The sequence below is a fragment of the Actinopolymorpha cephalotaxi genome (assembly GCF_013408535.1).
GTDB classification, from domain to species: Bacteria; Actinomycetota; Actinomycetes; order Propionibacteriales; family Actinopolymorphaceae; genus Actinopolymorpha; species Actinopolymorpha cephalotaxi.
In genome coordinates this window covers 3,096,650-3,327,335 of the sequence record NZ_JACBZA010000001.1, presented here as the reverse complement: position 1 = coordinate 3,327,335, position 230,686 = coordinate 3,096,650, and the positions used below count along the sequence as shown (strand labels likewise).

The 230,686-nt window shown below is 68.8% G+C and carries 170 protein-coding genes, 1 tRNA gene and 6 pseudogenes (2 of these 177 cut by a window edge); 103 read left to right on the top strand and 74 right to left on the bottom strand.

The features are described from left to right. The 4 genes in view from FHR37_RS14595 to FHR37_RS14580 are tightly spaced (each overlapping or abutting the next) and all read left to right on the top strand, a layout consistent with a single transcriptional unit that may run on beyond the window. On the top strand, window positions 1-116 hold the 3' end of the coding sequence (locus FHR37_RS14595) for a hypothetical protein (protein ID WP_092890443.1). 382 nt of this gene lie to the left of the window's left edge; 116 of the gene's 498 nt are visible here — the last part of the coding sequence; the start codon falls outside the window, past its left edge; the stop codon is at window positions 114-116. Next, entirely contained in the window at window positions 52-855 is an 804-nt protein-coding gene (locus FHR37_RS14590; protein WP_237769136.1) for a DsbA family protein, read from the top strand. The genes FHR37_RS14595 and FHR37_RS14590 overlap by 65 nt, the downstream gene beginning before the upstream one ends. Next, window positions 852-1,793: a cytochrome c biogenesis CcdA family protein gene (locus FHR37_RS14585; RefSeq protein ID WP_092890437.1), complete on the top strand. Its 942-nt coding sequence runs from the start codon at window positions 852-854 to the stop codon at window positions 1,791-1,793. The genes FHR37_RS14590 and FHR37_RS14585 overlap by 4 nt, the downstream gene beginning before the upstream one ends. Then, a complete protein-coding gene (locus FHR37_RS14580) occupies window positions 1,790-2,173 on the top strand; it encodes a DsrE family protein (protein WP_092890434.1) in 384 nt (127 codons plus the stop codon). Before FHR37_RS14585 ends, FHR37_RS14580 begins: the two co-directional genes overlap by 4 nt. A gap of 265 nt (window positions 2,174-2,438) precedes the next feature. On the opposite strand, the gene FHR37_RS14575 is transcribed toward FHR37_RS14580, so the two are convergent. Next, a complete protein-coding gene (locus FHR37_RS14575; protein ID WP_092890431.1) occupies window positions 2,439-3,476 on the bottom strand; it encodes an NAD-dependent epimerase/dehydratase family protein in 1,038 nt (345 codons plus the stop codon). 541 nt (window positions 3,477-4,017) lie between these two features. Here FHR37_RS14575 and FHR37_RS14570 point away from each other — a divergent pair. The 8 genes from FHR37_RS14570 (at window position 4,018) to FHR37_RS30905 (ending at window position 16,826) form a co-directional block, all read left to right on the top strand. Beyond that, window positions 4,018-5,178 carry a glycosyltransferase family protein gene (locus FHR37_RS14570; protein WP_175542848.1) on the top strand — a complete coding sequence of 387 codons (1,161 nt, stop codon included), beginning with the start codon at window positions 4,018-4,020 and terminating at the stop codon, window positions 5,176-5,178. A 2-nt stretch (window positions 5,179-5,180) separates the two neighbouring features. Continuing rightward, window positions 5,181-6,638: an aminoglycoside phosphotransferase family protein gene (locus tag FHR37_RS14565; protein ID WP_092890425.1), complete on the top strand. Its 1,458-nt coding sequence runs from the start codon at window positions 5,181-5,183 to the stop codon at window positions 6,636-6,638. Beyond that, complete coding sequence (locus FHR37_RS14560; RefSeq protein ID WP_139239260.1) at window positions 6,635-8,836, top strand: phosphotransferase family protein; 2,202 nt, start codon at window positions 6,635-6,637, stop codon at window positions 8,834-8,836. Before FHR37_RS14565 ends, FHR37_RS14560 begins: the two co-directional genes overlap by 4 nt. Beyond that, complete coding sequence (locus FHR37_RS14555) at window positions 8,821-10,092, top strand: glycosyltransferase (RefSeq protein WP_092890419.1); 1,272 nt, start codon at window positions 8,821-8,823, stop codon at window positions 10,090-10,092. The genes FHR37_RS14560 and FHR37_RS14555 overlap by 16 nt, the downstream gene beginning before the upstream one ends. Further along, on the top strand, window positions 10,089-11,459 hold the full coding sequence (locus FHR37_RS33130) for a phosphotransferase family protein (protein ID WP_092890416.1): 1,371 nt from the start codon (window positions 10,089-10,091) through the stop codon (window positions 11,457-11,459). The genes FHR37_RS14555 and FHR37_RS33130 overlap by 4 nt, the downstream gene beginning before the upstream one ends. Beyond that, window positions 11,456-14,773 (top strand): ABC transporter transmembrane domain-containing protein, encoded by a 3,318-nt coding sequence (locus tag FHR37_RS14545; protein ID WP_092890412.1) that lies wholly within the window; start codon window positions 11,456-11,458, stop codon window positions 14,771-14,773. Before FHR37_RS33130 ends, FHR37_RS14545 begins: the two co-directional genes overlap by 4 nt. Then, window positions 14,770-16,248, top strand: coding sequence for a phosphotransferase (locus FHR37_RS14540; RefSeq protein WP_092890409.1), 1,479 nt, complete (start codon window positions 14,770-14,772; stop codon window positions 16,246-16,248). Before FHR37_RS14545 ends, FHR37_RS14540 begins: the two co-directional genes overlap by 4 nt. A gap of 254 nt (window positions 16,249-16,502) precedes the next feature. Next, window positions 16,503-16,826, top strand: a complete 324-nt coding sequence (locus tag FHR37_RS30905) for a hypothetical protein (RefSeq protein ID WP_202818415.1) — start codon at window positions 16,503-16,505, stop codon at window positions 16,824-16,826. 146 nt (window positions 16,827-16,972) lie between these two features. Here FHR37_RS30905 and FHR37_RS14530 read toward each other — a convergent pair whose 3' ends face one another. The 4 genes from FHR37_RS14530 to FHR37_RS14515 form a co-directional block, all read right to left on the bottom strand. After that, on the bottom strand, window positions 16,973-17,560 hold the full coding sequence (locus FHR37_RS14530; protein WP_139239259.1) for a hypothetical protein: 588 nt from the start codon (window positions 17,558-17,560) through the stop codon (window positions 16,973-16,975). Window positions 17,561-17,960: 400 nt separating this feature from the next. Continuing rightward, window positions 17,961-18,896, bottom strand: coding sequence for a ribose-phosphate diphosphokinase (locus FHR37_RS14525; protein WP_092890403.1), 936 nt, complete (start codon window positions 18,894-18,896; stop codon window positions 17,961-17,963). Next, window positions 18,893-19,858, bottom strand: coding sequence for a universal stress protein (locus tag FHR37_RS14520; RefSeq protein ID WP_175542847.1), 966 nt, complete (start codon window positions 19,856-19,858; stop codon window positions 18,893-18,895). Before FHR37_RS14520 ends, FHR37_RS14525 begins: the two co-directional genes overlap by 4 nt. 175 nt (window positions 19,859-20,033) lie before the next feature. Then, entirely contained in the window at window positions 20,034-20,405 is a 372-nt protein-coding gene (locus FHR37_RS14515) for a CBS domain-containing protein (RefSeq protein WP_092890397.1), read from the bottom strand. A 208-nt stretch (window positions 20,406-20,613) separates the two neighbouring features. Here FHR37_RS14515 and FHR37_RS14510 point away from each other — a divergent pair, with 208 nt between their 5' ends. Further along, on the top strand, window positions 20,614-21,948 hold the full coding sequence (locus tag FHR37_RS14510; protein WP_092890394.1) for a nicotinate phosphoribosyltransferase: 1,335 nt from the start codon (window positions 20,614-20,616) through the stop codon (window positions 21,946-21,948). A gap of 39 nt (window positions 21,949-21,987) precedes the next feature. On the opposite strand, the gene FHR37_RS31610 is transcribed toward FHR37_RS14510, so the two are convergent. Beyond that, window positions 21,988-22,368 carry an Hsp20/alpha crystallin family protein gene (locus FHR37_RS31610; protein WP_275936404.1) on the bottom strand — a complete coding sequence of 127 codons (381 nt, stop codon included), beginning with the start codon at window positions 22,366-22,368 and terminating at the stop codon, window positions 21,988-21,990. 265 nt (window positions 22,369-22,633) lie between these two features. Between FHR37_RS31610 and FHR37_RS14500 the strand changes: the two genes are divergently transcribed. The 3 genes from FHR37_RS14500 (at window position 22,634) to FHR37_RS14490 (ending at window position 26,240) form a co-directional block, all read left to right on the top strand. Continuing rightward, window positions 22,634-23,812, top strand: a complete 1,179-nt coding sequence (locus tag FHR37_RS14500; RefSeq protein ID WP_092890388.1) for a CapA family protein — start codon at window positions 22,634-22,636, stop codon at window positions 23,810-23,812. A gap of 990 nt (window positions 23,813-24,802) precedes the next feature. After that, complete coding sequence (locus tag FHR37_RS14495; RefSeq protein WP_202818414.1) at window positions 24,803-25,195, top strand: BlaI/MecI/CopY family transcriptional regulator; 393 nt, start codon at window positions 24,803-24,805, stop codon at window positions 25,193-25,195. A 103-nt stretch (window positions 25,196-25,298) separates the two neighbouring features. Next, window positions 25,299-26,240, top strand: coding sequence for a M56 family metallopeptidase (locus FHR37_RS14490; protein ID WP_202818413.1), 942 nt, complete (start codon window positions 25,299-25,301; stop codon window positions 26,238-26,240). 551 nt (window positions 26,241-26,791) lie between these two features. On the opposite strand, the gene FHR37_RS14485 is transcribed toward FHR37_RS14490, so the two are convergent. Then, entirely contained in the window at window positions 26,792-27,439 is a 648-nt protein-coding gene (locus FHR37_RS14485; protein WP_092890379.1) for a DedA family protein, read from the bottom strand. A 115-nt stretch (window positions 27,440-27,554) separates the two neighbouring features. Then, on the bottom strand, window positions 27,555-29,159 hold the full coding sequence (locus FHR37_RS14480) for a glycosyltransferase family 2 protein (protein ID WP_237769135.1): 1,605 nt from the start codon (window positions 29,157-29,159) through the stop codon (window positions 27,555-27,557). 320 nt (window positions 29,160-29,479) lie between these two features. Between FHR37_RS14480 and FHR37_RS32485 the strand changes: the two genes are divergently transcribed. The 6 genes from FHR37_RS32485 to FHR37_RS32480 all read left to right on the top strand — a co-directional run bounded on the left by FHR37_RS32485 (window position 29,480) and on the right by FHR37_RS32480 (window position 33,173). Next, complete coding sequence (locus FHR37_RS32485; protein WP_269086113.1) at window positions 29,480-29,608, top strand: hypothetical protein; 129 nt, start codon at window positions 29,480-29,482, stop codon at window positions 29,606-29,608. Window positions 29,609-29,792: 184 nt separating this feature from the next. Beyond that, window positions 29,793-30,449: a phosphatase PAP2 family protein gene (locus FHR37_RS14475; protein WP_092890373.1), complete on the top strand. Its 657-nt coding sequence runs from the start codon at window positions 29,793-29,795 to the stop codon at window positions 30,447-30,449. Then, window positions 30,446-31,834, top strand: a complete 1,389-nt coding sequence (locus FHR37_RS14470; protein WP_092890370.1) for a bifunctional DedA family/phosphatase PAP2 family protein — start codon at window positions 30,446-30,448, stop codon at window positions 31,832-31,834. The genes FHR37_RS14475 and FHR37_RS14470 overlap by 4 nt, the downstream gene beginning before the upstream one ends. A gap of 183 nt (window positions 31,835-32,017) precedes the next feature. Next, window positions 32,018-32,725 carry a hypothetical protein gene (locus FHR37_RS14465; RefSeq protein ID WP_139239258.1) on the top strand — a complete coding sequence of 236 codons (708 nt, stop codon included), beginning with the start codon at window positions 32,018-32,020 and terminating at the stop codon, window positions 32,723-32,725. Window positions 32,726-32,832: 107 nt separating this feature from the next. After that, entirely contained in the window at window positions 32,833-33,054 is a 222-nt protein-coding gene (locus tag FHR37_RS14460; protein ID WP_139239257.1) for a hypothetical protein, read from the top strand. Further along, window positions 33,051-33,173: a hypothetical protein gene (locus FHR37_RS32480; protein WP_269086112.1), complete on the top strand. Its 123-nt coding sequence runs from the start codon at window positions 33,051-33,053 to the stop codon at window positions 33,171-33,173. The genes FHR37_RS14460 and FHR37_RS32480 overlap by 4 nt, the downstream gene beginning before the upstream one ends. Before the next feature lie 107 nt (window positions 33,174-33,280). Here the strand turns inward: FHR37_RS32480 and FHR37_RS14455 are convergent, their stop codons facing one another. Next, entirely contained in the window at window positions 33,281-35,134 is a 1,854-nt protein-coding gene (locus FHR37_RS14455) for an ABC transporter substrate-binding protein (protein ID WP_092890364.1), read from the bottom strand. A 337-nt stretch (window positions 35,135-35,471) separates the two neighbouring features. On the opposite strand from FHR37_RS14455, the pseudogene FHR37_RS31605 reads away from it, so the two are divergent. From FHR37_RS31605 to FHR37_RS14440, 3 genes and pseudogenes are all read left to right on the top strand, one after another. Further along, a pseudogene (locus tag FHR37_RS31605) lies at window positions 35,472-35,616 on the top strand (IS3-like element ISMysp3 family transposase); the annotation flags it as partial. 491 nt (window positions 35,617-36,107) lie between these two features. Then, on the top strand, window positions 36,108-36,413 hold the full coding sequence (locus FHR37_RS14445; protein ID WP_092882501.1) for a transposase: 306 nt from the start codon (window positions 36,108-36,110) through the stop codon (window positions 36,411-36,413). Beyond that, a complete protein-coding gene (locus tag FHR37_RS14440) occupies window positions 36,413-37,264 on the top strand; it encodes an IS3 family transposase (protein WP_139238868.1) in 852 nt (283 codons plus the stop codon). Before FHR37_RS14445 ends, FHR37_RS14440 begins: the two co-directional genes overlap by 1 nt. Before the next feature lie 425 nt (window positions 37,265-37,689). Here the strand turns inward: FHR37_RS14440 and FHR37_RS14435 are convergent, their stop codons facing one another. The 3 genes from FHR37_RS14435 to FHR37_RS14425 all read right to left on the bottom strand — a co-directional run bounded on the left by FHR37_RS14435 (window position 37,690) and on the right by FHR37_RS14425 (window position 44,682). Further along, window positions 37,690-39,267 (bottom strand): phospholipase C, encoded by a 1,578-nt coding sequence (locus FHR37_RS14435; protein WP_202818086.1) that lies wholly within the window; start codon window positions 39,265-39,267, stop codon window positions 37,690-37,692. A gap of 206 nt (window positions 39,268-39,473) precedes the next feature. After that, entirely contained in the window at window positions 39,474-41,645 is a 2,172-nt protein-coding gene (locus tag FHR37_RS14430) for a phosphocholine-specific phospholipase C (RefSeq protein ID WP_092883500.1), read from the bottom strand. Window positions 41,646-41,904: 259 nt separating this feature from the next. Further along, on the bottom strand, window positions 41,905-44,682 hold the full coding sequence (locus FHR37_RS14425; protein ID WP_092883499.1) for a bifunctional YncE family protein/alkaline phosphatase family protein: 2,778 nt from the start codon (window positions 44,680-44,682) through the stop codon (window positions 41,905-41,907). Between the two features lie 474 nt (window positions 44,683-45,156). On the opposite strand from FHR37_RS14425, the gene FHR37_RS14420 reads away from it, so the two are divergent. From FHR37_RS14420 to FHR37_RS14410, 3 genes are all read left to right on the top strand, one after another. Next, window positions 45,157-46,944: a CehA/McbA family metallohydrolase domain-containing protein gene (locus tag FHR37_RS14420; protein WP_092883498.1), complete on the top strand. Its 1,788-nt coding sequence runs from the start codon at window positions 45,157-45,159 to the stop codon at window positions 46,942-46,944. A 73-nt stretch (window positions 46,945-47,017) separates the two neighbouring features. Then, window positions 47,018-47,917 carry an endonuclease/exonuclease/phosphatase family protein gene (locus tag FHR37_RS14415; RefSeq protein WP_175542514.1) on the top strand — a complete coding sequence of 300 codons (900 nt, stop codon included), beginning with the start codon at window positions 47,018-47,020 and terminating at the stop codon, window positions 47,915-47,917. Window positions 47,918-47,978: 61 nt separating this feature from the next. Continuing rightward, window positions 47,979-49,010: an alkaline phosphatase family protein gene (locus FHR37_RS14410; RefSeq protein WP_092883496.1), complete on the top strand. Its 1,032-nt coding sequence runs from the start codon at window positions 47,979-47,981 to the stop codon at window positions 49,008-49,010. Between the two features lie 320 nt (window positions 49,011-49,330). On the opposite strand, the gene FHR37_RS14405 is transcribed toward FHR37_RS14410, so the two are convergent. Beyond that, window positions 49,331-50,617 carry an alkaline phosphatase family protein gene (locus FHR37_RS14405; protein WP_092883495.1) on the bottom strand — a complete coding sequence of 429 codons (1,287 nt, stop codon included), beginning with the start codon at window positions 50,615-50,617 and terminating at the stop codon, window positions 49,331-49,333. Beyond that, a complete protein-coding gene (locus FHR37_RS14400; RefSeq protein ID WP_092883532.1) occupies window positions 50,614-51,708 on the bottom strand; it encodes an alkaline phosphatase family protein in 1,095 nt (364 codons plus the stop codon). Before FHR37_RS14400 ends, FHR37_RS14405 begins: the two co-directional genes overlap by 4 nt. 679 nt (window positions 51,709-52,387) lie before the next feature. Between FHR37_RS14400 and FHR37_RS14395 the strand changes: the two are divergent. Then, window positions 52,388-52,663: pseudogene (locus FHR37_RS14395) on the top strand (transposase); the annotation flags it as partial. Between the two features lie 146 nt (window positions 52,664-52,809). On the opposite strand, the gene FHR37_RS14390 reads toward FHR37_RS14395, so the two are convergent. Next, window positions 52,810-55,560: a bifunctional YncE family protein/alkaline phosphatase family protein gene (locus tag FHR37_RS14390; protein WP_092883494.1), complete on the bottom strand. Its 2,751-nt coding sequence runs from the start codon at window positions 55,558-55,560 to the stop codon at window positions 52,810-52,812. Between the two features lie 626 nt (window positions 55,561-56,186). Between FHR37_RS14390 and FHR37_RS14385 the strand changes: the two genes are divergently transcribed. The 5 genes and pseudogenes from FHR37_RS14385 (at window position 56,187) to FHR37_RS14365 (ending at window position 65,294) form a co-directional block, all read left to right on the top strand. Then, window positions 56,187-57,224 carry a metallophosphoesterase gene (locus FHR37_RS14385; RefSeq protein WP_237768780.1) on the top strand — a complete coding sequence of 346 codons (1,038 nt, stop codon included), beginning with the start codon at window positions 56,187-56,189 and terminating at the stop codon, window positions 57,222-57,224. Between the two features lie 29 nt (window positions 57,225-57,253). Then, the gene (locus tag FHR37_RS14380) at window positions 57,254-60,280 is read left to right on the top strand and encodes a glucosidase family protein (RefSeq protein ID WP_179771005.1); all 3,027 of its coding nucleotides are present in this window, start codon (window positions 57,254-57,256) and stop codon (window positions 60,278-60,280) included. A 588-nt stretch (window positions 60,281-60,868) separates the two neighbouring features. Then, window positions 60,869-62,093 (top strand): annotated as a pseudogene (gene istA / locus FHR37_RS14375) (IS21 family transposase). Next, entirely contained in the window at window positions 62,090-62,902 is an 813-nt protein-coding gene (gene istB, locus FHR37_RS14370; protein WP_202818085.1) for an IS21-like element helper ATPase IstB, read from the top strand. Before istA ends, istB begins: the two are co-directional and overlap by 4 nt. A gap of 955 nt (window positions 62,903-63,857) precedes the next feature. Next, window positions 63,858-65,294 (top strand): glycosyltransferase family 39 protein, encoded by a 1,437-nt coding sequence (locus tag FHR37_RS14365; protein WP_175542513.1) that lies wholly within the window; start codon window positions 63,858-63,860, stop codon window positions 65,292-65,294. A gap of 392 nt (window positions 65,295-65,686) precedes the next feature. On the opposite strand, the gene FHR37_RS14360 is transcribed toward FHR37_RS14365, so the two are convergent. The 3 genes and pseudogenes from FHR37_RS14360 to FHR37_RS31600 form a co-directional block, all read right to left on the bottom strand. Then, complete coding sequence (locus tag FHR37_RS14360) at window positions 65,687-66,403, bottom strand: YoaK family protein (protein ID WP_175542512.1); 717 nt, start codon at window positions 66,401-66,403, stop codon at window positions 65,687-65,689. Window positions 66,404-68,302: 1,899 nt separating this feature from the next. Beyond that, a complete protein-coding gene (locus tag FHR37_RS14355; RefSeq protein ID WP_269086082.1) occupies window positions 68,303-68,668 on the bottom strand; it encodes an IS110 family transposase in 366 nt (121 codons plus the stop codon). 437 nt (window positions 68,669-69,105) lie between these two features. Continuing rightward, a pseudogene (locus tag FHR37_RS31600) lies at window positions 69,106-69,469 on the bottom strand (IS110 family transposase); the annotation flags it as partial. Window positions 69,470-70,038: 569 nt separating this feature from the next. Between FHR37_RS31600 and FHR37_RS14345 the strand changes: the two are divergent. Further along, window positions 70,039-70,743 carry a hypothetical protein gene (locus FHR37_RS14345; RefSeq protein ID WP_139238952.1) on the top strand — a complete coding sequence of 235 codons (705 nt, stop codon included), beginning with the start codon at window positions 70,039-70,041 and terminating at the stop codon, window positions 70,741-70,743. Between the two features lie 685 nt (window positions 70,744-71,428). Here the strand turns inward: FHR37_RS14345 and FHR37_RS14340 are convergent. Continuing rightward, on the bottom strand, window positions 71,429-73,312 hold the full coding sequence (locus tag FHR37_RS14340) for a thiol-activated cytolysin family protein (RefSeq protein ID WP_175542511.1): 1,884 nt from the start codon (window positions 73,310-73,312) through the stop codon (window positions 71,429-71,431). A 507-nt stretch (window positions 73,313-73,819) separates the two neighbouring features. Here FHR37_RS14340 and FHR37_RS14335 point away from each other — a divergent pair. The 4 genes from FHR37_RS14335 (at window position 73,820) to FHR37_RS14320 (ending at window position 81,667) form a co-directional block, all read left to right on the top strand. After that, entirely contained in the window at window positions 73,820-76,390 is a 2,571-nt protein-coding gene (locus tag FHR37_RS14335; protein ID WP_092883487.1) for a CHAT domain-containing protein, read from the top strand. A gap of 39 nt (window positions 76,391-76,429) precedes the next feature. Then, on the top strand, window positions 76,430-77,833 hold the full coding sequence (locus tag FHR37_RS14330; RefSeq protein ID WP_139238951.1) for an esterase/lipase family protein: 1,404 nt from the start codon (window positions 76,430-76,432) through the stop codon (window positions 77,831-77,833). Window positions 77,834-78,360: 527 nt separating this feature from the next. Next, window positions 78,361-79,383: an NAD-dependent epimerase/dehydratase family protein gene (locus FHR37_RS14325; protein ID WP_092883484.1), complete on the top strand. Its 1,023-nt coding sequence runs from the start codon at window positions 78,361-78,363 to the stop codon at window positions 79,381-79,383. Between the two features lie 1,237 nt (window positions 79,384-80,620). After that, window positions 80,621-81,667 carry a hypothetical protein gene (locus FHR37_RS14320; protein WP_139238950.1) on the top strand — a complete coding sequence of 349 codons (1,047 nt, stop codon included), beginning with the start codon at window positions 80,621-80,623 and terminating at the stop codon, window positions 81,665-81,667. An 862-nt stretch (window positions 81,668-82,529) separates the two neighbouring features. Here FHR37_RS14320 and FHR37_RS14315 read toward each other — a convergent pair. Both FHR37_RS14315 and FHR37_RS14310 read right to left on the bottom strand, forming a co-directional pair. After that, complete coding sequence (locus FHR37_RS14315) at window positions 82,530-83,894, bottom strand: helix-turn-helix domain-containing protein (RefSeq protein WP_092883483.1); 1,365 nt, start codon at window positions 83,892-83,894, stop codon at window positions 82,530-82,532. 261 nt (window positions 83,895-84,155) lie between these two features. Beyond that, window positions 84,156-84,545 (bottom strand): GntR family transcriptional regulator, encoded by a 390-nt coding sequence (locus tag FHR37_RS14310; protein ID WP_092883482.1) that lies wholly within the window; start codon window positions 84,543-84,545, stop codon window positions 84,156-84,158. Between the two features lie 154 nt (window positions 84,546-84,699). On the opposite strand from FHR37_RS14310, the gene FHR37_RS14305 reads away from it, so the two are divergent. The 21 genes from FHR37_RS14305 to FHR37_RS14205 all read left to right on the top strand — a co-directional run bounded on the left by FHR37_RS14305 (window position 84,700) and on the right by FHR37_RS14205 (window position 114,764). Further along, window positions 84,700-84,936: a helix-turn-helix domain-containing protein gene (locus tag FHR37_RS14305; RefSeq protein WP_202818083.1), complete on the top strand. Its 237-nt coding sequence runs from the start codon at window positions 84,700-84,702 to the stop codon at window positions 84,934-84,936. After that, window positions 84,936-85,205, top strand: a complete 270-nt coding sequence (locus FHR37_RS14300) for a hypothetical protein (protein ID WP_092883480.1) — start codon at window positions 84,936-84,938, stop codon at window positions 85,203-85,205. Before FHR37_RS14305 ends, FHR37_RS14300 begins: the two co-directional genes overlap by 1 nt. Beyond that, entirely contained in the window at window positions 85,205-85,651 is a 447-nt protein-coding gene (locus tag FHR37_RS14295; RefSeq protein ID WP_139238949.1) for a hypothetical protein, read from the top strand. The genes FHR37_RS14300 and FHR37_RS14295 overlap by 1 nt, the downstream gene beginning before the upstream one ends. Window positions 85,652-85,655: 4 nt before the next feature. Next, window positions 85,656-85,916, top strand: a complete 261-nt coding sequence (locus FHR37_RS14290) for a hypothetical protein (RefSeq protein WP_092883478.1) — start codon at window positions 85,656-85,658, stop codon at window positions 85,914-85,916. After that, window positions 85,913-86,359, top strand: a complete 447-nt coding sequence (locus FHR37_RS14285) for a WhiB family transcriptional regulator (protein WP_139238948.1) — start codon at window positions 85,913-85,915, stop codon at window positions 86,357-86,359. Before FHR37_RS14290 ends, FHR37_RS14285 begins: the two co-directional genes overlap by 4 nt. Beyond that, entirely contained in the window at window positions 86,356-87,405 is a 1,050-nt protein-coding gene (locus tag FHR37_RS14280) for a hypothetical protein (protein WP_092883477.1), read from the top strand. Before FHR37_RS14285 ends, FHR37_RS14280 begins: the two co-directional genes overlap by 4 nt. A gap of 101 nt (window positions 87,406-87,506) precedes the next feature. Next, window positions 87,507-87,767: a hypothetical protein gene (locus FHR37_RS14275; protein ID WP_092883476.1), complete on the top strand. Its 261-nt coding sequence runs from the start codon at window positions 87,507-87,509 to the stop codon at window positions 87,765-87,767. 212 nt (window positions 87,768-87,979) lie between these two features. Continuing rightward, window positions 87,980-88,306 carry a hypothetical protein gene (locus tag FHR37_RS14270; RefSeq protein ID WP_139238947.1) on the top strand — a complete coding sequence of 109 codons (327 nt, stop codon included), beginning with the start codon at window positions 87,980-87,982 and terminating at the stop codon, window positions 88,304-88,306. A gap of 55 nt (window positions 88,307-88,361) precedes the next feature. Next, window positions 88,362-88,805, top strand: a complete 444-nt coding sequence (locus FHR37_RS14265) for a hypothetical protein (protein ID WP_092883474.1) — start codon at window positions 88,362-88,364, stop codon at window positions 88,803-88,805. A 13-nt stretch (window positions 88,806-88,818) separates the two neighbouring features. Next, window positions 88,819-90,075, top strand: a complete 1,257-nt coding sequence (locus FHR37_RS14260) for a hypothetical protein (protein WP_092883473.1) — start codon at window positions 88,819-88,821, stop codon at window positions 90,073-90,075. A gap of 208 nt (window positions 90,076-90,283) precedes the next feature. Next, window positions 90,284-92,416 (top strand): hypothetical protein, encoded by a 2,133-nt coding sequence (locus tag FHR37_RS14255; protein WP_139238946.1) that lies wholly within the window; start codon window positions 90,284-90,286, stop codon window positions 92,414-92,416. Between the two features lie 103 nt (window positions 92,417-92,519). Beyond that, complete coding sequence (locus FHR37_RS14250) at window positions 92,520-92,804, top strand: hypothetical protein (protein ID WP_092883471.1); 285 nt, start codon at window positions 92,520-92,522, stop codon at window positions 92,802-92,804. Beyond that, window positions 92,804-93,193, top strand: a complete 390-nt coding sequence (locus tag FHR37_RS14245) for a hypothetical protein (RefSeq protein ID WP_092883470.1) — start codon at window positions 92,804-92,806, stop codon at window positions 93,191-93,193. The genes FHR37_RS14250 and FHR37_RS14245 overlap by 1 nt, the downstream gene beginning before the upstream one ends. A gap of 62 nt (window positions 93,194-93,255) precedes the next feature. Then, window positions 93,256-94,305: a hypothetical protein gene (locus tag FHR37_RS14240; protein WP_139238945.1), complete on the top strand. Its 1,050-nt coding sequence runs from the start codon at window positions 93,256-93,258 to the stop codon at window positions 94,303-94,305. 2,020 nt (window positions 94,306-96,325) lie between these two features. Continuing rightward, window positions 96,326-101,551, top strand: a complete 5,226-nt coding sequence (locus FHR37_RS14235) for a DEAD/DEAH box helicase (RefSeq protein ID WP_092883467.1) — start codon at window positions 96,326-96,328, stop codon at window positions 101,549-101,551. Then, window positions 101,548-104,424 (top strand): helicase-related protein, encoded by a 2,877-nt coding sequence (locus FHR37_RS14230; protein WP_092883529.1) that lies wholly within the window; start codon window positions 101,548-101,550, stop codon window positions 104,422-104,424. The genes FHR37_RS14235 and FHR37_RS14230 overlap by 4 nt, the downstream gene beginning before the upstream one ends. Continuing rightward, the gene (locus tag FHR37_RS14225; RefSeq protein WP_237768777.1) at window positions 104,421-108,437 is read left to right on the top strand and encodes an Eco57I restriction-modification methylase domain-containing protein; all 4,017 of its coding nucleotides are present in this window, start codon (window positions 104,421-104,423) and stop codon (window positions 108,435-108,437) included. Before FHR37_RS14230 ends, FHR37_RS14225 begins: the two co-directional genes overlap by 4 nt. After that, on the top strand, window positions 108,434-111,166 hold the full coding sequence (locus FHR37_RS14220; RefSeq protein WP_092883466.1) for an AAA family ATPase: 2,733 nt from the start codon (window positions 108,434-108,436) through the stop codon (window positions 111,164-111,166). Before FHR37_RS14225 ends, FHR37_RS14220 begins: the two co-directional genes overlap by 4 nt. An 82-nt stretch (window positions 111,167-111,248) precedes the next feature. After that, complete coding sequence (locus tag FHR37_RS14215) at window positions 111,249-112,352, top strand: McrC family protein (protein ID WP_237768776.1); 1,104 nt, start codon at window positions 111,249-111,251, stop codon at window positions 112,350-112,352. Window positions 112,353-112,362: 10 nt separating this feature from the next. After that, entirely contained in the window at window positions 112,363-113,610 is a 1,248-nt protein-coding gene (locus FHR37_RS14210; RefSeq protein ID WP_092883464.1) for a hypothetical protein, read from the top strand. A gap of 746 nt (window positions 113,611-114,356) precedes the next feature. Continuing rightward, on the top strand, window positions 114,357-114,764 hold the full coding sequence (locus tag FHR37_RS14205; RefSeq protein WP_139238944.1) for a hypothetical protein: 408 nt from the start codon (window positions 114,357-114,359) through the stop codon (window positions 114,762-114,764). Window positions 114,765-114,820: 56 nt separating this feature from the next. On the opposite strand, the gene FHR37_RS14200 is transcribed toward FHR37_RS14205, so the two are convergent. From FHR37_RS14200 to FHR37_RS14160, 9 genes are all read right to left on the bottom strand, one after another. Further along, entirely contained in the window at window positions 114,821-115,663 is an 843-nt protein-coding gene (locus FHR37_RS14200; protein WP_092883461.1) for an amidohydrolase family protein, read from the bottom strand. After that, window positions 115,660-116,850 carry a mandelate racemase/muconate lactonizing enzyme family protein gene (locus FHR37_RS14195; protein ID WP_237768775.1) on the bottom strand — a complete coding sequence of 397 codons (1,191 nt, stop codon included), beginning with the start codon at window positions 116,848-116,850 and terminating at the stop codon, window positions 115,660-115,662. Before FHR37_RS14195 ends, FHR37_RS14200 begins: the two co-directional genes overlap by 4 nt. Next, a complete protein-coding gene (locus FHR37_RS14190) occupies window positions 116,847-118,190 on the bottom strand; it encodes an aspartate aminotransferase family protein (RefSeq protein WP_237768774.1) in 1,344 nt (447 codons plus the stop codon). Before FHR37_RS14190 ends, FHR37_RS14195 begins: the two co-directional genes overlap by 4 nt. 77 nt (window positions 118,191-118,267) lie before the next feature. Continuing rightward, a complete protein-coding gene (locus FHR37_RS14185) occupies window positions 118,268-118,489 on the bottom strand; it encodes an ABC transporter permease family protein (protein ID WP_092883458.1) in 222 nt (73 codons plus the stop codon). Between the two features lie 38 nt (window positions 118,490-118,527). Next, window positions 118,528-119,769 carry a Gfo/Idh/MocA family protein gene (locus FHR37_RS14180; RefSeq protein ID WP_179771004.1) on the bottom strand — a complete coding sequence of 414 codons (1,242 nt, stop codon included), beginning with the start codon at window positions 119,767-119,769 and terminating at the stop codon, window positions 118,528-118,530. Window positions 119,770-120,068: 299 nt separating this feature from the next. Then, the gene (locus FHR37_RS14175; protein WP_139238943.1) at window positions 120,069-120,704 is read right to left on the bottom strand and encodes a GNAT family N-acetyltransferase; all 636 of its coding nucleotides are present in this window, start codon (window positions 120,702-120,704) and stop codon (window positions 120,069-120,071) included. A 3-nt stretch (window positions 120,705-120,707) separates the two neighbouring features. Then, complete coding sequence (locus FHR37_RS33125; protein WP_092883455.1) at window positions 120,708-121,505, bottom strand: IclR family transcriptional regulator; 798 nt, start codon at window positions 121,503-121,505, stop codon at window positions 120,708-120,710. A gap of 92 nt (window positions 121,506-121,597) precedes the next feature. Then, entirely contained in the window at window positions 121,598-122,326 is a 729-nt protein-coding gene (locus tag FHR37_RS14165) for a phytanoyl-CoA dioxygenase family protein (protein ID WP_092883454.1), read from the bottom strand. A gap of 1 nt (window position 122,327) precedes the next feature. After that, window positions 122,328-123,602 (bottom strand): NAD(P)/FAD-dependent oxidoreductase, encoded by a 1,275-nt coding sequence (locus FHR37_RS14160; RefSeq protein WP_092883453.1) that lies wholly within the window; start codon window positions 123,600-123,602, stop codon window positions 122,328-122,330. Between the two features lie 351 nt (window positions 123,603-123,953). Here FHR37_RS14160 and FHR37_RS14155 point away from each other — a divergent pair, with 351 nt between their 5' ends. From FHR37_RS14155 to FHR37_RS14145, 3 genes are all read left to right on the top strand, one after another. Then, window positions 123,954-124,928 carry a carbohydrate ABC transporter permease gene (locus tag FHR37_RS14155; protein ID WP_175542509.1) on the top strand — a complete coding sequence of 325 codons (975 nt, stop codon included), beginning with the start codon at window positions 123,954-123,956 and terminating at the stop codon, window positions 124,926-124,928. Between the two features lie 106 nt (window positions 124,929-125,034). Continuing rightward, window positions 125,035-125,826: a carbohydrate ABC transporter permease gene (locus FHR37_RS14150; RefSeq protein ID WP_175542508.1), complete on the top strand. Its 792-nt coding sequence runs from the start codon at window positions 125,035-125,037 to the stop codon at window positions 125,824-125,826. A 20-nt stretch (window positions 125,827-125,846) separates the two neighbouring features. Continuing rightward, window positions 125,847-127,241, top strand: coding sequence for an extracellular solute-binding protein (locus FHR37_RS14145; RefSeq protein ID WP_092883450.1), 1,395 nt, complete (start codon window positions 125,847-125,849; stop codon window positions 127,239-127,241). Window positions 127,242-127,324: 83 nt separating this feature from the next. Here the strand turns inward: FHR37_RS14145 and FHR37_RS14140 are convergent. Beyond that, a pseudogene (locus FHR37_RS14140) lies at window positions 127,325-127,804 on the bottom strand (tyrosine-type recombinase/integrase); the annotation flags it as partial. Between the two features lie 21 nt (window positions 127,805-127,825). Next, window positions 127,826-128,683, bottom strand: a pseudogene (locus tag FHR37_RS32470) (IS5 family transposase). A gap of 693 nt (window positions 128,684-129,376) precedes the next feature. Here FHR37_RS32470 and FHR37_RS14130 point away from each other — a divergent pair. After that, a complete protein-coding gene (locus FHR37_RS14130) occupies window positions 129,377-130,417 on the top strand; it encodes a hypothetical protein (protein WP_139239277.1) in 1,041 nt (346 codons plus the stop codon). A 468-nt stretch (window positions 130,418-130,885) separates the two neighbouring features. On the opposite strand, the gene FHR37_RS14125 is transcribed toward FHR37_RS14130, so the two are convergent. From FHR37_RS14125 to FHR37_RS14110, 4 genes are all read right to left on the bottom strand, one after another. Next, complete coding sequence (locus FHR37_RS14125; protein WP_139239276.1) at window positions 130,886-132,118, bottom strand: hypothetical protein; 1,233 nt, start codon at window positions 132,116-132,118, stop codon at window positions 130,886-130,888. Between the two features lie 91 nt (window positions 132,119-132,209). Next, window positions 132,210-133,730 (bottom strand): pentapeptide repeat-containing protein, encoded by a 1,521-nt coding sequence (locus tag FHR37_RS14120; RefSeq protein WP_092890804.1) that lies wholly within the window; start codon window positions 133,728-133,730, stop codon window positions 132,210-132,212. Between the two features lie 359 nt (window positions 133,731-134,089). Then, complete coding sequence (locus tag FHR37_RS14115) at window positions 134,090-135,403, bottom strand: tyrosine-type recombinase/integrase (RefSeq protein WP_179771003.1); 1,314 nt, start codon at window positions 135,401-135,403, stop codon at window positions 134,090-134,092. A gap of 92 nt (window positions 135,404-135,495) precedes the next feature. After that, window positions 135,496-135,568 (bottom strand) — tRNA-Arg (locus FHR37_RS14110). Between the two features lie 216 nt (window positions 135,569-135,784). Between FHR37_RS14110 and ssb the strand changes: the two genes are divergently transcribed. Next, complete coding sequence (ssb, locus tag FHR37_RS14105) at window positions 135,785-136,420, top strand: single-stranded DNA-binding protein (protein WP_092883448.1); 636 nt, start codon at window positions 135,785-135,787, stop codon at window positions 136,418-136,420. A 192-nt stretch (window positions 136,421-136,612) separates the two neighbouring features. Then, window positions 136,613-138,295, top strand: a complete 1,683-nt coding sequence (gene ettA, locus FHR37_RS14100; protein WP_092883447.1) for an energy-dependent translational throttle protein EttA — start codon at window positions 136,613-136,615, stop codon at window positions 138,293-138,295. Window positions 138,296-138,384: 89 nt separating this feature from the next. Here ettA and FHR37_RS14095 read toward each other — a convergent pair whose 3' ends face one another. Next, a complete protein-coding gene (locus tag FHR37_RS14095; RefSeq protein WP_092883446.1) occupies window positions 138,385-138,960 on the bottom strand; it encodes a MarR family winged helix-turn-helix transcriptional regulator in 576 nt (191 codons plus the stop codon). Between the two features lie 101 nt (window positions 138,961-139,061). Between FHR37_RS14095 and FHR37_RS14090 the strand changes: the two genes are divergently transcribed. Both FHR37_RS14090 and FHR37_RS14085 read left to right on the top strand, forming a co-directional pair. Then, a complete protein-coding gene (locus tag FHR37_RS14090) occupies window positions 139,062-139,613 on the top strand; it encodes a YceI family protein (RefSeq protein WP_092883445.1) in 552 nt (183 codons plus the stop codon). Between the two features lie 175 nt (window positions 139,614-139,788). After that, on the top strand, window positions 139,789-140,211 hold the full coding sequence (locus tag FHR37_RS14085) for an acyl-CoA thioesterase (RefSeq protein WP_092883527.1): 423 nt from the start codon (window positions 139,789-139,791) through the stop codon (window positions 140,209-140,211). Between the two features lie 160 nt (window positions 140,212-140,371). On the opposite strand, the gene FHR37_RS14080 is transcribed toward FHR37_RS14085, so the two are convergent. Then, window positions 140,372-141,031 carry a DUF1707 SHOCT-like domain-containing protein gene (locus FHR37_RS14080; protein ID WP_092883444.1) on the bottom strand — a complete coding sequence of 220 codons (660 nt, stop codon included), beginning with the start codon at window positions 141,029-141,031 and terminating at the stop codon, window positions 140,372-140,374. 421 nt (window positions 141,032-141,452) lie between these two features. On the opposite strand from FHR37_RS14080, the gene FHR37_RS14075 reads away from it, so the two are divergent. Beyond that, window positions 141,453-142,916 carry a Gfo/Idh/MocA family oxidoreductase gene (locus FHR37_RS14075; RefSeq protein WP_092883443.1) on the top strand — a complete coding sequence of 488 codons (1,464 nt, stop codon included), beginning with the start codon at window positions 141,453-141,455 and terminating at the stop codon, window positions 142,914-142,916. 37 nt (window positions 142,917-142,953) lie between these two features. Here FHR37_RS14075 and FHR37_RS14070 read toward each other — a convergent pair whose 3' ends face one another. The 8 genes from FHR37_RS14070 to FHR37_RS14035 form a co-directional block, all read right to left on the bottom strand. Further along, window positions 142,954-145,227 (bottom strand): glycosyl hydrolase family 95 catalytic domain-containing protein, encoded by a 2,274-nt coding sequence (locus tag FHR37_RS14070; protein ID WP_237768787.1) that lies wholly within the window; start codon window positions 145,225-145,227, stop codon window positions 142,954-142,956. A gap of 348 nt (window positions 145,228-145,575) precedes the next feature. Then, complete coding sequence (locus tag FHR37_RS14065; protein WP_092883441.1) at window positions 145,576-147,264, bottom strand: glycoside hydrolase family 13 protein; 1,689 nt, start codon at window positions 147,262-147,264, stop codon at window positions 145,576-145,578. A gap of 78 nt (window positions 147,265-147,342) precedes the next feature. Continuing rightward, complete coding sequence (locus FHR37_RS14060) at window positions 147,343-147,744, bottom strand: globin (RefSeq protein ID WP_092883440.1); 402 nt, start codon at window positions 147,742-147,744, stop codon at window positions 147,343-147,345. Continuing rightward, window positions 147,737-148,792, bottom strand: a complete 1,056-nt coding sequence (locus tag FHR37_RS14055; protein WP_092883439.1) for an ABC transporter ATP-binding protein — start codon at window positions 148,790-148,792, stop codon at window positions 147,737-147,739. The genes FHR37_RS14060 and FHR37_RS14055 overlap by 8 nt, the downstream gene beginning before the upstream one ends. Continuing rightward, window positions 148,789-149,817, bottom strand: a complete 1,029-nt coding sequence (locus tag FHR37_RS14050) for an ABC transporter ATP-binding protein (RefSeq protein WP_092883438.1) — start codon at window positions 149,815-149,817, stop codon at window positions 148,789-148,791. Before FHR37_RS14050 ends, FHR37_RS14055 begins: the two co-directional genes overlap by 4 nt. Beyond that, window positions 149,818-150,759, bottom strand: a complete 942-nt coding sequence (locus FHR37_RS14045) for an ABC transporter permease (RefSeq protein WP_092883437.1) — start codon at window positions 150,757-150,759, stop codon at window positions 149,818-149,820. Beyond that, window positions 150,756-151,850 carry an ABC transporter permease gene (locus FHR37_RS14040; RefSeq protein ID WP_175542507.1) on the bottom strand — a complete coding sequence of 365 codons (1,095 nt, stop codon included), beginning with the start codon at window positions 151,848-151,850 and terminating at the stop codon, window positions 150,756-150,758. The genes FHR37_RS14045 and FHR37_RS14040 overlap by 4 nt, the downstream gene beginning before the upstream one ends. Window positions 151,851-151,859: 9 nt before the next feature. Further along, a complete protein-coding gene (locus FHR37_RS14035) occupies window positions 151,860-153,686 on the bottom strand; it encodes an ABC transporter substrate-binding protein (protein ID WP_092883436.1) in 1,827 nt (608 codons plus the stop codon). A gap of 386 nt (window positions 153,687-154,072) precedes the next feature. Here FHR37_RS14035 and FHR37_RS14030 point away from each other — a divergent pair, with 386 nt between their 5' ends. Continuing rightward, a complete protein-coding gene (locus FHR37_RS14030) occupies window positions 154,073-154,501 on the top strand; it encodes an OsmC family protein (RefSeq protein ID WP_092883435.1) in 429 nt (142 codons plus the stop codon). 115 nt (window positions 154,502-154,616) lie between these two features. Here FHR37_RS14030 and FHR37_RS14025 read toward each other — a convergent pair whose 3' ends face one another. After that, window positions 154,617-155,528 carry a mechanosensitive ion channel family protein gene (locus FHR37_RS14025; RefSeq protein ID WP_092883434.1) on the bottom strand — a complete coding sequence of 304 codons (912 nt, stop codon included), beginning with the start codon at window positions 155,526-155,528 and terminating at the stop codon, window positions 154,617-154,619. Window positions 155,529-155,804: 276 nt separating this feature from the next. On the opposite strand from FHR37_RS14025, the gene FHR37_RS14020 reads away from it, so the two are divergent. Genes FHR37_RS14020 through FHR37_RS14010 form a run of 3 tightly spaced genes read left to right on the top strand, consistent with a single transcriptional unit; the run spans window position 155,805 to window position 157,493 of the window. After that, window positions 155,805-156,185, top strand: coding sequence for a hypothetical protein (locus tag FHR37_RS14020; RefSeq protein ID WP_092883433.1), 381 nt, complete (start codon window positions 155,805-155,807; stop codon window positions 156,183-156,185). Further along, a complete protein-coding gene (locus FHR37_RS14015) occupies window positions 156,172-156,561 on the top strand; it encodes a DUF5130 family protein (RefSeq protein WP_092883432.1) in 390 nt (129 codons plus the stop codon). Before FHR37_RS14020 ends, FHR37_RS14015 begins: the two co-directional genes overlap by 14 nt. Before the next feature lie 59 nt (window positions 156,562-156,620). Further along, window positions 156,621-157,493 (top strand): aminoglycoside 6-adenylyltransferase, encoded by an 873-nt coding sequence (locus FHR37_RS14010; RefSeq protein WP_139238941.1) that lies wholly within the window; start codon window positions 156,621-156,623, stop codon window positions 157,491-157,493. Between the two features lie 429 nt (window positions 157,494-157,922). Here FHR37_RS14010 and pepN read toward each other — a convergent pair whose 3' ends face one another. Next, entirely contained in the window at window positions 157,923-160,478 is a 2,556-nt protein-coding gene (gene pepN / locus FHR37_RS14005) for an aminopeptidase N (protein WP_092883430.1), read from the bottom strand. A 224-nt stretch (window positions 160,479-160,702) separates the two neighbouring features. Between pepN and FHR37_RS14000 the strand changes: the two genes are divergently transcribed. Next, a complete protein-coding gene (locus FHR37_RS14000; RefSeq protein ID WP_092883429.1) occupies window positions 160,703-161,332 on the top strand; it encodes a mycothiol-dependent nitroreductase Rv2466c family protein in 630 nt (209 codons plus the stop codon). Between the two features lie 210 nt (window positions 161,333-161,542). Here FHR37_RS14000 and FHR37_RS13995 read toward each other — a convergent pair whose 3' ends face one another. The 4 genes from FHR37_RS13995 to FHR37_RS13980 form a co-directional block, all read right to left on the bottom strand. Continuing rightward, window positions 161,543-164,626 (bottom strand): M36 family metallopeptidase, encoded by a 3,084-nt coding sequence (locus FHR37_RS13995; RefSeq protein WP_092883428.1) that lies wholly within the window; start codon window positions 164,624-164,626, stop codon window positions 161,543-161,545. Between the two features lie 175 nt (window positions 164,627-164,801). Then, window positions 164,802-166,082, bottom strand: a complete 1,281-nt coding sequence (locus tag FHR37_RS13990) for an MFS transporter (RefSeq protein ID WP_092883427.1) — start codon at window positions 166,080-166,082, stop codon at window positions 164,802-164,804. A gap of 34 nt (window positions 166,083-166,116) precedes the next feature. Continuing rightward, window positions 166,117-167,820, bottom strand: coding sequence for a beta-N-acetylhexosaminidase (locus FHR37_RS13985; RefSeq protein WP_175542506.1), 1,704 nt, complete (start codon window positions 167,818-167,820; stop codon window positions 166,117-166,119). After that, window positions 167,817-169,193, bottom strand: coding sequence for an MFS transporter (locus FHR37_RS13980; protein ID WP_092883426.1), 1,377 nt, complete (start codon window positions 169,191-169,193; stop codon window positions 167,817-167,819). Before FHR37_RS13980 ends, FHR37_RS13985 begins: the two co-directional genes overlap by 4 nt. 189 nt (window positions 169,194-169,382) lie before the next feature. On the opposite strand from FHR37_RS13980, the gene FHR37_RS13975 reads away from it, so the two are divergent. Further along, entirely contained in the window at window positions 169,383-170,558 is a 1,176-nt protein-coding gene (locus tag FHR37_RS13975; RefSeq protein ID WP_092883425.1) for an ROK family transcriptional regulator, read from the top strand. A gap of 79 nt (window positions 170,559-170,637) precedes the next feature. Then, on the top strand, window positions 170,638-171,102 hold the full coding sequence (locus FHR37_RS13970; RefSeq protein WP_092883424.1) for a ribose-5-phosphate isomerase: 465 nt from the start codon (window positions 170,638-170,640) through the stop codon (window positions 171,100-171,102). Window positions 171,103-171,212: 110 nt separating this feature from the next. Here FHR37_RS13970 and FHR37_RS13965 read toward each other — a convergent pair whose 3' ends face one another. Beyond that, complete coding sequence (locus FHR37_RS13965; protein ID WP_092883423.1) at window positions 171,213-172,442, bottom strand: GNAT family N-acetyltransferase; 1,230 nt, start codon at window positions 172,440-172,442, stop codon at window positions 171,213-171,215. Between the two features lie 87 nt (window positions 172,443-172,529). On the opposite strand from FHR37_RS13965, the gene FHR37_RS13960 reads away from it, so the two are divergent. The 8 genes from FHR37_RS13960 to FHR37_RS13925 all read left to right on the top strand — a co-directional run bounded on the left by FHR37_RS13960 (window position 172,530) and on the right by FHR37_RS13925 (window position 183,690). Further along, complete coding sequence (locus tag FHR37_RS13960) at window positions 172,530-173,378, top strand: DMT family transporter (RefSeq protein WP_092883422.1); 849 nt, start codon at window positions 172,530-172,532, stop codon at window positions 173,376-173,378. Between the two features lie 380 nt (window positions 173,379-173,758). After that, a complete protein-coding gene (locus FHR37_RS13955) occupies window positions 173,759-176,161 on the top strand; it encodes a HelD family protein (protein WP_202818081.1) in 2,403 nt (800 codons plus the stop codon). A 60-nt stretch (window positions 176,162-176,221) separates the two neighbouring features. Continuing rightward, window positions 176,222-177,130: a Gfo/Idh/MocA family protein gene (locus FHR37_RS13950; protein WP_092883421.1), complete on the top strand. Its 909-nt coding sequence runs from the start codon at window positions 176,222-176,224 to the stop codon at window positions 177,128-177,130. Between the two features lie 111 nt (window positions 177,131-177,241). Next, a complete protein-coding gene (locus FHR37_RS13945; RefSeq protein WP_092883420.1) occupies window positions 177,242-178,315 on the top strand; it encodes a Gfo/Idh/MocA family protein in 1,074 nt (357 codons plus the stop codon). After that, window positions 178,312-179,331, top strand: a complete 1,020-nt coding sequence (locus FHR37_RS13940; protein ID WP_092883419.1) for a Gfo/Idh/MocA family protein — start codon at window positions 178,312-178,314, stop codon at window positions 179,329-179,331. The genes FHR37_RS13945 and FHR37_RS13940 overlap by 4 nt, the downstream gene beginning before the upstream one ends. A 127-nt stretch (window positions 179,332-179,458) precedes the next feature. Beyond that, window positions 179,459-180,265, top strand: coding sequence for a TrmH family RNA methyltransferase (locus FHR37_RS13935; protein WP_202818080.1), 807 nt, complete (start codon window positions 179,459-179,461; stop codon window positions 180,263-180,265). Then, window positions 180,265-181,131 (top strand): class I SAM-dependent methyltransferase, encoded by an 867-nt coding sequence (locus FHR37_RS13930; RefSeq protein ID WP_092883417.1) that lies wholly within the window; start codon window positions 180,265-180,267, stop codon window positions 181,129-181,131. The genes FHR37_RS13935 and FHR37_RS13930 overlap by 1 nt, the downstream gene beginning before the upstream one ends. Window positions 181,132-181,182: 51 nt before the next feature. Beyond that, window positions 181,183-183,690 carry a polysaccharide lyase 8 family protein gene (locus FHR37_RS13925; RefSeq protein WP_092883416.1) on the top strand — a complete coding sequence of 836 codons (2,508 nt, stop codon included), beginning with the start codon at window positions 181,183-181,185 and terminating at the stop codon, window positions 183,688-183,690. A gap of 17 nt (window positions 183,691-183,707) precedes the next feature. Here FHR37_RS13925 and FHR37_RS13920 read toward each other — a convergent pair whose 3' ends face one another. Continuing rightward, complete coding sequence (locus FHR37_RS13920) at window positions 183,708-185,609, bottom strand: ABC transporter ATP-binding protein (protein WP_330831738.1); 1,902 nt, start codon at window positions 185,607-185,609, stop codon at window positions 183,708-183,710. 221 nt (window positions 185,610-185,830) lie between these two features. Here FHR37_RS13920 and FHR37_RS30900 point away from each other — a divergent pair, with 221 nt between their 5' ends. Then, entirely contained in the window at window positions 185,831-186,436 is a 606-nt protein-coding gene (locus FHR37_RS30900; protein WP_092883414.1) for a MarR family winged helix-turn-helix transcriptional regulator, read from the top strand. On the opposite strand, the gene FHR37_RS31585 is transcribed toward FHR37_RS30900, so the two are convergent. The 4 genes from FHR37_RS31585 to FHR37_RS13895 form a co-directional block, all read right to left on the bottom strand. Then, window positions 186,433-187,431, bottom strand: coding sequence for an SWIM zinc finger family protein (locus FHR37_RS31585; RefSeq protein ID WP_092883413.1), 999 nt, complete (start codon window positions 187,429-187,431; stop codon window positions 186,433-186,435). The two genes, FHR37_RS30900 and FHR37_RS31585, sit on opposite strands and share 4 nt — an antisense overlap. Continuing rightward, complete coding sequence (locus tag FHR37_RS13905; protein ID WP_179771002.1) at window positions 187,428-190,436, bottom strand: DEAD/DEAH box helicase; 3,009 nt, start codon at window positions 190,434-190,436, stop codon at window positions 187,428-187,430. Before FHR37_RS13905 ends, FHR37_RS31585 begins: the two co-directional genes overlap by 4 nt. Window positions 190,437-190,512: 76 nt before the next feature. Continuing rightward, window positions 190,513-191,064 (bottom strand): Uma2 family endonuclease, encoded by a 552-nt coding sequence (locus FHR37_RS13900; protein ID WP_092883412.1) that lies wholly within the window; start codon window positions 191,062-191,064, stop codon window positions 190,513-190,515. An 83-nt stretch (window positions 191,065-191,147) separates the two neighbouring features. Continuing rightward, window positions 191,148-192,926: a hypothetical protein gene (locus FHR37_RS13895; protein WP_092883411.1), complete on the bottom strand. Its 1,779-nt coding sequence runs from the start codon at window positions 192,924-192,926 to the stop codon at window positions 191,148-191,150. A 249-nt stretch (window positions 192,927-193,175) separates the two neighbouring features. Between FHR37_RS13895 and leuS the strand changes: the two genes are divergently transcribed. Continuing rightward, window positions 193,176-195,689, top strand: a complete 2,514-nt coding sequence (gene leuS, locus FHR37_RS13890; protein ID WP_092883410.1) for a leucine--tRNA ligase — start codon at window positions 193,176-193,178, stop codon at window positions 195,687-195,689. Between the two features lie 159 nt (window positions 195,690-195,848). Here the strand turns inward: leuS and FHR37_RS30895 are convergent, their stop codons facing one another. Further along, window positions 195,849-196,493 carry a tetratricopeptide repeat protein gene (locus FHR37_RS30895; protein WP_269086081.1) on the bottom strand — a complete coding sequence of 215 codons (645 nt, stop codon included), beginning with the start codon at window positions 196,491-196,493 and terminating at the stop codon, window positions 195,849-195,851. Between the two features lie 20 nt (window positions 196,494-196,513). Between FHR37_RS30895 and FHR37_RS13880 the strand changes: the two genes are divergently transcribed. Together FHR37_RS13880 and FHR37_RS33120 are read left to right on the top strand one after the other, a co-directional pair. After that, on the top strand, window positions 196,514-196,699 hold the full coding sequence (locus FHR37_RS13880) for a hypothetical protein (RefSeq protein WP_092883408.1): 186 nt from the start codon (window positions 196,514-196,516) through the stop codon (window positions 196,697-196,699). A 336-nt stretch (window positions 196,700-197,035) separates the two neighbouring features. Further along, complete coding sequence (locus FHR37_RS33120; protein ID WP_092883407.1) at window positions 197,036-199,351, top strand: class I tRNA ligase family protein; 2,316 nt, start codon at window positions 197,036-197,038, stop codon at window positions 199,349-199,351. A 28-nt stretch (window positions 199,352-199,379) separates the two neighbouring features. Here the strand turns inward: FHR37_RS33120 and FHR37_RS13870 are convergent, their stop codons facing one another. Further along, window positions 199,380-199,904 (bottom strand): pyridoxamine 5'-phosphate oxidase family protein, encoded by a 525-nt coding sequence (locus tag FHR37_RS13870; protein ID WP_092883406.1) that lies wholly within the window; start codon window positions 199,902-199,904, stop codon window positions 199,380-199,382. A gap of 220 nt (window positions 199,905-200,124) precedes the next feature. On the opposite strand from FHR37_RS13870, the gene FHR37_RS13865 reads away from it, so the two are divergent. The 5 genes from FHR37_RS13865 (at window position 200,125) to holA (ending at window position 206,766) form a co-directional block, all read left to right on the top strand. After that, the gene (locus FHR37_RS13865; RefSeq protein ID WP_092883405.1) at window positions 200,125-200,979 is read left to right on the top strand and encodes a DegV family protein; all 855 of its coding nucleotides are present in this window, start codon (window positions 200,125-200,127) and stop codon (window positions 200,977-200,979) included. A 73-nt stretch (window positions 200,980-201,052) separates the two neighbouring features. Then, the gene (locus tag FHR37_RS13860; protein WP_139238937.1) at window positions 201,053-201,994 is read left to right on the top strand and encodes a phosphotransferase family protein; all 942 of its coding nucleotides are present in this window, start codon (window positions 201,053-201,055) and stop codon (window positions 201,992-201,994) included. A 166-nt stretch (window positions 201,995-202,160) separates the two neighbouring features. Beyond that, a complete protein-coding gene (locus FHR37_RS13855; protein ID WP_237768773.1) occupies window positions 202,161-203,222 on the top strand; it encodes a ComEA family DNA-binding protein in 1,062 nt (353 codons plus the stop codon). Further along, a complete protein-coding gene (locus FHR37_RS13850) occupies window positions 203,219-205,714 on the top strand; it encodes a ComEC/Rec2 family competence protein (RefSeq protein WP_237768772.1) in 2,496 nt (831 codons plus the stop codon). Before FHR37_RS13855 ends, FHR37_RS13850 begins: the two co-directional genes overlap by 4 nt. Before the next feature lie 50 nt (window positions 205,715-205,764). Then, window positions 205,765-206,766, top strand: coding sequence for a DNA polymerase III subunit delta (holA, locus tag FHR37_RS13845; protein WP_237768771.1), 1,002 nt, complete (start codon window positions 205,765-205,767; stop codon window positions 206,764-206,766). 134 nt (window positions 206,767-206,900) lie between these two features. Here holA and rpsT read toward each other — a convergent pair whose 3' ends face one another. The 7 genes from rpsT to FHR37_RS13810 form a co-directional block, all read right to left on the bottom strand. After that, window positions 206,901-207,161 carry a 30S ribosomal protein S20 gene (rpsT, locus tag FHR37_RS13840; protein ID WP_092883402.1) on the bottom strand — a complete coding sequence of 87 codons (261 nt, stop codon included), beginning with the start codon at window positions 207,159-207,161 and terminating at the stop codon, window positions 206,901-206,903. Window positions 207,162-207,355: 194 nt separating this feature from the next. Next, on the bottom strand, window positions 207,356-208,072 hold the full coding sequence (locus tag FHR37_RS13835; protein ID WP_092883401.1) for an ABC transporter permease: 717 nt from the start codon (window positions 208,070-208,072) through the stop codon (window positions 207,356-207,358). A 94-nt stretch (window positions 208,073-208,166) separates the two neighbouring features. Beyond that, complete coding sequence (locus tag FHR37_RS13830) at window positions 208,167-209,084, bottom strand: ABC transporter ATP-binding protein (RefSeq protein WP_092883400.1); 918 nt, start codon at window positions 209,082-209,084, stop codon at window positions 208,167-208,169. Beyond that, window positions 209,081-210,028, bottom strand: a complete 948-nt coding sequence (locus FHR37_RS13825) for an ABC transporter permease (RefSeq protein WP_237768770.1) — start codon at window positions 210,026-210,028, stop codon at window positions 209,081-209,083. The genes FHR37_RS13830 and FHR37_RS13825 overlap by 4 nt, the downstream gene beginning before the upstream one ends. Beyond that, window positions 210,012-211,037 carry an ABC transporter ATP-binding protein gene (locus FHR37_RS13820; protein ID WP_092883398.1) on the bottom strand — a complete coding sequence of 342 codons (1,026 nt, stop codon included), beginning with the start codon at window positions 211,035-211,037 and terminating at the stop codon, window positions 210,012-210,014. The genes FHR37_RS13825 and FHR37_RS13820 overlap by 17 nt, the downstream gene beginning before the upstream one ends. Window positions 211,038-211,172: 135 nt before the next feature. After that, window positions 211,173-212,177 (bottom strand): phosphotransferase, encoded by a 1,005-nt coding sequence (locus FHR37_RS13815; RefSeq protein WP_175542504.1) that lies wholly within the window; start codon window positions 212,175-212,177, stop codon window positions 211,173-211,175. 56 nt (window positions 212,178-212,233) lie between these two features. Then, on the bottom strand, window positions 212,234-213,295 hold the full coding sequence (locus FHR37_RS13810; RefSeq protein ID WP_092883396.1) for a hypothetical protein: 1,062 nt from the start codon (window positions 213,293-213,295) through the stop codon (window positions 212,234-212,236). 262 nt (window positions 213,296-213,557) lie between these two features. On the opposite strand from FHR37_RS13810, the gene lepA reads away from it, so the two are divergent. From lepA to hemW, 3 genes are all read left to right on the top strand, one after another. After that, window positions 213,558-215,390, top strand: coding sequence for a translation elongation factor 4 (lepA, locus tag FHR37_RS13805; protein ID WP_092883395.1), 1,833 nt, complete (start codon window positions 213,558-213,560; stop codon window positions 215,388-215,390). Between the two features lie 202 nt (window positions 215,391-215,592). Next, window positions 215,593-217,470 (top strand): AMP-dependent synthetase/ligase, encoded by a 1,878-nt coding sequence (locus FHR37_RS13800; protein ID WP_092883394.1) that lies wholly within the window; start codon window positions 215,593-215,595, stop codon window positions 217,468-217,470. Window positions 217,471-217,544: 74 nt separating this feature from the next. Next, entirely contained in the window at window positions 217,545-218,831 is a 1,287-nt protein-coding gene (hemW, locus tag FHR37_RS13795; protein ID WP_092883393.1) for a radical SAM family heme chaperone HemW, read from the top strand. 57 nt (window positions 218,832-218,888) lie between these two features. Here hemW and FHR37_RS13790 read toward each other — a convergent pair whose 3' ends face one another. The 3 genes from FHR37_RS13790 to FHR37_RS13780 all read right to left on the bottom strand — a co-directional run bounded on the left by FHR37_RS13790 (window position 218,889) and on the right by FHR37_RS13780 (window position 221,547). Continuing rightward, window positions 218,889-219,401, bottom strand: coding sequence for a DUF4870 domain-containing protein (locus tag FHR37_RS13790; protein ID WP_237768769.1), 513 nt, complete (start codon window positions 219,399-219,401; stop codon window positions 218,889-218,891). Window positions 219,402-219,625: 224 nt separating this feature from the next. Next, window positions 219,626-220,477, bottom strand: a complete 852-nt coding sequence (locus FHR37_RS13785) for a DUF3097 domain-containing protein (RefSeq protein ID WP_092883391.1) — start codon at window positions 220,475-220,477, stop codon at window positions 219,626-219,628. Window positions 220,478-220,635: 158 nt separating this feature from the next. After that, window positions 220,636-221,547, bottom strand: coding sequence for an MBL fold metallo-hydrolase (locus tag FHR37_RS13780; protein WP_175542503.1), 912 nt, complete (start codon window positions 221,545-221,547; stop codon window positions 220,636-220,638). A gap of 246 nt (window positions 221,548-221,793) precedes the next feature. On the opposite strand from FHR37_RS13780, the gene hrcA reads away from it, so the two are divergent. From hrcA to FHR37_RS13750, 6 genes are all read left to right on the top strand, one after another. Continuing rightward, window positions 221,794-222,813 carry a heat-inducible transcriptional repressor HrcA gene (hrcA, locus tag FHR37_RS13775; protein ID WP_092883389.1) on the top strand — a complete coding sequence of 340 codons (1,020 nt, stop codon included), beginning with the start codon at window positions 221,794-221,796 and terminating at the stop codon, window positions 222,811-222,813. Between the two features lie 38 nt (window positions 222,814-222,851). Further along, window positions 222,852-223,985: a molecular chaperone DnaJ gene (gene dnaJ / locus FHR37_RS13770; RefSeq protein ID WP_092883388.1), complete on the top strand. Its 1,134-nt coding sequence runs from the start codon at window positions 222,852-222,854 to the stop codon at window positions 223,983-223,985. 62 nt (window positions 223,986-224,047) lie between these two features. Further along, the gene (locus FHR37_RS13765) at window positions 224,048-224,401 is read left to right on the top strand and encodes a histidine triad nucleotide-binding protein (protein ID WP_092883387.1); all 354 of its coding nucleotides are present in this window, start codon (window positions 224,048-224,050) and stop codon (window positions 224,399-224,401) included. 197 nt (window positions 224,402-224,598) lie between these two features. Continuing rightward, the gene (locus FHR37_RS13760; protein WP_092883386.1) at window positions 224,599-225,630 is read left to right on the top strand and encodes a PhoH family protein; all 1,032 of its coding nucleotides are present in this window, start codon (window positions 224,599-224,601) and stop codon (window positions 225,628-225,630) included. An 87-nt stretch (window positions 225,631-225,717) separates the two neighbouring features. Next, window positions 225,718-226,188: an rRNA maturation RNase YbeY gene (ybeY, locus tag FHR37_RS13755; RefSeq protein WP_092883385.1), complete on the top strand. Its 471-nt coding sequence runs from the start codon at window positions 225,718-225,720 to the stop codon at window positions 226,186-226,188. Next, window positions 226,185-227,498, top strand: a complete 1,314-nt coding sequence (locus FHR37_RS13750) for a hemolysin family protein (RefSeq protein WP_092883384.1) — start codon at window positions 226,185-226,187, stop codon at window positions 227,496-227,498. The genes ybeY and FHR37_RS13750 overlap by 4 nt, the downstream gene beginning before the upstream one ends. Window positions 227,499-227,554: 56 nt before the next feature. On the opposite strand, the gene FHR37_RS13745 is transcribed toward FHR37_RS13750, so the two are convergent. Beyond that, complete coding sequence (locus tag FHR37_RS13745) at window positions 227,555-227,938, bottom strand: VOC family protein (RefSeq protein WP_092883383.1); 384 nt, start codon at window positions 227,936-227,938, stop codon at window positions 227,555-227,557. 37 nt (window positions 227,939-227,975) lie between these two features. Between FHR37_RS13745 and FHR37_RS13740 the strand changes: the two genes are divergently transcribed. Then, entirely contained in the window at window positions 227,976-228,485 is a 510-nt protein-coding gene (locus FHR37_RS13740; RefSeq protein WP_175542502.1) for a MarR family winged helix-turn-helix transcriptional regulator, read from the top strand. Window positions 228,486-228,612: 127 nt separating this feature from the next. Here the strand turns inward: FHR37_RS13740 and FHR37_RS13735 are convergent, their stop codons facing one another. The 3 genes from FHR37_RS13735 to FHR37_RS13725 form a co-directional block, all read right to left on the bottom strand. Further along, the gene (locus tag FHR37_RS13735; RefSeq protein WP_092883520.1) at window positions 228,613-229,395 is read right to left on the bottom strand and encodes an SDR family NAD(P)-dependent oxidoreductase; all 783 of its coding nucleotides are present in this window, start codon (window positions 229,393-229,395) and stop codon (window positions 228,613-228,615) included. A 510-nt stretch (window positions 229,396-229,905) separates the two neighbouring features. Further along, a complete protein-coding gene (locus tag FHR37_RS31560) occupies window positions 229,906-230,106 on the bottom strand; it encodes a DUF397 domain-containing protein (protein ID WP_092883381.1) in 201 nt (66 codons plus the stop codon). Next, window positions 230,103-230,686: the 3' portion of a helix-turn-helix domain-containing protein gene (locus FHR37_RS13725; protein ID WP_139238936.1), read on the bottom strand. It continues 292 nt past the right edge of the window; 584 of the gene's 876 nt are visible here — the last part of the coding sequence; its start codon lies off the right edge, out of view; it ends in the stop codon at window positions 230,103-230,105. Before FHR37_RS13725 ends, FHR37_RS31560 begins: the two co-directional genes overlap by 4 nt.

Sequence of the window (230,686 nt, the reverse complement as noted above, 5' to 3'; positions counted from 1 at the left end):
AGATCGCCGCGGTCGGCCTGCTGATCTGGGCGCTGCGCCAACGCGTTCGAGGTGAACGCCAATGCCGCATCGCCCAACCCGAACGGACGCCCCCGGAAAGGACGCCCAGTGTCTGAACCCACCCCCGGCAGCCGCGGTCGCATGCTTCTGCCGATCGCCATCGCCGCGGTCGCCGCCATGTTCACCGCAGTCATGCTGCTCCCCGCACTGACCGGGGACTCCGGCGACGGGGGCAGCGCCGCAGCCACGCACGACCCCACGCCGAAGGCCTCACCGAGCGCCTCCCCGACGGCGCCGAGTCCCACTACCGGAGATCCGCTCGGCAATGCCGGCGCGCCAATCGCGCTCGGCAGGGAGAACGCGCCGGTGGTGATGTTCGCCTACTCCGACTTCCAGTGCCCCTTCTGCGGCAAGTTCGCCCGGGACACCGAACCCGAACTGATCAGAAAGTACGTCGACAACGGCACGCTCCGCATCGAGTGGCGGGACTTCCCCTACCTCGGCCCGGAGTCCCTCACGGCCGCCAAAGCGGCGCGCGCCGCGGCGATGCAGGGCAAGTTCTGGCCCTTCCACAACGCGCTGTACGCCGACCAACCGCCCCCGAACAGCGGCAAGCTGACCGAGGACCACCTTGCCGGCATCGCGAAACGACTGAAGCTCGACATGCCGCAGTTTCGTCGCGACCTGAAGTCGCAGCAGGTGGCCGACGCCGTGGCACGCGACTTCTCCGACGGCCAGGCGCACGGAATCAGCGGCACCCCCGCATTCGTGATCAACGGCCGGTTCGTCATCGGCGCGCAGCCTCTCGAAACCTTCACGAAGGTCATCGACGAGGCCGCCAAGAACCCCGGATGAGCGAGGTCAGCCTGCCCGCCGCGTTCGCGGTCGGCGTGCTGGCGCTGCTGTCGCCGTGCAGCGCGCTGCTCCTGCCCTCGTTCTTCGCGTACGCCTTCGCCACCCGGACCGCGCAACTCCTGCGCACGCTGGCCTTCTACGCCGGACTACTGGCGACGCTGGTACCGCTCGGGGCAGGCGTGAGCGCGGTGTCATCGATCTTCTACGGCCATCGGTCACTGCTGATCTCGATTGCCGGCTGGGCCATCATCGCCCTCGGGCTGGTGCAGGTGTTCGGCCGTAGCTTCGCGATGCCGTTCGCCGGCAGGCTGCAGGGCCTTGCCCACCGGCCCTCGGCGGGTGACCGGCGGAGCTGGTTGTCCATCGCCGTCCTCGGCGCCGTGTACGGGCTCGCCGGCTTCTGCTCCGGACCGGCTCTCGGCGCCATCCTCACCATGGCCGCCACGCAGGGTTCCCCGGTCGGTGGCAGCATCCTGCTGGCCGTCTACGCGCTGGGCATGGCTACGCCGCTGTTCGTCCTGGCGGCACTGTGGGATCGTTTCCACCTGGCGCGCCGTCGCTGGCTGCGCGGCACCATGCTCGGTGTGGGGCCGCTACAGGTGCACACCACCTCCCTGGTGTCGGGCGTTCTGTTCATCGCAATCGGCGTGCTCTTCCTCCGCTTCGACGGCACCGCCGGCATCACGGGCGTACTCGGCGTCGGCGACACCACCGACCTCGAGGCCGGTGCGCAGGAACGAATCGTCTCCCTGCTGAGTGGAGTGCCGGCGTGGGCGGTCCCAGCGTGCGTCACCGTGGCTGCAGCGCTGTGGACGTACCGACGCGCTCGAACATCTCAGTCTCGGGCCGAGCAGCCATCTGCCGAGCCCTCCGAATCCCGCGACCGCGACCGCCACCCCGACGGCCCCGGTCCGCAGGCATCATCTGACCGTTCGTGACACTCGCAGAAGGCAGCCCAGTGAGAGAACAGACCGCAACCGCCCCGGCCAGCGTCGTCGTCCACCTCGACGAAGGGGATCCCGACAAGCACGCATCGGTACTTCGTAACCTGCGGAACCTCCATGCCGAGCTCACCGACAGCACGATCGAACTCGTCGTCCATGGCCCCGGCATCGGGGCAGTACTGCAGAACTCGCCCCACGCCGCCGAGCTTCGTGCCGCCATCACCGCCGGGACGACCGTCGTCGCGTGCCGGAACACGATGCGGGCCCTCGACATCGCGCCGGGCCAACTGATCCCCGGCGTCCACACGGTCAACTCAGGCGTCGCCGAACTGGTCCAGCGCCAAACGCAAGGATGGGTTTACATCCGCCCATAACCTGAAGACCGCAACCGGCGAGCATGCATCACTCCATCGGCCAGGTCCACGGTCACCAGGTGGTCGCCTATGCCGACGACCAACCGGTGTCGCTCTCTCGGGCAGGGATGGTTCGGCGCCGCAGCCAGCGCAGGTGCTCGGTGTCGCCGAGCAACTCCAGGCGACGCCACAGCCCCATCCGACGTCTGCCTGCCGACTGCGGACCTTGGCGGCGGGTGTTCCGTACCGGAGGTCACAGGGGGCTGGGTGTATTTCCTTGTGGTGTTCAGCTACCCGCCTTTGCGGGCTTGCGTACTGCGGGAGCCGGAACGACGCTCAAATCCGGATCCAGATCGCTGTTCGTGGTCGCCGCCAGAACCGGTTCGAGCCGGGCTCGATACCAGTCGACCTGGCTGGCCAGTCCGTCCAGAAGTTCGACCTTGGGTGTCCAGCCGAGGAGCCGGCGAGCCTCGTCGCAGCTCGCCCAGGTCTCCTCGACATCGCCCGCCTGGTGATCGGTCCTCGTTACCCGCAGGGGCGTCGGCACAAGTCCGGCCAACAGCGTAAGGACGGTGTTGACGTCCGCCCGGCTTCCGCCGGCGATGTTGAGCACCTTCCCGGGCGGCAGATCAGCCTCGGTCGCGAGGACATTGGCGCGTACGACGTCGTCCACGTGGGTGAAGTCGCGTATCTGTTCGCCGTTGCCGTACACGTTGATCTCCGCACCCCGGCACCCGGCCGCAACGAACCGATGGAACGCCATGTCGGGGCGTTGGCGCGGCCCGTACACGGTGAAGTACCGAAGGGCGACCGTGGAGAGGCCGTAGTTGGCGGCGTAAGTGTTACAGAGATGCTCGCCAGCGAGCTTCGTCACACCATACGGACTGAACGGCCGCGGCAGCGTCTCCTCGGAGGTGGGGTAGGTCGCGGCATTGCCGTAGACGGACGAGCTCGACGCGTAGACGAATCTACGGACACCCGCGTTCCGGGCGGCCTCGAGCAGGCGCTGGGTTGCCACTACATTGTGGGCGACATACTCGGAGAACTCCCGCCCCCAGGAAGGCCGCACACCGGGAAGGCCGGCCTGGTGGACTACGACGTCGACGCCGGAAAGAAGCTCAGGCAGATCTGCAGCACCGAGATCGGCCTCCAGCAGGGAAAAATTGGGTTTCGATCGAAGTATCTGGAGGTTCTCCTCCTTCATCGAGCGCGGATAATTTGCGGTGAAACAGTCGACGCCGATCAGCTCCGTCGCGCGTGGCAACAGGCGTTCGGCCACCTGACTTCCGATGAACCCGGCGACCCCTGTCACGAGATATCGCATCTTCACTCCAGCTTTACTGCACTGCTGGTGCCCGAATTTGATACAGCATTCATGCAGCTTGCGGCATGGCTCGAACGCCTGTTGTGTGATCCAGAATGTGGTGCTGGTGAGTCGTTCAGTCGACGCTAACCGACCCGGCGGAACATCAGGTGGTGAATGCAAAGGCTTGGAAAAGGGTGCGACCCAGATGCGGGGTCGAAGTGCAGCGCAGTACGTTCAATTGGTCGACCACATCGATTAGTGAGCGACCAGCCGACCTTCTCGTCAGGCTCTCGCCAAAAGCCCACCAGGTGAACTGGAGGTAAAGAGAGGACAAGCAACAGGCCTCCACGATATGACTGTTCCTTGACGCTGCGAAGGTGGCGTCCGACCGATTTATGTGTGGCGGCCTCGTCGCGTGACCGCACATACGAGGCGGGGAGCCGAAGCCATGGCGGAAAGCGCGGACGAGGCCAGATTGCTCATCTACTCTCAAGATGGCCTTGGGTTGGGTCACATGCGGCGTACGACGCTGCTCGCAACCGAATTCCTCCGCGCTCGCATGCCCGCAAGCACCCTGACCATTTCCGACTCGCCGTTGGGCCAGTTCTTCACGCCCTCCGGTGGCCATGACTACCTGAAGCTTCCGTGCATCCGGAAAACCGGCCCCGGCCTTTGGCAACCGGTCGCCCTGGCGTCGCCGTTCGACGACGTACTCGCCCTGCGACGTGAGCTGATCCGCAGCGCGGTCCAGAAGTTCCGGCCGGACGTCCTGCTGGTCGACCACATGCCGACCGGCGCGATGGGCGAGCTGGTGCCCGCCCTGGAAGCCGCCCGGGCGAGACCGGTGCGGGTAGTGCTTGGCCTTCGCGACATCCTCGACGCCCCTGAGACCGTACAGCGGAGGTGGCGGCTCGAGGGCGCCTTCGAGACGATCGAACGCCACTACGACGACGTGCTCGTCTACGGGTCGCGCGAGGTGTACGACGTGGCCGCGGAGTACGACTGGCCGGCGGCCCCGGCCCAGCGCGTGCGCTACTGCGGATACGTGTGCGCGACGCAGTCGAGCCGGTATTCCGCGGAGGTGCGCGGGCGCTACCTCGACCGGGCGCCTGCCGACTCGGCCCTCGTCGTTGCGATGGCCGGTGGTGGTGCGGACGCCTACCCGTTGTTCGACGCCCTGCTGCGGTCGCTTCCGAACTTGCTCACCGACAGACCGTGCGTCGTCGTCCTGGTCACCGGGCCCTTCCTCCCGGAAGAGGAGCGGTGCCGGCTTGTGGATCGTGCCCGTGGTCTGCCGGTCCACATCCTCACCTCGGTCCCCGATTCGCTCAGCTATATCGGCGCGGCCGATCTGGTCATCGCGATGGCCGGCTACAACACGACTGTCGAGATCCTCAGCCAGAACAAGCCCGCACTGTTGGTGCCGCGCAGCGGTCCGAGCGCGGAGCAGCAGCTGCGGGCGCGGTTGTTCGCCGAGCGAGGTTGGGTGCACTGGCTGCCGCCGGACCAGCTCGCGGGGGACGCGTTCGGGGACGCCGCCGCGAAGCTCCTGACCGGAGCAGCCCGTACGCCGGACTATCCACCGGACCTGCGTGGCCGCGAGGTGGCGGCCCAGCGGCTGCTGGCGGGCCTGGACCAGGTGAGGCCGAAATCCGAAGCGCAGGTGCTTGCGCCCGCCCCGGCTTCGGTCGGGGACCCACAACTGCTGGTCGAGGGCTGACCGTGGTCAGCATCTCCTCGCACGCGTCCGGGCAGATCATGCGCCTCGTCGCCGGCCACCTCGGGCTGGAAGGCGTCCGCCGGGCCGTCAGCGACCCGTTCGCCTACGGCCTCGGGCCGTTGCTGGACCAGTGCCTGCCGGGTCGGTCGAGACTGGTTGTCCCGCACCTGCTGCGGTCGAAGTACAAACCAGGCCACAAGCTCTCCGCGTACTACACCCTCGATGCGGGAAGGGACCGCCGCACTTCCCGCCATCTCGCCGTCACGTGGTCGATGGTTCCGGCCGACCTCGGCGGGACTTCGCCACTGGAACGCGAGGCGAAGGCCAGCGGTCTGGTGGAGCCCTTCACGCGGCTGGTGGCAGCCTCGCCGGACGGGTGCCTCACGCTCGTGATCGCCCCGATCGATCCTGCCTTCCCGCGGCTCGTCCGCCTCTACGAGCCCGGCTACGTGACCTCGACGGCCGCGAGCCTCGCCGGTCGGCTCGCGACGGGTGGGCGTGAGGTTCACCCGGAGGTACACACGGAGGTTCACACCATCCGCTACCGCCCCGGTCAGCGGCACGTCCTCCGCGTCGTGACGGCCGAAAGCGCCGGAGGGGCGGGGGAGTGCTCGCCGGCCTCGAGCGAGACCTTCCTCAAGGCGTATCGCGACGGGACCGGCGCGCGCGCGATCGCGGTCGCGGCGGCGCTGGACACCCTACTGACGGCGTCGGTGCCGGGAGTCCGGCCCGCGCGGCCGATCGGGTACGTCGAGGCCGACCAGGCAGCGTGGTGGGCGGCGGAGGACGGCGAGCCGCTCTGGCGGCGGTTGACCGACCCGCGGGCGCCCGGCCTCCTCCGCCGGATCGGCCAGGCGCTGCGGGTGGTGCACGACGCGGGGCATGTTCCTGCCGATGCCGCGCGGTCGCGAACGGTGCCTGCGTACCCGCCGATCCCGACGTTGCCGATATTGCCGCGGTACGACGCGTCTGCGGAGCTGGCTGCCGTCGTCCGCGCCGCCGAACACATCCAGGGCCTGCTCCCACAGGTCGGCACCCGGATCCGGGACGTCATCAGCCGCCTCGGTGACCGTCTGGCCGCCCGCCCGGCCGAACCCGCGACCCTGACCCACGGCGACCTGAAGTGCGACAACATCCTTGCCACCCATGGCGAGCTCCGACTGCTCGACCTGGACCGCGCGGCGATCGCGGAACCCGCGCTCGACCTGGGGAAATTCGTCGCTGACCTGTCGTGGTGGCATGCCTCGCTCGATGTGGACGCGCGGCCGGCGATCTCGGCGTTCCTCGACGGGTACGGTCCCTGCGACCGCGTCCGGCTGGCCCGGGCGCACGACCTCGCCGTGCTCTTCCAGCTCAAGCTCGGCGCCCGGCGGATCCCGGTGCACCACCCCGAGTGGGCGGACCACGTCGACGGCGCCGTCCGGCTGGCCGAGAACGCCGTGGCCGGAGGTGCACAGTGAGCGTGGAGGCCTTCACGACGACCGGTGCTCTGCTCGCCGGGCTGGATCCAGCCCTGCCGCACCTGGGCGAGGTGATGGCGGAAGCCTCCCGTACGCCGGGATTCACCCCACACGACGCACGCTGGACGCCGGGCGAACGCTGCGTCCTCGCCTACCGGGTGACCTCTCCCGCGGGGACCGACACGTTCGCGGCCTGGGAGGTGACACCGGACGGGTCGACGCGGCACGACTACCGGGCCGACCCCGCCCTGCCGGGCCTGGCCAGAGCCGCCGACGAGGCGGCGGTGGGCGACCTGCTCGCGGCGCGGCTGGACGCCGGAGCGGCCCACGGCTGCGTCATTGAACCGGTGCGTTACCGCCCCGGGTCCCGCTGCGTCCTGCGGTACCGGCTCCGGACCGACACCGGTGTGCACGTGATGTACGCCAAGGTGTTCCGGTCGACCGCGGAGACAGCCGCGGAGACAACGGCAGAGACAGCCGCACCCGGCGTGCCGGCCGTACTCACGGAGTTGGCGACGGCGGCCCCGCGCTGGCTGCTGGCTCGACTGGTTGTCACCTGGCCGGATCACGCCGTCCTCGTACACGAAGGGGTCGAGGGGCACCGCCTGTCCGACCTGCTCCGCGATCCGACTGTGCCGACGCGCGTGCGGGTGCGGCTGGCATACCGGCTCGGGACTCTGCTGGCCCGCCTCCACGGCCAGCAGGTCGCGGCGCCCCACCGGACCGGAGCGGACGTACTCCGGGTCGTCTCCGAATCGCTGTCGGCCGCGCGGCAGGCCGATCCGTACGTCGGCCGGCGGCTCACGGCGTCGCTCGATCGGCTCTCGTCGTGGCAGCCCACGGGCGGGGAACAGGTCCTCGGACACGGGGGGTTCCGGCTCGGTCAGGTCGTCGCCGCCGGGAACCGGTTGACGCTCCTGGACCTGGACGGTGTCTGCCGATGCGACGCCGAGCGCGACCTCGGCGCCGCGCTCGCCCACCTGCTGTGGCAGGGAGTTCGACACGCGGGCGAACGCTCCACCGTCGAGGCGGCAGGGCGCGCGTTCGTCGCCGGTTACGAGCGGCGGGCCGGACGGGTCGATCCCGACGCGTTGGCGTGGTGGCGGAGTCTCGCGCTGGTTTCGCTCGCGGCTCGGCGCTACCGCCGCCTCGAGGTGTCCGGTTGGCGCCGCGTTCCTGCCCTGCTCGACGGTCTCGAACGCCTGGTCGCCGCCATCCCGACACGTACGTCTGCGCCGCTGGCCGGGCACCTCCTGGACCGGCACGCGATGACAAGGGCGCTGCGGCCCGAACTCGTCCCGGTCGCCGCCGAGCCCGCCAGGCTGGACGTCACGGCCGCGCGGCTGATCAAGCACGCCCCCGGCCGGCGCACCGTCCTCCGATACGCCGTCCGCGGCCTGCGGCCCGGCGTTCCCACCCAGCTCGTCGGCAAGCTGTTCGTTCATCCGCACCGCGCCGCGCTCGCCGACGCCAACCTGCGCGCGCTCGCCGACGGACCCTTCAAGGGCCAGGGCGCCCTGCGCGTACCCGAGCCGCTGCCCTCGCCACTGGAACGTGGGCTGATGCTCTATCGGCACTGTGCCGGCATCCACCTCGACCGGCTGGACGGCATGGCGGCGATCGCGGGCGTACGGGCCGCGGCGCGCTGGCTGGCTCGGCTGCACGGCTGCGACGTCATCCTGCCCCGGCGCCTCGACCTGAGCGCGGAGTGCGCCAGCGGCCGGGGGTGGGCGAGCCTCGTCGCGGACCGGGAACCGGACCTGCTCGGCCTGGCCTGGCGGCTGGCCGACGGCTGGGCGCGGGCCGCGCAGCTGACTCCCCTCGGTGCCGACGTACCGATCCACAAGGACTTCCACGCGGGCCACGTCCTCGTCGACGTCGCCGTGACCGTCATCGACCTGGACGAGGTGCGGATGGGCGACCCCGCGCTGGACGTGGCGCATTTCTGCGCCTACCTCGACCTGCGGGCCGACCCGGCACACGCGGGCGCGTTGCGGCGGGCATTCCTCGAGGAGTACGCCGCGGCGGTGGGCCGGCCGGACCTCGGGCGCACCGCGCTGTTCGGCGCGTACACCTGGCTCAAGATCGCGAAACAACTCGTCCTGGGCACCGGGCCACACCGGTGCGCAGACGGACCGGCGCGCACCCGTGAGGTGGCCCGCGCACTCCAGAGGGGGCTGGGATGCCTGGACACGTGATCCTGATCGTGCGCAGCTGGCCGCGCCTGTCCCAGACGTTCATTCTCGACGAGGTGCTGGCGATGGAACGGCGCGGACGTGAGCTCACCATCGTCAGCCTCGCCCACTCCGGCGAACAGCGCCGCCAACCCCAGGTTGACAAGGTGCGGGCGCCGGTACGTTTCCTCGACGTCGGTGGGTTCTGGGCACGCTGGTCGCGGACCGCCGACCATGCGCTCGTCCTCACCGCTGACCCGATGCGTTACGTCGCGACGCTGTTCCACGTCCTGGCCAACCCGGGACTGAGCCGGGGGTACGCCACCTGCTCGGCGATCCGTTGCTTCGACCACGCCGTCGTGGTGGCGGCGTTGGCGTACCGGCTGCGGCGTTCGGGTGCGCGGACGCCGCACGTCCACGCCCACTTCGCCCACGACCCCGCCCTGGTCGGGATGCTCACCCGCCGACTCACCGGACTGCCGTTCAGCTTCACCGCCCACGCACGGGACCTGTACCAGATACCGACGGCCGGCCTGGTCGCGCGGGCGGCCGCGGCCGACGCCGTGGTGACCTGCTGTCAGGTCAACGCCGACTACATCGCGAAGACCGTCCCGGCCGCGGTTCGGCCGCCGGTGAAGGTCATCCACCACGGCGTCGAACTCGACCGCTTCACTCCCACCCTCCGGGCCCCCGGCCCGGGCATGCTGCTCGTCTCGGTCGGCCGGCTGGTGGAGAAGAAGGGCTATGCCGACCTGCTCCGCGCCTGCACCGCCCTGGCCGAGGCCGGATACCGCTTCCGCTGCGAGATCTACGGCGACGGCCCGCTGCGCCGCCAACTGACCGAGCTCAGCACCGAGCTCGGGCTGGGCGACCTGGTCTCGTTCCGCGGCGAGCGGGACCGGGACGAGATCGCCCACGCCCTCGCCCGGACCGACGTGTTCGTGCTCACTCCGTGCGTCACCGACGACGGCGACCGCGACGGAATCCCGAACGTCCTCGTGGAGGCGATGGCCTGCGCGGTCCCCGTCGTCACCACCGCTACCGGCGGGGTACCCGAGCTGGTCCGGTCCGGCGAGAACGGCCTGGTCGCCCCGCCCGGTGACGTGGACGCGATCGCCGCGCACCTCGGCGCACTGGTTGCCGACCCGGAGTTGCGGCGCCGGCTGGGGGAGAGCGGCCGGAGAACGGTCGAGTCGGAGTACGACGTCGAGGCCGCGGCGCTCGCGCTGGAGGCGGTCTTCGACCCGCGGACCCCGCTCGCGACGGAGGTGGTCCCGTGACGCAGATTCCGGACCGTACCAGGGTCCGCCCGATCCAGCCCGGCTCCGGACCGCCCGGCCGGCTCGTCAGTGAGTCGGGCCGGTTCGCCGAGGCGTTGCGGCCTCGCGTGATGGGCCCACGGCTGGCTGCCGCGCTGGGCGGTGCCGGCGGCCGGTCCGCGCGGGCGTGCCACGTGCTGGACGCGAAGTACGAGCCCGGCCATCGGGCGCTGGTGCTCTACCAGTACGGCGAACACCTCGTCCGCGGTGACCTGCTCGGCGAGGACGTGCTCGGCGGTGACGGGGCCGTCCACGAAGGCGGGCCGGTCGTCGCTCCCGGCGTACGACTGTCGGTCTTTCCCCACGACCCGGACCTGCCCTGGCTGCGGCACGTACTGGACCCGGCGGTCCTCGCCCACCGCATGCGAGACGCGCTCGGCAGCCAGGCCGGCACACGGGATTCTCGTTGCAGGGTTCGGCTTCTGCGCTACCGGCCCGGCAAGCGGGCGACGCTGTGGATGGAGTTCGCTCCCGGTGACACGTCGTACGTCGTGAAGGTCTACCACGACGCCGGCAAGGCGTCGGCGGTAGCGCGCGAGAGCCGCGCCCTGGAGGCGGCTCCGTCCCCGAAGGGGGTACTCGAGCTGGCGCCGGTCGTCGCCCACCTCCCCGACCTGTCGACGGTCGTGCAGGCGGCGGTGCCCGGTGTGCCGCTCGAGCGGCAGTGGGCCGGGCGGAGGGTGCGGTCGGCGGCGAGTGCGGTCGCCGGGGTACGCCAGGCAGCGCAGGCAGTCGCCGAACTCCACGCGTACCCGGTGGTCAGCACGCGGGAGCGGCCGGTCGAACGCGAGGTCCGTCGCTTCGGGCTCCGCGCGGGCCGGATCGCCTCCGTCGACGAGTCGCTGGGTGCGACGCTGGCGGGCCTGGCCGAGCGACTCGCCCGGACGCGGGCCGCCGTTTCCCGTACGGACGCGGACGACAACGGCCTCGTGCACGGCGACTGCAAGCCGAGCCAGTTCCTGCTCGACGGTCACCGGGTGGCCATGCTCGACCTCGACCACTGCGGCGTCGCGCACCCCGCCGGCGACCTTGGCACCTTCCTCGCATCCCTCACCCAGCAGGCGGTTCGGTGCGGACTGGTCGGCGGCGGACCGGCGGACGCCGACCTTCTCGCGGTACTTGGCGAGGAGTTCCTCACGGCGTACTTCCGCGCACGCGGTGGCGGGGACGATCCGGTGGCGCGCCTGCAAGCCCGTTGGTACGAGGCGGTCGCACTCGAACGGAAGGCCCTCCGCGCCTTCGCCCGGGCACCGCGCTCGCCGCTGTCCGGTGCACTCGCCACGGAGGCACATCGGTGTCTCGACAAGCTGGAAAGAACACTGCCGTGACTTCCACGATGACGCGGGGCACGCACACCCCGCCAAGTGAACGCAAGGTCAGCGATCTGCGCCGCAGCGTGCGGATCGTCCGGCGGTTCAAGGGCGGCAGACGTGCCTACGTGGGCGCCCTTGCCCTGTTGGCATTCGAGGCGCTGACCGCGATCGCCGAGCCGTACCCGATCGCCTATCTTGTCGACTTCCTGCAGTCCGGACGACCGACGCCGCGCGAGTGGGGGATCCCGGCGTTCGTCCCGTCCGTGCGGATCGAGACGATTGCCGTGCTCACGCTGGCGATCGTGCTCATCGCGGCGATCAACAGCGCGGCCGACTCACTCGCCGAGGTCTGCATGGCGCGAGCCGGCCGGGTGCTCGGCTACAACCTGCGGGTCGCGATGTACTCGCACCTGCAACGGTTGTCGCTGGCCTACCACGACAAGAAGCGCACCGGTGACGTGCTGACCCGGGTCACCGGCGATGTTCTCGTACTGGAGGAGTTCGTCGTCGCGTCGATCAGCAACATCGTCGGCAGCTCGATGGTTCTGGTCGGCACGTTCGCCGTCCTGCTGTGGCAGTCGTGGAACGTAGCCCTGGTGGCGCTCTGCGTCGTACCGCTGCTGGCCGGCATCTCGCAGTACTTCTCCAGGCGGATCAAGGCCGCATCGAAGACGCAACGCACCCGGGAGGGTGAGCTGGCCTCGACCGCGCAGGAGATGCTCACCTCAATCCGCCTCGTGCAGAGCTACGGGCGTGGCACCATCGACCTCCAGCGCTTTTCCGGCCAGACCGAACAGAGCATGCGCGCGTCGTTGCGGACCGCGAACGTGCAGGCGCAGTTCAGTTTCGTCATCGCCCTCGCCGAGGCGCTGGCCATCTCCGCCGTCGTCTGGATCGGCATCTTCCTGCTGGATCGGCGGGCGATCACCGTCGGCACGTTGGTGCTGTTCATCCTGCTGCTGCGGAACATGTTCAAGCCTGCCCGCAAGATCGTCAGCGAATGGTACAAGGTCGGCAAGGTCTTCGCGAGTGTGGAGCGCATCGACGACCTGCTCGACCGCAGCGTCGACGTTCGCGACGAGCCGGACGCGGTGGCAGCCCCACGGCTCATGGGGCGCGTGACCTTCCGGCACGTGGGTTTCCACTACCCGGCCGAGCACGCGGACGGGTCACGAGCTGCCGGCAGGCCGACGGTCCTGCACGACGTGGACTTCGAGGTTTCGCCCGGGGAGGTCGTCGCCCTCGTCGGGCACAGCGGCGCGGGCAAGAGCACGATCGCGCAGCTGGTGCCCCGGCTGTACGACGCGACCAGCGGCGCGGTGCTTCTCGACGGGCACGACCTACGCGGCCTCACGCTCGCGTCCGTCCGCGCCCAGGTGAGCCTCGTCCTCCAGGACACGGTGCTGCTGAGCGGCACCGTCGCGGAGAACATCGGCTACGGCATCGAGAACGCCACCATCGAACGCATCCAGGCGGCAGCCCGTGCGGCCAACGCACACGGGTTCATCGAGGAACTGCCGGACGGGTACGACACCCAGCTGGCCGAACGGGCCACGACGCTGTCGGGCGGACAGCGCCAGCGACTCTCGATCGCCCGGGCGTTCATCCGGGAGAGCCCGATCCTCATCCTCGACGAGCCCACGACCGGCCTCGACCGGGAGTCGACCCGCCTGGTGGTCGATGCGCTGCGCACCCTGATGCGGGGGCGGACGACCATCATCATCTCCCACGACCCGGACCTGATCCGGTTCGCCGACCGGGTTCTGGAGGTCGTCGACGGCGTGATCGTCGAGGGGCCCAGGCCGTCGTACACCACGCCGCCGGAAGGGTCCGGAGGCGACCCGGAAGGGTCCGGAAGCGACCCGGCCGGGAACGGCTTCGAGCCCACCCGCCGCGTTCACCGGCCGTCGATGCTCGCGGAGCCGTTGCACACCCGACTGCCAGACCTCCGGCAGGCGACGGATCCGACTTTCGCCGTACAGGCAGTCGAGCAGACACTTCTGGCGTCCGGGGCGGCGCACCCGGTGCTCGACGCGCGAGTGGAGAAGCTGTGGTACCTCCCTGACGGAAGCTGCGCTCTGCGGTACGTCGTGCGGATCGCGGAGAACCTGCTCGGCGGGACGGCGGACTGGACGCCCGAACGCACTGTGGTCGCCCGCGTCCATCCGGACCGCCAGGCGGCAACGGCGTACGTCGAGCAGCGCCTGGAGCCACTGGTCGAGCGCGTCGAGAACACCGTTGCGGCCGGACCGTGGCGACGGTGGGCGGGCGTGGTCGGGGGGACCGGGATCGCCCTCCACCCGTTCCCCCTGGACCCCGCTTTGCCAAGCCTGGCTCGTGCCGTCGACTCGGGCGCACTGGCCGAGCTCGCCGGTGCCGGCCCCGCCGGCTGGTCGAGCCACGTCGTGCACTACCCGCGCGAGGGTGCCTGCGTCCTGCGCTACGAGCGGCCACCGGGCGACGGCGCCGGCCCGACTTCCCTGTACGGCAAGGTGTATGACGACGGCGGTCGCGGCGTGGCGATCGCCGCGACCCTGGACGCGCTCAGCCCGGGCGGACCGTTCGCCGCCGCGGCAGACGGCCTCCGGTTGCCCCGCCCGTTCGGCTACCTGCCCAAGCTACGTCTGCTCCTCACCGAGGCCGTGCCGGGCGAGCCGCTGATGCGCGCCGGTTCGTGGGCCTGGTCCGCTGCCGGCTCCGCGCCGACCTCGCGGGCCGCACTCGAGTCGATGGCGTCCGCCGGCCGGGTGCTTGCCGCCCTGCACCGGCGCGAGATCCTCGACGCCCAGGCGTACTCCCGGGCCGAGGAGCTGACCGCGGTCGGGCGTGACCTCGACACCGTACGGCAGGTGTGGCCGGAGGTCGCGGACCACGTGCACCAGCACCTTGCCGGTCTCCTCGACGGGACGGCCGAGGTACCCGACTCCGAGCAGGTCCTGTGCCACGGCGACTTCACCCCGGCACAGCTTCTGGTCGGGTCGGGCGACATGGCACTGGTCGACCTTGACACGGTTCACCGTGGTGAGCGCGCCGCCGACCTCGGGCGGTTCCTGGCCCACCTGCATCTCGCGGGCACCAAGGCGGCCGGCGCCGCCGCCTGGCCCCTGCTGGACGAGCTGGGCCGGGTGTTTCTGCGGGCCTACGCCGAGGACTGCCTGCCGGGGGCGGCGCTTGATCCGGACCTGCTCGCCCGGGTCGTCGTGCACCGCGACGCGAGCCTCGCCCGAACGGCCCTGCGGGCCTGCCGGCAGCTCAAGGACGACCGGCTGAGAACCGCGCTCGAACTGCTCGACGACAACGACGACTGGACACGGAGGATTACCCGATGATGCCGCTGAACGACGAAATGGTGGTCGACTCCCTGACGGCGTTCGCGTCGTTGCCGGAGTGGCTCGCCGCCTGCATGATGCCCGACCGCGTGGAGGCAGCCCTGCGGCGCCACGTACCCGAGATCGCCGACGGGCGGGTCCGCCTGCTGTCCTGCACGCCGCAACGGTTGCGGGCAAAGGGCGCGCAGTGGCTGGCGCGCTACCGACTCCGGGTCGACCCCGGCCCGGAGGGTGGCGAAGCCGACGTCATCCTCGTCGGCAATCTCTGGCCCCCGTCCGCCGATCTGCCGGACGCGGGCGGGATGACTGACCAGCCCGTCGCGGCCGACGCGCCGTTCGGTGCGGCGGGCTGGAGCTGTCGGCTTCCCGAGCTCCGGCTCGCACTCCACGTCGAGTTGGCCGACGAGGCGCTCCCTGCAGTGCCGTCCCTCGTCCAGCCGGACCCCGCCGGCCGGCTGATCGAGAGCGTCCTACGAGACGCCGGCTACGGCGAGGTGAAGGTCGGGAGCTGCGCGCCGGACGTCGTTCGCTACAAGCCGGGAAGTCGGTGCACAGTGGTCGTCCGGATGGGGTACGCCGACCAGCACGCGGACCGCGCGCTGCCCGACCCCGTGGTGCTGAAGACCCACCAAGGCGACAAGGGAGCCACCGCGTGGGAGGCGATGCGGTCCCTGTGGAACACCGAGCTGAGCGGCAGCAAGGCGGTGACGCTGGCCGAACCGCTGGCTTACCTGCCGGAGGAACGGATCCTCGTGCAGGGGCCCGTACCGGGCGAGCAGACACTGAAGGAACTCGCCCGGATGGCCATCACCGACGGTGGTGACCGGGCGCTCGGGCGGCTGCGGGACGAACTCGACCGGACGGCGGTGGCGCTCGCGGCGCTCCACGGGTGCGGGGCGCAGTACGGTCGGGTGGCGACATTCGACGAGGAGGTCGACGAGGTCGACGAGGTGATCACGAGGCTGGCTCAGTCGGTGCCGGCGCTGCGCCCCGCAGCGCGGCCGCTGATCGCCCGGATGCGGCAGCACGCCGGCGCCCTGCCCGAGGATCCGGCGGTCTGCGTCCACCACGACTTTCGCCCGGCGCAAGTCCTGCTTGACGACGGTTCCATCGGATTCATCGACTTCGACGGATCCTGCATGGCGGAGCCCGCACTGGACCTCGGCAGGTTCCGGGCGAAGCTGCGTGACATCGGGATCAGCGTCCTCGCGGCGCGTGGTCAGCCGATGGGAGACGCGCAGCTTGCTGACAACCTGGGGTTGCTCGACGACCTGTGCGAGGGATTCCTCGCCGCCTACCAGAGACAGTCGCCGGTCTCCCGTGACCGGGTGCTGCTGTGGGAGACGTGCGACCTGCTCACCGCGATGCTGCACGCGTGGACCAAGGTACGGCTCGCCCGGGTTGGTCCGCGGCTGATCGTCCTCATCCACCAACTGCGGTCGGTGCGGTTCGACGACCGGGGGAGCACCGGGTAGCCGGAAGCAGACGGCACACCACCTCACACCGGTGGTGCTCTCACAGCCTGGGCGGTTACGGTTTACCCGTACGGCCGCGCTGTTGGTGCCGTCGCCGGTGACGAAGATATGTGCTTGGGACTGAGGTCCCCATGGCACAGCACTAACGCTCGCAGGGAAGTCGCGGGCGTATCCGTGCAGCAGGTCGAGCATCCGGTCGAACTGGGCAGGTGAGAACCCGCCGGCGGGGATCTTATCCCGGTTCGCTCAACGGCATGGTCTTCACCACCCGCCTGTCCGGCGGGAAGGGCCGCAACGGGCTGGAAACCGAGCTACGCAAGCTGGGCGTGGCCCAGAAGAACTCCCGCCCCAACCACCCCACTACCTGCGGCAAGGTCGAACGGTTCCAGCAGACGACGAAGAAGTGGCTACGCGCCCAACCCGCCCAGCCGGCCACCATCACCGAAACCCACCGGCCGGCCACCAGGCCCCAAACCAAAACGGCCCCGAACCCAATGAGGGTTCGAGGCCATTCCGATCTCTTGAGAGATCACACGGGTGCGCCCGGGAGGATTCGAACCTCCGACAACCCGGATTAGAAGAATCACATGCAGCGTCTACAACGCCCTCACCTGCAGCTATGCCACCAAGATCACCCTCACCAGCCCCTTGGAGAGCACTGGCAGACGGCATTTCGCACCCAGTCCCGCACCCCGCGAGCGCGGGGTGGCGACTCGCTTGGCGTTCACTCAGCGGACTGCTGGGGGTTAGGGCATGGCATGACGCGTTCGGCCTTGTGTTGGCATCGGAGGACGCGCAACGCGGCGGTCTCTGCGGCCTTCGCCGCATCCTCGGCGGCGGCCAGTTCGTCCAGAACAAAGTCGGCAGGTCGTCGGATCACGGTACCCCCGAGACGGGCCATTTCAGCGTTGATGACCGTGTCGTCGTATTCGGTGACATCAGCCACCACGAGTGCGTTCCCGAAGCGAACGGACACGCGGAAGTCGGTCGACTGGCCGGCCTTCTCCGCCGCCCGCACATCGGCCGCGGCAGCTATGACGGCGATGCCTCGCCACCCCAGCAGCATGCCCAGGGGACCGCCGAAGATGTCCATGATCATGCCGATGAGGCTGCCCCGGCCGGTATGGACCCCGGTGACCATGTCGGGTTCGTCCGGCATCCGGATACCACCGTCCGGCCGACGTTCGAACACGATCGCACCTCTCAGGTCGAGGCGGCCCGCCTCAGCGCACCGCTTCAGCGCGATCAGCGCCTGCGCGGCGCTTTCACGGGTATCGCACCGTACGCTGACCACCACGTCCCTGCTGACCATCTCGCCCTCCGCCCGCCGGTGCTCGTCGATGACAACGCTAGGCACGAGAGCCTGTCCAACCCGGTGCTGGACTACCCCCGTGAAGTGGTGCGAGAAGCCCCCGGACAACAGGCCATGGGCTCAACAACAGGGCCGCCGTTCACGCTAGTCCGCGCGTCGGCTTAGGGGGATCTGGCCGGAATATCCAGCTAGGCCCGCAACCGCACAGGGGACAGGCTTGCTCGGATAGGCGGCGTGCACCCTCCCGCGAAGATCACGGGCCCTGAGTAATGGCCGGGTGCGAATTGGGTTTTCAGAGCGAGTTGGCACGCAGGTGTCGAAGCGAGCGGTCCGGGCCACCGGCCCGGTCGGCCACGAGGTCTGCGGTGAAGACATGCGCCAACAGCGCTGGGTGGCATGGTCACGTGTGGACGAGCAACTCGTCGAGCGGTTCCCCACGGTGCAGCCGCCCAATGGCGTCGGCGAGCAGCGGCGCGATGGAGTGCACCTCAAAGATGGGCATCGTGTTCTGTTGCTGGCCAGTGCTGTTTGTGACGACGACACGCTGTATCGGAAGTGCGCTGAGTCGGTCTGTTGCGGGTCCGATCAACAGGCCGTGGGTGGCGGCGACCGCCACATCTGGTGCCGAGCCGTGGTCCAGCAGAATCTCTACCGCCGCGCTGACGGTTCCTCCTGTGCTGATCATGTCGTCGACCACGACGGCCGGAGCGCCGACGACCGCGCCGACCAACTCCTCGGCACGCACGCGTGATCCGCTTTCTCTGCTCTTGCGTACAAGTGCCACTCGGGTATGGAGCAGCGAGGCGTAGTGTTCGGCGAGTTTCGCCGCGCCGAGGTCGGGTGCGACGATGATGGCGTCGCTTGTCACAGACGTCGCGAGTGCCTGTGCCAGGAGCGGTACGGCGGTCAGCATTTCCACCGGCATGGGGCACATCGCTTCCAGCGCCGGGGTGTGTGGATCGACAACGATCAGTCGATGGACCTGGGTCGACGCGATCGCGCCTGCAAGGACGCGCGCGCCGACCGGCTGACCGGCTCGGCTCCTGCGGTCCTGCCGGGCGTAGCCGAAGTACGGCACAACCGCTGTCACCCGGGCGGCGCCGGCTCGGCGGCACGCGTCAAGGAGGAGAAGTAGTTCGACCACATGCTCGGCGACCGGCGGGCCGGTGGGCTGGACCACATAGACGTCAGCGCCGGCTATGCCAGCCACCGCGGGTCGTAACTCTCCATCGGGAAACCGGTCCACGACGCATGCACCCGCCTCGATTCCCAACGCAGTCGTGATGTCGCCCGCGAGCCGCTGACCAACTGTGCCCGCCACTATTTGCAGTGTCATCGCGTCCTGCTCAAGTCGTCGCGCTGCTGTACGCGCTGGCGGGTCGCCGGCGGGACTGTCATGAGTGGACAGTGCGCGTGGTGTAGCAGCGCCTGACTGACCGATCCAATAAGCATGCCGGTGAAACCGCCGAGGCCTCGGGCGCCGACCACTATGAGGCCTGCCCGGTTGGAGAGGCGGACAAGGACCCCGGCCGGGTGTCCAGCCATGACCTGGTCCTCGATCTGGAGTTCGGGAAACTTGTGGCGCCAGCCGCGCAGAGCATCGGTGAGCAGTGCGGTTCCGTCCGAGGTGTCACTCGTCGCCGGCTGCGTGCCCCGGCCCCGGTAATGGTGGACGACATGCACAGCAAGCAGCCGCCCGTGTCGAAGCATGGCCTCTTGGATGCCGACCTGTATGGCTGCGTCTGCCAGTGGCGAGCCGTCGACTCCGACGATGACGAGACGGTCGTCGCGTTCTGGATCATCGATGCTGCGCACAACGGCGACTGGCGCGTGTGCTCGGGCGACGAGCGAGACCGCGGTGGAGCCGGCCACCATGTCGGCAACGGCGTTACGGTCGGCGGCGGCGACGACGACGTACAACGCATCGTGGCTTTCACCGACCAGTAGCGGTAGCGGGAGGTCGCGTTCCACAGCGGTACTGACGTCGACACCAGGCGCGGCTGCGTGGGCGGTCGCCGCCGCCTCGCGGACAAGCAGGTCCGCGTGTATGCGCAACCCGTCTTCGGTCCCCGTCCCCCACAGCCCGGTCGGCACTCGCAGGACAGACTCGGCGACCCCGTGGACGATCCGCAGCGGTACGTCGTGCAGGGCGGCTTCGCTGGCCGCCCATGCCGCGGCATCAAGTGCGCTCTCAGACCCGTCGACGCCCACGACGATCGGCCGAGCGTCACGTGTCGCCATCCGATCGCTGCCTTTCGCCAGATGCTCACCATGGGACGCGAACAGGGTGTCCCTCAAGGCCCAGTTCTTACGATCCCGCAAGCTGGCGGGAGGACCGACTGGCAACGGTCCTTCGCCAGTCCCAGCGAAGGTCCCAGCCTCGGGGCGAGGCCGACATTCGTCGCATCTGGCCAGAATGCCGAGCATCCCGACGCCCGGGCGGTCTCGACAGCGGGCCATTCATCACGCAGGTTCACAACCACGCCTCGACGGCGAGGGCGTCGCGCATGGAGATCATGCCGACAACGGTGTGGTCCCGCACGACGGGTAGGTGGCGGATGCCGGCGTCGAGCATCCTCCGGGCGATGTCGGTGGTGTCCTCGGCGAGCTTGGCGGTCTCGACATCGAGGGTCGCGTGCGACCCGGCGCCGGCGCGGAGAAGATCGACACCTTCGGCGACCGCACGCACGACATCGCGTTCGGACAGGATGCCGACGAGCCTGTTACCGTCGACCACAGCAAGCGCACCGACGTGCCGGCTGGTCATCTTGCTCGCGGCCTCCGACAGCGAGTCGGTTGCCTCACAGGCGAACGCTTCGGGCCGATAGACCTCTTCGACACGCATCAGCGGATCCCTTCCACATAGAGCAATTGCTCTTTCTGTCTAGCTCCGGTTGACGCTGTTCCAGCAGGGCCGAACGTCATCAGGGCGCACCGACGGATCGGTCCGCTGGACCACCATCGAAGGGACCGTAGAAGGAGATCCGGCGCGGGGACGCACCAAACGCACGCCGGCGGGAACGTGAAGCGCTGAGGGGCGGAGGGAGCGAACCATGGGGGCGGGGCTCGTAACGGATCTCTACGAGCTGAACATGGCCGCGAGCTACCTTCGGCGTGGCATGTCCGGACCGGCCACCTTCAGCCTCTTCGTCCGTGCCCTGCCACCCGACCGCGGCTTCCTCGTCGCCGCCGGTCTGGAGGACTGCCTGACCACTCTGGAATCCTTCGCTTTCGAGGCGGAGGACCTCGGCTGGCTGCGCGACGCCGGCTTCGACGACGCGACCGTTCGGGCGTTCGCCGGGCTGCGCTTCACCGGGGACGTCCGCGCTGTCCCCGAGGGCCGCGTGGTTCTCGCCGACGAACCCCTTCTGGAGGTCACTGCGCCGGCGGCGGAGGCGCAACTCGTCGAGACCGTGCTGCTCAACCACATCACCTACCAGACAGCGATCGCCACCAAGGCGGCCAGATGTCGTCTTGCGGCGGGCGGCATGGAGCTTGTCGACTTCGCGTTCCGGCGTACTCATGGGATCGAGGCCGGCATGGTTGTCGCCCGCCTGTCGTCGATCGCGGGTTTCGCCGCCACCAGCAACGTCGAGGCGGCGCGGCGCTACGGGCTGCCGGCGGCCGGCACGATGGCGCACTCCTACGTCGAGGCGTTCCCACGTGAAGCCGACGCGTTCCGGGCGTTCGCCGAGGACCTGCCCGGGCCGGTCACGTTCCTGGTCGACACGTACGACACGCTCGCCGGGGTGCGCACCGCGGTGCGGGTGGTCAAGGACATGACGCTCGACAGGCCGCTTGCCGTACGGCTGGACAGCGGCGACCTCGTGGCGCTCGCCCGCGAGGCACGGCAGATCCTCGACGAGGCGGGTCTGCGCAAGGTCCGCATCTTCGTCAGCGGAGGGCTGGACGAGTACGACCTGGAACGGTTCGTCCTGGAACGAGCACCGATAGACGCCGCCGGTGTCGGCACCCGCATGGGCGTGTCCGCCGACGCGCCCTCTCTGGACAGCGCGTACAAGCTGGTCGCGTTCGGCGGCCGCCCCGTCTGCAAGCTCTCGCCCGGCAAGGCCACCCTCCCGGGCGCGAAGCAGGTGTGGCGGCACCTCCCGATCGAGCAGGATGTCCTGGCTCTTCGCGAGGAGGCAGGACCCGACGGCTTCGAACCTGTGCTCGTCGAGGTCATGCGGAACGGTCGACGTCTCGGGGGCGGGGACACCATCGCCGCTGCGCGTGAACGTTGTGCGCGAGACGTTGCCGCCCTGCCGCCCGACGCCCGCCGCATCCGTGGTCCGTCGTCGCCGCGGATGCGCGTCTCCGAAGGGCTCGCCGCGTTGACGACACAAACCGCGAGGTCCGCCGCCGGGACGCAGGACCGCACACGCTGAGCGTGGCGATCTGCGGGCCCGGCGGACCGACCTGTCAGGTCACTCGGCCGGGCCTCGGCTCACCGGTATGTGCTTGGGCTCGGGTCGCGCGGCCTTCCTCACGCCGACACGCACCTCGAGGATGCCGTTGGAGTACGAGGCCCGCACGTCGCTCTCGTCCGCGCCGGTGGGCAGTGGGACTGTCCTGGCGAAGCTGCCGTAGTGGAACTCCGACCGTCCCTCCTCCCGTCGCTCGGCTTTCACGGTGAGCATCCCCTCGTCGACCGTGATTTCGACATCCTTGTCCGGGTCCACTCCGGGCAGTTCGGCCCGCAGGACATATGTGCCCTCCTCCAGGTAGTCCTCCACCCGCACGGGGTGGCGGCCGGTGAGCGGCCGAAGGAAGGGCGCCGGGAGGAGGTCTCCCTCAAGCCAGTCCAACAGATCCCCGAACCGCGATTGCTCCCGCCTGGCTGGTGTCGTCACAGCAAACCCCCTCAAGGTTCCGGCGTCGCCGGTAGTCCCCAGTCGACCTGGTCCGGGTCGGTACCAGACAGGGGAGGACGGTGGCGGTCCGCGGGGACCTTCGCCTACCGAGCGTCGACGCCGACCGCCGCCCACCTCGCCTGGCATGCCCGGGCCACTCGGGTCGACTGGATGAGTGCTGTGTCGGATCCGGTCGAACGGGCGTGGCTAGCGTGGTGACATGCGTGCACCGACGGCGCGATTGTCACTGTGCGGTGATGTGATGCTCGGTCGTGGCGTTGATCAAATCCTTCCGCACCCCGGTGACGCGACGCTGCGGGAGTCCTTCGTGCGGGATGCCCTGACATACGTTGGATTGGCAGAAGCAGCGAACGGTCCGATCGCTCGCCCGGTCGATTTCTTCTGGCCGTGGGGAGATGCGCTGCGTCTGCTCGACGGGTTCGATCCGGGCGTGCGCGTGGTAAACGTAGAGACGAGCATCACGAAAAGCGACTCTTTCGCTCCGCGCAAGGCGGTGCATTATCGGATCAACCCGGCGAACGTTCCTTGCTTGAGCGCTGCCAGACCCGACGCTTGCGTTTTAGCGAACAATCACGTGCTGGACTTCGGATACCCAGGGCTTGAGGAAACCCTTCGGACGCTGGCCGGCGCGGGGCTACAGGCGGTGGGGGCGGGCAGGAATGCGCATGAGGCCCGCCAGCCCGCGATCGTTCCGCTCAGTGGCGGGGGGCGAACCGTGGTCTTCTCGGTTGGTATGGCGTCCAGTGGCATTCCGGAGACTTGGGCTGCATCTGAAGGGCAGCCCGGCATCGATTTTCTGGCCGAGCCGTCGCAGACGGCCGCAGCCGACGTTACCGATCGGGTTGGTGTGGTGAAGCGCCCTGGCGACGTCGCGGTCGTCTCGATCCACTGGGGATCCAATTGGGGCTACGACATATCTGACGATCAGGTCAGCTTCGCGCATGCGCTGATCGACGGCGGTGTCGACGTTGTGCACGGGCATTCCTCGCACAATCCCCGTCCCATCGAAGTGTATGAGGGCAAGCTGATCCTCTACGGTTGCGGAGACTTCATCGACGACTACGAAGGCATAACCGGTTACGAGGAGTTCCGCGATGACCTGCGGCTGATGTTCCTCGTTTCCTTGGACCCAAGGACCGGGGAGTTGGCCGACATGAGGATGGCGCCGCTGCAGGCCCGGCAGATGCGCCTCCGGCGCGCGTCGGGGGAAGATTCCCGGTGGTTACGGTCCATGCTGGAACGGGTCAGTCGCTGCTTCGGTTCACGAATCGACCTCGCGCCGGATGGGATGCTCGTTCTACGGCGAACGAGACCCCCGATAAGCAGTTGTCGCACCGCACCTGTCGCCACGACGATCCCAACCCAGCGGTCGTGTTAGCCGTTATATGTAGGCGCTACTCGGGCTCGTTACAGAGGCCTATGCCCTGTTGATGCTCCGATCGGCTGGCTGCCGGACCGCACCATGACCTCTTCGTCGAATTGCCCGGATGGCACCTTCGCCGTCGTTCACGACGTTGACGCACTCGCCGTGTCCCGGGCAGTCGGCGACACGCCTCCGGTCGGCCTGTACCCGGGCACGACACGCACGCAAGTCCTACGTCGCCGCTCGGCCGTCTGGTGGAGGTGGGAGATGACGTTTGCGCAGGCCAGGGTGGGTGCGCCCGCGAGGATTCGAACCTCCGACCATCGGACTAGAAGAATCACACGCAGCGTCTACAACGCCCTCACCAGCAGCTTTGCCACCAAGATCACCCCCATCGGCCCCGTGGCGAGCACCTGTCGACGGCTTTTCGCACCCCGTCCCGCACCCCGAGGGTCCTTCAGGGCCATCTGTCCCACCGTCGGGGCGGCTCGGCCAAGTCAAGGGAACCGGTGCCGCGAGGGAGCGTCTGGTCCGAAGGTTGAAGGTCTAGAGAAGCGAGGACGTGAGGGTGACTACCACCCAAGCCCCTCTTCTCAGATCTGGATCCACGCCTACGACGAAATGACCATGCAAGGCGAGGCCACCAGTTCCCCCGCTGCCTTGTGGCCGAAATCGGGCTCGCCGGTTTCCGCGGCGCAGGAGACGGTGATCAGACGAGCCTCCGCCGGCCCGACGGGGGGCGGGCCGGCGGAGGGACCAGGGTTGCGCCGCCTCGGTACTCGACGTTCAAGACGTCATGATCGTCATGGGTTCGCGGGGCGGGCCGCAAGGTCTTAGGCGCAAGCGACGATTACTTTCGTTTGCATCAAGCGGGCCAATCCCTTACCCGGGCTTCCTGGTGGGGGAGGAAGCTCGGGCACCATGGATCTTCGACCCTTGAGGATAGTACTACCAGGTTAGTAGTACATTCTGGGTGGGTAGTTCGGCGGACGACTGGAGGCGTGAGTGGCGGGATCGCAGATGCGTCCCCGCGGGGGACTGGAGCGCGAGGTGCTTGCGTGTTTGGCGGCGGCCGACAGGGCGTTGTCCGCTAACGAGGTGCTTACCGATCTCGGCGGCGGTCTGGCGTACACGACGGTCATGACCACGCTGGGAAGGCTGCACGCCAAGGGTCTACTCTCGCGGCAACTGGACGGTCGTGCCTACGTCTATACGCTCGTCTCCGACCCCGGGAAGGTCGACGAGGCGATGGCAGCGCACCGGATGCGTCGTGTCCTCGACAGTGAGGGCAACCATGCTGGCGTGCTGGCGCGGTTCGTCGAAGACCTCTCACCCGAGGACGCCCAGGTGCTCGCCTCCCTGTTGACCCCCACGTCGCGAGACGAACCCAAGGGCTGACGTGGACTACGCCGCCTACCTCCCGCTGATCGTCAGCGTCCTGCTCTGGCTCACCGGCGCCCGGCTCGGCCGGTGGTTGCCGCCGCCTACGGCGGTTCGGCTGTTGACCGCGGCCGCGTTGGTGACGGCGCTGTCGACGGGCTTCGTCCTGGCTGTCGTGGCGTTCTTCGTGCTGGCCCGAATTCCGTTCGTGGCCGCGTTGGGGCACTGGTCGGTCGCGAAGCTTGGGATAGGCGATCGGATACCGGCGGCGATTGGTGTTGCGGCGGGGGTCGTCGTGGTGGCGTTGCTCGCTGCCGCGATCCGGCGCTTCGTCCTCGCCGGGCGTGACCTGGCCGTCGCCGCCGTCACGTGCCGGCAGCTTGGGCCCGCGGCGGACGGACTCGTGGTCGTCCAGGACGAACGTCCCGACGCCTACACTCTGCCCTCCGGCCTCAGCGGCCGGGTCGTGGTCTCCACGGCCATGCTGCGTGCACTGCCCGCGGGTGAGCGCCGGGTTCTCCTTGCACACGAGGCGTCCCATCTGCGCCACCGGCATCACCTCTACGTCCAGATTGTGGAACTGGCAGCTGCAGCCAACCCGCTGCTACGTCCGGTGGCCGCCGCTGTCCGTGCCGCGATCGAGCGGTGGGCAGACGAGGACGCCGCCGAAGAAGTGTGCGACCGCCGGCTGGCGGCCCGGGCATTGGCCCGTGCCGGACTTGCGCGCTCCGGCTCGCTGCCGGGCGTTGCGTTAGCCGCTGCCGCGTCAGCAGTCTCCGACCGTGCCCGCGCGCTGCTGGGTGAGCCGCCCAGGCGTCGCCGGGGCCTGGCACTGGCGGTCACGGCCATCACTGTCGTCGCCCTCGCCGCCTCCGCGGAGACCGCCAAGGACACCGACCACCAGTTCGAGATCGCCAAGGCCGCATACATCCGAACACAAGCAGGGATCAGACCCGTAGCGTGCACGGTGGCTGCACTGCGCGTTGCCGGTGCGGAGGACGTCCCGCGCTGGACGACATCCATAAGGCGCTCATGCGACAGCCGGTGGCCACTCATAGCTTGATTCCGGTGATCCATGTGCGCGGACTGAGATGTGATGCGATCGTGTCGGTCACTTGACCTGGTCCTCGACGCGATCAGAGCGCGTCGAATGGTCGATCAGGACGAGGACGCGGCGACAGGGTCAGGCGGGCGTTGTGCTTCCCCGCGGCATGGTAGCCGGGTTGTACGGGAGTCAGCGCCAGGGTTCGGTCCGCGTAGGAAGAGTGACACGCGAAGTGGCGATCCCGGCGACGGCCAGGCTGGCGACGCCGCCGACTGCCCAGAGGCTGGCGGTCGAAGGCCCGGCCGCAATGGGGTAGAGAGTTGACCAGAGGGCACCGAGAGCGAGCAGCGACCAGGCCGTGGCGTGAAGCTTTGCGAGCACGGTGCGTGTGGCCGGGAGACTGGGGCGGCGTACGCGTCCGGCGAACTTCCCCGGCGGCCGCTCACCGGTCATGAATGTCTTGTACGTCTCGATGGTGGCCACCGCTAACCCGCTCGACGCCAGCCCCAGCGTCACCGGTCCCGAGATTCTCCATCAGGCTGCGTCTCGTCGACGGCGCCAGGATCTGTTCACGTCCGGGTGCCGTCGGTGGAACGCGAACGTGCGGCCGAGGGTCGGCGCGCTCGGCGGATCTCGAGCAGTACCGGCACCAGGGAGAGGACCACGATGCCCGCGACGATCGGGAGCAGGTAGTGGTCGATGTTCGGGACCGAGGAGCCAAGCAGATAACCCGCCACGGTGACGCCGACCGTCCAGACAGTGCCTCCCAGCACCTGCCAGACGGTGAAGGTGCGGGTGGGGACACCGACGGTGCCCGCGAGCGGGTTCATCACGGTGCGCACCAAGGGGATGAACCGTGCCAGCACCAGTGCCCTACCCGTCCCGTACCGGTCCAGGGCGTGGCGCGCTCGTTCGATCGTCTGCCCCAACTTTGGGCGGTCAGGTCGATCCAGCAGCCTGGGGCCGACCGTGCCACCGATCCAGAACCCGGTCTGGGCTCCCATCAGGGCTCCAGCAACCGCGGCGGGGAGCACCGTGGTCAGTGAGAGATGCACTGCGGAAGTCGAAGCCGTGGCGCACAGCAGACCGGCGGTGAACAACAGGGAGTCGCCGGGCAGGAAGAATCCGACCAGCAGCCCGGTTTCGGCGAACAGAACCAGGAAGACACCCAGCGCGCCCAGGCTGGCCAGCAGGCTGTGCGGATCCAGAAGGTTCATCCAGCTCCCTCTCTCGGCTCACCGGCCCTGAAGCAGGCTCGGCGAAGTCTCCTCGGCGCTGTCGCCGCGCAGCACGGCACACAAGGGTCACGGTCCTACTTACGGTGAGGTGCCTCTACTGCTTGGCGCTGTTCCTGGCCCAGCGACGGAGGCTGCCCGCGAGTCGACGTCCGGTGTGAGCCGGCCGGCGGTTGGTGTGTTTCCCGACGTCGAGGCTGAGGTTGCCCTTGTCGGTCCAGTAGGGCGTCACCATCATGTCCCGTTGGCTGTCTACGGAGGGGACGCAGTGGTCGGTGGCCGCGTCGGAGCGGTCCGCTCCCAACCGGGTTTCCTTCGTCCAGCCACAACTGGTGATGCGAACGAAGAGGTCCCAGGTTCCCGTCGGGAGCGGCCGTCCGCTCGCGGCAGTGGCGATGTCGACGGTGGCCCTCGCCTGGAACACCTGCCCGAAGACCGCACCCTGCTCGGCGACTGGGTAGCGGGTGCGGCTGAAGGTGGTGGGCAGCAGGTATTCGGCCCTGGTGTCGCGGTTCCTGGCGAGTACGTCGACCTTGCTCTTCTGTAGCCGGGACGTGCAGTCCGGGTCTGCTTCGGTGAGCGCTGCCTGTCCGGCAGGCGACAGCGTGCAGTGGACGTCGAGAGTGTCGCGGCCGTTGCGGTGGGCGAACGTGAGCAGCTTGTCGCCGTTGCGTAGCTCCGCGGTAAGTGTCAGCTGGAGGGTGCCGTCCTGCCAGCCGAGGTCGTCGAGCCGGACCGTGGCGGCGATGTTGTTCTCCCAGTCGGCGAAGCCGAGCAGGTCGTCCAGGAGGCCCGCCTGTGCGAGGCTGCCGATGATGCGGTGGGTGGGGGGAAGCGGTGCCGCGACGCCGGGCCCGAACCGTTCGGCGACCACCGTCCGGATCTCGTGGAGGAGTGGGCCGCACTGGTCGGCGGGAGTGTCGAGCAGGCGTTTGCCCCGCAGGCGTTCCAGCATCTCCACCCGATACCAGCGGCGATAGAGGCGGTCGCGTAGCGGTCCGGGTTCGGTGTTGGCCTCGACGATGTCCAGGGCTTCGCGCAGAAAACAGAAATAGCTCTTGGGATCGAGGCGCTCGAACCCGGCGTTGGAGTCGTCATCACGGCGGACGTGGTAGTAGCAGACGTAGTCGCTGAGTACGGAGATGGTGTCGGCGGCGAAGTAGGCGGCGATCACGAAGACGTGGTCTTCGAGTCGGCGACGGCCTTCGGGAAAGCGGAGTCCGTGCTTGTCGAGAAACGACCTGCGGAAGAGCTTGTGTGGAGTGAGGCTGTCGATGAGCGGCGAGTCGGCCAGGGTCGCGGCCGGGTAGGTCTTGCGGAACAGCTCGCGAGGGACGCCACGGCCCTTGCCGACCATCTTGCCGACAACGATGTCGGAGTCGTTGGCCTTGGCAAACGCGTACATGCGGCGCAGCGCCTGCCGGCCGAGTCGGTCGTCGTTGTCGAGGAAGAAGACGTACTCGCCGTGGGCCGCCTCGATGCCAACGTTGCGTGGCTTACCAGACCAGCCGGAGTTCGCCTGGTGGATCACCCGGATGAGGGGGTGTGTCGCTGCGAGGTCGTCCAGGCGGCGTGGACTGTGGTCGGTGCTGCCGTCGTCGACGAAGATCGCCTCGAACTCCCCGGCCGGCATGTCCTGGTCCAGCAGCGAAGCGATGCAGTCCTCCAGATAGCGCCCCGGGTTGTACACCGGGACGATCACACTCACCTTCACGGCAGGCTCGCGCGCGGGAGCGGCCTCGGGCGTGGACGGGCCCACAGCAGGCGATGCCTGGGATGTCATATCGGGCCCTCACTCATCTGCCCGGACTTGTACTACTACGGTCGTGGTAGTTTCTAGAGACTACTACAGACTTTGTAGTTGAGAAGCTGAAGTGTTCGACGGCGGGACGGCCGGATGGCGACCGATGGCCCGATGGCTTCACTACGGGGGCGGGAGGCCCGACATGTCACCAATCGAGCCAGGCCTGATCAAGGTGGTTGCCGACCAACGGGGATCAGGGCAGCGGAACTGTCGCTGACATGTGGAGCGATTTCGACAACATCCTCGAACTGGTCGTCGGCTTCACCGGTGGAGTCGCGGCCTTGTTGATCCTGCTCGGCTGGATCGAAGATCGCCTCGAAGGTGATCCGGATCAGCGCCGACGCTAACGCGGGACTCCCGCATATGGGGCGGCGGCGAAGGCGCGGTTCGCGCCGCTCCCGAGCGGGGGCGCGTTCGCGGAGCCCCGACACCTACAAAATTTGTAGTATCCATCTTCGAGTGCATAGCCTGTCGGTCACGCGGGGTGATCACGGGCTGCGGCCGGGGCTACCGATAGGAGAACGCCGTCGTATGGGCACAGTGCTGCTCGCCTCCACAACTGGTCAGTTACCCGACGATCCGTCGTGGTTCCGGGCGGTCAACGCCTTCGCTCGGTCAACGGGCTGGCTGCACGCGCCGGTCACTGCGTACGCGAAGTACGGCGTGGTGTTGTTCGCGCTGCTGCTGCTGTGGGGCTGGTGGGCCGCACGCGGTGCCGGGGACCTGGAGATGATGGCCGAAGCGTTGTGGGCGCCGGTGGGGACGCTGGTGGCCGTCGCTGTGAACCAGCCGATCGTGAACGCCATGCACGAGGCGCGCCCGTACACGGCCTTGCCGCACGTGCTGGTCCTGGTTTCCCGCAGCGGTGACTACTCGTTCCCGAGCGACCACGCCGTGATGGCGGGAGCGGTGACCGCGGGGCTGTTCCTGGTGAGCTTCCGAATCGGGCTCGTGAGCCTGGTCGCAGCGCTGGCGATGGCGTCCGCTCGCGTCTACGTCGGAGCCCACTTCCCCGGCGACGTCATCACCGGGCTGGCGGTCGGAGCGGCCGTGGCCCTGGCCGGGTTCGTCCTCTGCCGGCGGCTGCTGGTGTGGAGCGTTGAGTCGCTGGCCCGTACGCCGTTGCGTCCGCTGCTGACCACCGCACCGGAGGCGGTCGGAGCTCCCAGCGCCAAGGTCACCTCGTGATCGACACGATCGCCTCGTACATCCTGGGGTTGCCGGCGTGGGTGGCGCTGGTTGTGGTGTTCGCGCTTCCCGCGCTGGAGTCGTCGGCGTTCGTGGGGTTCGTCTTTCCCGGCGAGATCGCGCTGATCCTGGGTGGTGTGCTGGCCTACGAGGGACGGGTGAGCCTGGTCGCGGTCCTGGCTGCAGGCATCGGTGGCGCGGTGATCGGTGACTCGGTGGGCTACCTGGTCGGGCGCCGGTACGGCCGCCGTTTGCTCGAGGGCACGTTGGGCCGGCTTATCAACCACAAGCACTTCGACCGCGCGGAGCACTATCTCGCCGAGCGCGGCGGTAAGGCTGTGTTCCTCGGGCGTTTCACCGCCGCGTTGAGGGTTATGATCCCAGGTCTCGCGGGAATGTCGCGGATGCACTATCCGAAGTTCGCCGCCTTCAACGTCGCCGGAGGGCTCGCCTGGGGCGGCATGTGTGTGCTGCTCGGCTACCTCGGAGGAAGCAGCTGGCGGCACGTGGAACACCTGGCCTCCCGTATCGGGCTGGGCGTCCTGGCCGTCGTCGTCCTCCTGGCGTTGGGTGGCTACCTGCTCCGCCGGACACGTGGTGACTGGTGGCTGCGGCAGGTCGAGCGCGTACGAGAGAGCCGGATCGCGACCCGGTTGACGCACCGCTTCCCGAGGCAGACGGCCTGGATCGGCGACCGGTTCGCCCCGAGTTCGCCGACGGGCCTGACGATGACCGTCGCCGTGGCGGTGGCCGTCGGGTCGATGTGGGCGTTCCTCGGCGTGAGCCAGGACGTCCTCGCCCACGAGGAATTCGCCACCATCGATCCCACCGTTCACGCCTGGGTTCTCCACCACCGCACGGCGTGGCTGAACGACGTACTGCGAATCGTGACGTGGCTGGGCTCGAACACGGTCCTGCTGCCGGGACTGCTCGTCGCGGCGATCGTGTTGGTCCGCGTGCGGCACTCCTGGCGTCCCGCCGTCACCATCGTCGTGGTCTACGGAGCCGCGCTCCTGGTCCACGCCGTCGTCCAGGACTGGGTACACCGCGCCCGCCCTCCGGCCGCTGACTGGCTGTCCGGTGCCGGCGGCTGGTCCTATCCGTCCGGCCACACCATCCAGGCGACCGTGGCGTGGGGCATCGTCGCCATCCTGGCCATGCGGAACGCGTCGGTGCGAGTACGCACGCTCCTGGCGGGCACCGCCGCGGTGGTGGCGCTGCTGGTGTCCGTCAGCCGGATCTACCTCGGCGTGCACTGGCCCACCGACGTACTCGCCTCACTCGCCCTCGGACTCGGCATTCTCAGCCTGTACGGCATCACCCGCCTGGCGATGCTCGCCCGCGGCGAGGTCGAGCGACCAGCCGAGCAACTCGAGCCCGCCTGAACCCGGCTCCGGCGAGCCCGAGCCGAGCAGCGGAAGGGTGAAGAGGTGGCATCGGCGACGAGAGCCGAGGCCGACCTACTCGTGGCAAGCATGGGCGTTGGACTCTGGACAGCAAGCGCCTGAAGGCGTGTCCTTCTGCCCATAAGGAGCCTGAGCAGCCCCGCTTCGCGGAGGGAGACGGTCATGAATGAGCGTTCGTGGGAGCGGCTTGGCGCGATGAGTGGGCTGGTCTCTGCGGTCCTGCTGGCAGCCGGGATTGTGGTTGTGCCGCCGATGGTCGGGCTGGGTGCCACGTCCACGACGATCAGTCAGTACCTTGCGAACAACGCGATGCGGGTCCGGATCTCGGCGCTGCTCGTGACGTTGTCCGTGCTTGCGTTCCTGTGGTTCGTCGGGCATGTGCGGCATGTCCTGCAGCGTGCCGAGGGTGGTGTCGAGGCGTTCTCTCCGGTGGTGTTCGGTGCGGGAGTGGCGTTGTCGGCGGTGGCGATGGTGGCCATGGTTCCGGCCGCTGCTCTTGCTTTCCTGGCGCCGAGTCCGGGCGGTGTCGGAGCTGGCGCGGCGATTCGTGTGCTGTACGGGGTGCATGTGGTGGCTGGTGCCGCGGTGGAGTTGCTGGTCGCGCTGTTCACCGGAACGGCGGGTGCGGCGATGGTGCGCCGGGAGCTTGCGGGACCGTGGCTGGGCGGGTTTGGGCTGCTTGTCGCGCTGATCGGACTGGTCGCCGGAATCACGACCTACCTGGGTATCGGGGGAGGGGCCTTCATGCTGGTGATGGGCTACCTGGCCTTTGCCGCCTTCCTCGTCTGGGTAGCGGTCGCATCCGCGGTGATGCTCTACCGGCCGGAGGTCGAACGCGCCCCAGGTGCCCGCGAGGTCTTCGCCCACTGACATTGCTGAACTGACGCCGGGTTTTGTGAGGCCGGCGTGACTTCCGCATCGCCTTCGTGGGGCGCCTTCCTCTTGGCGACGTGGCTGGGGAGCGAGAGGTTGCTGGCGTGGCAGCTGAGTCACCTACGGGCCAGGTGCGACGCGTCGGGTTGGCGCTGTGCATGTGCCTTGCTGCCTTCGTCGCCGTGGTCGTCGGCCTGGTCTGGCCGATCGCGGGTGCTCGGGGTCTGCTGGTCGCGGCGGGGGTTCTCGGTGTGGTGTTCGTCGCCAGTTGGCTGCTCGCCCGGTGCATCGTGAACTGCGATCTCAGGCCGGCGCGCTGGTCGTGACGAGTGCCCGGATCTATGAGGGCGCGATCCTGCGGATGGGCGCCAAGATCTCCCTGCTGGACGCCTCGCGTGGTGCACGGCGCGGCGCCTCTCCGGCTGCGGTGGAGGCCGGCGCGTAGCGCCGACCCACCCCTGCTGTCCGCAGAAGAAGTAGGGGCCCCGCGACTGTGGCGGGGCCCCCATTCACGTACTGTCCGGCTCTTCGGGCCGGGCAACTCGGCCCTCATCAGTTCTTCGGGCGGATCTTCCCCTGGAACATCAGCATGATCACGAAGTTGTCCGCGTACGGCGAGTTCTTGAGGATCGGGTCGTCGTCGGCCGGGAAGCCTTCGATGTGGTCCTCGAGCGCCGCGTTGTTGCCGTAGCGCTCGTACAAAGGCACGATCGGCAACAGCTCGTTGAACGCCACGGCGGCAGTCGCCACGTTCTTTTTCTGAGCTTCCTGGTCGAGACCTGCACCGGCGTTCGTGACGGCCTTCTCCAGGTCGACCTTCCCGAGCGTGTCGGTGTCCTGCTTGAGCGGGAAGTCCATCCCCTTGCCGCCCTGGTTCGCCGCGACCGGGATGTTGTGGGTGAACAGGTCCGCGACGAAGGCGAAGTGGGGGTGCGGACTGCTCGAGGATCCCCAGCCCTGGATCGCCAGCTGGAAGTTCCCCTTGTCGACGTCGATCGGCTGCTGGGTGAATGTCACCCCTCTGCCGGTGACGCCGAGCCCGAAGTCCGACAACTGCTGGGCCACGTTGGCGCCTGTGGCGGACCAGTCGGCGTACTCCGAGGGGAAGCTGAGTTCGTACTTGGCCGGAGTCCCGTCGGGCTTCATCCACGACTTGCCCTGCTTCTTCCAGCCGGCCTGGGTGAGCAGGTCGGTGGCCTTCTTCTCGTCGTATTCGTAGTGGTTGAGCTTGCCCTGGTCCTCCGAGCTCAGCCAGTCCGGTACCTGGATGTCGGAGAAGCCCGCCATGAACTTCACCGCGACGCCGGAGTCGGAGAGGGAAACCTTGCCCACCTCGTCCCGCTTGATCGCGTGGGCGAACGCCCGGCGGACCCGGACGTCCTTGAACTCAGGCTGCTTGCCCATGTTGAAGAAGATCGCCGGACCGGAATAGACCGGGGGCCGCAGGATCCGGATGCCCTTCGCGATGAACTGCTTCTCGGTGGCGACCGGGAATCCGTGCGTGGCGTACTCGACCTTCTTGGCCAGGACCAGGGGTGTGATGGTCGGAGTCTCGCCGTTGTAGAGGGTGATCTTGTCGAACTTGACCTTGTCCGCCGCCCAGCCCTTCTTGTTCTTGACCAGGGTGAGCTGCGCGTTGGTGATGCTGTTGTAGTCGTAGGTGAACGGACCATTGGTGACGATCTCCTTCTGCGGGTTCTTGGGCCGCCAGGCCTGGAGGTCCTCGTTGAGCTTCTTGCCTTCGGGGCTGTCCAGGTCCTTGTCGGACGAGAACAACTGCTCGGCCCGCTTGCCGAAGTCGCCGTAGGTCGCGGCGCTCAGGATGTTCGCGCGGACGATGTAACGCTCGACTACGCTCGAGGGATTGTTCATCGTGAAGACGACCGTCTGGTCGTCCTTCGCCTCCACCTTGGAGAGGAACTGCCACTCGGTCTGGCGCATCACCCGCCGGCACAAGAACGTACTGATCACGTCCTGGCTGGTGACATCCTTGCCGTCGCTCCACTTGACGCCCTTGCGCAGGGTGTAGGTGAAGGTCTTGGCCACCTCATCGAAGCCCCACTTCTCGGCGAGCATCGGCTCCCACTTCTTCGCATCCCAGTAGTACATGCCACCGGGCAGGAAGATGAGGTCGAAGTAGGCGCCGGGGTTGATCGCGTCCGTGACGCCCGCCATCAGGTTGAAGTGGCCCTTCGGCGGCACCTGGTAGGGCCAGGCGCCGTTGAAGACGGCCTCTCCGCCGCCACCGCCTCCTCCGCCGCCACCGCCTCCTCCGCCGCCACCGCCGTTGCCGCTGTGCTCGCCACAGGCTGCCAGCACGGCTGCCCCCGCGGCGCCGAGGCCGAAGATCTCGAGCACCCGTCGCCGGGAGAGCTCGGGGCCGAACGGGCCTGGTGTTGCGTTCATCAGTTCCTCCCATCAATCAAGGGATCAATGCCGCGCTAGGAGGTTCTGCCTAGCGATTCTTCAGACGTACTAGAACGAGGACCCGACGACACACGCGCAAACTGCGCAGCAGAGCCTTCACTTATCCGTACAGAGATGCGGGTTCGCCGAAGTGCTCCCCGTACGGATTCGCACCGGGAACGTTTGATGACCGGGAACGTATACCTTCACCGGGGCCGAGCGGAACCGTATGGCCACAACTTGTAACCCGATTTGTTGCGGAAATCTGCGCAGTCCCGGCCATGTCCACCCGGTTTCGCGCAGCGGCTCGCGGCTTATGTGGCCGCCCCAGGCACCGGACCTGGTCAACAGGCAGTTCGGCGCCCAGGCTCCGAACACGTTGTTCGTGGCGGATTTCACCTACGTCCCCCTGATCAGCGGCTTCGTCTACACGGCCTTCGTCGTCGACGCGTTCGCCGGGGTGATCGGCGGTTGGAAATCTCAACGTCCAAGCGGTCCGCGGTCATCGAACGGTCCATCGCCGCGGCCCGCGCGCCGCGGCGAATGGCAGGGTAATCCCTCGGAAAATAAGGCGATTCACCACTCGGACGCCGGACGCCGGACGCCGGACGCCGGACGCCGGACGCCGGACTTCCGTGGCTGAGTCGGCGGCGGTGTCCTTCGGATTCGGCGAACGCTTTGGTGGTCGGGAGGGTCATCGCCGGATGGGCAGGCACGGGTGCGGGCCATGCGGCGGTAGGAGACTGCCGGGAGCCGGCGCTGGTCCGTCAGCTCTGGGATGAGGACGGCGAGGACGGGGCCGGTCCACAACCAGATCGGGGACGTGGCAACCCCGTGACCCGACCGAAGGCGCGGCCTTGCGCGAACACTGGGCATCAATGTGAATCGCCCTGGGTCGCTTGGAGGCTGGTGTGTCCCGGGTTCTGTTGAGTCGAAATTGCTGGATTCTGGTGCCCGACACCAGGAGGCCAGAGTGGGAAGACGGGGCTACCCGCCGCAGTTTCGTCGTAAGGTCCTCGACCTGCTCGAGGAAGGTCGTAGCGTCGCCCAGGTCGCGCACGACCTCGACATCAGCGACCAGTCGATCTACGCCTGGCGACACCAGGATCGCATCGACAAGGGCCTCGTCGCTGGCCTGACGAGCAAGGAGAAGGCAGAACTGGCCTCGGCGAAGAAACGGATCGCCGACCTGGAGACCGAGCTGGCCGTCGCGCGCCGGGCCGTGGAACTGCTGCGGGAGGAAGCGACCCCAAAAGGAGGTTCGCGGCGGTCGAGGTGATGGCTGCCGAGAAGCTCCCTGTCCAGGTCGCCTGCCGGGTCCTGGCCGTGTCGGAGTCCGGATACTACGCACGACTGAGCCGCGCCCCGTCCGAGCGTGCCGTGCGGCACGCGTGGCTGACCGATCTGATCAGGCAGGTCCACACCGATTCCCGCGGCATCTACGGCGGCCGGAGGGTCCACGCCGAACTCACCCTCGGCCACGGTGTCGCGGTCGGCCACTGCCAGGTCGAGTTGTTGATGCAGCGTGCCGGCCTGCACGGGGTGACAGGACGCCCGAAGTGGAAGCGCATCAAGCCCGACAACATCTCCACCGACAGCGTCAACCGCGACTTCGCCCGGGCCCTGCCGAACCAGCTATGGGTCACCGACATCACCGAACACCCCACCCGGGAGGGCAAGGTCTACTGCTGCGTCGTCTTGGACACCTACTCCAGGCGAGTCGTGGGCTGGGCCATCGACGCATCCCCCAACGCCGCACTGGTCACCAACGCCCTCGGGATGGCGATCGACACCCGACACGGGAACACCAGGGCCGCTGGGACCGTGATCCACTCCGACCAGGGCACCCAGTTCGGGTCGTGGGCCTTCACCGACCGCGCCAAGAACTCCGGCCTGGTGCCCTCGATGGGCAGCGTCGGCGACTGTTACGACAATGCGATGATCGAGTCGTTCTGGTCACGCGTGCAGGTCGAACTACTGGACCGCAAGAAGTGGAAGACCCGGATCGAGCTCGCCAACGCGATGTTCGACTACCTCGAGATCTGGCACAACCGCCAACGCCGGCACAGCGCCCTCGGCATGCTCACACCGATAGAGTTCGAACGCACACACATCATCACCGTCGCATGAGAGTCCAGATTCTCGACTCCATCGAACCCAGGGCAGGTCACTTGACTCCATCGAACCCAGGGCAGGGCAGAGCCTCCAAGCGACCCAGGGCGATTCAAGGATCACCCTCACCTGCCCCTTGGCGAGCACCGGCAGACGGCATTTCGCACCCCGTCCCGCACCCCGCGCTTCGGAGGATTGACTCAGTCGGGTCAGAGGAGCGCCGCCACGCCGACTCAGACCGCCTGACCGCCGTGCGGGGGCTACGCCGAGAGTTCCGGCTGATAGGGCTATCGCACTGCGCCGTTGGGTCCCAGACGAATGTCCGGGACTGCGACACCTCGGCGAGGCGAAGGCCGGCGGGGTCGCAGGTGACGTGGCCGCCACCTCTCGCAAGGGAGAGGCGGCGGCCACAGGTGGGGTCGAGGGGCACCTCGTGACTGTCCTCAACCTCCGTGGGGAGCGCCGGTTGCCGGGTCGAGGTAGAGCGGCTTGGTCCTTCCGCGGTGGGACGCGAAGTCGAACAGCCCGTCGAGACTGCCCGCCTTCTCGTCGAAGGAGTGGTCGCCGATCCGGCCGAGGTTCCAGTTGTCCTCGATGAAGGCGAGGATCGATGTCTGGTCGGTCGTGGTGTGGTCGACGTAGTTGGACCTGGCGTAGGGCGAGATCACCAGCAGCGGGAGGCGCGGACCGTAGCCGCAGCGGTCCTGGTAGCCGCCGGACACGTTGCGCGCGTCGCTGCCGCACAGGTTGTCCTTGGTGATTCCGTCGTGGGCTGGGTCGAGGGACTGGTTGACGATCGGACCCATCTGGTGGTCGTACCATCCGTCGGAGTCGTCGTAGGCGATGACGACTGCGGTGTTGGCCCAGTCCTTGGAGCGCTGCAGGCGGTTGATCGTGTTGACGAGGAAGGTCTGCTCGTCCAACGGAGTGGAGTAGCCGGCGTGGCCGTCCTGGTAGGCGGCGGCCTTGAGGAAGCTGACCCCCGGCATGCTCCCGGCGTCGACGGACTTCCAGAAGTCGGCCAGGTCGTACTGGTGGTTGGCCTCGTCCTTCTTGCCGATCATCGCCACGCTGCTCGGCGGCAGGTGCTGCGGGTTCGCCGTTGACGGGTAGTACTGGAACGGCTCGTGGTGCGGGATGTAGTCCTTGGAGGCTGCGCCGCCGACGTCGGTGTGTGAGGCGTTGCAGTCGGCGAATCCACCCTGGAACCAGCCCCAGGTGACGTTGTGGGCGTTCAGCAGGTCACCGACGTTGCCCTTGTTCTCCGGCGTCGCGACGGAGGTGTCTCGGTTCGAGCACTTGTCAAGGCCAGGTTGCGGGTCGCCGATCATGGTGTGGTTCTCGGTGACGGCCGTGGACTTGTCGTTGGTGAACCAGTGCGTCTGGCCGGACACGAGGTTGATCGCACCGGGCGAGGACGGGCCGTACGTCGTATTGAAGGAGTTGTCGCTCATCGCGAAGTGCTGGGCGTAGTTCCACATCGCGGTGACGGTGTTGCCGTCGTAGTAGCCCATGGTCAGGCCCTTGCCGTGCCCGTAGTCGGCACATGAGGCGCTGCCCCGGCCGATGGTCTCGACGAACTTGTCCATCAGCCCCGAGTCGGTGGCCTTCTGCTCGTCGGTGTAGCTGTGGTCCTGATCGCAGGTCTGCGCCTGGGTTCGGTCCAGCCGGAACGGCTGCGCCGAGTTGGGATTGTTGGGCGCGAGCAGAGAGGCGTTCAGGCCGTTCACCGCAGGGGTGCCCGGTGCCGCACGGAAGGCGGGCTGACCCGCCGGGTTGGCCGCACGGGGGTACGTCGCGAAATAGTGATCGAAGGAGACGTTCTCCTGGAAGATCACTACCAGGTGCTCGATCGGTGTCTTGGTCGCCGCGGTCTGTGCCGCGACCGGCTCGAGGTCTGACCCACTGCGTGGTGGCAGCCCCGTCCCGACACCGGTTCCGAGCGCTGAGACCGCCGCTACCAGTGCCGCGCCTGCTGCCGCGGTCGCGACCGTGCGGATGCTTCGTCCCGCTGATGACACGGTTCCTCCTCGCCAGGATGCTGACGCCGGTCAATCGCGTGACCGGCGGCGGCAATGTTGCGCCGGGCGGAAGCCGTGCAGCCGACCGGCCGATGGACGAACGATGAACGCTTGCGGATCAGATAGTGATCTTGCCCTGCCCGATTCCCCAGGCGGTAAGCCGGTGGCAGGGGACCGCCTGGTGGCGGGTCCCCCGGCCGCTGGATTCACCCGGTGATGCTGGGTGTTCCCTGTTCCAGATGGCCGACCAGCCGTTGCGCCCACTGGTCGTCGCTGTCGGCTGTGACGGTCACGTCGTACCAGCCGTCGCTGACCTGTGTCGGGTTCACTGCCCAGGCTTCCCTGCTGTGCGGGGAGACCTCCACCGTTCGCGGCCCGCCGGTCAGGTAGTGGTTGGGCGTGATCGTGAAGGTCACCGGTGAACCGGTGTTGTTGGTCAGCCACAGCTTCAACTTCGGAGTTGCGGTGGCCGTGCCGTCGTAGTAGGTGGTCTCCACGAGGAGGTTCTTGCCGGCTGTTGCGACATCACCGATGAACCTGCGCAGGAATCGGTTGGCGCCGGTCACGGTGATGTCGTACTTGGTGTCGCCGGCGGAGCTGCCCACGGCGCCGGTCCCGGAGACCGTCGCGTGCGCCGCGACGGTGTACTGGTGGGGAAAGGCGGCCGGGTACTGGCTGAGGGACGGGGCGCCGGTGCGGTTGTTGTAGACCGCGAAGTGACTCGCCTTTGTCACGAACGGAGCTGTGTTGCTGAACTCCAGCTTGGCCGCAGTGCCGGACGGTCCGCTGGTGAAGCCGACGAGGTTGACGTTCGGCTGGTAGGGCAGCGGGCGAGCTCGCTTCGTGCCTGTCTCCTGGGCCGGCATGGTGTTGTCGCCCGGCAGCGGGGTGTACTGCACCTCCGGGACCAGTGGTCCCGTGTGCGGCAGGTCCGGCAGGCCGTAGACGGGAGCTTTGAAGTCGAAGGCCGAGGTCAGGTCGCCGCAGACCTTGCGCCGCCATTGGCTGATGTTCGGGGAGATGGCCGGCTTGCCGATCGCGGTGGTCCACTTCTCGAGGAACTGGATGACCGAGGTGTGGTCGGACACTTCCGAGGTGACCCAGCCACCGCGGGTCCAGGGCGAGACGAGGACCAACGGAACGCGGAAACCGAGCCCGACCGGAACGGGTGCGGTGACACCGTACGACCCGAGCGTTCCGGTGACGAACTCGTCCTCCTCGCCCGGGGCCGGCACCGGCGGCGGGACATGGTCGAACTGGCCGTCGTTCTCGTCGTAGTTGAGGATCACTAGTGTCGAGTTGAACACGTCCGGGTCGGCGTTGAGCGCTTCGAGGACTCCGCGGAGGAAGTACGCCCCGTTGCTGGGGGCGGTGACCGGGTGCTCGGAGAAGAACTGGTTGTTCACGACCCAACTGACCTGTGGCAGTGTGCCGCGCTGTACGTCGGAGCGGATCGCTGCGATCAGGTTGTTGGCGTTGCCGGACAGTCCGGTGGCCGGTTCGGGGACGTTCTTGACACCGTTGTCGTAGTAGACGTTGCCGGGTTCGGCCTTGCCGCCCTGGGTGGGGTCCAGCTTGGCGAAGGTGTCGAAGTATTCCAGGCCGTTGTCGCCGTAGTCGTCGGCGCACTGGTAGACCCGCCAGTTGACCCCGGCCGCCTGCAACGTCTCGGCGTAGGACTGCCAGGGCAGGAACCTTCCGCGCTCGTCCCCTCCGGAGTAGGCGACGAAGCTGCCGTGTTCCCGGTTGGCGTTGATCGTTCCGCTCCACAGGTAGGTGCGGTTGGGACCGGTCGCGCTGATCACGGAGCAGTGGTACGCGTCGCCGACGGTGTAGGCGTCGGCCAGCGCGTAGTGGAAGGGCAGGTCATGCCGGTCCAGATAGCCGAGCGTGGTTGGTCCGCCCTTGGCGGAGTACCAGCCGTTCATCTGCCCGCCGTACCACGCGGCGTGCTGGTCGTCCCAGCCGTGGCTGGTGCCGCCGTAGTTGGCCGCGCCGATCTCGGGGCTCGGTGGCGTGGATCCGCTCCAGGTCTTGGCGCCGCTCAGCCGCCACGGGAACTGCGTGGCGGCACCAGCAGTGGGCGTCTGCGGCTGCTCCCAGACCGACTTGCCACCAGGAAGGACGATGGTCGAACGGTCGCCGAAGCCGCGCACGCCTTTCAGACAGCCGAAGTAGTGGTCGAAGCTGCGGTTCTCCTGCATGACGACCACGACGTGCTTGACGTCTCGGATATCGCCGCGAACCCCGGGAGGGGGCTTGGCCGCCGACGCCGGAGCCGCGGCCGCTGCGCCGGCAGGCAGGGCGGCGTTCACAGCGGCCCCTCCGGTCACCGCAGCGGCGGCGCCGAGCAGATGTCTGCGTGAGAGTTCGGGCATGGGACAGACCTCCGAGAGCGGGATGGATGCTCCGAAAGGCTCTGACCTCGGCGCGGCTCACAGCCGACGGGCTGCCGACACGTCGGTGAACTTCCGCGTAAAGATCATCTGGCTCGACCCACGGCGTTGGCCGGCGGGTCAGTTCGCCGCCACCCGCGACGAAGTGACCCGCCGGCCAAGCCCAGCTAACAATTGCGTCAACGCCGCGATCGGCCCGCCGGACAACGTCGGCGGGCCGGTCGCGCGGAGCGTGTCGAACTCAGCCGTCGGAGTCCGGGGACGGGAGGTAGCGGCCGGGGAGCTCGGCCGGGCTGAGGATCTTGTGCTCGCCCGGGTAGGGGGTCCTCCACCCGTGTGCTTCGTACCAGGTGAAGTGGTCCATCTGCTCGGGGTTGGCGTAGTCCGGCGCCGCCTTCGGGCCGGTCAGGTGCTGCTGCTTCTTCCAGGCTCGCCAGAGGTCGGCGACGTGCTGCTTGTCCGCGGGCACCGCTACCGGCGCCTGCGCTGGTGCGAGCGGGGCGTACTTGGGAGCCACTTCGTCACTGCCGCAGTTGGGCTGGGTCGACAGTCCATAGGTGAGCGGGATGCGGTTGGGTACGGCCTTGAAGGGGGTGTAGTCGGCCGCCTGGGTGAACGCCCTGTGCATGGGAGTGGCGGCGCTGTCCTTCTGGTTCATCGGCGTGATCCCGAGGATCTGCTCGATTGTGCGGATCACGGTGATCTGCGTGTAGTAGTGGCTGTCAATGACGCCGTGCCGTGCCCACGGGCTGATGATCTGTACCGGGCCGCGGGCGCCGTCGATGTGGTCGACGCCGTTCTGGGTGTCGTCCTCGATCACGAAGATCGCGGAGTCCTTCCAGTACTTGCTGTGGGAGATGTGATCCACGACCTTGCCGACCGCGAGGTCGTTGTCGGCGACCTGGGCGATCGGGTTGGGCGGGCCGCCAGTGTGGTCGCTGGACAGCCACATCATGTTGAGGTGGGCCGGTCCGTTGGCGTCGAAGTCGCGCTTCCAGATTTCGTAGCGGTATTGGTCAGGGATGCCGGTGTCGAAGTGCGGGTACTTGTGGACCGTGATGTCGTTCAGTGACGGGATCGGTGAGGACGTGGAGGTCGAGATGGCGGTGTCCGCACCGGTCTCGGCCATGTTTTTGTAGTCGCAGTAGTAGTCCTGCCAGGTCGTTCCGGCCGGGTCGGTCATGGTCGGGTTGTACTCGCCGAAGACCCGCGCGCTCTTGCCGGCCGCTTTGGCGCCGGTCCAGATGAAGCCGGAGCGCTGGTGGCCGAGGGCGTCGTTGTTGGAGCCGTAGCTGCGCTCGTACTCGCCTGCCTGGGATTCGGTGTACTCGGGGTTGTCGGCCTGCATGAGCCAGTTGTGGCCCTCGGCGGAGTTGGTGCCGACGTCGTAGGTGTTGTCGTACAACCCGAACTGCTGCGCAAGGGCGTGCTGGTTCGGCGTCACGTTCGCCCCGAACTGCGCCAGCGACGGGTCGCCGTTGCCGCGCGGGTCGTCGCCGAACACCTGGTCGTAGGAGCGGTTTTCCTTGACGAGCAGGAAAACGTGCTTGATGGTCGACGGATCTCCGAGCCGCTGCGGGACCGCGACCGGAGGTACGTTCCCACCATCGCGTTTCTCGACGGAGGTGTCGTCCCAGCCGTTCTGGTGAACGACGGTGTCCGTGCCGTCTGCGATCACCGAGTCGTCCGGGAGCGCGAACCGCTGCAGGGTGCCGGTCGAGGCGTGGGTGTTGTGGCCGGTGGCGGGTTCGGTGCCGGGCCCCTTGGCGATGGTGCGTTCGGGTCCGCGCGCGCCGATTCCACGCAGGTTCGTGACAAGCACCTTGTCGCCCACGGTGGTCACGTTCTCCGGGTAGTAGTCGGTCGGCAGAAGACCGACGTAGCTGACCGGCTCCTGGGGGCTGGTGTAGCGGTAGACCGCGAGCGCATTCGCTCGGCCGAGGGTCACCAGAAGGTGACCGTCCTTGGTGAGGGTCACGCCGTTGGGGTGGTAGCCGACCTCGGCCTTCGGCCAGGGCTGGGTGGTGATCGTCTGGACCACCTTCTCGGTGGAGGTGTCGATCACCGACACATGGTCGCTGCCGGTGTCGGTGACGAAGAGCGCCCCGTTGGCGGCGTGCAACGCGGTCGGGTGCAGGCCGACGTCGATACTGTCGATGTCGGCGGATGGGTCGGCCACGTCGATGACGCTGACCGTGCCGGTGGTCGTGGCCCCGGTGTCGGGGTCGGCGGGCACCTGCGTGCCGTAGGAGTCGAGGGTGCTGTCGCCTGCCTTCGCCGGGCGGCCACCTTCGTTGCTGACGTAGAGTTTGCCGCCGACCAGCACGAGGTCGCGTGGGGCTCTGCCCACGGCCCAGCTGTGCTGGATCACACCGGTGGTGGGGTTCATGGCCACGACGCGGTTCTGGCCATTGACGGCGGCGTACAGGGTGGATCCGTCAGGCGAGTACACCGCCTGCGCGGGTGTCGCGTGCTTGGCTCCGTCGGCCGGGATGGCGATGAACGTCGGTGCGCCGACGGTGCCGTCGGCGTTGACGGGGAAGCGGTCGTAGCCGTTGATCTGCGGCATCCACAGCGTCTTGCCGTCGGGGGAGTACGTCGGTCCCTCCTGGCCCACGTTGTTGTTGCTGATGCGCAGGTCGGCGGTCGGCGACGTGCCGGCCTGCTGAATCACCTTGTAGGTCTGCAGGTCGACGATGGTCAGTGCGATCGCCGCGTCGGTCGTCAGTGCGGCGAGGTGGCGGCCGTCAGGGCTGATCGTGGAGGCGAGCAGCTTTCCATTGTCGACGAGCAGCCGGTCGCCTATCGGCTTGACGTTCTGGTCGCTGGGCAGGACGGTGCCCTGGCCGGTGGTCTGCCCGACCTGGCTGGTGCCGAACGCCTCGGTGGAGGCGTACGCCATCCCACCGCCTGCGAGGGCGAGGGTGGCGGCGCCGGCCGCGATGACGCGGATCCGGCTGCCGGCGGAGCGAGTGAAACGATCTGCTTTGTCGCGTCGGCGCTTGCGCCTGACGTGCATGGATCATCCCTTCGAAGGGTGGACGGCACCTGCTCCTGAGACTCGGTGCGTCCGGGTGGTCGCTAGCAGGATCGGCACCGAGCGGCAGCCGCAAGGTAATGGGCAACAGTGGCGTCGGCAGGAACGAGAGGCGAAGTCTGAATGTCCACACTGGTTGGGGAAACAGTTACCCAGACGCTGACCTCGGACTATCTGTGTCCGGGTCCGGTCGCGCCTCAATGCGCCGCAGTGACAGCCGCGAGCTGAGTCGGACAGCAAAGGCGGCGCTGAGCTCGGTGGCCAGATGACGGCCGTCGGTTTGCCGGGTGAACGTTGCCCCGCCGGTCGGGTAATTCATGTGCTGGTGTGTTCCCCTCCCCGGCATCCGGTCCCTACCGTTTCCGCGAATGCGCGATCAATCCGGTTCGCGCGGACGGTGAAGAGGGGGACCCGCTCATGGCCGCAATGGACGTCTCGCGTCGAGGATTGCTGGGGATGGGGCTCGGACTGGGCGTCACTGCGGCCGTGGGCTCCGCGACAACCCCGGCGGCGTTCGCCGACGATGCGGCGACAGGCGCAGTGAGCGGCCGTCCGGTGAGCATGGTGCTGCACACGCACTCGTGTTTCAGTGAGGGGGGCAGCTGGGCGGCCGGTGGTGGTGGCGCGAGCATGATGGCCCAGCTCGAACAGGCCGTACGCAACGACATCGATGTGGTCTGGTGGACCGACCACGACTGGCGGATGGAGGCGTACGGCTATTACGACGGGATCGCGTTCGACGGCACCGACGAGGACGGCGGCCTGCAGTGGTTCGTGCAGAACGACGGCGCCGTCGCCGATGCTCAGCACGCCTTCGTCGCGGATCCGCACAGCCCGAACGAGCCCGGCAAGGCGTTGCGCGTCACCGCTTCTGGTCCGGAAGCCGGGTGGGGCGAGTCCCTCCTCTGGGCGAAGGCGGGCAACAGCTTCTACTCGACCAACGTGTCCGACACCACCTTGACGGTCGACGTGCTGGGCGAGCGGATCGGGCCGGACGCCGAACTCGTCGTTCAGCTGGAGACGTCCTACCGTCCCGCGATGGCCGGCCGGCCCGCGGGGGTCTATGTGCTGGAGTATCGGCTCGCGGCCATGGCCGGCCGCCGCCTGGCCGACCCGTTGACCGGTGTCGTGGCGGTGGCGTCCGACGGCGGCTGGCAGCGGCTGACCATGCGACCGGTCGACGACATCAGGGCGTTCTGGCCCGACCTGGTGGCCGAGGACTCCGGGCTCGCCAGGCTGCGGTTCGGCGTGCGGGCCCGGAATGGCGCGACCGCCACCGGCGTGTTCGACCACCTGCGCATCGACCGGACCCGCGACCCGCTCCGCTGGCACGTGCGCACCCAGCGCGACCTGATGCGGCAACTGCGCAGCAGGTATCCGGGCGTGACTCAGCTTCTGTCCGCGGAGGTGTCGATGGTGCGTCACATGAACGTGTTCATGGAGGACTTCGAGCTCTACCCGTACCCGCCGAGGGGCAAGGCGCCCGTCCTCGACAACTCGGTCGAGGCGGCCGAGGCGATGGTGCGCTGGTACCACGAGCGTGGAGCCCTCGTGCAGTACAACCATCCGCCCATCAACCCCGGCGAGCTCGTCGCGAGCCGCGCCCTGGGAGCCGACCTGATCGAGATCGCCAACGCGGACGGCGATTTCACGCTGATCCACGACCGGATCGACCAGTACGACGTCGCAGCCCGGAATGCGATCTTCCTGACCGCGACCAGCCAGGTCGACGACCACGCCGGCCGGAACTGGCAGGGGAAGTCCCACCTCTACACCACAGCTGTATGGGCGGAGTCGCGTGACGCCCGGGACCTCATCGCCGCGCTGGCCGCCGGGCAGGCGTGGTGGTACCACCAGCGACTGTGGCCGACCGGGCGACTCGACCTGACCGTCAGCGGCCGGCGAGCGATGGGCCGGGTGGTACGCACCACGGCGTCCAGCGTCCCGGTCGACGTCAGGGCAGAGAACCTGCCGCAAGATGGCACGGTTCAGGTTGTGGTCGGTGAGTGCGACCGCTCCGGACAGACGATCCCATCGGTCACCAGACACGCGTACCCGGCGTCGGCATTCGCATCCGGGCCGGTGACCTTCCGTCTGGGACGGAACAACGGTCGCTACCTGCGCGTCGAGGTCCGCGACGCCGCAGGCATCCTGCTGGGCTTCGGTAATCCGGTCTGGCTGCTCTCACCACGCGACGACGTGGAGGTGCCGCGCGCCCGGCGACTCTCCTACGCGGGCCGCTGACCCTGAGGCTGACCCACACCGGCGGCGTCTGATCGCCGGGCACCACGCCCATGACCAGAACTGTGGAGCCGACATGAACAATCCCCTCGTATCCCGACGCAGCGTCCTCGTCGGCGCCGGACTGGCTGCCGTGGCAGGAATCGGTGTCGCACCGGACGCCATGGCGGCGACGTTCACGACCCCGGCGGACCCGAACGTCGCCTCGGCCGCAAGCACCGTCCGTCTGCGTGCGGCGACGTACAACATTCATGCCGGGCTCGGCCAGGACAACGTGTTCGACCTCGACCTCGACCGCACCGCCGCCGCGATCCGGGCGCTCGACGCCGACCTGATCGGCCTGCAGGAGGTCGACGTCCACTGGGGCACCCGCAGCGGCTTCGTCGACGAGGCGCACGCTCTGGCCGAACGGCTGGACATGCACGTGTTCTTCGCACCGATCTACGACCTCGACCCGGCAACCCCTGGCGCGGAGCGCCGGCAGTACGGGGTGGCCGTGCTCAGTCGCTATCCGATCCTGGCCGCGGAGAACCACGACCTCACCCGGTTGTCGACCCAGGACCCCAACCCGGTGCCGGCACCCGCACCGGGCTTCCCGGAGGTCACCGTCAACGTTCGGGGAGTACGTGTGCACTTCTACACGACACACCTGGACTACCGCTCCGATCCTTCCGTCCGGGCTGCCCAGGTCAAGGACATGCTGGCCATCCTGGCGGCGGACAGTGGCCCGAAGATCCTGGTCGGCGACTTCAACGCAGAGCCCGGTGCGGTCGAGCTCGCACCGCTGTGGGATCACCTCACCGACGCGGCGCCGGGCGGTGACGACACCTATCCGGCTGACGTACCGGACAAGCGAATCGACCTGATCACCGTTTCGCCCGAGGTGGCCGTACGTCGGGTGCGGACGGTAGCGACACTCGCATCCGACCACCGTCCGGTGGTCGCCGACCTCGCCATCCTCCGACCCACCCGCTGACGCGGCCGAAACCTGTCGACCCGCGAGCGTACGAATCCTCCTCGCCCAAAGGACTCTTGTGATGATCTCCAGAAAGCTGGCCGCTGGCCTGTTCACCGGACTCGCCGGCGTACTCACCATGACGTTCGGCAACGGCCAACTACCGCTCGCCGGCACAGCTAACAGCTCGGACGACCCGCACCACATGGACCACGTGTTCGTGATCATGATGGAGAACCACGGCCGCGAACAGATCCTCGACCCGAACAACGCGGGCACGCCGCATCTGCGCGCGCTGGCGAAGGAGTACGGCACGGCAATGAACTACTACGGCGTGACCCAGCCGAGCCAGCCGAACTACATCGCCGTCACGTCCGGATCGACCTGGGGCAGCGCAGCGAACAACAACGACCAGCGGGTCGCGCTGGACCACACGAACATCGTGGACCAGTTCGAGGAGCACAACGTCTCCTGGAAGGCCTACATGGAGTCGGCGCCCTACCCCGGCTACATGGGCGGACGCTACATGGACCCCAACGGCTCCGGCGCCTACGCGCCCGGCCACAACCCGTTCGTCCTCTACCCGAGCATCATCGACAACCCTGAGCGGCTGAACAAGGTCGTCCCGCTGACCCAGCTGTCGACCGACATCGCCGACCACAAGGTTCCGGAGTTCGTCTGGATCACCCCGAACCTGTGCCACGACATGCACATGGGACCCGGGTGCGACACCCTCGACGAGACCCAGCTCGAGCGCCTCGGCGACAACTTCGTCGACGAGTGGGTCAAGAAAATCATGAACAGCAACGCCTGGACCGGCAATTCGACCATCTTCATCACCTACGACGAGGGACCCGGTGGGGAGTACTGCTGTGACTCGCTGCCGGTGACCGCCGGCGACCTCAGCAAGTCTCCGGAGGTGCACGGCGGCGGCAACGTGCCGATGATCGTGATCTCCCGGCACGGCTCTCGCGGCTACACCAACAACGAGAAGTACAACCACTATTCGCTGCTGCGGACCATCGAGGAGAACTGGGACCTCGGCTACCTGGGCTTCGCGAGTGATTCCCGCCAGGTCCACTCCCTCACACCGTTCCTGCGCGCTGGCAGCTAATCCGAACCCGTCACGGCCACATCACCAACCCGCCGGCCTCCGCCGCACTGTCCACGTAAGTCAGTCGTGGACGTGCGGAGGGGGCTTCGCGGCGTCCTGTGCCGTCCTTGCGTCAGGCGTCGTCAGGTCTGGCAGTACTGGGGCAGGAGCCGGGTACGTGGCCTCGACAGACGTACCGAACTACGTCTTCGAAGGAGGGCTCACGGCGGGGATGCTCGTGCCGTACAGCCGGAACCCATGTCCGGGCGAAGACGAGTACCAAGCTGACGACCTCATGAGCGCGGGCGAGCAGCTCGTGACCACGGTGCCCGTTCCTACGGTCAACCTCCGGTGCGCCAGCCCAGTGTGCGAGCGAGGCCGGCGAGGCGCTTCCAGTCCTCGTAGTCGGCGTACGGTCCAGGCGTGCAGGCCATCCCGGTGATGGTGGGCACCTTCCATCGGGGTGCGGTGAGGTCCGGCGGCCGGGTGAAGTCGAGAGCTTCGGCCAGGTTGTTGGCCGCGGCGTCGCGCTCGGTCAGCGGGGGGAGGCTCCAACGCCACTCGATCATCTTTAAGACCGACGTGTGGTCGTAGTCGGCGTGGACCACGTGGCTTCGGGGTGAGCGCGGTGAGACGAGCAGGCAGGGCGTACGGAAGCCCCGCAGGCCCGTGCCCAGGTCGGGGCGGGCGTCCGGCACCACCCCGGGGGGGACGTGGTCGAAGAATCCGCCCCACTCGTCGTAGTTGATGACCAGTGCGGTACGCGACCAGGCCGGGCCGCCGGTGACCGCCTCGTAGACCTGGTTGAGGAAGGACTGCCCGGCGCGGATATCCGCGTGCGGGTGGTCGTCCGCAGAGGTGCCGGTACCTTCGTCCAGGAACTTCGGGTCGAGGAAGGACACGGCTGGGAGGTCGCCGGTTGCCGCGTCGGCCAGGAACCGCGGCCACGGGCGGGCGATCGGAAGGTACTTGCTGCCGTACAGCGCCAGGAACGGCACGTCGACGTAGTAGTACGCCCGCGGCACGCCGGCGTCGGCGAGCCGGTCCCAGATCGTGGGCATGGTTGCGAGGTCGGTGGAGTTGTGGATGCGGTCGGTCTGCGCGCTGTGCTGGTAGAAGCGGTTCGGGTACGTCTCGGCCATGGTGGCCGAGAAGTACCGGTCGAAGGTCGTCCAGTACCTCGCGGCGCTGCCGTAGAAGCTCAGGTCGTCCTGTGTGTAGTAGCCGATCGCAAACTCGTCGTTGTCGCCAGAGCGGAGCCAGCCGTCGCAGCGTCCACCGTTGAGCTGCACCCGGCCACCCTCGTAGGAGTGGTCCGGGTCGGGGTGCGTGCAGCCCTGGTAGTCGCCCAGGTGGTGGGTCCGGTGCCTGGTCCCCTGCCGGTCCAGGTAGGTGAGCCCGGCCTGTTTCCCGTCCGCCCCCGGAAGCCAGCCAAGATAGTGGTCGAAGGACCGGTTCTCCATCATCAACACGACGATGTGGTCGATGCCCGACGTCGACGGATCGGGCAGGCTCGTCGCAGCGGCGGCGGTGTGAGCCCTCGACGCACCCAGCGCCCCGGCCCCGGCAACAACAGCCGTGGCTCCGGCCAGCACGTCCCTGCGGCTCACGCCGCGCCCGGGCGTCATCGGGCCGCCCCGAACACGTCGAGGCCGAAGCCGCGGGCCTGCTGCGCGTACCCCAGCGGTGACAGCCCGAACGTATCCTCCACGGTCCGCAGCAGGGAGTAGTGGTTGTACGCAGTGTTGTTCCACGAGCCGGGCGTCACGAACGGCGACAGGACAAGCGCGCCGGTCCGGCCACCGCCCATGCCGTAGATGCCGGGTAGCGGTGTGTTCGGTCCGGGCCCTTCACCACAGCACGCGGCCGCGCCGTTTGGGGAGCCGGTGTCGGCTTCGTCGAATGTCACAACCAGCATCCCGTCCTGGGAGTACGCGGGCGAGGCCAAGATCCTCGGTACCCACACCTTCAACCACTCGTCAGCGGCCGCCAGGCCGCCGGGACGTCCGTCGGCACAGGGACTGTCGTGAGCGTCGTTGCAAAGGTTGGGAGTGATGTACGAAAGGTTTGGCGTGGTCGCGACCGACCGCAGGTCAGTTGTCAGCTCTTTCAGGTCCACGTCGTTCTTCGCGCAGGACGGCGAATCGATGACCGAGTGAAAGTACACGAAGGGGTTGTGTCGGGCGGCGTACTGGTCGCCGGGGCGGGCCTTCTGCGTGTCGTCCGGTTCGTTCGGCTGCGGATGGCGGCAGGGCGTACTCATGTCCTCCATGTAGCCACGCCAAGTTAGCCGCTTCGCCTCGAGTTGGTCGGCCACCGTCCTTACCGACCGCGGATACACGCAGCCATCACCCACGGCCTGCTGCGGTTCGGCCGTCCCGGCGGCGGCGAAGCCGGAGTAGATCTGGCAGTCGCCCTGTGTCTGCTTGCTCGGGCCCTGGCCGCTGATCTGTGCGACGTAGTTCGGCAGGCTGTTGTGCGCCGTGCCGTAGTACTGCGACAGGAGTTGCCCCTTCGCGCGGAGGTCACCGCTCAGGTACGGCGCCGGCGACGACGGCCCGAACGTCTCCTCGTAGCCCTTGTTCTCCAGGTTGATGACGAACACGTGGCGCACGGCCGGGCGCGGCGCGCTCTCGGCGTCGTCGGCGGGAAGAGCGAGCACACCACCGAGCGCGACGGCCACCAAGGCGAGACAGCGGAGCAGAGTACTTCGGGACACGAGTCCGATCACCTCCTGGCTGGGCAACGCTGTCGACGCTGTCGGCTTGACGTGAACGTGAGGTGGCCGTCGGCTGCAGACCAGGCGAACTCGGTTGACTTAGCAGATGGCGCGGCTCCGCGTCCTCCCCGACGCCGGCCAGGATGTCGGTTGTCCGCTCCGGGCCAACCACGAACCGTAACCTCCGCCATCTTCCGGCGTTCTATCCGACAGTGTCGGGCACGCCGCGTCTCCCACCGGCCTCCCATGCCGCCGGGCATAGCCGGCGGGCTCGGCACATCCACGACGGGACCAGCCGAAGCGGTACGGTGCCGAGGAGACCGGTACCTGTGGCCGCCGAGACGAGTGATCGCGAAGATCGTCTGAGCGGTACCTGCTCGAGGCTGGTCGTTGTCGGCGTACCCCGTGCTGGCGATTCTCGGGGCGGGTGTGCTCACCGCGTCGAGGCTTCCGATGATCCGCCGGAGGGAGTAGGCCGCGGACATGTCGCGGCCGAGGAGGTCCAACCGCCCTTGCCCAGCGTTGTTCTCGCAGGATGCGCTGCCAGCCACCTCGGCGTACCCACCGTCGTTGCACTCGCTGCCGGCCCCGAACCGTTGCCCACATGGGGACTGTGGATCTAACGGTGTTTCCGGCTCCGACACGCTGAGCCGTGGGGCTTGGCGGGGAAGGCGCCGTGATGACGGTGACACTGCAGGGCGTGACTGCGAAGAAGAAGCCGGAGGAGACCGCTGAGGCGGAGGCCGCGAGGGAGTTGGTGCGTCGGGCTCGGGAACAGGGCCTGTCGTTGACCGGGCCGGACGGGCTGTTGAAGCAGCTGACCAAGACGGTCCTGGAGACAGCCCTGAACGAGGAGATGACCGAGCATCTGGGTCATGAAAAGCACGGGCAGCCCACCGGCGAGTCGGGCAACATCCGTAACGGGACCCGCTCCAAGACGGTGTTGACCGAGTCCAGCTGACCGGTTCCCGGCCGCCGAGACCTACTAACCAACAACGCCGGAAACACCGTTAGCGAGATAGACCCCCGATCGGTGGATTCGGGCTTAGGTAGACGGCCCGCCGGGATTCCCGGCGGGCCGTCGTGTGGGTTGAGTGGGGATTAGTTGTCGGTGTCCGTCGGGGGGATGTAGGCGCCCGGCACCTGGTCCGGTGCGTAGATCTTTGTCTCACCGGGGTAGGGCTTGATCCACCCGTGCGTCTGGTACCACGTGAAGTGGTTCATCTGCTCGGGGTTGGCGGAGTCGGCCTTGGCGAGGGTTCCGGTGAAGTGCTGTTTGGCCTTCCAGGTCGCCCACTTGGACGCGACGTCCTTCTTGCCTGCCGGAACCGTGGTGGACGGTTGGGACTTGGCGTACTGCGACGCGACGACGTCCTCACCGCAGGATGGCGGGGTTTTCAGGCCCAGGGTCAGCGAGGTGTGGTTGGGCACGGTGTTGAACGGCGTGTTGTCGGGCTTGTCGTTGAACGCCGACGCCATCGGTGTGGCCGCGCTGTCCTTCTGGTTCATCGGGTGGATCCCGAGGATCTGCTCGATCGTGCGGATCATCGTGATCTGGGTGTAGTAGTGGTTGTCAACGGTGCCGTGCTGGGCCCAAGGGCTGATGACCTGGACCGGGGCGCGGTGGCCGTCGATGTGGTCGAGGCCGTCCTGGGTGTCGTCCTCGACGACGAAGATCGCCGTGTCCTTCCAGTACTTGCTGTGCGAGATGGTGTCGACGATCCGCCCGAGCGCGAGGTCGTTGTCGGCGACTTGAGCGGCGGGGTTGAGGGGACCGCCGGTGTGGTCGTTGATGAGCGCCATGATGTTGAGCTCGGCAGGCCCGTTCTTCTGGAAGTCCTTCTTCCACATCTCGTACCGGTAGATGTCCGGGATGGAAAGGTCCCATCCTGGGAAGTCGTGGGCTGTGACGTCGTTGAGCGACGGGATCGCCGCGGAAGAGTAGGTGGGAAGGGTGGTGTCCTGCCCGGTCTTCTCCATGTTCCTCGCGTCGCAGTAAAAGTCCTGCCACGTCGAGCCGGCCGGCTTGGTCAGGTACTGCTGGAACTCGTTGAAGTCTCGCACGGTCTTGCCTGCCGCCTGTGCAGCGGTCCAGAGGAAGCCGGTCCGCTGGTGGCCGAGCGCGTCGTCGGAGGTGGTGTAGCTGCGCTGGTACTCACCGGCCGAGGATTCGCTGTACTCCGGGTTGTCGGCCTGCATGATCCAGTTGTGGCCCTCGGCGGAGTTGGTGGCGACGTCGTAGGCGTTGTCGTACAGCCCGAACTGCTTGGCGAGGGCGTGCTGGTTCGGCGTCACGTTCTCGCCGTACTGGGTCAGCGACGAGTCGCCGTTGCCCTGTGAGATGTCGCCGAAGAACTGGTCGTAGGAGTGGTTCTCCTTGACGATCAGGAAGACGTGCTTGATGGTCGACGGGTCGCCCAGGCGTACCGGAACCGGCACCGGTGCGACGCCGCCCTTGCCGGCGCTCAGCGCGAGCGAGTTGGCGATCCAGCCGTTCTGCTTGAAGACCTTGGCCGTGTAGCCGTGAATCGCGTTGTCGTTCGGCAGGGTGAACCGCTGCAGGCTGGACGTCGTGTCGTGGGTGGCATGCCCGGCGGGGTTGTTGGGGCGGCGGGCGTCGATCCCGCGGGTATTGGAGACCAGTACGTCGTCGCCGGCGGTGGTGATCTCCGACGGGAAGTAGTCGGTCGGGAGCAGACCGACGTAGCTGACCGGCTCCAGTGGCTTGGTGTAGCGGTAGACCGCGACCGCGTTGGCGCGACCCAGGGTCACCAGCAGGTGGCCGTCGTCGGTGAGGGTCACGGCGTCCGGCTCGTAACCCACCTTGGCCTCGGGCCAGGGCTGGGTCGCGATCGTCTGAACGACCTTGCCGCTGGAGGTGTCGATGACCGAGACGGTGTCGCTGTTGGTGTTCGTGACGAACAACGCACCGTTCTTGGCGTACAGGGCGGTGGGGTGCAGACCGACGTCGATGCTCGTGGCGTCGGCGGCCGGGTTCGCCAGGTCGATGACGCTGACCGTCCCGGTCGTGGTCGCAGCGGTCTTCGGGTCGGTCGGCACCTGGGTGTTGTAGGAGTTGAGCGTGGTCTCGCCGGCCTCGGCCGGCCGGCCGCCCTCGTTGCTGACGTAGAGCTTGTTCCCGACCATGGCGAGGTCGCGCGGGGCGATGCCCACCGCCCAGCTGTGCTGGATGGTGCCGGAGGCGGCGTCGATGGCCACAACTCGGTTCTGGCCGTTGACGGCGGAGTAGACGGTCTTGCCGTCGGCGGAGAAGGCCGCCTCGCCCACCAGCGCGCGCTTGGGCCCGTCCGCCGGGATCGAGACGAACGTCGGGTCAGCGAGCGAGCCGTCGGCGTTCACGGTGAACCTGCGGTAACCGTTGATCTGGCCCAGCCACAGCTGCTTGCCGTCGGGGGAGTACGTCGGGCCCTCCTGGCCCACGTCGTTTCCGCTGATGCGCAGGTCTGCCTTCGCGTTGTTGCCGACGAGCTGCTGAACCTTGTAGTCCTTCAGGTCCACGATGGCCAGGGCCATCCCGCCGTCGGTGACCGAAGCCGCGAGGTGGGTACCGTCCGGGCTGACCGAAGACGACATGATCTTGCCGTTGTTGATGACGAGCCGGCTGCCGATCGGGTTGAGGTACTGGTCGCTGGAGACCACCAGGCCCTTGTCGGTGGTCTGACCTACCTGATCGGTTCCAAAGAAGTCGGTCGATGCTTGGGCGATGCCTCCGCCGGCGATCGCGAGGGTGGCGGCGCCGGCCGCGATGATGCGGGTCCGGCGGCTGGCTCGTACACCGAGAAGCCCTGAAGGACCTCCGGTCACGCGCCGGCGCTGGCGCCTGACGTGCATGAATCATCCCTTCGGAATGGAGAGCAGATCGGCGGGGAGATGTCGGGGGCCCGCAACCTGGCAGAGTCATTGACTGAAAACTTCGCGAGCAGGCGTGGCTAGGCCCCGCAGATGTCCATCCATGCCGGTCCCCTTTGCCGGCCATGAGGTTGGCAGCAGCAGAGGAATCTAGAGATCTTGGATTGCCGTGGTGGGGCCGGCAATGGAACGTTTAGAGAACGCTCTCGGCCATGGTCCGCAGTGCGACCTGCCACTCCACGTCACGGTCGGCACGACCTTGACCCCTCTGTGCAGGAGAGCACACCGGCTACATCTGGCCGACCACGCCACCGATGCCGCAGGGTCAACCAGGAGCCAGGCCGAACCGCAGCGTTCCAGACCGCAGTCACTTACAAGGGCGGTACCGGGGGTGGTGACCCGGGCGAACGAGCAGTCGGCGTCAGGCGCTAAATCTTCTGGACCAGCATGCCGGTTTCGGCCCGCCTATTTGGCCGGCTGTCCACGACGGCGCCTCCGCCGAGTTCGGCACTCTGCGGACGGCACCCCGTGGACGCGCGCCGTTCCGGTTCACCAGCTTCGGGGACCAGGGGACCCCCACGTTGGGGAAGCTGTCCGGAAGTACGTATGTGAACGACAATCTCGGTTCGCCGTTCGGTGGTGACGTCACGACGGCTGTGGAGCGCGCCGCACCTTTGTTCAACCTGGTCAATGGTGACCTGTGTTACGCGAACCTGGCCACCGACCGGATCCGTACCTGGTCGGACTGGTTCAACAACAACACCCGGTCGGCCCGTTACCGGCCGTGGATGCCGGCGGCCGGGAACCACGAGAACGAGTTGGGCAACGGCCCGGTTGGGTACGGCGCCTACCAGACGTACTTCAGCGTTCCCGAGTCTGGCGCGGATCCGGAGCTGCGTGGCCTGTGGTACGCCTTCACTGCCGGGTCGGTGCGGGTGATCAGTCTGAACAACGACGACGTGGCCTACCAGGACGGCGGTAACTCCTACATCCGCGGCTATTCCGGTGGCGCGCAGGAACGATGGCTGGAGCGTGAGCTCGCCCGGTCTCGTGCCAACCCGGACATCGACTGGATCGTGGTCTGCATGCACCAGGTTGTGGTGTCCACCGTCGACAAGTTCAACGGGGCGGATCTGGGGATCAGGGAGCGCTGGGTGCCGCTGTTCGACCGGTACGGCGTCGACCTGGTGGTGTGTGGGCACGAACACCACTACGAGCGGTCGCACCCGGTCCGCGGCCAGCAGCCCAATGACACCCGCACACCGGTTCCGGTCGACACCCGTACCGACGTGGTCGACGCCGGCGCGGGCACTGTGCACATGGTGATCGGCGGCGGTGGTACGTCCGTACCGTCCAACCGGCTGTTCTTCTCACCGGCCAGGTGCCGGGTGATCACCGGGGTCGGTCCGGCGGACTCGAGCACGGGGAAGAAGCCCCCGATCTACGTCGTGGAGGACGCGCCGTGGTCCGCCGTACGCGACCCTGACCACGCGTACGGGTTCGCCGCGTTCGACGTGGACCCCGGCCGTCCCGGCGGTCACACCACCATCAAGGTCACCTACAACGCGGTGACCGGGCCCTACGGGACCACCACGCCGGTCGACAGCTTCACCCTTACCCGTCCTCGGAAGGATCGTCGGCCGTGACAGGAAGTGCATCACAGGGGAGAGCCAACGTGAACGGACAACCGTTGCGTCAGGGCGGTATGAGTCGCCGAGGGGTCCTCGGCTTGGCCGGAGGGTCGATCGCCGCGACGGCGCTGATGGCCCTGGGCTGGGATGCCGCGCCTGCGAATGCGGCGACGTCGGCAGGCGACGGAGTGTCGGAGTCGGGCCAGCCGGTTCGCGCGGGGGCGCTGGCCGACGCCGGCCCGAGTCAGCCGAGGTGGATCAGTCGGTCGCAGAGCCGGATCGTCGTCAACCCGTACGACGTGCTGTCCTCTGCGTCACCGGTGGAACAGAGCAACCGTCAGGACGTGCCGTTGAACGCGGCGTACTACGCGCACGACACGGCGACGCGCCTGGACGACCTGCTGATGCTCAACGTGCGGCCGGGCGGTGCTGCGCCGGAGTACTCCGAAGCAGAGGTTGGGTTCGTCGACGGATGTGAGACGACGGGGGAGTGGTCGGGCACTGGCGTGACGCTGTCCAGCTCACGTGGACAACTTGCGATCACCGCGACGGAGGCGGATGCTTACGCGAGCCGGCTGGTGTCGGTCGACCTCGACACGTACCCGCTGTTACGCATCAGCGTGCCGAAGCTCGTCGGGCAGTGGGCACTGCGGGCCACCGACGCGTCCGGAACAGTCGTGGTGCTGCGTCCGGCCGGATCGGATCCAGGAGTGCACTTCTACGACGTGCCGAAGCTGACCGGCTGGTCGGGCAAGGTCAGCTTGCGGATCGACATCCTGCTCACCGGGTCGGACGCTTCGATGTCGGTGGACGAGCTACGCATCCAGTCGCGGTCGACGGTTCTGAGTGCGTTCGAGGACGACTTCAGCGCGGGGCTCGACCCGGGATGGGCGCCAAGCTCAGCCGTGCGAGCCGCTGTCGAAGACGGAAGCCTGAACCTGACCGTCCCGAACACGACCGGTACCTGGTACGGATTCGTGAACCGCACGTTCGCCGTCGACCTCGACCGGTTCCCGATCCTCAAGGTCAAGGTCGACAGCGTCGGGAAGTACTGGGCGATCAAAGTCAACAACGGCGGCACCGACATCATCGTTCAGAACAACACCACGCAGTTGGGGGTCTTCACCTTCGACCTGCCGAAGATTACCGGACTGAGGGGCGTGCAGTCGCTGTCGATCCGGCTGTTCGTCAACGGCTACCAGACCACGGCGAGCTTCGACTCGGTGATACTGCAGGAACGCACCGTGCCATGGCTGCTGGGAGCGGCACAGCTCGACACCACGTGGTACCCACACCAGTTGCCGTTCAAAGCCGGCTATCCGGGCGGCGGTCAGGTCGTCGGCACTGACACCTTCTCAGGCGTGGACGGGTTGTCGCGCAGCTTCGTGGTCTCGGGGCTGCCTGCGTCCGAGACACTTCAGATCTCGGGCCAGTACTTCGGCACGCCGTCGTACGACACCAGGTCGCGCACACTGACCTTCACACAGCCCGACTTCAGCTACACGGTGGCGCTGCCGGCCCAGACTTCGACGCCGGTGTTCTACGCGGACCGTGACACCTGGTCGTGCGGCGGGCCCACCCTGACTGGGAAGCCGTCAACGGTGAACGGCTACTGGTCCGTAGGACTTACGTCGCGGAGCGGTCCCTCGCAGAACGTCCGGATCGGGTGCGGTTTCGCGGTGAGCGCAGAAGCAGCAGGTACCAGCCGAGCGCGGGCAACCACCGCTCGAGCGGCGGATCCCACCGAACTCGTCGCATCGAACGAGCGGGCGTTCGACCGCCTGCTCGCCGCAGCACCGCGGCCGGTCGACTTCACGATCCGGTCTGTCGATGCGGACGGTGTTGGCGCGGCGCAGGTGCGTGCGATGTACTACCGAGCGTGGGCCTTCCTGGCCAGCTCGGTGCTTCCACCACAGCCCGAGATCACCCAGCCACATCCGATCCTGGCCACGGGGAAAGCGGCGCTGTACCTGCATGGCGCACCCGGTGCCCGGGCGGCTGCTTCGTGGGACTCCAACATCGGGACGCAGTTCCTCGCCTACGTCGATCCGGACGCGGCCTGGGGTTCGCTGGAAGGAATCCTCAGCCTCGTCGAAGCTGACGGTTTGCTGCCTGGTGAGTTCCTACCGGCCCGCGAGGCGCAGACGGCATGGGTGCTCTCCTGCCTGACCGGTGACGACCAGCGGCTCCGTGCGATCTACCCGGCCCTGAAGCGGCTGCTGGTCTACAAGCAGGACCACCCGAAGTACAGCGGCAACAAGAACCCGAACGACAAGGACCTCCCGTTCGTGGCCCACGCATTGATCGACACCGACTTCGCGGTCGAGATCGCCACACGGCTGGGGCTCGACGACGACGTCTCCTTCTGGAAGACCCGCTACGACGCCCTGAACGCGAAGATGATGTCGTGGTTCTGGTCTTCGCCGACCGCACAGCCACCCCAGGTCGTCGACCCGGTCGCGGGCACCAGCTATCCCGGGAACGTCATGTCCGTTACGGACGCCCTGCACGTCCGTACGGTCGACGACACCCACGCGAGTGGCCTGGTCGCGGAGTTCGAAGGCCTCTATGACCGGGCAAAGCCGCTTGCCGGCTTCGGGCTGGGCACCAACGACGTTCGATACGGGATCACCAGTCACACGATCTACGGACTGCTCGACCACCATGAGCCGGAACGGGCGACGGTCCTGTCGAACGCGATCTTACGCGACGCGACGCGTACCGACATGTTCGCCGAGCGCTACCAGTGGGAGGACAGCGGCGTCTTCCCGGCCGGTCAGCGACCGAGCCTGTTCGGCGTGGCCGACGTCATCGACGCCGTCTGGATGAACAACGGCTACCGGATGGACGCCGGACGACCCGGATTCGTGATGCTTCCACAGAGCAATGGGGGCGTGGACAACCTGCGTTTCCAGGGCCGACGACTGGACGTCCGAGTCAGCAGCGACACCGGCGAGGTGCGCCTGGACGGATCGCTGGTCAGGGACGACATGCGTTGCCGTACGTTCCATCTTTCGGTCGGCCAGACCGTGCTGCTACCCGACTCTTGCCTGACCTTGCCGCCCGACTGAAGGTTCTCGAGTTAAGGCCCCTTGCCGGGGCGCTGCCCCGGCAAGGGGGGACCTTTCGCCCAGCTCGCCTGCGCGCTGGCGCGTTGGTCCTACACACGGGCAGGTCAGAGCGGGTGCGCCCGGGAGGACTCGAACCCTCCGACAACCCGGACTAGAAGAATCACACGCAGCGTCTAGGACGCCCTCACCAGCAGCTTTACCACCAAGATCACCCTCAGGAGCCTCTCGGCGAGCATTGGCAGATGGCCTTTCGCGCCCGATCCCGCACCCCGAGCCTGTCGCCGGAAGGTGGAGTCAACAGAGGTCCCGGTCGTCGTCCAGGCGCTTGGTCCGCAGTGGCGGATCGGGCCACAGGCCGTAGAGCGACTCACGCCGGCGATCCGCGAGGAACCTGCGCCCGAGCCATTCACACCGCTCACTCGTGAGACGCGACCCTCCCAGGCCGGCCTTGGATACGGTCGCGGCGATGATTGCTGCTGTCCGCACTGGCAAGCGCGAGTACGAGGTGTTCGAGACCGCTGTCGCCGACTTCTGAAGACTGACCCCGTGGGGTTCTCCGAAAGTTGACCCCCTCCTGAGTCTTGGAGGGTGTTGAACGTGGAGGACTGGGCGGAGATTCGCCGGTTGCATCGGGGCGAGGGTGTGCCGATCAAGGAGATCGCTCGGCGGTTGGGGGTGGCTCGGAACACGGTGCGGTCGGCGTTGGCTTCGGACCGGCCGCCGAAGTATGAGCGGGCCCCGCGGGGGTCGGTGGCTGATGCGTACGAGCCGCAGATCCGGGCTTTGTTGGCGGAGTGGCCGCGGATGCCGGCGCCGGTGGTCGCGTCCCGGATCGGGTGGCCGTATTCGTTGTCGCCGTTGAAGAAGCGGCTGGCGGTGATCCGGCCGGAGTATGTGGGGATCGACCCGGTGGAGCGGGTCACCTACGAGCCGGGGCAGCTGACCCAGTGCGATCTGTGGTTTCCCGAGCCGAGGATCCCGGTCGCGGCCGGGCAGGAGCGGGTGTTGCCGGTGCTGGTGATGACGTTGGCGTTCTCCCGGTTCCTGACCGCGACGATGATCCCGTCCCGTCAGGCCGGGGACATTCTGGCCGGGATGTGGGCGCTGATCGCCGGGCTCGGCCGGGTGACCCGGGCGTTGTTGTGGGATCGGGAGTCCGCGATCGGCGGGACCGGGCGGGTCACCGTGCCGGCGGCGGCGTTCGCGGGCACGTTGGCCACCCAGATCAGGCTGGCCCCGCCGCGGGACCCGGAGTTCAAGGGGATGGTCGAGCGGAACAACCAGTATCTGGAGACCTCGTTCCTGCCCGGGCGCAGGTTCACCTCACCGGCCGACTTCAACACCCAGCTGGGCGAGTGGTTGGTCCAGGCCAACGCCCGCACGGTCCGCTCGATCGCCGGCCGCCCGGTCGACCTACTCGAAACCGACTACCGGTCGATGCTGGCGTTACCGCCTCTCGACCCGCCGACCGGGCTGAACCTGCGGGTGCGGCTGGGCCGGGACTACTACGTGCGCGTGGACACCTGCGACTACTCCGTCGACCCCCGCGTGATCGGCAGGTTCGTCGACGTCACCGCGTCCCCGCAGCAGGTGACGGTGGCCTGTGAGGGGCAGGTGGTGGCATGCCACACCCGGTCGTGGGCCAAGCAGGCTGTGGTCACCGATCCCGCCCACGCCGCGACCGCAGCGCAGATGCGCGGCGACCCGCCACCACACCGACGGTCACACCGTCATGCTGCGGGGGCTGCCGGACTACGACGCCCTGTTCGGCGTCGATTTCACCAACCCAGCAACGAAAGTGAGCACCACGTGACCACCACTGCGACTCTGCGCCTGTCTGCCGCACCGGCGGACGGGTTGCCGTCGATGATCGCCTACCTGACCCGGGTCCTGAAGACCCCGACGATCGGCGCGTTCTGGGAAGAACTCGCCGACCAGGCCCGCGACGAGAACTGGTCACACGAGGAGTACCTGGCCGCCCTACTGCAGCGTCAGGTCGCCGACCGGGAGTCCAAGGGCTCCATCATGCGGATCCGCACCGCCCACTTCCCGGCCGTGAAGACCCTGGAGGACTTCAACCTCGACCACCTGCCCTCGCTGCGCAGGGACCTGCTCGCCCACCTGGCCACCGGCACCTTCGTCGCCAAGGCCGAGAACGTGATCCTGCTCGGGCCACCCGGACTCGGCAAGACCCACCTGGCGATCGGGCTCGGTGTCAAGGCCGCCCATGCCGGCTACTCCGTCTTGTTCGACACCGCCAGCAACTGGATCACCCGGCTCGCCGCTGCCCACCACGCCGGGCGGCTCGAGGCCGAGCTGAAGAAGATCCGCCGCTACAAGCTGATCATCATCGACGAAGTTGGCTACATCCCCTTCGACCAGGACGCGGCGAACCTGTTCTTCCAGCTCATCGCCTCACGCTACGAACAAGGCTCGGTCCTGGTCACCTCGAACCTGCCGTTCGGACGGTGGGGTGAGACGTTCTCCGACGACGTAGTGGCCGCAGCCATGATCGACCGGCTCGTCCACCACGCCGAAGTCCTCACCCTCACCGGCGACTCCTACCGCACCCGCCAACGCCGCGATCTCCTCGCCAAAGAGAACCGCACCAACCGCCGCTGAACCAACCACCAGGGGGTCAACTTTCCCGAACCCACACGGGGTCAGACTTCGCGAAGCGTTGACAGCTGGTTACAGCGGCTGGCGTGAACTCAGAGGATCGATCGGCCTGGAGCGACGTGCCATTGGCGCCTAATCCGGAGCCTCCTTCGCACGTCTCTTCGGCCCCGGAGATAGCGTTTCCGCAGGTCAGATGGTGCGCCCGGGAATTCGAACCTCCGACAACCCGGATTAGAAGAATCACACGCAGCGTCTACAGCGCTCTCACCTGCAGCTTTGCCACCACGATCACCCTCAGGAGCATCCTGGCGAGCACGGGTGTACGTCGTTTCGCACCCCGTGCCGCACCCCGGCGACGTTGCGAACCCGGGCGAGCCCCTCTGCGATGCAGGTCGTTCCGTTGAAGAGAACGCCTCCCGCCTCGAGCGGCGTCGTCGACGCTTCAGCCGGTCCCGCCGGCCGGGAACCGAGACCGACTCCTTGTGATTCGTCCCGGCGCCGTTTCTTGGCCATTCAAGCGGATCGTTCTGGATTGTCGTAGGTCGGCCGCGGGGGGCTGTCGATGCCAGCCACGAGGCGCGCAACGTGCACTTGTTCGATGATTCGCGTGCTGGCGGTGCGGGTATCGGCGGAGGCAGCAATCGTCTCCAGACGTTCTCGCCGAGTTAGAGGCCGTTCTTCTTGCCCCTAAGGGAGTTTGGGGTTTTGACCGTTTCTTAGGTTTGGTGATATGACGTCTCCTGCGCCCAAGTCTGTCCCTCACTCCGTTCCGACTCCAACGAGTACGACAGGCGCTGGGCGGGCAGAACAGAGCGACGTCGGGCGGGTGGGCGGGCGATTCAGCGCCGTCCGGCCGGGGACACTCACGGTCGTCGTCGGGCTGCTGCTGGCGGTGGGCGTCGGCATAGCGGAGGTGTTGTACCGGCTACCTGTGGTGCGGTACGACCAGGTCAACTACATGAACGCCGCCAGGGCTTTCCCGGACCAGGCTCGGTACGCGCCAATGCACCAGCTCCTGCGTTACGGTCTGATCGTTCCTATGCGGATGGCGCAGGAGCTCTTCGGCTACTCCGAGGCCGCGTACCTGGCTGTGCCTATGGTGGCCGGCATCGGGCTGGCTGTTGGTGTGTACGGGCTCAGTGTGCTGCTCTTCAACCGCTGGGTAGGTCTTGCAGCGGGAGCCCTCACGGTAGGCAACTCGCTTGTGTTTCAGGACCTGACGACACCACTGCCCGACCTGCTGGCAACAGCAATCCTGTGCTGGGCGCTGGTCATCGTCGTGGCCGTGCGGCAGCGTCGGCGGCTGGTCACGTGCTCGCCGACCCGGGAGACTGGGGCACTGCTGGGGATCGGACTGCTGCTCGGCTGGAGCTACCTCACCAGGGAGTTCATTGTCCCGACCTTTGGGCTGGTGCCGCTGGTGCTCCTCGGGCGGGTGCCGGTGCGTCGGATGCTGTGGATCGCGCTCCCGCTCGCGGGCGTCGCCATCGGCGAGGCGGTTTTCAACTTCGCACACGTGGGTGACCCGCTCGCCCGGCTGCATGCGTCGGAGGTGCACGGCCACGCCGGGCCGAAAGCCACCGCCGCCTGGCAGCTTGCCAACCTCGGGCACCCGCCCTTGTGGTATCTCGGACGTCTGCCGGTGGCCCTCGCTTCCACCCCCGAGGGCTTGGCCCTCATCCTGTGCGTCGTCGGAACACTGCTCGGCGCGCTGTACTCCCGGAAGATCGCGTTCTTGCTCGCCTGGACGCTACTGTTCTACGTCCCGCTGGTCCTGCTTGGCGGCATTCTGGACCCGTGGCACCCGAAACTGCGGATCAACGTGGGGAGATACTGGACCGCCATCATCCCCGCGCTCGTTCTCGGTGGCGTGGCCTGCGCCTGGCTACTCATCCACAACCGCGCCAAGGTCGCCCCCTACCTGCGCCACCGCACCCGGCTGGCCGGCATTGTGGCGGGCCTGGCCCTCCTCGCGGTCGTCGCCGTCCCCGTCGGCATCGCCCAGAACGCCCGGGCCACCGGCGAGACCGACCCGTTCGGCAGGTACGCCGCCAACGGAGCCACCGAACTCGAGCAGTTCCGAACCTGGCTGACCCGCAAGTCCTCCACCGTGCGGGTGCTCCGAGCCGACCCGAGCACGATCCGCGTCCTCAACGTCTACCTCAATCCATTGTTCGGCCGGCCGTCATGGAACGGCCGAATTGCCGTCATGCACAAGATCGCCGACGCCAGGCGCGGTCAGTACGTCGTGATCTACAGCGCGAGGAGCGAAACCTGCCAAAGCTGCATGAACGACGCCCAACACATCTACGGCAAGCCGGTCAAAATACCGTCCACGTGGCGGCAGGTGGTCGCCATCCACGACCGCCGCATCGAGGTTTACCAGGTCGGCTGAATCCGTGTCGTCGACAGCACAGCCGCGTCGACCCAACGGCCCTACTGATGTCGTCGACGTAGCAGAGCTGGGGTGCGCGGCCGGTGAGTTGTTGCTGGGCGACCGGGGTCCTGCAGGGCGGCGTTCGGGCCGCCGACGAGGGAGCCGGTCGGCGGCGGGTGCAGGTTGGGGTCGAGTTGGTGCGCGAAGATGCGGGAGCCTGCAGGACGCCTGTGGAACATTGAGAACAACACGACGAGCTGGCACACCGAACCGGACAAGGCGGTCACGCGTGCACTCGACCGGAGCTCGGTGATGGCGGGACTGCTCGTGCAGCAGTCCCTTTGTCGGTTCAGGGGTCGGTGCCAGGGTTCGGTCGGGCGGTGGCAGCAGTTCCCTCATTCCCTCGTGCCCTATGGGGGCTCGGCGACCGCGGGCGGCCGTAGCCGAGGGGTGCGGGCGTAGATGGCCGTCACGGCGGCTTCGATTCCGGCGACGACGAGTAACGTGGGCCCAGGGCCCAGTCGGAGAAGTAACGTGCCGGCCGCTGCGCCGGTGAACATGCCGAGGATAGTTGCGGCCCGGCGCGCTCGAGTCAATGCAGATGCGCGAGCTGTCCCCGAGTGGAATGGCAGAAGATCCGAGATCGTCTTGACCAGAGTCGTCTGCGCGACGGTGGTAGGCATTTCGGGGATGTCTACGTCGACCATGGCGCGGTTTCGCCATCCCATGGCGCACGCAAGCAGCACGATGACGACGGGCTTGGCATGTGCCGGGAGGCCCTGAGAGCCGCTGACGGCGGCGGCGTAGATTCCGGCACTGCAGATCACGGCGGTCTCGGCCGCCAGTGCGGCGATGAACCATCGTCGCCCGCGAGTGCTCACTCTGACGATGACAGCGTGGGCTGCGGCTACCCCAACCACGAAGGCGGTCACGGCAAGGGCAGGGCCGAGGACCGGCCCGCCCCGTACGACGGCGAAACCAAGCAGCAGTACGTTCCCGGTGACCAGAGTGGCAAACGCGTGCCCGAGCGCAAGAAAGGTGACCGCGTCAACGGCGGCGGACGTTACTGTCAACGCTAAGAGCACGATACTGATGCGCATCTGGCTCTGTGTCGAGTCGTCGGGCACGTTGCGAGTCTGCCGGGCCATCATCGGATGCGTTCCTGGTACGAGTCACAGCGCGCCTGTATGGGTAGATCCTCACCCTTCGTCGGCTGCGGGTTCGGCGACGTTGTGGGGTCCGCATTCGCTACGTGCTTCAGAACTCGGCGACGGAACAGAATCGCGATCTTCTCTCCTGACCAGGTACGGTGCCGACGGAGCCGAGTCCCGCTACCAGTTGGTGAAGGACAACACGGTCACCATTTTCCAGGAGCAGGCGTCGACTCAGGCGGCCAGAGGTGCGGCTGACCCGGTGCGCGCCCGACCCAATGGGTGCCGTCGACGGCGGTGACGTCGGGGTGCGTGGGCGGCGCGGTGGGATTGGCGTTCAGGATGATCACGGTCCTGCCCGGGTCGCCGGGAGCGCGGAGAGCGGAGAGCGTAGAGGTCGTACAGATCGAGGCCTGTCGCCGAGCGGTGGGCACAGGCTCATCCCGTGAAATGGTTGGACATGGCGGGGCGCTTATCCGTTACGAGTTCGGTAAAACTCCTTCAACGATGGACCCCGTCCACTGAGAACGGATCACCGAGCGACGATGGCAGGCGCCGGGGCATCGGCTGCGGCAACCGCAAGCGCCTCCGCACCGCCGGCAGCAAGACGGTTGTTGGGAGCGGTGCCCCCCGTGTGTCAACGCTTCGCGAAACTGACCCCGTGCGGGTTGGCGGGTTCTAGAACCTCAGGGGGTCAGTGTTCAGGAGGCGTCGACACCCGTGTATCGCCCGAGCATCGACAACGATGCTGTCTGACCGACGTGGCGTTCAGTTGAGTGTTCGGGACGCCGGCGGACGGTGCGCAGTCCTACAGCGTGTACGCGGCAAGCGTGCGGAAGCCGCAGGCCCGAGGCGGTTCGAACCAAGATCGTCTCGGATGCTGATGTCTGGTAAGGGTGATCGCGGACAGTGGTCACCAGGCGATGGGACGCCCGCTCCGTGCCCGTCGACGGGTGACCGCCGTATCGATGGCAACGCTGTGATCGCCACCGGCGTGATCTCGGCTGCCTGCGACGCGGGGGCCCCGGACAACCTGTCCATCATGGCAATCCACGACATTGGTTTGCCGCACGGCTCACCCCGCCGCCGACGGTCGTCCGGCTGCCGCTGGAGCAGATGGGGGAGCGCGCCGCGCACGACAGTGAGCGATCGTCGTGTGAGCCTGCCGTCAGCGTGGCTGGCTACCTGCACCGACCTAGAGTCGACCGCTCTGCGAGCACCGATCTAGGTATTCGACCGGGCCGGTGTCGTGACGCGAAGTCATCCTCGGCGGCGCGGGAAGCGGGCATTTCGCACCCCGTGGTCCACGCAAGGACCACCGACTGTTGCATATTCGCAGGTCAGAGCGGGTGCGCCCGGGAGGATTCGAACCTCCGACCATCGGATTAGAAGAATCACCCGCAGCGTTTACAACGCCCTCACCAGCAGCTTTACCACCAAGCTCACCCTCACGAGCACCAGAAGGCGCACTGGTGTACGCCTTTTCGCACCCCGTCCCGCACCTCGCCACCCTCCGGCGATGTAACCACGGGGCTCGGAGACAGTCCGGGACCTAGACGTTCGTCGCTCGCCACCACCAGCTGATCGGCGGCCCGCGGGTTTGCAGATCGGCACTCGTGATCATCTGGCGTCTCTTGGCGGGGCTGTCTGGCCAGATCGCGGCCAGCGTCATCACCGCAAGGTTGGGGTCGTGTCGGTGCGGCTGCGTCGAACGGGTGCCTCATGGGTCGCCGTACATCGACGGGAAGACCGCGAACATCACGATGAAGGCGAGCACGGGAGCGCAGACGCAGATCACGAGCAGGACCCGGGCCTGGAGGGCTATAGGGTCATGACGTGCCCGGACCGAATTCGGGACTGTCTCTAGCTCCTCTGTCAAGCAGCGGCTTGGGTAGTGCTGGTCTGTTCGTCTGCTTGTAGCGCTCCGTAGACGACGTCGGAGAGGCGGCGTTTGAGGATCCGCATGGCTTCCCGGCCACTGTCGCCGGAGGCGACTCGTCTGGCGATCATGGCTTTCGCTTCGGGATGCCAGCGTGCTTGGGTGAGGGCGATGCGGTGGAGTGCCGCGTTGAGTTGGCGGTTGCCGGTGCGCGAGAGCCGGTGCCGGGCCCGGTTGGAGGACCAGACCGGTAGCGGCGCGGTGCCGTTGTGGCGGGCGTAGGCGTCTTTGGACCGGAAGCGCCTGACACCGGCGGTCTCGCCCACGATCTTGGCCGCGGTCAGTGCCCCGCAGCCGGGAATGGCCAGCAGAGACGGCGCGATCGCCTCGACCCTGGTGGTGATCTGGGCGGTGAGTTCGTCGATCTCGGCGGTGAGGCGCGGGCGTGGTCGACCAGGCGCTGGGCAAGGTCGGCCACCAGGTCGTCGGAGTGACGTAGCCGGTCCTCGATGGCGTCGTAGGCGCTGGTCCGGTCAAGGGAACGTGCTCGCGGGTCCCAGCCGGGTCGAGCTCGTGCAGGTGCCAGCGCAGCCGGTTCACGATCCTTGTGCGTTCACCGACAAGCGTTTCTCGATGGTCGGAGAGAAGCCGCACTCGACTGCCCGAGCTCCGTCGCGGGCACCTGCCCCAGTCGCGGCGGAGAGTTGCTGGACCAGCCCACCCGCCGCGGTGTCGAGGAAGCGCAGCAACTCGACCGGGAAGGGCAGGACGATGGTCGAGTTACGTCTCGATCGGGACCGTCAAGACGTGCCGTGGGCAGGTCTGGTTCACGCAACACCGCTCGAGCGACGGCGAGTGCGTCTATTGGGTCGGACTTGCCGTAGGTGGGGGCAGAGTCTCGGACATGAGCCATCAGCTTCGCCGGCACTCGGGTGATGGTTTCGCCCGCGGCGAGCAGGTCCCGCTCCAGGCGCCGGGACAGGTGGCGGCAGTCTTCGACCGCCCATCGCCGGTCTGGGCCGAACTGGTCAACCCAGTGCAGCATCCGAAGGTGGTCTGCGGTGGTGGTGCCGATGGTTCTGGAGGCCAGGTGGCGGCCGTGTTCGTCGATCGCGACGACGGGTGTGGCTGCGCTTGTGCGCGTCGATACCAAGAATCACCATGGGTGCCGTGTTCTCCTTCAGCTGAACGGGAGCATGGACCGGTCGGTGGGCACATCCCAGTCGGGGAGCAGCTGCTGCGTACCAGCGAGCTTCTAGGTCAACGACGCACCAAGCCTCGTACGACAACTTCGACCGGATCGCTCGCACGCTTCTCGCGTCCGGCAAACGTTCGTACTAGTGAGCGTTGGTGTCTACGCGTCGTCGCAGCCAGTCTCGGGACGCGACGGAACCTCCTTGAGGAATTTCCTATGACTGTGACGTACAGCTGCCTCACACTAAGCACATGATGCGGATCCGCCTGTTCAGCCCCTCCAACCCCGCGGCCTTGCAATCGGACGCTGAGACACCACCAATGTCACTGCACCTAGCCGAACAACGAGTGCCAAAGGTAGGTCGTGAATGACTGCATCTCATCTGCGGCCGAGGTCTCGGTGTCGACGGGCGATTACCTGCGTCCAGGTGTTGGCGATGATTCCTTCATTCCTTCCCGTCGGACACCGTCATATGACCGTAAACACAAACACCCTTTCGAGCCAACAAGAAATGCCGCCGTCCCAAGGAGATGGACTATGAGTGCATTAGACGGCCTGCTCATACTCGGTGCACTGTGCATCGTCGCTGCCCTTGCTGGTTCCGTCAGCGGCTTCGGAGTCAGGATTCCTGCACTCACCTCGCCGCCTTTGCGCGTGGCCTTGGGTATCACTGGCGCGGCGCTCATGTTCGTGCCTCTTGCGGTGATGTTTTCTAGCCACTCAGAGAAGAGAGAAGTTTTCGGTCCGGAGCCGACACACACCGATACGCCGACGCCTCCACCACCTGAGCCGGCGCCGCCGACACCTCCGTCACGGGACCCGGCGCCGCCGACATCCCCCAAGCGGGAGTCTGGCTCATCGCGGTCGAGCTTCACCCAAGCCGTCAACACAGAATGCTCGAAGTCGGCTAAGAAGCTCGACTCGATGCCAAATCCGGCCAGCAACGACGAGCATATCCAATCCAGTTTCGATACTTCAGACGAACTCAAGAGACTTTGGAAATCTTTGAACGAGATCCGTCCCCCGTCCGGAGCCGATTCGATTTACATCTCGATGCTCAACCAGCTAGGGGAGATGGCATCCGCTACCGAAAAGGCTGGTTCCGCACTGGAAGCTGGTGACCCGTGGGGCTACAGCCAGGAATGGGATAGATACGGCATAGTCGCGCGCAACTTCGCGCGCTTCGCAAGGGAGTTGAACCTTGATGCTTGCATCGCAGTTTCCGGGGAGACCCAAAGCTAAGCCAGCTCAAGCCCACATCAGGTCTATCGAACGGGTAGCGCCACACAAGTAGGTTCCTTGGATGTCTGTGACGTGGTGACTTGTACCGCTACGGAAGGCGGTCGTGTTGGGTGGCGAGCGCCACGATCTGTCTGTCGCGCACCAGCGCATGCCGCGGCAGAAGTCTGCGCGCAACGGGTGATGCTTGGCTCGAGTTTGTGCAACCTTGCGTGTGCGATGGGCGTCATCTGCCGGTAGGTCTCCGCCTCGGGGCCGCGGGCCAGGACCATGGGGTGGCCGGGTACGGCCAGCACCGTCATCAGCAGGTCGCCGCGGTGGTAACCGGGTGCCCCGCGCGGGATACACCCCGGCCGCACCGTCGATCAAGCCTCCGCGGGCGGTACGCCGTCGGGCGCGCCGCCGCCGGCCGCCACATCAGGCGCGCGATGCATCCCGTATAACCGCGTGCTCAGCGTCGCCGCCACCTGCGACATCCCGCCAGCGCCTCCGCCCAAGCGAGATCGCGTGCGCGAACGAACTCGTCGCCCGGCCGGGAGTCACTTACCACAGTTACTAGCTTATCCGCCGAGGCTGGTAATCGCTGCCGAGCTCGATAACCTTCTCCACGCCGTCGACCGAGCGGGGAAGGGTGCGCGGGGGGGTGGGCTCGGCATTGAGTGTGGTCCGAGCCCACTACGCCCTTCCGCTAGATGAAGACTCCTGCTGCAGCTGCGTTAGCTCGCCGCACGCTTACGGTGGAGGTCCATCTCTTGTTGCGGTCGCCGTTGTAGGGGTTGTTGTCGTTGATGTTGAGCTGGAGTCGGCCGCGTTGCGCGGCGGGCACCTCTGCCTCCCAGAAGGGGCCGGCGGGGATCCATTGTCCATTGCCGAAGCGGATGATGAACATGTACGCGGTTTCCCTCGGAGCCGGTGCGGCCGGATCGGCTTTGTGCCCTGGCCATCCTTCGGGGCCGTGGGGTTGGGAGAAGATGACGCCGGACCAGATCAGGCCGGTGGTGCGGACGGTGACGACGTCCTTGGGGTTGACAGTGATCCCGGTGTCTACCAGTCCACCGCCGGGGCCGTCGAAGACGGGGAACTGTCGGTTTGAGATGTCGCCGCCGACGGCGCTCAAGGGCTGGAGGTACTCGGCGGCGAGGGCGACTCGCGCGATGGTGTTGTCGGCGATGTGTCTGCAGGTGAACGAGATCGGAGCTCCCAGGTTACTGGCGTTGAACACCAGTCCGCTGCGGTAGACAGTCTGCAGCTCGTTGATCGGATCGGCGAGGGTCTGGAAGTTCGCTCGTCCTGGGACGCCGATGGTGTACACCTTCACCTGTGAGCTCTCCAGTACTTCCTTCGTCCGCACGTCGAGAGAACCCGACCCGCTGATGCCAGCGTTGTAATGGGCCCTGAGTGCGGCGGTCATCTCCGTACTGGAGAAGCTTCCCTGTGCAGTGACACATATCAATCGTCCGTACTGAACGCTGTCGATATAGACCGGTGGATTGCCCGGACCTGCGAACGGCGCGACCTGGTCCCACGAAACGCTTGAAGGCCAGAAGCCGTTAGCGCCAGCACCTCCCGGGGTGAAGGTCACCGAGTAGAAGACCTGGCGAATAACGGCGACAGCGGTGCTCTGACGATAGGTGGAGTTGAGCGACGCGTTGGCGTCGACGCCGAAGGCGGAGCCCTTGACCGTCACCCCGAGCTTTACGCCGACCTCACGAAGGGTCGACGCCTTATCGACGCCCGCCTTGAGTAGTCCAGGTGAGTCGACAGGGTTGAGGTCGACGAGGATCTTCCGCCGTGCCTCGTTGACGGTGGCCGACGACGGCGCGGCAACCTGTGCGCTCTGGCCGTGCGACGTGTTGGTAATCAGATCGGTCACCACGTCGAGCGTGCCGGCGACCCGCTGTAGCGGCCCGATCGGTGCGACATCGCCATTGAGTAGTGACCGGCCCTGGATCACCTGACCCGGCCACACGCCCATAGCCGCGATGTCCTGCAGGAATGCCTGCTCCACCAGTTCGCTGGTCAGCCGCCGCCGTTGCTCGGTGATGGTGTAGGCAACACCGCTGACATCGACGGTGGTGCTGGACGGCGGAGCCAGATCAGCGGAGCCTGCTACTACCGCCGGGAGCCGTCCACATTGGTCGACCGCACCATTGAGTCCGCCGGGCTCGGTGACGTACCCACGGGGTGGGATACTCCCGACCCCACCTGGCCCGCCCGATGCCCATACAGGCTCGGTCCCGTTGGCGTAGATGACGAGGTTGCCGTCGTCGCCGAGAACGATGTACGGAGAGTGGAAGGCTGGTCCCCAGGTTCCGGATGCCCAGCGGGCACGATTGCCGGCGTCGTAGCAGACGAAGTGCCCATCGGTCTGGATGACCGCCCGGGTGGGCTTCTGGTCTGCTGGAAGCCACCAGGTGTTTGTGGACCAGTACGCGCGGCGCGTGGAAGCGACGGGGTCCTGGTAGAGGACGAGGTTTCCGTCGGTCTGGAACTGGAGAGCGAATTGGCCATTCGGCGAGATAAGTTGTTCGCCCCAGCCCAGACCCTTGTCAGTAGATAGACGATCAGTCAACCCAGACACCCCCTTACATAGAAGTGATGTGCTGGCCCCGCCCGATGGGTCTCCGCCCCGCGCAGACCCATCGGCCGCATGGTCACACAACATGGCCACCTATTGCCGTCCGGCGACGAACCGATACCTCCGTGACTCAGCCCGATCCACCGCGAGAAGGTGGTACTGCAATGATCACCAACCGATGCCGCCCTGTCTGCCGAATCGGAAAGGTCATTAGCCCACTCTCTTGGCTCCCTTGGCGGGGTACCCGCGATGCTTCGGGCAGCGCGAGCATCGGTGGTGCTCGGTACTCGACGCAACCAAGCAGCGTTGTACGCGCGGCCCCACCTCTTTCTCAGGTGCCAGAAGGGTTGAGGAACGCCACCGAGTTCGTACGGTCCGCCAAGCGTGACGGGGGATCCCACCGGCGTTGTGCCCGGCTGGACGTTACGAAAGGGCAGTGGCGGGCCCGTAGGATGTGGAGCAAGATGAATGAGAGGACGCGGTCCGATCGGGGGTCCATAGATGCCGCACACATCTCGACCGGCGCCGAATCTGGCCGACCTCGCGATCCTCCAAGAGCGCGCCGGCGCGGCGCTTCTCGCGCTAGCTAACGGTGGCTCACGCCCTTCGGACGCTCTCTACGAGCGGTATCTGGGACTGGCGCGCATGCTCGTGGAGCAGGCAACGTGCTTCGAAGAGGAGTCGTCAGGCTTCTTTGATCTCCAGACACTCGCCCTGCCCTTGGTGCAGCAGTTGTCGGTCTACGCCGACCACAAGAAGGCAGCGGGAGACCGAGTGGCCGCCCGGCAACTGAGCCAGGAGGTCGACCAGATCGTCGCCAGTTACCTCGACCAGAAAGTGAGCGCTGCGGTCCGACGTGACCGCGCGATGAACGCAGCAGGCGAAGGGCGCTTCCATGATGCCCTGGTCGGACTGCAGGACTCCGCCGAGGTGTTCGCCGAGAGGGGAGACGTTCTCGAGACAGTCAGGACGGAACTCCAACTGGCGAATGTGTATGAGTGGCTCGGTGACCACGACCGGGCGCTGCAAACGCTGGACAATGCGCACCAACGGGTGGTGCCGATGTTGCCGCAAGGCCCGCCGTCCGCTGCTGAGGTGGAGTCCGCGCTCCGCCGGCAGGTGTCAGAGATCCTAACGCATGGCACGAACACCCGCGAGGGTGAGCAACTCCTTGCGCTTCGCCATTTCGCTTACGAAGTAGTCCAGGCCAAGGGGCGTAATTACCGGGCTGTCGAAGATTACGACAGCGCGGAGAAGCTGTTCCGTGAAGCCCGGCCGTTCTTCATCCAGATGGGCCTGGCGGTTGGAGTTGACTACCACCTGGCGAGCATCGCCTGTGCCCGGCGGGATTATGCAGACGCCCACCGTCTGCTACGTCAGATCGCGCCTGCGTTCGAGGACCCGCAGGTCCGGCCACGCTTGGGTGCCTTGCGCATGCTCCAGTCTGATGTTTTCCTCCTCGGCGGAAGCCCGGACAAGGCACTGGCCGCAGCGGAGTCGGGTTTTGCGGACCAGGGCACGTACCCCGACCTTGACCTCGGGTGGAAACTGCAGTGGCGCCGCGCCCGCGCTCTGGCGGCGTTGAACCGGCCGGTGGACGCTCTCGCGGCGTATGGGGTGGCCATGACCACGGCCGACCGGCTCAGGAGGGCGCCCTTGGGTTACCGCTTGGACACCACATTCCTGCGGGACAAGCTCCCCATGGCACAGGAGGCCATCGACCTGGCGTGCGAGCAGAAGAAGGCGGACGACGTCGCCTGGTTCGTCGAACTGGTAAAGTCGCGCGCCCTGTCTGCGGCGATCAGCATTCCGCGCACTCCTCTCGCCCGGCGGAGTACGGCCGAGATGCGCTTCGACGAGATCTCACGTCAGGTCGACGCCATCGCCTTCGCCAGATACGCCGGGTCGGCTCCCGCGGGCGCCATCCATGAGCGTATAAGGCTGCTCGGCGAACGCGACATCCTGCTCGAAGCCATCCGCATCCGAGAGCCGCGCTGGCGCACACTGTCCGAACCCGCCGAGGTCGACATTGGCGGCGTGCGCGCCCTACTGGGCGACCGCACCGTGCTGGTTCTCTTCCACCGCGGGTCACAGGTCATCGCTGTCGCCATCGACGCGCATGGATCGACGGCAGGAGTGAAGCAGCTTTCGTCCGCCACCACTGAAGCCATATCTCGATTCGCGGACAATCTGCGTAGGCGTGTGCCGGTCGAGGGTCTCTTCGACCTCACGGGCGAGTGCGGAGTCGGCTTGGAGGATGTCCTCCCGTCGGAGGTCATAACACGAATGATCGGGACCAAGATGCTAATCGTCGTTCCACACGGCGTGCTGCACCTAATCCCGTGGGCTTGCCTGGGAATCGGTCCGCGCCGGCTCTTCGAGCTCGCCGCCGTTGGCATCCTTCCCAACTTGGCCTGCCTCCCGTTGCTGGATGCTGGCGCTGACTCGGATCCCGCCGTTGCGTTAATTGGAGCCGCGGACTACAGCGGACTGACTCTTTACAAGCCGCTTACCGATTCGGCGCTGGAGTTGGCTGAAGTCGCCGCTGCTCACCCGGGGCGAGTCGTGAGCCCAACCCCAACTGGCCCGGAGGCGACGGAGGAGGCGTTCTGGCAGCTCGCGGCCTCCTGCGAGGACAGCTACGCGCTTCTCCACTTCAGTGGTCACGGGTCGCTCGAGGCAACGGAACCTCTTGCGTCGGGCCTCGTCCTCACCGACTCGACGGTCGATGCGGCGGAGCTGCTTTCACATCCGCTTCCATTTCGGGAGGTTGTGCTCAGCGCCTGCAGCACTGCCTGGCGGCCGCAGGCGACGCGTGGCATAGAGCTGGTCGGTGACGATGCTCTTGGTATCCCTGCTTCCTTCCTGGAGGCCGGGGCTAGGTTCGTTCTGGCCAACGTCCCGCCGGTACGCGAGTCGGTCTCACGGCAGTTCACAGTCGCCTGGCACCGTCACCGCCGCTCAGGCCTTACCCCGCTGCAGGCGTATCGGGCCGTTCAGCTGGACGCCTATGCGGCGGACCGGACAAGTGTCACCTACTGGGCCGGCACTACCGCTTACGGCAGTCGGTAGCCAGCCGTGCGCGGTGGCAGCCGACAGAGAGGAGTCACCGTGGAACATGACGTATTTGTGCTCATACCGGGGATTCTCGGGAGCGTCCTGCAGAAGGATGGCAAGGATGTGTTCGGACTTACGGCCGGAGCCGGTTTCCGCGCCCTGTTCTCCGGAGGTCACAGCTTGCAGTCGATGCTGCTCACTGAGGATCCATGGCCGGAGAAGGAGCCCGGTGACGAGGAGCCGAAATCGCCTCCAGAATTGGGCGACGGTGTTACAGCCGGCCGGGTCGCCTCAGACGCGCACCTCGTGCCCGGTCTGTGGAAAGTAGACGGATACACGAAAATTGGAGATTTCCTCCGCAGGCGGTTCGACCTTGCGGATGGTGAAAACTATTTCGAGCTGCCCTACGACTGGCGCCGGGACAACCGGGCCGCAGCGCATCAGCTCGCCCTGAGTTCGAGGATCTGGCTGGCTAAAAGACGCGAACAGTATCCGGATGCCAAGCTGGTACTCGTCGGCCACTCTATGGGCGGACTAGTCTCTCGCTACTTCCTCGAGGTCTTGGGGGGATGGCGTGACACCCGCCGCCTAATCACGTTCGGCACGCCGTACCGCGGCTCGCTCAATGCCGTCGAGTTCGTCGCTCATGGATTCAAGAAGTTCTTCGGCCTCGTGGACCTAACCGAGCTGATGTGTTCTTTCACCTCGGTACACCAACTACTGCCAATCTACCGGTGCGTCGAGGTAGGCAAGGACAAGATGGCTAGGCTCACCGAGGTCCCCGAGGTATTGCCTCGACTGACGCCTCAACAGATCGCATCGGCGCGGGCCTTCCATAGCGAAATCGAGGATGCTGTGGCCCGTCATCTCCAGGACGATGAGTACCGGGAACGGGGGTACCAAGTCCGGCCGGTGGTGGGCATAGAGCAACCGACGAACCAGTCGGCCGTCTGGGCTCGTGGCCGCCTCGAGATCCTCCGCACCTACGGTGACAAGGACCTCGGTGGTGACGGGACGGTGCCAAGGGTGTCCGCCTCGCCCCAGGAGGCCAACAGCGACGCGACAGCCATGTTTTCCAGCGACAAGCATGCCAGTCTCCAGAACGCTGATGGAGTCCATACGCAGCTGCGAGGCTGGATGCAAAACATCAACCTCGGCGACTTCAAATTCATCGCTCCAGTCACGGTTAAGGTCGATATTGCTGAAGTACACCGACAGGGTGAGCCAGCACCACTCCTGTTGTCTCCAACGTGGGCAACCCTTGCGGTGCGGGCATCGCTGACCTACGTGGGTGGTCCTGGCGCCGAGGCCGAACCTCAGAGCGCAGTCGAGATCCCTGTGCTGGACGGTGTGCAGGAAGTGGCGCTGCCCACCGGCGCTCCCGGTGTCTACCGCCTGCGGGTGGAGGGAGACGAAATCGAGCCCGTCACTGACCTCTTGGTTGTGGCCCCTGCCTGACCTGCGAGGTTTCCGCATCGCTTGTGATGCTTCAAGACGCGCCAGGGGTTCGGCCAGAACCGGGCCACGGCGGGCCATGAACGCCTCGACGGTGCAGAAGAATCTGGGCGAGGTCCGCTACTGGGTCGAGGTTGAATGGCGCGTTCGGAAAGGTGACAGGTGGAAATCGTAGGGAGTCAGTCGATGTGTTCAGAGAACCTCGAGGTCAGGCTGCGATGGCGGGAGACGGGACAGCGGGACCAGCCGGTTCGTATCCATGCTGATCCTAACGACCTGCCCCAGCTCATGCGCCATCTTGAGACGCTCGCCCGAGCATGGGGTAACCATGACGCGAGCACGCGCTGGCTGGGGGAGTACGAGATGGAGGTTCGTTCGCTTGACCGCCCTTGGGTCGACGCGTTCACCCTCTCCGGCATCTCCGAGGACTCATAGAGGGACACTGCCGGTCGTCGCGCCGGTACCTGCGCCCGTTCCCCTCGAAGGCCGCTCCGTAGGTAGCTGGAGGGCAGTACGGCATCATCGGGGACATGAGGTTGCTGGTGCTGGGTGGGACGAAGTTCGTAGGCCGCGAGGTCGTCTACCAGGCGTTGAGCTGCGGTTGGGCCGTAACGACGTTCAACCGCGGACGCTCCGGTGAGGACCCCGTCGGCGTCCAAGCGATCCGAGGAGATCGATCCGTCGAGGCTGACGTTTCACGTCTCGCGGAGTGCGGGCCCTGGGACGCCGTGGTGGACACCTCTGCCTATGTTCCTCGCAACATGCTCGCCGTCGCCCGGCGCCTGGAACCGGTGGCTTCGCGGTACGTGCTGATCTCGACGGTGAGCGTCTACGCTGGCTGGCCTGTGGAGCCCCTGTCCGAGGACTCGCCACTGCTTGTAGCGCCACCCGACGCCGGGCCAGACTTCGGGGAGGACACCGAGGACGGGCCCACACAGTATGGCTATCAGAAGGCGGGCACCGAGGCCGCCGTCAAAGACGTGTTCGGCTCCGAGCGGACGACCGTGCTGCGCCCGGGGGTCGTGCTCGGACCTGGTGAGTACGTCGGTCGTCTTCCGTGGTGGTTGCGGCGGGCTGCAGCGGGCGGACGGGTTGTAGCGCCTGCACCTCCGCAGCGGTCGATTCAGCCCGTCGACGTCCGCGACCTCGCGGCGTTCGCGCTCAGGTGTGTCGAGCACGGCACCGCCGGGGCATTCAATGTCACGGCACCGATAGGTCGGGAGACGTTCGGCGGGTTGCTTACGGCGTGTGCGCAGGCGACTGGTGGGGATCCGGAGTACGTGTGGATCCCGGACGAGGCGCTGCTCGAAGCGGGCGTACGCCAGTGGTCCGAGCTCCCGCTGTGGCGGACGTTCGAGGGCGTGTGGAGAGTCGACTCGACCCCTGCACTACGTGCAGGTCTTGACTGTCGCCCCCTGGCTGAAACGGTACGAGACACGTGGCAGTGGTTGGTCGAGACCGGGGCCGAGCAGATGCACGAGCGGGCTGTCGAACTCGGACTCAGCCCGGAGCGTGAGCGCGAGTTGCTCGCCATGGTCGGCGGATCTAACTAGCTGCCTGTGCTGGTCGTTGAATACGCCGCCCGCAGTGTCCAGTGCCCGCACGGGGAAGCTGTTGCCGGGGGCCAACGGAGGGTCTCGGGTGATCCAATCCCTGACCGGAACGCGCCCTGGCCCGAGACCATCTCGCTACGGGTCGGTTACAAGTGGCGTACCGGAAAGTTCCTGGACGACGCGGGTTTCGCCGCCATCGAGTTCGACAATCAAAGTGGACTCGGACACGGCGATCGTGACCGCTTGGTGCTTGTCGCATCCTGTCGAGGGCAAACTTAAGGCCGCGGACCAGAACCATTGCAGCTGTCGCAGACGCGTGTATAGCCGGATCGGTTCGGTCGTTGAGCATGGCGGTGGCGCGACCAACCCGCTGCTCCACGAAGGAAGCGGCCCCGGTCGAACGGCGTCGGGTTGGGCCGACCCACGGCGCAACCGGTGGTTGGCCCAAATCCGCTACGAGGTCCCAGCAAGAGTGTGCCCAAGCACGTATGTGAATTAGCGGGTCGTAGCCCCAAAGGTATGAAATTTCAGGCTATGCTAGGAAGAAGAGGGTAAATCCGCGTCGGGAGGTTCCCCAACAACTCCAACCGGATCCGCTTCGGCGCACCAACACGGTCGCATACGCCGCATGCCCGCAATCAAACGGCCCTTCGCCGCGTAAGCAAGCTTCGGACACTCGGGCTGAGTGGGCGGGTTGTGTACGTCATACTCCGGACAGCACAAGTCTGGACATGTACCCTTCGAAGTGATGATCGTCAGAGGTCCATTGTGGACTGCTGGTGGGGGGATGGGGCCCGATGTCTAGACGGTGTTCGAATGCAGTAATTTCGTCGCGCTTCTCGATACCTCGTCCCGCTTGCTCTGGCACACGCCCTCGAGCCTGAAGTGCCGATCTGACGCTAGGGGAGGTTTGGCCACCACCCCGTGACCGGTCAGTTCGAAATACCCGTTCCGAGTAGTCGAAGCCGCCACCGGCAATTCGGTGATTCGTCCCCGAGTGCGACGAACGCTAGGTGAGTAGCGCAGTTTCGTCAACGGTTGGGGCAGTCGAACAGGAGCCGGCCTTCTCGACCGGCCGCGTGTGCAGCAGAATTTCGGCCCATTCTATCGACGCAACTAGCAGTAGTTAGGGCATGCAGGCTTTCAAGGCTGCCCTATACGGGAGTAATACCCGTGAACCTATTTTGGGGGAGACATGGCCCATCGCCGCTCGAAGTCGTCAAGGCGCCTCGCGTGCGTGGCCCTCGTGGCCACATTTTTCACCGGGATCACACCGCTAATTGCGGCCGCAGCTGGTGGTTCGACGCCAGATGCTATCTATAGCCCGCCCAGCATAGGCACTCCGTGGGGGCCTGTGAAATTAAGCCTGATCGTCGGGGCATTTGGTGTGGTGTGTATCTTCCTGGCCATCCTAGGTGGTGGCATCAAGTGGAAGCACGGAGGAATCGAGAGGATTGGCAGCCTACGTCGCCAAATAGTTCTCGGTCTTTTCGGCATCGTATTGGTTGTCCTTAGTCTTCTGATGAACCGGTGGTACATGTTCCATGTTGTGGAGGTGGAGGCTCAGTGGGATAGCCCCGAAGGGTACGCCTGTGCAGGTCCGCTGAATTATACGATCAATCTCACTACTAATGGCCCAGGCCAAGTTAAATATCGGATCACACTCAACAACCGCGAACATGTGACCCTCACAAAGCGAGTCACACACGCGGGGACAACCTCATTCGACGATGACCACTTCTCCGAACAGTTCCTGAAGGGTATCCGTGAGTACGATCCTTCATACCCAACTGTCGGGCTGAATATGGGTGTCTCGACGCTCGATCCGAACGAGGTAGTTTCGCCTGTAGTCAATTTGCCGCCCGGGTGCGATCCCAAACATCAGATTGAAGTATTTTTTTCCGATTTGTCGGAAACGGTCAAAGAATATGGTAGAACATCGTCGGCAGTGACGCATGATTTCTACGATTACCCACTGGATTACTACGGTCACCAGCCGCCTTTTGAGACTGAAGACGACTTTGTTTGTTACATCAAACGTTGCGGCCGGCCTCCGCTGAAGACCAATCCGACCAGGAGTAACTGTCATTATCAACCTGCCAAAGTCCGGTCAATCACTTCCATCAATAATAAGGTTGTTACGCTAGAGGCGGGCGTGGACTGGGCTGCAGGAAAAAAGGCGGGCGTAACTATCGTGGACTACGTACTCGAACGTGCGCAAAGCGGCCAGCCATTCAGAATAATCTCGGTTCGGCAGCCTCGGAAGAGCGAAAAGTGCCAGTAGTCCAACGTGGCGCGCAGTGTGTATCGACGAAGCCGACGTACGAGTAGACACGCTCACACTAAGCGTGGCCGGCTCGCGTCAGCATCGGCCGACTGGCGGGGTTGGCCATCCTCACGATGGTTGGGCATGTATCTAGCTGAGGATTGGTAGTGGTGGAGGGTTGTTCGCGAAAAGCGATGCACCAACTGCCAGGACACGCCGCCCAACTGTAGATACTTGCGCCGCATCCGAAGTCGCAGCTTCTTTTGTCAGCGGCGCCCGGATAATGCCTCCGAAACAGTCCGACCGACCACGACCAGTGTCAAGATCAACTGGAACACCACCGTCGAGCATCAGGCACAGGACGCTTTTGGCATGGGTCCTCGAGGACCACTGCTGTCGACTGGAACGCCCGCCGGGTCCTGGCGACGCTGTCGCCGAGATCACTCGGCTCAACGCTGAGGATGGCGGCTCCATGGACGTGGCGGCAGTGGGCCGTGCTGATCTACGATTACCCGATCGTCATCCACTCGGTCCCGGTGGGCGGCGGCACGCCGTTCTTCGCTGCTCTGGACAACTGAGTGAACCTGAACCTGCTGGAGACCCAGATCTTCCCGGACGGCGTGCTCCTGACGAGGTGCAAAACCACACGCTGGGTATCCGACCTCGGATCGGGGCGGTCTCGGGTAACCAAGGATTTCGTGGCGCTGTGTTCCGAGGCGATCGTGAGAGTCCCCGCCGGATCCTGTTCTTAATCACAATCGGTCCGTCCGGGTAGGGATCTCCTTACGGCAGCACGAGACGCCCGCGCTGCGTGGTACGTCGTTCTCATGGGTACCGGGTGATCGTCATTTGGGGAATTATCTGATCGTCGACAGCGGATCTAGCTTAGTTCTGCATCTCCAGCGGACAGCCAGTCGGAGACTGTGCTGCTTAGTTCGCCGGCGTGCGAGTTGCGCTGCCATTGTGGCCGTGCGAGGAGGCGCCGTACTGTGCCCATTCGGCCGGACAGCGACATCCGGGTTGATGGTGGCGCGGACAGTACCGGCGTCAGATGGGCTTCGGCGCCCGCTAGGTCGCCCATCAGTAGGCGACCTGCAGCGAGGTCAATGCGTGTCCCGAAGACTGGAGAAGCCGTCGACCGGTCGGGTGCGTCACGCGCGTACAGCCTCAATGCCTGTTCCGCGGCCCGCTCAACTCGCTCGCCGTCGTTGACTGCCAGCCAGACGGAGGTGGCGCATGCGGCAGCACGGCCGTCGTCGAACGCGAACTCGCCGCCGATACCGTCGTGAAGGGGATCGGCGGAGCGTTCGGCGTCTTCGCGGTCGCGTTGCGCCGCTTGGAGCATCTGGGCTGCGCCTTGTGGGTTGCCGGCGACGGCGTGGGCGCGTGCGGCGATGTAGCGGAGCCGGAATCGCGAGGCACCGGATGGTGCTCGTGTGAGCCCGAGTTCGATGTGGTCCAGGGCGGCTTCTGGCTTTCCGGCCCAGAATGCGAGCGTGCCCTGGAGCCCGAGCGTCCAGGCCTCCAGTGACGCGTGGCCTGCGTTCTCCGCGTACATGGTCGCCGCCCGGGCCAGCATCGCTGCGTCGTCCCAGCGGCCGAGGTCGAACCCGATGGACGCCATCAGCGCGGTTGACTCGCCGATGACCACATTGAGATCGGCGAGCTCGGACGGTCGGCGGGTCCTCTCCAGGAGGCCGACGGCCTGGTCGCGGATCAACTGGAAGTCCGCGAACTCCTCGATGAGTGGCCGTTCGGTGTAGTCGCGCGAAAGCGAGTGGACGTACTCGAAGAGATAGGCGATTACATCGTCACCGACCCTCGAGCCGATCCGGCCAGCGTCCAGCATGGTCGACCGGGTAGCGGTCGCGAACAGCGAATCCGTTGTGCCGCTCGGCCCTGGGTGAACGGTGCGGGGTGCCTCCGGCGACGTGTCGCCTTCGGCCGCCAGGAACAGGCCGAAGCGGACTTGTTCGTAGGTAGTCGCATGCTCGAGAGTGGTGTCCAGGGCCCGCTGAATCTCGATCCGAGGGACGACATCGGGCTGGCTCTCCCACTTGGACACGGTGCGCGCCCCGACGCCGAGCTTAAGAGCGAAGGCTTCGGTCGAGAACCTGCGCGCGAGGCGCAGGAGCTTGGCTCGCCGACCATCCCACGTGCCTACGACGCCGACGGCAGTTCCGTTACCCGAGACGGCCACGGTGCTCCCCTCCGGAGGCGTGTGGGTAACAACGGTAGCGGTCATGGATAGCCCATCCTCTCGATGACGAGGTTCCTCCATCCTCGTCATCGGGAGCGGGCAGTAGAAGAACCACGTCAGGCAGGTGCAGGCTAGGTGCAGTCTGCGTTCGTGGTCTGCGGGTTCATGGCGGCGTCGACTGGGTCTCTATGGACAGAGGCCCTGGAAATCGGCCGAAGGACAGTAGGACGCATGACCCGGCCGTGGCGGCAGTGCAGGCACGCCTGGAAGTGGTAGCCGCTCGGCTTGAGCGGCTGGAGAGACGTCTCAGCGCCGTGGCGGGCGAGGCTTCTTCTTCAGGTCGTCCTCGACGGCGGCCACCTGGTCCTCGAGGTGTTCGATCCGGTCGAGGATCTCGTCAAGGCGGCGCATGATCGTGGGGACATCCGCGTCGGTACCGCCGGCCTTGTCGTTGCCGCGGCGGCGGACGAAGGTGCCGCGGCCTTGCCAGGTGACGATGAGGCCTTCTTCACGGAGTACGCGCAGGGCTTGCTGGATGGTGCCGCCTGAGACGCCGTACTCCTTGGCGAGTTCGCGTACGGACAGAAGTTGGTCCCCGACGGCGATGTCGCCGGAGGTGATGGCGGCGCGCAGGCTCGCAGCGACCTGCTGGTAGGGCTGCTGCGGGTCGGAGTAGTCGAGGGGTCTGCCGCTCACGCGGCAAGGCTAAGCAGGCGGGTTCTGTACTGGGAGACTCGCCTCTGCTCAGAGTATCGACACAGCTAATACAGCTGTTACAGTGACTCGGGATGAGAGTTCCGGCCCATGTGAGGGGAGAGGTGCTGTGAGGTCAGTGCTGCGGAGCAGGAGTGTGGCGGCGGCTGCGGAGCCGCGCCGGTTCTACAGCGTCGCCGAGGTGGCGCGGATCCTGGGCACGTCGGAGATGACGTTGTACCGCGCGATCCACGCGGGGGAGTTCCCGGCGGTGCGGATCCGGGGCCGGCTGATCGTGCCGGCGAAGGCGCTGGATGACATGGTCGAGGCCGCACTGAGTACGCAGGCGGTGGTGGATGCCGGGGACTGGGTGCCGGCCGGCGGTGTGGCCTGATGACCGCTGAACGGGAACCCGCGACGGTGGGCGATCAGTTCGCCGCGTTGGTGGCCGAGGTGTTGCGCCGGTTGTCTGATCAGCACGCGGCGCTTGCGGCGGACCTGGCCGCGCGGGCCGGCTACTGGCGTACCGACCCGGACGCGGCTGACCATCATGCGGCCGCTCGGGTGCTGGCCGCTGACGCTGAGGCGCTGGAGCAGTCGCTTCGCCCCGGCGCTGCCGCTGCCCGCCCTACCGCGGTCAGCCGCACGGAGGTGTGGGGCTGATGGGGACTGTCTATGCCGGCGCGTACGCGGAACTGATCGGCGCCGACCACGAGGGCTACGCCGCCCGCCGACTCCCGGACGGGTCCCTGACGAGCACCTGGACGGCGCAGGCGGCGGACTTCACCGGTTACGTCGCGGCGTGCAGCTGCGGCTGGCACGGCAGCGTCGACCACCCGCCCACAGACGACGGCGAGATCGCCGCCGCGGGGGAGTGGCACCAAACACACCTGCAGGAGCTGATCGCCAAGGCCGAAGCGGGCTGGCCTTCCTGGGCCGAATGCGTAGCTGTGCGGGCGCGCGTGGTGGCCGGGCACGTCGCGTCCGGACGACCGGACATGGCGGCCGAGATCGCGGCACGTCTAGAGGGCGAGGTCGCCACCTGGCGGCGCACCGCCCAAGAACTCGCCCAGGAAGCGGCGCAGTCCCTGACGCGGGGAGGGGTCTGACGCGATGGGTGTCGTGGTGGGCCTGCACACCGAGGTGGTGCTGGACGAGCACGCGGTCGCGGCTGAACGTCGGGCGCTGGTCGCCGAGCTGGCTGCGGAGCGGTTCGGCGCGATCCATCTGCACCGCGACGGCCGGCCCGATCCGAAGGAAGTCGAGGCTGCCGAGGCGCTGGAACGCGCCGCGCAGCTGGCCCGCGAGGTCGCTGAGTCCGAACGCCGCCGGTGCGCTCGCCGCGCCGTACCCGCCCAGGAGGCCACCCGATGACCACCACTGACATGGTGACCGCGCTGGACACGCCGGTGGAGTGGTTGCCGCTGCGCGTGCTGGAGGAACACACCGCGACGGACGGGCTGTGTCGCCAGCCGGAGGCGAACCCGGACGCCTGGTACCCCGAACGCCAGGCTCCGGACTTCCTGGCCGCCGAGGCCGACCGGCTGTGCGGGCCGTGCCCGGTCCGGGCGGCATGCCTGGAACTCGCCGTACGCCATGAGGCCCGCGGCCTGGACGCCTGGGGCATCTGGGGCGGCACCACCCCCGACCAGCGCCGACCACTCGTACAGACCAGGCTGCGCGCCGACGCACCGCACGCCGGAGCGTCGACTCCCGAGTCGTCCCGGGCTGGTGAGGTTCCCCCCACCTCCCAGCCCGGGACCCACCACCGCCGTCGCCCCGGTGGTGGCCGCCGCCGGGCGGGTGAGGCTGCATGAACACGCCCCAGCAGACCTCCACCCGCCCGGCGCCGCGGAACAACCCTGCGGCCCGTGAGTCTGGGCAGGCATCGCCGGTCGAACAGCTCGCCGTCGAAGCGGAGGAGGCCACCCGACTGCGGCGACTCCAGGTCCATCCGGACGTGGTGGCACTGCGAGTGGAGCGGGTTCGCCGGCGCGTCGACCGGTGCATGTGGGCCGGGATCCTGCTCGGCCTGGGATTCACGGCCGCGAACGTGCAGGCATTCGCCGCAGGCGACTCCCCGGCCGGGTCACTGCCGTGGGCGGTGGCGTGGCTGCTGGACCCGATGGTGTCGGTCGTCCTCCTCGGCGTGCTGTGGGCCGAGCAGGAAACCGGCCGCTACCGGATCGCCTCCGGCCGCACCGTGCGGGCGGTGAAGTGGTTCACTTTCGGCGCCACCTACGTCATGAACACCTGGCAGTCCTGGGGCGCCGCGTCCCCGTCGGGGATCGTGCTGCACTCGGTGCCGCCACTGCTGGTGCTGGCGGCCGCCGAGGTCGGCCCCGAACTCCGCCACCGGCTCACCGCCGCCGTCGACCGCTCCTACCGCCACACCGCCACAGCTGCCGCTAGCGCCAGAGCGGAAGTGACGGGCAGCGCCGGCACGTCGACCACCTCGGGTGACGCCGCCAGTAGCGCTGCCTTCGGCAGTGTCGGTGGCGTCACCCCGGTCGGTTTGGTGGCACTGCCGGGCGGGCGTCACGTCGTCTCTGCCACCCCGAATGTGGCTCCAACCCGGGCCACGAGTGGCGTACGCAAGACCGACACGCCAGAGCGGCCCGGTGGCGCCAAGCAGGCGATGCGTCGCCACTGGGACGCCGAGGTCGCCGCAGGCCGGATGCCAAGTGGCGCCGACCTGAACCGCGCCGCCGGCAAGGACGCCGGCGCCTCACTCGGCCGGAAGTACGCCGGTGAGTGGCGCTCCGAACTCGACGCCACAACCGCCAACCAGCCGAGCGCCACCGAGAGCACCGACGAGCGGGCCGACACCCACTCGTCGACTGCCGGAGAGGCGGCGTCATGACCGGTCGCCACCGCTACCTGCTCAGGACGCCAACCGCGCATCAGCGACCGGCGTCACCGCCACCGCGATTCACGACCGCCGCACGTCAGAGGGGAGACGACATGGCCGGGCATCGCCGCAGCCGGAACACCGGCAGGCCGCTGCAGCGCCGCACCCGCTGCGTGAACCGTCGCCGGCGCCTGGACGAGCGGATGGCGGCCGCGCACACCCCGGCCGAGCGGTTCGCCGCGGCCGCGGAGTACCTGCGGTCCGCACTGGCGATGGTGCCGCACGACTTGGCGCAGGCGGCGGCCGAGCAGGCCGCGAACAACCTGATCGAGCGGGCCGAGGCCCTGCACAGCGCGAACCTGAGGAGGTTGTGATGAGCGCACCCCTACCCGACGAAACCACTGGCGGTCCGGCTCGGCGATCAACGTCGACGAGCACGCCCGCGCCTGGGGGGCCCGTGGGTGGTTCCACCGGTGGTTCCATCGCCACGTCGCCTCCGCCGTCGGCCCCTCAGCGGGAGCCGCGCGCGAGCGCGCGCGAGGAGAACCCGCCCGGTTCCGTTCCGATGTGGCAGCGGTGCCGCGCGATGGCCGGCCGGTTGGCGCCGGTGGTGCGGGGGATGCGGCCGCCTGAGGTGTGGGAGACCGGGCGGCCGAGCCTTCGGCAGGTGTGGCACTACGCCGCCTACGGCCAATGGACCGGGCAAGGCACGGTGGGCCGGATCCTCGGCATCACCTACGCCGTGCTGGTCACGCTGCCCGCGCTGACGGCCGGCTACTACCTGCTGTGGGTGCTGGAACGGCCCGCCCGGCTGGCCGCAGCCCTCGTCCTCGCGGTGCTGTGCGTTCTCACCCCGCCTGGCGCGTTCGCCGCGCACCTGGCCATGGACGCCGCCCGAGCCCTGCTCACCTGACACCCGCCCGCCACTACACCGGCCGAACCCGAGACACACCTAGGAGGAGCCCGTGATGTTCGCATGGTCCGCGGCCGCGGTGGGCGCGTTCTTGTTCACCGCCGGCGTCATCTCGATCCGCAAGAACAAGCTGCCCCGAGCCCGGAACTGGCTGATGCTGCTCGCCGGCACCGGCATGTCCGGGATCCTCGGCGCGGTCATCGGCTGGCTGACCGGCACGCTCGGCAAGGTCGGCGGCACCGCCACCCAGATCGTGTTCGGCGTCGGTGTACCCGCCGTGATCGGGTTCGCGGTCGCGTGGATCCTCGCGATCGACCTGCACCCGAAGAAGGGCAAGCCGTCCCGGGTCACGCCGTGGCTGGCGCTGCTGGCGTTCCCACTGCTGGTGGTCACGTTCGGCGGGGTGATGGGCAGCCTGCCCGATCGGGTCAACGAAGCCGTCGCCTCGGCCGGATCGGCACTGTCGCAGGCCATCGGCGACCTGATCAACAACCTGTGAGAAGGAGGCCGGGATGGAAGCGCTCATCTTCGCGCTGGTGATCGCGGGGCTGATCCAGCGGGTCGCAGCCGACTGGTGGGCCGGCGTGACCGGACGGCAGTTCCCCTCCCACACCTACCGGGCCCGGCGGATGGAGCTACGCGCCGCACGCCACGCGGCTGCGGGCACGACCCCGCCTGCCCGGAACCCGGCACGGCAGTACGCCGCCGACATGTGGGCCTACACCTGGGACGGCCTCGCGCAGCGCCAGCAGGTCCGTCACACCGAACGGCTCGACGCCTGGCGGCGCAAGCGGCAGGAGCCGTCCGGCCCGCAGCCGATGCGGGACCACCTGCGCATGCGCTGGCACACCGGGCCCGTCACCTGGTGGGCCAACGCCTGGCAGACCCGCACAGACAAGCGAAACCGCAAACTCGCCGACTCTGGAGAACCCGCCGACCGCCAGTCGGCCGAGCCGAGTCTCGACCAGCGGCCGCAGGGTGATCCGCAGGGAAGTGGCGAGCGCCGCTCCGACAAGAACGGCGAGCGACCTCCGGCCCCGGACCCCAACCGCAAGCAGGCACCACGTCCGCCTGCCCCCTCGCCAGACGCGGAAAGAACGCCAGGGCCAGTTGGGGCTCAGGTCATCCCGTTCCCCACCGCACCGCGCTCTGACCGAGCTGGTGGGTGGGAGCACGAGCACGCAGATCTGTGGAAGGAGGCCTACGACTACGCCCGCAATGCCGGTGCGGGGGACCGGGCGCTGTTCTACGCCGACTGGTACGCCCTCGGCCACCTCAACGACGAGCCGGCCGCCCGCCCAGACCACCAGACCGCTTACGCCCGTTACCGCGCCACCCGTGAACCCGACGGGGCGTCGAGCCCCGGCGCCCCAGCGCCGGAAGGCCACAGCGCCGGCGAGCCAGGCGCCACCAGCGACAAGCCCAGCCCAAACAGCAGGGACACCAACGAGAGCGAGAGGAACGACACCGTGGACACCACCGTGAACGCCGAAGTCACCGGACTCCAGTCCGCCCGCCAGTACGTCGCGTCGATGGCGGCTGCCACCCGGCAGGGATCGAACTCGATCGAGTCCGCGATGAGCGGACTGCTGGCCGGCGACGTCACCGGACCCGCCCTGCAGCACCTGACCGCCGCACAGGAATCCCTCGCCGCGGCGGCCGGCGCGTTCGAGCAGGCATCCAGCGTGCTGGACCGCCACCAGGGTGTGGCCGAGGCCTACGCCGCCAACCCTGACGCCGGAACCCGCGAGTTCGTCAAGAGCGAGTAGTCCGTCTCCACCACCACAAGGCTGCCTGGCCCGGGACCCGGCCCCGGGCCAGGCACCCCAACCCAGACCCAGCGACCAACAGACACGCGACCAGAGGTCGCGACCGGAGGCAGGAGGACACCCGGTGCCTTTCCTGACGCGCCAAACTGACAGCCATCCCAGGCCGCGGACATCGCGGCGTGGCGCCGCATCAGTGCCGGAGCGGCTGGTGCTCGTCGACGAGGGTGAGTGGTGGGACGGCCCGAACCGCGGCGGCCGCGACAAGCGCGCTACGCCGAAGACCGCGGGCCGCAGGTCGGGCAACGGTTCACCGACAACCGTGCTGCAGCGGGGCCGCAGTGCGGAGGAACTGCAGGCCGAGACGCAGCGCCACCGGCGAGGTCGTACCGTCTACCGGCTGCGCTGGCACCTGCTTCCACACTGCGTCGCAGCTGTCCTACTAGGCCTCGCCGGGCTCGGCTGGTTGGTCGACTTCTCCACCCACCACGTCTTCACCGAACCGCTGGCCCTGGTGCCGGCCGGACTACTTCTCGCCGGACTGGCCACGGTATGGGTCGTACGCGGCGGGAAGCTGCGCCGGTGGCGTTGGCACCGACGCGTCAGCCTGGCCGCCGTGTTCGCCGCCTGCTGGTTGGCCGCCGCGATCTGGGCCGGCCCGTCCTGGGACGCGACCACGGCCATCGCTGCGGCCGATCTCGTGTTCGGCGCAGGGTATTGGCGCACGATCCGCATCTACGGGCCCGCGCACAAGCCGCTCCCGGACGCGGGGGAGGAGCAGGTACCTGAGACGCCGATCTACCGGCGGTGGGCCGACAACATCGCCACCGACGGTGGAGTCGCGCCGAAGTCGCGGCTGACCGGCCGGGAGGTCGACGACATCACCGAGAAGTACACCGTGGAGTTGGTGCGCGGGAAGCAGTCGATCAAGACGATCGAAGCGAACCTGGACAAGGTCTACTCCGGCCTCGGCCACGGTGCGGAAGAGGTCATCGTCGAACCCCACCCCTCCCGCGACCCTGCCCGGCTGGCGTTGACAATCGTGCACACCTCCCCGGTCAAGGAGACCGTGGCGTTCACCGGGCCGCAGTACTACCGCGACGGTGACCACTCCTGGATCGAGATCGGCCCCTACGCCGACGGCGCCGCACGAGTCCGCGTACCCGTCTACGCGCCGAACTCGATCCGCAACCTCACCATCATCGGCGGCCAGGGCTCGGGAAAGTCCGCGATGCTCAACGCCGCCGCCGTCTCGCTCCGCGCGTCCGGGCACACGGTCGTGTTCTACCTGGACGGCCAGGACGGGGTCTCGTCGCCGCAGTTGCTGCGGTACGCAACCTGGGCGCCAACCGGTGAGGACCGCGAGCTCGTCGTCCTCGAGGCACTCGAACGGATCTACGCGGTGCGCGGGAAGCTGATGAAGAAGTTCGGCGTCCCCGGCCTCAACCCCACCCCGGAGCTGCCCGGGATCGTGGTGATCGTCGACGAGTTCCACGTGTTCTGGCGCCCCTCCAGCAAGCACCTGGAACGGTGGGAACGCCTCATCCGCACCGGCCGCAAGGTCGGCGTCGGGTTCTGGGCCGCCACCCAGCACCCGTCGGTGGAGTCATTCGGCAACGACAAGATCCGCTCACTGCTGCAGCAGTACACCACCCTCGTCCTGCGCACCGCCGGCGCTGTTGCACAGAACATCCTGCGGATCAAGGTCAACCCCGGCGACCTCCCCACCCAGCCCGGCTACGGCTACGTCATCGGCGGCACCGAATCCGTACGCACCGCACCGTTCCGCGCGGACTTCCTCGACGACAAGAACGGCGACGCCGACACCATGTTCGAGACCTACCGCGGCTGCGACCTGGACAAGTGGTCCACCAAGGCCGCCGGACACGCCTTTATCCACCGCGCAGAGATCGCCGCCCAACAGCGCCAGGACCTCGACGACGAACTCGCCGCCTGGGAAACCGGCGGCGACGCCGAGCACGACCTCCTCGCCACGCTTGCCACCGAGTTGGACGAACTCGACGGCCTGGCCGCTGTCACGGCGATCGGCCTCGTACCCAACTTCCCGCCGGCACCGCCGCTCCGCGTCATCGACGGCGGTCACGTCGACGATCGGACAGACGGGCTGGCGGGGGAGTCGTCCATGCCCAGCGCGGGTGGTGGGGGAGCGCGGGAAGCCGTACTTGCCGCCGTCGTCGCCGGCGCAACCACACCAACCGAGGCGATGGACGCCACCGGCTACGGCAAGACCCAGGTCTGGCGTGCCCTCCGCGCCCTCGAGAACGATGGCGCCGTCGTCAAGGAAGCCCGCGGCACCTACCGACCCGGGCAGGAGGCTCAGTAACCCCAGACAACATCCGCCCATCTGAAGCGCCTGGGGGCGTGGCACCTACCGCCAAGCAGAACCGCGCCCCCAGGCACAACCCCCAGCAAGGGAGGCACACCAAGTGAACCCCAACTCGTTCCGGATCCGCGACTCCAGGTACGTCCGCGCCGCCGAAACTATCGATGCCGGCATGCCCGGCACCCCGGCCGGGAGGGCTGTCCTGGCTGTGACGGCCGCAGGTATCGGATTCGTCCTCAGCATCCTGGTCCCGCAGCTACTCGGCGGCGTTCTACTCGCCCTGATCGCACTCGACATGCGCCGGCACGTGGACCGCTGGTCGCTTGAGTACGAGTGCTCCCGCCGCGAGGACAGACTCCGCGCTGGCCGCGGGACGGAGGCGTTCTGATGGCCTCCGAACCGCTGACACCCGAGGACCTGTTCGGCTCGCCTACCAGCGACCACCCGGCGTACGAGAACGTCGTCGAGGACGTCTACGGCGACGGCACCGAGATGCTCCTCGGTCACCTCGACACCCACGAGATCGACCGGCGGATCCGGAAGCAGCCATGGTGGCGCCCCACCCTTGGCCTCACCGCGCCGCCAGAACACGCCTGGGTCACCTTCGACGTCCACGCACCCGGCTGCCACGCACCCGACCCCGCCGTGCCCGGCATCGACTGTCAGTGCTCCTGGCAGCCCTGGATCGTCTACCACTGGCGCGACGCCACACCCGATACACCAGGGGCCGTCCCGGTCACGTTCGTACAGCTCGAGCGCCAGGCGGTCGCCGCGTGACGCCGCACCAGCTGGCTCAAGCGCATCGCCGTGCCCGGACTCGGAACGAGAGGAGGCGCTGAATGCCCTGGTTCAGGGTCTGCGACACCTTCGCCTTCAACGACAAGACCGTCGCCGCCGGCAACGCCGCCATCGGCCTATGGGTACGAGCGGGCTCCTGGAGCGCCCAGAACCTCACCGACGGCCTGGTCCCCAAACACATGGTCACCGCCCTCGGCGGCACCACTGCACAAGCGCGCAAGCTCGTCGACGTCGGACTCTGGGAGACGACAGACGACGGTTACCGGTTCATCGACTGGGACGACGCCCAGCCCACACGCCAGGAGGTCCAGCAAGACCGTGCAGCCGCCCGCGACCGCATGCGCCGAACCCGCAGCGCGAGCCGACGTTCACCGCGCACCCGACCCGACCACCGGGAAGAAGTTCGCCCGAACAACACCGAACCGAACGATCGAGCCAAGCCTTCTCACGACACGAACTCGAATCAAGAAGCCGCCGGTACAGCCGACGAGACCACGATGCCGCCGTCCGAGCCTGCATCACCGCGGGTCAGAGCCTTGTGTGCGGTAGATGTTCGGCCGAACAGCAGCAGAACTTCGCAGCCAGTTCGGTCAACCCTTACCAGACCTAGTCCTACCTCCTCCCCTTCCCCTCCTCCAGCCGCACCGACCGACAAACATCATGGAGGAGGAGGGCCGACAAGAGTCGACGAACTCATGGGAATCGCCGACTCCATCGGCAAGCGTGCCGGCGTCGAAGTCGCGGCTGTCATCGAAGCGCTCGGCCCGCATTGGCGGATCGGACAACGGGCGGTCGAGCGACTCACACCGGGGATCCACTCCGCTCTCGACGCTGGCTGGACCAAGGACGACCTCGCCAACCACCTCCGAGCTAGTCCCGAAGGTGTCCGCAGCCCGTTCGCCGTCCTTTCCGCCCGGTTGGCCGACCTTCCGAGGCCGCCGGCTGTCCATAGCGGGCTATCACTTTGGTGCGGACAATGCGACGAAGCAACACGCATGCGTGAGACAGAAGACCACCGGCCCTACCGCTGTCCGGCATGCCATCCCGCTCGACTGGGCAACGACGCCCGCCGGCGCACCGGTGCGGCCTGACTCGACCGGGGCTACGGACGAGTCATGCGTCGCATCACCGGGCGTGCCACCCGCTGTGCGTCCTGTCTGGCCATCATCCTTCGATGCTTCAATAATGGCCTTGTGGAGAACAAAGTTGGGCTAAAGGCGGCGGTGAGGAAGGCGCTCGGTATGAGCGCACCGAAGAGCTTTCAAGACTCTCAACTCGGGTCGCGGAGCTTCAGGCATCCACGGTCGACGCAGACACGACCGACGTCCTGCTTATTCCTCTCAAGGGCCAGGCGCTCCGATCGTGGAGAGATCAAGCTCGCTGGAGCGGCGAAAACTGGGTCTACGTAGCATCGTCAGATGGCACACGGGTGATGGCTGTTGACGAGCCGTCGGAGGCGGGGATGGCGGATCAAGCCGCCGCCGTCATCTATCCGGAACTACACACGCGAATGGTCAGCTGGTGGCTTTGCCATGCATGGCGGGGCCTCGATCTGCTCGAGGACACAATCGAAAACCTGTGGCGATGGCGGATCGCGTCGGGAGCGGTGACTGGGCGAGCGCTGATAGAGGAAGCGGCATCTCTAAATGATGAAGCTCGAAAGCTCGGAGAAGCTTGGAAGACAGGGAAGATAACGCCCGCCGGTGAGCTATCACGACCGCAGGCCGTTCGGGATACACTCGCACCAATTCTTTTACACGCCAGTTTTGGGTCACGCACCAAGGAAAGCCTGGCAACGTTGCAGGCGACGAACGTTCTCACCCTAGTGAAGAAGCTGGGTAAGCAGACTGCGGGCGGTGAGAATGTCCTGCACTGGTATGACTGGCTTTCAGATGCCGCTCACCCCGCCTTTGGCTCTCGGATTGCATACTCGTCGCCGCCGATCGGCCATCAGTCTCGTGCTGTGATGATGCGGGTCTACGCGAGATCGCCCCTATCTCTAGTGGGCAAAGGAAGTACTCAAGACCTAGAGCCGACTATCGCACTTGCGGTTGCTGACTCCTTGATTTTATCAGGCAAGGTGATCACTGGCCTGCTTGAACAATCCCTGGCTCTCGTTGACGACTTCGGGCTAACCACGTCGGCTGCCACCCTGACCCGCCGGTCATATTGGCGCAACTTCGTTCCTACTAGGGGTGGCCGCCAGTGCCCATGTGGCCGTGGCCGGTGGAGCGATTGCCGGCACCGATGGGGCGGGCTGGCTCCGGTAGTCGCCACGCCTAACTGAGAGGGCCTACGGCCCGAGTGTCGGCTGGGCCGTCATCCTCGGTCGTCTTGTAGCCTGACTCCTTCAGGAAACGCCTCGTCTCCTCCATGAGTGCGGCTTCGGAGTATGGGCCGACTTTCGCTTCCATCATTCGCGCGTGAGCGCCAATGACCGCCAGTATTTTCTCCGCTTGGCGGCCGAGTAAGAATTGAGTCAAGAATCCACCGACGGCCAGCGCGAGGAATCCTGCGGATACCGCTCCGTCTTGACGAAAAAACGCGATTAGTGTCGCACCGAGCCCGCCGATAGCTAACCCGGCTCCGATCATTCCTATAAAGCTAAGTACTTCAAGGCTGCCACGGATGGCTCCTCGGTTGGCAGCCAAGCCAGTAATCCATTTTATGACAGCCGCGATCGCGACGAGCGCTACGCCGACGCTGAGGAGGCTCGCTCCGTTGAACCCCATGTACTCTGGCCGCCACGGCAGGTCAAGTGGCCAAGCGGTCCAAATAGGTCCGGCTATGGCGCCGAGGAAAAGGAATTGCCTCATGTATTTGTTGCCTTTGATTTCGTTTGAAGCTAGCTAGGTTCCGCAACCCGGTCAGGGCGCTAGCCCGAAGCGGCCAAGGCAGCATGACACCGCCTGCGCCCACTCGGGCGGGTTTGAACGAGGTGGCCGAAAGTGGCCATGGAGCGTCTCCCCACCTTCCGATCCCGCAATCGGATCCTGACCCGGACTGCCCACGGAGTTGGACCAGGTCCGGCCACGCGGTATCCGATGTCTCGTGCTTCTTGATCATGGTCGGTCTTGCCTCTAAGGTGGCCACTTCGACACTGGGGGTGGCGTGGACGTCTTCGAGGTCCATGAGCGGATGATCTCGGACTATCGGGACTTCACATCTGGCTTTGTAGAAGTGCGCGACGAACGGATCAAGGCGTTTGTCGATCAGCAGTTCGAAGACGGCGTGCAGTGGCCGGACCCATGGGTCGGGCTTAACCCCTCGTTCGCCACCGGCGGGGCGGTGCCGGACCTGGTCGCGGAAGGGTTGCTCCACCCCGAGGCGGCCCGCATCTTCCGCCGCAAGGAACACGCAGAGGACGCCGGCCGGGACCCAATCGTGCTTCATCGGCACCAGCGTGAGGCGGTCGAGATCGCCCGGACCGGCGCGAGCTACGTGCTCACCACCGGGACCGGATCAGGCAAGTCTCTCTCGTACATCGTGCCTATCGTCGATTCAGTCTTGCGGGAGCGCGCCAACGGCGACCGTCACCCCGGGGTCAAGGCGATCGTGGTCTACCCGATGAATGCGCTTGCCAACTCCCAGGTCGAAGAGCTCAGCAAGTTCCTGCGGTACGGCTACCCCGACGGCCAGGAACCGGTCACCTTCGCCCGGTACACAGGCCAGGAGGCGCAGGATGAACGTCGACGCATCCTCGCCGACCCGCCCGACATCCTGCTGACAAACTACGTGATGCTCGAGCTGGTGCTTACCCGGCCAGACGAACGTAACCAGCTGGTCCGCGCCGCCCAAGGCCTGCGGTTCCTCGCGCTCGACGAGCTGCACACCTACCGCGGCCGTCAAGGGGCGGACGTCGCCATGCTCATCCGTCGGCTGCGCGACGAGTGCGCAGCCGACGATCTGCAGGTGATCGGGACCAGCGCAACGATGTCCAGCGGCGGCACGGTCGAGGACCGAAGTCGCGTGGTCGCCGGAGTTGCCACCCGCCTCTTCGGTACCGAGGTCCGTCCCGAGCACGTGGTTGGCGAGACGCTCGTGCGAGCCACGCCAGAGGGCGCGGACGACGGGCAGCTGCTGGGCGCATCGGTAGTGCAGAACCAGGTCCAGCAGGCACGCGACTTCGCGACCTTCACCTCCGACCCGCTGGCGAGTTGGATCGAGACCACCTTCGGGCTAACCGTTGAGGAAGGCACCGAGCGGCTCGTCCGACGAGCGCCCGTCACGATTCCGATGGCCGCGGCCATGCTGGCCAACCTCACCGGTCGCGAGGAGCAGTCCTGCCAGCAGGCACTGCAGAACGTGCTGCGTGAAGGATCGGGCGTCAGACACCCCGACTCCGGCCGCCCCGTCTTCGCGTTTCGCCTGCACCAGTTCCTCTCCAAGGGCGACACGGTGTACGTCTCCCTTGAGCCGGAGGCGAGCCGCCACATCACTGGCACGTACCAGGTGCGTGTGCCCGGAGCACCCGAGAAGGCCCTACTGCCGCTCGGGTTCTGCCGCGAGTGCGGGCAGGAGTACCTCGTCGTAGCCCGCACGACTGCGGATGCCCACGACACCTTCGTCTCCCGCCGAGATGCCGACGCCAGCGGCGGCGACAGCGTTACCGGATACCTCTACATCAGCAGCGATCTCCCGTGGCCCGAGGACCCGCTCTCCTCCGGACGCCTGCCCGAGCCATGGCTCGCCACCGATCCAGCTACGGACCGGGTCGAGATCATTGACAGCAAGCGCAAGTACCTGCCCACCAAGGTCTACCTGCGGCCCGACGGAACCGTCGACAACACGCGCACCGGGCTGGTCGCATGGTTCGTCTCCACCCCGTTCGCGTTCTGCATGCGCTGCGGCGTCGCCTACGAACAAGTGCGGGGAAACGACTTCGGCAAGCTCGCGACCCTCGATGCAGAGGGACGCTCCAGTGCGGTGTCTCTGCTCAGCGCGTCTATCGTCACCGCCCTGAAGAGTCTCCCCGAGTCGCAGTTGCCGACCCGCGCCCGCAAGCTACTTACCTTCGTCGACAACCGCCAGGACGCGAGCCTCCAGGCCGGACACCTCAACGACTTCGTCCAGGTATCGCAGCTCCGGGCTGCACTTCACGCAGCTCTCCTCGCAGCCGGCACCGAAGGCCTGACCCACGAGGCCCTCGGTGACACGGTCACCCGGACCCTCAATCTGAGCACCCACGACTTCGCACAGGCACCAGAAGCCAAGTTCGGTGCGAAGAAGGACGCCGAACGGGCCCTGAGGGCAATGGTCGAGTACCAGCTCTACGTCGACCTCCAGCGCGGCTGGCGAGTCACGATGCCCAACCTCGAACAGACGGGGCTCCTGCGCATCGCCTACCGGGACCTGCCCGAGCTTGCCGCGGACGAGGAGTCCTGGCAGGGCACCTATCTGCTCGACAAGATCAGTCCTGCCCAGCGCCAAGAGCTTTGCCAGATCCTCCTCGACGAGCTGCGCCGGGTCCGTGCCATCGACGTCGACTGCCTCACTGACGAGGGCTTCGACCGGCTCAAGCGCCTCACCCGCGCGCACCTGATCGAGCCCTGGAGCGTGGGGGAGGACGACCGCGTGGTGGAGGCGGGCGTCGCGATTCCCCGACCCGCGCGTGCGGGAGGACGCAGAGGCGTCCTGGCCGTCTCCGGACGGGGTGCCTTCGGCAAGTACCTGCGACGCGACGCAGCCGGACTACCCAACTCCGCCGGGCTGACGTCGGAGGACTCCTCACGAGTCATCCTCGACCTGTTTTGCGTCCTCAAGCAGGCAGGCATACTCACCCGTTACGACGCGGCCGACGGCGCCGAGTACCGCATCAACGCAGGCACCCTGCGCTGGCTCCCCGGCGATGGCCGCAACGGCGCTATCGACCCGTTGCGGAAGTCCTTCAGTGGCGAGGAGACGGCCCGGGTCAACCCGTTCTTCCGTGACCTGTACCGCGACCTTGCACGCAGGTACGCCGGGCTCGTGGCCCGCGAGCACACCGCACAGGTCCCGCAGCCCAAGCGTCTAGAACGCGAGCAGCAGTTCCGCGCTGGCGATCTGCCGTTGCTCTACTGCTCTCCCACGATGGAACTCGGCGTCGACATCTCCGACCTCAATGCCGTCGCGCTGCGGAACGTACCGCCCACCCCGGCCAACTATGCCCAGCGGTCGGGCCGCGCTGGACGCAGCGGCCAGCAGGCGCTCGTGCTCACTTACTGCTCCACGGGCAATGCTCACGACAGCTACTGGTTCCGACGCTCGCGCGAGATGGTGGCAGGTTCCGTGATCGCCCCGCGCCTGGACCTCACCAACCAGGACCTGATCCGCTCCCACGTGCACGCCATCTGGCTCGCGGAGACCAACGAGTCCATGAAGTCGTCGATCACCGACCTCGTCGAGGCCGACGGAGACGCACCGACGTTGCACCTGCTGCCCAACCTCTGGAGCGCGGTCAACGACCCTGGCGTCGCCCGCCGGTCCCAGGCTCGGGCAGAGAGAGTGCTTGAGGGCCTGCGCGCCACCTGGGCCCTGGACTCCGGCGACCCGGGGTGGTGGACCAACACCTGGGTGCACGATCAGGTAAAGCACGCGGCCAGGGCGTTCGACGACGCGTTCGACCGGTGGCGCAGCCTGTATCGCACCGCCCTGCAAGAGGTGAACGAGCAGCACCGGCTTGCGATCAGTACTACCGCCACCCGCCTGGCCCGCCGGCAGGCCGAGCGCCGCCGCGCCGACGCACGCAACCAACTGACGCTCCTGCGCAACGACGATCAGGAAGCCGGCGCCACCGACTTCTACAGCTACCGTTACCTGGCCAGCGAAGGCTTCCTGCCTGGCTACTCCTTCCCGCGGCTACCGCTCGCTGCATATATCCCAGCCAGGCGCGGCGGGAAGGTCGACGGCGACTACCTGCAACGCCCCCGGTTCGTCGCCATCAGCGAGTTCGGCCCCAACAGCCTGATCTACCACGAGGGGGCCCGCTACGAGGTCACCCGGGTCCAGCTGCCCCGCGACCCCGGAGACACCTCCGGCGGCGGTGCGGTCACCGAGGCCGCCAAACGCTGCGAAGGGTGTGGCTACCACCATCCGGTGCGCGTCGGACTGGACGTCTGCGAGAACTGTGGCGACAGGATCGGGACAACCCAGCACGGTCTGCTCCGCCTGCAGACCGTCTTCACACGCCGCCGCGAACGGATCAGCAGCGACGAGGAAGAACGCCGCAAGTCCGGTTACGAGCTGGAGGTGTCGTACCGGTTCCCGGACCGCGGCCACTCCGGCGACTGCCTCCGGGCCGAGGCCGTCACCGACACCGGGGTTGCGCTCGAGCTGACCCAGGCCGAGGCGGCGGAGATCCGCATTGCCAACGTCGGCCGCCGACGCCGCAAGAACCCCGACGAACGCGGCTTCTGGCTCGACCTGCGTGAGGGCAACTGGCTGTCGGACAAGCAGGCCGCCGACACCACCGTCGACGCTGAGGCCCTCCCCGACGCCGAAGATATCCGCGAGCGGGAGAAGGTGGTGCCCTACGTGCAGGATCGCCGCAACCTGCTCGTCGTCCGCGCGGCCCACCGCCTGCCCGACGAGCAGGCGGTCACGTTACGGGTCGCCCTCGAGCGTGCGGTCGAGGCCGAGTTCCAGCTGGAGGACTCCGAGATCGACAGCCGCGAGCTGCCCGATCAGGACGAGCGCGGACGCTTCCTCCTCACGGAGGCAGCCGAAGGCGGGGCCGGGGTGCTCGCCCGCATCATCGAGGACCCGGGCGCTCTTGCAAGGGTGGCCCGACGTGCCCTGGAGATCATCCACTACGAGCCCGGCACCGGCCGCGACCTGCACATGCCGCCAGGCGGAACCGTGCGCTGCGAACGCGGCTGCTACGACTGCCTGCTCTCCTACGGCAACCAGTACGAGCACACGCGCATCAACCGGCACGCCATCGTCGATCTGCTCACTCTGCTGACCACAGCCAGGGTCGAGATCGGCGCAGGCGGGCGGCCGCGCGAGGAGCAGGCTGAGTGGCTCGCGCGCCTGGGCGACTCCTCGCTAGAGGCCAAGTTCATCGCCTGGCTCACCGACACCGGGCGCCGCCTGCCCGACGATGCTCAACGCACCCTCGATGAACTCCGGGTCCGCCCCGACTTCATCTACGACCTGCCCGGGAACCCCGTTGCCCTCTTCATCGACGGCCCGCACCACGACACCGCCACACAACAGCAGCGCGACGACGGTGCCGTGCAACGACTGACGGACGCCAGTTGGTTCGTGGTGCGCTTCCGGCACGATGACGACTGGTCGGCCGTCGCCGACCGCTACGAATGGCTGTTCGGCCCTGGAAGGAGCGCCACCCCGCGATGACTGCGACCACGCCCCGACCGCTCGATGCCGCCGTGGGCAGTCTGGTCCGCGCCCGCGGCCGCGAGTGGGTGGTTCTCCCCGGGACAACACCAGACTTCCTGCTCCTCCAGCCCCTCGGCGGAGGCACTGCCGATGTCGTCGGAGTCTTCCCTGACGAGGACGGCGTGGAACCGGCGACGTTCCCACCACCATGCGCCGACGACCTGGGCGACAGCTCCGCCGCTGCCCTGCTGCGCACAGCGCTGCGAGTGGGCTTCTCGGCCAGTGCCGGCCCCTTCCGCTCGCTGGCCGGGACCGCGGTCAGCCCACGCAGCTATCAGTACGTCCCGCTCCTGCTGGCGCTACGCCAGGACGTCGTCCGGTTGCTCATCGCCGACGACGTCGGCATCGGGAAGACCGTCGAGGCGGGTCTGATCGCCGCCGAACTGCTCGCGCAGGGCACCGTGCAGCGCCTGGCCGTCCTCTGCTCGCCCGCTCTGGCCGAGCAGTGGCAGCGTGAGCTGGCGACCAAGTTCGGCATCGACGCCGTGCTCGTGCTGACCAGCACGGTCAAGAGCCTCGAGCGGGACCTGATGATGAACGAATCGATCTTCGACCGGCATCCCCACGTCATCGTCTCCACCGACTTCATCAAGTCCGACCGCAGACGGCACGACTTCCTGCAACGTTGCCCCGAACTGGTGATCGTCGACGAGGCCCACAACTGCGTAGGGGGCTCGGGACAAGGCCAGCGCTCACGCCACCAACGCTTCGAGCTGCTGCGGGGCTTGGCCGACGATCCCACCCGCCACCTGGTGCTGACCACCGCTACACCGCACTCCGGGGACGACGAGGCGTTCGCGAATCTGATCGGCTTGTGCCATCTCGACCTGGCGACCGCGGACCTCGGCACCGAGCGCGGCCGGCGACTGCTGGCCCGCCACTTCGTGCAGCGCCGCCGCGGCGACATCCGCAGCTACCTCGACGAGGACACCCCGTTCCCGCGCGACCGCCTGACCCTCGACGTCCCCTACACGCTCGCGCCCGAGTACCGCTCCCTGTTCGATGACGTGCTTGCCTACGCTCGCGAACAGGTACGCCAAGACCGCGGTGACGCGAAAGGTCGCGTGCGGTGGTGGTCGGTGCTCGCCCTGCTGCGTGCTCTCGCCTCCAGCCCGCGCGCCGCCGAGGCCACGCTGCGCACCCGCGCCGCCAACATCGACGCCGACACTGTGCAGGAGGCCGATGCCGTCGGCCGTGCCGCGGTGCTGGACGCCGACGACGAGGCTCTCGAAGGCATCGACACGACCCCGGGCGCCATCACCGAGGACGCCACCGACACTGCGAGCGGCAGGGACCGGCGACGTCTGCTGGGATTCGCCCGCCGCGCAGCCACTCTCAGAGGCCCGGCGCAGGATCGCAAGCTGGCCGCACTCACCGACCAGGTGAGATTGCTGCTCGCCGGCGGAGACCAACCCATCGTCTTCTGCCGTTTCATCGACACCGCTCACTACGTCGCGGAACACCTCACCACAGCGCTGGGCACCAAGAGGGCGCCGGTGAGCGTCATCAGCGTCACCGGAGAGCTGCCCCCGGCCGAGCGCGAGAGGCGGGTCGCTGAGCTGACCGCCACCGACGGCACCCACGTCCTGGTCGCCACCGACTGCCTGTCGGAGGGGGTCAACCTCCAGGAAGGCTTCTCCGCGGTCGTGCACTACGACCTGTGCTGGAACCCGACTCGCCACGAGCAGCGCGAGGGCCGTGTCGACCGCTTCCTGCAGCGCAAGGACATCGTGCGGGCGATCACGCTGTACGGCGAGGACAACGGAATCGACGGCATCGTGCTCGACGTCCTGATCCGGCGGCATCGCGCCATCGCCAAGGCCACCGGCGTAGCGGTGCCGGTACCCGGCGAAGGCCAGGGCCTCATCGACGCGCTCGCCGAGGGTCTGCTGCTGCGCGGAGAGGACTCCCGCGACCAGTTGATGCTCGACCTCGAACTCGCTGAGCGTTCACGCGAACTCGAGCAGGCCTGGACCTCCGCCGCTGAGAAGGAGAAGGCCTCTCGCGCCCGCTACGCGCAGAACACCATCCGGCCTGAAGAGGTCGCCGTCGAGGTGGAGGAGGTCCGCGCGGCCCTCGGGTCCCACGGTGCCCTGCGGGAGTTCCTCGATTCGACTTTCGCCGCACTCGGGTCCACCGTCTCTACGACGGACGACGGGTTCACGGCGGTGACCGCGACGCTCCCATTGGGTGCTCGCACCGGCCTTCCTACTGGACTGCGAGAGCCGCTGCCGTTCCACACCGAGCCGCCGGCCGAACGCGGTCACGCCGTCGTCGCCCGCACTGACCCCGCGGTGAAGGCGATCGCCCGCTACGTCCTCGAGAGCGCCCTCGACCCGACAGTCCCTGCCGCCGAACGTCCGGCTCGCCGCGCAGGCGTCATGCGCACCACCGCAGTCACCACCAGAACCACCGTGCTTCTGCTGCGTCTCCGCTTCCACCTCGGTTTACCGACACCGACCGGAACGCGGCAACAGGTCGCCGAGGACGCATGCGTGGTCGCCTTCGAGGGACCTCCGAGCCAAGCAGTGTGGTTGCCCGACGACCGCGCCGAGGCGCTCCTAGTCGCGGCGCCTGCCGGCAACGTCATCGAGGGAATGGCCCGAGGCTGGATGCAAGACCTTCTCAACGAGCTCGACGAGCTCACTCCAGCGCTGAACACGGTCGCCGACCAGCGGGCCGATCGACTCCTCTCGGCGCATCTGCGTGCGCGGGCCGGCGCCAGCCGCGAGGCGCAGGCATCACGCCGAGGCCTCAGGGTCCAGGCTCAGCACCCTGTCGACGTCCTGTCGGTGCAGCTGCTGATGCCGGTGGCGGGAGGTCTCCGGTGACGCGCACTTCGACAAGCTCTGCCACCTCCCGCCTGACCACGGTCCGCGTCGCCGGTGGCCTGCTACCCGGTGACGTCCTCGACGCCGTGACGGGCGGCACCCTCGACGGGCTCGCCGGCGCCGACTACCGCCTCGGTTCGGAGAACCCACGCGAGGCGGCAGCCCGCGTCTGGTCCTACCTGCACGGTGCCTACCGGCGCTTCCACGACGACCTTGCCCGGCTCCCCGCGGGCGACCCTGCGATCGGGCTCACCCGCGAGCGCTGGCTCGGCCTGCTTCTGGACCAGCTCGGCTACGGCCGCGTGCCCACCACCCCGGCCGGTGGCCTCGTAGCGGGGGAGAAGCAATACCCCGTCAGCCACCTCTCGGGCCGGACACCAGTGCACCTGCTCGGCTGGGGAGTACCGCTGGATGCACGCTCACCTGGTGTCGCAGGGGCGTCCCGCGCACCCCACGCGATGGTTCAGGAGCTACTCAACCGCACCGACGCCTACCTGTGGGGCATCGTCAGCAACGGCCGGGTCTTGCGGCTGCTGCGCGACTCCACCACCCTCAGTGGCGTCGCCTACGTCGAGTTCGATCTGGAGGGGATGTTCGACGGCGACCTGTACGCCGAGTTCCTCCTCCTGTTCCTGCTGTGCCACCAGTCCCGGGTGGAGGTGGCCAACGATCAGCTGCCCAGCAGCTGTTGGCTGGAGACCTGGCGCACCACCGCCGTGACCCAGGGTGTCCGCGCCCTGGCCCTGCTCCGCGATGGCGTCGAGACCGCTTTGACGACCCTCGGCACCGGCTTCCTCCAGCACCCTGCCAACCACGATCTCCGGGACCGGATCGCACGACGGGAGGTCCGGCCGGCTGACGTCCACGCGGCAGTGCTCCGCACGGTCTACCGGCTACTGTTCTGGGCTGTCGCGGAGGACCGCGGAGCGCTGCTGGCCCCGGGAACCGGGACTGAGGCGAGAGATCGCTACGACACGTACTTCTCCTCTCGTCGACTGCGAGAGCTCGCTCTCGAGCGGCACGGCAGCAACCACGACGACCTGTGGCAAGGCGTCGAGCTTGTCCTGAACGCGCTCGGTAAACGGGATGGCGAGCCTCGGCTCGGTCTCCCCGCACTCGGCGGCCTGTTCACGGTCACCGAGGCCGACGTGCTGGCCGGCAGCCGGTTGCCTAACTCCGCCCTGCTGGCGGCCGTGCGGTCCCTCTCGGTCGTCCAGCCCCCGGGGCAGCCACGCCGCCGCGTGGACTTCGCGCAGCTCGGCGCCGAGGAGCTCGGATCTGTATACGAGTCACTCCTCGAGCTCGTACCCCGCTACGACCCCATCAGCCACGAGTTCGGCCTGGAGGTGCTCGCCGGCAACGAGCGCAAGACCTCCGGCAGTTACTACACCCCTACCGAGCTTGTGGAGCTCGTCCTCGACACGGCCCTCGACCCCGTGCTCGACGGCGTTGAGAAGCACGCCGGCACGCCGGAAGCGCGCGCAGCAGCCCTGCTCGACCTGAAGGTTTGTGACCCGTCCGTTGGGTCGGCACACTTCCTGGTTGCCGCGGCCCGGCGCATCGCGTTGCGGCTGGCGACCGCGCGCACCGGCGAGGTGGACCCGACCCCCAGCGACTACAGTGACGCGCTGCACGACGTGGTTGCCCGCTGCCTCTACGGGGTAGATGTCAACCCGATGGCTGCTGACCTGGCGAAGGTCAGCCTCTGGCTGACCGCGATGACCCCCGGCAAGCCGCTGTCCTTCCTCGACCACCACATCAAGGTCGGCAACGCCCTGCTCGGCACCACCCCCGCGCTGTTGCGCGACGGCGTCCCCAATACCGCCTTCACCGCTCTCACTGGCGACGACAAGGCCACCGTGTCGACCTGGAAGAAGGCCAACACCGAGGACCGCAAGCACCGGGGGCAGGATGCCCTGTTCGACGATTCCGGACTTGTGCTCGACCTCACGGCCAGCCGCCGGGTCGTCAACGAGGTCACCGACCGCCTCACCGCCCACGAGACTGTTGACGCGATCGCTTGGGCGGCCCAGCGGTACGCAGATCTTGACCAGGAGCCGGCGACGGTGCGCAACCGGCTTGCCGCCGACGCCTGGTGCGCCGCCTTCCTTAGTCCCAAAGGCGCCGACGCCGTGCCGATCACTGACCGTGTAGTCCAGCGGGTCGCTGACGGCACCGCTCCCGAAACTGTCCTAGCCGCCGTCCGCACGGTCGCGAAGCGACACCGGCTCTTCCACTGGCACCTGGAGTTTCCCGAGGTATTCCGCACCCCCGATGACGGTCCCACCGACGGCGCCTACGGCTGGGTTGGCGGCTTCGACGCGGTACTGGGTAATCCACCCTGGGAAGCCTTGCAGTTCAGCGAGAAGGAGTTCTTCGCAACGCGGGACGACCGGATCGCGAACGCGCCCAATGCCGCCAAGCGCAAGCAGTTGATCAGTGCCCTGCGCCAGTCGAACTCAGAACTCTTCCAGGAGTACCTGACGGAAGCGCGGCGTGGTCAGGCCGAGGCTGCACTCATTAGGGGCAGCGGCCGGTTCCCGCTCACGGCCACGGGGAAGATCAACACCTACAGCGTCTTCGCCGAGCATCTCCGCGCCATCACCGCGAGCTCTGGGCGTTGCGGGATCATCACGCCCACGGGGCTAGCTACGGACGCCACTACGGCGGCGTTCTTCGCAGATACCTTGGGCTCGGCCCGGCTCGCGGCCTTCTACGACTTCGAGAACGAGGGCAAGATCTTCGTAGGGGTTCATCACGCCTTCCGCTTCGCAGTCTCAGTGATGACCGGCGGCGAGCCGGTCAAGGACGTGCGTCTCGCATTCTTGGTTCGTCATGTCCTGGATGTGCCGGCCCGCCGTTTCGAGCTGTTGGCCGACGAGGTGCTGCTGCTCAACCCCAACACCGGGACTCTGCCTGTCTTTCGGTCGCGCCGCGACGCTGACATCACGTTGGCCTGCTACCGCCGTCACCCCCTCCTCATCCGCGACGGCGGCGCCAACCCGTGGGGCCTCAGTTTCAAACAGGGCCTCTTCAACATGGCGAGCGACAGTGGCCTGTTCCGTACCTTCGACGACCTCGCTGACGAAGACGTGCGCTACGACGGCTGGGCGTGGTCGAACGACATGGAGTCCTGGCTACCGCTTTACGAAGCCAAAATGCTGAGTCACTGGAACAGCCGGCTAGCGACCTACGCTGGGGCCACCCAGGCGCAGTTGAACCTCGGCTCGTTGCCTCGTCTCACCGAGCAGCAACTCGACGACCCCGACCATGATGTGCTGACTCGCTATTGGATCGCGAGAGACACGGTGCTCGACGCTCTCCCGGCCTGGTGGGACCGAGACTGGCTGATGGGTTGGCGCGACATCACCAATGCCGGCAACGAACGGACATTCGTACCGAGCGCTTTGCCACTTGCTGGAACGGGCGACCCGTTCCTGCTCGCCTTCCCAACGAATCCGAGATTTGCGCCCCTGCTCCAGACCATCTGGTCCTCGCTCATCTTCGACTACATCGCACGCCAGAAACTCAGCGGGACTCACATGAAGTACTTCACCACTAAGCAGTTGGCGGCCCCTGCGCCTTCCGCTTTCGCGGAGGTCCCAGCGTGGACAGACTTGACCGTCGAGGATTTCGTGCGGCCGCGAGTCCTCGAACTCACCTACACCAACCATCGGATGGCGGGTTATGCGACGGACACGTTGTCCAGAGATAGCACACCCGGGCCGCCGTTTCGGTGGCTGCCAGCGCGCCGGGCACAGCTAGCCGCCGAGTTGGACGGTGCGATGTTGCACCTCTACGGACTTGACCGCGCTGACGCGGAGCATGTACTCGACTCATTCCCGGTCCTCCACAAGAAGGAGGAGCGCGACCATGGCGAGTTCCGCACCAAGCGGCTGGTGCTCACCGCCTACGACGCCATGTCCAACGCAGCCGAGACCGGTGTGCCGTTCACCAGCCCGCTCGACCCGCCGCCCGGCCAGGGCCCACGCCACCCGGAGACGACCCGATGACTGCCGACTCCATGCTCAGCCCGCAGCCGGAGCAGGACCCCGACTGGACCGCCCGCTACCGCCGACGCCTCCGTGCGGCGATGGAGGAGCTCGGCAAGCAGGCGGATCCAATCACGTTGACGGAGCTGCAGGATCTCGCCGCCGCCCGGGAGCCGCTGACGCCGTACGACGCCAGTCTCACCAACAGCGGAGCGGTCCGGGCTTTGAACAACCTGGCCTGGAACCTCACCACCATCTGCGAACACGCGGGTTGGCTGCACGCGACCAGCGAGGGCGGGTTCCGGCTCGCCGCCGACGGCCGGGCTGCCCTCGCGAGCTACCCCGACCCACAGGACCTCTACGACGCGGCGGTCGTCGCCTACCGAGAGTGGGACGAGTCCCGCAAGGCCACCCTCCCGGACCCGGAGGCCGATCCGTCGACCCAGGTTCTCCACGCCGGCAGCGGGACGGTCCATGCGCTCCGCGCGGCCGCTCCCTTGCTCGACGCCTGGCGAGCGGGTGCCTCGGCATTCACCGAAGACATGGAGGTCTGGACCGCGGGCAACGCCCGTGCACTGCGGGACTACCTGGACCGGACGTCGACCCCGCACGCGACGTTGCCAGGGCTGGAACCCGACGAGGCGAGGATTCTGGCGGCGGAGGCCCTGGCACTGCTGACTGCCCCTTTCAGCGACATGGTGGGGAGCACCAAACGCAGTCGGGTACGCAATCCACTCGTCCCCATGGTGGACCCGCCCGGACTGCCGTTGCTGATGTCCGCGGATCTCGAGCAGGGCTTCGTGCACGGCGGCCCGGCGCTGATCGCCACCCCACTGATGATGCTGGCGTCGGTCGCCCGGATCCTCGTCCACTGGTTCGCGCAGCCAGAGCCGGCTCGCGCGGCGGCGTGGAACGATCCGTGGGCGTTTCGCGACCTGGTCCTCGCCGCCCCCGATGCCGACCCGCGCATCGTGTCCCTCGTCTGCTTGGTAGCGCATCCGACTGCCTTTACCTCCGTGCTCGCCCCGGCCGAGAGGGCACGCATCGTCGCCACGCTCGCAACCGGGTCCGACGCCCTCACTGACGACGTCGAGCGGGACCTCAGGACCATCACCCTCCGGCTCCAGCAGGAGACCGGAGGTCAGCCGGTTCGGTACGACGTCGCACCCCTGCTCCAGCAGTGGAGGGAGACGCCCGACGGCGGCTCCCGCGCGTGGCTCGTGCGTGGCGAGGTCGACCAGCAGAATCGAGTCCCGGCCTGGATTCGGCAAGGCTACGTCAGCATCACTGTCGGCCAGCTCACCCAGCTCCCCGCCCAGGTCGACCAGGGAGCGTTGAGCTCCCTCGTCGACCAGCATTATGGGCACCTTCCGGTCGTCAAGCGGGAAACCAAGAAGCGCGACGTCCTTTCCTTCGTGCTCGGCATGCAGCCTGGCGATCTCGTCACCACTGTCGACGGTGGCGTGCTCCGGCTCGGTCGGGTCGAGGACAGCCCTGCCGAACTGCAGTCAATCGGCGGGCTGTCACTGCTCACAAGACGCGTCGCGTGGTACCCGGACGCCACACCCGAGGTGAAGCAACTACCGGGCACCATCAGGACCCGCGTGCGATTCAAGGGCGAGGACGTCCTCGACCTGACCGACATCGCCACACCGCTCACCGAGCTCACAGACGTCAACGACGACCTCGCCGGGTTCGTCGATACCGACAAGGTCGACGAACCCGACGCGCAGCCCGAGGACCGCACGAACGTCGACGGCTCGGACACTGCCGCGCTTCCCGGAGCGGCCGTGTTGGCGTGCGACGTCGACGCCCTCGCCCACCAGCTCCACCACGCAGACAGCAGCTGGCTCGAGGAGCTACTGGTCAGCCTCAACGAGCGCAAGCAGGTCGTGCTCGAGGGCCCGCCCGGCACCGGCAAGACGTTCCTGGTCAAGCGGCTTCTGGAAGCCTGCGACATCACCGAGGCGCAGTGGGCGCTGGTGCAGTTCCACCCGACGTACTCCTACGAGGACTTCGTCGAAGGGTTCCGGCCCGTGCAGACCCCCGACAGCGGGGGAGCGGCACTAACCGTGCGACCCGGCCCGCTCAAGCGGATTGCTGAGGAGGCCGCCAAGGCTCCCGGCAAGCCGTTCGTCCTGGTGATCGACGAGATCAACCGCGCCAACATCGCCAAGGTCTTCGGTGAGCTGTACTACCTGCTCGAGTACCGCGAGTCCGAGATCGAGCTGCTGTACAGCGACGGCGAGCGTTTCCAGATGCCTGAGAACCTCTTCATCATCGGCACGATGAACACCGCGGACCGGTCCATCGCGCTGCTCGACGCCGCGATGCGCCGCCGGTTCGTCTTTCTGTCCATGGACTCGGAAGAACCCGCCTTGGCAGGAATGCTCCGCAGGTGGTGCGGGAGCAACAGCATGCCGGCGGCGCTCGCAGATCTGCGCGACCGGCTCAACGCCACCATGCTCCGGCGGGGCCTTGACCCTTCCCTCGCCTTCGGGCCCTCGTACTTCATGCGCTCCGGCCTGGACTCTCCGGTCGCCCTCGACCGGCTGTGGCGTCGCGAGCTGCGCCCGATGCTCATCGAGCACCACTACGGGAAGCACACTCAGGTCGACGAGTGGTACCCGTTCTCTCGCTGGCTGCACGGACTGGGCCTTTCCGCCGCACCGCCGGAGTCGCCAGACGAGCAGTCCGAAGCCCCGGGCCACGAATCACCGAGTACCACCGCAGATGGCGACCAGAGCTGACCTGGCGCGGCTACGCGAGGGTCAAGTCCTGTCGGGGGTGGCGCTTACAACAGGGGATGCGGCGGCCCTCAACGCGTCCGGAATGGTCACGGCCACACCAGAGGCGGCCGGCTGGCGGGTAACCGCGCAGCATGTGGTTGGTGTGATGCGCCGTGGCGACCTGGTGGTCCGGGTGGCCCCCAAGGTCGGCGCCGTGCAGGTTTTGACGCTGCTTGCCAGGGCCGAGGCGGCGGCGAACCTGACAATCGACCCCGAGCAAGTGCACGTCGTCGACGACGCCGACCTCAGTGTCGTCCTTGCCCGACTGTTCACCGCCGAGGCGGCGCACGCCATGGCAGCGGGTCCCTTGCGTGGCTACCGCACCGAGGACCAGACCCTGCCGGTTCTGCGCGGGCGTGTGCGCCTCCGTGAGCAGCACCTGCGACGGTTCGGGCAAGTCAGTCCGCTGGAAGTGACCGTGGACGAGTGGACGGTGGACACCGCCGAGAACCGACTGATCCGTTCAGCAGCCCTGGCACTGCTGCAGCTGCCTGGCCTCGGCGACGAGGCCGAGACCGACCTGCGCCGGCTCGACCGAATGCTCGTCGACGCGCAGCCCCTCGTGCCTGGCGAGGTCCCGCCGGCCTGGACCGCGACCCGGCTCAACGCCCGCCTGCACTCGCTACTTGCTCTGAGCGAGATCGTGCTGCGCTTCGCCGGCGTCGAGGACAGACTTGGTGAGACTCCGATCTACGGCTTCCGCCTCAACATGGCCACCCTCTTCGAGCGCCTTGTGGCGCGCCTGTTCGAGGAGACGGACCCGGCCTGGAGCGCGCAGGAGACCATGCCCCTCGACGAGGGCGGAACCCTGGCGATCCGCCCGGACCTGCTGCGCCAGGGAGCAGGCGGCGCCTGTGCCGTGGCAGACACCAAGTACAAGCTGCTCGACGACGCCGGCAAGGTCTCGAACCCCGACGTCTACCAGCTGGTCACGTACTGCGCCCGCCTCGGCCTCAGCACGGGCCACCTGATCTACGCGGATGGCGGTGACGAGCCCGTGCCGTACGAGATCTTGGGTACTGGAGTCACTGTCGCTGTACACCGCCTTGACCTGACCCAACCGTTGCCGCGCCTGGAGGCACAGGTGCGCACGCTGGCGTCCGTCCTCACCGGTGAGGGGCGGAAGGTTCGTATCGCACGCCAATGAAAGGAAGACAGTGGCCTGGTTCGCGGGGGTCCCGTTGCAGCTCGACATCGTCGGCACACGGTTCTGGATGGCCTCAGAGGCACTGGATGCTCAGGAGGATCGACGCTCTTCGGATCCTTCACTGCACGACCAGCGAGGAGAGCGCCCGGGCCGTGACTGGGCTGCAGTCGGCCTGTTCCTATTAGCACGTGTGCAACTGGACCAGCTCGTCGAGATCCTTGACCGCGAGTTCGGCATACAGGCAGGTGCCTTTTCGGGTGCTGAAGTGGCTCGCCGATTGGGCACGTGCTTCGATGAGGCAGACGACCTGTCCGCAGGGGACGACCTGTCGTACGAGATCGACACCGTCGGCGAGGCTGTCGACCTGTGGCGCGCACTGCGGGCCGCAGAGGGCAGGATGATGGTGAGGCACGGGTTCGCTCCTGACGGAAGTATCACCATCACCACGGGCCCTGACCTCCCAGAGCTGGAGGCGCTTGGTCTGCGTGGCAGCGAGTCCGGTGAACTTGAGGCGACGCCGACAGAAGTGCTCGATCGGGCCAGCTCGTGCACCCTGGCGGCTGCTCGTCTCGCCGTGATGCGCCGGCATCGGGAACGTCAGCAAGCAGGGGTCAAGGAGGAAGGCGCCGGAAGCGAGCGCACGACGCCGGAAGTGGAGCATGAGGATGGGCCGAAGCGGTTGCGCGCTCTCGAGCAGGCGGCCAAGAGCCACTTCTCCGTCTGGTGGATCGGTTCCGAAGACGCCTTCGTCGAGTGGGCGGTCGGCACTCTACAGGCAGCGGGGCTGGTCGCCGCGAGCGACGACGTCTCGGAGGCGCGCGCAGCAGCATGTCTGATGAGCCTGTGGGCCCTGCACTGCGAGTTCAACGCGTATGGCGACGGACACTCGGCGGGCGACTGGCGCCACGACGTGGGCACCTGGGTGGATGACGGGATCACAACCGAGCACCTGCGCACGTTGAACTCGGTCGACCAGCTGGGCTGGGAGCTTGACGATCCCGACTTCGAAGCGCCTTTCGTAGACGTGTGCGCGAACGTGGTCAAGCGCTACTCCCGCGATGTCGCGGGCGCCCTGCTGAACGAGCTAGGTGACTCCCTGACTTTCGCCTACTTCTGGGCCACGCGGTCGGAAGATGTGGACTACCCGTTGTCACCGGAACTCGTCCACGAGATCGTCAACGACGAGTCAGTCCTGTTCGATGACCCGCACAGCAAGCTGCCGGCGTTCGACTGGGTTCAGTCGGGCATGCACCTGTGAAGCCGGCAGCGGGCGCAACATCGAAAGCGGGGACCTGAGCCAGCACTACACTACGGACTGTTTCCGTTTCGGCTTACGCAATGCCTTCGGACCGTCCGCCCGCCTCGTTGAGTCAGCCCGCGGACGAGCGGTCGATGCAGTCGGCGGGTATCGCTGCCGTCGGAGTCTCGTCGTCAACGAAAGCGTTGCAGTAGGCGCACTCGGCGCCACCGGCGACGGCAGACCACACGTGCGGGTCTGTCGCTGACGGCTGGCAGGGGATGAGCTCTGCCAGGTCGTCTGTCGCCTGCTCGAACGTCTGGCCACAGACCATGCATTCGTCGAACTCGTCCCGATGGATGAGCCGGTGTGCCGCCACAGCTCTACTCCGATACTGGCGATCCGTGAGGTCGCTGCGACGTACAACTCGGTACGAGATTGCTTCCCAGCGTGATCGGAGACTTACCCGGTCGCTCGCGGCATCACACCACTCACCGAGCCTCCGCCGTCTGCCCGGTCAGAGTGGACAATCCCGTCACGTCGGCTGCGGCAAGGGAGGAGGATTGGACCTCCTGCAACTGATGTCGATGGGGGAGCTCGTGGCGCACCAGGTTTGCCCACTACACGCCGGCGAGTCAGTAGCGGGCGTCAGGCTCGCAGACGGCTCGGTGTCGTATACGTGCCAGCTGACGAGGGGGCATCCGAACAACATGCAATGGTCCTGGCTGTCAGTGTCGCCCCCTCCGGATCTTCCCGGGGTGGTTGGGATGGCCCAGGAACTCGGCCTTGACGTCGAACTGCCGGCCGCACTGGCGGCCTTGGGCGAGGGTTGGTTCGAGTACGGGCTGGTTGAGCGATCATATGCCGTGCGGCAACCAGAGGCCTTCGCGCGGATGGTCGAGCGCTGGGGGCACAACGCTCTCAAGAGGAAGCAGTACACCGCCTCGGCCTACATCGCTAGCGTCCTGGCGCTGCTCGCAAAATCTGGAGCAGTCGTCTACCGCCCAGCACCGGGCACGGGTCGGTGGTCCTACAACAACCCGATTTCGTGGTGGTCGCTACCGCCGGGCGCCGCCTGGGATCAGCGGACCTCATGGGTCGACGTCATCGGCGACCACGACCAGGCGTCTCAGGCCGCCGACGAGGCCTGCCGCTCTTACGTACCCAATGCCTGAGGAACGCGGTCGACTCACGACATGATCCGGCCCCGAGTGTCGATTGGTCAGCCGAGTCACTCCAGCCTGAGGAGTTCTAGAGCGGGCTGGGCGATGATCCGCTCAATCTTGTCCGGGTCGAGCGGAGGGAGGCCGGGAATGCCAGGGACCCTGGCGACTGCGCGGAGGCCGTCGATTGACTCGTTCACGGTGGTGAAGGGGTAGTCGCTTCCGAAGAGGAGCTTGTGGGTGACGCCGTAATCTTGGGCGAGCTGGAGGCTGTGCCACAGCTGGAACGGTCTGTAGTGCAGGGCGGACACGTCGGCGTAGACGTTCTGATGCTTGCGGATCACGGCGAGGCACTCGCCCTCGTATGGGTGACCCATATGCGCGAGCACCATGGGTAGCTCGGGGTGCCGGATTGCGACTTCGTCGAGGTGAACGGGCCGGGCCCAGCGGAGGACCGCGGTCGAGACGAAGGTTGTTCCGGTGTGGACGAGCAGGGGCAGTCCGTGTTCCTCGGCGTAGGCGAAGAGCGGATCGTACGCCGGGTCGGCAGGGTCGAAGCCGGCATACATTGGCATCAGTTTGATGCCTCGGAGGCCGAGTTCCTGGTGGCCGTAGCGCATCTCGTCCTGCCAGCCGGGCTGGGTCGGGTCGACCGAGAGATAGCCGATGAGGCGGTCCGGTTCCCGCGCGACGAAGTCGCGGATTGAGGTGTCGTCGACCCAGAGCCCACTGCGCCGTGCCTTGCCGCCGATGACGATCGTGCGAGTGTCGGCCGGGCTGGTGTTGCGGTAGTGCTCACGGTGTGTCGTAAGGTCCACTTCGCCGCCGTGGGCGCGGGCAGACTCGGAGCGGAAGGGTTCGCCGATGTGCTCGGCACACTGGAAGGCGTGGCAGTGCACGTCGATGATCATGAGCGATCTCGCTTCTCCCAGCCTGGGGCGAACATGTTCCAGAAGCCGGACCGTGGCGGGTGTTCTGCGAACACGCTGTCGTCGAGCTCGATACCGATGCCAGGCTTCGTGGGCAGCTGGATGCGACCGCTGCTGATCGGCAGGGCGCCCCGCAGAGCGTCGGCGACGTAGTCCTCCAGCAGACTGTCGAAGGTCTCCAGTACGAGAAGTTGTGGCATTCCGAGGGCAGCGTGAACGGTCGCCGTCGTACAGAACGGGGAGTTCGAGTTGTGCGGTGCGACCAACATGCCGTGCATCTCCGCAAGAGCCGCGATCTTGCGGATCTCCGTATAGCCGCCTGCCATGCACAGGTCAGGCTGAATGATGTCGACGGCGGAGCTTGCGAACAGGTGTCGGTACTCGTAGCGGTTGTGGAAGTGTTCGCCGCCGGCGATCGGCATGGTCGCGCGCTGGCGGAGTTCTGCGTACCGCTCGATGTGGGTCCACGGCAGAGGCTCCTCGAACCAGCCGATGTCGTACGGCTCGAGGTCGCGCACGAGGCGCGAGGCGGTTGGCATGGCAAACCGGGCATGGCCCTCGACGAACAGGTCGACATCCGGGCCCACCGCTTCGCGCACCGCGGCCACGATGTCGAGGGAGAGGGTCCGCTCTTCGCGAGACAGTGCTCCAAGTCCGGTGCCGAAGGGATCAAACTTCAGGGCCGAGAAGCCCCGCCCGACGGTCTCCCGAGAGCGCTTTGCGAACGACTCGGGTGAGCGTTCACCGGTGTACCAGCCGTTGGCATAGACGGGAACGCTGTCACGACACGCTCCGCCGGTGAGGCGGTATACGGGAACCCCCAGAGCCTTCCCCATGATGTCGTGGACGGCCTGGTCGACCCCGCTGAGCACGATCCCGCCGATGTCGCCACCCCGGAGGAAGTCACCCTGATACATACGCAGCCAGATCTCTTCGACGTCGAAGGGATCAGCTCCAAGAAGGTGTCGTTCACCCATCGCAACAACCAGGTCGCACGCCTGCTTGCCGCGGTAAGGATGGGTGATCTCACCGACGCCGGTGAGCCCCTCGTCGGTGTGCAGGCGTACGAAGGAGAAGTCCCGCCACGCCGTGCCGAGCGTCAGGGTCTCGACCCGGCTGATTCGTCCCGCGTGAGTGGTCGGCCGGCTCCTGTCGACTGTCAGCATCATCGGGTCACCCCACCCATGGTCCTCGCGACGCCGGCCTCCTCGACCCCGTCGAACTGCAGCGTCTCAAGCACAGCTTCGCGGGTTGCCTCGAGGAGCCGATCGACGTCGTGGTCGGTATGGGCGTACGACACATGGCTGCGCTTGAGTTCGAGAGGGAGTTCGAAGACGCCGCGCTTCACCAGTCGACGGCGGTACCCGACGAACAGGTCCCCGCGGTTTGCTAGTAAGTCTTCGTAGCTTCGCGGCACTCCGCCGGACATGAAGTACGTCACGAAGATGGAGCCGTACCCAGTGACAACGGCTGGTACCCCGATCTCGGCGTACAGGTCGCGCAGTCCAGTCCGGATGCGCTCACCAAGCCCGAAGATGTGCTCGTGAACCGGCTCGTTGCGCAGCTTCGTCAGCGTGGCAACAGCCGCCGCGACCACCACTGGTGCACCGTTGTAGGTACCCGCGAAGAACGCCGATCCGCCTGGTCGCGAGCTGAACAGGTCCATGAGGTCCGCTCGCCCGCCGATGGCGCCAATCGGATAGCCGTTCGCGATCGCTTTGCCCAGGGTCGTGAGGTCAGGAGTGACACCTGAGATCCGCTGCCAGCCTCCCAGGTCATGGCGGAACCCCGTGATCACTTCGTCGAAGACCAACACGCTGCCGTGCTTGTGGGTCGCCTCGCGGAGGGTCTGCAGGAAGGAAGGTGTAGGCAGCAGGCATCCCACGTTGTGCGGAACGGGTTCGACGATGACAGCCGCTATGTCACTCCCGTGCTCCTCGAACGTCCTACGCACCGCTTCCTCGTCGTTGAACGGCAGCACCAGCGTGGCTTCGAGTACCTCGGGGAGAATCCCGGCAGAGATCGGGTCGTGGCGACCCACACGCCCGGGAGCGGAGATGACGTTCAGACTCACCGAGTCGTGCCATCCGTGGTAGCAGCCTTGGAACTTCACCACCAGACGGCGCCCGGTCGCGGCCCGTGCCACCCGAACGGCGTGGAACGTCGCCTCGCTTCCGGTACTCGTCAGGAGGACCTTTTCGACGCTCGGCACCAGGTCGACGAGGACTTCCGCCAGTTGCACCTCTGCGTCGGTTACGCCTACTCCGCACAGGTCGACAGTCCGGGCGGCGTGAGCGACCGCGGCCGCCACGTCGGGGTCGTTGTGCCCGAGGATCGGAGGCCCGAACGCAGCGTGGAAGTCGATGTACTCCTTCCCGGTATCGTCCTGGAACCGGGAACCCTTGGCACGGGTGATCACGAGGTCTTCGAGGCCCGGGATGGAGCGCTGCCCGCTGTTCACACCGCCTGGCATGACAGAACGTGCCCGTGCAGCGGTGGTCTCAGACACCCCGCGAGCCGAATAGGAGCTTGCCATCCTGGATCCCTTCTCTTCTTTGACCCGGTTCCATGCCTGGACTCGGTGCCTCAGCTCTTCAAGCCACCGACGACGACTCCCCTCAGCAGGTGGCGTTGGAACGTGAGGAAGACGATGAGGCCCGGGACGCTCGCGAGTAACGCTCCAGCGATCACCGTCTCGTAACTGGCCACTCCGAGCGTTTGGGACGCCTGCGCGAGCTCGAGCGGCAAGGTGAACTTGTCGGGGCCGCATGCCCCGACGGCGGTCGCGGCGAGCGATCCTGCCGCCAAAGATAGGAACCTACGTCTGGAGGGGCCGGCTCTGCCGCTCATGCCAGCGGTCTTTCTCGGCCGGGTTCGGTGCCGATGCCATCGGTGAACTTGGTCGGGTCGGGTACGGCGATCCAGGCGCCGCCCTGATGGATGGAAGTCTCCGACACGATGCCGGGCAGGGTCATGTTAAGGGCGGCGTATACGTCGACGGGTATGGAGTCCTTCGGTGGTTGGCCCTCGCGTACGGTTTCGATGAAGTCGAGGATCGGCCAGGCGTCAGAACCCCAGTGCCCCGCGCTGGTTGGTGGTTGCGCGTAGCGGGCGGGTAGGAAGTCGGTGGTGTAGGAGTCCAGCGGTTCCCAGGTGCCCTCGGCGCTACGGCCGCGCACGTACGCTCTGGGTTCCTGGCCATTCGCCCGAGGGGCCTCGTAGGCGCCGTTGGTTCCCTGCAATGAGTAGTAGTCCATCAGATGCGGCCGGTTGGACAGCATGTCGAGGCGAGCCCGCAGCAGGGCGCCACGGCGGGTGCGGGCGAGCAGGAGCACGGTGTCGTCAATCTCGTGCTCGGGCGCGGTGCGGTTTCCGGTGCCGACGCAGCTGACGGAGACGATCCGGTCGTCGAACCACTGCACGAGCGGGCCGAGACTGTGGGTGGGATAGGTGAAGCCGTTGCGACCAGCCTGCCAGTACGACCGCCAGCTGCGCTGTCCGGTTGCGGTGTGCTGCAGATCGCGGACGTCGTGGAGGTACTCGCCCTCGCCGTAGTAGAGCTCACCGAACACCCCGGCCCTGGCCATTGACCGGACGATAAGGTTCGCGCGGATATAGCAATAGTTCTCGGCCATCGCATAGGTGGCGGTGCTTGCGCGTACGGCACCGACGAGCGCCTCGCTCTGCGGAAGGCTCACTGCCGCGGGTACCTCGGAGAGAACATGCACGCCGGCGCCGAGCGCGGCGATAGCCTGGGGCGCGTGGTGGTGTTGCGGCGAGGAGAGCACGACCACGTCGACGCGTTCGAGTAGTTCCTCGAAACTCGCGCAGCCGACCGGTACCTCGTGCTCGCGGGAGAAGCGTTCTACCGCGGAGGGGTCCGGGTCGTAGACGGCTTCCAGACGTGCCTTACCGGCCGACTCCGCCACCCGGACTCCGGCGACGAAGCCTGCGCCCCGTGCGGCTCCGGCAATGCCAATCCGAAGTGACTCTCCGCTCATCGTCCACTTCCTTCGCGGGCCGGGGTCCGAAGTAGGAGAACGTCTCAAGTGCCAGCCGGGAGGACGCACGAGGTCCTGCTCAGCCAATACGTCCCAGCAGCGACGGGAGGTGTCGATCCGTCGCCTACGAGGGCTCCTTCGCCACGCCAGAGACCTTCGCTGAGTGGAGAGGAGCTTCATTCACTGACTGCGCCCATTCATGCATGGTCGAGCGTGGGCGTCAAGGAGATCGTGAGCCCGTTCCGGAGACGGTCAGTTAGATCCATCATCTATCTCCACAACGTGGCCCTGTTGGCCAAGAAGACGTGTAGGTCGGTCCCGGCCCGACTGCTGGGATGGCTATCAGCCTGTAGTGATGCACCTTGGAAGGTGAGGCGGCCGAGAGATCAGTGGCCGACGCTTTGATAGCCGGGCCACTCCTTCGGTGTGAACGGGACCTGGAGTTGGGTGCAGATGGTCCGCCAACGCTCCTGCATTCCTTCCGCCCAAAGGTGCGGAACGAAGCCAACATCGAGATAGGACTTCAGTGCAGGGAGTCGGAAGTCGTCGGTCTGGAGGTAGATGCACCTTGCGCCGGCGTCCAGGAGTCGAGCTGTCGCGACCGCGGTGATGATCCGGCCAAGACCATGCCCGGCGTGGTCAGGACTTGCAGCGATCCAGCCCACTTCGTAGCCCTCGGGATACAGGTCTTCGATCGGCCGATGGTGCCCCATGCAAGTGGCCACGAGTTGATCGCTCGCCTCGTGGACGACCACGGTCCATCCGCCTAGAACCACTGTCGTGGTCCAGTGCAGGACCTTCTCGTCGTCCCACGTGCCGAGGTCGACCCGCGCCATCAGCTGCAGGAAAGCCTCGGCGTCGTCATCGGCGCCACCTCGCAGTTGGTACCCGCGAGGCGCGTGCATCAGTGCGCTGGCAGGTCGGATGCCGGCCGGCCAGAGCATACGCAGCTGGCGGTAGGGAGGTTCGTCTGCGGACGCGACGGATCCGGGCTCAGCAGCGTCGAAGTCTTGAGATGTCAAGGCTCACCTCGTCTCGTGTTGAGCTGGCTGGTAGTCGAGAAGGGCTTCCAGGAGCTGAGCCTGAGCTTGGAGGGCCAGGCCGGTCTCATGAACCCGGTGGTGGGGGAGGCGGTAGCTGGGGGCACTGACGCTTATCGCGTAGCGCGCAGTTCCGCTCGCATCACGGATGGGTACGGCAACGCAACGAAGTCCTTCGACCGATTCCTCGTCATCGACCGCATAGCCGCGTTCGCGGATCCTGGCGAGTTCCCGGCGGAGGTCGTCGACCGCGGTCAGAGTGCGATGGGTGAGCTCTACCAGCTCGCGTTCGGCCAGGATCTTCTCGGCGTCGGTCCCTGCCAGGGTACTGAGAATAGCCTTACCGAGTCCCGAAGCATGCCAGTTGTCCGTGTCTCCGATACTGGCGCCCTTCCGGATTTGCTGTGAGCTCTCAAGGGCGTGGACGATGACAAGGTCGTCGCCAGCGCGCGCGCCGAGATTCACCGTCTCGTCCAAATCCTGGACCAGCCGGGCCATGACTGCTGTAGCGGCTCCCATGAAGTCCCGCGTCCCGATCGCGGCGCGCCCGAGCATGAACATCCGAAGCCCGATGCGGTACTGACGGCTCACCGGGTCACGCTCGAGGAGCCCGTGAGAAACGAGGCTCCCGAGATAGCGGAAGGTGGTCGCATCACTCAGACCCGCCTCCGACGCGACCCGGGACAGCGGCGCCGGCCCAGCAGCCAGGACCTCGATCAGTCGGACCACCCGGTCGACACCCTGAAGCCCGCGATCTTCGCGAGAGTCCGCAACTTTTGCCACTAATGTCTCCTCTGCTTCTACTCAGCGAAAGGAATTTCGGGCCCAGGCTACGGATGAGCACCGAACACCAGCGGCGGTGGGTGCCTTCGGAGCTAGGTGGTCTGCCGGTCGGTGACCTTCGCGTCACCCCGGACGTACGTCAGTGCGAGGCCTCGCCGACGATGCGGGGTGGTGTTGGGCGCGCTGCCGTGGACGGTGCAGCTGTGGTGGAAGCTCACACCTCCAGGGGGCAGGATGACTGGAACGGCAGATGTGAGGTCGACGCCCTGTACGTGCAGCAGGTGGTCACCTCCAGGCTCGTGGGGTAGGACGCCACCCTTGTGGGATCCAGGCACCATCCGCACGCAGCCGTTGTCCTCTGTGACGTTGTCTATCGCGACCCAGCAGGTGACAATCGCGGGCGGGTCGATCCATGGTTCGACGTTGGTCCAGTAGCCACTGTCCTGGTGCCACGAGACGTGCGACCCGTGGAAGGCAGGCTTCATCAGCACTTGGTCCTGTAGGTAGCGAACGTCCTCGGTCTGCATCAGTTGCCGTATGACATCCAGGATCTGCGGGTGCTGCGCGATCGACGCGATGAGCTCGTCGGCCTGCGCCGCCATCATCAACTGCCAGACCTTGTCGCGACGGGAAACACCCTCCAGGGTCGCCGCCGCCGTTTCCATCCGGACGGCGACCTTGGCCGCATCGCCTTCGGCCGACGCCAAGGCGTCGACCCGATCGCCCAGCGCCGCGACCTCCTCCGAGGAAAGAAGAGGCCCGTAGACGAGGAAGCCATCCTCGCGGAATCGTTCGCACTGCTCTGGTCTCAGCGTTGGCATCTCAGTCCTCCGGTGATGCTGCGGGAACTGCCCGTTCAAGGTCCGGGGCTACGGGTCTGTCATTGAACGCGATGAGCTCTCCACGCTCGAACCGGCCGGCGTCGAGTGGAGTGATGTCGATTCGTTCGGGGCGTCCGAGTACATCTGAGAGGTCGATGTCGCCTCGCCCCTCGACCATGAGTGCACGGATGGTCCGGGCCACACCCGCGTGGCAGGTGATGCCGTGGCCGTTCATGCCCACGGCGTGCAAAAGGTTCCTGACCTCTCCGTCGCGGGAGACGATCGGGAAGCCGTCCTCTGTCGTCCCGTACACACAGCTCCAGCCGTTCAGGAACTCGCTCTTCGGCAGATGCCAGTAGCGGCGGTAGACGTCGGCGACATCCATGGGATAGTCGTCGTCGTTCACCCGGTTGGCGCTGTCAGGGTCGACGGTGAAGCCGGGCTTGGTCATGTGGTGGTGCTGGCCGAACAGGAACGTTCCACCCTCCTCTCCGCGGCACCAGACTCCTTCACCCCTGACCTGCTCGGGTACCCCGGTGAGCGGTCCGCTCTCGATGCCGTCATCGAAGGCGGTCGCAACGCAGACCTGGATACGTTGGGGGGTCAACGCGAGCTTCCGCCCAGCCAGAGCCGCCACCTTCGCGCCCCAAGGTCCGCCGGCGTTGAGAACTTCTCCCACGTTCCATGCGCCGCGGCGGGTCACAACCGTGGCTATCCGGTCTCCGTCCGTTCGCAACTGGAGTACCGGTGTGCCATGTAGGACCTCGACCTGTCCTGTGTCGACGGCGAGTCGCTCGTAGAGGTCGACGAGGCGGTAGGGATTGACAAAGCCGTGATTCGGATAGACCGCACCGCCGAGCACCCGGTCCGGTTTGATCCAAGGGAAGCGGCGAAGCAACTCGTCACCGTCGAGGACCTCGCGGTGGTACAGGCTGTCCGGCCTGTCTGGGCCGAATCTGGTCGCGAAGGGATCCTGCGGAGGAGGAAAGGTGTTGCCCTCGTAGTAGACCGCCAAGGACCCCCAGGGATGGAAGCCGATGTCGTAGCTACGTCTGAGCTCCCGCACCCGTGCGTCACCCAGGAGTGTGTAGGCCGCGTAGATGTCGTGGAAGTCGCACAGGCACAGGACACCCGCAGACCCTCCCGTGGTGCCGGACGCGGGTGTCGACTTGTCGAAGACGACGATCCGCGCCGAGGTCGCCTTTGCGAGCTCGTAGGCAGCGGAAAGCCCGATGATGCCGCCTCCGACGACCGCGATGTCCGTGCTGGCAGGCATCGCCGTCCTCCTTCCACTCAGTGGAGAGGCGTCTTACTGAGTGGTTGTATCAAACTCCCGGCTTCGGGGGTCGTCAAGATCGTGCGGCTGGTTTCAGCGAAGGGGCGGTGAGGACTGCCCCGCGTCGCGGTGACGGCGGGCCTCGCCTGCTGCTGCATAGCTGGCACAGGTGCTGGTTGTGCTGTGCACAGGCCTCGCTGGGGCCCTGGCGCGAGGCGAGCGGGGCCACGCAAAAGTGGTCACCCGGGCTCTTGCCAGCGCCCCGTGCCCGGACTACGTTGAGGCCCAACTTTCACCCGTTAAAAGTCACCTCCACCAATCAAGAGTTTGGCAATGCGCCAAGGAGTGGCCATGGGAACTGACGACCGAACCAGCCGCCGTCTCGGTCAACGCCCACGACGCCATGCCACAGCCCGACGGAACCTGCGGAACGGGTTGCTCTTCATCTCTCCGTGGCTGGTCGGCCTGGTCGTGCTGCAGGCATATCCGTTCTTCATGACCGCGTACTACGCGTTCACTGACTTCGATGGACTGAACTTTCCGCCACACTGGATTGGTATACAGAACTTCAGCACCCTCTTTACGGCCGACCCACAGTTCTGGCCGTCGGTGACGAACACCCTCTGGTGGGTCGTCACCAGTGTGCCGACGTCAATCGTGGTTGGCGTACTTCTGGCGCTTCTGCTGAACCGCCGAGTCCGTGGACTCGGAATCTTCCGGACAGTCTTTTACCTTCCGGCGATGGTTCCGTTCGTCGGGGGGTCAGTTCTGTTCCTCTGGCTGTTCAACCCAGCCGGTGGTGCCATCAACAGCATCCTGGGTGGACTTGGCTTGGGGAGCCCAGGCTGGTTCTCGGATCCGAGCTGGGCCAAACCGACACTTCTCCTCCTGCAACTCTGGCAGGTAGGACCCTCGATGATCATCTTTCTGGCTGGTCTTCAGGACATTCCAGCCGAGCTCTACGAGGCTGCATCGATCGACGGCGCCAGCGCCTTCCGGAAGTTCTGTTACATCACCCTTCCCCTACTGACGCCCGCGATCTTCTTCAATCTCGTGCTTGGCACCATCTGGGCCTTCAGCTACTTCACTCAGGCCCTCGTAGTCTCGGCCGCACCCTCCAGCCTCGGCGGCTCCCACGCCCCAGGTGGGCCGGCAGATTCCACCCTCTTCTACTCGCTGTACCTCTACACCCAGATCTTCCAGAACTTCCGCCTCGGCTACGGGGCGGCTATGAGCCTGCTTCTCACCCTGGTCGTGATCATCCTCGCGGCGGTTCTCTTCCGAACCGGAAGGCGGTGGGTCTTCTACTATGATCACCAGGCCTGATGACGCGAGCACTCTGGCGGCTGTTCCTCAGCAACCACTCCCGCCGGCGCCCGCCCCAGGGAGACGGCCTGGAGCGCTCATGCGGGCCGGAATGTATGCACTTCTGGTGGCCGCCGCCGTGCCGTTCCTGTTCCCTGTCTACTGGCTCGCTACCGGCATCTTCAAGCCAAGCAGCACTCTCCTGCAGACACCCCCTGTATGGTGGCCGACCGCCTGGACGCTGGCCAACTTCCGGTCCCTCGCCGGCTACACCGATGTCAACCTGGGCGATTACACGCTCAACACCCTCTATATCAGTGGCTTCAGCGTCGTAGCCACCCTGGTTTCTTCGTCGCTGGTCGCGTACGGGTTCTCCCGCATCAGGTTCACCGGAAGGAATGTGCTCTTCGGCATCCTCATCGCGACGATGATCCTGCCAACGTGGGCCACATTGATTCCGCAGTACGTACTGTTCAAGTGGCTCGGATGGCTCGGAACTTTCAGACCCTTGACCTGGCCATACCTGTTCGGCGACCCGTTCACCATCTTCCTCTTCCGTCAGTTCATGCTAGGAATTCCGTCGGAGCTGACGGAGGCGGCAAAGATCGACGGTGCCAACGAGTTCACGATCTACTGGCGCATCATGCTTCCGCTGCTGAAGCCGGCGCTTACCGTGGGCGCGATCTTCGTCTTCATAAACACATACAACGACTTCTTCGGGCCGCTGATCTACCTTACCGATTCGGGAAGGTACACACTGTCACTGGCGGTCTTCCAGTTCGTTCAACTGAGGGGAGCGCCGGACATCGGTGCGATTGTCGCCTTCACCGCACTGGTAACGACTCCCTTGGTGGTCCTGTTCTTCTTTGCACAGCGCATGCTCCTCGCCGGAATCAAGTTGTCCGGCCTCAGGGGTTAAGCAGAAAGAAGGTCCGTCCCATGCGCCGGTTGCACCTCCTTCTCCTGGCCGGGCTCCTCGCCCTGCTCTCGTTGCTTGCCAATTGTGCTCCGTCGCAGCAGGCAAAGAGTGAGAGCAACGACCTGACAGCGATGACCAACGCGGGCATCTTCGCCGGGCTCACACCGGCCTCCCTCAAGGAGAAGAGCACTATCTCCTCGTGGTATCGCATTTACCACCCTCTCTGGCAGAAGAAGTTCCCGAAGCTGAAGATAAAGGAAGTCAAGGTCGCCGACGACAATGCTGAGGTTACCAAGACTCTGCTCGCGGTAAATGCGGGCAACCCGCCCGACCTGATCGGCGTCCATGGGCAACTTCCGCAACTCGTCAAGCGCGGTGCGGTCGAAAACCTCGACAAGTACTACGAAGCTGCAGGTATCAAGCCCGACTATTTCCTCAAGCCCCTCGCGGACTACGTGCGCTATGACGGACACTGGTATGGTCTGCCGGGCGCGAGCAACCCTACGACCGGGACGATTCTTTACGTTCCGAAGCTCGTGCAGGCGGCGGGTGTAGATCCGAACCGCATGCCCAAGACCTGGGACGAGCTGTGGACAGCAACGAAGAAGGTAACGAAGTTCGACGCGAAGGGGAACGTCCAACGCATCGGCCTTCCGGTGGATACCGGCCTGACCTGGGTCAATCTGTACTGCGGCCGACAGGTTGCGTATGACCAGGCGACGAACAAGTTCCACGCTGACGACCCTTGCGTGAAGGACTACTTCCGTTTCAACAAGCGCCTGGCCGACTTCTACGGCGGAATCCAGAAGTACACGAAGTTCATCAGTGGCGACCAGACGGTATGGAACTGCTCGCCGAAGGCCTACATCCTCACCGGGAAGGTTCTGTTCAGCCTCGACGCCTACTGGTCGGGTGCGCAGATGGACACCTGCTACGACGTCGTGTGGAAGCTGGCGGCGCCACCAACCCCGCACGGAAAGACCAGCGAGTGGGCCGCTCTGGCACCGGTGGCATGGGTGCTCGCGATCCCTCGTGGAGCTGACAACCCGCAGCTTGCCTTCGACTTCGTGAAGTACACGGTCTGGGAGCACGGCGACTTGCTCGGTCCGACGACGAACGGGTACGTCCGGCCGGAGCAGGCACAAGCCTGGGGCGACAAGCTCATCGAGACACAGGCGCAGATCCGCAACAAGAACGGCTACGAGGGCAACCCGATGGCAGACGCGATGAAGCTCGTGACCAAGGGCGCCGAGCTCGGCCGTGCGATCTACCCCAAGGACGCAGCAGCACCCTACTTCTCAGAGCAGATGGCTCGAGCTTGGGAGCAGGTGGCATACAACAGGTCTACGGTCGATGATGCTCTGGAGCGGGCGCAGAAGCTGATCGAGGCTAACCAGAAGCAGAATGGGTCCTGACCCTGCGGTCACCGCTTCGGTGGATGTCATCAGCGTTCGGAAGTACTAAGCCGCGCATCGGGCCATCCGGTCCGGTGCGCGGCTTACGCTGACGGCGGTATGGGCGCAGGTGCGTCGAGGTCCATAGCGCTTCGTCGTCGGGGCCGCGGGGGCATCCTTCCGGCCAGCGACTTGGCAGCCCGTTGGTCGGCTTCGGAGACCCATGCGGCGTAGACGCGCAGAGTGGTGGCTCCTCCGCCGCCGTGGCCGAGTCGGCCGGCGATGGTCCTGACGTCGACGCCGGCGGCGATCAGCTCGGTCGCGGAGTAGTGGCGGAGCTTGTGCAGCGTCGTGCGGATGCGGAGGCTGGCGGCCATGCGTTCGTACCGCTGGCTTATGGAGGCCGGCGCCGGCGGCGTACATCCGCCTGGCTCGGGGGAGAAGACATAGCCGTCACCGGCTAGCGGTTCGCCGACCAGTTGTGCGTGCGCCTGGCACCTGGTGCGGTGTTCGGCCAGCACTTCGACCGTTTCGGGGTCGAGCACCACGCGCCGATGTTGATGCGTCTTGGTCGACTTCTCGACTAGGGCGTGTCCTGCGGATCTTCATCGGAGGAGGAGGATGAGGCAGGCGATGAGGACTTCGGAGCGGTAGTAGGCGGCTCTTTTGGCGTAGCGGGTGGCCAGGCCGCGGAACCGCTTGAGGCGGTTGAAGCAGCGTTCGACCACGTTGCGGTTCTGGTAGATCTCGGCGTCGAACGCTGGTGGGCGCCCGCCGGCTCGGCCGCGTTGTTTGCGGCGTTGGATCTGGTCGGCCCGCTCGGGGATGGTGACCTTGATTCGCCTGCGCCGTAAGGCTTGTAGAGGGATGGGAGTAGGCCTTGTCGGCCAGCACTCGCCCGACCTGCACCCGCACCCCGTCAGTCCGCAGGTCCGCGATCTCATCCAGCAGCGGCAGCAGTTGAGGGTTGTCACCCGCCGGACCCGGGGTGAGGATCACGCTGACCGGCAGCCCGGCTGCGTCGACGGCCAGGTGCAGCTTGCTGGTCAGCCCGCCCCTGGACCTGCCCAGGGCCTCTCCGGGCACGGCGAGGTCTTCGATCCAGTCCGCGCAGCCCCCTTTTTCCGGGCCCCAGCGGCATGCTGGTGTGCCCGGATGTAGGTGGAGTCCACACTGATCACCTACTCGACCTCACCGATCGAGTCGTCTTTGGTGACGACCTCGCTCATCAGCGTGTCCCAGGTGCCGTCCGCGGTCCATTTCCTTAACCGCTCATGGGCTGTCTTCCATGACCCGTAGCGTTCTGGCAGGTCACGCCACGGCGCCCCGGTACGCAGCTTCCACAAGATGGCGTTGACCACCTGCCGATGGTCACGCCACCTGCCACCAGGCGTTCCAGCGTCCGGCAGCAACGGCTCAGTACGCGCCCACGCCCGGTCAGTAACCTCACCCCGTCCAACCATCCACACATCGTGACCGAACGATCACCCAAGATCCGCAGGACACGCCCTAGAGACGGCCTCTTCCTCGTGCAGCGCGGGGCTCGTCGACTTCACGACAGCGCGCGTATCCACCATCATTTGAGCATGCCTCGAAGGTCACGCTCTCCAAGCTCGCGAGACCAGGTCTACGAATCCCTGAGAGTGTCCCTGCGTGACTCCGGTGTAGGACGCGGCCCCTGGGACGGTCCAGCCACCAACGGGATCATCGCCGGTATAGCGGACGCCGTAGAACTGGACATACGGCGCCGCCTAGCGGAACTGAACCCTCCTGAAATCATCCATTGGGCAGCAGGGGCGATGGCACGCTGCATCGATCTGCGGTTCGACGCGCTCGCCGCCACCAATAGATCGGTAAGAGCGGCCCGGGAAGCGCAGCGGTACACGGACAGCGAAGCCGTGTACAGCCTGCTCCTAGAGCTGGCTGCTCGGCAGCCGGTTCACGGCGGTCGACAGGATCCGAGCTCGCGAGACCGCGAGGCACTCGCGATCTTGGCGCACGAGCTAGTGCGGTTGCGGCCAGTGGCCGACCGAGTCGCAGCCCAACTCGTGACTGTAGGGCGAGCGCGACTGACCAAGCGAGGCACCTTCGACATCCAAGTCCGAGACCGGCTCCCTTTTCGGGCGTCCCAGTTTGACAACGCCTACGTCAGGCGGATGGCCGACTGGGATCTCAGCAGAGGAGCTACCGACTACGCCGTTGCTCAAGCTCTGGTTCGATCGCTCAAGAGCGGAACGGGGCTTCCTGACGAATTGGGTGATATCGATGCAGCGCTAAAAGCGGACCGCGAGTATGGATTCATCGATCTCATCGCAGCGCAGGAGTTCCTCAGCCAGGTCAGCGGCGCAGACGATGATAGCGTGCACGGGTGCAGGTTCTCCTGTCGCGAGGACCTAGATTCCAGCGTTAGGGCCAACGTTGAGAAGTTCGTGCCAGACGCTTCCCCCCACGGAGCGGCCGAGGCATGCAAGCACATGATTTGGACCCAAGATCTCCTTCAAAGGTCGCCACTCCAGGTGTTCGAGTATCGGGAATCGTTTGGTCGGCTATACAGCCGACCCATTCTCGAACTCTCTGACCGGTCACTTATGGTCCCTCGGAACGCACCTAGGCTCGCGCGCGTAGTGCTGCTGGCACGTGTTCTTGAAGGCACCTGGCCTGAACGGTTGTCATGGCAGGACACAGAGCTACGGAGAGCGCTCGACCAGCGCAGACAGCGCGTGCGCCCTGTTGCTGGGTTCGAGGCTGATCTGGCAAGGACCCTCGCCGCAACGGGGTTCGCCTACGTGACGGCTGTTAAGCAAAGCCAACGTGGTCAGCCCTCTGGAGTGCTTGGTGTGCCTGTGCGCACAGAGATCGATGCTGTGGTGGTCACGCCACAGACGATGACCATTTGGGTTCTGGAAGCAAAGGACCTAGCGATCCCATTCGCGCCGCGCCGCATCCGCAGTGAGCTCGACAAGTACCTCCGTCCTAGGGGGCACTTGGCGAAGCTGATGGACAAGGTTGAGGATATCGCCGCAAATCCCGCAACAGTCGCAACTCAACTCGGTGTGCCGGAGGCGTGGCCATTCGTGGTACGGGGATTGTTCGTGACTCGCGAGTTGGGCCCCGCAGCTTACATCGACGACCGCGTTCACGACTTCGTCACGATCGACCAACTGCCGAGCTTCCTGTCGGCCCATCGTATCCGGTGAGGTGAGAAGTTGAGTCAAACCTATGGTCCTCCAGAATCTGGGGCTTAACCCGTGACTGACAAGGGCCGCAATCGGGGCCGTGGGAAGTCTCAGGACACGGGGCCTGGGAGCAAGTGGCGGGACTCAAGGTGGGTGTCTGTGGAAGGTTTTAAGGACGAACCCACGGGTCATAGCGGGAGGTTGCAATATGTTCGCTGACCTGGGAGGCAAGCTCAACCCGCAGCGGACCGAGGCCATCGATTGAGGCGAGGACCTACTAACCTCTGCGGTTCGGTGCGGTCAGGGAGCTTGCCGTGGGCTACAAGTTGAGCTGTTGGATCCTCGGTTCGTTGTCCTACGTGGACGAGAAGTTGCGGGAGGCTCAGATCAGCCCGTGGCCATAGGTGCCGATGTCGCGGTGGCCGTGACGGTCGTCGAGCCAGGTGTCATCATCGCCGAACGGCGTAAGTAGCGATTTCACCTTGCCGATCACTGGCCGTCGTTCTCCCTCGAATAGAAGGTTTCTAGTTGCGGGAACCCGCGCTCGGCGAGATCTCGGCGGAGCCAATCAGGCTCCGCCGAGTACGCCGCGGCCCACCAATCTCGTTCGGAGATCGCGTCGTCGTGGAGCGCGAGAATGATCGTCTCGCGCACCGTGTGCGCGTTGACAAGGCGCCTGATCCCGTAGCCGTCCGGCGTGAGCGCGGTACGGTTCTCGGCTGTGTGGTCTGTCGAACCCAGGGCCACTGCCAACCCGGATGAGACAACGATTCCCGCTAGATGCCGGATGTCGCCCAGGTTGTCGCGGACTCCGGCCGCGAGTTCGCCCACTCGCTCAGCATGTTCCAGCTTGGCCCAATCAGTGAACTGGAAGAGCCCATCTAATGCGTCGATGCGCAGCCAGACCGGCGCAGGACCTGCGCTCTGGCGCACCTTTGCCTGTAAGACACGCCCGAAGCGGTGCCAACCGTTCCGGGCTATTCGGGCGCCAGTGAAGGTCCGCTGAGGGCTTGGATATCCGGGCGGCAGAACTTGTGCCGTCCCTACCGAGGACTGAACGATGCGAGCATCGGTAGCGTTGCCGGAACGGGCCGAAAGGGCAATTGCTTCCAGCCACTCCGCCGTTTCTACTTGGTTGGCGTGCGTGACTAGCTCTAGTGTTATTTGCACGTTACAGCGGATTTCGAGCGCGGTGACGACCTCTCGGATCCGGTGTTCGTAAGCTTCCCACTCTAGGTCCGTGTCGCCGCGGCCTAGGGTTGTAGTCTCAACCATGAACTGTCGCCTACCAGGGTGCGTGATTATCAGGTCTGACCGGTTTGCACTTCCGGTAATTTTAGGTTCGTACTGGATAACGGTCTCGGGCTCCCGAAGTGCACGACCAACTTCGAGTTGCAGTAGCGTGTGGCGCCACCCGTCGCTCGTCACGCCTCGCTTCAGTCCCTGCAGGACGGTCTTGAAGGTCGGCTCCTCTGCTGCAGCCTCCAACTGCATTACCAGTGCAAGAAACCTGGGCAGCACTAGAGAGTTGCAGCCAAGCAGATTGAACTCGGCCGGCCACCATCCTTTGGCCTCGTACTGGCGGCGCGGCCATGTCGGACCTAGGAGTCGCTCGGCCTGACTGATCGCGTGTTCAAGAGCGGCTGCGCCTGATGGACTGATGGAAATGCCAGCGAGTCGACTGCTGAGTACATCCCAGCTGGGTGCATCGTATTTTCGCACCTTAACCAGATCCCTATTCCAGTTCGATTACTTTAGTGTCACCGTGCCCCGACGTGGGACTCGCTAACTATGACGAATGGTGGGCGAAGGCCTACTCTTGCTCGACTGGCTTCGATGCTTCGTGTGTGATCTGGAACGCGTCACGAGCCGTCTCATCGAATGTGGCGCCCTTCCAGCTGTCGTTGTCGACCAGCAGAGCTGCGCCCTTCTGGAAAATGCACCGCTTGAACGCGGTCGCGGTCAGGTCAGCCCCTCTGAAATCGACCTTGCCGACGAAGGTGCAGGCATCAAAGGTGGTGTGCGCCAGGTGGGCACTGGAAAGGTCCGTTGAGGCGAGTCTGCAGTTTGCGATTGTTGCACCCTCGAGGTTGATCTGCCGCATCACGGCCCCGCCGATCAGGCAGTCCCGCAGCTCGCTTTCAGGTAGGTGCGACTGAGTTAGATCGGCTCCATTCAGGTCGGTGTTGGTGAGTTTCGCCCCGGAGGCGTCGATGTAGTGCGCGGTGATTCTCACCAGCGCTGATCCGTCGAACGTGCTGTGAGGAATGCGTGCACCCGAAAGGTTGGCATAGCTGAGATTGGCGCTTGTCGCGGTGAGGTGACTGGTCGCGGACACGTGCTGAAGGTTCGCTCGGATGAGCTGAGTATTTTCCAGGGTCACTCCACTGAGCCGTGCACCCGCCAGGGACGCACCGCTCAGCACAGCGCGCTTGAACGACGCGCCTTGGAGGCGGGCACCGTCCAGATGGGACTGTGCGAGCTGGGCATGGTCGAAGCAGGCGTTGGCGCAGTCCGCGCCGATGGCATGGATCGCGCCACGTGCTCCGGTCAGGTCGGCGGAGGTCAGCGTGGCCTTCGTGAAGACCGTGCCTTCCAGGCTCGCACCTCGCAGGTTGGCGTGCCCCAGTGCGGCCCTTGAGAAGATCGCCCTGTCCAGTACGGCCTTGCGGAACCTAGTCCTCGTGAGCCGAGCGTGAGCGAGGTTGACGCTCGTCAGGTCAGCTTCGACAAGGTCGGCGTTCGCGCGTTGATCCTCATCGATCTGCAGCAACAGGTGCAGCAGGATCTCCCTGGTGCGGTCGCGCATCCGCGATGCCGCTGCGACGTCGGCGCGTCGGGCGTCTGCCGTCGAGTTGGCTGATCCCGCCGGCTCGTCACCGATGGCACAGATCTGGGCGGCTACCCGGTTGTAGTGGACGGTCTTGTCGAGAGCGGTGCGGCCCAGCGTGATCACTGACAGCTTGATCGCCGAGGCCTCCTGCGACGACGCTTCGCCGAGGGCGGTGAGCAGCAGGTCGAGCGCCTCTTCGGGGTACAACGAGAGCGCGCTCATTACCCATCGACGGGCGGTCGGGTCCGTCGTCTCGCCTACGGCCTTGATGAGCTCGGCGGCACGCTGTTGACGTGCGTGCAACGCCTCGTTCCTGCGTTGCTCCAACTCGCGCTCCGCCAACTCCAGTTCCTGCCGTCGGCTGTCGTTGCGGGCGTCGGCGTATTTCTTGATTCCCCAAAGACCGGTTGAGGCGGCGGTCCCAATCGCGACGTACGCGGTGACCAGGTCTGCGTTCGCGAAGAATCCTGACGAGGCGAGTGCAGTAACCAGAGCCATCATCGCTGTCCTCCTTGCGCGTCACTGCACTAAAGGTTTGGGCGACCTACTGATGGATTCTATGCGTCAGCGGCTTCGATCCATGCAGGGATTGAAACCCATCCGCCCCCGCCCGCAGTCATGGGTGCCGCCGCGATGGCGGGCTGCAGGAGCGACCGTAGGATGTCAGCAAGCGGTCGCATAGGTAGCGCCGAGGACATACCCGATGCGCATTAGGTGGTTGTACGCGAACCACTGATGTGTGAAGGCCTGGCCGGAGGAAGCGTCGAGCGCGATGAAAGTGCTCTCAGTACGCACCAAAGCTGTCAATGGCCTTCGGAAGTACGGAAGGCCCACCCCGTGTGCCCTGCGCTCGTCCGGGCTCATGCCGATGGCGGTGCCGGAAGATTCACGCCGAGGTCTGTATTGGCTCGACGCCGCGGACGTGGGGGCATCCTTCCGGCCAGCGACTTGGCAGCCCGTTGGTCGGCTTCGGAGACCCATGCGGCGTAGACGCGCAGAGTGGTGGCTCCTCCGCCGCCGTGGCCGAGTCGGCCGGCGATGGTCCTGACGTCGACGCCGGCGGCGATCAGCTCGGTCGCGGAGTAGTGGCGGAGCTTGTGCAGCGTCGTGCGGATGCGGAGGCTGGCGGCCATGCGTTCGTACCGCTGGCTTATGGAGGCCGGCGCCGGCGGCGTACATCCGCCTGGCTCGGGGGAGAAGACATAGCCGTCACCGGCTAGCGGTTCGCCGACCAGTTGTGCGTGCGCCTGGCACCTGGTGCGGTGTTCGGCCAGCACTTCGACCGTTTCGGGGTCGAGCACCACGCGCCGATGTTGATGCGTCTTGGTCGACTTCTCGACCAGTTCGCCGGCCAGGTCCCGGGTCAGCGCGCGCTGGAGGAACACCAGACCGTTGGTGAGGTCGATGTCGGACCAGCGCAGAGCGCACAGCTCCCCGCGACGGGCGCCGAGTGCCATGGCGAGCCAGACGAAGGTGCCCCAGTCTGGATCCCGGTTCCATGCTTCCTCTACGAGGCGAGCGGCTTCCTCGGTCGAGGGAGGTGTGGGGTTGGGCGCCGGCTGGGCGGGCGCTTCGGTCTGGTCGATGGGGTTCACGGCGATCCAACGCCAGCGCATCGCTGCGGTGAACATGCCGCTGAGGATCCAGTGGATCTGCCGCCTGCTCGACGGCGCCAGGCCCCGGCACTTGTGCTTTCCGCAGCGGGCGTCGCACTCGTGGGGTCGGTCTGTGCGGTGCTCGGTGCGTCGCCGCCCGTTGCAGTGGTCTCTGCAGCGCCGCAGCTCTGCGTAGAAGGAGTCGATGACCTCGGCGTTGACGCGACCGACCTGTAGAGGACCAAGGATCGGGCGGATGTGCTTGCGGATGTTGCCCTCGTACGTCGTCCTGGTGCTCGTGGCCACGTCGACTACGTCGGTGAGCCACTTGTCGATGAGCTGGTTGACCGTCGCCGACGTCCGCGGGTGGCGCTGCTCGTCCACCTGGTTCTGCAAGCGTGTGAGCGCCTTCTCGGCTTGCTCGTACGCACGCGGCCCGGCCGGAATCGATTCAGTGAGGTAGCGGCGGCGTTTCGTCAGGGGATCGGTGCCGACGTAGACCTTGACCCTGAGATTGCCCGACGGGCGCTCCTCGATCTCGCCCCGGTGGCGTTGGCGACGCCTCCCGCTTCTGGCCATTCCCGCAGTCTAAGGCACTTTCGCACCCCGTTCCGCACCCAGCGCTCGGTGTCGAGAGGTCTTGAAGCTGCGTATTCGCAGGTCAGAGCGGGTGCGCCCGGGAGGATTCGAACCTCCGACCATCGGATTAGAAGTCCGGTGCTCTATCCGCTGAGCTACGGGCGCTGGTCCACGTCTGGAATGACCGCGTTCTGCTTCGTCGCGACAAGAGCGTAGTGGCCATGCCGGACGCGGACAGACTAGTACCCGCCTCCGGCGTGCCAGGTTTCTGTCCACAGGTGGCGGTTCGGCGGCTTTGTCCACAGGCGAGATTCGGGCAGGCCGACCCGCTGGCGATCCGGGCCAAAGTGGTGACCACGGATCACGAAGAAGGGTCGCCACATGAACGAGACGATGATCACCATCGCCGGCAACGTCGCCACCGAGCTGCGCTTCGTCCGCTCAGATCGCGGCACGTCGCTCGTGTCCTTCCGGCTCGCATCGACCCCGCGGCGCTACGACCGCAACCAGGGCGGCTGGGTCGATGGCCATACGACGTACGTCACGGTCGTCTGCTGGCGCACCCTTGCCGAGAACGTCGCCGGCAGTCTCCACAAGGGCGACCCCGTGGTTGTCTTCGGCCGGCTCCGAGTGGAGAACTGGGAGCGTGACGGGAAGGCGGGTACGACCGTCGAGGTCGAGGCCCAGGCGCTCGGTCACGATCTGTCACGGGGAACGTCGGCCTTCCGGCGCACCCGTCGTGAGCAGCGTGAGGTCACCTCCGACACCTCGCTGGCCGAGGAACTGGCCAGGAGCTGGGACACCGGCGAAGCCGCCGACGGCTCCGACGGCTCCGACGGCTCCGACCTGGCCGGCGAGGAAGCGACACCAGGCGACACCGACAGCCCGGACGGGCACACAGATGTCGGCGTCGATCATCCCGAGGACGGCGCGATGCCCACGCGCCGGCGCGGCAGCGGCCGAAGCCCCCTGGCCGATGCCGCCACCTCGGACGACGCCGATCGGCGGGCTGCCTGACAAGCCCGCCAGGAGAGTGCGCGGGCTTCCCTGAGCGCCCGCCTCTCCAGCTGCCGGGCGGCGGCCTCGGCCGCGGTGTAACCCACCCCCACCGCGGACGTGCCCCCGGACGCCGCCCGGCAGCACCCCCACGGCGCCCGTGTTGCAGGATGGTAGTTGTCTCGTTTGCCCCCGACCCCGAGGTGGAATCGCGTGCCGGAGTACATCTACACGATGCGGGGCGTCCGCAAGTCGCTCGGCGACAAGGTCGTCCTCAACGACGTGACGCTTTCCTTCCTGCCCGGCGTGAAGATCGGTGTGGTTGGTCCCAACGGCACGGGTAAGTCCACTCTGCTCAAGATCATGGCGGGGATGGAGCAGGTCTCCAACGGTGACGTGCTGCTCGCGCCCGGTTCGTCCGTGGGCATCCTGCTTCAGGAGCCGCCCCTGACCGAGGACAAGACCGTCCTGGAGAACGTCCAGGAGGGGGTAGCCGAGACCAAGCAGGCGCTCGATCGCTTCAACGAGATCTCCGCCGAGCTCGCCGATCCCGACGCCGACTACGACACGCTCCTCGCGGAGATGGGGGAGCTGCAGACCCAGCTCGACCACCGCGACGCCTGGGACCTCGACTCCCGGCTGGACATGGCGATGGACGCACTGCGCTGTCCGCCCGGTGAATCCGAGGTCACCCGCCTGTCCGGTGGGGAGCGGCGCCGGGTCGCGCTCTGCAAGCTGCTGCTGTCCCAGCCCGACCTGCTGCTGCTCGACGAGCCCACCAACCACCTCGACGCCGAGAGCGTCCAGTGGCTGGAGCAGCACCTGGCCGCCTACCCCGGCACCGTGCTGGCCGTCACGCACGACCGGTACTTCCTCGACAACGTCGCGGGCTGGATCCTTGAGCTCGACCGGGGCAAGGCGCACCCGTACGAAGGCAACTACACGACCTACCTTGAGACCAAGCAGCAGCGGCTGGGCGTGGAAGGCCGCAAGGACGCCAAGCGCAAGCGGATCCTCGAGCAGGAACTGGAGTGGGTACGCGCCAACCCCAGGGCCCGGCAGGCGAAGAACCGCGCTCGTCTGCAGCGGTACGAGGAGCTGGCGGCGGAAGCCGAGCGCGTGAAGAAGATCGACTTCGAGGAAATCCAGATCCCGGCGGGCCCACGCCTCGGCAATGTCGTCCTCGACGCGCACGGACTCAAGAAGGGGTTCGGCGACCGCGTACTCATCGACGACCTGTCGTTCTCGCTTCCCAGGGCCGGCATCGTCGGTGTGATCGGCCCCAACGGTGTCGGCAAGACGACCCTCTTCCGCATGATCGTGGGGGAGGAGAAGGCCGACGCCGGCGAACTGCGGGTGGGGGAGACGGTCAGCATCTCCTACGTCGACCAGACCCGGGGCAAGCTTCCGGCAGAGAAGAACGTGTGGGAGACCGTCTCGGACGGCCTGGACTGGATTCGGGTGGCCAGCTTCGAGATGCCGAGCCGCGCCTACGTCGCGTCCTTCGGCTTCAAGGGCCCGGACCAGCAGAAGCGGGCCGGGATCCTCTCCGGCGGAGAGCGCAACCGGCTCAACCTCGCGCTGACGCTCAAGCAGGGCGGCAACATGCTCCTGCTCGACGAGCCCACCAACGACCTGGACGTCGAAACGCTCCAGTCGCTGGAGAACGCGCTGCTGGAGTTCCCCGGCTGTGCGGTCGTGACGTCCCACGACCGGTGGTTCCTCGACCGGGTGGCGACGCACATCCTCGCCTGGGAGGGTACGGACGAGAACCCCGGGAAGTGGTTCTGGTTCGAAGGAAACTTCGCCGACTACGAGGCGAACAAGGTCGAGCGGCTCGGCCCCGAGGCGGCTCGTCCGCACCGGGTCACCTACCGCCGGCTCACCCGCGACTGAGCGGACAGGCGGCCGGAAGTCACTGACCGGTGACGACCGGCCGCGACCCTGACGTCATCGCAGGCGCGCCGACCGAAGGTAGGTCGGGCTCAGCCGGTAGTCGACGTCTCCGGGGTGGCAGATGCATTGGCATCTGCCACCCCGTTGTCGTCTTCCTCGCCCGGGCATACCGTCACGACCTCACCCACGCGGTCGACCTGCCTACCCGCCAACGCAGCCGTGTTGCGGGCGCTCACCGCGGCGAACACCCGGCCGAGCGCGGCCAGGTCCTCTTCGCTCACCAGGTCGATGAGCCCGTCGCGCACACCCGCCACATGGGAAGGGGCCGTCTCCACCAGCTGGGCGTACCCCTTGTCCGTGAGCCTGGCCAGGACACCTCGCCGGTCCGACGGGCAGGCCTCCCGCTCGACCATGCCGGCCGCCTCCATCCGGGCGACGGTGTGGGTGAGCCGGCTTCGGGAGTGATGCACCGACTGGGCGAGTTCGGCCATCCGAAGAGTGCGGCCAGGTGACTCCGACAGCCGAACCAAGATCTCGTACTCCGGCATCGACAGCCCCAAGGCCCGAAGATCACGGTCGATGCGCTCCATCAACTGCGCGCTTCCGAGGAGGTAGGCGCGCCAGGCTCGCTGCTGCTCAGCGCTGAGCCACTTCGTTGATCCCATGCGCTCAGCATACTGGGTGGTTGACAGTTCAACCAAAGACCTGGCACCATGGCGGTCGTAGGAAGGTTGAATCTTCAACATACTGCTGTGGAGGGCTATCTATGAGCACCCTGACGACCCCGACCGAGTTGACCACGGGAACCTGGACGATCGACCCGGTTCACTCCGAGGTCGGCTTCACTGTCCGTCACCTCATGACCAAGGTGCGTGGTTCGTTCCGCGACTTCGAGGGGACCCTCGAGGTCGCCGGCGACGCGGCCGCGTCCAAGGTCAACGTGCAGGTCCAGCTGGCCTCGATCGACACCGGAAACCAGCAGCGCGATGACCACGTCCGCTCCGGTGACTTCTTCGACATCGAGAAGTTCCCGGCGATGACCTTCGTGTCCACCGGCGTACGGCCGCACGCGGACGGGTTCGTCCTGGTCGGCGACCTCACCGTCAAGGACGTCACCAAGCAGGTCGAGTTGGTCGGCGAGTTCCTGGGGGTCGAGGACGACGCCTACGGCAACACCCGCGCGGGATTCGACGCCACCACGACCATCAACCGCAAGGACTTCGGCGTCGACGCCAACGTCCCGCTCGGTGGCGAGAAGTTCCTGATCGGCAACGAGATCGCCGTCCAGCTCTCGGTGCAGGCGGTCCTGCAGAAGTAAGTACGGCCCGTACGACCCACGGCAGCAGCGGGGTGGCTCGAGCGTCGCTCGAGCCACCCGTTGCGCGTCTTCGGCACAGCGGTCCGGCTTCGACGCCCCGATGACGGGCGCGGGGCAGACACCCGGCGCGGACCAGGGCGACCCGGGCCGCGGGCGGCCTGAGAGGATCGCCACCGTGAGTCGTTTCGTCTTCCGCTGCCCGATGCGCTGGTCCGACATGGACGCGTACGGACATGTGAACAACGTGGTCTACCTCCGCTACCTGGAGGAGGCGCGGGTCGCGATGTTCTTCGAGGGCGCGCGGACCGCCGGGGTGAGCACGTTCGAGGGGGAGTTGGTCGTCGTCCGGCACGAGATCGACTACCGGCGCCCGCTGGTGTTCGGGCCCGAGCCGATCGTGGTGGAGACCTGGGTGACCGACATCCGGAACTCGTCCTGCTCGCTGCGCTACGAGGTCCGGACCAACGATCTGGTCCACGCCGAGGCGCGCAGTGTGCTCGCCGCCTACGACGCGAAGGCCGGCCACGCCCGCCGGCTGGCCGATCCCGAGCGGGCCTGGCTGGACAAGTTCCGCGACGACGCGGCATCCACGGCCTGACGCAGTACGCGCGGGCGGGACACCCGCACTGAACGCCGAACATGCGAGTCAGGAACACCACACTGGCGCAGCCCCCCCCGCACTGACGCTGAACGCGCAGGTCGGGACACCCGCATCGACGCAGTACGGGCGGGGTTGGGCGTCCGCTGCGGAACGCGACCTAGGCCGACTCGACCTCGGCGCGCTGCGTGCCGCCATCCTCGCGGGGCTTCTGCTTCACGTCGATCCCGCCCCAGAACGCGAACCCGGTGACACGGACGATCGGCCTGCCGTCCTGCGGGTCGGAGTGCTGGGAGGTGCCGTCGAAGCCGCCCATGATCCCCACGCCGTCGATGGTCACGGAGACGTCGTCGGGGACCACGATCTCGATGCCGCCCATCACCGCGAAGGCGCGGATCGTCGTCTCCTGCTGGGTGAAGCGCGCCTCGCGCAGGTCGAGCTGGACGCCACCCATCATCGCGAACGCGGTGTAGGCGGGCGGCACCAGCCAGGCGCCGCGGCGGGTGGCCCCCGACAGCACCGCGATCGAGAACGACTGGCCGGCCGCCCCACCGGTGATCCGCGAGTCCGGCCCAGCGGGGGCGGTGGCCGCCCGTGGCGGGTGCTCGACCGTCGACCCCACGCCGGGCAGGTCGCTGGTGAAGCGTTCGAGCTCGGCGTAGGTCTTGGCCGCGTAGACGCCCTCAAGTCGCTCGTCGAGTTCTTCCAGGGTGAGGCGGCCCTCCCCGGCGGCGTCGCGGAGCACTTCGGCGACACGCTGCCGGTCGGAGTCCGAAGCCCGCAGGTGGCTCGGGCCGGTGGGTTCGGGAAGCTGGCTCACGGCGCAAGTTTAGGGTCTGCGCCGCCGATCATGCGCTATTGGCGAGCGGGCGGCAGAGTCCGGACTCCGCATGTCCGGCGGCCGACCTTGCCTTGCCACCCTCGGTTACGGTGGTCTACGTTCCGAGCAAGCGCTTACCCGCCTGCCCGGACGCTCCAGCCACGGAGGACGTGCCCGGGTTGGAGGGAGCGCCGTTCGGCTGGTGTGGATCGCCGGCAGTTCGCAGGGCAGGTCGGAGGACGGTTCGCAGGACAGATTGCCCAGCGGTTCGCAGGGCAGTTTTGCAACTGTTCGCCGGCACTTCGCACAACAGATCGCAGAGCAGAAGGCACTGTAGGTCGCCGAACAGAGCGGTTCGGCGCGCAGGTGCAGGTGCAGTTGCAGTGCAGGTGCAGGTGCAGACCGCCGAGAGGGAGTCTCGATGACCACGGAGCAGCCGTCCACCCAGGAGAGCGCCGTCGCCGCCGGAACCGCCGCCGTGGCCGGGTCCGGTGGAGCGCGGACCAGATATGCCGTGGTCGGGCTCGGGTCGCGCTCGCGGATGTTCACCACGGCACTGCTCACCGAGTACCGGGACCGGGGCGAACTGGTCGCCTTGTGTGACCCGAACGAGACGCGGATGAGCTACCACAACAAGTCGTTCGCCGATGCCCACGGCACCCAGCCGATCCCGACGTACCGTCCGGACGAGTTCGTCTCGATGCTCGCCGAGCAACGCGTGGACGTGGTGATCGTGACGTCGATGGACCGTACGCACGACCACTACATCGTCACCGCCATGGAGAACGGCTGCGACGTCATCAGCGAGAAGCCGTTGACCACCGACGCCGACAAGTGTCAACGCATCCTTGACACCCAGGCGCGCACCGGCCGGAAGCTGACCGTCTCGTTCAACTACCGCTACGCGCCGCGCAACTCCGCGGTCAAGGAGATCATCCAGTCCGGCGCGATCGGCGACGTCCTGTCCGTCCACTTCGAGTGGGTGCTGGACACCAGGCACGGGGCGGACTACTTCCGCCGCTGGCACCGCGACAAGCGCAACTCCGGCGGGCTGATGATCCACAAGGCCAGCCACCACTTCGACCTGGTCAACTGGTGGCTGGGCGAGACACCGCGGACCGTCTTCGGCTTCGGCGACCTGCGGTTCTACGGCCGCGACAACGCCGAGCAGCGCGGCGAGGCGCCCCGCCCCTACCGCAGCCACGGCAGCCCCGGCCTGGAGTCGGACCCCTGGGCGATCGACCTCGCCGGCGAACCGACGCTGCGCGCGCTCTACCTCGACGCCGAGCACGAGGACGGCTACATCCGCGACCGCAGCGTCTTCACCGACGGCATCAGCATCGAGGACGACATGGCGGTGCTGGTGAAGTACCGCTCCGGCGCGACCCTCACCTACCACCTCACGGCGTACTCGCCGTGGGAGGGCTACCGCGTCATGTTCAACGGCACCAAGGGCCGGCTCGAGCTCGACGTGGAGGAGCGCTCCTACGTCAGCGGCGCCGCGCAGGATCCGAACAAGCCGGGTGCCGGCAGCGCGGACGACACCGACCCCACGAACCCCGAGCAGAACGCGGACAGGCCGCCGGCCACACCGATCGACGCGGCCCGGCTGACGCTGCGCCCGCTGTGGGACGTGCCCCGCCGGGTCGAGGTCGAGGAGGGCAGCGGCGGCCACGGGGGTGGCGACCGGCGGCTGCTGAACGACCTGCTCGGTGACGCCGAGGCCGACCCGCTGGGCCGCGCCGCGACGCATGTCGACGGGGCGTACGCGATGCTCGTCGGCGCGGCCGCCAACCGTTCGTTCGCGACCGGAGCCCCGGTCGAGATCGCCGACCTGGTGGCGTTCCCCGGCGGCGGAGCCGAGAAGCGACAGGGGCCGAGGTAACGCCGCGACGCCCGTCCGGATGCTGGGGGGGGCCGGCTCAGCCGGCCCGCAGCCGGTAACGGTGGCCGGCGTGTGCGGTGAAGCCGATCACGTGGTCGACGTCGTCGCGGCTGTGCGACACGGGCTCGCCGGTGGTGCGGTCGGTGAGCGAGTACGCCGATCCCACGAGGTTCGTGCACAGGCGCAGGTCACGGGTCTGGCCGGGTAGCAGGTCGATCCGGTCCGCCCGGCAGTCCACCCAGGTGGCGTCCACGGTGATGTCGCCTCGGGCCCGCAGCCCGCACACCCGGCCCCGGGACCACGCCGCGGGCAGGGCCGGCAGCACGTGCACGAACGCCGTCCGGCCCTCCAGCCTGCTCTGTAGCAACATCTCGGCCACACCGGCCGTGGCGCCGAGGTTGCCGTCGATCTGGAACGGCGGGTGGGTGTCCCACAGGTTGGGCAAGGTGGAGTTGCGCAGGAGCTCGCCCAGCATCAGGTGGGCGTGGTCACCGTCGAGCAGCCGCGCCCAGAAGTTGATTTTCCAGGCCTTGCTCCAGCCGGTGCCGCCGTCGCCGCGGGCGCGCAGGGACACCTGTGCCGCCTTGGCGAGTTCGGGCGTGACGAGCGGGGTGACCTGGCTTCCCGGGTGCAGCGCGTAGAGGTGTGAGACGTGCCGATGGTCGTCGGTGGCGACGTCGAGGTCGCCCTTCCACTCCTGCAGCTGTCCCCAGGAACCGATCCGCAGCCCGGGGTCGAGACGGGCCAGGGTGTCAACCAAACGTTGACGGAGCTCGTGGTCGGTGTCCAGCACCTGTGCGGCGGCGAGCGTGTTGGACAGCAGGTCCCACACGATCTGCTGCGACATCGACGCGCCGGCGGTCACCGGCCCGTGCTCGGGTGAGTAGCTCGGGGACACCACCAGCGTCCCGTCGGCGTCCTGGACGAGGAACCCGAGCCAGAACCGCGCCGTCTCGGCCATGACGGGGTAGGCGCGTTCGCGCAGGAAATCCACGTCGCCGCCGAACTCGTAGTGCTCCCACAGATGGCGGCACAGCCACGCGCCGGCCTCGGGAAACCAGAACGCCGTCGGCCAGTCGTGCACCCCGTTGAAACCCCAGACATTCGTCTGGTTCTGGACAACCCAGCCACCAGCGCCGCAGATCTGACGAGCCGCCTCCCGGCCGGGTGGACGCAGGCCGTCGATGTAGTCGATCAGCGGCCCGACGGTCTCGGCGAGGTTGGTGACGTGGGCCGGCCAGTAGTTCATCTGCAGGTTGATGTTGACGTGGTAGTCGCTGTTCCACGGCGGCGTGGTGGAGGTGTTCCAGCCGCCCTGCAGGTTGGCCGGCAGCGACCCCGGCCGGGACGAGGCGATCAGCAGATATCTGCCGTACTGGAAGAACAACGTCTCCAGCGCGCGGGCGTCCGGACCCCGCAGACCGTGCGTGCCGCCGTAGCGGGTGAGGAGTTCGTCGGTGGGCATCGGCGAACGTGCGGGCTGGCCGAGGTCGAGGTGTACGCGGCCGAAGAGGTTCGCGTGGTCGGCGACGTGTGCGGCACGCAGACTCGCGTACGGCTGCGCGGCGGCGGCGTTGACCCGGCGGGTGAGCCGGCGGTGCGGGTCACGGCCGCGATAGTCGGGGAAGGTGGGGGAGTACGACGTGCCCACGCCGAGGATGACAGTGACCGCGTGCGCCTCCCGGACGAGCACGGAATCCTCGCAGTCGAAGAGCATTCCGTCCTCGGCGACGACCAGCACCTGCGCCTCGTAGCCGAGATTGTTGTCCGGAAGCGAACCTCGGACGGTGATCCGGCCGTTGTGCACATGGACGCGTGCGTCCGGATGCGGCATCTCCAGGCACACTGTCAACGACAGGTTGCGCGGCTCACTCGCCCGCAGCCGGGTGACCAGCACGTCGGCGGGATAGCTGGCGAAGTGCTCGCGGGTGAAGCGCACCCCGTCCAGGTGGTAGTCGACCCAGGCGACTCCCTCGGACAGGCTGAGACCTCGCCGGTAGTCGAGGGCGGCGACGCCGGGATCGTGCAGTTCGAGAACGAGATCGCCGAACGGCTGGAACGCGCCGAACGCCGTGGCGTGCTGGCCGAGAGCGGCCGCCAGCCGGGTGGGCTCGACCGCGCCCGCGGCAGCGATCTCGCGGCGTACCTCGTCCAGCGCGCCGGGACGTGGCTGCTCCCACAGGCCGTGGCGGTAGGACCGGCCGTTCTCGACCGCACCCGGTCCGCCGGTCCACAACGACTTCTCGTTCAGGGAAAGGCGTTCGGTGGCTATTCCGCCGAACACCGACGCGGCAAGGCCGCCGTTGCCGATCGGCAGCGACTCGCGCTCCCAGTCGTCGGCCGGCGCTTCGTACCACAGCGTCGACGCGTCGACGGCATCGGGAATCGAGGAGTGGGCAGCCGATCGTGAGGACGTGATGGCGAGCCTCCTGACGAGTGAGGTCGGGAACGGGCTCGAGCTAGTCCTTGATCGTACCTCCGTGATTTCGGCCGTGTCAGGAAGAAAACTTCATCGAGATGAGCGAAGTAGGACACGCGAAACGCATCCGCGAAGCGAGGAAGAGCAGCAGCAGAACGCGAACTGCCGGGTGGAGAGTCCCGTTGGGGGGACCCGCCACCCGGCAGGTGTCACGGTTCGACTCGGGAGGTGTGGCGGCGCTCAGGAGGACAGGCGCAGCCAGACCGAGGTGTCGGCGGGCAGCTTGCCGTCCGGCAGCGGCGCGCTGGCAAGCAGGACCTCGGCGTCCGCGGGCAGCTCCACCTGATCCCGACCGAGGTTGACCACGCACCGGAACGAGGAGCCGCGGTCGAACGCCAGCACGTCGGCGGCGCTGTCGCGCCACACCAGGCCGGCCTCGTCGGACCCTGACGACCCGGCTCCCTCGGGCAGGCCCGACAGCTCGGCGAGCGAACGCCGCATGGACAGCGCCTCGCGGTAGAGCGACAGCACGGAGTCCGGGTCGCCGCTCTGCGCCTGCACGCTGAGCTGCTTCCACTCGGCCGGCTGCGGCAGCCACGGCCGCGCGTCGCCGAAGCCGAGCGCGGGTCCCTCACCGCTCCAGGGCAGCGGCACCCGGCAGCCGTCCCGGCCGCGGTGCTTGTGCCCGGACCGCTCCCAGATCGGGTCCTGCAGCGACTCGACCGGGAGGTCCTCCACCTCGGCCAGGCCGAGTTCCTCACCCTGGTAGACGTACGCGCCGCCGGGCAGGCTCAGCATCAGCAGCGTGGCGGCCCGGGCCCGCGCACGCCCCACCTCCAGGTCGACCGGAACGGTGCCGGCCGACTTGGCGATGTCGTCGGCGTCCCGGCCGTAGCGGGTGACGTGCCGGATGACGTCGTGGTTGGACAGCACCCAGGTGGGCGGCGCGCCGACCTCGCTGAGCGAGCTCAGGGTGTGGTCGATGGAGGCGCGCATCTGGGCGGCGTCCCAGCCCCGCTTGAGGAAGTCGAAGTTGAACGCGGTGTGCAGCTCGTCCGGACGCAGGTAGCGCGCCAGCCGGTTGGCGCGCGTACCCACCCAGGCCTCGGCGACGAACACCCGCGCGCCTTCCGGGGTGCCGGCATAGGACTCGGCCACGGACCGCCAGGCGCGGTAGATGTCGTGTACGCCGTCGCGGTCCCAGTGAGGGTGGTCGTCGTGCTCGGGCTCGGCGAGGAGCTCCTCCTCGTCCCAGCCGATGTCGGGCAGCGCCGGGTGCTTGTCCATCCCGTGGGCGACGTCGATCCGGAAGCCGTCCACGCCGCGGTCGAACCAGAACCGCAGGATGTCCTCGAACTCCCGGCGGACCTCCGGGTTGGACCAGTTCAGGTCGGGCTGCTCGGGCGCGAAGAGGTGGAGGTACCAGTCCTCGGGCACGCCCTCCTCGTCCAACAGGCGGTTCCATGCCGGACCGCCGAAGACCGAACGCCAGTCGTTGGGCGGGAACGCGCCGTCGGGCCCGTGCCCGGGCCGGAACCAGTACCGCGCCCGCTCGGGCGAGTCCGGGTCGGCGGCCAGCGCCTCCTTGAACCACGCGTGCTGGTCGGAGGTGTGGTTGGGGACGATGTCCAGGATCACCCGCAGGCCCAGCTCGTGCGCCTCGGCGATCATCGCCTCGCCCTCGGCGAGGGTGCCGAACTCCGGCGCGATCGCGCGGAAGTCGGCCACGTCGTACCCGCCGTCGGCCATCGGCGAGACGTACCACGGGGTGATCCAGATCGCGTCCACCCCCAGCTCGGCGAGGTAGGGCAGCCGGGAGCGGATACCGGCGATGTCGCCGATGCCGTCACCGTTGCCGTCGGCGAAGCTGCGGATGTAGATCTGGTAGATGACGGCGGTACGCCACCAGTTAGGCGAGGAGTTGCTCATGGAGGGAGAGCTTCCCTGCCGAGGCGGGCTTTCGGCAAGTCCGGAGGTGAGCGGGCCGCGGGGCCAGCGGGAGCGACCTCAGCCGAGGAGGTTGGGCCGCTGCCCTCCGACGGTGTTGACCATCGAGTTGGCCGCCATCACGAGGTACGTCCACAGCTGGTGCTCGTGCTCGGGGTCCAGGCCCAGCTCGTCCAGGGCCGTCCGCATGTGCCGCAGCCAGCGGTCGCGGGCGTCCTCGGTCACCGCGAACGGTACGTGCCGCATCCGCAGCCGTGGGTGACCGCGCTGCTCGGAGTAGGTGCGGGGGCCGCCCCAGTACTGCTCGAGGAACATCCGCAGCCGCACCTCGGCGGCGGCGAGATCCTCTTCGGGGTAGAGCGCCCGCAGCTCCGGGTCGCCCGCCACCCCGGCGTAGAACCGGGCCACCAGCCGCTCGAAGGTGGCGTGGCCGCCGACGGCGTCATAGAAGGTCTCACTCATCGTGGTCCATTGTGACAACCGGCGGCGGCGTGGCGGCCGCCAGGTGGCAGGCGACGTGATGCCGGTCCGGCTCGGCGCCGAGCACCGGCAGGGGAGTACGCAGGCACGACGGCGCCACCCCGGCCGCCTCGGACGCGCCGGAGGCGAGCGCGGGGCACCGCGGGTGGAACCGGCACCCCTCGGGGATCGACGTGGCGTCCGGCGGCTCGCCGGCCAGCACGATCGGTCCCGGCACCGGTGAGTCGGGCAGCACCGACACCAGCGCCCGGGTGTAGGGGTGGCGCGGGGCGGCCAGGACCTCCTCGGTGGGCCCGGACTCCACGATCCGGCCGAGGTACATCACCGCCAGCCGGTCGGCGATGCTCCACGCGAGGCCCAGGTCGTGGGTGACCACCAGCGCCGCCAGCCCGAACTCGTCCCGCAGCCGCAGCAGCAGCGCCAGGATCTCCCCGCGTACGGAGGCGTCCAGGGAGGCCACCGGCTCGTCGGCGATGATCACCTTGGGTTCGAGGACGAGCGCGCCGGCGATCACCACCCGCTGCCGCTGCCCGCCGGACAGCTCGTGCGGGTAGGCGAGGAAGAAGCGCTCGGCCGGCCGCAGCCCGCACCGGGACAACGCCTGCGCCACCCGGTCGCGCTCGTTGTCGGTGATCCCGTGGATGCGCAGGCCCTCCGCGACCGCCTCGTAGACGGTGTGCCGGGGGTTGAGCGCGCCGGTCGGGTCCTGCAGGACGAGCTGGACGGCGCGGCGGTACGCCTTGAGGCCGGCGCCGGAGGTCGCCATCGGCGCACCGGCGTAGCTGAGGGTCCCGGCGCTGGGCTTCACCAGGCCGAGCATGGCCCGCGCCAACGTCGTCTTGCCGCAGCCGGACTCACCGGCCAGGGCGAGGATCTCCCCGGGCGCGAGGTCGAGGTCGACGCCGTCCACGGCCCGGGCCCGGCGGCCGCCGCGTACGCCGAAGTCGACGCACAGGCCGCGGGCGGACAGGACCGGCCCGGCCAGGTGCGCTGCCTGGGCCGCCCCCGTCGCGGTCGGCTGGTCGGTCATCGCGTACTCCTCGAACGGTCGTCCGCCTCGTCGGTCCCGGCCGTCCCGTCGGCAGCGGACCCCGGATACCCCTCGACGCGTACGCAGGCCGCCGCCCGCTCCGGCCCGGCCGGCCACAGTTCCACCGGCGTCGACGAGCACTGGGGGAGTACGACCGGACAGCGCGGATGGAACGGGCAGCCGCCGGGGATGTCGGTCGGGTCCGGCGGGTCGCCGCCGAGGCCGCGTGGCCGCCCGCGGGAGGCGGGGTCGCCGACGGTGGGGAACGCCGAGGACAACGCCCCGGCGTACGGGTGCCGCGGGTCGGTGAAGACGCTGCCGGCCGGGCCGAGCTCGACCACCTTCCCGGCGTACATCACCGCGAGCCGGCGGCAGTGCGCCGACAGCACCGACAGGTCGTGGCTGATCATCAGCAGCGCGATGTCGCGTTCGGCGACCAGCCGGCCGAGCAGGTCCAGCACCTGCGCCTGGATCATCACGTCCAGCGCCGTGGTCGCCTCGTCGGCGATCACCAGCCGGGGCGAGCAGGCCAGCGCCATCGCGATCATCACCCGCTGCCGCTGCCCGCCGGACAGCTCGTGCGGATAGCTGCGGGCCCGCCACGCCGGCAGGCCGACCTGGGTGAGCAGGTCCTCCGCCCGCCGCAGCGCGGCCGCCTCGCCGACGTTCTCGTGCACCAGGATGGGTTCGGCGACCTGCCGGCCGATCCGGTGGACGGGGTTCAGCGCGTGCATGGCGCCCTGGAACACGATGGACGCCCCGGCCCAGCGGACCGCGCGCAGCTTCCCCCACGACATGCCGAGCACGTCATCGCCGTCGACCAGGATCTGCCCGTCGGCGGTCGCGCCGGCCGGCAGCAACCGCAGCATGGCCAGGGCCAGGGTGGACTTGCCACACCCGGACTCGCCGGCGATTCCCAGCGTCTCGCCCGCTGCCAAGTCGAGGTTGACACCGCGGACGGCGGGGATGTCGCCGCGCGAGCCGTGGTAGGTGACCGCCAGGTCGCGGATCTCCAGCAGCGACATCTACCGCCCCCGCAGTCTCGGGTTGAACACCGCTTCCAGCGCGCGCCCGCACAACGTGAAGCACAGGACGACGACCAGGATCGCCAGGCCCGGGGTGAGGAGGTACCACCAGGCGCCGAACGTGATCGCGCCGGAGGAGTTCGCCCGGCTCAGCATGCTGCCCCACGACACCCGGGCGGGGTCGCCGAGCCCGAGGAAGGACAGCGTGGCCTCGGCCAGCACCGCGCTGGCGACCTCCAGGGTGGTGCTGGCCAGTACCAGCGGCATGACGTTCGGGAGGACGTGCCGGGTCATCTGGTGCCAGTGGCCGGCGCCGAGCGCGCGGGCGCGTTCGAGGTACGGACGGGCTTCCACCGCGAGGGTCTGCGCCCGGATCAGCCGCGCGGTGCCCGGCCAGGACGTCACCCCGATCGCGACCACGATGGTGGTCAGGCTCGGGCCGAGCACCGCGGCCAGCGCGATCGCCAGCACCAGCCGGGGCAGCACGATGAACCAGTCCGTCACCCGCATCAGCAGGCCGGTGAACCAGCCGCCGAAGTGCCCGGCGGCGATGCCGACCAGGGTGCCGATCCCCATCGCCAGCAGGGTGGCGGTCACGCCGACCAGCAGCGAGATCCGCGCTCCCCACAGGGTGAGCAGCAATACCGAGCGGCCGGTCTCGTCGGTGCCCAGCGGGAACGCCGCGCTCGGTGGTTGCAGCCGGTCGCCGGTGGCCTGGGTGACGTCCAGCCCGGCGCTGTTCGTGATCACCGGCGCGGCCAGGGCGAGCGCGACGATGACCGCCATCCCGATCAGGCCGGCCACGCCCGCGGGCTGGCGGCGGTAGCCGGCCCAGAACCGCAGCAGGGCGGCCTTGCGGCGCTGGCGTACGACCGAACGCACCGAGCGCAGCGCCTCGGCGCCGGCCGGCGTGGGTGTCCCCGTGTCGGGAGGTGTGGTCATGAGTGGCGCACCCTCGGGTCGAGGAACCGGTACACGACGTCGGCCGCGGTGTTGGCCAGGATCACCGCCGTGGAGAAGAACAGGAACGTCCCCTGCAGCAGCGGCAGGTCGGGGATGCGCAGCGCCTGGTAGGCGAGCAGTCCGAGTCCGGGCCAGCTGAACACCGTCTCGGTGAGGATCGCGCCGCCCACCACACCGCCGAGCTGGAGGAAGACGAGGGTGACCGTGGGCAGCAGCGCGTTGGGTACGGCATGCCGGCGGCGTACGTCGTCGTCCCGCAGTCCCTTGGCGCGAGCGGTGACGAGATAGTCGGCGTCCTTCTCGTCCAGGATCGACGACCGCATCACCAGGACGTACTGCGCGTAGATCACCGCGGTCATGGTGAGCGCCGGCAACACCAGGTGGTGCAGCGTGTCCAGCGCCTGCGGCCAGAAGGCGTCCGGGGTGTACGGGGAGACCATGCCGTTGATGGGGAACAGCCCGAGATACCGGGCGAACACCATGATGACGATCATCCCGAACCAGAACGTCGGCGCCGACCACAGCGTGAGCGACACCCCGACCTGCACCTTGTCGAACGTGCTGCCCTGGCGCCAGCCGGCCCGGGTGCCGATCCACAGCCCGAGCGACACGGCCAGCACCAGCGCGGTGCCGGTGAGCAGCACCGTGGCGCCGAGCCGAGCGCCGATCAGCGAGGTGACGGGCTGTTGGTACTGGTAGGACTGGCCGAGGTCCCCGGTGAGCACGCCCTGCAGGTAGTGAACGAACTGCAGTGACAGCGGCTGGTCCAGGCCGAGGCGTTCCCGCAGCGCGGCGCGTTCGGCGGGCGTGGTCGGCACGTCCCGGGTCAGTGCGTCGACGGGATCGCCGCCCAGGACGCGGAACAGGAAGAACGCCGAGAACACCACCATCAGCAGCGACACCGCGGCGCCGCCCAGCTTGGCCAGGACGTACTTCGCGAAGCCGCGGCCGGCGGCCGAGCGGCTGCCACCGGCGCCGCCGGTGCTGCCACGGCCCGGTCCGGCCGTACGTCCCGAACCGCCCGGCACGGCTCCCGGCGACTCCGCCACCAGCGAGGGATCCATGCTCATCCGCGCCGGCTACTCTCGCTCGTCGGCGGTCCGGCGGCGGCGCACCACGACCAGCGCGGCGGCCGCGGCGACCACGACGACGACCGCACCGCCACCGAGGTAGAGGCCGGTACGCGACTCCTTCTCCTGCGCCTTCACCACCGGCCTGGCCGAGACGTAGGCCCAGTTGCCCTGCTGCCCGGAGATCATGCCGCGCTCGGCGGGCTGCTTGACGAAGCCGGTCCAGCGGTCGCTGCGGTAGGCCTCCAGCGTGTCGGCGTACCGCAGAACGACGACCGGCGCCTGGGTGTAGAGGATCTGCTGCATCTGCTTGACCAGCTGCGCCCGCTTGGCGAGGTCGCTCTCCTGCTTCTGCTGGGCGTGCAGCCGGTCGTAGGCGGGGTTGCAGTAGAAGGTCTCGGTGTCGCGCTGGGTGCCGGAGCCGTCGTCGGGAAGCACGCCGCACGTGTGCAGGCTGAGGATCGACGTCGGGTCGGGTCCCACGCCCCAGCCGGAGAAGATGATGTCGTACTTCCCGAGGTAGAGCAGGTCGTTGAGCTTGGTGAAGTCCGCACTCTCGATCTTGGTGTCGACGCCGATCTGCTTCCACCAGCCCTTGAGGTACTCCGAGTCGGTGGCCTCCGACGGGGTGTCGGAGTGGTTGAGCAGCCGGAACCGCAGCGGCCGGCCGTCGCCGGGCATCCGCCGGATGCCGTCGGGCCCGCGCTTGTAGCCCGCCTGGTCGAGGATCCGGTTGGCCTCGGCGACGTCGAACGTCACCTTCTCCGATCCGCTCGGCTGCCAGAAGTACGTACCGAAGATCGGCGGGATGTAGCTCACGCCGGGCTGGGCGAGGCCGTCGTTGACCTTCTTGATCAACTCGTCCTTGTCGATGGCGTGGTGGATCGCCTGCCGCACCCTCGCGTCCTTCAGCGCCGGGTGCCCGTCGCCCAGCGGCTTGCCGTCCTTGGTGCGCGCGCCGACGTTGAACGTGATCGCGCTGAACCGGCGGTTCTGTGCCTGGTTGAGGGTGATCCCGGGCTTGTTCCGCAACGCCTTGTACTGCGCGGGGGTGAGGCCGCTGACCAGGTCGACCTCACCGGCGAGCAGCGCCTGCACGCTCGCGTCCGGCGTCTTGTAGTAGCGGAAGACGAGTTCGTCGTAGGGCGGAGCGCCGTCCCAGTAGTCCTTGTTCGCCTTGAGCCGGATGTACTGGTCGGTCTTGAACTCCACCACCTGGAACGGCCCGGAGCCGACCAGCGGGAAGTCGAAGTTCTTGAAGTCGCCGATGTTCTTCACCTTCGACCAGATGTGCTCGGGCACGATCGCGTTGTCGAGGGCGAGCATCTGGTTGGTCGGCCGCTTGAGCTTGATGACCAGCGTGGTGTCGTTCGGCGCGTCCACGCTCGCGAAGTTCTCCACCAGGTCCGAGGAGGACGCCCGGGCCGCCTTGTCGGTCATCATCAGGCGGTACGTGAACTCCGCGTCGTGCGCGGTCAGCGGCTTGCCGTCGGAGAACTTCACGCCCTTGCGGATCGTGTACGTCCAGGTCAGGTGGTCCGCCGACTCCTGCCACTTCGTGGCCAGGCCGGGGATCGGCTTGAAGTCCTTCGCACTCCAGTCGATGAGGGAGTCGTAGGTCAGCCCGGCGACGGTGTAGCCGATCGCGAAGAACGACATGAACGGGTTGAACGTGTCCACCGACTGCGACGCGGCCACGACCAGCTGCTTCGGCTCCTTGGGCGCCGGCGCCTCCTCGGCGTGCCCGACGCCGGCGGGAAGTACGAGCGCGACCACGGCGAACAGCGCCGCCAGGACGGCGAGGGCTCTCGTCCGCGATCGGGTGACTGTCCGCATGGGGCTCCTCCTGAGGCGACCACGAGGATCCCCTGCGTACGGCCGGCGCACGGGATCCACGAAGTGGGCTGTCACGAACGCGATCCCACAAGAAAGTTGCTGCCGAGCTTCGCACCAGGCAGAAATCTGACGGAGATCGTCACGAATGCTGACGGCCGGTGGCACGCGGGGTCAAGGGCCGGACCGGATCGGACGCCGACTGACATCGAGACGTAACGCGAGCGACCCGGCGGGCCGACCCGGCGAGCCGACCCTGCGGGCCGACCCGGTGAGCCGACCCGATGAGTTGACCGGGCCGGGCCGCTGCGCGCGATCGTGCCGGTCGCAGGGCAGGATGGCGGGGTAGGACGAAACACCCCAACGACCACCGAACGACCGGAGGATCCATGGCCACCACGCGTACGGCGAACGCCCACTGGGAGGGCTCCCTGATGGAGGGCGCCGGCCGAGTCTCGCTGGACTCGTCGGGCATCGGCACCTACGACGTCACCTGGGCGTCGCGGGCTGAGAACGCCGCCAGCGGCCGGACCAGCCCCGAGGAGCTCATCGCCGCCGCGCACTCGACGTGCTACTCGATGGCGCTCTCGCACGGGCTCGCCGGGGCGGGCACGCCGCCCGAGAAGGTCGACACCAAGGCGGACGTGACGTTCCAGCCCGGCGAGGGCATCACCGGCATCCACCTGACCGTGCGCGCCAGCGTGCCCGGTCTGGACGCCGACGGGTTCGCGGCCGCGGCCGAGGGCGCCAAGGAGAACTGCCCGGTGTCGAAGGCGCTCGCCGGCACCAAGATCACCCTCGACGCCGCGCTGGTCTGAGCGTCACGCCAGCCTGTACGTCGTACCAGCCTGAACGTCGTACCAGCCTGTACGTCGTACCAGCCTGTACGTCGTACTTCTGGAACGCGGCACACCGGAACGGGCCGGCCGGGGGTCACACCCCGGCGGCCTGGCCCGGCTGCCCCGGCCAGATCGGCGCGGGCACCCGGATGCCCTTGGCGTCGAAGAGCGCCTTCAACCGCAGCCGCAACTCCCGCTGGACGCCGAAGTGCTCGTTGGGCCGGGTCTTGCCGATCATCCGCAGGGTCAGCGCGGCGCCGTTGACCTCCTCGATCCCGACGACGTGCGGCGCCTCCAGGATCCGGTCGCGCCACTCGTCCTCGCCGCTGAGCGTGCGAGCGGTGTCGTTGATGAGTTCCTCGACCTGGGCGACGTCCTCGTCGTAGGCGACCGACACGTCGAGCACCAGGCTGGACCAGCCCTGGCTCTTGTTGCCCACGCGGACGATCTCGCCGTTGCGGACGTGCCACAGCACGCCGTCGCCGTCGCGCAGCCGGGTCACCCGCAGCCCGACGCCCTCCACCGTGCCGGTGGCCTGGCCCATGTCGATGACGTCGCCGACGCCGTACTGGTCCTCCAGCAGCATGAACACGCCGGAGATGAAGTCCTTGACGAGGTTCTGCGCGCCGAAGCCGACCGCGACCCCCACGACGCCGGCGCTGGCGATGATCGGCGCGAGGTTGTACTGAAGCTGCTGGAGCACCATCAGGAAGGTGACGCCGAAGATCACCGCGCTGCTGATGCTCTTCAGCAGAGAGCCCAGCGCGTGCGCCCGCTGGACCCGGCGCTCGTGGTAGAGCCCGCCGGGGTTGGAGATCAGCGCGGCGGCCTTCTGGCTGCCGAGGATGTTCTTCGGCTTCGGAAGTCCGGCGGTCGTCCCGACCACCCGGTCGATCAGCCGGTTGAGGCCGAACCTGGCGGCGACTCCCAGCACGATCAGCAGTGCGATGTGCGCGGGCACGTCGGCGAGCTCGGTGAATCGATCCCAGGTGAGCGCGAGGTTCATCTGTCGGATTCCAAGGTGGCGCGGGGGCGTCGGACCTCACCGAGCCTAGGTGGGTGTCCTGGACGCGTGGCCACCAGCCCGCGCGTTCGCGGTGTACGCCGCCCGCGCGCGGCGGGTGGTTTCGCCCGGAATGGGCGGTCCGGTCGGTTCGGTCGTTGCCCGGAAATGTGACCGGAGATGTGCCCGGTCAGGTGCTCCGGCGGTCCGGCGGCGGGGCACCCGCGCGAGCGTGGGCCGGGGTGAGTACGGTTGTGGTCCGTGACGAAGGGTAGGGCGATGATCGGTCGGGCTTTGCCGCGTGTTCTCGTCGTGGGTTCGCTCGCGACCGTCGGTGCCGTCGGCTCGGCGGGTGTCGCGCTGGCGGGGACCCCCGACACCTGGACCAAGGAAACGCCGATGCCGATGCTGGAGGTGCTCGGCATCTACGCCGGCATCCCGATCGGGTTGTTCGCGCTGATCACCTTGCTGGTGCTGACACCCTCGCTGATCCGCGGATCGCGGGTGCAGCCCGGCGTTTCCTGGAGCGGCCAGCCGGAGTGGTTCGGCGACCGCCCCGACGCCGAGCAGAGCGCGGAGGCCGACCGCACCGAGCAGTCCACGGGCGGCCCCGAGGGCACCACCGGCACCGGGCGAGGGGGCGCGGGTGGCCAGTGGTGACACGCTCAGCGCACGCGAGCGCGCCGACATCGAACGCGCGGTCCGCATCGCCGAGCAGCTGTCCGGCCTGAGCTTCTCCGTCTACGTCGGCCCGGCCGAGGCGCCCGCTCGTGCGTACGCCGAAGGCCTGCACGCCGAGCTCGTCGCCCCCGCACGCAGCGTCCTGGTGATGGTCGACCCCGGGCAGCGGCAGCTGGAGATCGTGACCGGCACCGAGGCGCGCCGGTTCCTGCACGACACCGACTGCCAGTTGGTGGTACTGGCCATGCGGTCGGCGTTCGCCGACGGTGACCTGGTGGGTGGCCTGGTGTCCGGCGTACAGCAGCTCGGCGACCACGCCCGCCACCCCCGCACGGTGCACACCGACGAGCCGTAGGACCCGCCTCACCCTCCGCAGCTGACCCCCAGCAGTTGACCCAGCGAGGAGCCATCACCATGGTCGCCCCTGGCATGTCGATTCCCGCAGCACTCGATCCGCTGCCCGCCGGGTACGCCGAGCTCTATCGGCGGCTGTACGACGTGGTGGACGCCGACGAACGGATCCGGGCGATGTGGCTGTCCGGGTCGCTGGCCCGTGGTGACGCCGACGCCGGGTCGGACCTGGACGTCCTTCTTGCCGTACGCGACGACGACTTCGACGGGTTCGCCGAGTCGTGGCGGGACTGGCTCGCGACCGTCACCCCGACGCTGATCGCCCGGGCGCTGCCGTTCGCTCCCGGCGCGTTCTACGTCACGACGGCGGACTGCCTGCGGCTGGACGTGGTGACCGAGCGGGTCTCCGGCCTGGCCGGGACGCCGTACCGCCACCGGCTCGCCGTCCTCGACCGCGACGGGCTGGCCGCCGCGGTGCCCGCACCCGAGCCCGGGCCGGGCCCGGACACCGAACAGCTGGCCCGGCTGGTCGAGGAGTTCTTCCGGCAGCAGGCCATCTTCCCCGCGATGATGGCGCGCGGCGACTGGCTGTGTGTGAGTGTCGGCGTCCAGCAGGCCCAGCAGATGCTGTACGACCTGTTCGTCGCGGCCAACCAGCCGTTGCCGCCGATGGGGATCAAGCGGTGGAGCGCGAAGCTCACCCCGGAACAGCGCGCGGTGCTGGAGAGCCTGCCCGCCTTCACCGCGAGCAAGCCGGCCTCGCTGATCACCGCGATGCGGGCGACCGCGCTGGCCTGGCGGTTCGTCGGAAAGGCGACGCTGGCCGCGGCCGGGGTGCCGTGGCCGGCCGAGCTGGACCGCGCTGTCGGTGCGTACGTCGACCGCGAGGTCCCCTCCTACCTCGAGGCGGCGTCGGCGCCCGGCGCCCGCCCCTGAGCATCAAGTCGACGTGACTCCGACGCTGGGTGGACTTCCGGGGACTGCGGCCAGGAAGTGTGGAGACCTACGGGTGTCATAGCCCCCGTTAGTCTCCACACTTGGTTCCGAGCAGCCGGCCGACCCCGCAAGTGTGAAACCCGCGGGTGGTCATGGCCCCCGTAGGTCTTCACACTTCGACGCGCGCGAGGTCGCGCGGTTGATTCTCGGGGCGCTGCCTGGTTCCGGCGTGGGCGGGCGCTGCCTGGGTTCCGACGTGGGCGAGGTCTGCGGCGCGACAAGACGCGCAGGGCCGGCGCCAGACCGGTGTCCGTCTGGGACTCAAAGTGTGGAGACTTACGGGTGTCATAACCCCCGTTAGTCTCCACACTTCGGCCCGAGAAGCGCGGCCCGGACCCTCAGCAGTACAAGGGTTCGGCGGGTGTCAACTCAGGCTTGCGCGTCGCGCTCCTGCGCCCGCAGCCCACGCTCGATGTCGGCCACGCCCTCCTCGACCAGCCGGCGCACGGCGGGCACCGGCTGCTTCTCCTCCAGCCAGGCACGCACCCGGTCGACCGTGTCCTGCGTGGTGAGCTGACGCGGGAACAGGCCGATCAGGACGTACTGCGCCATCTCGTTGGCCTTGCGGTCCCAGACCCAGCCGGCCGCGTCGAGGTAGCGGTCGACGTACTCCGCGAGCAGCTCCTCCTGGGCCGGCTGCCAGAAACCGCGGATGGTCCGGAACTGCGTCTGGTTGGGTACGTCGTCACGGTCGACGGCGATCTCCCAGGCGCGGGCCTTCGCCTCCGCCGTGGGTATCGACGCCCGGGCGTGCGCGGCGGCCTCCTGGCCCTTGATGGTGGCGTCGCGTTCGAGTTCGGCGTCGATGCGGTCGTCGCCGATCGCGCCGAGCCGGGCGAGGTTCTGCACCAGCAGCCAGCGCAGCTCGGCGTCGACGGCGAGGCCCTCCAGCACGACCGCGCCCTCGAGCAGGTCGCCGAGGTAGCCGGCGTGCTCGTCGATGGCCGCCGCGGCGAACGATCGTACGAGCGCGAGCTGGTGGTCGCTGCCGGCTTCGGCGTCCTGGGCCAGGGCGAGCACGCCCGCGGCGAACGCCCGGCGCGCCTCCTCCCGCCGGTCCGGCGCGGTGTACATCTCCACCGCCGTGGCGGCGGTGCGCAGCAGCAGCTGGACGACGTTGATGTCCGGCTCCCTGCCCACCCCGCTCAGCACCAGCGCGAGGTAGTCGCGGGCCGCCAGCTCCGCGTCGCGGGTCATGTCCCACGCGGCGGTCCAGCACAGCGACCGCGGCAGGGACTCGGTCAGGTCGCCGATGTGGTCGACCAGCGTGGACAGCGACCGGTCGTCCAGCCGGATCTTGGCGTAGGTGAGGTCGTCGTCGTTGAGGAGTACGAGGTCCGGACGGCGGGCACCCACCAGCTGGGGTACCTCGGTGCGCTCGCCCACGACGTCCAGCTCGACCCGGTCCCGGCGGACCAGGCCCTCGCCGGTGAGGTCGTACAGCCCGACCGCGACCCGGTGCGAGCGCACGGTGGGCTGCTCGGCGATCGCGGACTGCAGCACCGCGAACGAACCGAAGTTGCCCTCGGCGTCCTCGTCGAACTCAGGGCGCAGCGTGTTGACGCCGGCCGTCTCCAGCCACTCCCGGCTCCACGAGTCCAGGTCGCGGCCGCTGGTCTCCTCCAGCGCCTCACGCAGGTCCGAGAGCGAGGCGTTGCGCCATTCGAAGGCCTTGAAGTAGTGCCGCAGCCCGGCGAAGAACTCCTCCCGGCCGACCCAGGCCACGAGCTGCTTCAGGACGCTCGCGCCCTTGGCGTAGGTGATGCCGTCGAAGTTGACCTCGACGTCGGCCAGGTCGCGGATGTCGGCGGAGATCGGGTGGGTCGAGGGGAGCTGGTCCTGGCGGTAGGCCCAGGTCTTGTCGGTGTTGGCGAACGTCGTCCAGCCGTGCGACCAGCGGGTCGACTCGACCTGGCACAGCACACTGGCGTACGTCGCGAACGACTCGTTCAGCCACAGGTCGTCCCACCAGCGCATGGTCACCAGGTCGCCGAACCACATGTGCGCCAGCTCGTGCAGGATCGTCACCGCGCGCGCCTCGTACGACGCGTCGGTGGTGCGGCTGCGGTAGAGGTACTCGTCCCGGATCGTCACGCAGCCGGCGTTCTCCATCGCGCCCATGTTGTACTCGGGCACGAACAGCTGGTCGTACTTCGCGAACGGGTAGGGGTAGTCGAACAGCTCCTCGAAGAACTCGAACCCGCGCTTGGTGACGTCGAAGATCTCCTCGGCGTCCAGGTGCTCGGCCAGCGAGGCGCGGCAGTAGACGTCCATCGGGATCTCGGCGTGCGTACCCGTGTAGGTGTCGCGGACCACGTGGTAGGGCCCGGCGACCAGCGCGGTGATGTAGGTCGAGATCCGCGGCGTCGCCTCGAAGCGCCACACCGCGACACCCTCGCCCGCGGTTTCCGGCTCCGGCGTGGGGGAGTTGGACACCACCCGCCACGAGCTGGGCGCGGTGACCGTCAGCGCGAACGTGCCCTTCAGGTCGGGCTGCTCGAACGTCGCGTACATCCGGCGGGCGTCCGGCACCTCGAACTGGGTGTAGAGGTAGGCCTGCCCGTCCACCGGGTCGAAGAACCGGTGCAGTCCCTCACCGGTGTTCATGTACGCGGTGTCGGCGACCACCCGCAGCTCGTTGTCGGCGGCGAGGCCGGTCAGCGTGATCCGGGACCCGTCGTAGACCTCGGCGGGGTCCAGCGAACGGCCGTTGAGGGTGACCTCGCGGACCGCGGGGGCGATCAGGTCGACGAACGTGCTCGCGCCGGACTCGGTGCTGGTGAAGCGCAGCACCGTCGTGGACGAGTACGTCCGTGCCTGCTGGTCGGTGGCGGAGGTCAGGTCGAGGTGGACGTCGTAACCGTCGACCGACAGGAGACGGGCGCGCTCACGGGCCTCGTCGCGGGTGAGGTTCGTGCCTGGCATGCCGGCCATCCTTCCACGCATGCCGCGGCGGCGGCGACCGAGATCGGGCAGGACACGTCGCGGACGCGGCGATCGGGGAATGCCGGCCGGGCCGGGGCGGTTGGATTCGTTCGGGGCTTTGATCGTCGTCATCGTCGCCGTTGAACGGCGCGGACCGCCGTGACGCGGTACGGCGCCGTGAGCGGACGAACACCGTGAGCGTCAGAACACAAGGAGGAGCAGGCATGGCCGAGCAGCTCGAGACCGCCGACTTCTGGTTCGACCCGATCTGTCCGTGGGCGTGGATCACGTCCCGCTGGATGCTCGAGGTCGAGCAGGTACGGCCGGTGCGCACCCGCTGGCACGTGATGAGCCTGGCCGTCCTGAACTCCGGGCGGGACCTGTCCGAGGACTACAAGAAGTCCATGGACAGCGCCTGGGGCCCGGTGCGGATCGCGATCGCCGCGGCGCAGCGGGCCGAGCAGGAGGGCGCCGACGTGAGCGAGGTGCTCGGCCGGCTCTACACCGAGCTCGGCACCCGTTTCCACCACGAGAAGAAGCCGCGTGAGCGCGCGACGTACGAGGATGCGCTGGTGGCCGCCGGACTCCCGGCCGAGCTGGTCGAGGCCGCCGGGTCCACCGACTACGACGAGGCGCTGGGCAAGAGCCACGCCGAGGGCATGGACCAGGTGGGGTACGAGGTCGGTACGCCGGTGATCAGCGTGGCCGGCACGGCGTTCTTCGGCCCGGTCGTCTCGCCGATCCCGCGCGGGGAGGACGCCGGCCGGCTCTGGGACGGCGTTCGGCTGGTCGCCGGGACCGACGGGTTCTTCGAGCTGAAGCGCAGCCGTACCCGCGGGCCGGTCTTCGACTGAGCTTGTTTGGTGCCTCCCGGGACCGCATAGCCCGGGAGAAGCCGAACTGTTGGTGCCTCCCGGGACCGCACAGCCGTGGAATCCGAACCTTTGGTGCCTCCCGGGACCCTGGGCGTCCGAGCGCAGGCCAGGGCCCCGGGAGCGTTTGTCAGAGCTGAAGTCTCACCCTCAGCTTGAGGTCCACCCTCGACCTCGCCTTCAGGGTCGGCATCAGTTCCACACCGCCGACCGGGTGGGAGCGTGCCGGGTGTGCCGGTCCGCGCCGTACACCATCAGTTCGGCCACCGCGGCGTCGCCGACCTCGGCGGACGCCAGGCAGTTCGAGGTGGCCAGCGGGTCGGCCTCCTGCTCACCGCGATAGGCCGGGTTCCCGGTGCACTGGGTGTCCAGGACGACCAGCCGCAGGTGGGTGGCCCGCCGGTCGGGTACGTCGAAGTCGCGGAAGCCCAGGCCGGGCCGCACCGGCCGGGGCCGCTCCGCTGCGAACGCGCCGGCCGGCGAGACGAAGATCCGGGTCCAGCGCCCGTTTGGTCCGGCGCACGGCGGCCCGCCCCGCACCTGCGCGCAGGTCTCCACGGCGAATCTCCGCAGGGCCGCGAACCGGTTCGCCGTCACCGCGCTGACCCGCACCGAACGCACCCAGCGAGGTGCCGAGCCGGCCAGGTCCACCGTGACCGTCACACCGCGGGCGTCCGGTCGCCGCCCGGTCACCGACCACGCCGTGGCCTCCCGGTCGTCGACGAGCACCGGCCCGCCGGTCCCACCGTGCGCACCGGGGAGGACCCGCGCGCCGTTGGCCGCCGAGGCGAGGTTCGGGTTCAGGTAGAGGGTGAGGTAGCGGGTACGACCGGCCCGCACCGTCACGTTCGTGTGCCCCATGCCGTAGCCCGGTGCGCTCCAGGTGAGCTCGTAGCGTCCCGGCAGCAGCCGCACGGTCATCCCGCGCGCGGTCGCCGGATCGGTGTCCGCGACCGGAGTGGACGGGTCGGCGTACGCCCCGATGTGAACGCGAGCATCGGTGACCGGTCTGCCGTACGGCCGGGAGATCGCCGCCATCACCAGCTGTCCGTGCGCGCCGGCGGGACGGACGAACCGCGGCACGGTGAAGTCGGGCTCGCCGCGACGGTCCCCGCTCGGCGCGGTGGCCCGGGCGCCGAGGCCGCGCCGAGCGAACGCCGTCCACAGCTCGGGCAGGTCGGCGCCGCCGAACCGCAGCCGGTCCGCGGCCAGCAGCGCGTCCCGGGCCGCCAGCATGGAGACGCTGCTCTGCTGCAGCGACATCGAGTCCACGACGAGCTGGATCCAGCGCCGGTTGCCGGGGCATCGGGCGACGGGCAGGTCTCCGGCGGCGCAGGCCCGCTGCAGCGCCAGGTCATCGGGCGGGGCGGTCGCGGCGTACTTGCGGACCAGCGCCCGGCGGACGTCCCAGTTGACAGCCGACCAGATCTCCCCGTCGGCAGCCAGTCCGCCGGCCGGGTCGTAGCCGAGGTTGCCGTAGTTGAGCGGGCCGGCGCCGACCCGGTAGTTCCGGACGCCGCGCCGATCGTTGCCCGCGACGTACGCCCCGATCGCCGTGCCGGTGGTCGAGCCGGTGGTCGAGTCGGTGATCGAGTCGGGGTCCGGATCGGTCGACGGGCCGGTGCTCGTGCCGGTCTCGGCGAGGAACTCCGCCGCCACCAGGTCGGCCCAGCCCTCCGCGACCGCCCGGCCGGAGACGGTGGTGATGCCGGCGTCGGGCCCGCCGACCAGCCGGTTGGCCATCGCGTGCGCGTACTCGTGGGCCACCACGCCCGCGTCGAACGCTCCGTCCACGCACGGGCCGTACCACCGTGCGGCCACCGGCTGGAAGAGGTAGTGACCGGCGATCCCGGGCAGCCCGTCCTGCAGCGTCACCTGGTGGGCGCCGTTGCGGCCGGTGAAGATCGGGAAGCCGCCGCTGACCGCCGCCGTCTGCACGTGCCCGAGTTCGCGGTCGCCGTCCAGGCCGCCCGGGGTGGTAGAGGTGCCGGTGCCGCGGCTGTCGCGGTTGACCTGCTGGAGGTTGGCCCGGCCCTCGACGAAACCGAGGGCGTAGGTCCATTCGTGCAGGCGCGTGTGCAGGGAGAAGACGTTCGCGACGGCCGCGCCGACGTCGTTGCCACCGGGGACGAGGGCCGCCGACGCGCACCGGGACCGGCGCCAGCTGTCGGTGAACCCGGCACCCGGACCGGCGGCGGTGCGCAGGACGCCGACCGGAGAACGGAGCAGGTCGTACCACGCGGGCGCGGTGCGGGCGGCGTTGTTCTCCGCCACCTCCGAGTTCTCCGCCACCTCCGAGCTGTCGGTCCGGCCCGTGCCCTCGATGCCCAGATGGTCCACCCGGTGGTGGCGTACCAGCACCGTGCCCGTCACCGCGTCCACGAACGAGGTGACGGCGAACGCCTCCCCGCCCTGGACATCGACGACGTTCACCTCGTACGCCGGTCGCACTCCCCGCCGCGGCACGCCGACCGCCACCAGCCTGGCCTGCTGGGCCTGCGCCATCCCCACCACGGTGAACGTCGTCCACCGGCGCGGGTCGCCGGGCCGGTCGAGCACGCCGACCGAGCCGGGGCCGACCGCGCGCCCGACCTCGGCGGCCGCGCGCAGCCAGGCCTGGACCGGGGTCAACCGCGCGGGCGGCGGGGGAGAGGAGTCGCCGTACGCCGAGGAGGTGACATGGACGACCTGGTCCCCGGCCACCGCCACGGTGACCAGGCCACCTGCTCCGGCCGGCAGGTCGCCGAACCGCTCCCGGAAGGTCACCACGCCGGCCCGGCCGGTGGGCCCGTCGGTGAGCCCGGCGTCCTGGACGACCTCGAGGTCGCGCACCCGGCCGGGGGACATCCGGAACAGCACGCGGTGGCCGGCCAGGAAGGCGCGGGCCACCTCGACCCGGGAGCCGGTCAGCCCGGTCGCCAGTGGACCGTCCGGCCGGGTGAGTTCGGCGGGTGTGGCGAACCTCGTCCACCGCACCGTCGCCGCCAGCCGGTGCGCCGCCCGAAGCTGTGCGGGCGAGGGGACGACCCGGCCGTGGCGTACGTCGCGGTCCTCGCTCACCCGCGGCCGGTCCAGGGCCAGCACTCCGGTCGTCCCGGTCGTCCCGGCCGGGCCGGGTCTTCCGGCGGGCTCTCCGGGGGAGTCCTCGGCGGCCACGGCGGAGGGCAGGCTCAGGCCCCCGATCGCGATCGCGGGCAGGCTGAGCGCGAGCGCAACTATCCGGACCGTCCGGGCGAGCCGGCCCGTCGGGGCGGCTCGGCGGCGCGATGCGCGCATGGCACTCCTCCTGGCACCAGCCCGTCGGGTGGTGCCACCTTCGGTAAGCCGAATGGGGAAGAGATCGACTGCCTACGCGGACGAAGATTTCACGACGACGTCACTCTACGAGGTTGAAACGCCGAAAAAAGTACGCAGCGTGACCGAAATGTGTTCAGCCGGTGAGTCGGAGGCGTCAGCGCCGGTGGGCAGGCTCGGCCGCGACCGCCTTCGCCGGGGAGCCGGCGGCGGCCTCGGCCCGGCCGCGCCGCGACCGCTGGACCAGCCCGATGGCCGCCGCGACCAGAGCCGTCACCGCCACCGTGCTGAGCGCGGTCTGTAGCCCCACCTGGTCGGCGAGGAACCCGATCAGCGGCGGCCCGGCCAGCATCCCGGTGTTGCCGATGGTGGACGCCAGCCCGACTCCACGAGGTCCGCCGATCGCGCCCGCCCGGGCCATCGCCACCGGGAACATGTTCGCCAGGCCGAGCCCGACCGCGAGCAGTCCGGCGAAGGCGACCGCGAGGCTGCCCGCCCACGCGGTGGTGAGGACGCCGGCGGCGGCGAGCACCGCGCCGCCGCTGAGCACCTGGGTCTCCCCGAGCCGCTCGATCAGCCGCCCGCCGGTCAGCCGCCCGGCCGCGATCGCCACCGAGTAGACGCCGAAGCCGTACGCCGCCACTCCCGCGGCCGCGCCGAGGTTCTCCCGCAGGTGCAGCGCCGTCCAGTCGCCGATGGCGCCCTCGCCGTAGGCCGTACACAACGCGACCACGCCGAGCAGGACGACGGCGAGGCTGATCGGCGTACGCGCAACCTGGCCTTGCGTACCCTCCTTCTCCGCGGTGGTGGCGCTCGTCGCGGTCGAGGCGGCGCCGTCGGGGCGTACGGCCCGATCGGTGCCGGTGAGCAGCATCGGCCGGGCGAAACAGACCGCGACCACCACGCCCGCGACCGCGACCGCCGCGAAGTGCTCGACCGAGGTGAGGTGTGCGGCGAGCAGCCCGCCGATCACCGCGCCGACCAGCCCGCCGACGCTCCACAGCCCGTGCATCGGGGACATGATCGCCCGGCCGGACGTCGACTCGATCTCCACCGCCGCGCTGTTGAGCGCGACCAGCAGCACGCCGTAGATCGCACCGAAGCCGAACAGGATCGCGCCGAGCGCGACCACCGAACTCGCCAGCGCCGGCGTGACCAGCCCGGCGCACACCAGTGGGAACGACGCGACCAGCACGGTGCGGGTGCCGAGGCGTTCGCACAGCCCGCCCGCGAAGTACATCGACGCCGCCGAGCTCACCGTCATGCACAACAGGGCCAGGCCGAGCGCCGTGGCGGACGCCCCGACCTGGTTCTTGATCTCGGGGATGCGGACGATCCAACTGGCGAACAGCACGCCGTCGGCGGCGAAGAACACCGTCAACGGGTACAGCCGGGTGACCGGCCGGCGGCCGCCGGCCAGGAGCTCGCGGGGTGACACGGGTGGGACTCCTCGGGTCGGCGCGTCAGGTGGTTCAGGTGGATCTGGTGGAGGCGGTGCCCACGTCGCCGTGCTCGGAGATCCGCTCGTGCAGCTCGATCTCGGCGGCCATCGTCGAACCGGACTGGCGGCGCCGGTCGCCGGTGCCGCCGCCCTGCCACGGGTGCGGGCCGTCCGCCGGGCGGTACTCCACCCCGGCCGCGGTCAGCCGGTCCAGGTGGGCCTCGAGCGGGCCGGTCCCGCCGGTCCTTGCTGCCCCGTCGGCGCCGGCCGCGGTCGACGACCGGCCGTTCCACGCCACGTCGGCGAGGACGCTCGCCCGCGGGAACATCAGGTAGTCCAGGTGCCGCTCGGAGGCGATGTACTCCGTCCACGCCTGGAACTGCAGCCCCAGCACGCGCGACCGCTCGGCCGGCGACCAGTCCGCGGGCACCGGCTCGAACGCCGCCACCTCGGGCAGCGTGATCGGGCCGCCCTGCGACATCGGCTCCTCCGGCAGGTCGGACTGGTCGTAGTTGAGGTACGTCGGATAGACCGGCGTCCGCACCACGTCGTACCCCGCGCCGGCCGCCCTGCGGGCCACCGAGTCGCCGCGCCAGGCCATCACGATCGAGTCGTCCAGCAGCCCGCCGGTGACGAACGCCTCGTCCCACACCACCATCCGGGCGCCCCGCCGTTTCAGGTGCGAGCCGAGCGCGCGCAGGAAGTGGCCGTGCAGATCGATCGGCGCGGCCAGCCCGAGTTCCTCCTGGTACGCCGAGACCTCCGGATCGCTCGCCCAGTCGGTGATCACGCACTCGTCCCCGCCGAGGTGGACGTACGGCGTGGGCACCGCCTCCAGCAGCTCGTCCAGGAGCTCCGCTACGAACTCCACCGTCGCCGGCAGCGGCTTCAGCACGCCGCCGGAGATGCCCCAGCCGGTGAGGACCCGGTGCTCGCCGACGCCGAGCTCCGGCCGGGCGGCGAGCAGCGCGGAGGAGTGGCCGGGCAGGTCGATCTCGGGCACCAACGTGACGCCGCGTTCCTGTGCGTACGCGTGGATCTCGGCGAGGTCGTCCAGGGTGTAGTAGCCGCCGTGCGGCGTACCGTCGTCGCGGCCCGCCTTCCGGTCCCGGCCCAGCTGGGTGGCCGGCCGGTGGCTGCCGACCCGGTGCACCTTGGGATGCCGGCGGCTCTCGATCCGCCATCCCTGGTCGTCGGTGAGGTGCAGGTGCAGGCGGTTGTAGCGGTGCATGGCGAGCAGGTCGACGTAGCGCAGCAGGGTCCGCTTGGGGAAGAAGTGCCGGGCCACGTCGAGCATCGCGCCGCGCCAGGTCAGCGCCGGCGCGTCGGTGACCTCGCCGCACCCGACCACCCAGCGGGTGCCGGCGCGCGGCGCCGCCCGCCAGGTGTCGTCGGGCAGTAGCTGCCGCAGCGTGTGGAGCGCGTTGACCAGCCCGTCGACGGTGGCGACCACGATGTCGACGCCCCGCTCGTGCACGCGCAGCCGGTAGCTCTCCGCGGTGCCCGAGGTGGGCTCCAGGTGCAGGGTCACCGCACCGGCCGCGCCGGTCGCACCGGCCTGGGCGACCGTGGGCAGCGGCAGCCGCAGCGAGGTGAGGAGTTCGCGGACCACCTGCGACATGCCCGCCGTGCCCGGCGTCTCCACCACTCCGGTGCCGGCGGTGAGTTCGTACGTGCCGGTGGCGGCGGTCGCCGAGCCGGGTCGGGGGAGCAGGGTCTGGTAGCGGTCGGTCACGGCTTGCTCCGTTCGGTCGACGTGGCGGACGTCGTGGGTGCGGAGGTGGGTGGTGTGGCGGACGAGGGTGGTGCGGCGGCAGTGGTGGTGGGTGCGGCGGTTCTGGGCCGGGTCCAGCCGCGCAGGGCGAACGCGACGCCGGCGGCGAGAACGGCGAGGACGGCGACGGTGGACAGGGCCAGCGGCAGCCCACGCCGGTCGGCGACGAACCCGATCAGCGGCCCCTGGCTGAGGATGCCGACGCTGGCCGACATCGAGATCCGGCTCACCCCGCGCGGCCCGCCGAGCGCGCCGGCCCGGCTGATGCAGACCGGGTAGACGTTGGCCAGCCCCAGGCCGAGGACGACGTAGCCGGCGAACGCGACCGGCAGGCCGCCACCGGGCAGCCGGCCCGCCCAGCTCGCGACGAGGACGCCGACCGCCGCGAGCGCGAAGCCGCCGGACAGGACGGCCGTCTCGCCGAGCCGCCGGATCAGCCGGGAACCCAGGAACCGGCCGCCGGCGATGGCGCAGGCGTAGGTGGCGTAGCCGTACCCCGCGACCGCGGCGGTGGCGGCGAGGTCCTGCCGCAGGTGCAGGGCGGCCCAGTTGTTCGAGGCGTACTCGCCGAACGCCGTACAGGCCGCGACCAGCCCGAACGCGAGGACGACCCACCGGACGCGGCGCCAGGCGTGCGCCCGGTCGGAGTCGGAGGCCGCGTCCGGGGTGCCGGATGCCGCGGCTGCTGCCGCCGCCGCGGCGGTGGTCGCCCGGCCCGAGCGGAGCAGGGCGGGACCGGCCACCGCGGTCACCGCCAGGCCGAGCAGCGCGGTCAGCCCGAGATGCACCACCGGACTCAGGTGGTCGGCGAGCAGGCCGCCGAGCGCGGCGCCGACGAGCCCGCCGACGCTGAAGATGCCGTGCAGGGTGGGCATCAGCGGGTTGCCGCTGGCGGTGGCGACCTCCACCGCGGTGCTGTTGAGCGCGATGTTGAACGTGCTCTGCGCCACGCCGAAGACCGCCAGTGCCGCGCCGAGCGCGCGGACCGAACCGGCCAGGCCGGGCAGAACGAGGATCGCGCACAGGGCGAACCCGGCGACCACCAGGACGCGGCGGGTGCCGAAGCGTTCGCAGAGCCGGGCGGCGACGGTGAGGGCGGCCAGGCTGCCGAGCGAACCGCACAGCAGCGCCAGTCCCAGGTCGCCGGCCGACGCGCCGACCTGCGCCTTCACGTCCGGTACGCGGACCAGCCAGTTGGCCGGTACGAAGCCGACCAGCCCGAAGAACACCGCCAGCGACACCGGATGCCGGGTCTTCGGCGGGGAATCGGGGAGCGCGGCGGCCGGCTCCTGCGCGGGCAGGGAACCGCCGGCGCCGCGCGGGCGTGCTGACAACGTGGCCTCCGGAGTACGACACCGCTGGAGAACGGCAGGAGTTGGTGGCTCGAGTGGGGGAGCGGCGGCGCCGGTGCCGGCCGAGTCGGATCAGGGAGTCGGATCAGTGGGTCACGCGGTGTCCGGTGAAGGTTGACCGGACACCGGGACGCGGGTTAGCTTCACCGAAATTAACAGGCAGGGTTCCTTATGAAAAGGGGTGGAACCATTCCGCGGACGGCCTCGCCGCACACCGCGCGGCTGATCAACGACCGGTTGGCGTTCGACCTGCTGCTCGAACGCGGCCCCCTCACCCGGACCCAACTGCGTACCCTCACCGGGCTGTCCGGCCCCACCGTCGCCGACCTCGTACAGCGGCTGGAGTCGGCCGGCCTGGTCGCGCCGGTCGGGGAGGCCGGCGCCGAACGCCGCGGACCGAACGCCCGGCTCTACGGCGTGGTCGCCGACCGGGCGCACGTCGCGGGCGTGGAGGTGCGCCCGGACCACGTGCGCGCGGTGGTCACCGACCTCACCGGGCAGCCCGTCGGAACCGCGGTGGTTGCCCAGGACGCCCGGGTCACCCCGGACCGGCTGGTCCGGGACGCGATCGACGGCGCCCTCGCCGACGCCGGGCGGCCCGCCGACTCGCCGGCGATGGTCGTGGTGGGTACCCCGGGCCTGGTGGATCCGGCGACCGGTGACGTGGCGTTCGTGGTCAGCCTGCCCACCTGGCACGGCAACCTGCTGCCCGGCCTGCGGGAGCGGTTCGGCACCCGGGTGCTGCTGGAGAACGAGGTCAACCTGGCCGGGCTGGCCGAGCACCGGCTCGGCGTCGCCCGGGGCCGGGACACCTTCGCGCTGGTCTCCCTGGGCGACGGGATCGGCGTCGCGGTGGTCCTCGGCGGGCGGCTGCACCGGGGCGCCTCCGGTGGTGCGGGCGAGGTGTCGTACGTCCCCGCCGGCGGTGGTACGTACCAACAGGTCGCCGGCGGCGCGGCGGTGGTCGAGACCGCCCGGCGGCACGGGCTGACCGGCTCGGTCGAGGACCTCGCCGGGCTGGTCGGCGGCGCCGTGGCGCGTGCCGACGAGGGGAACGACCCCGCGGCGGAGGCGTTCCTCGACGACCTCGCCGACCGGATCAGCACCGGCGCGGTGGCCGTGTGCGCCGTCCTCGACCCGGGGTACGTCGTGCTCGCCGGCGAGGTCGGCCGGGCCGGTGGGCCCGCGCTCGCCGACCGGGTCGCCCGCCGGCTCGCCGACCGGCTGCCGCTGCCCACCGAGGTCGCGGCCGGCGACGTGCCCGGCAACCCGGTGGTCCGCGGCGCGGTCCTGGTCGCGCTGGACCGCCTGCACCGGGAGACGTTCGGGCTGCCCGCGGCGAAGTGAGGACCTGACCGCGGGGGACGCCACGCCCACGGGTCGCCTGCTGTCAGGCCGGTCCGGCCCGGCTGCCAGACTCGACGGCATGCGCGTGCACATCGGCTCGGACCACGCGGGCTTCGAACTCAAACAGCACCTGGTCGGCTGGCTGGGTGAGCAGGGCCACGAGGTGGTCGACCACGGAGCGGCGACCTACGACCCCGACGACGACTACCCGCCGTTCTGCCTGCGGACCGGCCTCGGCGTGGTCGCCGACCCGGACAGCCTGGGCATCGTCCTCGGCGGCTCCGGCAACGGCGAGCAGATCGCCGCCAACAAGGTGGCCGGCGTCCGGGCCGTGCTGGCGTGGAACCTCGACACCGCCCGGCTGGGCCGCGAGCACAACGACGCCAACGTGATCTCCGTCGGCGCGCGGATGCACACCGAGGACGAGGCCACCCGGATGATCGAGGTGTTCCTGCGGACGCCGTTCTCCGGCCTTGACCGGCACGCCCGCCGGATCGAGATGCTCCGCGAGTACGAGGACACCGACGTCGTCCCCGAGCCGTAGCTCGCGGGCCCCCGCATCCCGCCCGGCGGCGTTGTCGTCGTCGCGCGTAGAACACCGCTACGCGTCTCCTCCTCCGCCTTGCCGGACAGGCGCGGATGACCCGCGAGGTGTCAGAAGGGCGTGTCCAGCAGGGGGAGCGCGTCGGAGGTGAACGCCCGGCTCGCCGCGGCGAGGCTGCCCGGCGTGCGTTCCTCGACCACACCGGCGGCACCGAGGGCAGCCAGCACCGGCCGGCCGAAGTACGCCGCACCCAGGTCGGCCACGTCCAGCACCAGGTCCGGCTCCCGGTCGACCCGCCCGCACGAGGCGCCCGACTCGTCACCGGCCAGGTGCCATCGCCCGGCGTTCCACGGGCACAGCTCGTCGCGTACCTCCAGCACGACGTCGACGGCCGTGGTGTAACGCCGTTCCGCCAGCGCCCGGCCCACGTCGACCAGCCTGGCCCACATGCCGTCCCGCACGGTGACCATCGCGGCCCGGGGGTCGCGGATCCAGGTCAGCAACGGGTCGTCGAGGGACAGCCGGCGGTGGGTCACCTTGCTCATCAGGTCCTGGTCGGTCAGGAACTGCCAGAGCGCGGCGTACGACGGAGTGTCGGTCGCGTGCACGCGCTGGACGATGGTGGTGCCGTTCGGCCCGCCCGGCTCCCAGTTGGACTTGGTGCGGTAGTACGCGAACCCGGTGACCTGCCCGCCGCGTTCGGCCAGGACGCAGCGCAGCGCGCTCGCACCGCCGCGCTCGCTCTCCGGGTCGGCGATCTCACCGCGCCGCCAGGACTCGTTGTGCCGCATGTAGCCGGGACGGGTGGGCACGAGCGCCTCCCGTACGCCGGCGCAGACGTCCAGCGACTTCTCCGCGTCGGCGTACCTCACGGTCACCTCGTCCGCGCCGGGCACCGGGCGCATCGCCCGCTTGGCGCGGTTGATCTCGGCGGACACCCACTGGGTGGCGCAGCCGTAGCCGTAGCGTCCGTAGATCGCCGGCTCCGAAGCGGTGAGGACGGCCACCGGCTCCCGGCCGGACTCGTGCAGGTCGTGCAGCTGGTGCCGCATCAGCGCGGTGAGCACCCCGCGCCGGCGATGTGTGGGGAGTACGCCGACCAGGCTGACCCCGGCGACGTCCAGCGCCCGCGGACCGGGCACGGTCATCGTGAACGAGAAGATCGCGGCGTGCCCGGCCATCGTGTCGCCGACGAAGGCGCCGATGCTGCGGTCCGGCTCGAACCTCGCCCGCTCGACCTCCGCCGCGTCCTGCGGCCAGGTCTCCCCGAACGACAGCTCCATCATGGTGAACGCCTGTTGCCACGCGTCGTCGCCGAGCGGGCGTACCTCGATCGTCATGGGCCACTGCCTACCAGACGGACGGCATCGTGGGCGAGGGCATTGTGGTTGGTCCGCGGTCCACGCCTACTGGCAGGCTCGACCCTCGTGTCCACCACAGCCGTCGCCGCCGCCGTCCTGCTCGCCGCGGTTCTGCACGCCACCTGGAACGCTCTCGCGCACGCGATCACCGACAAGCTGGTCGCGGTCACCGTGCTGTCGCTGGCGTTCGTGGTGTTCGGTGCGGCGGCGCTGCCGTGGGTGGGTGGGCCGCCCCGGGCGGCCTGGCCGTACCTCGCCGCCTCCGTCTGCGTGCACGTGCTCTACAACGTGGCGCTGATGAGGTCGTACAGCCTCGGCGCGTTCAACCAGGTCTACCCGCTGGCGCGCGGCATGTCGCCGTGGGTGGTCGCGATCGTGGCGGCGGTGGTGGTCGGTGAGCGGCTGGGCGCGGTCGGGCTGGCCGGCGTCGCGGTGGTCTCGGTGGGCCTGGGCTGCCTGGTGTTCGCCCGCGGGCTCCCGCACCGGAGCGAGCTCCCCGCGCTGGCCGCGGCCGCCACCACCGGGCTGCTGATCGCGACGTACACGGTGCTGGACGGGTTGGGGGTGCGGGCGTCGGGGGCGCCGTTCGCGTACGCCGCCTGGCTGTTTCTGTTGCACGGCGGCCTGCTGGTGGTCTGGGCGGTGCACCGTCGCGGCCCCGTCCTGCTGGCCGACGTACGGGTGAACTGGCGTACCGGCCTGGCAGCCGGATCCTGCGCGGTGGTGGCGTACGGCATCGTGCTCTGGGCGCAGAGCGTGGGAACCCTCGCCACGGTGGCGGCACTGCGGGAGACCAGCGTCATCGTCGGCGCGGTGATCGGGGCGGTCGTCTTCCGGGAGCCGTTCGGGCGCTGGCGGACCGTGGCGACCGTGGTGGTCGCGACCGGGATCGCTCTGCTGAACTTCGGTGGCTGACACCGACGCGGCACCGACGCGCCATCGACCCCGGCACAAGCGCGGTGCGATAACACACGACATCGCGCGGTGCAGTAATATCGGGGAATTCGCGTACGCGAAAACAATGCTGCTTCAGGAAAATCGAGTCTGGCGGAACAGCCGACATTCTTGGTAGCGTGGGCTGTTTATTTCGTCACTTCGATTCGGCAGGGGAAATGACCGAGAATTCCAGGTCCGCCGTGTCCGGCGCGTCCCACACAATTACGTCCGTCGCCGCGTCCGCCGAAGAATTCGAACCAGACGACTCCGCGAATTCTAGCCCGAATTCACGCCATGCGTCAACCTCGGCCGGGAATTCGGTCGCCGCCGAGATCGCTTACGAACAAGGCCATGTCGGCATGCTGTACGACCGGCTGGACTCGCTCCGCGAGCGTGCTCAGCGCCGGCTCGACGCTGTTCACCGCGGTGAGCACGCGCTCACCCACCAGTCGATGTCCGAACGCCAGTCCTACCACGAGCTCCTTACCGGACGGCTTTCCCAACTGGGCGCCGTCGAGCGCGGATTGTGTTTCGGCCGGCTCGACAACGACGACGACACCCGCCTCTACATCGGCCGGATCGGATTGTTCGACGACGACTACGAACCCGTGCTCGTCGACTGGCGGGCGCCGGCGGCGCAGGCGTTCTACGGCGCGACGCCGGCCCGGCGGCTCGGTGTCCGCCGCCGGCGGCACCTGCGTACCCACGACCGCACCGTTGTCGGCATCGAGGACGACGTGCTCGACCTCGCGACCCTCGGCGACATGGACGACACCGAACGCCGCCAGCTGTCGGGCGAGGCGGCCCTGCTCGCGTCCCTCGCCGCCGGCCGCACCGGCCGGATGAACGAGATCGTGGCCACCATCCAGGCCGAACAGGACCGGGTGATCCGTTCCGGCCTGGCCGGGATCCTGGTGGTGGAGGGCGGGCCCGGCACCGGCAAGACGGTGGTGGCGCTGCACCGGGCGGCGTACCTCCTCTACACCCACCGGGCGCGGCTGGCGCGGCGCGGCGTGCTGATCGTCGGGCCGAACCCCACGTTCACCCGCTACATCGACCAGGTGCTGCCCTCCCTCGGCGAGACCGACGTGGTGCTCGCCACGCTCGCGGAGCTGTACCCCGGGGTGAGCGCTTCGGGTGAGGACGAGCCGCTCGCCGCGCGGGTCAAGGGCGACCCGCGGATGGCGGACGTGGTGGCCGCGGCCGTCCGCGACCGGCAGCGGGTGCCCGAGCACGACCTCGAGCTGGTCGTCGACGGCGAGCCGTACGTCCTGTCCCGGGCCGTCTGCGAGCGGGTTCGGGACCGCGCCCGCGCCCGCGCCGGCCGCGATGGTGAACTCGCCAACCGCGCCCGCCGGCACTTCGTCCGCGACATTCTCGGCGCGCTCACCCGGCAGGCCGTCGACCGGCTCGGCGCCGACCTGCTCGGCGACGCCGACGTGCAGGACATCCGCCGGGAGCTCGCCGCCGCGCCCGAGGTGCGGGCCGCGCTCGACGGCCTGTGGCCCGAGCTCACCCCGACCGAGCTGCTCGCCGACCTCTACAGCTCGGCCGACCTGATCGCCTCCGCCGCGCCGGAGTTCACCGCGGCCGAGCGGGCGGCGTTGCTGCGGCCCGGTCCGCCGGCTGCCCAGCGGTGGACACCTGCGGACGTCCCGCTGCTGGACGAGGCCGCCGAACACCTCGGCGAGCTCGACCGCGCCGTCTACGCCGCCGCCGCGGCCGAACGTCGGGAGAGGGGGGAGGTGACGGAGGAGACCGGCTACGCCCGGGCCGGGGTCGAGCTGCAGCAGGAGTACGAAGAGTTCGCGGACGACGTCACCACCACCGACGACGACGTGGACCCGCTGGCCGAGGGCGTGGTCCGGCGCTACCGCGGTGACGAGGGCGGCGGCCCGGTGAGCGAGGGCGCGCTGGGCGACCGGCAGTGGGTGTACGGCCACGTGATCGTGGACGAGGCGCAGGAGCTGCCGGCGATGGCGTGGCGGCTGCTGATGCGGCGGTGCCCGGCGCGGTCGATGACCCTGGTCGGCGACCTGGCCCAGGCCAGTGCCCCCGGCGCCCCGGCGACCTGGGCGGAGGTGCTGGACCTGTGGGCGCAGGGACGCTGGCGCCGCGAACGCCTCACCGTCAACTACCGCACGCCCGCGCCGATCATGGCGCTCGCGGCCGACGTACTCGCCACGATCGACCCGGACGCGGCACCGCCCGGCTCGGTCCGCGACGGCGCCGAGCCCTGGTGGCGGCCGGTCGAGGAGGCCGAGCTCGCTCCGGCGTTGTCCGCCGCGGTGGACGAGGAGCTCGCAGCGCTGGCCGCCGGCGCGAACCCCAGCGGCGACCACGCCGACGGCGACCACTCCTCCGACCGGGGTGAGCCGGCGGGCCGGCTGGCGGTGATCGTGCCCGAGTCCCGGTTCGCCGGCCTCGGCCGGCAGCTGCGCGCGGTCCGCACCGACGTCGCACTCGGCGGCAGCCCCGCCGTCCTCGACGCCCGGGTCGCGCTGCTCACCGTGGCGCAGGCCAAGGGACTGGAGTTCGACTCGGTCGTCGTGGTCGACCCCGCGGCGATCCTCGAGGCCGTCCGGCCGGGAGCGTGTGCCACCTACGACGCGCACGGCGCGGGTGACCTGTACGTCGCGCTCACCCGGGCGACCCGCCGGCTCGGGGTGGTGACGACCGGGCCGCTACCGGACGTCCTCGCCCGGCTGGCGCGCCCGACCGGGCCCGACGGCGAACGCGGGAGTCGGCGCGTGAGGCGCTGACAACGTACAGTGCCACCTTGGTCACGGCGTACGTACGGACGGATGGAGGGGTGCCGCCGGATGAGCGGACCAGCGGCTGGTGAGACGGGCGGCAACGTGCGGGTCGGCCTGCTCGGGGTCGACACCTCCCACGCCGGCGCGTACGCCCGGATCCTGAACGAACAGGCCGCGATCCCCGGCGCCCGGATCACCTGGGTGTGGGGCGGGGTGGTGCGCGCGGACCAGCCGGACGCCCGCACCCTCGCCGCGACGTACGACATCGGCCGGGTGATCGCCGAGCCGACCGAACTCCTCCACCAGACCGACCTGGTCCTCGTGGTCGACGACTCCGGCCACGGCCGCCACCACGTGCCGCAGGCCCGCGCGTTCGTGGCGGCCGGGGTGCCGGCGTTCCTGGACAAGCCGATGACGCAGGACCTGCGGGAGGCCCGGACGTTGTTCCGGCTCGCCGCCGAGCGGGGCGTGCCGGTGACAAGTTCGTCGGCGCTGCGGTACGCCCGGGAGCTCGCCGACGACGCGGCGTACGTCGCCGACCTCGGCGAGCCCTCCTCGGTGGTCAGCGTCGGCCCGGGGGAGTGGTCGCACTACGGCGTGCACGCGGTCGAGCAGGTGTACGCCGTCCTCGGGCCGGGGGTGCGCTGGGTGCAGCGGACCAGCTGGCCGGAGCGGGACGTGGCGGTGCTCGGCTACGGGCCCGGCGGCCCGAGCGCCGTCGTGCAGGTCCTGCGCGACGCGACGTGTGGTTTTCATCTCACTCTGCACGCCCGCAAGGGCCGGCACGCCATCGCGATCGAGGACGCCGACGCCTACTACACCGGCCAGCTGCGCGCGGTGGTGGAGATGGTGCGCACCGGGGTGCCGCCGGTGGCACCGGCGGAGACGCTGGAGATTCTCGCCGTCCTGCGGGCGGGCGAGCTGTCCGCCGCGGCCGACGGGGCCCGGATCCAGCTGGCCGACGTACTCGCCTGACCCGCCCGTACGGCGGCACGGCGTACGGCAGCCCCGACGGAACGGCGTTCGGCAGCCGGCCGTCCGCGCATCGGACAGCCCTTCCGTTCGGGTGGTCGGCCCGATAGGCATATGGTCTGCACCAGATCTGGTGAGATCGGTCTAAGGAAGGGTTTGCCACAGGTGAAGGTCTCCAGAGTGGGCGTCGTCGGTCTCGGCGGCATCGGGCGGGTGCACATCGGTGGTTGGCGGGAGCTGGGGGCCGAGCTGCACGGCTTCGACGAGCTGCCCGAGTCCAGGGCGGTCGCGCAGAAGGACCTCGGCCTGCAGGTGCATCCCGACCTCGCGTCGCTGCTGCGTTCGGTCGACGTCGTGGACGTGTGCACGCCCACCGACACGCACGCCCCGCTGGCGCTGGCCGCCCTGCGGGCGGGCAAGCCGGTGATCTGCGAGAAGCCGCTGGCCCGGACGCTGGAGGAGGCGGACGAGCTGATCGCCGCCTCGGAGCAGGCCGGCGTCCCGTTGTTCACCGCGCAGGTGGTGCGGTTCATGCCCGAGTACGCCTCGGCGCGCGACGCGGTGGCCGCGGGGCGGATCGGCCGGCCCGGCGTCATGCGGTTCACCCGCGAGGGCGGCATGCCCAACCCGCAGGGCTGGTACCACGACATGGCCCGCTCCGCCGGGATCATCGGCGACGTGATGATCCACGACATCGACTTCGCCCGCTGGATCGCCGGCGATGTCGTACGCGTGTACGCCAAGCTGATGCGGCCCGCCGGACCGCAGAACGGCCCCACCCACGCGTACGCCATCCTCACCCACGTCGGCGGCACGATCTCCCACCTGACCGCGTCGTGGGCCCGGCAGGGCGGCTCGTTCCGCACCAGCTACGAGCTCGCCGGCAGTGAAGGGCTGATCGACTACGCCTCCGACCAGCGGCCGGTGGTCCAGACCATTCCTGGGACGCTGGCAGCCGCGGCGGGATCGAGCTTCGGTTCGTCGTTCACCCGGGAGCTGGCCGAGTTCGCCGCCGCCATCGAGGGCGGACCCCAACCACGGGTGACCGCCCACGACGGGCGCGCCGCCCTGGCCGTCGCGCTCGCCGCGGTCACCTCGGCGCAGACCGGGCAGGCTGTCGAGCTGCCGGTCAGCGCCACCCCGTACGAAGGAAGCGCACCAGTGGCCGCGGAGGTGGCGTCGGCATGACCAGCACGACCCCAGTCAAGATCGGGATCCTGTCCTTCGCGCACCTGCACGGCGCGGGCTACGCGGCCGTCCTGGCCGACCTGCCCGGTGTCGAGCTGCGCGCCGCCGACGAGAACGCCGAGCGCGGCAAGCCGCTCGCGGACCGGCTCGGCATTCCGTTCACCACCTCCTACGACGAGCTGCTCGAGTGGGCTCCCGACGGCGTGGTGATCTGCAGTGAGAACGCCGGGCACCGGGTGCTGGTGGAGAAGGCCGCGGCGGCGGGTGCGCACGTGCTGTGCGAGAAGCCGCTGGCCACCTCACTCGCCGACGGCAAGGCGATGATCGACGCCTGCGACGCGGCCGGCGTGCACCTGATGACGGCGTTCCCGGTGCGGTTCGCCGAGGCGATCGCCGGGCTGGAGCGGATCGTCCGGTCCGGTGGGCTCGGCCGTATCCACGCGGTGGCCGGCACCAACCCGGGCACGATGCCCGGCGGGTGGTTCGTCGACCCCCAGCTCGCCGGCGGCGGCGCGGTGATGGACCACACCGTGCACGTGGCCGACCTGCTCCGCTGGATGCTCGACTCCGAGGCGGTCGAGGTCTACGCCCAGCACAACAAGATCCTCTACCCCGACCTGCCGGTGGAGACCGCCGGCACGATCGCGGTCACCTTCGCCGACGGCACCGTCGCCACCATCGACTGCAGCTGGAGCAAGCCGAAGTCCTACCCGACGTGGGGCGCGGTCACCATGGAGATCGTGGGGGAGGACGGCGTCGCCGCGGCGGACGCGTTCGCCCAGACCATCAACGTCTACTCCGACGGGCCGGGCCGGCAGGGTCCGCAGAGCGTGTCGTGGACGCCGTGGGGCGGCAACGCCGACGCGGGCCTGGTCGAGGCGTTCGTGTCCGGGATCCGGGAGGGCACCGCGCCGCACCCGAACGGCTGGGACGGCTACCGCGCCACCGAGATCGCGTTCGCGGCGTACAAGTCGGCGGAGACCGGCCAGCCGGTGAAGCTGCCGCTGGAGGTGTAGGCCGCGCTCGCAGGTCCGCGCCTGAGTGTGTCGTTCGGCGGCCGATCCCATCGCGGTGGGATCGGCCGCCGTTCGCATGCGGTGGCCCGTCCCGGCCGGAGAACCGCGCGGTGGAAGACTGGGCGGCGTGCGGGAAGAGGTGTCGCCCAAGGACCGGTTCGTGACCGTGTACGGCTTCCGGCCGGTGCTGGCCGCGCTCGCAGACGAGGCGCTGCAGATCGACAAGGTGCTGGTGGCCGAGGGGTCGCGCGGGCCGTCGGTGCGCGAGATCGTCGCCGCCGCCGACGCCAGGGGAGTGCCGGTACGCCGGGAGCCGGCGCACCGGATCACCCTGCTGTCCGGCAACGGCCGGCACGACAACGGCGTGCTCGCCGACGTGGTGGCGCCGCGGATGCGCACCCTCGCCGGCGCGCTCGACGTACGCCATCATGAGCGGCCGCCCACGGTGCTCGTCCTGGACGGGATCACCACACCGTCGAACGTCGGGATGATCCTGCGTTCGGCCACCGCGGCCGGCCTGGCCGGGGTCGTCGTACCCCACCACGGTGTGGCCGGCATCGACCCGCTGGTGGTGAAGGCCTCCGCGGGCGTGGCGTTCCGGGCACCGGTGCTGCGGGCGGAGACCGCGCAGGACGCGGTGGAGCGACTGGTCGAGGCGGGATACACGGTGTTCGGGCTGGCCGCGGACGCGCCGGAGACGGTGTTCGACGCGGAGGTGCCACCGTTCGCGGCGTTCGTGCTGGGCAGCGAGACGGCCGGGGTGAGCCCGGCGATCCGGCCCTACGTCGGCACCTGGGTGCGGATCCCGATGCCGGGGGACGTGGAGTCCCTCAACGTCGCCGGCGCGGCCGCCGTGGTGTCGTTCGAGCTGGTACGCCGAGGCCTGACCACCGCCGGGCCGGCGACCGGCCAGGCGAAGACCGGGAGGGCCTGATGTCCACCGACTCCACCGGGTCGACCGACTCCACCGGGTCCACCGGGTCCGCCCGGTCCGCCGGGCACAGCGGGTCGGCGCTCAACGACTACGTTCGTCCGGCCGACCCCGGCCAGCGCGAACGGCGCGCGGAGTCGTTCGGCGCCGGCGCTGCCGCCTACGCGGAGTTCCGGCCGAGCTACCCCGAGACGGCGGTGCGCTGGGCGCTCGAACCCGTCGCGGGCGAGGACGTCGTACGCGTTCTCGACCTCGCCGCCGGGACGGGCAAGCTGACCGAGGTGGTCCGCGGCCTCGGCCTGGACGTGGTCGCGGTCGAGCCCGACGACGCGATGCTGGCCGAGTTGCACCGGCGGCTGCCCGACGTGCCCGCGTTCACCGGGACCGCGGAGGCGATCCCCGCACCCGACGGCGCGTTCGACGCTGTGGTCGTGGGGCAGGCGTTCCACTGGTTCGACCGGGACCGCGCGCTGCCGGAGATCGCCCGGGTGCTGCGCCCCGGCGGCGTACTCGCCGCGTTGTGGAACCTGCACGACGACGGCGTCGCGTGGGTAGCCGGGCTGAACGAGGTGGTGCAGGCGCTCGGTTCGGTACGCGAGACCCGCGAGTCGCCCATGCGGCAGGAGCTTTTCGACCACGTGGCGTTCGCCGGCCAGGAGACCGCGGAGTTCGGGTCCCACGAACGCCGGACCAGCGAGCAGGTGGTCGGGATGCTCGGCACGCACTCGCGGATCCTGGTGATGGACGAGGTGGACCGGGCGCAGGTGCTCGCCCGGGTCCGCGGCTATCTGCGGGCCCGGCCGGAGACGTCCTCCGGCGAGTTCGACGTCCCGCTGGTCACCATCGCCCTCCGCGCGGTCCGCGCCTAGAGTCTGTCCTCGTCCCGTCCCACCGCTCCGCGGCCGTCACGGGAGGGCGCCATGAGGCATAACGCTCCACGTTACGGACTGATGGTGGTGGCTCTGTTGCTTTCCCTGCTGGGGTTGGGTGTTCCTCCTGACGCGCCCGGCGACGGCGACAGGCCGTCCGGGTCGTCCGGCCACGGCGCCGGATCGTCCGGCTCCGGCGACGGCTCGTCCCCCTCCTCGGGCTCGTTCGAATCCGCCGACTCCTTCGACACGCTTCGTCAGCGCTGGAAGGACTCCCTGGACGGCGGGCCCGGCCTGAACGTGCAGGACCCGGACGTCGCGCGCCGGATCACCGCCCTCACCGAAGCGGGGCGGGGCTTCTGGGAGTCGATGGACACGACTCCGGACACCTACGTCTGGAGCGACCTCGCCGACGTCAGCGCGAACGGCTACGCGATCGACGCGACGTACATCCGGCTCCGTGCGATGACGCTGGCCTTGTCCACGGCGGGCTCGCCGCTGCACGGCGACGTACGCCTGCGCGACGACATCATCACCGCCCTGGACTGGGTGAACACCCACTGGTACAACGACACGACCGTGGCGCGGGGCAACTGGTGGGAGTGGTACATCGGTGCTCCCAACCGGCTCAAGGACATCACGGTGATGCTGTACGACCAGCTGAGTCCGGCGCAGCTCCACAACTACACCGCGGCTCTGGACCACTTCGTTCCGTCCGACATCGGGAACTGGCGAGGAGCCAACGCCACCGACATCCTCGTTCACCAGCTCGTGAGCGGGGTCCTGCAGAAGAGCGGCGAACGCGTCGCGAACGTGCGAAACCTGATCCCGCCGTTGCTGGACTACGCGACCAGCGGCGTCGGCTTCTACGAGGACGGCTCCTACATCGACCACGTAGCGGTGCCGTACAACCTGTCGTACGGCAAGGAGCACCTCAACAGCCTGTCGAACATCGTCTACCTGCTCAGCGGATCACCGTGGGACATCTCCGCGCAGGATGCCGGGAAGTTCTACGCCACCATCTACAACGGCTACGAACCCCTTATCTACAAGGGCGCCGGGATGGACATGGTGCGCGGCCGTGCGATCGGGCGGAACATCGAACAGGACCACGACGCCGGGCACGCCGTCATCGCCAACATCGCCACGATCGCGACCGTCGCACCACCCGAGCACGCCGCGCGGTTCAAGGCGATGATCAAGTCCTGGGTGGGTGCGGACACCTACCGGAACTTCTACGCCGCCGGCAATTCCCGGGCAACCCTCTTCGTGGTGACCACCGTGAAGGAGATCATGGCCGATCCGGCGATCACGCCACGGCCGGAGCCGGTCGGCCACTTCGCGTACAACAGCATGGACCGGACCGTCCACCGTGCAAGGGGTTTCGCGTTCGCGATCGCGAAGAGTTCCAAGCGGGTGCTGAACTACGAGCAGATGAACAACGAGAACGCCAAGGCCTGGTACACCGGCGACGGGATGACCTACCTCTACAACGACGACCTCGGGCAGTTCGCCGGGAACTTCTGGCCGACCGTCGACATGACGCGGCTGCCCGGAACCACCACGGAGGTACGGCCCCGCTTCCGCGGCAACCCCGAGGGCAACGTGCAGAACGGTGACGGCGAGGGAGTGCCGGCCAACTCCTGGTCGGGAGGGAGTGTTCTCGGCGACTACGGCGCCTCCGGCATGCACCTGCGCCCGGTCGGGGGCGTGCTCGGCGGTTCACTGAGCGCGCGGAAGTCGTGGTTCATGTTCGACGACGAGGTTGTCGCTCTGGGCTCGGACATCAGGACGACCTCGCCGGCCGGCCGCCGAGTTGAGACGGTCGTGGAGAACCGCAAGCTGAACGCGGACGGCACCAATCGGCTGGTCGTGGACGGTGTGGCCGAGCCGAGCGAGCCCGGCTGGTCGCGCGAGCTCGCCGATGTCTCCTGGATCAACCTCGGCGCCAACCCCGGCAGTGACGTTCGCGACTCCATCGGCTACTACTTCCCTGGCGGCGCCACGGTGGACGCCCTGCGGGACACCCGCACCGGCCGCTGGTCCGACCTGTCCGCCAACGGAACCGGCGGGCCGGCGTACACCAACCACTTCATGACGCTCACCATGGACCACGGCGTCGATCCCGCCGCCGCCTCCTACAGCTATGTGCTGTTGCCGAACCGCACTCCGGCGCAGACCCGTGACTACGCCAGGAGGCCGGACATCGCGGTGCTCGCCAACACGGACGCAGTGCACGCCGTCCGCGAGAACACCCTCGGAGTCACCGGCTACAACTTCTGGACCGACGCGGCCACCGGGGCGGGCGACGTCACCAGTAACCGGCGGGCGTCGGTGATGACGCGGGAGGTGGCCGGCGACACCTTCGAGATCGCGGTGAACGACCCGACGAGGGAGAACGCGGGAACGATCGACATCGAGATCGACCGGGCGGCGCTGTCCCTCGTCTCCGGTGATCCCCGGATCACGGTGACCCAGCTGAGTCCGACCATCAAACTCGCGGTCGACGTCGACGCCGCAAGGGGAAAGTCGTTCACCGCGAAGTTCCGCCTGCGGTAAGCCCGCCTGGACAGTGCTTATGGCGTGGGCACTGCGGCGAGTTCGTCCTCGCCGTCCTGACGCGCGAACTGCGTGCGGTACAGCTCGGCGTAGAGCCCGCCGGCGGCGAGCAGCTGCTCGTGCGTGCCGCGTTCGCGTACCCGGCCCTCGTCCAGGACCAGGATCTCGTCGGCGTCGCGGACCGTGGACAGCCGGTGCGCGATCACCAGGGACGTACGCCCGGTCAGCGCGGTGGCCAGCGCGGCCTGCACCGCCGCCTCGGACTCGGAGTCCAGGTGTGCGGTGGCCTCGTCCAGGATGACGATCGACGGGGCCTTCAGCAGCAGCCGGGCGATGGCGAGCCGCTGGCGTTCGCCGCCGGACAGGCGGTAGCCGCGGTCACCGACAACGGTCTCCAGCCCGTCGGGCAGACCGGCCACCAGGGGACCGATCCGGGCCGCGTCCAGTGCCGCCCACAGGTCGGCGTCGGCGGCGTCCGGGCGGGCCAGCAGCAGGTTGGCACGGATGGTGTCGTGGTACATGTGCGAGTCCTGGGTGACCACGCCGATCACCGATCGCAGTGACCGCTGGGTGACCGAGCGGACGTCGTGGCCGCCGACGCGGATGGTGCCGCTGGTCACGTCGTACAGCCGGGACACCAGCGAGGCCAGCGTCGTCTTACCGGCACCGGACGGGCCGACCACGGCGACCATCCGGCCCGGCGCGACCTCGACGTTCACGTCCCGCAGCACCTCCTCGCCGACCTGCCGGGACAGCGTGGCCACCGACTCCAGGGACGCGAGGGACACCTCGGCCGCGGAGGGATAGCGGAACGACACGCGATCGAACTCCAGCCTGGGTTCGACGTTCGCCGGCAGGTCCACCGCGTCCGCGCGGTCGGCGACCATCGGCGGCAGGTCGAGCACCTCCAGCACCCGCTCGAAGCTGACCAGCGTCGTCATCACGTCGACCTGGAGGTTCGACAGCGAGGTGAGCGGCCCGTACAGCCGGGTGAGGTAGGCGGTGAGCGCGACCACGGTGCCGATGCCGAGCGCGCCCTCGACGGCGAAGACGCCGCCCAGTCCGTAGACGAGCGCCACCGCGAGCGCGGCGACGAGAGTGAGCGAGACCCGGAAGATCCCGGCGTACGTCGCGGTGGTGACCCCGATGTCGCGGACTCTCGCGGCCTTGCCGGCGAAGTCGCGGGAGGAGTCCTGCGGCCGGCCGAACAGCTTGGCCAGCATGGCGCCCGCGACGTTGAACCGCTCGGTCATTGTCTGAGCCATGGTGGCGTTGAGCCGGTAGCTCTCGGCGGTCGCCGCGCGCAGCCTGGGGGCCATCATCCGGGCGGGTAGGACGAACAGCGGCAGCAGCACCAACGCCAGCAGGGTGATCTGCCACGACATCGCCAGCATCGCGGCGAGGACGAGCACCACGCTGAGCAGGTTGCTCACCACGTTGGACAGCGTGGAGGTGAACGCCTGCTGGGCGCCGAGTACGTCGCCGTTGAGCCGCTGGATGAGCGCGCCGGTCTGCGTACGGCTGAAGAAGGCGACCGGCATGCCCTGCACGTGGTCGAACACCGCGGTGCGCAGGTCGAAGACGAGGCCCTCGCCGATCCGGGCGGAGAACCACCGCTGGGCCAGGGTGGCCGCCGCGGACAGCAGGGCGAGGAGCGCGACGATTCCGGCGAGGGACACCACGACGTCGGTACGGCCGGGGGTGATGCCGTCGTCGATGATCCCGCGGAAGAGCAGGGGAGTGACGGCGCCGACGGTCGCGTCGACGGCCACGAGGAGCAGGAAGATCGTCAGCAGGCCGCGGTAGGGGCGGCCGAAGGCGAGGATGCGGCGGATCGTGCGGGGGGCGAGCTTGTGCCCGCGTACTGAGGTGTCCTTCATGAAGGACCGCATGGCGGCGCCACCGCCGCCTCGGTTCATCGACATAGAAACCCTTCGGGTGGGGAGTCGGGTGGGGACCTGGTTCGGGTCTGGGGTTCGGAACCGGGTTCAGGTCCGGGGATCGGATCCGGGTTCGGATCCGGGGTTCGGGATCTGGTCCGGGATCTTGCCCGGGACCAGATTTAGGGAGGTTAACTCACTATGAGGTAATCTCACAAGATGACGACCGTCACTGCCGACGACCCCATAGGCTGACGACTGTGCACGCACCGGACAGCCCACCGGCCGACCCGACGGACAGCGGTCCGGCGGACGACCGCCCGACGACGGAAGTCGGTCCGGCGGACGACCGCCCGACGACGGACAGCGGTCCGGCGGACGACGGTCCGGCGGACGACCGCCCGACCGACGACACCGCCGAGCAGATCGCCGCGCTGCTCGACGGGTTGGTACGCCGCCAGCGCCGGGCCGGCCGCGGGTCGCTGGAGGCGCTCGGCGTCGAGGTGACCCAGGGACAGATGCGGGTGCTGCGGACCCTGAGCCATGCCGAGAACCCGTTGCGGATCAGCGAACTCGCCAACCAGTTGGGCATCGTGCCCCGCTCGGCGACGTCGGTCGTGGACGACCTGGAGGGCGCCGGTCTGGTGGCGAGGAAGCCGGACCCCGCCGACCGCCGGGCGACTCTGGTGGGCCTCACGCCGGCGGGCGGGCGCATGCTGGACCGCATCCGGCGCAGCCGTCGCGACGCGATGGTCGCGTTGGTCGAACGCCTGAACGCCGGCGAGCGCACCGATCTGCTGCGGCTGCTGGGCCGGCTGGCCGAGGACGACGGCTGTGCCGACCGTCCGGGCCACGGCAGGTCCTAGGTCAGCTCGTCCTGGTCCGGCTCGTCCTCGGGTGCTACTTCCTCGTCGGATGCGGCCTCGTCGGATGCGGTCCCGACGTCGGCGGTGGCGAGCTGCCATGCCCGCCGGGCCGCGGCGGCCGCCAGCTCCGACAGGGCGCCGGGGTCGATTCCGGATCCCCGCGGTGGCTCCTGGGCGAGTGGCACCGGGTGGCCGGGCCGGTCCGGCGGGAGCGGCGGGACCGGTGCCTCGGGGCGTTCGCCTCCCGGGTCGGCGTACGCCGAACGCGCCGGCACCGTCCCGTCGTCCACCACCCGCGCATGGCGTACGGGCGTGGAGGAATCGGCGCCGGCCAGTCCGGCCGTGCGGCGGGTACGCAGCGCGGCGAGCACGTCGTCCCTGGTGCGCCCGCGCAGCCGCAGCGCGGTGAACGGATCGGCGTCGAGCAGGTCGGCGACGAGGTAGCACACGGCGGCCGCGTGTTTGCACGGCTCGCCCCAGTCGGGGCAGGAACAGGCCGGCCGGATCTCACCGGGGCCGGGCAGCAGGCTCAGCCCGGCCGCGCCGACGTCCTCGACCACCTCCGGGGGCAGCTCGCCGTCCAGCAGCGCGGCGGTGCGGCCGATCTGGGTGCCGATCACGTCGAGCACGCGCTCCCACTCGACCCGGCGGAACGTCGGCACCCGGATGGTCACGGTGTAGGGATCCGGACGGCTGCCCTGCACCGGCGCCATCACCAGCCCGGCGGTGAGCTGGACCCGGCCGACGGCGCCGCGACGGGCGTACGAGCGACCGCGGGCGAGCCGGCCCGGGTCGAGGGCGGCACGGTGTTCGAGGGCGTCCACCCACGCCCGCCCCCACCAGGTCAGCCCGAACGGCCGTCGGCTGCCGGCGCCCGTGGCCGCGGGCGGCCGGTGCCCACCACCGGCCGGCTCGTCGGACCACCAGTCGCCGGAGGTACGACTGCCACCCTGCCCACCGGTGCCGCGGGGGCCGCCTGAGCCGCCCGGGCTCACGGTGTGCTCCCCAAGGCGACGAGGTCGGCGAGCTCGTTGTCGGACAGGTCGGCGATCCAGCTCTCACCGGACCCGACCACCGAGTCGGCCAGCTCGCGCTTGGCCTCGATCACGGCCGCGATCCGGTCCTCCAGCGTCCCTTCGGTCACCAGCCGGTGGACCTGCACGGGTCGGTCCTGCCCGATGCGGTAGGCGCGGTCGGTGGCCTGGTTCTCCACCGCGGGGTTCCACCACCGGTCGAAGTGCACGACGTGGGTCGCGCGGGTGAGCGTGAGCCCGACGCCGCCGGCCTTGAGGGAGAGCAGGAACACCGGCGCCGCGCCGGCCTGGAACTCCGCCACCAGGTGTTCACGTTTGCGGGCGGTGATTCCTCCGTGCAGGAAGAGGTTTCGTACGCCACGCCTGTCCAGGTGGTCCTGCAGGAGCCGGCACATCTCGACGTACTGGCTGAAGATCAGCACCGACTCGCCCTCGGCCAGGATGACGTCGAGCAGGTCGTCGAGGGCGGCGAGCTTGCCCGACCGGCCCGGCAGCGGACCGGACTCGTGGAGGTACTGCGCGGGGTGGTTGCAGACCTGCTTGAGCGCGGTGAGCAGGGCGAGCACGAGGCCACGCCGGGCGACACCCTCCGACTCCTGGATCTCGGCCATCACCTCGGTGACCACCGCCTTGTAGAGCGTGGCCTGCTCGGTGGTGAGGCCGACGACCACGTCGCTCTCGGTCTTCGGCGGCAGTTCGGGCGCGATCCCTGGGTCGGACTTGCGCCGCCGCAACAGGAACGGCGCGGTGACCCGGGCCAGGCGTTCGGTGGCGGCCGGGTCGCGGTAGCGCTCGATCGGGACCGCCACCTTCTGCCGGAAGCGTTCCAGCGGCCCGAGCAGGCCGGGTGTCGTCCAGTCCAGGATCGACCACAGCTCGGAGAGGTGGTTCTCCACCGGGGTGCCGGTCAGCGCGATCCTCGCCGCGCCCGGGATCGTACGCAGGGCTCGGGCGGTGCGGGCCAGCGGATTCTTGGCGTGCTGGGCCTCGTCCGCGACGACCAGACCCCAGCGCGTGTCGGCCAGCTCGGCTGAGTCGCGGCGGACGACGCCGTACGTGGTGAGCACCACCTCGTCCGGCGCCAGGTCGGACAGGTGCCGCGCGCCGCCGTGGTATCTGCGGACCGGCGTCGTCGGCGCGAACCGGTGCAGCTCCCGCTGCCAGGTGCCGAGCAACGTCGTCGGGCACACCACCAGCGTCGGACCGAGGCGGAGTGAGCGGCGGTGCAGGTGGACCGCGATCAGCTGGACCGTCTTGCCCAGGCCCATGTCGTCGGCCAGGCAGCCGCCGAGCCCCAGGCCGGTGAGCTGGGCGAGCCAGGCCAGGCCGCGTTGCTGGTATGGGCGCAGGGTGGCGGCCAGGTCCGGCGGCGCTGTGATGTCGGTGGCGGCGCCGACGCCCGCGAGGAGCTCGGCGAGCCGGCCGATCCGCTCGTCCGGTACGAACTCGACCTGCTCGTCGTCGACGGCGAGCTCACCGCTCAGCGCGGCGGCCAGCGCCTCCGCCGCCCCCAGCGTGCGGGGGCCGCGCCGGCGCAGCCGGTCCAGCAACTGCCGGTCGACGCGCACCCAGCGCCCCCGCAACCACAGGAACGGCCGCTTCGCCTCCGCGAGCGCGGCGATCTCCTCCTCCGTCAGCTCCGCTCCGTCCAGCGTCGGCTGCCAGCGGAACTCCAGCATCTGCCGCAGCGAGAACGCGGGCTCGCCCGCGCCGGCGACACGGGGGGTCGTGGCCTTCGCCTTCAGCGAGAGCGCGCCGCCACCGAGCTCCTTGGGCCACAACACCTCGGTGCCGGCGAGGTCGAGCGCCTCGGCTCCCCGCGTCAGCAGGTCCTCGACGTCGGTGTCGGCGAGGTCGATGGCCGCCGGAGTGGCCGCGGTGAGCGCGGCGCCGAGCGGTGGCCAGGCCCGCGCGCCGCGGCGCAGTCCCAGCAGCAGGTCGGTCTCGGCCTGGCTGCCGAGGCGGGCCAGCACCGCGGCCGGCGCCGCCCACAGGTCGGCGACGTCGACCAGGAGGCTGGGATCGACGGCGCTGCGGAGCTGGAGCACGCCGCGGAACGGGGGAGTGGGTGCCGTCGCTCCATCGGCCGGGTGGTTCTCCTCGTCCGGCGATCGGTCCCCGGGCTGCTCTTCGACGGGTGGGTCGACGTCGGCTGGCTCCACGTCAGGTGGCTCGATCTCGGGCGGCTGGATCCGCAGGACGAGTTTCGCGCCCGGCGGATCGGACTCGGTCGCGGCCTCGTCCTCGGCCAGCCAGGTGGCCACCGGCTCGGTCAACTCGGTGGGCGCGAAGGCCGAGAACGGAGTCAGCGCCGACGGTTTCGGCTCCGCCGACCCGTTGGACGTGGCCGATCTGTTCGGCTTTGCCGAGCGTGCCGGCTCTGCCGACTCCGCCGGCTCGATCGGATCTTCGGGGTCCCGGGCGAGGGTGTCGGCGATCGCGTCCCAGAACGCCTGCACCAGCGTGCTCGCGCCGCTCATCCGCAGCGGCCGGCTACCCGGCACCGGCAGGGCGTGCGCCGCCGGCGGCATCGCCGCGACCAGCTTCGCCAGCCAGGCCCGGTCGCCGGGATCGAGTGGGCCGGCCCGCCAGGCGCCGTACCCCTGCGGACTCGCCGCCGGGCGCAGCCGTCCGCGCGCGACCAGGCCGACCCCGGCGAGCGCTGCAGAGGCCCAGGCGCGGTAGGAGGCGGTCGCGTTCGCCGAGGCCTGCGGCCCGCACAGCAGGGCGAGTGCCTCCGGCACCGGGACGAGCCGGGCGGGCACCCGGGTGCGGCGTACGCGGGAACCGGCGGGCAGCACGACCTCCACGTCGTGCGTACTCTCGTCGCTTCCGCCACTGGTGCTGGGGGCCCTGTCGGCCCTGTCGGCTCCGCCCGGTGACCACAACGCGAGCACACCTGCGCGCGGCGGGTCGGCCGGGACGAACACCGCCTCCAGCCCAGCCGTGTCCGGTACCTGCGTCACCTCGCGAAGGCTAGCGCCCGCCGCCGACACCACCGGCGGCCGACACCGATCGACGGCCCGCTCCCGGCGCCGCCGCTCAGCCGGCGACCAGCTCCGCCGGGCGGACCGTGACCGCGAACGGTGCGGTCGCCGCGAACGCCTCGCCCCCGGTCACCGGCGCGGTGTCGAGGTAGCCGTCGGGGCCGAGTTCAAGTGGAAGCAGTGAGGGCAGATCGGGGTCGATGATCCAGTACGACGGGCAGCCCGCGCTCTCGTAACGGGCCCGCTTGGACACGAGGTCGACGCCGCGGTTGCCGGGGGAGAGCACCTCGACGGCCAGCAGGGGAGGACCGAGCAGGCCACGGTCGGTGAGATCGTCCGGGCGGGCGACGATCAGGTCCGGCTGGACGAGCGTGTCCTCGGCCAGGCGTACGTCCACCGGACCGGCGAGCACCTCGAGGCCGGTCGGGCAGTTCGCCAGCAGGAGGGCGGTCAGCCGGCTGACGGCGCGCTGGTGCAGTGGCCAAGGGGCCGGACTCACGACGAGCACGCCGTCGATGAGTTCGTACCGGTGCCCGTCATCGGGCATCCGGTCCAGATCGGCGCAGGTGAGCGGCCGGCCGAAGGGGAGCTGCGTCACGGAACTCATCGTGCCTCCATGGGGTCATGCGGTCCAATGATGGCCGGACAACAGCGTGGTTCGCGGAGTTCGTCCACAGCTCGTAGGGCTGATCAGGGTCGCGGTGGCGCGCCGGGTTTCCACGAGCCGGGCAGTGCGTCCAGCGCCTCGCGCAGTCGTACTGCATCCGCGCCCTTCGCGTCTCCTTCGGGAGTGGCGTCGGCCAGCGCGTACGCCAGCGCCGCGAGTACGTCGGCCCGGGCGTACCCCGCGTCGAGCAGTTGCCGCGCGGTCGCCCACACCTCCGGTGGGTCGTCGAACCACAGGTGCCGTACGACCGCCGTACGGGATGCGATCTCCCGGTCCGACGGCTCCGCCCCCTCCGACGCGTCCTCGGAGTCCTCGTCCTCCGAATCCTCGGAGTCCTCCGAATCCTCCGAGCCGCCGCGGAGGTCGTCGGCCACCAGCGTGGCCACGGCGTCGTCGTCGGTGACGTCGAACCCCGGCGCGGGCACCCGGTCGAGCGCGAACATCCGGCGTTCGAAAACCTCGTCGGCGTTGTCCTGGTCGGGGTCGAGGTCGGCCAGCAGCGACTCCACCGCGATCCTCGCGGGACCCCACGCCGACTGGTCGTCGTAGGTCTCGGCGAACCTCGGCGCGAACGCCCGCACGGCGGCGAGCACCCCCTCGACCGACGAGGCGGAGAGGTCGTTGCGCCGCCCGGCGTACCGCACCCAGGCCGCCAGCACCTCCGGCACGGCGTCGACGTACCTGCGGTCGAGCAGGCCGGTACGCGGAAGCCAGCCGAGCAGGTAGCCCTCCAGCTTGACCGGGCTGACCCGCAGCGGCTGCCCGCGGTCGTACTCGCAGCCGAAGTCCACGAGTTCCTTGGCGAACGCACGGGCAGCGTCGACGTCGGTGGCGCCGAGCTCCGCGACCTCCGGTGAGGCGGCGAAGTCGTCGACGAGTTCGGCCCGGCGGGCCTCCGGCCACGGCGCGGGCTCGGGGACGGAACCGCCGTCGGGCAGCGTGCGCAGCCGGGCCAGGAGGGCGGCGCGCAGGTCGCGGAACGACTCACCGAGCGGCGGGTCGGTGGCCTCGTCGGTGGCCGCGAACGCCTCGCCCAGCCTGATCTTCGCGTCCGCCGGGTCGACCTCGGTCAATGTCAGGTCGGGGTCGGCGGCGACGGTGGCCCGCGCCTGCGACTCCAGGTCGGCGGCCTTGTCGGTCGCCCACACGTCCTTGGCGATGCCGCCGAGGTTGTGGTCCACCAGCACCACGAGCGCGTGCGGCTCCTCGTTCGGATAGGCGCACACCAGGATGTACTGCGTGTTGTCGCCGAGGTCCTCGCTGACGGCGAGGCACCGCTCGACCCTGGCGGAGCCCAGTCTCTCGGCCCATTCCGGCGTACCGCCGTCGAGGTCGCCGGCCCCGAGCCCGTCGATCGCGGCCCGGGCATGTGCGGCCACCTGGGGTTCGGCCAGGGCGGCGAGGCCGTACAGCAACGCCACCGCTCCGGCGTCGTCGGCGCGGCGGGCCTCGGCGACCAGCGTCGGCCCGAAGGCCTGGGAGGGAAGCTGCCACCAGGTGCCGATCACGCTGGAGACGAATCCCTCCGCCTGCAGCGGCGAGGTGAGCGCCGTCAACTGTGGGGTGGCGGCCAGAACGTCGGCGGCGAACTCGGCGGCCGGGTGGCCCGTGGGCCCGTCGTCCGGACCGCCGGGGGTTCCGGTGCCCGGGCCACCGACCTGACCGAGGCCCGCGTCGGATCCGGGTCCCGGCGTGTGCGGGCCGGTGGGGCGGCCGGCCCGGCCGTCCTCGCGGCGGCGGGCTCGGCGGGTGTCGGAGGGGCGGCGGCGGTCGCCTCGGCGTCCTCGGCTTCGCGGACTCATGGGCGGAAGCCTTTCACGTCCGCCCCCGCGGCCGCCGGGCCGGGACGGCGCGGGCCCGCTGTCCGCGGGCCGTCCGAAGTAGCCGGTGCGCTACCCTGGGCCGCATGCGGACGGCTCTGCTCCTTATCGAGCCGCGCTGACCATCAGCGGGTGCTTCGAGCACCGCGTCGGCGTGGCAACCCCTCCTGTGCGAGGGGTTTCTTCTTTTGTCGGAGCGTCCACCTCAGTCCTCCCTCGGAGTCAGGAACGATGAGCGAACCCAGCCGAGACGTCCACCCCGCTGCGGACACCTACGATTTCCACACCATTCAGGGCAAATGGCTGCCGGTGTGGCAGCGGATGGACCCGTTCCGGGCCGACCGGCTCGCCGGCGACGACCCGGCGGCACAGCCCGACACCCGCGAGCGGCGCTACCTGCTGGACATGTTCCCGTACCCCTCCGGCGACCTGCACATGGGCCACGGCGAGGCGTACGCCTTCGGCGACCTGCTGGCCCGCTACTGGTTCCAGCGCGGCTACAACGTCCTGCACCCGATCGGCTGGGACGCGTTCGGGCTGCCGGCCGAGAACGCCGCGATCCGGCGCAACGCCCACCCCGCCGAGTGGACGTACGCCAACATCGACACCCAGGCGGAGTCGTTCAAGCGGTACGCCGTCTCCTTCGACTGGTCCCGCCGCCTGCAGACCTGCGACCCGGCCTACTACCGCTGGACGCAGTGGCTGTTCCTGCGCCTGTACGAACGCGGCCTGGCCTACCGCAAGGCGTCCTACGTCAACTGGTGTCCCACCGACCAGACGGTGCTGGCCAACGAGCAGGTCGTGGCCGGCAACTGCGAACGCTGCGGCTCAGCGGTCACCAAGCGTGAGCTGACCCAGTGGTACTTCAAGATCACCGACTACGCCCAGCAGCTGCTCGACGACATGGGGCCGCTGGAGGGCCGCTGGCCCGAGCGCGTGCTGAGCATGCAGCGCAACTGGATCGGCCGGTCCGAGGGCGCCTACGTCGACTTCGCCGTCGACGGACGCGAGGAGCCGGTCACCGTCTTCACCACCCGGCCGGACACGTTGTTCGGCGCGACGTTCTTCGTGGTGGCGCCGGAGTCGAAGCTCGCGGCCGAGCTGGTGACGGCGGACCATCGGGAGGCGTTCGACACCTATCTCGAGGACGTCAAGCGCACCACCGAGATCGAGCGGCTGTCCACCGAACGCGAGAAGACCGGCGTCTTCCTCGGTGTGCACGCGGTCAACCCGGTCAACGGGCAGCGGATGCCGATCTACGCCGCCGACTACGTGCTGGCCGACTACGGCACCGGCGCGATCATGGCGGTCCCGGCGCAGGACCAGCGCGACTGGGACTTCGCCAAGCGCTACGACCTGCCGATCGTGCGGACGGTGCAGCCGCCGGCCGACTTCGACGGCGAGGCGTTCGTCGGCGAAGGCCCGGCGGTCAACTCCGCCAACGCCGAGGTGAGTCTGGACGGTCTCGGTGTGGACGAGGCGAAGTCGACCATCATCTCCTGGCTGGAGGGCAAGAGCCTCGGGCGCGGTGCGGTGACGTTCCGGCTGCGCGACTGGCTGGTGTCGCGGCAGCGTTACTGGGGCGCGCCGATCCCGATCGTGCACTGCTCCTCCTGCGGGGAGGTGCCGATCGCCGACGAGCAGTTGCCGGTGGAGCTGCCCGACCTGCGCGGCGCCGACCTGTCCCCGAAGGGCACCTCGCCGCTGGCCGCCGCGAGCGACTGGGTCGAGGTCGAGTGCCCGAAGTGTGGTGGGACGGCGCGCCGCGACACCGACACGATGGACACCTTCGTCGACTCCTCGTGGTACTTCCTGCGCTTCGCCTCGCCGAACGACGAGGAGCGTCCGTTCGACCCCGACGACGTGCGCCGGTGGATGCCGATCGACCAGTACGTCGGCGGCGTGGAACACGCGATTCTGCACCTGCTGTACAGCAGGTTCTTCGTCAAGGTGCTGCACGACATGGGCGTGCTCGACTTCACCGAGCCGTTCAAGGCGCTGCTCAACCAGGGCCAGGTCATCAACCAGGGCAAGGCGATGAGCAAGTCGCTGGGCAACGGTGTCGACCTGGGTGAACAGCTCGCGCTGTACGGCGTGGACGCCATCCGGCTGACGATGGTGTTCGCCGGTCCGCCCGAGGACGACATCGACTGGGCGGACCTGTCACCCGCGGGTTCGCTGCGCTTCCTGCAGCGCGCCTGGCGGGTCGCCAGCGACGTGGCGAGCGAGCGCGGTGCCGACCCGGCCGACGGTGACCGTGCACTGCGCAAGGTCACCCACGCGGTGATCAAGGAGGTCACCGAGCACGTCGAGGCGTTCAAGTTCAACGTCGCGGTCGCCCGGCTGATGGAGCTGACCAACGCCGTACGCAAGGCGATCGACGCGGGCCCCGGCCCGTCCGACCCCGCGGTGCGGGAGGCGGCGGAGGCGCTCGCGGTGATGCTCAGCCTGGTCGCTCCGTACACCGCCGAGGACATGTGGGAACGCCTCGGCCACGAGCCGACGGTGGCGCTGGCGGGCTGGCCGAGCTACGACGCCGACCTGGCCGCGGCGGAGACGCTGACCGCGGTGGCCCAGGTCGCCGGAAAGCTCCGGGACAAGTTCGAGGTGTCCCCGGACATCTCCGAGGACGAGCTGCGTCAACTCGCGCTTGCGTCGGAGCGGGTGCAGAGCGCGCTGGCCGGCCGGGAGATCCGCAAGGTGATCGTACGGGCGCCGCGGCTGGTCAACATCGTCCCGAGCTGATTTCCCTTCGTACGTGTCGTAGGTGAGGGCCGGCACCCGCCCAGGTGCCGGCCCTCACGCGTTTCTTTCTTCACGTTCGGCGCGTTCCTTCTCGTCGTCGTCGTCGTCGTCGCCGTCGCCGTCGCGCCGGTGTGCCCCTGAGCCGGCTCGGTGGAGAGGTCAGCTCAGAGTGGAGTGCGCCTGCTGCCGTACCTTGAGCGGCGTGATCGGGGAGGCCAGGCGCACGCGGAGTGCCTTGGCGCGGGAGTCACCGGCCCGCGTGTAGATGTCCAGAGCCTCCTGCCAGTGCCGGCGGGCCGCCGCACGCTCGCCACCGAGGTCCACCGCGTCGCCCAGGAGAGTGAGCGCCCAGGCCGCGCCCACCTGGTCGTCCCGGCGCCGGGTCAGCTCCAGGCTTCGTCGCAGGTTCTCCGCCGCCTCGGCGGCGTTCCCCGCTGCCAGGTGGGCCTCGCCGTAGGAGGCATAGGTCTGGCCCAGACCGTACGTGTCCTCGGCGTCCTCCTGAATCGACAGGGCGCGACCGAGCGCCTCGAAGGCGTCCTTCAGCCGCCCGAGACCGACATAGGACCTGCTGAGGTTGTTCCACGAGCCGGCCTCACCGGTTCGGTCGCCGATGTCGTGCTGGATCCCGATCGCCCGCAGCCTGCAGGCCGCGGCATCCTCGTGCCGGGACAGCAACCCGAAGGTGCTGCCCAGGTTGTCCAGAGCGCTCGCCTCGCCGTACCGGTCGCCGATCCGGCGTCTGATGTCGACGGATCCCTGGAAACAGGCGCTCGCCTCGTCGAGATCGCCGAGCTCGCGCAGGGCGACGCGTCTCGGCAGTCATGCGGTGGTACACCGACTACGGCCGCTGGGGTACGTGCCGCAACGCCCTCGGCGCCGGTAAGTGGGGAGTGTGCGACAAGGACTTCGCCGAGGACTACACGCTGTACTTCCGCGCGTCGAGGTACGACGGCGACACCGGAGACTGGGTTTCCCCGGAGTCCTCGCTGCAGCACTCGGGTACGTGAGGTAGACACCCTTCGACGGCTTCCCCGCGAGCGTGGCCCCTCCCACGACTCGCAGGCGGCGTTCCCCGGTCCGATCGGCCGGGGAACGTCGCTTCTCACGATGATCAGCGGTTCGAAAGGGCCCGGGTTCGGACATTCAGGCTGCGCCGGCCGCCGGCGACGGGCTATCCTTCTCGCATGTCGGTGGTCCTGCTTCTTACCGGGCCGCGCTGACCTCAGCGGGTGCACAGCACCGCGTCGGCGCGGCGAACCCCTCTGCGTGAGGGGTTTCTTCATGTCCGGCCACCGGTGATCAGCGATCTTGCGCGATCGCCGCCGATCTTCAGGCGGTGCCTCATGACCACGACCGACCCCACTCCGCCCGCCAACTCCCCGGCCGAACCCGCCTACCGCTACGACGGACGGCTGGCGGGCCGGATCGAGGAACGCTGGCAGGCCCACTGGGCCGAGCACCGGACCTTCCACACCCCGAACCCCGTCGGCGATCTCGGACCCGACGCCGACGGCCCCTGTCAAGGCGGAGTTGACGAGGCGCGGGCGCGGGTGGATGCGCCGAAGTTCTACGTACTGGACATGTTCGTCGGTCCGTCCGGCTCGCTGCACGTCGGTCACCCGCTCGGCTACGTGGCGACCGACGTCTACGGGCGGTACCTGCGGATGCGCGGCCACAACGTGCTGCACGCGTTCGGGTTCGACGCCTTCGGCCTGCCCGCCGAGCAGTACGCGGTCCGGACCGGGCAGCATCCGAAGGACACCACCGAGGCCAACATCGCCACCATCCGCGGGCAGCTGCGACGGCTGGGCCTGGCCCATGACGATCGGCGCGGCGTGTCGACCACCGATGTGGACTTCTACCGCTGGACGCAGTGGATGTTCCTGCGGATCCACGGGGCGTGGTACGACGACGAGCGCAAGCGGGCCCGGCCGATCACCGAACTGGAGGAGGAGTTCGCGACCGGACGACGAGCCACACCCGGCGGACGGGACTGGACGGCGCTGGCCGCCCACGAACGCCGCGCGCTCCTGGACGCGCACCGCCTGGCCTACCTGGCGGACGTGCCGGTCAACTGGTGCCCTGGCCTTGGCACCGTGCTGGCCGACGAGGAGGTCACCGCGGACGGACGCAGCGAACGCGGCAACTATCCCGTCTTCGCCCGCACCATGCGGCAGTGGATGCTGCGCATCACCGCCTATGCCGACCGGTTGGCCGACGACCTGGACCTGCTGGACTGGCCGGAACCGATCAAGGCCCAGCAGCGCAACTGGATCGGGCGTACCCGCGAGCAGGGCGAGGTGACGTACCGCCTGCACGACTGGTTGTTCAGCCGGCAGCGCTACTGGGGTGAGCCGTTCCCAGTGGTGTACGACGAGCACGGGCCGGTCGCGCTGCCCGAGTCGATGCTGCCGGTCGTGTTGCCGCAGACCCCGGACTACGCGCCCACCACCTACGATCCCGACGACGCGTCGTCGGAGCCGGTCGCGCCGCTCGGGCGGCTGGCCGACTGGGTGGAGGTCACTCTGGACCTGGGCGACGGCCCGCGGGTCTACCGGCGGGAGACCAACACGATGCCGCAGTGGGCGGGCTCGTGCTGGTACGAGCTGCGCTACCTCGATCCGCACGGCACCGAGCACTTCTGTGACCCGGCGCTGGAGCGGCACTGGATGGGCAGCCGCGGCGGCTCCGATCCCGGCGGGGTGGATCTGTACGTCGGCGGGGTCGAGCACACGGTGCTGCACCTGTTGTACGCGCGCTTCTGGCACAAGGTGTTGTACGACCTGGGCCACGTGTCGAGCCGGGAGCCGTTCCGCCGGCTGGTCAACAACGGCTACATCCAGGCGTACTCCTACACCGACGACCGAGGGATGTACGTGCCTGCCGCCGAGGTCAGCGAGCGCGACGGCGCCTTCTGGTGGCGGGGCCAACCGGTCACCCGGTCGCTGGGGAAGATGGGCAAGAGCCTGCGCAACATGGTGACGCCCGACGAGTTGTGCGAGCGCTACGGCGCGGACTCCTTCCGGGTGTACGTCATGGCGTCCGGGCCGCTGCAGGCGTCGCGCCCGTGGGATCCGCGAGGGATCGTCGGGGCGCAGCGGTTCCTGCAGCGGGTGTGGCGGACCCTGGTCGACGAGGAGACCGGTGCGCCGAGGATCTCCGACCGGCCGGCGGACGAGGAGACGCTTCGCCTGCTGCACACGACGATCGCCGGTGTCCGAGACGACCTGGACGCCCTGAGCTTCCACACCGCCGTCGCCCGCCTCACCACGCTGTCCCGGCACGTCGCGGGCCTGGGTGACGAGGTGCCGGCCGAGGTGGCTCGCCCGACGGTGTTGATGCTCGCGCCGTTCGCGCCGCACCTGGCCGAGGAGTTGTGGCACCGGCTGGAGGGCACGCCATCGCGGGCGGCGTCGCTGGCGTACCTGCCTTATCCGGAAGCGGATCCGGCCTATCTCGGTGCGGAGACGGTGACCTGCGTCGTGCAGGTCGCCGGCAAGCTGCGAGCCAGGCTGGATGTGCCGCCGGACATCACCGCCGACGAGCTGCGTCAACGTGTGCTTGACATCGAGCCTGTACGCTGGGCGCTGCGTGGGAGGGCCGTCGCCCGGGTGGTCGTGCGTCCTCCCCGGCTGGTCAACATCGTGCCCGCGGGATGAGCGTGGTGCGCCCGCGAAGGTGCTGCGGTCAGTCGTCACCTCGGGTCCTCCCGACCAGATTGCCGGGATCGAAGGCGTAGGCGACCATCCAGTGCGGCCGGACACGCACGTAGACGATGTCCTCGCCCCAACTGGTCGGCGAACTGCCGTAGTGACGGACCAGGTGGTCCTCGATCGGCTGCCAGTCCGGATGCTCGCGGGGAAGGAACTCCGCCACGCCGTGGGTGAAGACGCCCAGGTCGTCACCTCGCAGGTGGGCGACGCTGACGTCGGGGCGGGCGCGCAGGTGGCGGGTCTTGACCGCTGTCCCGGAGGTGGTGAAGACCCATCGGCCGCGCAGGAAGTGGCCGTCGACCGCGCTGATCCGGGGCGCGCCGCCCGCGGTCACGGTGGCCACCGACAACGTGCACATGCCGGTGAGGACTCCGCACAGCTGGCGTGCGGTCAGGGTGCGCCCGGGGGTGACGATCGAGCGCAGGTGTTCACTCGCGTGGGGGAGAGAGGAATCGAGCAGCCGCTGGAGTTCCTCGACTTCGCTGTCGGTTTCGTCCATGCCGGGAAGATCTCACGGCCCACCGACAACCTGCGCCGACATGCGGTAGAGCAGCACGCCACGGGCGAGCACGATCCGTCCCTGCGCCCGCTGGAGGTTCTCCACGCGCAAGCCGGCGTGCTCAGCCCGCAACCCGGTTTCGCCCGCGCGCCGGAGTTTTCCCTCGGGGCAGCTGATCGAACACCCAGCGGGCCTGCCCACCGGCGGCTACATTTCTCTCGTGGCGGGACACGTGGCCTTGGTGACCGACTCGACCGCGCACCTCGATGGCCGGGAGGTCGACGACTACGGAATCTCCGTCGTGCCGACACAGGTGACGGTCGGCTCGACCACCTACACCGACGGCGACCCCGAGGTGACCCGGCTGGTCACCGACTCACTGCGCCGCGGCGAACACGTCCGCACCTCCCGGCCTTCGCCGATGGAGTTCCTGGCCGGCTACACCGCCGCGGCTCGCACCGGCTGCTCGGCCGCGGTCTCGATCCACCTGTCCGGCGACCTGTCCGGAACCCACGACGCCGCCAGGCTGGGCGCGGTCCAGGCGCCGCTGCCGGTCGCGGTGGTCGACTCACGCCAGGTGGGCATGGGACTCGGCTTCGCGGTGCTCGCCGCCGCCGACGCCGCCAGGAGGGGCGCGGACGCCGCCGAGGTGGTCGAGCTCGCGCGGGCCCGTGCCGCCGCGGCCGAGACGTTCCTCTACGTCGACTCACTCGACTACCTGCGCCGGGGCGGGCGGATCCGGCTCGCGCAGGCAGTGGTGGGTTCGGCACTGCCGTCGAGGCCGATCCTGCAGGTACGCGACGGCCGGGTCACGCCGTGCGCGAAGGTGCGCACCGGGGCCCGGGCGATGGCCGAACTCGAACGCCTCGCTCTGAACAGCGCCGGCATCCGCAGCGTCGAGGTCGCGGTGCATCACCTCGGGGCGCCGATCCTCGCCGGCGAACTGGCCGCGCGGTTGGGGCGACGCGTACGCCGGCTCGTTCGCATCGTGGTCCGGGAGGCGGCCAGCGGGATCGGTGCGCACGTCGGGCCGGGCATGGTTTCGGTGGTCGTGTCGCCCACCGACGTGGACTGACCCGGGACTGCCCCAGGGTCGGCCCCCTGCGACGTCGTACGCCACAGCCCGCCGTGCCCTACCCTGGGCGACCGTGAGCGCAGGTGGGACGTCGCGTCTGGAGATGCTGGCCGCGATCGGCGACAGATACCAGATCCCGGTCGAGGACATGGCCGCGGTTCCGGTTCAGGGTGCCGCCAACGAGGTGTACTACCTCGGCGACCACCTCGTCCTGCGGATCCCACGTGGTGGCGGCGCCCGGCTGGCCGAGCTCGCCAAGGAGGCCACGATCATTCCCGCGGTACGCCGGGTGGGGGTGCGTACTCCCGCGGTGGTGACGTACGACGACAGCTGTTCGGTCGTCAACGTCCCCTACCTCGTGGTCGAACGCGTCCCGGGCCGCGACCTGGCCGCCCTGGGCGCCGAACCCCACACGGCAGCCGCCACCTACCGCGACGTCGGAGTGGGCCTGGCCCGTCTACACCGGCTGACTCGCGCGCGCGTGGGCTCGCTACCGGGCGTTGCGCAGCTGCCGGAGGACGACCCGCGGGGGCAGGTCCTCCGACTCGTCGAGAAGGGGTACGTCGACGTCGACACGGCCGGCTGGCTGGCCGGATGGTTCGACCGGCTGGAGCCCCTGCGGCCGGCCGACGTGGCGCCGGCGGTCGTGCACGGCGACGTCTCGCCCACCAACGTGGTCGTCGCGGGCGCCGCCCCCGAACGCGCCAACCTGGTGGACTGGGGCGACGCGGCCTGGGCCGATCCCGCCGTCGACTTCGCGAAACTGCCGTTGCGTGCGGTGCCGTACGCCCTGCGGGGATACCTGGACGAGGTGCCGCCGCGGGTGCTCGCGGAGGCCGAACGCGCCTGGTCGGGCAGAGTGCTCTGGTACCACCTGTCCTGGGCGCTGCACCGCGTCGGTGACGTGCCCGGAGAGCCGGAACGCGTATGGACCAGGCCGCCCGCGAGCCGCCTGCTGGAGCTGCTGCGATTCTTCGCCGGCTCGCCGCCCGCGCCGTGGCCCGACCTTGCCTGACGCTGCCTGACGCCGCCGCTCCGGTCCTGCCGCCTCCTGCCACCCGGGGCTGACCCCCATCTGCCGGTCGGCCGCCTTTTCTCCACAGGCCGCCGGTCGGCCGGTTCATCCACAGGACTTTCCCATTGCCGGCAACGGCATCCGCGTTCTTCGTAGCGTCGTCCAGGTGTTGCGTCGACGGCTTCCTCCCCGGCACCGGGCGGGGCCCGAGGAGACCGCCCGTGCGGTCCTCCGGGTCCATGCGCTTCGGCGATCACCTCCACGTGCCGAGGGTGCCCACGGTGCCGACAGCGCCGACGGTGTCGTCCGGGGCTGGGTGCCACAGGTGCCCGCCGACCGGGTTCGGGCCGGCCGGGAGTGGGTGCCGCAGGTGCCCGCCGACCCGGTTCGCACCCCCCGCACTCGAGCCGGAGCAGCGCCCGGCAAGCCGTCGCCGTGGGCGTGGTCGAAGGAAGGCGAGGAGCACATGCGGCAGCCCGGTTACGCCGAGCACGAACGCCCCCACCGACCGCTCGGCGACGACTTCTCCGGCGACGGCTTCTCCGAGGACGACGAGCTGTCCGCGGACGCCGGTGAGCGCTCGCCGACGTTCGCCTTGCGCCGGGGCCACGTCGTGGTGGTCGCCGTCGTCCTGCTGCTGGCGGTGATCGGTGCCGCGGTGATGGTGATCCGGGATCGTCCCGTACGCGAGACGGTCACCGACCCGGCGGCTCATTCGACGGTGGTGGCGACGCCGGTGGCGACCTCGGTACCGGCCCCCGGCTCGCCGGCTCCGCGGCCGTCGTCGACGGTGGTGGTGCACGTGGCGGGCAAGGTACGCAGGCCTGGGGTGGTTCATCTGCCCGGGGGTTCCCGGGTGTTCGATGCGGTCACCGCCTCCGGCGGGGCGCTGCCCGGAACCGACCTCGACACGGTCAACCTCGCTCGCCCCCTGCTCGACGGTGAACAGGTTCTGGTGGGTGTGACGCCACCGCCCGGTGCTCCGCCCGCCGGAGGTGGCGCCGGCCCGAGTGCGGGCCCGCCGTCGGCCGGTGCGCCGCTCGACCTCAACTCCGCCACCTCCGCTGAGCTTGAGGAGTTGCCCGGAGTGGGTCCGGTGCTCGCGCAGCGAATCGTGGACTTCCGCACCGAGCACGGGCGGTTCGCCGACGTCGAGGATCTGCGCGAGGTCACCGGGATCGGCGAGCGCACCTTCGCCGAACTGCGCGACAAGGTGGCAGCGCGGTGACGAGCTCGGCGACGTCTCCGCTGCTCGGTGTGGTGACGGGCGTCCTCGACCGACTCGTCGAGTCCGTACGCACGTCCATCCGCGTCGGTGAGGACGGCCCGCCCACGCACCAGGGCGCTCGCGCCACGGTCGACGCGCGGTTGGTTCCGGTCGCGGTGGCCGGTTGGTTGTGCACGCTCGTGGTTCCGGTCGTGCCGCCGGTACCCGCCGCCGTTGGCGCGGTCGCCGCGGCTGCGGCGGGGGTCGTTCTGCTCGCCCGCCCGAGCCGACGTGACCGTGCGCTCGAACTGTCCGCGGCGGTGGCATGTCTGGGCGCTGCCGTCCTGACCTCGGTCACCCTGCTGCACGTGTCGGCTGCCAGGGGCGGACCGGTCCCTGAGCTGGCCGCCGACGCCTCGGTCGCCACGACCGAGCTTCGGGTGCGCACCGATCCGCGGGTGCGGTCGTCCCCGGGCCATCGCTCGACCTACGTCGTGCTCGAGGCCGACGTTCTCCGGCTCACCCGCCACGGCGTGACGACCGCCGTCCGGACCCCGGTCGTGGTCACCGGCCCGGCGGCGTGGTCGAGGGTCGAGGTCGGCCAGCGCATCCGTGCCGTCACCCGCTTCGCGCCGACCGAGCAGGGCGAGCGCGTGGCCGCCGTCCTCGCCGCTCGCTCGCCTCCGACCCTGCTCGAGAACGCCGGACCGCTCGACCGGGCGGCCGGGCGGCTGCGGGCAGGACTCCGCGCCGCCGTGGCCGGACTTCCGGCGAACGAACGCGGACTCGTGCCTGCCCTCGTGGTGGGCGACGTCTCGCGGATGCCCGAGCAACTGGAGGAGGACTTCCGCACGGCGGGGCTGTCGCACCTGACCGCCGTTTCGGGCACGAACCTCACTATTTTGCTGGCGTTCGTGCTCGGAGCGGCCAGATGGGCCGGCGTGCGGTCGTGGGGACTCCCACTGATCGGGGCCGGCTGCGCGATGGGCTTCGTGGTGCTCGCCCGCCCCGAACCCAGCGTGCTGAGAGCCGCCGCGATGGGTGTGGTCGGGCTCGCCGGACTGGCCGTAGGATCCCGTCGCCACGGTGTGCCGGCCGTGGCCTGTGCCGTTCTGGTCCTGCTCCTTGTCGACCCGTGGCTTGGCCGTACGTACGGCTTCGCGCTGTCGGTCCTCGCCACCGCCGGCATCGTCGTCCTCGGCCCGCCGTTCTCCGACGCCCTCGCCCGATGGCTGCCCCGCTTCGCGGCGACTGCGGTCGGAGTCCCACTGGCGGCCCAGGTCGCGTGCACGCCGGTGGTGGCGGTGCTGTCCGCATCCGTCAGCGTGGTGGCCGTGGTCGCCAACATGCTGGTGGCCCCGGCCGTCACCCCGGCAACGGTTCTGGGCATCGCGGCGACGCTGGTGTCGCCGGTCAGCGTGAGTGTCGCCGCCGTGCCGGGCCACCTGGCCGGCTACGCCGCGCGGTGGATCGTGGAGATCGGCACCCGGGCGGCTCGCCTGCCCGGCGCGAGCCTGACCTGGCCGTCGTCGGCGCTGGGCGTCGCGGTACTCACCCTGCTCTGTGTGGCGGCGGTGGTCCTGACCCCGTGGGTGCTGCGCCGACGTGGCGTGACGCTGGCGATCGCGGGCGGGCTGGTCGCCTGGATCGTTCACCCGGTCCAGCTGCCGGTGTCCCTGGGTCCGCTGACCGGTTGGCCGCCGGCCGGCTGGGTGGTCGTGGCCTGCGACGTGGGCCAGGGAGACGCGCTGGTGCTCCGCGCCGGTGCACGGTCGGCTGTCGTGGTGGACACCGGTCCCGATCCCGTCGCGGTCGACCGCTGCCTCACCGATCTCGGCGTACGGCAGGTCCCGTACGTCCTGCTCACCCACTTCCACGCCGACCACACGACCGGGCTTCCCGGTGTGGCGCGCGGACGGGTGGTCGGTGAGATCGGCTTCCGGCCCGGCGCCGCCACCGGCGCCGACGCCCGGCGGGTGCGCGACTGGGCCGGAGCCGCGGGGATTCCGGCCGCCGCCGTCGCTGTCGGCGAGGAACGCCGAGCGGGTGCACTGACCTGGAAGGTCCTGGGCCCGGCCGGGCGGCTGGCCGACCCTGAGGGGCGCGAGATCGATGCGGGCTCGGGGGACTCGGAGGAGGGTGCGGCGGAGAACGACTCCAGCGTGGTGATCCTGGCGCGGGTCCAGGGAATCAGCGTCCTGATGACCGGTGACATCGAGCCCACGAGCCAGCGCCGGTTGCTGTCGTCCGGTGCCGACCTGCAGGCGACCGTGCTGAAGGTTCCCCATCACGGATCCCGGTACCAGGATCCGGACTTCCTCCGGGCGGTCGGTGCCCGGATCGCGATCATCAGCGTCGGCGCGGACAACGACTACGGCCATCCGGCACCGTCGACGATCGCGACTCTGGCGAGCACCGGCTCCAGAGTCGCCCGCACGGACGAGAACGGCGCGGTGGCCGTGGTGAAGGACGGCGCGGGACTCGGGCTGGTCGCCCGATCTCCGCCGAAGTGAGTGGGAGCGGGGCGAGCTGGCTGTCGGCGGGGCGTGGGATGCTGAGCGGGATGCCCAAGAAGTCCACCCAGGCGCCCCCCGGCGACGGAGTCCTCGGGACGGTCACGCTTGTCCTGGGGCCGGAGGAGTTGCTGGCCGAGCGCGCGGTCGCCGGCACCGTGCGGGCCGTCCGCGCTGCCGACACCGACGCGGACGTCACCGACCTGGAAGCGTCCGCTCTCACTGCCGGCGGCCTGGCCGAGCTGACCAGCCCGTCGTTGTTCGCGTCCGCGCGAGCCGTCGTGGTGCGCAACCTCGACGGCCTCCCCGCCGACTCGGTGGAGGCCCTGGTCGGCTATGCGCGCTCACCACAGCCGGATGTCGCGGCGGTGCTCGTGCATCGCGGCGGGCAGAAGGGTCGCGGGGTGGTCGACAAGCTCCGCAAGGCCGGTGTCCGGGTGGTCGCCTGCGACTCGCCACGGAGTTCGGAGCTGCCCGCCTTCATCGCCCGCGAAGTGCGCACCGCAGGAGGACGGATCGAGGAGGAGGCGGCACAGTTCCTGGTCGAGTCCATCGGCCGTGACCTACGTTCGCTGGCCGCAGCGACGTCCCAGCTGGTCTCCGACACCGACGGACAGCCGATCACCGAGAGCGTCGTCCGGCGCTACTTCGCCGGCCGGGCCGAGGTGACCAGCTTCGCGGTGGCCGACGCGGCGGTCGCCGGCCGCACCGCCCACGCACTCGAGCAGTTGCGATGGGCGCTGCGGTCCGGCGTCGCACCTGTGCTGGTGACGTCGGCTCTGGCGGCGGGAGTTCGCGGCCTGGCGAAGTTGTCGGGAGCACCTCGCGGCCTGCGAGAGGCCGACCTGGCCCGGGAGATCGGTGTGCCGCCGTGGAAGGTCAGGACTCTGCGCGGTCAGCTGCGCGGCTGGACCGACGAGGGCCTGGCCTCCGCGCTGCTGGCCGTCGCCCGCGCCGACGCCGACGTCAAGGGTGGCGCGGACGACGCGGAGTACGCGCTCGAACGCGCGGTGCTGGCCGTCGCGTCAGCGCGCACCAGCCATCGTCGCTGACGCCACATCGGCCTCCGACGACCCGGCGGAGCGGCTTGGACAAATCGGACGAGGGCAGCACAAAAAGCTGCCCGGCCACCGGGGCCGAGCAGCTCTTCGGGCACGTCCGGAAGCGAGCAGCTTCCGAAGTGGAGCTAGAGGGCGGCGGACCGCTTGGAGATCGCCGACTTCTTGTTGGCGGCCTGGTTCTTGTGCAGAACGCCCTTGGAGGCGGCCCGGTCCAGCAGGCGGCTGGCCGCACGGGCCAGATCCTGGGCCTTGGCCTTGTCGCCGGACTCGGCAGCCTCGCTGAAGTTGCGAATGGCCGTCCGCAGCGAGGTGCGCGTCGACTTGTTGCGGAGCCGACGGGTCTCGTTCTGCTTGATCCGCTTGATCTGGGACTTGATGTTCGCCACTGAGCTGAAGCCTCGATCGCAGGTCGTACGGGAATGGACACGCGGCGGGATCCGCCCGCGCGCGATGAATGAGCCTACCAGCCGAGCGAACCGGGCCCCAACTGTGGGCGGATCAGCCCGAACCTCACCCCGGTGCGGCTCGGCGGATTCGCCCGGCTCGGCCACTCGGCCGACTCGCCCGGCTCACTCGATGCTCATTCTGTCTCGGTGAGAGTCAGTGAGCGTAGCCGCTCCCCGGCGAACCAGGTCGCCGCCAGGATCGTGACCAGCAGCAGGATCGTCCCGGTGCCGAGCCCGACCGCCGCCTTGATGTCGTCCCTGGCGATCAGCTCGTCGGCGACCGCCAGGGCCCACTGCTGGATGCTGAGCACCTGTGCTCCGGGTACGAACCCGCCGACCAGGCTCTCCCAGATCAGCGCGTAGACGAGGCCGAAGACCACGGCGTGCCTGGTGATCACGGCCAGCATCAGGAAGACCGCGCTGTAGGCCAGCCCGGCGACCACCGTCGCGACGGCGAACCCGACCGCCATCCCGTCGTCGAACCCGGACATGATCACCCCGGCGACCAGCGTGGGTACGGCCGCGAAGGCCACCAGACACCCCACCGCGACGGCGAGCTTCGTCACCACGATCGTCGGGCGCGGCAGTGGTTTCGCGAGCACGTAGATGATCGAGCCGTCGTCGATCTCCGGCCCGATCACGCCCGTGCCCGCGATCAGGCCGAGCAACGGCACGATCGTCCCGAGCGCGAGGGTCTGCAGCAGGGTGGTGCCGACCTGCAGGCTGGGGCCGGTCACGAGCCGAAGGATCAGCGCGAGGAGGACGAGTACCGCCGGCAGGACGAACAGCAGGAGTACACGTCGTTTCCCCAGCAGGGTGCTGGCGGTGAGCCTGGCGATCGTGGCGTTCATCGGTCACTCATCCGGTCACTCGTCGGATCTCTCATCGGGTCATTCACGGCGTCTCTCACCGGGTCTCTCACGGGGTCTCTCACGGGGACAGGCCTCACGCGGTGATGAGGTAGGAGAAGACGCTCTCGAGAGACTCGTCGGACGGCGAGATCTCGTAGAGCCGGACATCCGCGGCGCGGGCCACCTGCGGCACGAGCCAGGTGAACCGGGCGAAGTCGACCGCCTGCACCCGCAGGCATCGCTCCCGGGCGTCGAGTTCGACGCCGGCGGACGACCCGTCCGCGATCAGGGCTGACGCGAGCCGGCGGTCGTCACTGGAGCGGATGACGTACTGGTGCGGCCGGTCGATCATCAGCCGCCGGATCTCCCGGAAGTCACCGGACGCGGCGTGCCGCCCGGCCACGACGACCTCGATGTGGGAGGCGACCTGCTCGACCTCCTCCAGGATGTGCGAGCTGAACAGCACCGTGCGGCCGGCCTGCCCCATCGACCGCAGCAGATCCATCAGGTGCAGCCGCTGGCGGGGGTCCATGCCGTTGAACGGCTCGTCCAGCAGCAGCACCGACGGCCGGTGTACCAGCGCGGTCGCCATCTTGATCCGCTGCTTCATCCCCTTCGAGTAGCCGCCGACCGCACGATCGGCGGCCGGGCCCATCTCGACCGTCTCGATCGCCTCCCTTGCGGCGGTCTCGGGGTCGGCGAGCCGGTGCAGCCTCGCGTTCGCGAGGACGAACTCCCAGCCGGTGAGGCTGTCGTAGAGGGCTTCGCGTTCGGGCACGAGCCCGATGTGGCGGTAGGCGGCCTGGTGGCGCCATACCTTGTCCCCGTCCAGCGTGACGGTGCCCGCGGACGGTGCGAGGAAGCCACCCATCATGTGGATCAGGGTCGACTTGCCCGCGCCGTTGGGCCCGAGCAGTCCGGTGACGCCGGGGCCGATGGTCATGTCGACGTCGTTGACCGCGACGACGTTGCCGTACCAACGGGAGACGTGGTCGAGCCGGATGACGCTCACGAGGCCGCCACCTTCCGATAGCGAAGCATCAGCAGGCCGAACGACCCGCCGATGACGAGCAGGGTCACGAGTACGTACGCCAGCGCGCCCAGCCCACCTGCCGGCGGTGGCACCGGGCTGGCGCTGGTGGCACCGAGCGCGATCACCTGTACGCCGTCCACCAGCGTGACGGGGGAGAACAGCCCCGCGTACCCAGCGGCGGTTCGGTGGCCCTGGTCGCCGAGGATCGCCGACATGAAGCTCGATCCTCCGTAGGCGACCGTCAGCACGGTGATGATCGCCGCCACCCCGAACCCGCGCCGGGTGGTGAGCGCCGAGATCACACCCGAGATCCCGGCCAGGACGAGGGCGAGGACGGCGACCCCGGCCAGCCCGGCCAGCAGGCCCTTCGTCTGCGCGCCGACGGGGTACTTCCCGAGCAGCGCGCCGGCGTACATCACCAGCAGCGGCAGGGCCATCAGGATGAACAGCGAGGCGACCAGCGCGGCGTACTTCGCGACCACGTAGTCGATCCGGACGAGCGGCCGGGAGAAGTACAGCGTGATCGTGCGGAAGCGCAGGTCGCGGGAGAACAGCTGCGGCGCCTGGGCGGCGGCGAAGATGGCGATGACCGCCTGGGTGTAGACGAAGTACCTCGTGTAGGCGACGGGCGGCTCCGGCGGCTTGATGGCGACCGTGACGGCGACGAGGATCGCGGCCGGCAGCAACATGACCGCGCCGAGCATGAACGGCAGGATTTTCGACCTCGCGGTGCGGCCCAGGCCGTACGTCGAGCGCAGGCTCGCGACGAACAGGGAGCGCAGGATGTAGCCGCGGCCGAGCCGGGGACCGTCGTAGCGGCGGTAACCGATGTCGTGGATCACTCCGGCCGGAGCGGCGTACGACATGCCCTGTGGGGGCGACGTGCCCTGCGGGGGCGACGTGCTCTCAGGGGGTACGGACACGGTGCGCTCCTCCCTGGTCAGGGCCACTGACCGGACCACCGGCAGGACCACCGGCACCCGCATCGGCACCGGCCTGATGACCCGGCGCGCCGTCCCGGAAGATCTCCTCGATGCGGTGCCGGCGCTGCTCCATCCGGACCAGGCCGAGGTCGAGTTCGGCGGCGGTGTCGCGTACGACGTCGAACGTCTCCTCGCGGGCGATGTCGATCATCAGCAGCCGCCCGTCCGGAACCACCCGCAGCCCGTGGCCGGCCAGCGCGTGACCGAGCCGGTCGCGCGCCGCGGTCCAGTCGGGACCGGAGTCGAACGCCGCGACCTCCACGGCCAGCACCTGGGTGGCGCGGGTGAACTCGGCCGTCGACGAGGCGCGCAGCAGCCGCCCGCCGTCGATGATCACCACCTGGTCGCTGATCCGCTCCAATTCGCCGAGCAGGTGCGACGTCACCAGGACCGAGATCTGGAAGTCGGTGCCGATCCGGCGGACGAGCCCGAGCATCTCGTCCCGGCCGGAGGGGTCCAGCCCGTTGGTCGGCTCGTCGAGGAACACCAGCCGAGGGTCGTGGACCAGCGCCTGGGCGAGCTTGACCCGCTGCCGCATACCGGTGGAGTAGCCGCCGATGGGCCGGTAGCGCTCCTCGTACAGGCCGACGTGCCGCAGCGTGTCGGCGGTGCGTTCGCGCGCGCTCGCGGCCGGCAGCCCCGACATCCGGGCCATGTGGACGACGAACTCGGTCGCCGACATGTCGGGTGGCAGGCAGTCGTGCTCGGGCATGTAGCCCACCCGGTCGCGGATCGCCGGGCCCTGCGTGGCGACGTCGAGGTCGAGGACCGTCGCCTCGCCCGAGGTGGCCGGCTGCAGACCGAGCAGGATCTTGATGAGAGTCGACTTGCCCGCGCCGTTGGCGCCGACGAACCCGGTCACACCGGGGCCGATGTCGACCGTCAGCTGGTCGAGCGCGGTGACGCTCGGAAACCTCTTGGTGAGGTCGTGGATCGAGATGACGGGCACGGGACGAAAACTAGTGCTCCGGGGGCCGTGGGTAATCCGACTCGCGGACGAACATTTCCGTTCGTTCCCCTACGGAAGTACCGGAGGCCGCCGCCAGGGACCCACCCGGGGAGGAGTCAGGGGCGCCGGGGATCCTCAGCCGACCCAGCCGCGGCGCAGCGCGAGCCAGGACAGCGTGGCCTGGGCGTACCACCCCTGGTGAGCACGGAGGTACGGCGAACCGCTGACCGCCGGCTGCAGCGAGGAGTCGGTGAAGTAGCCGGCCAGGCCGGCGAGTACGGCGTCCACGGCCTCGCTGTCCACGCCCTCGCCGAGCGGGTGCGCGGACAGCAGCGCGGTCGCGTCGTACCCGTCACCGCACGCCGAGATCAGCACGGTGACGAGGTCCAGCCAGGCGGGGCCGCGGCTCGGCCAGTTCCAGTCGCAGAACCACACCCGGCCGTCGTCGCCCAGGATCACGTTGTCGTCGCGGAGGTCGCAGTGGACCACGCTGTCGCCGTCGAGGGCGTCCGGTGCCGCGCCCTCGAGCGCGGCGAGTTCGGCGACCTGGGGGTCGACGAGTGAACCGCCGGCGCCCGACGCCCGCGCGAGCCGTCCCCAGTAGCCGAAGTCCTGGGCCAGCCAGTCGCGGGCCTGCGGCACCACCAGGCCGTCCGGTACGGGAGTGAGCACCTGTGCGAGGCCGGTGAGTGCGGTGAGGACGTCGGTGAGCTCGCCCGGCTTCCACGGCCGCGCCGGTGGCCGTCCGGGAACGTCGTCGAAGCAGAGCACCACCCAGTCGAACTCCTCCAGCGTCCAGCGCAGCGCCGGCACCGGCGCCGCCGGCGGGATGCGGGACGCGATCCGCGCCTCGGCCCGGTAGGAGTCGGCGATCGCGGGGGAGCGGTCGGCGGAGACCGCCTTCACGAAGGCGTGCCCGGTGCCACGGGTTTCATCGGCGTCCCCGGTGGCGGAGTCGCCGCCGAAGACCAGCCGGGACGCGAAGCCCGGTGTGAAGCCGGAGCCCTGACTGGCGGTCGCCACGACCTCACCGCCGAGCCGCTCGGCGATCCGGTCGCGGAGGGGTTCGGGCAGGTCGGCCCACTGGGGGCGGACGGCGGTCGCGCCGTGAGGCACCGAGCCGGCTTGCGAGGCGGTCACCCGCCGATCCTGACAGCCGCCGCGGAGGTACGCGGTCGTGGGGGCCGTACCCCGGCTCAGCCGGCCTGGGCGGGTACGCCGGCTACGTCAGGCGCCCCGGACACCCCGGACACCCCGGACACCCCGGACGCTCCGAACGCTCCGAACGCTCCGAACGCCTGCGGTGCGTCGGGATCCGCGAGCAGGCGGAACGTCCCCGCGGCCTGCGCGGCCGACGGCGCGATCTCCGCGACCCCCGTCCGCCGATCCGGACCGGTGAACGCGAACCGCAGCCCGGTCGGCGTCCACGCGGCCGCGTCGCCGAGATGGCCGGCCGGCAACGGCAGCACCACCGCCCGGTCGGTGTGGCGTTCGTAGACCAGCAGCCGGGAGCGCCCGCCCTGGTCCAGCCGGACCGCGACCTGCTCGCCGGTCACGTCCGCGGCCAGCGGCCACGGGTTGTGCGGGCGGTTGAGGTCGGCGGGCCACTGCAGCCGGCCTCCGGGCGTGCATGCCCAGCCGATCCGGCCGTTGTCGTCGGCGACGACGAACAACCCCGCGTGGGGTACGGCGAACAGCAGGCGCACGGAGGGATGGTCGGGCCAGATCTCCTCCACCGAACCGTCGTGCAGGTCGACCGCGACACAGGTGAGGCCACCCTGGTACGCCCGGTTGACCGCCAGCCGCCGCCCGGCCGGGTCGAGCCAGGTCCCGCCGATCAACAGCCCGGACACCGTGAGCAGCGGCCGCGGCTCGCCGTCGCGGCGCCGCAGCAGCCACAGGGTCGCGGACGGGTCGGAGCGGGTGGTGATGGCCAGGGCGAGGGCGTCGTGGGCCGGGTGGGGCAGCAGTTGCAGGCCGAGCGCGGCGAGCGTGCCAAGGAGCCGGGCGGGCCGGTCCGGCCGGCCGAGGATGATCCGGTGCCGGTCCGGGGTGGCGTGATGCAACAGGACACCGCCGTCGTCGAGCGGCAGCATCCGCGAGTGCGGGCCGGTGGGGGCCAGCCCCGGAACCGGACTCGGCGGCCGGGCCGGGTCCAGCGGCCAGTGTTCGACGTGCCACCCGGCACCGCCGTCGGAGGCGAGGCAGGCGGCGTAGGAACCGTGCGGAGAGAAGCGGAATGCGGTGCGAGTCAGCATGTGTGCGCGAACTCCTGGCCTGGACACCCGGTCGACCGGCCGACCACCGGGGCGTACACGTTGTGTACACATATGACTACCAAGTGCGGCAGATGGCCGGTACGTCGCCCCCCCACCCCGGTCTGACCGAGGGCGCTCACCCACGCAGCCCTGACCGGATCGTGGTCCGTGGGATGATGAACGTCGTTCCCCCACCGACCGGAATGGATCGTCCGTGCCCGTACCAGCGTCCGCGCCCCAACCCGGCCAGACCGATCCGGCGATGATCCGGAACTTCTGCATCATCGCCCACATCGACCACGGCAAGTCGACGCTCGCCGACCGCATGCTCCAGCTCACCGGAGTGGTCGATGCGCGGTCGATGCGCGCGCAGTACCTCGACCGGATGGACATCGAGCGAGAGCGCGGCATCACGATCAAGAGCCAGGCGGTCCGGTTGCCGTACCAAGCCGGTCCGGGCGCGGACGGCGAGGCGGGTTCGTCGTACGTCCTCAATCTCATCGACACGCCCGGGCACGTCGACTTCACCTACGAGGTCTCGCGCTCGCTGGCGGCCTGTGAGGGCGCGGTGCTGCTGGTCGACGCGGCGCAGGGGATCGAGGCGCAGACGCTCGCCAACCTCTACCTCGCGCTGGACGCCGACCTGCACATCATCCCGGTGCTGAACAAGATCGACCTGCCGTCGGCCCAGCCGGAGAAGTACGCCGCCGAGCTGGCCCGGATCATCGGGTGCGAGGAGAGCGACGTGCTCAGGGTGTCGGCGAAGACCGGTGAGGGCGTGGAGGACCTGCTCGACGCGATCGTCGCGCAGGTGCCGCCGCCCGAGGGCGACCCGGACGCGCCTGCCCGGGCGCTGATCTTCGACTCGGTGTACGACACCTACCGCGGCGTGGTGACCTACATCCGGGTCGTCGACGGCAAGATCGGCCACCGCGAGCGGGTGCTGATGATGTCGACGAAGGCGTCCCACGACACCCTCGAGGTCGGGGTCATCTCGCCCGACCCCAAGCCGTCGGCGTCACTCGGCGTCGGCGAGGTCGGCTACATCATCACCGGCGTGAAGGAGGTCCGGCAGTCCCGTGTCGGTGACACGGTGACCCAGGCCGGCAACCGTGCCGAGAAGGCGCTCGGCGGCTACCGCCACCCCAACCCGATGGTCTACGCCGGGCTGTATCCCCTGGACGGCGACGACTACCCCGACCTGCGCGAGGCGCTGGACAAGCTGCAACTGAACGACGCCGCGCTGCTGTACGAGCCGGAGACCTCGGGCGCGCTCGGGTTCGGTTTCCGCTGCGGCTTCCTCGGCCTGCTGCACATGGAGATCGTCCGCGAGCGCCTCGAACGCGAGTTCAACCTCGACCTGATCTCCACCGCGCCGAACGTCGTCTACCGCGTCGTGATGGAGGACGCCTCGGAGGTCGTGGTGACCAACCCGAGCGAGTTCCCGCGGGGCAAGATCGCCGAGATTCACGAGCCGGTCGTACGCGCCACCGTCCTCACCCCGGCCGACTTCATCGGCGCGGTGATGGAGCTGTGCCAGACGCGGCGCGGGCAGCTGCAGGGCATGGACTACCTGTCCGAGGACCGCGTGGAGATGCGCTACACCCTGCCGCTGGCCGAGATCGTGTTCGACTTCTTCGACGCGCTGAAGAGCCGTACCCGCGGCTACGCCTCACTCGACTACGAGCCCACCGGCGAGCAGGCGGCCGACCTGGTGAAGGTCGACATCCTGCTGCACGGCGATCCGGTCGACGCGTTCAGCGCGATCGTGCACAAGGACAAGGCCTACACCTACGGTGTGGCGATGGCGCAGAAGCTGAAGGACCTCATCCCGCGCCAGCAGTTCGAGGTGCCGATCCAGGCAGCGATCGGCTCCCGGATCATCGCCCGGGAGAGCGTCCGCGCCATCCGCAAGGACGTTCTCGCCAAGTGCTACGGCGGCGACATCACCCGCAAGCGGAAGCTGCTGGAGAAGCAGAAGGAAGGCAAGAAGCGGATGAAGATGGTCGGCCGGGTCGAGGTGCCGCAGGAGGCCTTCATCGCGGCGTTGTCCACCGACTCGGGGAAGAAGTCCGAGTCCGGCGGCAAGAAGTAGGCCGCGGTGCGGCACCGAACGCCGCTCCGGCACGCGCACGGCGAACTGCCCGGTTCGTCCACGTGGGCTACGCCGGCGGCAGCTCAGTCACTACGGTGGAGGCAGGCCGGTACGGCGGGCCAGGCGACCACTCCGTACTCGCCAGGTGTGCCACCGGCCCGGCCCGTCCCTACGCTGCTCCTCACCGAGGTGGAGGCCCGCGATGTCCAGTGACCTGCTCTGGGGGAGCAACCCAGGCGACGTCGACCAGTCCAAGGTCGACAACCGCGCGTCCACCGTGGCCGAGCTGATCCTGCGACGGTTCGAGTCGACGCCGGACGCGGAGGCGTTCCGGCGCCCCGTCGACGGCGGCTGGGAGTCGTGCACCTGGGGCCAGACCGGTGAGCGCGTACGCCGGCTGGCGGCCGGCCTGATCTCCCTCGGCATCGAGCCCGAGCAGCGGGTGGCGATCGCCTCCAGTACGCGCTACGAGTGGGTGCTGGCCGACTTCGCGATCATGTGCGCGGGTGCGGCCACCACGACGGTCTACCCCACCACCACGCCGGACGAGGCGAGCTACATCCTCGGTGACTCCGGCAGCCGGGTGGTCTTCGTCGAGGACGACGAGCAGCTGAAGAAGATCCGCGAGCACCGGGCGGAGCTGCCCGACATCGCCTGGCTGGTGACGTTCGCCGACGGCACCGCCGGGGGCGACGGGGGCGGACGCGAAGGTGGCGCCGACGACCTGCTGACCCTCGCCGAGCTGGAGGAACGCGGCGCCGCGTACCTCGCCCAGCACCCCGACGCCATCGAGAAGGCCGTCGCCACGATCGGGCCGGACAGCCTCGCCACGCTCATCTACACCTCGGGCACCACCGGCCGGCCGAAGGGCGTCCGCCTCAGCCACGACTGCTGGACCTACGAGGGCGCTGCCATCGACGCGGTGCGGATCCTGCACCCGGACGACCTGCAGTACCTCTGGCTGCCGCTGGCGCACTCCTTCGGCAAGGTGCTGCTGTCGGCGCAGGTGCAGATCGGCTTCGCCACCGCGATCGACGGGCGGGTCGACAAGATCATCGAGAACGTCGCCGTCGTCCGGCCGACCTTCATGGGCGCCGCGCCGCGGATCTTCGAGAAGGCGTACGGCCGGATCAACTCCACGATCGAACACGAGGGCGGACCGAAGGCGGCGCTGTTCCACTGGGCGATCGGCGTCGGCCGCCGGGTCTCGGAGCTGCGCCAGCAGGGCACCGAGCCCTCCGGTGTGCTCGCCCTGCAGTACAAGGTCGCCGACCGGCTGGTGTTCGCCAAGATCCGGGACCGGTTCGGTGGGCGGCTGCGGTTCTTCGTCTCCGGTGCGGCCGCGCTCAGCCAACAGCTGTCGGAGTGGTTCCACGCCGCCGGGATCCTGATCATCGAGGGGTACGGCCTGACCGAGACCAGCGCCGGATCCTGCGTCAACCTGCCCGGACGGTTCCGCTTCGGCAGCGTCGGCCCGGCGCTGCCCGGCACGCAGGTGCGGATCGCGCACGACGGCGAGGTGCTGATCAAGGGGCCCGGCGTGATGCGGGGCTACCAGGGGATGCCCGAGCTGTCCGACGAGGTGCTCGACCCCGACGGCTGGTTCCACACCGGCGACATCGGCCAGCTCGACGACCAGGGCATGCTGCGGATCACCGACCGCAAGAAGGACCTGTTCAAGACGTCCAACGGCAAGTACGTCGCCCCGCAGGCGATCGAGACGATGTTCAAGGCGCTGTGCCCGTACGCCAGTCAGGTCGTGGTGCACGGCGAGGGCCGGACGTTCTGCTCGGCGCTGGTGACCCTGGACGAGGACTCCATCGTCGGCTGGGCGCGCGAGAACGGCCTGGAGGGGCGAAGCTACGAGGAGATCGCGACCTCCGACCAGGCACGGGCGATGCTGCAGGGGTACGTCGACCAGCTCAACGGCCGGCTCAACCGCTGGGAGACGATCAAGAAGTTCGCGGTCCTCGACCACGACCTCACCGTGGACGACGGCGAGATGACCCCGAGCCTGAAACTCAAGCGCCGCGTGGTGGAGACGCGCTACGCGGACGTCCTGGACGGGTTCTACTCGTGACCGAACTCCTGCCTGAACTCCTGGCCGAACTCCTGCCTGACTGCCGGCCTCTCGACGACTGATTGCCTGCGACCGTGCCCTCGACCCTGCCCGACGGTGAACCCGTGCCGAGCGACGGCGCGCTGCCGCCGTCCGCGCTGGCGGGTCTGGGCGACGCTGCTGATACTGCCGACCGGCCCTTCGGGGTCTACGTCCACGTGCCGTTCTGCGTGACCCGCTGCGGCTACTGCGACTTCAACACCTACACCGCGGAGGAACTCGGTCCGGCCCCGGGCGCGTCCCGGGCGACGTACGCGCAGGCGGCGATCAGCGAGGTCCGGCTGGCCGGCCGGGTGCTGTCGGCGCCCACCGGAGCGCCCGCCGCGCCGGTCTCGACGGTGTTCGTCGGCGGTGGTACGCCCACGCTGCTCCCGCCCGCCGACCTCGGCGCCGTGCTGCGCGCGGTGGAGGCGGAGTTCGGTCTCGCCCCGGGTGCCGAGGTGACGACGGAGGCGAACCCCGAGTCGGTCGACCGGCGCTACCTCGACGAGTTGCGCGCACAGGGCTTCAACCGGATCTCCTTCGGCATGCAGAGCGCCCGTCCGCACGTGCTCGCCACCCTCGACCGGCGGCACACCCCGGGCCGGCCGCAGGCGTGCGTCGCGGAGGCGCGGGCGGCCGGGTTCGACCACGTCAACCTGGACCTGATCTACGGCACGCCGGGGGAGTCCGACGACGACTGGCAGGCCAGCCTGGACGCGGCGGTCGCCGCCGGACCCGACCACGTGTCGGCGTACTCGCTGATCGTCGAGGACGGCACCCGACTGGCCGCCCAGATCCGGCGCGGTGTGCTCGCCGCCCCGGACGACGACGTGCTCGCCGACCGCTACCTGCGGGCGGAGGAGACGCTGCACGCGGCGGGCTTCTCGTGGTACGAGGTCTCCAACTGGGCGCGTGACGAGACAGCGCGGTGCCGGCACAACCTGCTGTACTGGACCGGCGGCGACTGGTGGGGGATCGGTCCCGGTGCCCACAGCCACGTCGGCGGCGTCCGGTGGTGGAACGTCAAGCACCCCGCCGCCTACGCCGAACGCCTGGCCCGGGGCGTGAGCCCCGCGCACGCGCGGGAGGTGCTGGACGCGCAGACCCGCACGGTCGAACGCGTCATGTTGGAGGTACGCCTCGCGGGCGGCCTGGCCGTGAGCGTTCTGGACGACACCGGGCGTGCGGCGGCGAGGCGGGCGGCGGCGGACGGGATGGTGGTCCCCGAGGCGCTGGCCGCCGGCCGGGTCGTCCTCACCCTGCGCGGCCGGCTGCTCGCCGACGCGGTGGTCAGGGACCTGCTCGGCTGGGGCAGCGACCTACTGTCAAGCGCTGGTTGACATTCCGAAATCGTCACCTGCTTGCGCTGTCAGGCCTTCCTTGACAGCTGTCAGGCGTCACTTGACGAAGCGGATGTTCACCGGGTAGCGGTACCACTCACCCCGCCGGGCGGCGACGCTGGCGAGAATCACCAGCACGACGTAGGCGATCCCGATGAACGGCAGCAGCACCAGCCCGATCACCACGAAGACCAGCAGGCCCGCGATCGCGGCCGCCAGCAGCGTGGTGAGCTGGAAGTTCAGCGACTCGACCGCGTGGTATCTGACGTATGCCGAGTCCTTTCCCTTGGCCAGCAACACGATCAGCGGGCAGAGGAAGCCGAGGGCGACGTAGGCGGCGACGAAACTGCCCAGATGCGCGCCGAACGCCCAGTTCCGCTCGTCCTCCACCGTCATGACACCTGATCCCGCCGTCGGCTGCTCCGGTGACGGCGAGGAGGTCGCACCCGGCTCCGGCGTCGGCGGCCGTGTCGTACCGCTCTCCGGCGGGGGATACGGCGAGCGGCCAGGCTCCGGTGAGGGTGGCGGCGTTCCGTTGCCCGGCCGGGGTTCCTCGTGCTGCTGGCTCATGTCGGCCTCCTTACCCGATACCCGGGTGGCCCTCACCGGGCCGCCGGGGACCGCCGGTGGGCGTCAGGCGAGATCTCACGGCGTGCGCCACGGGACCGGCCCGCCGCGCCCTCCCGTCCAGCCTGTCACGCCCGGGCCGAAGCCGGCACCCGACGCATCGGGCGAATGCGCCGAACCGTCCGGCCGAACGAAAGACACCGGGTCGGGTGACAGCCGGGAAAGAATCAGTCGGCGTCGACGGTGACGAAGTCGATGAGGTGCTCGACCCGGCCGAGCAGCGCGGGTTCGAGGTCTCGGAAGTCGCGGACGGTGCCCAGGATCTGCTTCCACGCCCGGGCGATGTCGGCCTGCTCGTCGTGCGGCCAGCCCAGGGCGGCGCAGATGCCGTGCTTCCACTCCGTCTGCCGGGGGATGTCGGGCCAGCGGTCCAGACCCACCCGTTCGGGTCGTACGGCCGCCCAGATGTCCACGAACGGGTGTCCGACCACCAGGACGTGAGCGCCGTAGGGCCCGCGCGCGACCTCCTCGGCGATCCGGCTCTCCTTGCTGCCGGGGACCAGGTGGTCGACCAGGACGCCGAGTCGGCGCCGGGGTTCGGGCCGGAACTCCGCCACGACCGCGGCGAGGTCGTCCACACCCTCGAGGTACTCCACGGCGACGCCCTCGATCCGCAGGTCGTCGCCCCACACCTTCTCGATCAGCTCCGCGTCGTGGCGGCCCTCGACGTAGATCCGGCTGGCCCGGGCGACCCTGGCCCGTGAGTTGCGGACCGCGATCGAACCTGACGCGGTGCGGGTGGGCCCGGCCGCGGGCGCTGCCTTCGGGCGCCGGATCGCGACCGGCTTCCCCTCCAGCCAGAACCCCGGACCGTACGGATAGCTGCGCCGCACCCCGCGCCGGTCCTCCAGCACCACGAGGTCGCGCTGGATCGCGACCACCGCGCCGCAGAAGCCGGTGGTGGCGTCCTCGAGCACCATGTCGGGCTCGACGTCCACCTCGACCGTCCGGCCGAGCTTCGGCGCCCGCCAGTCGGTGGTCAGGACGTCCTGCGTATAGCGATCACCAGGTCCGGCCATGATCGGTGAGCGTAGCGGCGGACCGGCCCGCGAGCGGGGACCGCCACGCCGCCCGCCGCCACGCCGCGTGCCGTCCGCCACGCCGTGTGCCCGGCGCCGGCACCGACCGGTCGCAGCACCGCCCGGCGTCGTACGTCGTACGCCGGCGGTCGTTTCGGCTACTGGCCCAGCAGGGGGAGGGAACGCCGGCCCGGTCCCGCTTCCGGTCCCGCGGGCCCGGCCGTCGGGGCGCCGGACTCGCGCAGGTGCCGGTAACCCCGGCGGACCGCCTCGGCCAGCCGCTCAGTGGCGTAGGGCCACTCCGCCACGGCCAGTGCCTCGCCCTCCGGCACACCCTCCTGGAACAGCCGGCGGATCGTCTCCGCGACCGCGGTGACGTCGCCGAACTGCGCGGTCACGAACGCCTGGTCCACCACGGCGCCGTGCCCGGGCACGACTACCGACGACGGTGTGAGCAGGCCGGTGAAGATCTCCAGCGTCGGCGGCCACTCCAGCGGGAACGAGTCGTCGCCGTACGCCGGCGGCCCGGACTCCTCCACCAGGTCGCCGGCGAACACGACGTCGGCGTCCGGCACCCGGACGGCCACGTCGCCGTCGGTGTGGCCGCGGCCGGGGTGGACGAGTTCGACCACCCGGTCACCGAGGTCGACGACGGCCACCGAGGCGAAGGTGCGGTCGGGCGGGGTCAGCACGAGCTCGGCCATGTCCTGTGCCCACTCGGTGGAGCGCCGGGCGAGGTCGGCGCGTACCTCCTCACCCCGCTCGGCCAGCACCCCGGGCACCGTCTCGTGGCCGTAGATCGTGGCGTCGGCGAACCTGCCGTTACCGAACGTGTGGTCGAAGTGCCAGTGGGTGTCGACGACCCACCGGACCGGCAGGTCGGACAGCGTGGCGAGGTCGGCGCGGAGTTCGTCCGCTTCGCGTGGACCGCCCCGGGTGTCCACGACGAGCAGTCCGCCGGCGCCGACGACCACGCCCACGGTGACGTCGAACGACGGGTAGCGACGGGCGAAACAGCCGGACCCCACCTCGGTCCAGCTGCCGGTCGGGTCGGCTTCGGGGACATTCACGCCCACAGCATCCCATCGGCGCGGTCGGCACAAGGTGGCCGTGTCGCCGTAGACTGGCACTCAGGTTCGGCGAGTGCCAGTCTGGTGCCGGTCCATGATCCGTTCGGACGGCGCACTCGCGCGTGGGCTCGTCGAGGTGGCGGGCCCACTGCCACGCCCGGCGGCTCGCGCGAGCCGGTACCGTCCGAACCAACCGCACCACCGCACGTAGACGTGAACGCACCAGGACGAGGGAGGCCGAAGCCAATGCTCGACGACCGGAAGCTGGCCGTCCTCCGCGCGATCGTCGAGGACTACGTCCACACCGAGGAGCCCGTCGGCTCGAAGGCGCTGGTCGACCGGCACAACCTGGGGGTGTCCCCGGCGACCGTGCGCAACGACATGGCCGCGCTGGAGGAGGAGGGCTACATCGCCCAGCCGCACACCAGCGCCGGCCGGATCCCCACCGACAAGGGCTACCGCCTGTTCGTCGACCGGCTGACCACGATCAAGCCGATGTCGAGCGCCGAACGCCGCGCCATCTCGGCGTTCCTGGAGGGTGCGATCGACCTGGACGACGTGGTGCACCGCACGGTGCGCCTGCTCGCCCAGATCACCCGGCAGGTCGCCGTCGTGCAGTACCCCACGCTCACCCGCTCCACGGTGCGGCATGTGGAACTCGTCACGTTGTCGTCCACCCGGCTGCTGATCGTCCTGATCACCAGCACCGGCCGGGTCGAGCAGCGGGTGGTCGACGCCGGCGGCACGGTGGCCGACGAGTTCCTGCGCGACGTCCGGGCCCGGCTCAACGCCGCGGTCATCGGACGGTCGCTCACCGACGCGGCGTCGGCGGTCGCCGACCTGCCGGACGCGTTCGAGGTGTCCGAACGCCCGCAGGTCACCGCCATCGTGTCGACGTTCATGGAGACCGTCGCCGAGCGCACCGAGGGCCGGATCGCGGTGAGTGGTACGGCCAACCTCATCCCGTTCGGCGCGGAGTTCCACACCTCCATCCGGCCGGTCCTGGAGGCACTGGAGGAGCAGGTCGTCCTGCTCCGCCTGCTCGGTGAGGCCACCGGCCCGTCCGGCTTCACCGTCCGGATCGGTCACGAGAACCCCGTCGTCGAACTCTCCACGGCTTCAGTGGTCACCACCGGCTATGGTCCTGGGGACGAGGCCGTCGCCAATCTCGGGGTGGTCGGGCCGACCCGAATGGACTACCCGGGCACCATGGGAGCGGTTCGCGCCGTAGCCCGCTATGTCAGCCAGATCCTCGCAGGGGAATGATCCGAGGGAATGAGTCAGTGCCGAAGGCATCCCAGAGCATGAGCCAGGACTACTACGAGCTCCTCGGCGTCCGTCGCGACGCCTCCGCGGAGGAGATCAAGAAGGCCTACCGTCGGCTGGCGCGCACGCTGCACCCAGACGTCAACCCCGACCCGGAGACGCAGGAGCGGTTCAAGGAGGTCACCCGCGCATACGAGGTCCTGTCGGACCCGAAGAAGCGCGAGGTGTACGACCTGGGCGGCGACCCGATGGCGTCCGGCGCCGGCCAGGGCGCGGGGTTCGGTCCGGGCTTCTCGTTCACCGACATCATGGACGCGTTCTTCGGCTCGTCCGGCACCCGCGGGCCTCGTCCGCGCACCCGGCGTGGCCAGGACGCGCTGCTGCGCCTCCCGGTCGACCTCGCCGAGGCGGTGTTCGGCGCGGTCAAGGAGATCCAGGTCGACACCGCCGTGGTGTGCCAGAGCTGCCAGGGCGGCGGCGCCGCTCCCGGCACGTCGCCGAGCACCTGCACGGTGTGTGAGGGCCGCGGCGAGGTCAACTCCGTCCAGCGTTCGTTCCTGGGCCAGGTGATGACCACCCGGCCGTGCCCCCGCTGCCAGGGGTTCGGAACGATCATCCCCAACCCCTGCCCGGAGTGCGCGGGGGAGGGACGGGTGCTGTCCCGCCGTACGCTCGCGGTCAAGATCCCGGCCGGCGTCGACGACGGCACCCGCATCCAGCTGTCCGGCCAGGGCGAGGTGGGGCCCGGTGGCGGACCCGCCGGCGACCTGTACGTCGAGATCCAGGTCGAGCCGCACGAGGTGTGGAGCCGGCACGGCAACGACCTGCACTGCACCGTCAAGCTGCCGATGACCGCCGCCGCGCTCGGCACCACGATCTCCCTGGACACCCTGGACGAGGACTCGGTCGAGGTGGAGGCCAAGGCGGGCACCCAGTCCGGCCACGAGCTGGTGATCCCCGGCCGCGGCGTACCCCACCTGTCCGGTGGTTCCCGGCGCGGTGACCTGGTGGTGCACGTGGTGGTGGAAACCCCGTCCCGGCTCGACCACACCCAGCGGGAGCTGCTCACCGAGTTGGCCAGGCTGCGCGGCGAGGAGAAGGCCAGCGGGCAGTTCACCTCCGAGCGCAGGGGCGGGGTCTTCTCCCGCATCCGGGACGCGTTCAACGGCTGAACCGAAGACCCGAACCGAACGATCCGAACCGAACGATCCGAACCGACGGAGGGGAGCCCGGCGTGACGAGCGACGCCGACTGCGTGTTCTGCCGCATCGTGGCGGGGGAGATTCCGGCGGAGGTGGTCCGCGAGACCGAGCGCACGCTGGCCTTCCCCGACGTGACCCCGCAGGCGCCGGTGCACGTGCTGGTGATCCCCAAGGAGCACCGGGCCGACCTCGACGCGGTGGTCGCCGCCGATCCGGAGCTGGCCGGTGAGCTGTTGCGCGAGTGCGCCGCGGTGGCCGACGAGCTGGGCGTACGCGAGTCCGGCTACCGCGTGGTCACCAACATCGGCGCCGAGGGTGGCCAGGGCGTGTTCCACTGCCACCTGCACGTGCTGGCCGGCCGGCAGATGTCCGACGCGCTCGGCTAGCCGCGGCCCCTCGCCGGTGCCGCCGGCCCCCGGCCGGTGCCGCCGGCGTCGACCCGTCCCGGGGTGATCTTCACGCCAGGGCGGACCGGGCATCTCGCCCACAGCGGAAATACCAGTCCCGGTTCCGGCCGGGCGGAGCTACGATGAACGACGTTTCGAGCGTCGGGATACCGAAGGAGGGGCCGAACAGGCCGCCCATGGCGCAGACCAGCCCCACACAGACCAAGATCGTCGTACCCTCCAGCATCTCGATGGTGAGCCTGCTCGGGCCGGGCGACGAGTTCCTCCAGGTGGCGGAGAAGGAGTTCGACGCCCAGATCCACGTGCGCGGCAACGAGATCACCGTGACCGCCCCGCCGGAGGAGCGCATCCTCGTCGAGCAGCTCTTCGACGAGCTGGTCGCCATCGTCCGTTCCGGGCACGGCCTGACCTCCGACGCGGTGGAGCGCAGCGTGGCGATGCTGCGTACCCGCGACGCCGAACGCCCCACCGACGTCCTCACCCTCAACATCCTGTCCAACCGCGGCCGCACGATCCGGCCCAAGACGGTCGGGCAGAAGCGCTACGTCGACGCGATCGACAAGCACACGGTGATCTTCTCCGTCGGCCCGGCCGGCACCGGCAAGACCTACCTCGCGATGGCGAAGGCGGTCCAGGCGCTGCAGGCCAAGCAGGTCAACCGGATCATCCTCACCCGGCCGGCGGTCGAGGCCGGCGAGCGGCTGGGCTTCCTGCCCGGCACGCTGTCGGAGAAGATCGACCCCTACCTCCGGCCGCTGTACGACGCGCTGCACGACATGATCGACCCCGACTCCATCCCGAGGTTGCTGACCGCCGGGACGATCGAGGTCGCGCCGCTCGCCTACATGCGCGGCCGCACCCTCAACGACGCGTTCATCGTCCTGGACGAGGCTCAGAACACCTCGCCGGAGCAGATGAAGATGTTCCTCACCCGGCTGGGCTTCGGCTCCAAGATGGTGGTGACCGGCGACGTCACCCAGATCGACCTGCCGGGCGGCACGTCGTCGGGGCTGAAGGTCGTGCACGACATCCTCGACGGGCTCGACGACGTGCACTTCAGCACGCTGGGCAGCCAGGACGTCGTACGCCACAAGCTGGTGGGCCGGATCGTCGCCGCCTACGACGCCTACGAGGCCAAGCGCTCCACGGACGCCGCCGGCCGTCCGGTCGAGGTCGGCCGGCGCCAGCCCGCGCCGCGGCGTCCCTGACCGGCTCGCCGACCGGTCCGGCGCCCGCGTACCGTCGAGCCGCCACCGAGATTCCGCCACCATCGCGAAAGCATCTGTGAAGCGCCCATGAGCATTGACATCGCCAACGAGTCCGGCGCCGAGGTCGACGAACGCGAGCTGTCCCGGCTCGCCCGCTTCGTCCTGGACCGGATGCGGCTGCACCCACAGGCCGAGCTGTCGGTCGTCCTCGTCGACGAGGAGACGATGGCCGAGCACCACGTGCGGTGGATGGACGAGCCCGGCCCGACCGACGTCCTCGCGTTCCCGATGGACGAGCTGCGGCCCGGCCGGGAGGGCGAGGAGCCGCCGAGCGGGCTGCTGGGCGACGTGGTGCTGTGCCCGCAGGTCGCCGAACGCCAGGCGAAGGATGCCGGTCACTCCACCGAGGACGAGTTGCAGCTGCTCGCCACGCACGGGATCCTGCACCTGCTGGGATACGACCACGGCGAGCCTGAGGAGCATCAGGAGATGTTCGGCCTGCAAGCCCGCCTGCTGGCGGAGTGGCAACCGCATCGTGGGGCGGGCGACGACGGATGACCGGTGACGTCTGGCTGGTCGTCCTGGCTGCGTTCCTGGTCCTCGTCGCCGGGTTCCTCGCCTCCGCCGAGGCTGCCCTGTCGGCGTTCTCCAAGTCGCGTGCCGACGGTCTGGTCGCGGCCGGCCGGCGTGGTGCGGACCGGGTACGCATGCTGGTCGAGGACCGCGCGCCGTACCTCAACACCGCCCTCTTCCTGCGGCTGGTCTGCGAGCTGACAGCCACCGTGCTGGTCGCCGACGTGCTGTTCGGCGTCTTCCACGCGACCTGGGCGGCGATCCTGGTCACCGCCGGGGTGATGATCCTGGTGTCGTACGTCGTCGTCGGCGTGGCGCCGCGCACGATCGGCCGCCAGCACCCCGACCGGGTGGCGCTGGTGACCGCGCCGTCGGTGCTCGCGCTGACCCGGGTACTCGGCCCGCTGCCGAAGCTGCTGATCCTGCTCGGTAACGCCCTCACCCCCGGCAAGGGCTTTCGCGAGGGCCCGTTCGCCACCGAGGCCGAGCTGCGCGAGCTGGTCGACATCGCCGAGGCGAGCCGGGTGATCGAGTCCGGCGAGCGCGAGATGATCCACTCGGTGTTCGAGCTGGGCGACACCATCGTGCGCGAGGTGATGGTTCCCCGTACCGACATCGTGGTCCTCGAACGCAACAAGACCCTGCGTCAGCTGATGTCGCTCGCCCTGCGCAGCGGCTTCTCCCGGATCCCCGTGATCGGGGAGAACCTCGACGACGTGGTGGGCGTGGCCTACCTCAAGGACGTCACCCAGCGGGTGTACGACAACCGCCAGGCCGAGACCACCGAACGCGTCGAGCAGGTGATGCGCCCGCCGGCGTTCGTGCCCGACTCCAAGCCGGTCGACGGCCTGCTGCGGGAGATGCAGCAACAGCGCACGCACCTCGCGATCGTCCTGGACGAGTACGGCGGCACCGCCGGCCTGGTCACGATCGAGGACATCCTGGAGGAGATCGTCGGCGAGATCACCGACGAGTACGACGTGGCGCCGCAGTCGGTCGAACGCCTCGGCAGCGGGGCGGTGCGGGTCAGCTCGAGGTTGCCGATCCACGAGCTCGGCGAGCTGTTCGACCTGGAGCTGGACGACGAGGACGTGGACAGCGTCGGCGGCCTGATGGCCAAGCACCTGGACAAGGTGCCGATCCCGGGGGCGAGGGTAGCCGTGGAGGGCCTGCAGCTGCTGGCCGAGGGCCCGGTCGGCCGCCGTAACCGGATCCCGACCATCCTGGTCACCCGGGTGGACCACCACTCCTGGGACGAGGCCGAGGAGAACTCCGAGGAGCGCACCTCCTCCTGACCCGATATGCCCCTCCTCGGAAGGGCGTGTGCTTTCCAGGGGCAGCCGTCCGCGGGTCAGACAGCCTGATTCGGCGGGCGTTCGCTGGTGAGCGCGAGGTTGTTGCCGTCGGGGTCGCGGAAGAACGCCATCCACAACTCCGTCACCTCGTCCCGGTGCACCAGGTGCGGTCCGTCGAGGAACTCCACGCCGCGCTCACGCAGCCGGGCGTGTTCGGCGTCGAGGTCGTCGACACCGAAGTAGAGCGTCACCCGGCCGGCGAAGTCCGGTGTCTCCGGTACGCCGAGATAGAGGCGCACGTCACCCGACTGGAAGAACGCCATCGGCTGCCCGGGGACCCGGAACAGGAACGGGATCTGGAGTACGTCGCGGTAGAACTCCACCGACCGGTCGACGTCACCGACGCTGATGTGCACCTGGGAAAGTGGTCCGACTGACATGGCCTCTCCTATACTTAACCTGGGTGAAAGGATAACCATGGTTAAGCAACGAGGGCAAGGCGGCCTGCCGGAGCCGCCCGCCGGTGTTCCCGACGACGACCTGCACTCCACCGCCAACTTCCTGCACTCCGCGGCGTTGCGGCTGCTCCGGGTCGCTCGTACCGCCGACACCGAGATGGACCTCGACGGCCCGCGGGCGTCGCTGCTGTCCGTGCTGGTGTTCACCGGACCCCGGTCGGTCGGTGCACTGGCGCGGATCGAGCAGGTGTCGGCACCCGCGATCACCAAGTCGGTCAGCGCGCTGGAAGGCCTCGGACTGGTCGACCGAACGCCGGACGCGGCTGATCGCCGGGTGGTGCTCGTCGCGGCCACGCCGGCGGGGCAGCGGTTGCTGGAACGCGGCCGGGCCGCGCGGGTGCGTGCCGTCGCCGACCTGTTGTCGGGCCTGTCCGAACGGGACCTCGCCACGCTGCGCCGTGCCGCCGGGCTGATCGGCCACCAACTCGTACGGGACGCGGCCGGCGACAGTGAGCAGGACCGACGCTAGGCGTGGCGCAGGACAGCGGCCAGGCATGCGCAGGACAGCGGCCAGGCATGCGCAGGACAGCAGCCAGGCAGGCATGCGCAGGGCAGACGCCAGGCGTGCGCAGGACAGACCCTGGAGAGGGCGCGCCCTACGCCGACAGGCCACCGTCGACGACGTACGTCGCGCCGGTGACGTAGGACGCCTCGTCGCTGCCGAGAAAGAGGATCACCTGCCCGATTTCGCGTGGGTCGGCCTGGCGCCGCAGCAGCGTGGGAGTCTGGCGTCGCAGCTGCTCGCGGGCCTGCTCCGGGGTTTCCCCGGTGGCTTCCGCTCGCCGTCGTACGTGGAAGTCCGTCAGTGTCGGGCCCGGGCAGACGGCGTTGACCCGGATGCCGTCCGCCGCGTGGTCGTACGCCATCGCGCGGGTCATGGCCAGCAGGCCTGCCTTCGTCGCGTCGTACTGTGCCATCCCCGGGCGGCCCGCCAGCGCATTCGCGGAGGAGACGTTGACGATGCTGCCGCCGCCGCGGCGGACCATCTCGGGCACCGCGAACTTCGCGCAGTACGCCGCCTGCAGCAGGTTGCCGCGGACGATGTAGTCCCACGAGGCAGGGTCGGCCTCGGTCACCGGGCCCCATACCCGCACCCCGGCGACGTTGGCGAGGATGTCGAGGCCGCCGAACGCGCGGACGGTCTCCTCGACCGCGCGCCGCGCCTCCGCCTCCTCGTCCAGCCGGGCCGCCACGGCAAGCGCCCGGCGACCGTCCGGGTCGATTCCCTCGGCCGCCTGCTTCACCGCCTCGTCGTCGACGTCGACCAGCGCGACCGAGGCGCCCTGTTCGGCGAACAGCCGCGCGGTCGCCGCGCCGATCCCGCCGCCGCCCCCGGTCACGAGAGCGACCTTTCCTTCCACCCGGCCGGCTGTGTTCATGATGATCATCCTTGCTCGCACGATCCGGGCCGGTCCAGCGCGACGCCCGGCCAGAACCGTCCGCGTCGCGGGAACGCGGCCGCGCAACTCGCGGCGCCGCCACCAGGCTGCACGGCTGCACTGAAGGGTCGTCGTAGCCCAGTGCACCACCAACAAGGTGCTGAAGGGTCGTCTAGCCCAGTGATACCTGGCCGCAAAACAGCACCGAAGAGTCGTCGTAGCCAGCACCGCCAGACCCACCGGAAAGATCGGCGCAAGGGCACGGAACGCGGATTCGCGGGCCGCTCGAGAAATCGTCCCCGAAGATCATTAAGGCCGTGTTTCGCCGCTCGGATAACGGAATTCGCGATGACAGAAAACTCACCATCTCTCATGTGAGAGCGGCTTCACGAACGACGATGGCCACCGGAATTCATCCGGTGGCCATCGGGAGTTCGAAGATGTGACGGCACCTATCGCTACGGGTGGAACCCGAGGCGCCGTCACACCCGAGGTGTCACGACGAATGTCTCAGCGGGGAAGGTCGTACTTTCCGGCCTTGACGTCGCCGACGAACGCGGCCCAGGACACCGGGGACACGGCGAGCACGCCGCGATTCCGGTCCTTGGTGTCGCGAACGCCCACGTGGGCGGCCGAGGTGCCGACCTCCACGCAGTTGCCACCGTTGTTGGAGTAACTGGCCTTCTTCCAGCCGCTGAACTGCTCACTCACGATGAGATCCTTTCCATTTCTGCCGCCGCCTCGGTGAGAAAATCGGCACTGTCCTCGGTTGACAGTGCCGCCTTCTGGAGGCGCTCCCACAGGGTTTCATATTGTCCGACCTCGTTCCCTTCCATGAGAACGACATCGGCCGTCAATGTGTCCACGGCCGCCACAACGGGGTCCTTACGGTCTTCGAATGTGTAAAGACTGAAAGGGCCCCTCGGGACCATGTAGCCCTGCACTTTCGCAGATACCGGGAGCACCCGTAGATTGACACGCCGTCGGGAACCGACCGAGGCGAGATAGTGCAACTGCGAGGCGAGGATCTCCGGTGGCGCGGAATAGCCGCGGGCCACCATCTCGTGAATGATGACTTCGTAACTTTGTGGTCCGTCGGGGTCCCACAGCATCGTCTGCCGGCCCGACCGCGCGCGCAGGACCGCTTCGGACGTGGTGGGAATCGACCCCACCAGCGTCAGGTCGTCGGTCTCGCACACCGACTGGGTGTAGGCCTCGATCTGCAGCAGGCCAGGGACGATCGTGCTCTGGTACTCCCGGATCGTCTCGGCGCCGGACTCGAAGTCGGCGT

What these genes read in the sequence shown, in the direction of transcription:
- FHR37_RS14585 (WP_092890437.1), top strand. Translation starts at nt 852, where the DNA reads ATGAGCGAGGTCAGCCTGCCCGCCGCGTTCGCGGTCGGCGTGCTGGCG.
- FHR37_RS14575 (WP_092890431.1), bottom strand. Translation starts at nt 3,476, where the DNA reads ATGCGATATCTCGTGACAGGGGTCGCCGGGTTCATCGGAAGTCAGGTG.
- FHR37_RS14570 (WP_175542848.1), top strand. Translation starts at nt 4,018, where the DNA reads ATGCCCGCAAGCACCCTGACCATTTCCGACTCGCCGTTGGGCCAGTTC.
- FHR37_RS14555 (WP_092890419.1), top strand. Translation starts at nt 8,821, where the DNA reads ATGCCTGGACACGTGATCCTGATCGTGCGCAGCTGGCCGCGCCTGTCC.
- FHR37_RS14540 (WP_092890409.1), top strand. Translation starts at nt 14,770, where the DNA reads ATGATGCCGCTGAACGACGAAATGGTGGTCGACTCCCTGACGGCGTTC.
- FHR37_RS30905 (WP_202818415.1), top strand. Translation starts at nt 16,503, where the DNA reads ATGGTCTTCACCACCCGCCTGTCCGGCGGGAAGGGCCGCAACGGGCTG.
- FHR37_RS14530 (WP_139239259.1), bottom strand. Translation starts at nt 17,560, where the DNA reads ATGGTCAGCAGGGACGTGGTGGTCAGCGTACGGTGCGATACCCGTGAA.
- FHR37_RS14525 (WP_092890403.1), bottom strand. Translation starts at nt 18,896, where the DNA reads ATGACACTGCAAATAGTGGCGGGCACAGTTGGTCAGCGGCTCGCGGGC.
- FHR37_RS14515 (WP_092890397.1), bottom strand. Translation starts at nt 20,405, where the DNA reads ATGCGTGTCGAAGAGGTCTATCGGCCCGAAGCGTTCGCCTGTGAGGCA.
- FHR37_RS14510 (WP_092890394.1), top strand. Translation starts at nt 20,614, where the DNA reads ATGGGGGCGGGGCTCGTAACGGATCTCTACGAGCTGAACATGGCCGCG.
- FHR37_RS14500 (WP_092890388.1), top strand. Translation starts at nt 22,634, where the DNA reads ATGCGTGCACCGACGGCGCGATTGTCACTGTGCGGTGATGTGATGCTC.
- FHR37_RS14485 (WP_092890379.1), bottom strand. Translation starts at nt 27,439, where the DNA reads ATGAACCTTCTGGATCCGCACAGCCTGCTGGCCAGCCTGGGCGCGCTG.
- FHR37_RS32485 (WP_269086113.1), top strand. Translation starts at nt 29,480, where the DNA reads ATGTGGAGCGATTTCGACAACATCCTCGAACTGGTCGTCGGCTTCACC.
- FHR37_RS14475 (WP_092890373.1), top strand. Translation starts at nt 29,793, where the DNA reads ATGGGCACAGTGCTGCTCGCCTCCACAACTGGTCAGTTACCCGACGAT.
- FHR37_RS14465 (WP_139239258.1), top strand. Translation starts at nt 32,018, where the DNA reads ATGAATGAGCGTTCGTGGGAGCGGCTTGGCGCGATGAGTGGGCTGGTC.
- FHR37_RS14455 (WP_092890364.1), bottom strand. Translation starts at nt 35,134, where the DNA reads ATGAACGCAACACCAGGCCCGTTCGGCCCCGAGCTCTCCCGGCGACGG.
- FHR37_RS14440 (WP_139238868.1), top strand. Translation starts at nt 36,413, where the DNA reads ATGGCTGCCGAGAAGCTCCCTGTCCAGGTCGCCTGCCGGGTCCTGGCC.
- FHR37_RS14430 (WP_092883500.1), bottom strand. Translation starts at nt 41,645, where the DNA reads ATGCCCGAACTCTCACGCAGACATCTGCTCGGCGCCGCCGCTGCGGTG.
- FHR37_RS14425 (WP_092883499.1), bottom strand. Translation starts at nt 44,682, where the DNA reads ATGCACGTCAGGCGCAAGCGCCGACGCGACAAAGCAGATCGTTTCACT.
- FHR37_RS14420 (WP_092883498.1), top strand. Translation starts at nt 45,157, where the DNA reads ATGGGGCTCGGACTGGGCGTCACTGCGGCCGTGGGCTCCGCGACAACC.
- FHR37_RS14415 (WP_175542514.1), top strand. Translation starts at nt 47,018, where the DNA reads ATGAACAATCCCCTCGTATCCCGACGCAGCGTCCTCGTCGGCGCCGGA.
- FHR37_RS14410 (WP_092883496.1), top strand. Translation starts at nt 47,979, where the DNA reads ATGATCTCCAGAAAGCTGGCCGCTGGCCTGTTCACCGGACTCGCCGGC.
- FHR37_RS14405 (WP_092883495.1), bottom strand. Translation starts at nt 50,617, where the DNA reads ATGACGCCCGGGCGCGGCGTGAGCCGCAGGGACGTGCTGGCCGGAGCC.
- FHR37_RS14390 (WP_092883494.1), bottom strand. Translation starts at nt 55,560, where the DNA reads ATGCACGTCAGGCGCCAGCGCCGGCGCGTGACCGGAGGTCCTTCAGGG.
- FHR37_RS14365 (WP_175542513.1), top strand. Translation starts at nt 63,858, where the DNA reads ATGAACGCCGCCAGGGCTTTCCCGGACCAGGCTCGGTACGCGCCAATG.
- FHR37_RS14345 (WP_139238952.1), top strand. Translation starts at nt 70,039, where the DNA reads ATGAGTGCATTAGACGGCCTGCTCATACTCGGTGCACTGTGCATCGTC.
- FHR37_RS14335 (WP_092883487.1), top strand. Translation starts at nt 73,820, where the DNA reads ATGCCGCACACATCTCGACCGGCGCCGAATCTGGCCGACCTCGCGATC.
- FHR37_RS14325 (WP_092883484.1), top strand. Translation starts at nt 78,361, where the DNA reads ATGAGGTTGCTGGTGCTGGGTGGGACGAAGTTCGTAGGCCGCGAGGTC.
- FHR37_RS14315 (WP_092883483.1), bottom strand. Translation starts at nt 83,894, where the DNA reads ATGACCGCTACCGTTGTTACCCACACGCCTCCGGAGGGGAGCACCGTG.
- FHR37_RS14300 (WP_092883480.1), top strand. Translation starts at nt 84,936, where the DNA reads ATGACCGCTGAACGGGAACCCGCGACGGTGGGCGATCAGTTCGCCGCG.
- FHR37_RS14295 (WP_139238949.1), top strand. Translation starts at nt 85,205, where the DNA reads ATGGGGACTGTCTATGCCGGCGCGTACGCGGAACTGATCGGCGCCGAC.
- FHR37_RS14290 (WP_092883478.1), top strand. Translation starts at nt 85,656, where the DNA reads ATGGGTGTCGTGGTGGGCCTGCACACCGAGGTGGTGCTGGACGAGCAC.
- FHR37_RS14285 (WP_139238948.1), top strand. Translation starts at nt 85,913, where the DNA reads ATGACCACCACTGACATGGTGACCGCGCTGGACACGCCGGTGGAGTGG.
- FHR37_RS14280 (WP_092883477.1), top strand. Translation starts at nt 86,356, where the DNA reads ATGAACACGCCCCAGCAGACCTCCACCCGCCCGGCGCCGCGGAACAAC.
- FHR37_RS14275 (WP_092883476.1), top strand. Translation starts at nt 87,507, where the DNA reads ATGGCCGGGCATCGCCGCAGCCGGAACACCGGCAGGCCGCTGCAGCGC.
- FHR37_RS14270 (WP_139238947.1), top strand. Translation starts at nt 87,980, where the DNA reads ATGGCCGGCCGGTTGGCGCCGGTGGTGCGGGGGATGCGGCCGCCTGAG.
- FHR37_RS14265 (WP_092883474.1), top strand. Translation starts at nt 88,362, where the DNA reads ATGTTCGCATGGTCCGCGGCCGCGGTGGGCGCGTTCTTGTTCACCGCC.
- FHR37_RS14260 (WP_092883473.1), top strand. Translation starts at nt 88,819, where the DNA reads ATGGAAGCGCTCATCTTCGCGCTGGTGATCGCGGGGCTGATCCAGCGG.
- FHR37_RS14245 (WP_092883470.1), top strand. Translation starts at nt 92,804, where the DNA reads ATGGCCTCCGAACCGCTGACACCCGAGGACCTGTTCGGCTCGCCTACC.
- FHR37_RS14240 (WP_139238945.1), top strand. Translation starts at nt 93,256, where the DNA reads ATGCCCTGGTTCAGGGTCTGCGACACCTTCGCCTTCAACGACAAGACC.
- FHR37_RS14230 (WP_092883529.1), top strand. Translation starts at nt 101,548, where the DNA reads ATGACTGCGACCACGCCCCGACCGCTCGATGCCGCCGTGGGCAGTCTG.
- FHR37_RS14220 (WP_092883466.1), top strand. Translation starts at nt 108,434, where the DNA reads ATGACTGCCGACTCCATGCTCAGCCCGCAGCCGGAGCAGGACCCCGAC.
- FHR37_RS14215 (WP_237768776.1), top strand. Translation starts at nt 111,249, where the DNA reads ATGGTCACGGCCACACCAGAGGCGGCCGGCTGGCGGGTAACCGCGCAG.
- FHR37_RS14205 (WP_139238944.1), top strand. Translation starts at nt 114,357, where the DNA reads ATGGCCCAGGAACTCGGCCTTGACGTCGAACTGCCGGCCGCACTGGCG.
- FHR37_RS14200 (WP_092883461.1), bottom strand. Translation starts at nt 115,663, where the DNA reads ATGATCATCGACGTGCACTGCCACGCCTTCCAGTGTGCCGAGCACATC.
- FHR37_RS14195 (WP_237768775.1), bottom strand. Translation starts at nt 116,850, where the DNA reads ATGATGCTGACAGTCGACAGGAGCCGGCCGACCACTCACGCGGGACGA.
- FHR37_RS14165 (WP_092883454.1), bottom strand. Translation starts at nt 122,326, where the DNA reads ATGCCAACGCTGAGACCAGAGCAGTGCGAACGATTCCGCGAGGATGGC.
- FHR37_RS14160 (WP_092883453.1), bottom strand. Translation starts at nt 123,602, where the DNA reads ATGCCTGCCAGCACGGACATCGCGGTCGTCGGAGGCGGCATCATCGGG.
- FHR37_RS14155 (WP_175542509.1), top strand. Translation starts at nt 123,954, where the DNA reads ATGGGAACTGACGACCGAACCAGCCGCCGTCTCGGTCAACGCCCACGA.
- FHR37_RS14145 (WP_092883450.1), top strand. Translation starts at nt 125,847, where the DNA reads ATGCGCCGGTTGCACCTCCTTCTCCTGGCCGGGCTCCTCGCCCTGCTC.
- FHR37_RS14130 (WP_139239277.1), top strand. Translation starts at nt 129,377, where the DNA reads ATGGCCGACTGGGATCTCAGCAGAGGAGCTACCGACTACGCCGTTGCT.
- FHR37_RS14120 (WP_092890804.1), bottom strand. Translation starts at nt 133,730, where the DNA reads ATGATGGCTCTGGTTACTGCACTCGCCTCGTCAGGATTCTTCGCGAAC.
- FHR37_RS14115 (WP_179771003.1), bottom strand. Translation starts at nt 135,403, where the DNA reads ATGGCCAGAAGCGGGAGGCGTCGCCAACGCCACCGGGGCGAGATCGAG.
- ssb (WP_092883448.1), top strand. Translation starts at nt 135,785, where the DNA reads ATGAACGAGACGATGATCACCATCGCCGGCAACGTCGCCACCGAGCTG.
- FHR37_RS14095 (WP_092883446.1), bottom strand. Translation starts at nt 138,960, where the DNA reads ATGGGATCAACGAAGTGGCTCAGCGCTGAGCAGCAGCGAGCCTGGCGC.
- FHR37_RS14090 (WP_092883445.1), top strand. Translation starts at nt 139,062, where the DNA reads ATGAGCACCCTGACGACCCCGACCGAGTTGACCACGGGAACCTGGACG.
- FHR37_RS14075 (WP_092883443.1), top strand. Translation starts at nt 141,453, where the DNA reads ATGACCACGGAGCAGCCGTCCACCCAGGAGAGCGCCGTCGCCGCCGGA.
- FHR37_RS14065 (WP_092883441.1), bottom strand. Translation starts at nt 147,264, where the DNA reads ATGAGCAACTCCTCGCCTAACTGGTGGCGTACCGCCGTCATCTACCAG.
- FHR37_RS14060 (WP_092883440.1), bottom strand. Translation starts at nt 147,744, where the DNA reads ATGAGTGAGACCTTCTATGACGCCGTCGGCGGCCACGCCACCTTCGAG.
- FHR37_RS14055 (WP_092883439.1), bottom strand. Translation starts at nt 148,792, where the DNA reads ATGACCGACCAGCCGACCGCGACGGGGGCGGCCCAGGCAGCGCACCTG.
- FHR37_RS14050 (WP_092883438.1), bottom strand. Translation starts at nt 149,817, where the DNA reads ATGTCGCTGCTGGAGATCCGCGACCTGGCGGTCACCTACCACGGCTCG.
- FHR37_RS14045 (WP_092883437.1), bottom strand. Translation starts at nt 150,759, where the DNA reads ATGACCACACCTCCCGACACGGGGACACCCACGCCGGCCGGCGCCGAG.
- FHR37_RS14040 (WP_175542507.1), bottom strand. Translation starts at nt 151,850, where the DNA reads ATGAGCATGGATCCCTCGCTGGTGGCGGAGTCGCCGGGAGCCGTGCCG.
- FHR37_RS14035 (WP_092883436.1), bottom strand. Translation starts at nt 153,686, where the DNA reads ATGCGGACAGTCACCCGATCGCGGACGAGAGCCCTCGCCGTCCTGGCG.
- FHR37_RS14030 (WP_092883435.1), top strand. Translation starts at nt 154,073, where the DNA reads ATGGCCACCACGCGTACGGCGAACGCCCACTGGGAGGGCTCCCTGATG.
- FHR37_RS14025 (WP_092883434.1), bottom strand. Translation starts at nt 155,528, where the DNA reads ATGAACCTCGCGCTCACCTGGGATCGATTCACCGAGCTCGCCGACGTG.
- FHR37_RS14020 (WP_092883433.1), top strand. Translation starts at nt 155,805, where the DNA reads ATGATCGGTCGGGCTTTGCCGCGTGTTCTCGTCGTGGGTTCGCTCGCG.
- FHR37_RS14010 (WP_139238941.1), top strand. Translation starts at nt 156,621, where the DNA reads ATGGTCGCCCCTGGCATGTCGATTCCCGCAGCACTCGATCCGCTGCCC.
- pepN (WP_092883430.1), bottom strand. Translation starts at nt 160,478, where the DNA reads ATGCCAGGCACGAACCTCACCCGCGACGAGGCCCGTGAGCGCGCCCGT.
- FHR37_RS14000 (WP_092883429.1), top strand. Translation starts at nt 160,703, where the DNA reads ATGGCCGAGCAGCTCGAGACCGCCGACTTCTGGTTCGACCCGATCTGT.
- FHR37_RS13995 (WP_092883428.1), bottom strand. Translation starts at nt 164,626, where the DNA reads ATGCGCGCATCGCGCCGCCGAGCCGCCCCGACGGGCCGGCTCGCCCGG.
- FHR37_RS13975 (WP_092883425.1), top strand. Translation starts at nt 169,383, where the DNA reads ATGAAAAGGGGTGGAACCATTCCGCGGACGGCCTCGCCGCACACCGCG.
- FHR37_RS13970 (WP_092883424.1), top strand. Translation starts at nt 170,638, where the DNA reads ATGCGCGTGCACATCGGCTCGGACCACGCGGGCTTCGAACTCAAACAG.
- FHR37_RS13965 (WP_092883423.1), bottom strand. Translation starts at nt 172,442, where the DNA reads ATGACGATCGAGGTACGCCCGCTCGGCGACGACGCGTGGCAACAGGCG.
- FHR37_RS13955 (WP_202818081.1), top strand. Translation starts at nt 173,759, where the DNA reads ATGCTGTACGACCGGCTGGACTCGCTCCGCGAGCGTGCTCAGCGCCGG.
- FHR37_RS13950 (WP_092883421.1), top strand. Translation starts at nt 176,222, where the DNA reads ATGAGCGGACCAGCGGCTGGTGAGACGGGCGGCAACGTGCGGGTCGGC.
- FHR37_RS13945 (WP_092883420.1), top strand. Translation starts at nt 177,242, where the DNA reads ATGGTCTGCACCAGATCTGGTGAGATCGGTCTAAGGAAGGGTTTGCCA.
- FHR37_RS13940 (WP_092883419.1), top strand. Translation starts at nt 178,312, where the DNA reads ATGACCAGCACGACCCCAGTCAAGATCGGGATCCTGTCCTTCGCGCAC.
- FHR37_RS13930 (WP_092883417.1), top strand. Translation starts at nt 180,265, where the DNA reads ATGTCCACCGACTCCACCGGGTCGACCGACTCCACCGGGTCCACCGGG.
- FHR37_RS13925 (WP_092883416.1), top strand. Translation starts at nt 181,183, where the DNA reads ATGAGGCATAACGCTCCACGTTACGGACTGATGGTGGTGGCTCTGTTG.
- FHR37_RS13920 (WP_330831738.1), bottom strand. Translation starts at nt 185,609, where the DNA reads ATGAACCGAGGCGGCGGTGGCGCCGCCATGCGGTCCTTCATGAAGGAC.
- FHR37_RS13900 (WP_092883412.1), bottom strand. Translation starts at nt 191,064, where the DNA reads ATGAGTTCCGTGACGCAGCTCCCCTTCGGCCGGCCGCTCACCTGCGCC.
- FHR37_RS13895 (WP_092883411.1), bottom strand. Translation starts at nt 192,926, where the DNA reads ATGAGTCCGCGAAGCCGAGGACGCCGAGGCGACCGCCGCCGCCCCTCC.
- leuS (WP_092883410.1), top strand. Translation starts at nt 193,176, where the DNA reads ATGAGCGAACCCAGCCGAGACGTCCACCCCGCTGCGGACACCTACGAT.
- FHR37_RS13880 (WP_092883408.1), top strand. Translation starts at nt 196,514, where the DNA reads ATGCGGTGGTACACCGACTACGGCCGCTGGGGTACGTGCCGCAACGCC.
- FHR37_RS33120 (WP_092883407.1), top strand. Translation starts at nt 197,036, where the DNA reads ATGACCACGACCGACCCCACTCCGCCCGCCAACTCCCCGGCCGAACCC.
- FHR37_RS13870 (WP_092883406.1), bottom strand. Translation starts at nt 199,904, where the DNA reads ATGGACGAAACCGACAGCGAAGTCGAGGAACTCCAGCGGCTGCTCGAT.
- holA (WP_237768771.1), top strand. Translation starts at nt 205,765, where the DNA reads ATGCCCAAGAAGTCCACCCAGGCGCCCCCCGGCGACGGAGTCCTCGGG.
- FHR37_RS13835 (WP_092883401.1), bottom strand. Translation starts at nt 208,072, where the DNA reads ATGAACGCCACGATCGCCAGGCTCACCGCCAGCACCCTGCTGGGGAAA.
- FHR37_RS13810 (WP_092883396.1), bottom strand. Translation starts at nt 213,295, where the DNA reads ATGCTGACTCGCACCGCATTCCGCTTCTCTCCGCACGGTTCCTACGCC.
- lepA (WP_092883395.1), top strand. Translation starts at nt 213,558, where the DNA reads ATGATCCGGAACTTCTGCATCATCGCCCACATCGACCACGGCAAGTCG.
- FHR37_RS13800 (WP_092883394.1), top strand. Translation starts at nt 215,593, where the DNA reads ATGTCCAGTGACCTGCTCTGGGGGAGCAACCCAGGCGACGTCGACCAG.
- FHR37_RS13790 (WP_237768769.1), bottom strand. Translation starts at nt 219,401, where the DNA reads ATGAGCCAGCAGCACGAGGAACCCCGGCCGGGCAACGGAACGCCGCCA.
- FHR37_RS13785 (WP_092883391.1), bottom strand. Translation starts at nt 220,477, where the DNA reads ATGGCCGGACCTGGTGATCGCTATACGCAGGACGTCCTGACCACCGAC.
- hrcA (WP_092883389.1), top strand. Translation starts at nt 221,794, where the DNA reads ATGCTCGACGACCGGAAGCTGGCCGTCCTCCGCGCGATCGTCGAGGAC.
- dnaJ (WP_092883388.1), top strand. Translation starts at nt 222,852, where the DNA reads ATGAGCCAGGACTACTACGAGCTCCTCGGCGTCCGTCGCGACGCCTCC.
- FHR37_RS13760 (WP_092883386.1), top strand. Translation starts at nt 224,599, where the DNA reads ATGGCGCAGACCAGCCCCACACAGACCAAGATCGTCGTACCCTCCAGC.
- ybeY (WP_092883385.1), top strand. Translation starts at nt 225,718, where the DNA reads ATGAGCATTGACATCGCCAACGAGTCCGGCGCCGAGGTCGACGAACGC.
- FHR37_RS13750 (WP_092883384.1), top strand. Translation starts at nt 226,185, where the DNA reads ATGACCGGTGACGTCTGGCTGGTCGTCCTGGCTGCGTTCCTGGTCCTC.
- FHR37_RS13745 (WP_092883383.1), bottom strand. Translation starts at nt 227,938, where the DNA reads ATGTCAGTCGGACCACTTTCCCAGGTGCACATCAGCGTCGGTGACGTC.
- FHR37_RS13740 (WP_175542502.1), top strand. Translation starts at nt 227,976, where the DNA reads ATGGTTAAGCAACGAGGGCAAGGCGGCCTGCCGGAGCCGCCCGCCGGT.
- FHR37_RS13735 (WP_092883520.1), bottom strand. Translation starts at nt 229,395, where the DNA reads ATGAACACAGCCGGCCGGGTGGAAGGAAAGGTCGCTCTCGTGACCGGG.